The organism is Bacteroides xylanisolvens (genome assembly GCF_018289135.1).
Lineage (GTDB): Bacteria > Bacteroidota > Bacteroidia > Bacteroidales > Bacteroidaceae > Bacteroides > Bacteroides xylanisolvens.
This window is the reverse complement of sequence record NZ_CP072216.1, coordinates 4440701-4671386: the sequence shown is the minus strand read 5'-3', so window position 1 is coordinate 4671386 and position 230686 is coordinate 4440701. Positions and strand designations below refer to the sequence as shown.

Annotated in this window: 151 protein-coding genes and 1 pseudogene (2 of these 152 cut by a window edge); 56 read left to right on the top strand and 96 right to left on the bottom strand. The window is 44.1% G+C overall.

Annotated elements, in window-relative coordinates:
• The 3 genes in view from INE92_RS19460 to INE92_RS19450 are tightly spaced (at most 6 nt apart) and all read left to right on the top strand, a layout consistent with a single transcriptional unit that may run on beyond the window.
• On the top strand, positions 1 to 721 hold the 3' end of the coding sequence (locus INE92_RS19460) for a tyrosine-type recombinase/integrase (protein WP_158561365.1). It extends 863 nt beyond the left edge of the window; 721 of the gene's 1584 nt are visible here — the last part of the coding sequence; its start codon lies beyond the left edge, outside the window; it ends in the stop codon at positions 719 to 721.
• Complete coding sequence (locus INE92_RS19455; protein WP_117652438.1) at positions 718 to 1656, top strand: tyrosine-type recombinase/integrase; 939 nt, start codon at positions 718 to 720, stop codon at positions 1654 to 1656. The genes INE92_RS19460 and INE92_RS19455 overlap by 4 nt, the downstream gene beginning before the upstream one ends.
• Before the next feature lie 6 nt (positions 1657 to 1662).
• Positions 1663 to 2664: a tyrosine-type recombinase/integrase gene (locus INE92_RS19450; RefSeq protein ID WP_117652437.1), complete on the top strand. Its 1002-nt coding sequence runs from the start codon at positions 1663 to 1665 to the stop codon at positions 2662 to 2664.
• A 93-nt stretch (positions 2665 to 2757) separates the two neighbouring features.
• Here the strand turns inward: INE92_RS19450 and INE92_RS19445 are convergent, their stop codons facing one another.
• The 15 genes from INE92_RS19445 to INE92_RS19375 form a co-directional block, all read right to left on the bottom strand.
• Complete coding sequence (locus INE92_RS19445; RefSeq protein WP_130081730.1) at positions 2758 to 3330, bottom strand: conjugal transfer protein TraO; 573 nt, start codon at positions 3328 to 3330, stop codon at positions 2758 to 2760.
• Between the two features lie 2 nt (positions 3331 to 3332).
• A complete protein-coding gene (gene traN, locus INE92_RS19440; RefSeq protein WP_004291522.1) occupies positions 3333 to 4319 on the bottom strand; it encodes a conjugative transposon protein TraN in 987 nt (328 codons plus the stop codon).
• A 34-nt stretch (positions 4320 to 4353) separates the two neighbouring features.
• Complete coding sequence (traM, locus tag INE92_RS19435; RefSeq protein WP_004291521.1) at positions 4354 to 5706, bottom strand: conjugative transposon protein TraM; 1353 nt, start codon at positions 5704 to 5706, stop codon at positions 4354 to 4356.
• On the bottom strand, positions 5687 to 5974 hold the full coding sequence (locus INE92_RS19430) for a TraL conjugative transposon family protein (protein WP_018697145.1): 288 nt from the start codon (positions 5972 to 5974) through the stop codon (positions 5687 to 5689). Before INE92_RS19430 ends, traM begins: the two co-directional genes overlap by 20 nt.
• 27 nt (positions 5975 to 6001) lie before the next feature.
• Complete coding sequence (gene traK, locus INE92_RS19425) at positions 6002 to 6625, bottom strand: conjugative transposon protein TraK (protein ID WP_004291519.1); 624 nt, start codon at positions 6623 to 6625, stop codon at positions 6002 to 6004.
• Between the two features lie 31 nt (positions 6626 to 6656).
• On the bottom strand, positions 6657 to 7661 hold the full coding sequence (traJ, locus tag INE92_RS19420) for a conjugative transposon protein TraJ (RefSeq protein ID WP_004291518.1): 1005 nt from the start codon (positions 7659 to 7661) through the stop codon (positions 6657 to 6659).
• 3 nt (positions 7662 to 7664) lie between these two features.
• Positions 7665 to 8294, bottom strand: a complete 630-nt coding sequence (locus tag INE92_RS19415; RefSeq protein WP_004304283.1) for a DUF4141 domain-containing protein — start codon at positions 8292 to 8294, stop codon at positions 7665 to 7667.
• Between the two features lie 23 nt (positions 8295 to 8317).
• Positions 8318 to 8698, bottom strand: a complete 381-nt coding sequence (locus INE92_RS19410) for a DUF3876 domain-containing protein (RefSeq protein ID WP_004291516.1) — start codon at positions 8696 to 8698, stop codon at positions 8318 to 8320.
• A gap of 40 nt (positions 8699 to 8738) precedes the next feature.
• Complete coding sequence (locus INE92_RS19405; RefSeq protein WP_004291515.1) at positions 8739 to 11243, bottom strand: TraG family conjugative transposon ATPase; 2505 nt, start codon at positions 11241 to 11243, stop codon at positions 8739 to 8741.
• Positions 11240 to 11572: a DUF4133 domain-containing protein gene (locus INE92_RS19400; RefSeq protein WP_004291514.1), complete on the bottom strand. Its 333-nt coding sequence runs from the start codon at positions 11570 to 11572 to the stop codon at positions 11240 to 11242. The genes INE92_RS19405 and INE92_RS19400 overlap by 4 nt, the downstream gene beginning before the upstream one ends.
• Positions 11573 to 11582: 10 nt before the next feature.
• Complete coding sequence (locus tag INE92_RS19395; RefSeq protein WP_002560983.1) at positions 11583 to 11900, bottom strand: DUF4134 domain-containing protein; 318 nt, start codon at positions 11898 to 11900, stop codon at positions 11583 to 11585.
• Between the two features lie 201 nt (positions 11901 to 12101).
• Positions 12102 to 12830: a hypothetical protein gene (locus tag INE92_RS19390; protein ID WP_004304280.1), complete on the bottom strand. Its 729-nt coding sequence runs from the start codon at positions 12828 to 12830 to the stop codon at positions 12102 to 12104.
• Positions 12831 to 12846: 16 nt separating this feature from the next.
• The gene (locus tag INE92_RS19385) at positions 12847 to 13200 is read right to left on the bottom strand and encodes a DUF3408 domain-containing protein (RefSeq protein WP_004291505.1); all 354 of its coding nucleotides are present in this window, start codon (positions 13198 to 13200) and stop codon (positions 12847 to 12849) included.
• A 2-nt stretch (positions 13201 to 13202) separates the two neighbouring features.
• Complete coding sequence (locus INE92_RS19380; protein ID WP_004291503.1) at positions 13203 to 13643, bottom strand: DUF3408 domain-containing protein; 441 nt, start codon at positions 13641 to 13643, stop codon at positions 13203 to 13205.
• Between the two features lie 2 nt (positions 13644 to 13645).
• The gene (locus tag INE92_RS19375; protein ID WP_005783105.1) at positions 13646 to 14572 is read right to left on the bottom strand and encodes a ParA family protein; all 927 of its coding nucleotides are present in this window, start codon (positions 14570 to 14572) and stop codon (positions 13646 to 13648) included.
• Between INE92_RS19375 and INE92_RS26980 the strand changes: the two genes are divergently transcribed.
• From INE92_RS26980 to mobC, 4 genes are all read left to right on the top strand, one after another.
• A complete protein-coding gene (locus INE92_RS26980) occupies positions 14571 to 14735 on the top strand; it encodes a hypothetical protein (protein ID WP_196029218.1) in 165 nt (54 codons plus the stop codon). The two genes, INE92_RS19375 and INE92_RS26980, sit on opposite strands and share 2 nt — an antisense overlap.
• A 381-nt stretch (positions 14736 to 15116) precedes the next feature.
• Positions 15117 to 15545, top strand: coding sequence for a conjugal transfer protein MobA (gene mobA / locus INE92_RS19370; protein WP_004291488.1), 429 nt, complete (start codon positions 15117 to 15119; stop codon positions 15543 to 15545).
• The gene (gene mobB / locus INE92_RS19365; RefSeq protein WP_004291483.1) at positions 15524 to 16771 is read left to right on the top strand and encodes a conjugal transfer protein MobB; all 1248 of its coding nucleotides are present in this window, start codon (positions 15524 to 15526) and stop codon (positions 16769 to 16771) included. The genes mobA and mobB overlap by 22 nt, the downstream gene beginning before the upstream one ends.
• Positions 16772 to 16801: 30 nt before the next feature.
• Positions 16802 to 18820 (top strand): conjugal transfer protein MobC, encoded by a 2019-nt coding sequence (mobC, locus tag INE92_RS19360; protein WP_004291482.1) that lies wholly within the window; start codon positions 16802 to 16804, stop codon positions 18818 to 18820.
• A 131-nt stretch (positions 18821 to 18951) separates the two neighbouring features.
• Here mobC and INE92_RS19355 read toward each other — a convergent pair whose 3' ends face one another.
• The 13 genes from INE92_RS19355 to INE92_RS19295 form a co-directional block, all read right to left on the bottom strand.
• A complete protein-coding gene (locus tag INE92_RS19355) occupies positions 18952 to 22206 on the bottom strand; it encodes a P-loop NTPase fold protein (RefSeq protein ID WP_004291481.1) in 3255 nt (1084 codons plus the stop codon).
• A 16-nt stretch (positions 22207 to 22222) separates the two neighbouring features.
• On the bottom strand, positions 22223 to 23353 hold the full coding sequence (locus tag INE92_RS19350) for an ATP-binding protein (protein WP_004291480.1): 1131 nt from the start codon (positions 23351 to 23353) through the stop codon (positions 22223 to 22225).
• 301 nt (positions 23354 to 23654) lie between these two features.
• Entirely contained in the window at positions 23655 to 24260 is a 606-nt protein-coding gene (locus tag INE92_RS19345) for an RteC domain-containing protein (protein WP_004304269.1), read from the bottom strand.
• A 238-nt stretch (positions 24261 to 24498) separates the two neighbouring features.
• Entirely contained in the window at positions 24499 to 24921 is a 423-nt protein-coding gene (locus tag INE92_RS19340; RefSeq protein WP_004291474.1) for a dihydrofolate reductase family protein, read from the bottom strand.
• A gap of 279 nt (positions 24922 to 25200) precedes the next feature.
• Complete coding sequence (locus tag INE92_RS19335; protein WP_004291471.1) at positions 25201 to 26523, bottom strand: sigma-54-dependent transcriptional regulator; 1323 nt, start codon at positions 26521 to 26523, stop codon at positions 25201 to 25203.
• Positions 26516 to 28834, bottom strand: a complete 2319-nt coding sequence (locus tag INE92_RS19330) for a hybrid sensor histidine kinase/response regulator (protein ID WP_004291467.1) — start codon at positions 28832 to 28834, stop codon at positions 26516 to 26518. Before INE92_RS19330 ends, INE92_RS19335 begins: the two co-directional genes overlap by 8 nt.
• Positions 28834 to 30759: a tetracycline resistance ribosomal protection protein Tet(Q) gene (gene tet(Q), locus INE92_RS19325; RefSeq protein WP_004291466.1), complete on the bottom strand. Its 1926-nt coding sequence runs from the start codon at positions 30757 to 30759 to the stop codon at positions 28834 to 28836. The genes INE92_RS19330 and tet(Q) overlap by 1 nt, the downstream gene beginning before the upstream one ends.
• A gap of 657 nt (positions 30760 to 31416) precedes the next feature.
• Entirely contained in the window at positions 31417 to 37233 is a 5817-nt protein-coding gene (locus tag INE92_RS19320; protein WP_004291462.1) for an N-6 DNA methylase, read from the bottom strand.
• The gene (locus INE92_RS19315) at positions 37223 to 37675 is read right to left on the bottom strand and encodes a DUF1896 domain-containing protein (RefSeq protein WP_004304266.1); all 453 of its coding nucleotides are present in this window, start codon (positions 37673 to 37675) and stop codon (positions 37223 to 37225) included. The genes INE92_RS19320 and INE92_RS19315 overlap by 11 nt, the downstream gene beginning before the upstream one ends.
• Before the next feature lie 162 nt (positions 37676 to 37837).
• Positions 37838 to 39925: a type IA DNA topoisomerase gene (locus tag INE92_RS19310; RefSeq protein WP_004291456.1), complete on the bottom strand. Its 2088-nt coding sequence runs from the start codon at positions 39923 to 39925 to the stop codon at positions 37838 to 37840.
• Positions 39926 to 39985: 60 nt separating this feature from the next.
• Complete coding sequence (locus INE92_RS19305) at positions 39986 to 41557, bottom strand: DUF3945 domain-containing protein (protein ID WP_004291455.1); 1572 nt, start codon at positions 41555 to 41557, stop codon at positions 39986 to 39988.
• 20 nt (positions 41558 to 41577) lie between these two features.
• The gene (locus tag INE92_RS19300) at positions 41578 to 41928 is read right to left on the bottom strand and encodes a helix-turn-helix domain-containing protein (protein WP_004291454.1); all 351 of its coding nucleotides are present in this window, start codon (positions 41926 to 41928) and stop codon (positions 41578 to 41580) included.
• 3 nt (positions 41929 to 41931) lie between these two features.
• Positions 41932 to 42357, bottom strand: a complete 426-nt coding sequence (locus INE92_RS19295) for a helix-turn-helix domain-containing protein (protein ID WP_004291432.1) — start codon at positions 42355 to 42357, stop codon at positions 41932 to 41934.
• A gap of 138 nt (positions 42358 to 42495) precedes the next feature.
• Here INE92_RS19295 and INE92_RS19290 point away from each other — a divergent pair, with 138 nt between their 5' ends.
• Together INE92_RS19290 and INE92_RS19285 are read left to right on the top strand one after the other, a co-directional pair.
• Complete coding sequence (locus tag INE92_RS19290) at positions 42496 to 42795, top strand: helix-turn-helix domain-containing protein (protein ID WP_004291426.1); 300 nt, start codon at positions 42496 to 42498, stop codon at positions 42793 to 42795.
• Positions 42796 to 42826: 31 nt separating this feature from the next.
• Positions 42827 to 43132, top strand: coding sequence for a helix-turn-helix domain-containing protein (locus INE92_RS19285; protein WP_004291424.1), 306 nt, complete (start codon positions 42827 to 42829; stop codon positions 43130 to 43132).
• Between the two features lie 77 nt (positions 43133 to 43209).
• Here INE92_RS19285 and INE92_RS19280 read toward each other — a convergent pair whose 3' ends face one another.
• From INE92_RS19280 to INE92_RS19245, 8 genes are all read right to left on the bottom strand, one after another.
• Positions 43210 to 43572 (bottom strand): hypothetical protein, encoded by a 363-nt coding sequence (locus INE92_RS19280; protein WP_004291423.1) that lies wholly within the window; start codon positions 43570 to 43572, stop codon positions 43210 to 43212.
• Positions 43573 to 43583: 11 nt separating this feature from the next.
• Entirely contained in the window at positions 43584 to 44819 is a 1236-nt protein-coding gene (locus tag INE92_RS19275) for a site-specific integrase (protein ID WP_004291422.1), read from the bottom strand.
• Positions 44820 to 45385: 566 nt separating this feature from the next.
• Entirely contained in the window at positions 45386 to 45808 is a 423-nt protein-coding gene (locus INE92_RS19270) for a hypothetical protein (RefSeq protein WP_101571551.1), read from the bottom strand.
• A gap of 15 nt (positions 45809 to 45823) precedes the next feature.
• Positions 45824 to 46291: a hypothetical protein gene (locus INE92_RS19265; protein ID WP_101571553.1), complete on the bottom strand. Its 468-nt coding sequence runs from the start codon at positions 46289 to 46291 to the stop codon at positions 45824 to 45826.
• Positions 46292 to 46408: 117 nt separating this feature from the next.
• Positions 46409 to 46822 (bottom strand): hypothetical protein, encoded by a 414-nt coding sequence (locus INE92_RS19260; protein WP_145996513.1) that lies wholly within the window; start codon positions 46820 to 46822, stop codon positions 46409 to 46411.
• 448 nt (positions 46823 to 47270) lie between these two features.
• Positions 47271 to 48629, bottom strand: coding sequence for a MobV family relaxase (gene mobV / locus INE92_RS19255; protein ID WP_101571555.1), 1359 nt, complete (start codon positions 48627 to 48629; stop codon positions 47271 to 47273).
• A gap of 212 nt (positions 48630 to 48841) precedes the next feature.
• Positions 48842 to 49807: a toprim domain-containing protein gene (locus INE92_RS19250; protein ID WP_101571557.1), complete on the bottom strand. Its 966-nt coding sequence runs from the start codon at positions 49805 to 49807 to the stop codon at positions 48842 to 48844.
• Positions 49808 to 50057: 250 nt separating this feature from the next.
• Positions 50058 to 51263 (bottom strand): primase-helicase family protein, encoded by a 1206-nt coding sequence (locus INE92_RS19245; protein ID WP_101571559.1) that lies wholly within the window; start codon positions 51261 to 51263, stop codon positions 50058 to 50060.
• A gap of 107 nt (positions 51264 to 51370) precedes the next feature.
• On the opposite strand from INE92_RS19245, the gene INE92_RS19240 reads away from it, so the two are divergent.
• Positions 51371 to 51580: a hypothetical protein gene (locus INE92_RS19240; RefSeq protein WP_211421232.1), complete on the top strand. Its 210-nt coding sequence runs from the start codon at positions 51371 to 51373 to the stop codon at positions 51578 to 51580.
• Here INE92_RS19240 and INE92_RS19235 read toward each other — a convergent pair.
• From INE92_RS19235 to rbr, 6 genes are all read right to left on the bottom strand, one after another.
• Entirely contained in the window at positions 51571 to 51945 is a 375-nt protein-coding gene (locus INE92_RS19235; protein WP_101571561.1) for a hypothetical protein, read from the bottom strand. The two genes, INE92_RS19240 and INE92_RS19235, sit on opposite strands and share 10 nt — an antisense overlap.
• The gene (locus tag INE92_RS19230) at positions 51942 to 53171 is read right to left on the bottom strand and encodes a site-specific integrase (RefSeq protein ID WP_101571657.1); all 1230 of its coding nucleotides are present in this window, start codon (positions 53169 to 53171) and stop codon (positions 51942 to 51944) included. Before INE92_RS19230 ends, INE92_RS19235 begins: the two co-directional genes overlap by 4 nt.
• Positions 53172 to 53208: 37 nt before the next feature.
• The gene (locus INE92_RS19225) at positions 53209 to 53400 is read right to left on the bottom strand and encodes a hypothetical protein (protein ID WP_145996514.1); all 192 of its coding nucleotides are present in this window, start codon (positions 53398 to 53400) and stop codon (positions 53209 to 53211) included.
• Position 53401: 1 nt separating this feature from the next.
• A complete protein-coding gene (locus INE92_RS19220) occupies positions 53402 to 54391 on the bottom strand; it encodes a type II restriction enzyme (protein ID WP_233476893.1) in 990 nt (329 codons plus the stop codon).
• Positions 54384 to 55229: a DNA adenine methylase gene (locus tag INE92_RS19215; protein WP_008641510.1), complete on the bottom strand. Its 846-nt coding sequence runs from the start codon at positions 55227 to 55229 to the stop codon at positions 54384 to 54386. Before INE92_RS19215 ends, INE92_RS19220 begins: the two co-directional genes overlap by 8 nt.
• A 153-nt stretch (positions 55230 to 55382) precedes the next feature.
• A complete protein-coding gene (gene rbr, locus INE92_RS19210) occupies positions 55383 to 55961 on the bottom strand; it encodes a rubrerythrin (protein WP_004298806.1) in 579 nt (192 codons plus the stop codon).
• A gap of 249 nt (positions 55962 to 56210) precedes the next feature.
• Between rbr and INE92_RS19205 the strand changes: the two genes are divergently transcribed.
• Positions 56211 to 57890 (top strand): SulP family inorganic anion transporter, encoded by a 1680-nt coding sequence (locus tag INE92_RS19205; RefSeq protein WP_008641509.1) that lies wholly within the window; start codon positions 56211 to 56213, stop codon positions 57888 to 57890.
• A gap of 204 nt (positions 57891 to 58094) precedes the next feature.
• Here INE92_RS19205 and INE92_RS19200 read toward each other — a convergent pair whose 3' ends face one another.
• The 6 genes from INE92_RS19200 to INE92_RS26975 all read right to left on the bottom strand — a co-directional run bounded on the left by INE92_RS19200 (position 58095) and on the right by INE92_RS26975 (position 69896).
• Positions 58095 to 60419, bottom strand: a complete 2325-nt coding sequence (locus INE92_RS19200) for a glycoside hydrolase family 20 protein (RefSeq protein ID WP_008770496.1) — start codon at positions 60417 to 60419, stop codon at positions 58095 to 58097.
• A 98-nt stretch (positions 60420 to 60517) separates the two neighbouring features.
• On the bottom strand, positions 60518 to 62341 hold the full coding sequence (locus tag INE92_RS19195; RefSeq protein ID WP_008023682.1) for a DUF5006 domain-containing protein: 1824 nt from the start codon (positions 62339 to 62341) through the stop codon (positions 60518 to 60520).
• Positions 62342 to 62384: 43 nt separating this feature from the next.
• The gene (locus tag INE92_RS19190; RefSeq protein ID WP_008023680.1) at positions 62385 to 64199 is read right to left on the bottom strand and encodes a RagB/SusD family nutrient uptake outer membrane protein; all 1815 of its coding nucleotides are present in this window, start codon (positions 64197 to 64199) and stop codon (positions 62385 to 62387) included.
• A 13-nt stretch (positions 64200 to 64212) separates the two neighbouring features.
• Complete coding sequence (locus INE92_RS19185; RefSeq protein WP_004312870.1) at positions 64213 to 67569, bottom strand: SusC/RagA family TonB-linked outer membrane protein; 3357 nt, start codon at positions 67567 to 67569, stop codon at positions 64213 to 64215.
• Positions 67570 to 67598: 29 nt separating this feature from the next.
• Positions 67599 to 69251, bottom strand: a complete 1653-nt coding sequence (locus tag INE92_RS19180; protein ID WP_004312871.1) for a glycosyl hydrolase family 18 protein — start codon at positions 69249 to 69251, stop codon at positions 67599 to 67601.
• Positions 69252 to 69497: 246 nt separating this feature from the next.
• Entirely contained in the window at positions 69498 to 69896 is a 399-nt protein-coding gene (locus INE92_RS26975) for a hypothetical protein (RefSeq protein ID WP_141408668.1), read from the bottom strand.
• 163 nt (positions 69897 to 70059) lie between these two features.
• Here INE92_RS26975 and INE92_RS19170 point away from each other — a divergent pair, with 163 nt between their 5' ends.
• Positions 70060 to 70260, top strand: coding sequence for a hypothetical protein (locus tag INE92_RS19170; RefSeq protein WP_225450101.1), 201 nt, complete (start codon positions 70060 to 70062; stop codon positions 70258 to 70260).
• A 48-nt stretch (positions 70261 to 70308) separates the two neighbouring features.
• Here the strand turns inward: INE92_RS19170 and INE92_RS19165 are convergent, their stop codons facing one another.
• Together INE92_RS19165 and INE92_RS19160 are read right to left on the bottom strand one after the other, a co-directional pair.
• Positions 70309 to 72066: an AAA family ATPase gene (locus tag INE92_RS19165; protein ID WP_009040686.1), complete on the bottom strand. Its 1758-nt coding sequence runs from the start codon at positions 72064 to 72066 to the stop codon at positions 70309 to 70311.
• Between the two features lie 136 nt (positions 72067 to 72202).
• Positions 72203 to 72451, bottom strand: coding sequence for a hypothetical protein (locus INE92_RS19160; protein WP_225450099.1), 249 nt, complete (start codon positions 72449 to 72451; stop codon positions 72203 to 72205).
• A gap of 142 nt (positions 72452 to 72593) precedes the next feature.
• On the opposite strand from INE92_RS19160, the gene INE92_RS19155 reads away from it, so the two are divergent.
• Together INE92_RS19155 and INE92_RS19150 are read left to right on the top strand one after the other, a co-directional pair.
• The gene (locus INE92_RS19155; protein WP_004313779.1) at positions 72594 to 75041 is read left to right on the top strand and encodes a glycoside hydrolase family 95 protein; all 2448 of its coding nucleotides are present in this window, start codon (positions 72594 to 72596) and stop codon (positions 75039 to 75041) included.
• Between the two features lie 36 nt (positions 75042 to 75077).
• Positions 75078 to 79022, top strand: coding sequence for a hybrid sensor histidine kinase/response regulator transcription factor (locus INE92_RS19150; protein ID WP_004313777.1), 3945 nt, complete (start codon positions 75078 to 75080; stop codon positions 79020 to 79022).
• A 157-nt stretch (positions 79023 to 79179) separates the two neighbouring features.
• Here the strand turns inward: INE92_RS19150 and INE92_RS19145 are convergent, their stop codons facing one another.
• From INE92_RS19145 to INE92_RS19135, 3 genes are read right to left on the bottom strand one after another with little or no spacing between them, the layout of a single operon-like run.
• The gene (locus INE92_RS19145) at positions 79180 to 80544 is read right to left on the bottom strand and encodes an efflux transporter outer membrane subunit (protein ID WP_195436342.1); all 1365 of its coding nucleotides are present in this window, start codon (positions 80542 to 80544) and stop codon (positions 79180 to 79182) included.
• 12 nt (positions 80545 to 80556) lie between these two features.
• Positions 80557 to 83736 carry an efflux RND transporter permease subunit gene (locus INE92_RS19140; RefSeq protein ID WP_060451107.1) on the bottom strand — a complete coding sequence of 1060 codons (3180 nt, stop codon included), beginning with the start codon at positions 83734 to 83736 and terminating at the stop codon, positions 80557 to 80559.
• 14 nt (positions 83737 to 83750) lie between these two features.
• Entirely contained in the window at positions 83751 to 84857 is a 1107-nt protein-coding gene (locus INE92_RS19135) for an efflux RND transporter periplasmic adaptor subunit (protein WP_009040681.1), read from the bottom strand.
• Between the two features lie 223 nt (positions 84858 to 85080).
• Between INE92_RS19135 and INE92_RS19130 the strand changes: the two genes are divergently transcribed.
• Positions 85081 to 85992, top strand: coding sequence for a helix-turn-helix domain-containing protein (locus tag INE92_RS19130; protein ID WP_004313768.1), 912 nt, complete (start codon positions 85081 to 85083; stop codon positions 85990 to 85992).
• A gap of 87 nt (positions 85993 to 86079) precedes the next feature.
• On the opposite strand, the gene INE92_RS19125 is transcribed toward INE92_RS19130, so the two are convergent.
• From INE92_RS19125 to INE92_RS19080, 10 genes are all read right to left on the bottom strand, one after another.
• Entirely contained in the window at positions 86080 to 87090 is a 1011-nt protein-coding gene (locus INE92_RS19125) for a type II toxin-antitoxin system HipA family toxin (protein WP_015531930.1), read from the bottom strand.
• Positions 87091 to 87092: 2 nt separating this feature from the next.
• The gene (locus INE92_RS19120) at positions 87093 to 87416 is read right to left on the bottom strand and encodes a HipA N-terminal domain-containing protein (RefSeq protein WP_015531929.1); all 324 of its coding nucleotides are present in this window, start codon (positions 87414 to 87416) and stop codon (positions 87093 to 87095) included.
• An 11-nt stretch (positions 87417 to 87427) separates the two neighbouring features.
• Positions 87428 to 87622 carry a helix-turn-helix domain-containing protein gene (locus tag INE92_RS19115; RefSeq protein WP_004316118.1) on the bottom strand — a complete coding sequence of 65 codons (195 nt, stop codon included), beginning with the start codon at positions 87620 to 87622 and terminating at the stop codon, positions 87428 to 87430.
• A gap of 808 nt (positions 87623 to 88430) precedes the next feature.
• Positions 88431 to 90470: a fimbrillin family protein gene (locus INE92_RS19110; RefSeq protein ID WP_008641473.1), complete on the bottom strand. Its 2040-nt coding sequence runs from the start codon at positions 90468 to 90470 to the stop codon at positions 88431 to 88433.
• 30 nt (positions 90471 to 90500) lie between these two features.
• Complete coding sequence (locus INE92_RS19105; protein ID WP_008641472.1) at positions 90501 to 90974, bottom strand: hypothetical protein; 474 nt, start codon at positions 90972 to 90974, stop codon at positions 90501 to 90503.
• 15 nt (positions 90975 to 90989) lie between these two features.
• Positions 90990 to 92168 (bottom strand): glycoside hydrolase family 88 protein, encoded by a 1179-nt coding sequence (locus INE92_RS19100; RefSeq protein WP_004308465.1) that lies wholly within the window; start codon positions 92166 to 92168, stop codon positions 90990 to 90992.
• 15 nt (positions 92169 to 92183) lie between these two features.
• Entirely contained in the window at positions 92184 to 94115 is a 1932-nt protein-coding gene (locus INE92_RS19095; RefSeq protein ID WP_074707060.1) for a heparinase II/III domain-containing protein, read from the bottom strand.
• A gap of 24 nt (positions 94116 to 94139) precedes the next feature.
• Positions 94140 to 95954 carry a heparinase II/III domain-containing protein gene (locus tag INE92_RS19090; protein WP_004316113.1) on the bottom strand — a complete coding sequence of 605 codons (1815 nt, stop codon included), beginning with the start codon at positions 95952 to 95954 and terminating at the stop codon, positions 94140 to 94142.
• Between the two features lie 20 nt (positions 95955 to 95974).
• Positions 95975 to 97786, bottom strand: a complete 1812-nt coding sequence (locus INE92_RS19085; RefSeq protein WP_195436343.1) for a RagB/SusD family nutrient uptake outer membrane protein — start codon at positions 97784 to 97786, stop codon at positions 95975 to 95977.
• Between the two features lie 29 nt (positions 97787 to 97815).
• Positions 97816 to 101088 carry a SusC/RagA family TonB-linked outer membrane protein gene (locus tag INE92_RS19080; RefSeq protein ID WP_195436344.1) on the bottom strand — a complete coding sequence of 1091 codons (3273 nt, stop codon included), beginning with the start codon at positions 101086 to 101088 and terminating at the stop codon, positions 97816 to 97818.
• Between the two features lie 266 nt (positions 101089 to 101354).
• On the opposite strand from INE92_RS19080, the gene INE92_RS19075 reads away from it, so the two are divergent.
• Entirely contained in the window at positions 101355 to 102788 is a 1434-nt protein-coding gene (locus INE92_RS19075) for a sialate O-acetylesterase (RefSeq protein WP_195436345.1), read from the top strand.
• Between the two features lie 167 nt (positions 102789 to 102955).
• Positions 102956 to 106966 carry a hybrid sensor histidine kinase/response regulator transcription factor gene (locus INE92_RS19070; protein WP_195436346.1) on the top strand — a complete coding sequence of 1337 codons (4011 nt, stop codon included), beginning with the start codon at positions 102956 to 102958 and terminating at the stop codon, positions 106964 to 106966.
• Here the strand turns inward: INE92_RS19070 and INE92_RS19065 are convergent.
• Complete coding sequence (locus INE92_RS19065) at positions 106906 to 108183, bottom strand: ATP-binding protein (RefSeq protein ID WP_195436347.1); 1278 nt, start codon at positions 108181 to 108183, stop codon at positions 106906 to 106908. The genes INE92_RS19070 and INE92_RS19065 overlap by 61 nt on opposite strands.
• Before the next feature lie 176 nt (positions 108184 to 108359).
• Here INE92_RS19065 and INE92_RS27285 point away from each other — a divergent pair.
• Positions 108360 to 108539 (top strand): annotated as a pseudogene (locus tag INE92_RS27285) (helix-turn-helix domain-containing protein); the annotation flags it as partial.
• Between the two features lie 210 nt (positions 108540 to 108749).
• Here INE92_RS27285 and INE92_RS19055 read toward each other — a convergent pair.
• From INE92_RS19055 to INE92_RS19010, 10 genes are all read right to left on the bottom strand, one after another.
• Positions 108750 to 109523, bottom strand: coding sequence for a radical SAM protein (locus INE92_RS19055; RefSeq protein WP_004298756.1), 774 nt, complete (start codon positions 109521 to 109523; stop codon positions 108750 to 108752).
• A gap of 115 nt (positions 109524 to 109638) precedes the next feature.
• Positions 109639 to 111750, bottom strand: a complete 2112-nt coding sequence (locus tag INE92_RS19050; protein WP_195436348.1) for a DUF5117 and DUF5118 domain-containing protein — start codon at positions 111748 to 111750, stop codon at positions 109639 to 109641.
• Between the two features lie 25 nt (positions 111751 to 111775).
• Positions 111776 to 114124: a zinc-dependent metalloprotease gene (locus tag INE92_RS19045; protein ID WP_195436349.1), complete on the bottom strand. Its 2349-nt coding sequence runs from the start codon at positions 114122 to 114124 to the stop codon at positions 111776 to 111778.
• Between the two features lie 15 nt (positions 114125 to 114139).
• The gene (locus tag INE92_RS19040) at positions 114140 to 115813 is read right to left on the bottom strand and encodes a PKD-like family lipoprotein (RefSeq protein ID WP_004316105.1); all 1674 of its coding nucleotides are present in this window, start codon (positions 115811 to 115813) and stop codon (positions 114140 to 114142) included.
• Positions 115814 to 115830: 17 nt separating this feature from the next.
• The gene (locus tag INE92_RS19035) at positions 115831 to 116514 is read right to left on the bottom strand and encodes a DUF4843 domain-containing protein (RefSeq protein ID WP_004316104.1); all 684 of its coding nucleotides are present in this window, start codon (positions 116512 to 116514) and stop codon (positions 115831 to 115833) included.
• Between the two features lie 9 nt (positions 116515 to 116523).
• Positions 116524 to 118047 (bottom strand): RagB/SusD family nutrient uptake outer membrane protein, encoded by a 1524-nt coding sequence (locus INE92_RS19030; RefSeq protein WP_004316103.1) that lies wholly within the window; start codon positions 118045 to 118047, stop codon positions 116524 to 116526.
• Between the two features lie 16 nt (positions 118048 to 118063).
• Positions 118064 to 121417 (bottom strand): SusC/RagA family TonB-linked outer membrane protein, encoded by a 3354-nt coding sequence (locus INE92_RS19025; protein ID WP_211421231.1) that lies wholly within the window; start codon positions 121415 to 121417, stop codon positions 118064 to 118066.
• 133 nt (positions 121418 to 121550) lie between these two features.
• Positions 121551 to 122729, bottom strand: coding sequence for a FecR family protein (locus tag INE92_RS19020; RefSeq protein ID WP_004316101.1), 1179 nt, complete (start codon positions 122727 to 122729; stop codon positions 121551 to 121553).
• A 31-nt stretch (positions 122730 to 122760) separates the two neighbouring features.
• Entirely contained in the window at positions 122761 to 123270 is a 510-nt protein-coding gene (locus INE92_RS19015) for a sigma-70 family RNA polymerase sigma factor (RefSeq protein WP_004316100.1), read from the bottom strand.
• Positions 123271 to 123313: 43 nt separating this feature from the next.
• Positions 123314 to 125362, bottom strand: coding sequence for a helix-hairpin-helix domain-containing protein (locus tag INE92_RS19010; RefSeq protein ID WP_195436338.1), 2049 nt, complete (start codon positions 125360 to 125362; stop codon positions 123314 to 123316).
• A gap of 144 nt (positions 125363 to 125506) precedes the next feature.
• Between INE92_RS19010 and INE92_RS19005 the strand changes: the two genes are divergently transcribed.
• Positions 125507 to 126085 carry a DUF4294 domain-containing protein gene (locus INE92_RS19005; protein ID WP_004308443.1) on the top strand — a complete coding sequence of 193 codons (579 nt, stop codon included), beginning with the start codon at positions 125507 to 125509 and terminating at the stop codon, positions 126083 to 126085.
• Positions 126086 to 126445: 360 nt separating this feature from the next.
• Here INE92_RS19005 and INE92_RS19000 read toward each other — a convergent pair whose 3' ends face one another.
• Positions 126446 to 126973: an RNA methyltransferase gene (locus INE92_RS19000; RefSeq protein WP_004298728.1), complete on the bottom strand. Its 528-nt coding sequence runs from the start codon at positions 126971 to 126973 to the stop codon at positions 126446 to 126448.
• Positions 126974 to 127474: 501 nt separating this feature from the next.
• On the opposite strand from INE92_RS19000, the gene nadA reads away from it, so the two are divergent.
• On the top strand, positions 127475 to 128413 hold the full coding sequence (gene nadA / locus INE92_RS18995; RefSeq protein ID WP_195436337.1) for a quinolinate synthase NadA: 939 nt from the start codon (positions 127475 to 127477) through the stop codon (positions 128411 to 128413).
• Positions 128414 to 128557: 144 nt separating this feature from the next.
• Here nadA and INE92_RS18990 read toward each other — a convergent pair whose 3' ends face one another.
• The 4 genes from INE92_RS18990 to leuS form a co-directional block, all read right to left on the bottom strand.
• Positions 128558 to 129400: an OmpA/MotB family protein gene (locus INE92_RS18990; protein ID WP_195436336.1), complete on the bottom strand. Its 843-nt coding sequence runs from the start codon at positions 129398 to 129400 to the stop codon at positions 128558 to 128560.
• Positions 129401 to 129431: 31 nt separating this feature from the next.
• Complete coding sequence (locus INE92_RS18985) at positions 129432 to 130013, bottom strand: non-canonical purine NTP diphosphatase (protein ID WP_004314157.1); 582 nt, start codon at positions 130011 to 130013, stop codon at positions 129432 to 129434.
• Between the two features lie 50 nt (positions 130014 to 130063).
• Positions 130064 to 130981, bottom strand: a complete 918-nt coding sequence (locus INE92_RS18980) for a YitT family protein (RefSeq protein ID WP_004314158.1) — start codon at positions 130979 to 130981, stop codon at positions 130064 to 130066.
• 124 nt (positions 130982 to 131105) lie between these two features.
• Positions 131106 to 133940: a leucine--tRNA ligase gene (gene leuS / locus INE92_RS18975; RefSeq protein ID WP_074908727.1), complete on the bottom strand. Its 2835-nt coding sequence runs from the start codon at positions 133938 to 133940 to the stop codon at positions 131106 to 131108.
• A gap of 736 nt (positions 133941 to 134676) precedes the next feature.
• Here leuS and INE92_RS18970 point away from each other — a divergent pair.
• Positions 134677 to 137247 carry a family 78 glycoside hydrolase catalytic domain gene (locus tag INE92_RS18970; RefSeq protein WP_195436335.1) on the top strand — a complete coding sequence of 857 codons (2571 nt, stop codon included), beginning with the start codon at positions 134677 to 134679 and terminating at the stop codon, positions 137245 to 137247.
• A gap of 114 nt (positions 137248 to 137361) precedes the next feature.
• Here INE92_RS18970 and INE92_RS18965 read toward each other — a convergent pair whose 3' ends face one another.
• Together INE92_RS18965 and INE92_RS18960 are read right to left on the bottom strand one after the other, a co-directional pair.
• Positions 137362 to 138279, bottom strand: coding sequence for a HEPN domain-containing protein (locus INE92_RS18965; RefSeq protein WP_008775344.1), 918 nt, complete (start codon positions 138277 to 138279; stop codon positions 137362 to 137364).
• A 16-nt stretch (positions 138280 to 138295) separates the two neighbouring features.
• On the bottom strand, positions 138296 to 140047 hold the full coding sequence (locus tag INE92_RS18960; RefSeq protein ID WP_118219869.1) for an AAA family ATPase: 1752 nt from the start codon (positions 140045 to 140047) through the stop codon (positions 138296 to 138298).
• Between the two features lie 130 nt (positions 140048 to 140177).
• On the opposite strand from INE92_RS18960, the gene INE92_RS18955 reads away from it, so the two are divergent.
• Positions 140178 to 141053: a DMT family transporter gene (locus tag INE92_RS18955; protein ID WP_195436334.1), complete on the top strand. Its 876-nt coding sequence runs from the start codon at positions 140178 to 140180 to the stop codon at positions 141051 to 141053.
• Positions 141054 to 141089: 36 nt separating this feature from the next.
• Entirely contained in the window at positions 141090 to 141512 is a 423-nt protein-coding gene (locus INE92_RS18950; protein ID WP_195436333.1) for a hypothetical protein, read from the top strand.
• A gap of 186 nt (positions 141513 to 141698) precedes the next feature.
• Here INE92_RS18950 and INE92_RS18945 read toward each other — a convergent pair whose 3' ends face one another.
• From INE92_RS18945 to INE92_RS18935, 3 genes are read right to left on the bottom strand one after another with little or no spacing between them, the layout of a single operon-like run.
• Positions 141699 to 142835: an alkaline phosphatase gene (locus INE92_RS18945; protein WP_195436332.1), complete on the bottom strand. Its 1137-nt coding sequence runs from the start codon at positions 142833 to 142835 to the stop codon at positions 141699 to 141701.
• 13 nt (positions 142836 to 142848) lie between these two features.
• Positions 142849 to 143622, bottom strand: coding sequence for a metallophosphoesterase family protein (locus tag INE92_RS18940; RefSeq protein WP_004314167.1), 774 nt, complete (start codon positions 143620 to 143622; stop codon positions 142849 to 142851).
• A 6-nt stretch (positions 143623 to 143628) separates the two neighbouring features.
• Positions 143629 to 145887: a GH92 family glycosyl hydrolase gene (locus INE92_RS18935; protein ID WP_195436331.1), complete on the bottom strand. Its 2259-nt coding sequence runs from the start codon at positions 145885 to 145887 to the stop codon at positions 143629 to 143631.
• A gap of 231 nt (positions 145888 to 146118) precedes the next feature.
• Here INE92_RS18935 and INE92_RS18930 point away from each other — a divergent pair, with 231 nt between their 5' ends.
• The 7 genes from INE92_RS18930 to INE92_RS18900 all read left to right on the top strand — a co-directional run bounded on the left by INE92_RS18930 (position 146119) and on the right by INE92_RS18900 (position 162170).
• Entirely contained in the window at positions 146119 to 149310 is a 3192-nt protein-coding gene (locus tag INE92_RS18930) for a SusC/RagA family TonB-linked outer membrane protein (RefSeq protein ID WP_195436330.1), read from the top strand.
• Positions 149311 to 149322: 12 nt separating this feature from the next.
• Entirely contained in the window at positions 149323 to 151005 is a 1683-nt protein-coding gene (locus INE92_RS18925) for a SusD/RagB family nutrient-binding outer membrane lipoprotein (RefSeq protein ID WP_195436329.1), read from the top strand.
• 12 nt (positions 151006 to 151017) lie between these two features.
• Complete coding sequence (locus tag INE92_RS18920) at positions 151018 to 152112, top strand: glycoside hydrolase family 99-like domain-containing protein (RefSeq protein WP_195436328.1); 1095 nt, start codon at positions 151018 to 151020, stop codon at positions 152110 to 152112.
• Between the two features lie 68 nt (positions 152113 to 152180).
• The gene (locus INE92_RS18915) at positions 152181 to 154205 is read left to right on the top strand and encodes a metallophosphoesterase (protein WP_195436327.1); all 2025 of its coding nucleotides are present in this window, start codon (positions 152181 to 152183) and stop codon (positions 154203 to 154205) included.
• 120 nt (positions 154206 to 154325) lie between these two features.
• Entirely contained in the window at positions 154326 to 156950 is a 2625-nt protein-coding gene (locus INE92_RS18910) for a hypothetical protein (RefSeq protein WP_004307707.1), read from the top strand.
• A 133-nt stretch (positions 156951 to 157083) separates the two neighbouring features.
• Complete coding sequence (locus INE92_RS18905; RefSeq protein WP_032855752.1) at positions 157084 to 159675, top strand: zinc-dependent metalloprotease; 2592 nt, start codon at positions 157084 to 157086, stop codon at positions 159673 to 159675.
• A complete protein-coding gene (locus tag INE92_RS18900; protein ID WP_015531895.1) occupies positions 159672 to 162170 on the top strand; it encodes a zinc-dependent metalloprotease in 2499 nt (832 codons plus the stop codon). Before INE92_RS18905 ends, INE92_RS18900 begins: the two co-directional genes overlap by 4 nt.
• A 101-nt stretch (positions 162171 to 162271) precedes the next feature.
• Here the strand turns inward: INE92_RS18900 and INE92_RS18895 are convergent, their stop codons facing one another.
• Genes INE92_RS18895 through INE92_RS18880 form a run of 4 tightly spaced genes read right to left on the bottom strand, consistent with a single transcriptional unit; the run spans position 162272 to position 168520 of the window.
• Positions 162272 to 163558, bottom strand: coding sequence for a hypothetical protein (locus INE92_RS18895; protein WP_195436325.1), 1287 nt, complete (start codon positions 163556 to 163558; stop codon positions 162272 to 162274).
• 12 nt (positions 163559 to 163570) lie between these two features.
• Complete coding sequence (locus tag INE92_RS18890) at positions 163571 to 163777, bottom strand: hypothetical protein (RefSeq protein ID WP_004307714.1); 207 nt, start codon at positions 163775 to 163777, stop codon at positions 163571 to 163573.
• 26 nt (positions 163778 to 163803) lie between these two features.
• Positions 163804 to 165189, bottom strand: coding sequence for a RagB/SusD family nutrient uptake outer membrane protein (locus tag INE92_RS18885; RefSeq protein WP_004307716.1), 1386 nt, complete (start codon positions 165187 to 165189; stop codon positions 163804 to 163806).
• A 13-nt stretch (positions 165190 to 165202) separates the two neighbouring features.
• Positions 165203 to 168520, bottom strand: a complete 3318-nt coding sequence (locus tag INE92_RS18880; protein WP_004307718.1) for a SusC/RagA family TonB-linked outer membrane protein — start codon at positions 168518 to 168520, stop codon at positions 165203 to 165205.
• 98 nt (positions 168521 to 168618) lie between these two features.
• On the opposite strand from INE92_RS18880, the gene INE92_RS18875 reads away from it, so the two are divergent.
• Both INE92_RS18875 and mutS read left to right on the top strand, forming a co-directional pair.
• Positions 168619 to 169527 carry an IS1595-like element ISBbi1 family transposase gene (locus tag INE92_RS18875; RefSeq protein WP_005807145.1) on the top strand — a complete coding sequence of 303 codons (909 nt, stop codon included), beginning with the start codon at positions 168619 to 168621 and terminating at the stop codon, positions 169525 to 169527.
• A gap of 1176 nt (positions 169528 to 170703) precedes the next feature.
• The gene (gene mutS / locus INE92_RS18870; RefSeq protein ID WP_032846723.1) at positions 170704 to 173292 is read left to right on the top strand and encodes a DNA mismatch repair protein MutS; all 2589 of its coding nucleotides are present in this window, start codon (positions 170704 to 170706) and stop codon (positions 173290 to 173292) included.
• A gap of 129 nt (positions 173293 to 173421) precedes the next feature.
• Here the strand turns inward: mutS and lgt are convergent, their stop codons facing one another.
• The 5 genes from lgt to INE92_RS18845 all read right to left on the bottom strand — a co-directional run bounded on the left by lgt (position 173422) and on the right by INE92_RS18845 (position 179261).
• On the bottom strand, positions 173422 to 174258 hold the full coding sequence (gene lgt, locus INE92_RS18865; RefSeq protein ID WP_004298678.1) for a prolipoprotein diacylglyceryl transferase: 837 nt from the start codon (positions 174256 to 174258) through the stop codon (positions 173422 to 173424).
• Between the two features lie 17 nt (positions 174259 to 174275).
• Positions 174276 to 175193 carry a ketopantoate reductase family protein gene (locus tag INE92_RS18860; RefSeq protein ID WP_015531892.1) on the bottom strand — a complete coding sequence of 306 codons (918 nt, stop codon included), beginning with the start codon at positions 175191 to 175193 and terminating at the stop codon, positions 174276 to 174278.
• 47 nt (positions 175194 to 175240) lie between these two features.
• The gene (gene ychF, locus INE92_RS18855) at positions 175241 to 176344 is read right to left on the bottom strand and encodes a redox-regulated ATPase YchF (protein ID WP_004298673.1); all 1104 of its coding nucleotides are present in this window, start codon (positions 176342 to 176344) and stop codon (positions 175241 to 175243) included.
• A 66-nt stretch (positions 176345 to 176410) separates the two neighbouring features.
• The gene (gene araJ / locus INE92_RS18850) at positions 176411 to 177553 is read right to left on the bottom strand and encodes an MFS transporter AraJ (RefSeq protein ID WP_008646862.1); all 1143 of its coding nucleotides are present in this window, start codon (positions 177551 to 177553) and stop codon (positions 176411 to 176413) included.
• A 301-nt stretch (positions 177554 to 177854) separates the two neighbouring features.
• Positions 177855 to 179261: an alpha/beta hydrolase family protein gene (locus INE92_RS18845; RefSeq protein WP_134993162.1), complete on the bottom strand. Its 1407-nt coding sequence runs from the start codon at positions 179259 to 179261 to the stop codon at positions 177855 to 177857.
• 875 nt (positions 179262 to 180136) lie between these two features.
• Here INE92_RS18845 and INE92_RS18840 point away from each other — a divergent pair.
• From INE92_RS18840 to INE92_RS18795, 10 genes are all read left to right on the top strand, one after another.
• Positions 180137 to 181663, top strand: coding sequence for a sulfatase-like hydrolase/transferase (locus INE92_RS18840; protein WP_004317367.1), 1527 nt, complete (start codon positions 180137 to 180139; stop codon positions 181661 to 181663).
• A gap of 113 nt (positions 181664 to 181776) precedes the next feature.
• The gene (locus INE92_RS18835) at positions 181777 to 183435 is read left to right on the top strand and encodes a hypothetical protein (RefSeq protein ID WP_195436324.1); all 1659 of its coding nucleotides are present in this window, start codon (positions 181777 to 181779) and stop codon (positions 183433 to 183435) included.
• A 21-nt stretch (positions 183436 to 183456) separates the two neighbouring features.
• Positions 183457 to 183867, top strand: coding sequence for a hypothetical protein (locus tag INE92_RS18830; protein ID WP_074556622.1), 411 nt, complete (start codon positions 183457 to 183459; stop codon positions 183865 to 183867).
• 12 nt (positions 183868 to 183879) lie between these two features.
• Entirely contained in the window at positions 183880 to 185505 is a 1626-nt protein-coding gene (locus INE92_RS18825; RefSeq protein ID WP_195436323.1) for a DUF1735 domain-containing protein, read from the top strand.
• A 44-nt stretch (positions 185506 to 185549) separates the two neighbouring features.
• Positions 185550 to 186539 (top strand): glycoside hydrolase family 43 protein, encoded by a 990-nt coding sequence (locus INE92_RS18820; protein WP_195436322.1) that lies wholly within the window; start codon positions 185550 to 185552, stop codon positions 186537 to 186539.
• 140 nt (positions 186540 to 186679) lie between these two features.
• Positions 186680 to 189868: a SusC/RagA family TonB-linked outer membrane protein gene (locus tag INE92_RS18815; RefSeq protein WP_195436321.1), complete on the top strand. Its 3189-nt coding sequence runs from the start codon at positions 186680 to 186682 to the stop codon at positions 189866 to 189868.
• A gap of 20 nt (positions 189869 to 189888) precedes the next feature.
• Positions 189889 to 191775 carry a RagB/SusD family nutrient uptake outer membrane protein gene (locus INE92_RS18810; protein ID WP_032855758.1) on the top strand — a complete coding sequence of 629 codons (1887 nt, stop codon included), beginning with the start codon at positions 189889 to 189891 and terminating at the stop codon, positions 191773 to 191775.
• A 22-nt stretch (positions 191776 to 191797) separates the two neighbouring features.
• Positions 191798 to 194881 carry a SusC/RagA family TonB-linked outer membrane protein gene (locus tag INE92_RS18805; RefSeq protein WP_004307746.1) on the top strand — a complete coding sequence of 1028 codons (3084 nt, stop codon included), beginning with the start codon at positions 191798 to 191800 and terminating at the stop codon, positions 194879 to 194881.
• A gap of 25 nt (positions 194882 to 194906) precedes the next feature.
• Positions 194907 to 196703: a RagB/SusD family nutrient uptake outer membrane protein gene (locus tag INE92_RS18800; protein WP_004307747.1), complete on the top strand. Its 1797-nt coding sequence runs from the start codon at positions 194907 to 194909 to the stop codon at positions 196701 to 196703.
• Between the two features lie 29 nt (positions 196704 to 196732).
• Complete coding sequence (locus INE92_RS18795; RefSeq protein WP_004307748.1) at positions 196733 to 197635, top strand: BT_3987 domain-containing protein; 903 nt, start codon at positions 196733 to 196735, stop codon at positions 197633 to 197635.
• 440 nt (positions 197636 to 198075) lie between these two features.
• Here INE92_RS18795 and INE92_RS18790 read toward each other — a convergent pair whose 3' ends face one another.
• Positions 198076 to 202086: a hybrid sensor histidine kinase/response regulator transcription factor gene (locus tag INE92_RS18790; protein ID WP_211421230.1), complete on the bottom strand. Its 4011-nt coding sequence runs from the start codon at positions 202084 to 202086 to the stop codon at positions 198076 to 198078.
• Between the two features lie 208 nt (positions 202087 to 202294).
• Between INE92_RS18790 and INE92_RS18785 the strand changes: the two genes are divergently transcribed.
• The 5 genes from INE92_RS18785 (at position 202295) to INE92_RS18765 (ending at position 211213) form a co-directional block, all read left to right on the top strand.
• On the top strand, positions 202295 to 204349 hold the full coding sequence (locus INE92_RS18785) for an alpha-L-arabinofuranosidase C-terminal domain-containing protein (protein WP_195436318.1): 2055 nt from the start codon (positions 202295 to 202297) through the stop codon (positions 204347 to 204349).
• Positions 204350 to 204550: 201 nt separating this feature from the next.
• Positions 204551 to 206104 (top strand): sulfatase family protein, encoded by a 1554-nt coding sequence (locus INE92_RS18780; protein ID WP_004298626.1) that lies wholly within the window; start codon positions 204551 to 204553, stop codon positions 206102 to 206104.
• Between the two features lie 47 nt (positions 206105 to 206151).
• Positions 206152 to 207339 (top strand): family 43 glycosylhydrolase, encoded by a 1188-nt coding sequence (locus INE92_RS18775; protein WP_004298624.1) that lies wholly within the window; start codon positions 206152 to 206154, stop codon positions 207337 to 207339.
• On the top strand, positions 207336 to 209003 hold the full coding sequence (locus INE92_RS18770) for an arylsulfatase (RefSeq protein ID WP_004298622.1): 1668 nt from the start codon (positions 207336 to 207338) through the stop codon (positions 209001 to 209003). Before INE92_RS18775 ends, INE92_RS18770 begins: the two co-directional genes overlap by 4 nt.
• A gap of 5 nt (positions 209004 to 209008) precedes the next feature.
• On the top strand, positions 209009 to 211213 hold the full coding sequence (locus INE92_RS18765) for a glycoside hydrolase family 2 protein (protein ID WP_195436317.1): 2205 nt from the start codon (positions 209009 to 209011) through the stop codon (positions 211211 to 211213).
• Between the two features lie 169 nt (positions 211214 to 211382).
• On the opposite strand, the gene INE92_RS18760 is transcribed toward INE92_RS18765, so the two are convergent.
• Positions 211383 to 211826, bottom strand: a complete 444-nt coding sequence (locus INE92_RS18760) for a VOC family protein (RefSeq protein ID WP_008775310.1) — start codon at positions 211824 to 211826, stop codon at positions 211383 to 211385.
• Positions 211827 to 212217: 391 nt separating this feature from the next.
• On the opposite strand from INE92_RS18760, the gene INE92_RS18755 reads away from it, so the two are divergent.
• The 8 genes from INE92_RS18755 to INE92_RS18720 all read left to right on the top strand — a co-directional run bounded on the left by INE92_RS18755 (position 212218) and on the right by INE92_RS18720 (position 229261).
• The gene (locus tag INE92_RS18755) at positions 212218 to 213246 is read left to right on the top strand and encodes a Fic family protein (RefSeq protein ID WP_004317407.1); all 1029 of its coding nucleotides are present in this window, start codon (positions 212218 to 212220) and stop codon (positions 213244 to 213246) included.
• 186 nt (positions 213247 to 213432) lie between these two features.
• Positions 213433 to 215082, top strand: a complete 1650-nt coding sequence (locus tag INE92_RS18750) for a DUF6377 domain-containing protein (protein WP_004298604.1) — start codon at positions 213433 to 213435, stop codon at positions 215080 to 215082.
• Positions 215083 to 215294: 212 nt separating this feature from the next.
• The gene (locus INE92_RS18745) at positions 215295 to 218294 is read left to right on the top strand and encodes a SusC/RagA family TonB-linked outer membrane protein (protein ID WP_008770512.1); all 3000 of its coding nucleotides are present in this window, start codon (positions 215295 to 215297) and stop codon (positions 218292 to 218294) included.
• A gap of 42 nt (positions 218295 to 218336) precedes the next feature.
• Positions 218337 to 219800, top strand: coding sequence for a RagB/SusD family nutrient uptake outer membrane protein (locus tag INE92_RS18740; protein ID WP_008997587.1), 1464 nt, complete (start codon positions 218337 to 218339; stop codon positions 219798 to 219800).
• Positions 219801 to 219836: 36 nt separating this feature from the next.
• Positions 219837 to 221351 (top strand): SusF/SusE family outer membrane protein, encoded by a 1515-nt coding sequence (locus INE92_RS18735; protein ID WP_004317414.1) that lies wholly within the window; start codon positions 219837 to 219839, stop codon positions 221349 to 221351.
• Positions 221352 to 221365: 14 nt separating this feature from the next.
• Positions 221366 to 223144 carry an endo-dextranase gene (locus INE92_RS18730; RefSeq protein ID WP_004317415.1) on the top strand — a complete coding sequence of 593 codons (1779 nt, stop codon included), beginning with the start codon at positions 221366 to 221368 and terminating at the stop codon, positions 223142 to 223144.
• A gap of 36 nt (positions 223145 to 223180) precedes the next feature.
• Positions 223181 to 225685 (top strand): glycoside hydrolase family 31 protein, encoded by a 2505-nt coding sequence (locus INE92_RS18725; protein WP_008997588.1) that lies wholly within the window; start codon positions 223181 to 223183, stop codon positions 225683 to 225685.
• Between the two features lie 972 nt (positions 225686 to 226657).
• Positions 226658 to 229261: a beta-mannosidase gene (locus tag INE92_RS18720; RefSeq protein WP_008770514.1), complete on the top strand. Its 2604-nt coding sequence runs from the start codon at positions 226658 to 226660 to the stop codon at positions 229259 to 229261.
• Positions 229262 to 229271: 10 nt separating this feature from the next.
• On the opposite strand, the gene INE92_RS18715 is transcribed toward INE92_RS18720, so the two are convergent.
• Entirely contained in the window at positions 229272 to 230138 is an 867-nt protein-coding gene (locus INE92_RS18715) for an AraC family transcriptional regulator (RefSeq protein ID WP_004317421.1), read from the bottom strand.
• Between the two features lie 158 nt (positions 230139 to 230296).
• Between INE92_RS18715 and INE92_RS18710 the strand changes: the two genes are divergently transcribed.
• Positions 230297 to 230686, top strand: the 5' portion of a protein-coding gene (locus INE92_RS18710; protein ID WP_004317423.1) for a sodium:solute symporter. It continues 1188 nt past the right edge of the window; the window shows 390 of its 1578 coding nt (coding positions 1-390); the start codon lies at positions 230297 to 230299; its stop codon lies beyond the right edge, outside the window.

Here is a 230686-nt window from a genome sequence, read left to right as displayed (position 1 = left end):
GGAATGGTATATCAATCGTAGAACATTAGCCGAATACATCAGCCATCTGCGTTCGTTCCTTCGATATGCCGCTACTCAAAGCTGGTGTTCAGACAAGTTATCCTTGGCACTCAAAGCACCACGTTTGTACTCAGAGGACGGTCTTCCTTCCGCTCCAGAGAAAGAACATGTACTCGGAGCCGTTCAATTTTATTCAGACTTCAATAGTAAAACAAACATTCGGAACTATGCTATAATGATGCTTCTGTCCGTTTATGGAATCCGCACGCATGAACTGGTCAGTCTACAACTGAATGATATAGACTGGGACAAGGAGACAATCCTGTTCCGTCGCTCCAAAGGTGAACGGGCTCAAGTCTTTCCGCTTACCGTGAACGTCGGTAATGCCATCATACGTTATCTGACAGAAGTAAGAGTAAATGATTCTTCGCAAAAATCATTGTTCCAATGTATGGTACCACCATATAGAGGAGTTAGCCACAATGCAGTATATGCTATTGTGAGCAAGGCTCTAAGAAGTCAGGGGATGGAACTTAGACACTATGGTCCCCACGCACTGAGACATTGGACTGCCACACGGCTTGTCAACGAAGGATTCCCGTTATATAATGTCAGTCGACAACTCGGACATGAAAGCCCGGATTCCACAAGGATATATGCCAAAGTGAATCTGAAAACACTAAGTATGGTCGCAGAAATGAATTGGGAGGATTTGCTATGACTGTCAAAGAAGCTGTAATCAAATATATTGAGTACAGACACAGCCTTGGAGAAAAGTTCAAATCTGCCGGTATTCTTCTTGTGAGCTTTAGCAAGTTTATCGGTGATACGACCGATATTTCCTCAATCAATATGGAATCCGTGAACTCGTTCCTCTATAAGGGGAACAAGGTTACGGCTATGTGGTTTGCTCGTCACACGTCCCTGAAGGGATTCTTTCAATGGGCTTTTCAACGAAGCCTTATTGAAACAATTCCATTGACATTGGATATGCCGAAGAGACCTGCCGGACTTGTTCCCTATATCTATAGCCGGGATGAACTCAAGCGGTTGTTCAGTTCTGCTTTGAACTATACCAGGAGAACTCAGAATGTAATCATCCCTTTTGTATATCAGACAATGCTGATTACCATGTATACGATGGGACTTCGCACTTGTGAAGTCATAGCACTGAGGGTAGGCGATATAATTTGGGAAGAGTCTTACATCATTGTACGTACTACAAAATTTTACAAATCAAGGATTGTCCCATTCAACACTCAAGCAAAAAAAAGACTTTTGAGTTATTTTGACTGGCTCAAAGAGTCCGGTTTTTCGGTTGATAAGGACGCTCCCTTTTTTGTAACCAAGCAAGCTCAGGCTGTCAACCTCCATACTTTCCGGAACAGTTTTAAACTGATACGGAAAAAGGCAGGAATAATCCGCACGGACTCGGATAGATACCAGCCACGGATACATGACCTCCGGCACACGTTTGCAATCCATCGTTTGATTCAATGGTACAAGGAAGGAGTAGATGTACAGCAGATGTTACCTATCCTTTCCACCTATCTCGGACATACTTCTATCAAGTATACAAGTGTTTATCTAACGATGACTCCTGAATTACTGGAAACGGCATTGCAACTTTTTGAGAATTACAGACTATCAAAATAATAAAATATGAATACCCATAATGAATACATAAGCTATTGGCTACGCCGGTTCTTACTGGAATATGCCACAACTGTTCGCAATCTGTCAAAGAACACTTTGTTGAGTTATCGTGACACGTTCAAGCTGCTGCTGCCGTACTTGTCAAAAATGAACAAGATCGGGATAGAAAGACTTTCCGTGAACCTCCTTACAAAGGACAATGTGCAAGACTTCCTGAAAAATCTTGAAGCCTCGCGCCAAATATCCTCTGCAAGCAGGAACCAACGGCTTACCAGCATACTTGCATTTGCCAAATATCTCTCAACTTATAACCCGGAACATGCAGAACTTTATCGGGAACTTAGACTCATACCCATGAAAAAGCACCAGAAACCAATGATTGGTTATTTGGAGAGGGACGAGATGGAAGCATTGCTTGATGCCCCGGATAAAACTACACAATATGGTTATAGGGACTATGTCATTATCCTGTTCATGTATAATACGGGAGCCAGAGTGGATGAAGTTTCCAAACTGGTTGTTGCCGATTATGACTATACCACCTCTACTGTTATACTGCATGGAAAAGGCAATAAAACACGTAGGTGTCCTCTTTGGAAAAGTACCAACCGTGAAATACGGAAACTTGTCAAAAACTTGGCTCCTACACAAAGCATATTTATAAATCGCCATCACGCCCCACTTACCCGCTTTGGTATATATGGACTGATAACAAAATATGCCGCTGAAGCTGCTAAAAAATGCACCTCTCTTAGAAAAAAGAATGTAACGCCTCATGTGATAAGGCACACGACAGCTACACATCTTCTTCAAGCTGGAGTAGACATTAATACTATCCGAGCATGGCTTGGACATGTTTCTGTGGATACAACCAATGTCTATGCAGAAGTTAGCATGAAAGCCAAATCTGAAGCACTTGATTGTTGCGAAGTGATTAGTTCCACAAAACAAAAGTGCTGGAAAGATAATCCTGACATCATGGCTTTTCTCAATGGGTTATATAAATAAATATGTTGTCCCCAAAATACACAACTAACTGTTCACGAGTTAAATACAATTATTATACAACATAAATTGAAAACTAACATATGGCGTGAAATGTTATATATAACATTTCACGCCGACCCCGAACTGCGTGTGGAACTTCCGTGTGTCGCCACCCCAAAGGCAACGCTCCCGCAGGTTGGCAAGCAGGGCGATACGGTCTGCCACGTAACACTCCACATCGAGCGTCAGCGCACCGCCGTAGATGAAGGCGTCCCGGTCGTGCAGCGTGGAGCCGTCATGCAGCACCTTCTTCCCCCAATTTACCGCCTCATATCCGGCGAGAGCCGAAGCCCCGGCATAGACGAAAACAATCTTTCGGGCGTCCGACAGTATCTTGAAGTAATAGCCGCCCTCCGCCGTGAACTGCGCCACGGGTATCTTGGTGTCCTTGTAGGGATTGTTCTTCAACAGGTATTCGCCACCGAACACCCACTTGTTCCCCTTCTTCGTGTAGGTGGAGAGAGCCGCCCCGAAGCTGTACCCGCCGTCCTTGCCGCCGAGATTGAAGCCGTCCGCCATGTCCGCCCTCACCTCGATGCCCTGCATCTTCGGCAGACACCGCTGGGCGTGCGCCTGCCCTGTAAAAAGGGCAAGCGACGCGATGATTATTGCGATGTACTTTCTCATGGTCAGCGTACTTGAAGTTCGTTGATGGTACCCGCGCGTACCAAATCCTCGTTCTCAATCACGAAGGACTGGTGACGGCCGCCGTTCTTCTCGTTCAATTCCACCACGAGGCACTTGTCATCGGGGATGGTGAACTTCGCCATCGTGAAGACCGTGCGCTCGCTCTTTTTGCCCGGCACGAGGGTGGCGTAGTTCTGCGCGCGGAGCGGCAGAATAATCTGCTCCTGCACGGCAGTACGCTTCGCAACCTTCTTGTCCACGATTTTCCAAGTGATGTAGTCCACATCGAAAGGCACGTTGCTCTGGTTCTTTATCTCCGTGTGGAAATAAAGCAAGCCGTTGTGCGTGTAGATGCCTTTCAACAGGTATTGGATGCCGAAACGCTTGCAGCCGATATGCTTCACCTCGCGCTTGTTCTGTTTGTGGATGGACTTCATGATAAGGCGCACCAGCATCGGGCTTTCGCTGCCCAGCTCTTTCAGATAGATTTCCTGCGCGTTGTTCGGGCGGTTCACCGTGCTGCCGTCATGGATGAAGTCGCACATCTCCACGTTGAGCAACAGCGGTTCGGCGGCGTACTTCACGTTGAAGGTGTAGAAACTGCCGTCCTCCGTGATGACGGACATATTCGTTTCGTTGGGAAAATTCCTTACGGTAGCCTTCACACGGATGATGTTCTCCGCTCCGTCGGCTTTCCCGGCAATCAGGTCGGGCGAGCCTAAATCGACATAGCGCACCTCCGCCGGAAAAATGACGTGGACGGTCTTGTCGTAGGTCACTTCCAGACCGTGCGGCGGTATCATGCGGTCGAAGGTCAGCTTGCGTGACAGCCCGTGATATAGGTCGCCGTCCGCCTCCTTCTGCGGATAGACCTCCTTCGTCAAGGTCGGTTGTTCACTTCCGTTGGTCGTTTCAACGGTTACATTCTCCTGCGCGTTGGCAGTTATGATGCCCATAGCGAGGGCAAACATGATGATTACTTTTCTCATTACTTTTGGATTTTAGTGGTAATTTTTATTGTTTTCAATATTTTTCTTGGTAAAGCATGACCCTGTACCCGGCTTTCAGATGCACCTTGACGGTTCGCATCTTTTTGGCGATGTACTGGCTCGTGCCTTGTATCAGCCCCTTGCCCAAGTCGGAGGCGAGCTGCGCCCCGGCATTGGTGGAGATGTTGATGCTGCTTCCCAGCGAGCCGCCCATGTTGGCGGCGACCTCCCGGACGGCGTTCATCTCCATCGAGTTCGGGATGAAGATGCCGGGCTGTCCGTCCGTGTCATAGACCGCAAGCTCCACGGGGATAATCGTGCCGTCGTATTCCAGCGAGGTAATCTCGATGTCGAGCCGCTCACCCTGTATCTTGCCCGTGCCGACCACCACCGCACCCCGGGGTATTGTCCTGCCTGCCACCGCCATAGGCTCCAGCAGGCGCAGCCTTACCGTCTGCCCGTCCGTCACGCTCTGCGCCCCATGCACGCACGCCGGTATGGTGTTCCTGTCCAATACCTCCGCCGTGCCGACAGCCGTGTTGAAACCCCGGTTGCGTTCCTGCGATAAGGCGGCGACAAACTCCGCGTTACTCATAGGCTGTGAGAGTGAAGAAACTACTTGATGCTCCACCTGTCTGATAGGCATTGCCTTGTTCTTCTTCCCTTTCTGCACGGTAGTTGGCTCTGCCCTCTGTTCCGCCGATGGCTGTCCTCCGTTCTGACCGCCCATGTACTTTGCCGCCAGCTCGTAGGACTTCTCCATAAGAGCCACCTGCTCGTCCATAGAGGAAGCCTTGCCCCTCTCGCTTTCCAGTTCCGACTCCAGCGATGCGATGCGCTCCAACAATTCGTCCATCTCCGCATTGTCGTTTTTCGGCTGGTCGTAGAAGTTTCCGAGCGTGGCGTTCAGGTCACGGTAGGCGGCTGCGGAGGACTGGATGGTCTGCGGCGTGGCTGGCTTTGCCCTTTCTTCCTTGCCGCCCGGATTGGCGAGGTCGAAGTCCACTCCGTTCTCCGTTCCCGCTATCTCGCGGTCGAACATGTCGCCCAGCTGCCCGATGGCACGGTTGCGGCTCTCCTGACGCTCTTCCATCTCCCCATGCTCGTAGGCTTTCAGCTTGTCGCCGATAATCTGCCGGTTCGCCTTGTCAGCGTCGGGCATCTCGGTGTTGTATCCGTCCGTTCCCGGCGGTTGCTCCTTGCCGGAGGACGGGGCGAATATCAGCCACATCGCCCCGATGAACACCAACACCATAGCGGGCAGCACGATCATCTTCTGCCGTTTCAGCCGTTGCGCCTCTGTCAGCGGTTCGCGCTCCTTTTTCGGTTTCCCCGTTTCGGGAGCAGCTTTGTTCTCTTTCGTCGGTTCATTCTTTGTCTGTTCCATATAAATAAGGTGTTAAGTGATTGCCTGTTTCCGCCGGGGTCGGCAGTTCCACCCGTCCGGCGTGTCCCGTTTCCATATGTGAGCCGTCGTTCCTGCCGATGTCATAGACGGCTCTGCCGAAGGTGTAAAGGGCAAGCACCGCGAAGGCGGCGAACATCCCCAGCACGATGCGGCGGCGTGTTTCCGGCGGCAAGCCGTCCAGATACCCTTTGAGACTTGCCGCCAAGCGTTTCCGTTTGTCGTGGAGTTTCCAATACATGCCCCACATTGATTTTCTGATACTTTTCATGTCCTGTTACCGTTTGATAGTCTGTAAATCCTTGTTCTCAATGATGGTGAAACCCTCGATGGTAAAACCGTTCGGGTTGTCATCCGACCGCGATGCGTTCAGCAGGCGGCAGGTGGTCACGAGGCTGCGCTCGGTGACGTTGCTCTGCCGGATGATTTTCTGTGTGGCGTAGGTCACGGCACGGTAGGGATAGGCGTTGAAGTCGCACACCACGCTGTCCACCTTCAGCACTTGGTTGATGTTCCCGGCGATGATGCGGTTGTAGTACCCCTTCTCCGCGAAGTCCGAATAATAGTGGTACACGCTCTTGTCCGCCAGCAGCAAGGCACGTTTCACGTTGTGTTCAATCGCGCTTTTTTCAGGTGATAGCGTGAAGAACATCTCGTGGAAACGGCGCACATGTTCCCGTGCCTCCGCCGGGCGGTTCTGCGACAAATCCTGAGACAAGGCGAGCATCAGGCTCTTGCCGTTGTCCAGCACATAGATTTTCTCCCGTTGCTTCTCTGCGAAACGGTAGGAGTTCCACACGCTCCACACCGTCACCACGGCGCACAGCGAGAGGAAGACGATACCGAACAGGCGTATCTGCCTGAACGACGATTCGATGTTTCTAAGTGATTTGAATTCCATTTATATTTTCCAATTTATGATTGCACATTGATTATTTCAGCAATTTGCCGACACGTCCGACTGCGTTTCCTGCGGCTGCACCCGCCACGCTGCCCGCCATGCTTCCGGCTCGTCCCGCCATCTGGTTCACGTTGCGACCGTAACCGCCCATGCCTCCGGCTTGGATAATCCAGCCCGCAACGGTGGGAATGGTAAAGTAGCCGATGATGCCGATGCAGAGGAATACGATATACACCCCGTCGCTCGAATCCAGCGAGAAGTTCGGGTCTGCCTGCATCCGCTCGATGTCGTTTTGCAGCATCAGAACCTGTATCTTCGCCAGTATGGTGCTGAACATGTCCGATACCGGTAGCCACAGATAGACCTGTATATAGCGGCATATCCACTGCGTGAGCGTGTTTTGGAAACCGTCCCATACCGACAGGGCGAAGGCTATCGGACCGAGAATCGCCAGCACCACGAGAAAGAAGGTGCGGACGGTGTCTATCACGAGGGCGGCGGCTTGGAACAGCAGTTCGAGTATCTCGCGGAAGAAGTCGCGGATGCTCTTCTTCATGTTGTACATTCCCCGGTCGATATACATTCCCGCCATCGTCACCATGTCGGAGGGCGACCAGCCGAGTTCCTCCAGTTGCTTGTCAAATTCCTCGTTGGACACGAGGTAGGCGGTTTCGGGGTTGCGTACCATCGCCTCGTATTCCAGTTTGTCCTTCTGCTCCCGGTATCGGTTCATGTCCAGCGTTTCCGCCTCCAGCATCTTTGCCGTGCCCTGTACGACGGGTGAGAGGATGCTGTTTATCGTGCCCAGCACCACAGTCGGGAAGAACATGATGCACAGACCGATGGCAAAAGGACGGAGCATCGGGAATACGTCTATCGGTTCAGCTCTCGCCAGCGACTGCCATACCCGGTAGGCGACGTAGAACAGCGCACCCAGCCCGGCGATGCCTTTCGCCACACCAGCCATGTCCCCACACAGCGGCATCATCTGCTCATAAAGTGAACGTAAAATCTGATGAAGGTTGTCGAACTTCATAGGCTACCAGTATCTTTCGTTCATGTTCCCGTACAGCCCCATGATGCGGTCGAGGTCGTTCTTCTTTTTCGCACGCAGGTAACTCACGGAGATGTTCTTGTTCGTGTAGTAGCTCACGAGGTTGCGGTAACGCTTCATCTTCGAGTGGCAGCGTTCCACCACGTCCATGCGCTCCTTGTCGGTCATGGAGAGCGTGGTGATGTTCACCACGTTCCTGAGTTCCGTCAACACTTCGTTGCTTTCCTCCAGCAGTTTCGTGTAGCCGAAAGCGATTGCGGAAAGCTCTTCGGGTCTGAAATTCCCGTCACGGAGCATCCGTTGGAAACTGTTCACATAGATGTCTGTGATGTCGCCCACCATCAGGATGGTCTGCTGCACCTTGCGGGCGTCCTTGACCAGATTGTTCACCGATTTGAGGGCATCGTAATACTTCTTGCCCTGCTGATAGATTTTCACCGTCTCCTGAAAGTTGCTCACCATGTTCGTGGCGGTCTTGGAGGTATGGATGATGTTTTTGGAGGCATTGATGATGCCCTGCGCTAGATTGCCCGGATCGCTTACGACCCACTGTGCGCTTGCCCTGCCCGCGAAAAGCAGGCACAGGCAGATAATCATTGTTATTCTTGTTCTCATGTTACTTTGGATTTTAGTGGTTGTTATTCTTCGGTCGGATGTCCCGGCTGCGGCTTCACCCGCACATAGTCCCCGTTTGGCGAGAAAGTCAGCACATCCGTGGCCTCGTTGTAGGACACGTCGATGCGGAAGCCGGTGTTCATGAACAGGTTGCCGTTCTCCTCCTGCAAGAGATAGGTTTCCGGCTTGAGCTTGCGGCGCAAACCGCTACGACGGAACACCGTCACTTTGTAGGCTTCGCCCTCCTTGTAGATAAGCACGTCAGGTTTTCCCTCCACGCTCTCCCAGTTCCCGCACAGCATGTCGCGGCGGTTGTCGGCCACGTCGCAGGATTGCAGCATCATGACCGCCAATCCGATAAGGCACTTGCTGACTTGCAGCATTTTCACTTTTGGTAAATTCATACGCGTTTTTCTTTTTTGGTTGATACATTCTGTTTTTTAGTTATTCCTTGTTTCTCCGCCTTTCGGCAAGCTGCCGGATGGCGGCTTCGATGTCGTCGCCCAGCTTCTCCGCCAGACGGTAAACCTCCACTTTTTCCGTTTCCTCGGTGGTGTACGCCAGATACTCTTCCGCGCTGACCTCCGTGGCATAGACCGCCGACTGCGTGCCGCCCAAGCCTATCCACACCTCCTTGTAGAGCCGTGAAGGGTTGTTCGCCATGTTGATGGAGAGTATCTGCGACTTCTCCTTTTCCGTCAGTCCGAGCAACGCCTGTATCTGGTCGAACTTGTTCATATATTTCCTTTGGTCAAGCAGGATTTTACAATCCGAGTTGTTGATAATGCTCTCTTTGACCACCGGAGAACTGATAATGTCGTCCACCTCCTGCGTCACCACGATTGCCTCGCCGTAATATTTTCTGACCGTCTTATACATATAGCGCAGATATTCAGCCATGTTCGCCGATGAGAGGGCCTTCCAAGCCTCTTCCACGATAAGCTGTTTCCGCACGCCTTTCAGCCGCCGCATCTTGTTGATGAAGGCTTCCATGATGATGATGGTCACGACGGGGAACAGTTCGCGGTTTTCTTTAATCGAATCTATCTCGAAGACGATGAACCGCTTGCCGAGCAGGTCGATGTTCTCCGTGGAGTTGAGCAGGAAATCGTAACGCCCGCCCCGGTAATACTGCCGCATGGTGGTGAGCATGTTGTCGATGTTGAAGTCGGACTTCTCCACCTTGATGTCACGCTGTGCCAGTTCCTTGCGGTAGTCGTCACGCATATACTCGTAGAAGGTGTTGAACGACGGCACGATGCTACGGTCGGATTGGATGCGCTCAATATAGGCACTCACGGCACTGCCCAGCTCGCCGCTCTCCGTCTTTGTCACCTTGTCGTCCTCCGACTTCCAGAGCGTCAGCAACAGGGTCTTGATGCTGTCCTTCTTCTCCACGTCGAAGATGTAATCGTCGGTGTAGAACGGGTTGAAGCTGATGGGCTTATCTTCCGTGTAGGTGAAATACACACCGTCCGCTCCGCCTGTCTTGCGTCGGATCATGCCGCACAAGCCCTGATAGGAGTTTCCCGTGTCCACCAATACCACATGTGCGCCTTGCTCATAATATTGGCGCACGAGGTGGTTCATGAAGAAAGACTTGCCGCTGCCCGAAGGACCCAGCACGAACTTGTTGCGGTTGGTCGTGATACCTCGCTTCATGGGCAGGTCGGAGATGTCAAGGTGCAGCGGTTTTCCCGTGAGCCTGTCCACCATCTTGATGCCGAAGGGCGAGAGCGAGCTGCGGTAGTTGGTTTCCTCTGTGAACAGGCACACCGCCTGTTCGATGAAGGTGTGGAAACTCTCTTCCGCCGGGAAGTCCGCCGCATTGCCGGGTATCGCCGCCCAGTAGAGTGTCGGGCAGTCGATGGTGTTGTGGCGCGGCACGCATTCCATGCTTGCCAACTGGCTGCCCACGTCGTTCTTGATATGCTTCAGTTCCTCCGCATCGTCGCTCCACGCCATGACGTTGAAGTGTGCCCGTACCGAGGTCAGTCCGTAGGAATGGGCTTCGTTCAGGTATTGGTCTATCCACTCGCGGTTGATGCTGTTGCTCCTTGAATAGCGAGATAGCGACTGCATGTTACGGGCGGACTTCTCGAACTTCTGCAAGGTTTCCTCACTGTTGTCTATCAGCACATACTGGTTGTAGATATGGTTGCAGGAGAGCAGAAGCCCCACCGGGGAGGCGAATGACAGTCGGCAGTCACTCCGGTCGGTGGAGAGCTTCTCGTAACGGGTGTCGGTAGCCACCTTGCCCGGCAGGTCTTCCGCGTCGGAGAGGGTGTGCAGACACAGGCGGTTGTCGCCGATGCGCATCTCCCTTGCCGAAAGCTCGATGTCCTGCAAGGTGGTGTCACCTTCCGGCATGAGCGAGAAGTAGCGTTCAATAAGTCCCGTCTTTCCCTCAGTACCCACAATCTCATCGGTGGAGAGGCGGCGCAGCCTGACAAGCCCGCTGTCGTTCATGATGCGCTCGAACTGTTCGCAGGCTTCCAAGAACTTGGTCGTGGTTTCCCTGTCCAGCTCCTTCGGGATGATATGTCCCCGGCACAGCGTGCTGAAATTGCTCTGCATCCGGTTACGCTCCTTTGTTGTCTTGGTCAGGTAGAGGTAGCAGGTGTGTTTCAGGTACGGACGCTCGTTGAAGTGACGCTCGAAAGAGCGGCTTAAAAAGCTCATGTCGTCCTTCTGAAGCTCCGGTTTGTAGCGTTCCTTGATGAACCAGTCCTGTTTGTGGACGACGGAGTAGTCCGGCAGCACCTTGATAGCCTTGCACCAGCAACTGTGTATCGCCTCGTACTCCGCACCCGTCACGGTGTAAAGTTCCGGTAGTTCCACCTCGAAAGCCACCGTGATGTCGGCGTCCTTTGAGATGATGCAGCCATGCTCCACCGCTAAAAGTGGGAACCTGTTTTCCAGTGTTGTCATTTTCGATGTATTCCTCATTGTCTTTCTTCCTTTCGTTGTCGTTTGAACAGACGGGTTATCCGCCGCCGGTTGATAAGGTATCGGGGATGGCTCCGTGCCGCTCCTAATTTCATCAGCCCGTGTTCACCGTACCGGGCGTTCAGCGCGAAGGTCTGCCATACAAGGAGGGAGGACGATGCCGCGCCGAAGCCGATACATATCCACTGGTCGATACCGACCATGTAGAGGATGACGAACAGGACGAAGAGAGCCAGCAGACCTCCGCAGAAGATGAAGAGGTACTGTGCCTTCAAGCCCTTGAACTCTACCGGACGGCCGATACCCTTGTTGATTGGGTATTCAGCCATACATTATTTATTAAAGGAAGAATGAGCGCAGGATGGTGGCGGCAACAATCAGGAAGATGCACGCGCCGAACCACGAGGCGGCTGTCTTGCTGGTGTCGGGGTCGCCCGATGAAAACTTGCCGTACACTTTTACGCCCCCGATAAGCCCGACGACTGCACCGATGGCGTATATCAGTTTAGTTCCGGGGTCGAAATAAGAACTCACCATAGAGGTGGCTTCGTTGATGCCCGCGATGCCGTTTCCCTGCGCGAAAGCGGAGGCGGTTGCGGCGATGACAAGTGCCGCGGAGAGGATTGCTTTTCTGTTTTTCAAGATGTTCTTGTTCATAAACTGTTCTTGTTTTTTGCCGTCAAAAGGGTGGATGGTCCTTTGTCGGGCGGTTGATACTTTGTTTCTTTACTTTGGTTTTAGTGGATGCCCGTTTGTTTCCACGGACGTGGGCGTGTCCGTTGCGGATGGGGATGCGCCTTGCGTTTCCTCGCCGCGTGGGTTGATGTCATTCTTTCATGTTCATTTCTTTTATTGTTGTCATACATAGTTGCGAATGTCGAACTCCTCGATGTTGTCCGGCACGACGAACTCCTTTTCAGATTTCTTCAGCCGAATCTCGATAAGCCCCTTGATGCGGATGCCTATCTCCGAAGAGCCTTCCATCATTTTCTCGTACAACTCCGTGCCCTCCATGTCGGTGAACACCTTAGCCGCCTTTTCACGTTCCGCCTGTGTCGCGTCCGGGTTTTTGGCGGTCTTGCAGGCGTCGTCAATCTCGTCAAAGCTGCTGCCCGAAGCCCGTGGCGTGTCCGAGGCGTCCTCTTCCGGTTCGTCGTCCCCGTATCCCAGTTCCTCCGGCGGTATGCTCGTGAAGGTCTCATCGAGTTTTTCCTCCGGGACTTGTGCCGGGCGGGATGCGTTTCCCGTTTTTCCGTCGTCAAAAGTAGCCTCTTCCTCCGACAGCTCAATGCCTTTTTCAATAGTGGCGGCTTCTTGCGTCGGTATGGCAGCGGTTGTCCGGGTGGATGCCATCCTGAAACGGCTCTTGCCGATGATGTCCGCCTTTTCCGCAGGGACTTCCTCGTGTGCCGCTATGCGTTTAGCCTCATTCCCGTCCAGTGACCGCCATAATCCGACAATGCCCTTGAAGAAGCGGACAATCCGCGTGTCCATGATGCGCTCGTAAAGGAGCAGGAACAGGAACCAGAGGTTGCAGCCGACCGATACCGCCAGCAGAATGTCTGTCATGCTGATTGTGTAATTCATATCCTTCCGTTTTTGGTTAGAATACTGAATTGTAATTTCGGGCATAAAGGCTCTTTATCGCATCTTCGCACTGGTTGAAGTGGTGCGTCAGCACATGGTCGATGTAAGCGGACAGCGTAAGCCGGTCATGCCCGATTACACGGGTGATACGCATGATACGCTCGTGGTACTCCGGGCGCACATACGCCATCTTCCCCTCACGTGCCTTTACTTCCGGGTCGCGGATGAACAGGCGTTCATAGTCCTTCTCACTGCATTTGCCGCTTACCGGGACAGGCGACAGTATTTCCACACTCGCCTGCACTTGGGTAAACATACCTCCGCAGTCTTGCTGTGGTCTTTTTTCATTCGGTGTCATTTCTTTTTCCATTTTCAAATCAGATCTTCACGTTGTTTCTTGTACAGTTCGTTGATTCTCTCCTTGTGCTGTTCCAGATGCTGGCGCAGCACGGTATCCACATATCCGCCTACTGAGATTTCCCCTCCGGCGATGTCGTTCACGATTCTGAGGATCTTGCCGTGGACGTCACGGCTGATATAGACACATTGGCGGGTCTTTATCTCGTTGCGGCGCAGGAATAGCTCGTTGTAGTCCTCGTCCTGCCTTTTCCGGCGTCCACTTTCCCTCTGCGCTTTTTCCCGTGTTACGGGTTGCACAGGAGATGGTTCCGGTGCGGCGGTGTCCTCTTCGGTCGGTGCAGCTGCGGGTACTTCCTGTGCGGGGCGCAGTGTCCCGTCCTGTGTGCGCCGCCCGATGGAGGCTAACAGCAGTTCCTCGTCGATGCCTTCCGTGTTCACTTTCCTGCTGCCCATGCTCACTGCGGTCTGATGATGTCGCTTATCTCTTCGGAAAACTCCCGGATGCCACTCCCTTTCAGCAGTGCCGTGTCCATCGGGAAGATGGTGGAGCGGAAAACGCTCTTGCGCTCTTCCGAAAGGTCACGGCGGAACTTCTTGCTGTCGGGCAAGCGGGTGGAAAGTACCGGAAAGCCCATTTCGGCTATCACTTCCTCGTAGATGCCGTACAAGTCGTTCCTCTCCCTGCCGTCCACCATCGTCCAGAACAGATGCAGCCCCTTTGTTTTCGCCTGTCCGGTAGTCATCAGCCTGTCGCGGAACATCGTGACGAATTTCAGGGTACTCTCCACGACAAAGCGGTCGGCACTCAGCGGAGTGAAAATGTAGTCCATCTGCGAGAGCGTCTTTATCACGCCGTTGCTTCGGAGTGTGCCGGGCATGTCGAAGAACACCACGTCGGGTTTCACGTCCTCAGTGGCAATCATCCTCTCGGCATCGTCGAGGGCGTTCACCGCATTGCTTTTGACGATGGTGTAGGCGTTCTTTTTGATCCGGCGGAAATGGTCGCAAGCGAGAGCCTTGAAGTAGGTGCTGCTGTCGATAAGCCCCATTTCGTGTTCGCGCAGCCCGTGGATGCTGTGCTGCGGGTCGTCGCAGTCCACGACGGCGACATTGTAGCCTTTCACGTTGTGCAGGTAGCTGGCGGCAAGTGCCGTGACAGTGGATTTGCCGATGCCACCTTTCTGTGTTGCGAATGCAACGAAGATTTCCTTACTCATAGTTCCATTTATTTTAATTGTTGATGATTTGTTTTTCTGTTTCCATACGGATTTGGCTGTCGCACCATCCGCTTCCGTGACTACACACGCAGGCGGGTCGTCGCGTATCCGGTTCTGTGGTGAAGCGGTGCGTCGGACAAATGGTGATTGACGACATTGCGTCATGAAGTCATTGAATCCATACGTCACCGAATTGTCGGAGAACCGGGTTTCCGACGGTTCGGGTATCCGTTTCGGCAAGTATCCGAAGAAGCGGATTTCCGGGTATTTGAATGTTCCGTTTATCATATCTTCAAATCGTTCGTTTCTTGAATCATGCTGCAAATAAACAAGTATATTTTGGAACCTGTATCACTTCTCCGGCAAGTGGCGGCACGTTGCGCCGGTTGGCAGTCATTGACCGGGTCAAGCATCTGTCCGATACCGCTTTAAGGGCGTAACTTTGCACCCGGACAGCAGGGTTCGCCGATGACGCGCGGCCCGGAGTCCTGAAAGGTATTTTCCCAATCCGTCCCCTGACGGATTTTTATGTTCACCTGAACATAGCAAGATGTCTTTTCAGCCGCTCAAAATATTTTGAGCAGCCACGAAAAGCACTTGCCCTTGCAGGGGGCGGGCTTTCCCTCCGAAGTCGGGAAGCCTTTCAGAACTGCGGTGCTGTAATCCGAAGCGGCGGCTTATGCCGTCAATCCGCTAAATCCAAAGTAATATGAAAGAGAAAAGGAAAAGCAAATCAGGGAGAAATCCCAAACTTGATCCGGCGGTGTACCGGTACACCGTCCGTTTCAACGAGGAGGAACACAACCGTTTCCTCGCCATGTTCGGAAAATCGGGTGTCTATGCACGGTCTGTTTTCCTCAAAGCGCACTTCTTCGGGCAACCGTTCAAGGTGCTGAAGGTGGACAAGACGTTGGTGGACTATTACACCAAACTGTCGGATTTTCATGCACAATTCCGTGCCGTGGGTACGAATTACAACCAAGTCGTGAAGGAACTGAGGCTGCATTTTTCAGAGAAAAAGGCGATGGCGTTGCTCTACAAATTAGAGCAACACACCGTCGAACTCGTGAAACTGAGCCGCCGGATTGTGGAACTTTCAAGGGAAATGGAGGCAAAATGGTCGCAAAAATCAGTGTAGGAAGTTCGTTGTACGGCGCGATTGCCTACAACGGGGAGAAGATTAACGAGGCGCAGGGGCGGCTTCTCACCACCAACCGCATCTACAATGACGGTTCGGGAACGGTGGACATAGGCAAGGCGATGGAGGGTTTTCTCACCTTCCTGCCACCGCAGATGAAGATCGAGAAGCCGGTGGTGCATATCTCTCTCAACCCGCACCCGGAGGATGTGCTGACCGATATTGAGTTGCAGAATATCGCCCGCGAGTATCTGGAAAAACTCGGTTTCGGAAACCAGCCTTATCTTGTATTCAAGCACGAGGACATCGACCGCCACCACCTGCACATCGTGACGGTCAACGTGGACGAGAACGGGAAAAGGCTCAACCGGGATTTTCTCTACCGCCGCAGCGACCGTATCCGCAGGGAACTGGAACAGAAGTACGGATTGCATCCGGCAGAACGTAAAAATCAGAGATTGGATAATCCGTTGCGCAAGGTGGCCGCATCGGCAGGTGATGTGAAGAAGCAGGTAGGCAACACCGTGAAGGCTCTGAATGGGCAGTACCGTTTCCAGACGATGGGCGAATACCGTGCGCTCCTTTCCTTATATAATATGACGGTGGAGGAAGCGAGGGGCAACGTGCGCGGACGGGAGTATCACGGGCTGGTCTATTCCGTCACGGACGACAAGGGTAACAAGGTGGGCAACCCGTTCAAATCCTCGCTTTTCGGGAAGTCCGCAGGCTATGAAGCCGTACAGAAGAAGTTTGTCCGTTCCAAATCGGAAATCAAGGATAGGAAACTGGCAGACATGACGAAACGCACCGTCCTTTCCGTGCTGCAAGGCACTTATGACAAGGACAAATTTGTATCCCAACTCAAAGAGAAGGGCATCGACACCGTACTGCGCTACACAGAGGAAGGGCGCATCTATGGGGCTACCTTCATCGACCACCGCACGGGATGCGTGCTGAACGGTTCGCGCATGGGTAAGGAGCTTTCGGCGAATGCCTTGCAGGAACACTTCACCCTGCCATACGCCGGACAACCGCCGATACCGCTATCCATCCCTGTGGATGCTGCGGACAAGGCACACGGGCAGACCGCCTACGACAGTGAAGATATATCGGGCGGTATGGGCTTGCTCACTCCCGAAGGTCCGGCGGTAGATGCCGAGGAAGAGGCTTTCATCCGGGCGATGAAGCGCAAAAAGAAGAAAAAACGCAAGGGCTTGGGTATGTAATCAGAGTATCAACAATTAAAAAATCAATGTATGTCACAACAAGAAGACGATTTGAGGGCATTGGCGAAAATCATGGATTTTCTGCGTGCCGTGAGTATCATTTTAGTGGTCATGAACGTGTACTGGTTCTGCTACGAAGCCATCCGGCTGTGGGGCGTGAACATCGGCGTGGTGGACAAAATCCTTCTGAACTTCGACCGCACGGCGGGGCTGTTCCATTCCATTCTCTACACGAAGCTGTTTTCCGTCCTTTTGCTTGCCTTGTCCTGTCTGGGTACGAAGGGTGTCAAGGGTGAGAAAATCACTTGGGGGAGAATCTGGACAGCATTTGCCGTCGGGTTCGTGCTGTTTTTCCTGAACTGGTGGTTGCTGCCCCTGCCGCTGCCGCTTGAAGCGGTGACGGGACTGTATGTCCTTACCATTGGAACGGGCTATGTCTGCCTGTTGATGGGTGGTCTGTGGATGAGCCGCCTGTTGAAACACAATTTGATGGAGGATGTTTTCAACAACGAGAACGAGAGTTTCATGCAGGAAACGAGGCTTATCGAAAGCGAGTATTCGGTCAATCTGCCGACACGTTTCTATTACAGGAAACGCTGGAACAACGGTTGGATCAATGTAGTTAATCCCTTCCGTGCGTCCATCGTGTTGGGTACGCCGGGCAGCGGCAAGTCCTATGCCGTGGTAAACAATTTTATCAAGCAACAGATTGAAAAGGGCTTTAGTCAATACATCTACGATTTCAAGTATCCCGACCTATCTACTATTGCCTACAACCATTTGCTGAACCACCCGGACGGCTACAAGGTAAAGCCGAAGTTCTATGTGATCAACTTCGACGACCCGCGACGCTCTCATCGGTGCAATCCCATTCACCCGGATTTTATGGAAGATATTACGGATGCCTATGAGAGTGCCTACACAATAATGCTCAACCTCAATAAAACGTGGGTGCAAAAGCAGGGCGACTTCTTCGTGGAGTCACCTATCATTCTGTTTGCCAGTATTATCTGGTATCTCAAAATCTATCAGAACGGGAAGTTTTGCACGTTTCCCCATGCTATCGAGTTTCTGAACCGCCGTTACGAGGATATATTTCCGATACTGACCTCTTATCCGGAGCTGGAGAACTACCTTTCGCCGTTCATGGATGCGTGGCTTGGAGGGGCTGCGGAGCAGCTCATGGGTCAGATAGCGTCGGCAAAAATCCCGCTTTCGAGGATGATTTCACCGCAGCTCTACTGGGTGATGTCAGACAGCGAGTTTACGCTGGACATCAACAATCCCGAAGAGCCGAAAATCCTCTGCGTGGGTAACAATCCCGACCGTCAGAATATCTACGGTGCGGCACTCGGTCTGTATAATTCCCGTATCGTGAAGCTCATCAACAAGAAGGGGATGCTGAAGTCATCGGTCATCATCGACGAGTTGCCCACAATATACTTCAAAGGGTTGGACAATCTTATAGCTACCGCCCGAAGCAACAAGGTTGCCGTGTGTCTGGGCTTTCAGGATTTCAGCCAGTTAGTGCGTGACTACGGGGACAAAGAGGCGAAAGTGGTGATGAACACTGTCGGCAATATTTTCTCCGGTCAGGTGGTGGGGGAAACAGCCAAGACGCTCTCCGAGCGGTTCGGTAAGGTGTTGCAGAAACGGCAGTCCATCTCCATCAACCGGCAGGATGTTTCCACCTCCATCAACACGCAGATGGACGCGCTCATTCCACCGAGTAAGATTTCCGGGCTTACGCAGGGAATGTTTGTCGGTTCTGTATCCGACAACTTCAACGAGCGTATCGAGCAGAAGATTTTTCATTGCGAGATTGTGGTGGATGCCGAAAAGGTGAAACGGGAAGAAAGTGCCTACAAGAAAATTCCCGTCATTACAAACTTCACGGACGAGGACGGCAACGACCGCATGAAGGAAACGGTGCAGGCGAACTACCGGCGCATCAAGGAAGAGGTGAAGCAGATTGTGCAGGAGGAACTGGAGCGTATCAAAAACGATCCGGTGCTGTGTAAACTGCTACCAGATAATGAGACTGTCTAACAAGTCCCCAAAATTGAAAATTATCCCTATCGAAGTTTGAAGTGACCCCCAAAAGTTGGATACAATTTTTTTGGGGGGCACTTCAGTTCTGACGGGTAAAATCGTAAAATTCGGACTTGTTAGACAAATACTTACGCGGTTTCAACCTCAGGTACTGAATCTATCGAATTGACAAATTTAACCAATTGCGGATCTGAATCTTTTTGTATGAGGTTTCGGAGACTCTTTTTCAATTCATAAGCATCATCCCCTGCTGTATTTATTAAATCCATATAAAAATCTTTGTTTTGCAGAATCAATGAACGGCATGCCCCATCGGAAATTACAGGTTTCACTATTTTATCAATAACGTCTCCAGCTTGACTTTTCAAATTACCATGCGATCTAAGCCATGTTTCGAAAAATTGAAACTTTATTGCATTGATAGTCTTTTTACCGATGCAGAAATCATTTCTTATATCGGTAACTGTCGATTTAATTTTTCGTTTATCCAATCTTTCAACTATATTCTTGAAACAATTAGGGAAAGGATTCAAACTTTGAGTTCCAGAAGCAATATCCATCAGAATCTTTTTGCCAAATTCAGTCAAGTTATCTGGCAAGGATTTGATTTTAGCCAGTAAATGTTTTATTGCGACAAACCAATAATATGATGTATGTGCTGTTCTTTGGGCGTATAATGTATCAACACTTATTTCAGACAACGCTTCGAACGCTATTTTATTGATATGATCGGTCAGGACATTGCTTATTTTAGTGGTCAAATCGTAAAAAGATGCGTCAGGAATTACATCTTTAATATTGTTCTTAGTGATATACTTATCCAAATCGGTATTCCACTCTGCTAAATGCTCGATAAATACCTCATCCGTTACACCTATTCTGTTCTTAATATCTTCAAATTGGGGCAATATGTCTGAGAGCAATAATTTATAGCCAAGTTTATGATTTACCATGTATTGTAGTGTTTCATTTAATAGCGGTATATTCCATCCCACACTATTTACTAATAAGTCTCCATGATCCACATAATAGTCCATGAGTTCTGCAACATATTTTATATCTCCACCCTCTATTAAGGAAACGGAATGACCATGTGCCAATTGCATGGCGACTAAATCGTAATATCCAGACTCTTTAATGTTTCGGCCATCAGTTTCTAATTCAGAATGCAACTGATTTATGTAGGTTGAATCTAACGTTACAGGTAAAGGTCTTTCTTCGTCAGATGCCAATAAACGATAGGTTGTAAATATAGCCCCTATATTATCTTTATTTACATTCTGTTCATCAATGCAATTCGTGATCGCTTGCAAAAGCGTTGGAAACGTATAGGTAGAATTATCTTTTAACGTTTTTACAATATCTGCATGGTCGAAATTATCGGGTAGTAAGTTTGCCAAATAATTATCGAGCGCCTCCGAATTTGTTGCTACTTGATAATATTTATATGCTTTAGTTGTCGCGTTATCCCGATAGGCAGCATCTGTTGCATTTGCAGCTTGAATATAATCGATAAATGTATTTGGCTTGACTGTTTTTGCTTCAATCAATGACGTAAAATCGCACGCCAACTTATTTTGCGCAATAAACCTGTCTATTGCATCTAACGTTTTGAAATAGTCGCCGCCATTGAAGTCATTGAACCGAACTATCTTCTTATATAATTGAGCAATCACATGGTTTTGGCTTTCCGTGTCTAAATGCAACAGCAGTTCTTGGTATTCGACAGGGAACACCTGCTTCTCTATGGATTCTTTTAATTTCAATTGTGCTATTCTTTGCCATACACGCAGAATAACATCGCTCTTTCGAGTTAATTTATGCAAACAATGTATAATCTTATCGATAAGCGCATTGTCCATACATTGTATAACTTCTTCTAATACAGTGTCAAATTGTTTATTAGTCTCTGCATATTGATTTATGTCGTGGTCTTCTTCTCCGTTGATGCAGCCTTCAATATATTTTTTCAATGGAATTTGTCGAGCATCTTCAACATCGACACCATATACCAAAGCTGCAATTTCGCGTTGTGTTTGCAGATCATTGTTAATTATTGTTTGAATGCCATTCAGATAGTCGCCGGACAATATTTGTTCTACTGGATTTGCCAGAATATCCGTCTTCTTCAAACAGAACAATGCTATGTTTATCATCAAAATTTCGTTACACCACTCTTGTTTAAGAGCGACCATCTCATTGATATATGATATAATTTCCCTAACATTGGCATTAGGATTTACCAATCTGAATATCCGATTTATAGTTTCTTTCGCTTCATTTTCTGTTTCTCCAAATGCTTCAACAAACAGTTTGTTGAATATACTTCGATAGTCGGTAATAACAGGAGGAGCAACACGATAAACAATAGGGAAAGTTTTATTGATAAAATACTTGGTCAGTTGTTTCGTTTGTTCGTCGGTCTCATCTCCGAATGCACAAGCTAAATGTGTTTCATCGAAAGGAATAACAGCCCAAACATTTTCAAAACCGCTATCGGCGAAGAACGTATGGATAGAAGACCATAATTCTTTTACTTTTTCAGCGGGGAGACGATCCATGTTGTCAAAAACAAGGACTAATTTACGTTGTCCTTTTTCCTTGATAAAATCAGAAATGTCTTGCATCCATGTTTTGAACTCGTAAACCGTTGGTTCGTCTTCGCTCAAAGTCTCATAGCAAACGTCCTTTTCGACTTTATCTTGATAAATAGCTAACATATAACTCCATCCATATTTATGATCTTTGCTATATGCCCATTTCCAAACGCACAATGCAATAAGAACTGGCAGTGCAGCTATGATAATAGACAATAAAGAAAACCACCATGTTGTGGGTGTAGGTTTTACTGCATACGCAATAAATGTAAATATCGGAGTTAAAACTGCAACCAAAAATGCCGCAACCATACCATTACTGATAAGGGGATATTTTTCGGTTACGGTCTCCGTTTTACGGGCTAATAAATATTTCAGCTTTTCAGACCATGATACGGTTTTCGTACCTCCACCTTTGACTTTTATTGTTGCATTTCCAGATAGGATACCATCATCAATAAGTTTGCTTGTAAGCAATTCCAATATAGAGCGGCGTTGCAAGTCCTCTTGATGTCCCCATGCGTCATACTCAAAAAAGTAATAGTCGTCTGATAATTCACGTTCCAACATTTTAACCACGTTGGATTTTCCAGATCCCCAAATACCTTCGATGCCGATAATTCGAGGTAAAGTACATTCCTCATCCAATGAATCATTCTGACAAAAATGGCGAGCAATAGTTTTTGCCAACCTTTCTTGCGAACCTCCATCGAATTTGTCAATACCACACGGTTTATTTTGGATAAACCGCGGATATTGCTGTTTGGATTGTAGTTTTGTTTCCATATACGTAATTTATTGATTATACGAACTCCAAATAATTCTCCCGATTTACCACATGAAACTCGGCATAGGGATAGGCTTCTTGGAAGGCTTTCGGTGCGGCCGGCATTTTATTTCCCCACTTGAACTCCAAGGCGGTAAGACTGTCGGCACTCTCCTCAATCAGGTCGATTTCCTGTTTGTCGTAGGTGCGCCAGAAATAGAACTCCCTGTGCAGTCCCTCATTGAAGTTCGCTTTGCGCCGCTCTCCGATGATGTAGTTCTCCCACAGCGCACCGACATCCTGCCGAATGGCCAGCGGTGAGAAAGCCCCGATAATGGCATTGCGAATGCCGTTGTCGTAGAAGTACCACTTGCCAGCTTTTGTAACCTCCTTGCGTAGGTTACGCGAATAAGCCCCCAGACGATAGATAACGAAGACCTTTTCCAATAGGTCGAGGTATTTTTCAACGGTCGTCTTGCTCATGCCGAGTTGTTTACCTAACTCTTCGTAAGAAACTTCGCTGCCCAACTGAAAAGCTATCAATCGCAGTAGATCGCGCATCTTGCTCGAATTTTTTAAGCCGTCAATTGCTAAGATATCTTTAAGCAGGTATGCACCGACAATATCACGTAGGTAGTCTGTTTTACGTTCATAGTTCTCCATCATTACTACTTCGGGATAGGAACCGTAAATCAAGCGCGCTTCGAGGTTCTGGCGGGTTTCAAGTGCCGTTTCCGTCTGTGCGATTTCCCGTTGCGAGAATGGTGTAAGGAGAAATTGCGTACTGCGGCCGACCAACGGTTCACCAGTCTTATTCAGCAAATCGAATGACGAAGAACCACTTGCCAAGACACTTATTCCCGGTATTTCATCAACTATCAACTTCAGAATACTACCGATTTGTGGTATGTTCTGTGCCTCATCAATAGCCAGCAAATCAATACCATCCAATAAATGCCGATAATTGGCTATTGAGCGATTCTCCAATAGTGCTAATGTGTCGTAGTCTTCGCCGTTGAGCATCATCGTCCTACCTGAATAGTTGTCCACAATTTTACGCATCATTACCGTTTTACCAACACGGCGAGCACCAAAAATCAGTACTGCTTTATTGGGCGCGATTCGTGCTGTAATCTTCTCTTGAAGTATTCTATTTACTGTTTCCATACCTTATAAAATATAATGCAAAGATAATCATATTTTTTTAATTGGCGAATTTTACAAAAAAAACGGGCTATTAAATGGCGATTTTTACAACCACAATCTTATGGAAGTTGTTTCATTGTTTTTAGTAATGATATATGTTCATACTATGATGACTCAATAATTTACCAGACATACGTTTCTGAAATTTGTCCTTATAGGAATGAAAAACTCACATATATTGTGCTAATTAATATATAATTAAATGAAAATAAAAAGACAGGATACGAGTATTCCTGTCTTCTCATATGTAATGGATATTTTTTTATTTTCTCATCCGCTCCAACTCCTCATCACGCAACATTCTCTCGTTCAGTTTTTCCTGCATCCTGTCAATGAAATAGGTGCGGCTTTCGTTCTTCCGGCGTTTGATATCAGTGTAGAAGCGGTAGCAGTCTTTAGAATCAACCCCGAATATCTTATAGAGAAGTGGGGCGAGCTGTTTGAGCGGCATATTGCCGTTGTTGATGCAGCCCATCACGTCTATGCCGTAGATAAGTTCCACGAGGTCGATGGCATTGCCCGTCCATTGAAGAAGGCTGGCGGTGGTTTCTGTTGCGTTGTTGGCGGATATTAGTGGTGGCACTTGGGGCGTGGCAAGGAATTTCTGCATCTTTCTTACGAAAGACAGAGCCTTGCTGACGTAGGCGGCAATCTCTCTTTTTTCTTCTGACAGATTACGTACGGGATGGTGCTGCAACTCGATTTCGATGTAGGCAAGCGCGATGACGGTAAGGTTCATGTCCATGCCGCCGTTGCACAGTTCGATCACTTGGGTGGCGAAAGCCGTGTATGCCGTTTCCATATTGCAGTCGCCGGCTTCGTTTATCAGGCGGAAAAAGTCGGTTTCCGCCAGCAAGAAATAATTCATGGTTCTGTCAATTTTGAAAATTACACTTTGTTTTCTGCGTGCGCACATGAATATAATTGGCAAAAAACGCGGCAGAAAATAAAAAATCCAACACTCAATTTTACAAAGTGCTGGATTTCAGAGGTATAAAATTCAGTATTTTTTCACAAGGACAAATTATCTCCGACTTAAATTGTTTGTAATCGGAACATTTATTCTATTCCTGAAAATAGAAATGTATGCTTGCCGCACATTTTGGCTATCTTGCTTTTTTATCAAGGATATAGATAATGCGACATACACCGTTGGGATAGCTTTTCAAAGAGGAAAGCGTCCAGTGTTGCTCTGGCAGAGCCGACTTAAAAAAATGTCGTCCGCTTCCGGATATGAAAGGAACGGTGTATAGTATGATTTCATCCACAGCGTGCATCCGCAGCAGTCCGTTTATATAGTCTGCCGTGTCCGGTGTGGCTTCCGCGAGGTAACGGATGTTTGTGCAGTCTTTTCTCCATTCGTGCAGCATTGAAATGGAATAGTCCGGTGTCACACGGTAAAAGGCTTTCTTCCTGATTTCATCAAGACCGCAACGGTCAAGGCACAAATCCTGATGTGCTTTATCATATAACTCTGAAGAAAGACATCCGTCCATCGTCAGTACGGCGAGAATCTGAACTTTACCCATAATCGTTTCCTTTCGTTAGGCAAGGGTAAAAAAGTAGCGTGCAATTCACACTACCTTCAAGCGATGGCTCTGGTAAAGCCTTTACGGAGAGTACGTGAATGCACGCTATGCGTAAGCATAGCATAAGCATCACGCAATCGTCTCCGTAGTTCCAATTTACCAGATTTTCGCTTGAAACGCCTTGCGGTCTTATCCTATATGTTGGCGGCGAAAAGCTCCTGCCAATCGCCGTTTTTCTCAAATGTTATGCAAAGATAGCCAAATTCAGTGAATTACGGGCTATGATTGCTTGAATTTATATTTAAGTCCATACTCTTCAAGTTTGCTGTATAGTGTTGTCCTGCCTATGCCGAGCAGTTCTGCGGCGACACTCCGGTTGCCGTTTGCCTGTTTCAACGCACGCAATATCCGCTCCTTATCCTCCGCGTCATTGCGCAAGGCGAAGCTGACAGTAGAGGTCGGTTTCGTCACGGCAAGTTCCAGATGCTCTTTCATGACAACACCTTCCTGCGCCTGCAATACAGCACCCATAACTTTCTGCCGAAGTTCCCGCACGTTGCCCGGCCATGCGTGTGTCAGCAACGCTTTACGTGCTTCGGAACTGAACCCGCTCACGCTACACTCCAGCTCTCTGTTTGCCATATCACGGAAGAACTCTGCCAGCGGCATAATGTCTTCTTGACAGTCACGCAACGGAGGAACGGTTATCCCGAAGTCGTGCAGGCGGTACAGAAGATCCTGCCGAAAACGCTTTTCATTCACCGATACCTCCAAATCTTCATTGGTAGCAGCGATGATGCGGACATTGAAATTCCGGTCTGCCTTGTCTCCGACCGGGCGATACCGCCTCTCCTGTATGGCACGGAGCAACATCTGTTGGGTTTCCAACGCGAGGTTTCCTACCTCGTCCAGAAACAACGTGCCGCCTTCCGCCTCATGGAAATATCCTTTCTTGGCATTGTCCGCACCTGTAAATGCACCTTTGACGTGTCCGAAGAAAGCCGACGGTGCAAGCTCTTTGGAGAGTGAACCGCAGTCCACCGCCACAAATGGCTTGCCTGCACGTTTGCTCTTGTCATGCAACAGGTGGGCAATATGCTCCTTGCCCGTGCCGTTCTCACCAAATATCATCACGCTCATATCGGTGGCGGCTACCAGCCTTATGCGGTGCATGATTTTCTGAAAGGCGGAACCTTCACGGGCGAATATAGGCATACGGCGTTGTCCTGCCTGACGTTCTTTCAGTATGGAACGGATCAGGGGGACAAGTTTATCCTCCACAAGCTGTTTGGGAATATAGTCTATCGAGCCGAGTTTCATGCTTTCCACGGCGGTATTAACTTCGGCGTAGTCGGTCATAATGATGAAGGGCTGCATCTTTCCCTCCTTTCGCATCCAGCACAAAAGGTCTATGCCACTGCCGTCAGGCAGACGCAGGTCGGCAACCACGATATCATTATCTGTTGCCTGTTGCAGATGTTTCTTCGCGGTTGAGAGGTGGTAAGCCTTCATATTGCGGTAGCCCTCCCGTGACAGCATATTGCAGACATATTCGCAATACACGATGTTGTCTTCCACCACAATTATTTTTGTCTTATTCATCTTCGTATTTTCTCCTTTCCTCTTCTGCCAACCGTATTATTTCCACTCCCTTATCCAGCACGGCAGTCACGGCATGGCTTAACGCTTCACCATCCGGGAGAGCATCGCCACGAAGCAATCCGTAAAGTACATTCAGCGGTTGGTCGGCACGGAGCACCTCCCACGAACTGCGCAGGTGGTGGATCAGGGAATCCAGCTTTTGCAGGTCTTTTTCTTTTGCTGCATCCCGTACCGCCTGCATTTCCTTTTCTGTTTCAGTTATCAACTTTTCCAGCATGACGGCTTCATTGCCATAGGACAATAAGGCGGAAAAGTCCGGTTTCCCGTCCGGTGTCGCTTTTATGGCACACCTGTCGGAAACCTCCATCAGTTCCGATATGGAGAACGGTTTGAACAGGCATCCGGCAAAGCCTTTTGCCAATAGTTCCCCTTTGTTACAACTGCCCGAAGCGGTTGCCACAACCACCGGGATTGTTGGTGAATTGCCCACGTTGGACGAACGCAACAGTTCCAGCAATTCGAAACCGTTTATATCGGGCATATTCAAGTCTGTCAGCAACAGGCTGTATTCTTTCTGGCGTATCATTTCCATCAGTGCCGCAGCATCGGTGCAAGTGTCGCAGTGTATTCCTTCTTGGGAATACATCTCTTTCAGCATCAGAAGTAATACCTCATCATTGTCAATGGCGACAACATCATGGAATTTATTGTTATGATAAACAGGTGTATTGCTTGTATATCCAAGCTGTTCTTCAGCTTCCTGCATAGAAATTTCAACTGTGAAACGACTGCCTTTCCCTTTCTTGCTGTCTAAACGGATTGTTCCGCCAAGCATCGACACAATATTACGCATTATGGCAAGCCCAAGCCCGAAACCCTCCTTTGCGGCGGCATTTGATAGACGTTCAAACGCACCGAACGCTTGTTTCTGTTCCTCTTCTGTCATGCCTGTACCTGTATCTTCAACGACCAGTGTCAGAACTCCATTATCATATTCAGTAATCAAAGAAACACCGCCTTCTTCTGTGAACTTGACAGCGTTTGACAGCAGGTTATTCCCGATTTGTATTATTCGCTCTTTGTCGGTCAATACAATGGCATCGTGTCCAGTCTTCACGGACAAGGACAGCCCTTTGTTCACGGCAACAGGCATGAACTCCGTTTCAAGTGTGTGCGTGATTGCTGAAATCCGGCAGGGTGACAGACGGGGCTGTTCCTTGCCGTTGTCCAGGCGGAAGAAGTCAAGCAAAGTGTTAAGCATATCCCGCATACGGTCGGAGGATTGCAGTATGTTTTGGATATACTGCCCGGACTTATCCTCACACTGTTCTTTCCGTATCAGTCCGGCATAGCCTGTTATTGCTGTCAGCGGTGTGCGCAGTTCATGGGTGATAGTATGTACCGCCTTCTTCCTTGACGTTATCAGTGCCTCGTTCCGTTGTACGGATTGTTCCAGTTGCCTTATCAAATCAGTTGTCTTGTGCTTGTATTGTTTAATGCTTTTTGCATCACGATGTATGATGATGTAGGAAATTAACAACAATAGAAGAACGAATCCCATTAAACCGCCTACTTGCATAAATGACTTTTCACGCATGGCAACTATTTCGTTTTCCCGGCTTTGCAGTTCGGTTTGTACCTTTTCTTCTATTTGGCAAATCAATTCTTGCAGTTGTCTGTTAAGTTCTGCATTACGAGCTGCAAGGCTGTCGGCTTGTTCCGACAATTGGCGATCCTGCACTTTCTGTTCGCTGATTACGTTTCTATTGACCGAATGAAGGATAGTGGTTGATACTGCTGGAGTTACTTCCTTTTTTTTGCCGAATATGCCTAAGAAACCTTTTCGTTTTGGCTTTTTGGACTGTTCCTGCACACTTTTCTGTACAATAACCGGAATTTGATTGGCTATCTTCTTGTTAATAGATTGTTGTTCATCCATTAACCGGACTATCTGGAACATCTGTCGTTCCTTATCCTCTAAAAGACTGCGCACACTATCGATGCGCTCTGCTGGATAGGTGGCCTTGAAACGGCAGAGCATACTGTCCATTGCCATACGCCGTGCATGGTAATGCTCGATATCTTTATCGTTCCATTCCAGTATTGTTTCACCCAATAGAGAAAATTTTATCATTTGAATATTGATATTGTTTATTTCTTTTCGGAGCTCGTCTATTTTTTTATTGCCAAGTTCTAATGCTTCTATCTCCTGCCATTCATAGAGGCTATTATATGCCATACATCCGATAAGAATGGAGATAAGTATATATCCCAACCGTATTGCCTTATAGAAATTTCCTGACCGCTCCATTATTTTAATGACATTGATTTTTGGAACATGAATAAAAGTTTATCTTTTTCGTTCATGCGGATATTATCAGAATAACCGTCTTTTGTTATTTGATACCCACATGGCTTAACCATAAAAATGCCTAAGCCCTTAGTGTACGAACTTACTTCTGAGGCATAGTCTTTACTTGTATTTAATGGAACTTTCCCTTTAATATGACACCACTCATTATTACAACTGATGTCTTCAATCTCAGACATCAGTTTTTGCAAATCTGTAATAGCTTTGGAACTCGCTACTTGGGGTATCTGCAACTCAAAACAGAGCATCGGTTCGAGAATGTCCACACCTGACTGTTGCAAAGCCAGCCTGAAGACATAAGGGGTCAGCTGTCTGAAATCAGCAGGTGTACTTACCGGGCTATAATACTCGGCTTGAGTAAAAGTTACTTTCAGATCTGTCACTTCCCATCCATGTAAACCAGATTGGCAAGACATACGAATCCCTTCAAAAACGGCATTTTGAAAAGAATGGTTCAGATAACCATAGGAGATGTCACTTTCGATTTGCAACCCTGCCCCTAACGGTAAGGGTTCAAGAGTCAGCCCTATTGTGGCCCAGTAAGGGTTGGGTGGTACTTCGATCTGAATAATCTTATTGACCTTTTTTATAGGTCGTTCTTTGTAGATAGTCTTGATCTCATCAAAATGGACCTTTACGGAAAATCGTTCTTCCAGCAATGTCTGTATGATTTCCTTTTGGGTCAAACCATATAACGAGATTTCCAATTCATCACTATATGAGTTTATGGAAAAGGACAAAGACGGGTCTTCAATCCACAATGTATTCAGAGCGGATATCACCTTGCTTCTCTCTTCGGGCTTATTTGGCCGGACGGAGGATTTGAGAGCGGGATGCTGATGAGATAATCCTTGAATCAAACAAGGTTTAGCACCTAAATAATCTCCGATTCGAAAATCTTCTATATCTTCTACAATCGCGATATCATTGGCACCCACTTCATCAACATTTATCTCTCTGCCCTGATAAATAGTCTTTAGATTTTTAATCTTGATGAATTTTTCCGAATCGTTGATTCTTACAACGTCTCGAAGTCTCAGACTTCCGTCAATTATTTTAAGAAAACTTCTTTTATGCCCTTTGGGGTCATGCTCTATCTTATAGAGATAAGCTGAAAGTCTGTTTGAGACTGATGCCGGAGGAAGTATAAAAGAAGAAATGGCGTCCAACAACTCATTGATACCGATATTGAACATTGCTGATCCATGTAGCACCGGATAGACTTTGGCTTTTGCCACAAGAGCGATTATCGTATTCCAATAATCAGCCGGTGAAATTTCGCTATCCGCCAAATATCGTTCTAATATATCGTCGTCATGGTTGCATACAAATTCTTTGTATTCTTCCTTTATATATGTTTGGGAGCAAACCGGATAAACCGATCCATCGACAACAGTTTGCATAAACAGGACATCTTGCGACAGATTTGTTTTTATATCCATATACAAACGCTCCAAATTCACACCGGCACGGTCAATCTTATTGATAAATATAATTGTCGGGATTTGCAGCTTTTGTAAAGTACTGAACAGCAACTTTGTCTGCGCTTGTATGCCTTCCTTTGCGGATAAGATGAGGACTGCTCCATCAAGCATTTTGAATGTCCGCTCCACTTCCGCAATAAAATCCATGTGTCCCGGAGTGTCAATGATATTGCATTTCACTCCATTCCAGATAATAGATGTCGTAGAAGCCCGGACAGTAATTCCTCTACGTTTCTCTATATCCATAGAGTCCGTTATGGTGTCACCATTATCCACACGGCCGCACTTTTCCGTTGCTCCACTGGCAAACAGCAGATTCTCGGTTACGGAAGTTTTTCCTGCATCAATGTGAGCAAGAATTCCTAAATTTATAATATTCATTTGGATTAAGCAATAATATACTACAGTAGATGCATTGTCGAAACGCACCTTTTAATACCTCCTCGTAGCATATGAGAACTACAGGATTACTAACTCGTATTAATATGTATATTATTACTGCCGCATAACGATTACAAAATTACACAAAAAAATATATCTAACAAAAGTGGGAGGATTTTTTAACTTTTTACCATAGACATTTTATTAGGGAAGCGTAGGTTCAACTGGCAAGTACAAATAAGTAGAAATGTTTGAACAACACCGTTTTAGGAAGTTGAAAAATCAAGTTTCTCTCTCGGTATAGCGTTTATTTTGGCCAATATCTTCTTTAGTTTAGCATTTGTGTATTTCCCATTCGTGTTCTATTTAGCTCCTTATTATGAGTATGTAGCAAGTTACTTATCAAATTCAGCCTCTTTGAGGGTCAAATATGGTTTTGCAAATGGTGACTGACAAGACATAAACAAGGTCAGCAGGAATTTTTTACATAAATGGACATGAATGTATATAACCTAAAATAAGAATAAATTTTAATAAGGGCTGCCCAAAAAGAAAAAAATGCAGTTGCCATCCTATAGATACTTGCAGAAAGGATAAAATTTACTTTTAGACCTTTTGGGATAGCCCTTATTAATACTTCAGATAAAATTCCTTAGGTTATATTTTCAATCCTTTGGACCGGGTTTCCTCCTTGGCATACAGTCCCGGACGCCCGATTATGACATGGTTGGCAACGATACTATCCGCCGGACTGCGTATCTGCGGCGGTGCATTTTCGGGATATTGCGCCTGCCTGTTCCTCACATCTTCCGCTTCCGGCTTGAGCTGTTGCCCTTCATTCTCCTTTTCTGCGACTTCGGGCGTGGGTGGCGCAAGCTCCAGCTGAATTTTTCGGTCAAGGGCGGCAAGTTCGGACTTCAACTGCTTCAGCTCGTCCTCCTTCTTCCACACCTTACCCGCTATCTCCTGTAACTGCGGTATCTCCATCTCCAGCACCTCGTTCTTCGCCTTGTACTGGTCGATGATGGAGGGTATCCTCTCCATCGCGTTGAGGAAGTTGCGGGCGGCGGCCAACGGGTCAGCCATCGCCAGATGCCCGTTGTTGTAGGTGTACTTGTAGTTCCCCTCGACCACGAAGCGGTTGTCGGTGAACTCCAATCCCTCTTTGAGTATCCTTTCGCTCACCACCTTTATCGGAAAACCGTAAAGTTCACCGACCTGCGTGTACAACCCTCCGGTCGTGGCATTCTTGGCTATCTCCTGCAAACGCTTTCCGATGACCTTCTCATCGGCGGAATCCACTCCGTCCACCTTTATTATATTAAGGCGGTTGCCCTCCTTGTCGGTCTGCACCACCGACAGGAAGCGGTTCCAGTCCTCCGTCATGGCATCTATGAAAGCCGTGTTGTTGCGCAACTCGCCGGTCTTTGACTCCAGCTTGAACTCCGAATCACGCTTGCCCTTGTTGAACGACTTGCGTTCCCCTTCGAGCGATGCGATCCGCTTTTCCAGTTTCGCCTTGTCCAACAGGTCGGTATTGCCGGAGAGCAACGCCATGTATTCCGAGAAATTCATGCCCGATTTTTCGTCCATTGCCCCCTCGTCGATGGTACGCGCACCCATCGCACCGCTTTTGAGCTGGCTTATGAAAGTCTGCTTGCAGTGCAGGAGGTTGAACTTGTAGCTGTCCAGTGACTTCTCCACCGCGTAGATGATTACATCCACGTTGTTCCCGGCGAAATGTTTGGCAATCTCATTACCTGCCCTAACTCCGCGTCCGTCACGCTGTTGCAAGTCGGACGGTCGCCACGGCGTATCGAGATGATGGATAGCCACACACCGTTTCTGGGCGTTCACACCCGTTCCGAGCATAGAGGTAGAGCCGAACAGCACACGCACCGTCCCGGCGTTCATGGCGTCTATCACCGCCTTCCGCGCCTTGTCGGTCTTGCACTCCTGAATGAAGCGCACCTCGCTTGGCGGTATACCGTAGTCCTCCGTCAGTTTGCGCTTGATTTCCGAATAGACGTTCCACCCGTCGCCCGGCTGGTATGTCCCCAAATCAGAGAAAACGAACTGCGTGCCTTTCTGGGCGTCGTATTTTTGATAATACTCCGCGATCATCTTGGCACAGTGACTCGCTTTGTTGTCGGGATGATCTTCGTAATTCGGGTCTATCATGCGCATGTCGAGTGCCATTTTCCGGGCATAGTCCGTGGCGATGAGCATCTTCGCCTTTTCTTCCGTTTCCGAAAGCGGCAGCCTGCCCAACAAGGTGGCATCGCCCGTCTTGGCGAACTGCATCAGTTTCTGTATGAAGTCCTCCTGTTCCGGCGTGGGCGGTATATGGTGCAGTATCTCGTTCTTGGCAGGACGGTCAACGCCCACATCCTCCGCCGTGCGGTAGTCCGTGATTTCATTATAGAAGGCGGCAAGCTCCGGCACTTTGATGAAGTAGCGGAAACGCTCCTTCTGGACCACATTGTTCGTCACGTTAAATTCAAAATCCGTCGTCTTCTTGGCAAATATCGCCGCCCAAGCGTCGAAACACCTTATGTCCTGCCGTTCCAGCTCCTTCGGGCGCAGGTACTTGAACAGCAGGTACAATTCAGTCAGTGAGTTGCTGATAGTCGTGCCGGAGAGGAAGGTCGCACCCAAGTCTTTTCCTGTGCGCTCCTGTATGGTGCGTATGGCAAAGAGCATGTTAAGTGCCTTCTGGCTTCCCTCGCTGTTTCCCAATCCCGCCACACGGTCGTGGCGCGTGTTGAAAGTCAGATTCTTGAACTGGTGGCTCTCATCTATGAAGATGTGGTCGATGCCCATCTGCTTGAAATCCACCACGTCGTCCGTGCGTGACTTTATGGCGTGTTCCACCTTCTCCAGCTTCGCTTCAAGGTTGTGCTTGCGCTTCTCCAATCCTTTCAGCATCGCCCGCGACACGTTCTTTCCCTGCTGCCGTAGCACTTCGAGGTTTTCCTCCACCGTGTCAAGCTCTGCTTGCAGGATGCGCTGCTGCAATTCCGGCGACTGCGGTATCTTGCCGAACTGGTCGTGCGACATGATGACGCAATCGTAGTCGTTGTTCTTTATATTATTGAAGAAGCGCACACGGTTGGCGGTCGAAAAGTCCTTCTCCGAAGCGTACAGAATACGTGCGTTGGGATATGCCGCCTGATAGGTGGCTGCAATCTCCGCAACGTTGGCTTTCAGCCCGATAATCATCGGCTTGTGTGCCAAATTCAGACGCTTCATCTCATGCGCGGCGATGCACATTATCAGCGTCTTACCGGTTCCCACCTCGTGGTCGCAAATTCCGCCGCCGTTCTGTTTCAACATCCAGACGCAATCCATCTGTGAGGGATAGACGCTCTTGATACCCCGGCTTGCCAGCCCTTTCAGGTTGAGGTCGGGAAAGGTCTGATGGGAGCCGTCGTAGCGCGGGCGCACGAAACAGTTGAACTTGCGGTTATACATCGTCACAAGCCGCTCCTTGAACTGCGGCGACTGCTCTTCGAGCCATTCGGAGAAGCCGTTTCGTATCTCGTCAATCTTGGCGTTGGCGAGTTGTATTCCCTCGCTGTCGCGCATCTTGATGTCGTTGCCATGCTCGTCCTTGCCGATGGACTTCATCATGTCAGGGCAGGTGTTGTGCAGGGCGTGTTTTAGGAGGTGCATACCGTCATAGTTCCGGTAATACCCCTTCACCAGAAACTCGTCCGTGATTTTCATGGTGCGGTAGCCGCACACCACCGAAAACTCGTCCATGCTTGCGGAATAGGCGATTTTCACCTCCGTGTCGAACAGCCGGCTCATGTAGGCGGCATAGACACCCGTCGGAATCCAGCGTTCCCCGAAATTGAAGTCCAGATCCTCGAAGGCGATGCGCTGCGGCTCGGCATCTTTCAGAGCCTCCAACGCCTGCTTCACCTCCGGCATACGCTCATTTTCGGGATTGTCACCCATCCATGCCTCTATGCGTTCCGCTTTCTCTATGACATTTCCGGCGATGAAACGGTCTTTGATTTCGTAACCGGTCACGAGCGGATTGTAGTAGATGCGCCCTTGCAGGGCAGTGAGCAAATCCTCCGCCGTGCTGTCGGTTATCTCCCGCATATAGTCGAGATTGACCGTACCATATTTGTTGAGCGACGCAGACAGGGCTTCTTCGGGAGAGCCTACGTTGGCATGGCTCTCCACCGCGAAGGAAACAGGATGCTCGAAGATGTCCGCCTTGACGAACTTTCCGTTTTCCATCCGTTCCAGCGAAAGGATGTCGCGCCCGCCCGCATCCATCATCACTAACTTCACGTTCTGCTTGGCGTTGAGGTTGCCGTAGCGCATGACAAACTCATCGTAACAGGTATTCAGATGCTCTCGCCACGGAACATTTGCCTCGCGCCGGAGCGATTCATAACGGTACAGACGCTCGTAGGCGTCACGCAGCGACACATACAACAACGCCTTTTCCTTCTGGTATCCTTTCAGGTCGAGCGGCTGGAATGTCGCCCCGTATGGCGTGATGTCTTTCAGGTAGCCGATGTTATGACGCCCCCGGTCAGCCACCAGCGACCCTTCGCGCAGGTGCATCTCCGGCGTGCGGTGGTAGGCACGCGGAGAAAGGTCCACGACTTCCTCCTTCGGCTTTTCCGCTTCGATGTCGGGGAAAAGGAAAGTCCCCACCGCTTCCGATGGGGTATCTGTAACGGCAGGTGCGGCGACTGCCTCCGGCTGTGTTTCCTCCTGTCGTGGCTGCTCACGGGAAGTTTCCGGCACGGCTTTCACTTCCGTCTTTTCCGCCACTTGTTTCTCGTTATGCTGCCTTGCCAGTTCCCGAAGTTCTTTCCTACGCTCCGGCGTCAAACCCATCATCATTTCATAGAAACCGTTGATGGGAGGATTGGTATCCCAGTCCAGTGTGGCATAGATGTCGTCCGGGTCGGCAGGCTTGGCGGTGTTCTCCGCTTTCACCTCCTTATTCTCCATTGCGGGTTTTGCAGTTGGAGCTGTCGGTGTAACCGTGACTTTCGGTTTGGGCGGAGTGGACTTTGCCGTAACTGCCTTTTTCACCGTCTTTTTCTTTTTGGAGGTTTTCGGTTGGCTGACCTCTTCCGTCATCCCCCAGAGGTCAAGCAGGGTGAGCTGCACGCCTGCGGAATATTGCGGGCGCGGTTCTATCTCCGGCTTTTCATCTGCGGGTTGCGGCTTTTCTGTCGGAGTTTCCACCGTCTGCGCCGAGGATACTGTTTCCAATTTTATGGCAGGACGCTCTACTTTATTTTGAACGGCAACTTTTTCTTCCGTTCCTGCCTGCCGGATTGAACCCGAATACAAGCGCATGGCAAGCCTGTAATGGAAATCCTCGTCGAGCATACGGCGCAAATCCCCGGCGATGCCTGCTGCCTTGCCCTCGTGCAGATAAACCATAGCGGGCTTCCCGTAGGGGTCTGTGTCAAGTTTCGCCATCGTATGCACGATGCGTTCCGGGTGGTGGATGAAATAGGCGTTGTCGGTCAGGGCGGTTTTCGTGTCCGTCTGTATCACGGTCATCAGCCGCTCGTCCTGCGACATTTCCTTCTTGCTGAGGTTCTTTTGCAGGACAATCAGGTCACTGCCCACCTCCGTGCCCGCGTTGTCCGTGAACAGGTTGTTGGGCAGGCGTATCGCGGATACCAGATTGGCCTGACTGAACAGCTCGTTACGCACGGAGGTCTTGGTGCTATTCAATACCCCTTGCGAGGTGATGAACGCCACGATACCGCCGTCACGCACGGCATCCAGTCCTTTGAGAAAGAAATAGTTGTGGATGGTTTTCTGGGCGGAGCGTCTGCCGAAAGAGTCGCTCCGCTGAAACTCCGCGTCGAACACGGCAATGTCACCGAACGGAATGTTGGACACCGCCAAGTCGAAATAATTGTTGAACGGTCTTTCGATTTTCTCAAAACCGCAGGTGCGCATTTTCTGGTCGGGATAGAGATGCCTCAAGATTGTACCCGTGAGCAGATCCTTCTCGAAAGCCATCACATCCGCATTGGGGCTGTGCCGCAGCATGGAATCCACGAACACGCCGACACCTGCCGACGGTTCGAGCATACGGGCGGGGCGGACGCTGTAATCTGCCAGCACGTCCGCGATGGTGTCGGTTATCTCTTTGGGGGTGTAGAAAGCGGTCAGCACGGACGCTTTCAGCGAATCCACAAACCGCTTGTACTCTGTTTCGTCCTTGCTGTTCTCACGGATAAGCCTGTGCAGCTCCACCGTCGGGGCGAACAGTTCGAGGTCGGATTTCGCCCACCGGACGGCATCCGTCAGTTCCTTTGCAGGGTTGAGGATACATTTCAGACCGCCGAAACCGCAGTACCTTTGAAGTATGGCACGCTCTTCGGTTGTCGCTGTCCTATTTTCCCTGTCAAGGATGAATGCCGTCCGTATCGCCTCGATGTTGTCCCGCAGTTTCTGTTTGCGGTTAAACGCCATATTCGTCTAAGTAAAGGACGGTTGCTCCCGTCAGCTCCGTGTAGAGCAGGTCGTAATCGGAAGACAGGGCGAAATTGTCATCCGAGAGGTCATAGACGGAGAACACGTTGCCGACAAGCGGCAGCAGTTTCAGGACAAAGGCTTCACGCTTCTCTTCCGGCACTTCATCGGCAAACTCGTTTTCCACGACTTCGCGGAGGATGGCGTAACGGGAATAATGCAGCCCGCGCAGCAGCGTGTCCATCGCCAGTTCCTGCGCACCATCGGCGGGATAGCCTTCAAGCCGTGCCCTCTCATACGTTTCGGCGGCACGGTCGGCCCGTTCCCGTATGAAAGCGGTGTCGTCAGCCTGTTCAAACTTGTTCGTGCGGAGATAGTCCAGCAGGTACAGACCGTAATAGGAAAAGTCGGTCTGACCCTCGTTTTTCTTCTTGTTGTTCATTACTTTGGATTTAGCGGATTGATAATTAACGGGATAATCGGTTGGAAAAAGGAAGAAAAAGGCACTCGGTATCCCTCCGAGTGCCACCACTAAATCCAAAGTATGAGTGTAATCCGGTATCGAAGAACAATTCATTACTCTGAACAAGTGGCAAAGTTAATACTATTTCTTCCGTCCTGAAAATTTCTTGTCCTTTTTAGCCTCCGGGAACACAAAAGTCGTGTTATATTCCCCGTCAAAGGCGACAACAGCATCGAAACTCTTGCCCTGTTTGCTCTTGAACCCTTTGAGCAGCTTGGTATGCCCTTCGGTGAGCAGGTCTTTGATTTCATCGTCGGACAGGGTGCGTCCCGCTTTCAGCCGGAACACGGGCAGTCCGCACTCCGTGTTGTCGCAGCGTACCACCTTGCCGTAGAACCGCATCCTGCCCGTGCCACACTTGGGACACGCGCAGCCGGAGTCACGGCTGCCGAAGAGCTTGTCGCACGAGATCAGTTCGGAGGTTATCTCACGTGTGTACGCCTCTATCTCCTTGCGGAAGGTGTCGTCGGACAGTTCCCCGCGCTCGATACGCGCCAGCTCCTTTTCCCATTCGCCCGTCATGGCAACATCGGCGATGCGCATCGTCTTGACGACGGAATTGAGGGCAAGTCCTTTTTCGGTGGGAACAAGCGACTTCTTGCAGCGTTCCATGTAACCGCGCTTGAAAAGCGTTTCGATGATGGAGGCGCGTGTGGCGGGAGTACCGATGCCACAGTCCTTCATCGCCTGCCGCAGTGCGTCGTCCTCAATTTCCTTGCCCGCCGTTTCCATTGCCGAGAGCAGGGTGGCTTCGGTATGCAGCGGCTTGGGTTTGGTCTTTCCTTCGGTAATGGACGAGCCTTTCGGTGTCAGCGTGTCGCCTTCCTGCCAGCCGGGGATGGTAATTTCCTCTTTTTCCTCGCCATAGACGGCACGCCATCCGGTTTGCTTCACGACGCTGCCTTTTACGGTAAACTCCACTCCGGCACATTCCGCCGTGACAGTCGTCACATCCTTGACGCATTTCTCAGAGAATGCCTCGACCATGCGCCCGGCAATCATCTGATAGATGGTATTGTCCTCTTTGGAGAGGAAGAGCGGTTTCTCACCCGTGACGAGCAGGGCATGGTGGTCTGTCACCTTGCCGTCGTCCACGCTGCGGCGTGTCGGGGCGGCTTTTGCCCGCACCTTGTCTTTCCATTCGGGCTGTGTGCCGATGAAAGCGAGCAGTTTGGGAATTTCGGCAAACACGTCTTCGGGGATGTAGCGGCTTCCCGTTCTCGGATAGGTTATCAACTTCTTTTCGTAGAGTTTCTGCGCGATTTCAAGCGTCTGTTCCGCCGTGAAGCCGTGCTTGGCGTTGGCTTCTTTCTGGAGCGTGGTCAGGTCGTAGAGCAAGGGAGTTTCCTCCGTCTTCTCCTTGCGCTCGGCTTTCGTGACAGTGGCGCAACCTGCCGCCTTTACCTTATTATATAGTTCCATCGCCGGTTCTTTCTCTTTCCATTTCTCGGAGGATGAGAATTTCACGACTTCGCCGTCGCAACCGTCCGTTGCGATATGGAGCTGCCAGAATGCTTCGGACGTAAAGCGGCGGTTCTCCCAGTAGCGTTCACATACCATAGCCAACGTTGGTGTCTGCACCCGCCCCACGGAATACGTGCCGTGTCCGGCGGCGATGGATAACGCCTGTGTGCCGTTGATGCCCACGAGCCAGTCGGATTCGCTCCGCGCTTTGGCGGCGAGGTAGAGGTTGTCGTATTTGCTGCCGTCTTCGAGTTTCCGCAGTCCCTCGCGGATAGCTTTGTCGGTGAGAGAGCTGATCCACAGGCGCACGAAAGGAGTGGTGCAACCCGTATAGTGGTAGAGGTAGCGGAAGATAAGCTCTCCCTCGCGTCCGGCATCGGTCGCCACGATGATATGTTCGCTTGTGTCGAACAGTCTTTTGATGACTTTTATCTGCGACACCACGCCGCTGTCGGGCTTGTAACCTTTCTCCGTCCTGACCTGACGGGGGACGAGCGTGAATGTGTCGGGAATAATCGGGAGGTTGTCACGGACAAATCCGCGCACGCCGTAGCCGTCGGGCATGGCAAGCTGAACGAGGTGTCCGAATGCCCATGTCACGGCATAACCGCCTCCCTCGAAATATCCTTCCTCTCTCTTTGTCGCGCCCACGATGCGGGCGATTTCACGTGCCACGGAGGGCTTTTCTGCAATGATTGTCTTCATGTCTTCTTCTTTTTTGTTGATACTTTGGATTTTATTTTGGATTCAGTGGCGGACACGGGATTACATTTTCATGCCCTTGCCCGTTTTCTTCTGCGGCTTCTCCTGCTGCTGTTGCTGGCGGGCGTCCTTCGGGTTGGTCTGACCTTTCTGCAACGGCTCTCTCAGATTCTTTGTAGCCTCGTTGGTCTTGCCATCGTTGTTCACCGCCACCTGCGTGCGGCTCTCGTTGGACGGAGCAACCTGCTGTGCATTGTCAGGGTTCGTGTCGTAGCGGTACGGGCGTCCCTTCTCCGGGTTGAACTTGATATACATCGTGGCATGGAAGCCCTGCTTGTCGGTCACGTTCTCCAGCTTCACGGCTTTACCCGCCACATAGTCGGCTTTCTGCTGGTCGGTGAAGCTCACGCCGCTCCATTTGCTGATGGGGCGGATGCTGCCGTCCTCGTTCGTCCACGTGTTGCGGCGTTGCTCCTTCTTGGTCTGTGCGGCATTTTCCCCGCCCTGCGCCTGACTTTTCGATGTGTCGCCTTTGGTTTCCTGTGTCTGTGCGGTACGGGGCGACTTGCCGGTTCCCGGCACGAACTCCACGCCGCGCTGCTCCACGTTCACTTGCAGGGTGGTGACGAACTTTCTGCCGTCGTTGCGCTCGATGAGCTTGTCGCGTACGGGCAGTCCGGCGCGGAGCATGTCCCGCTCCTGCGTGGTGATTTCCGTCTTGCCGATGCGCTCCGGGATGCGCACCCTGCTTGCCGGAATGTCCGTGATTTCATTCGTCTTGCGGTCGATGCTGATGTAGGAGGGGATGATCTCGCCCGTTTCCCTGTCCACAATGTCCACGACCCTACCGAGATTGCCCGTTTCGCGGAGGTTCTTCCGGTCATTGTCGGAGAATTTGTGTTCCTTGTACTCATCCAGCTTCTGCTCCTTGCGGATGAAGTGCGGCACGAGGCTGATGTTTCCCTCACCGTCCTTCTTGAAGGAGAGGCGGGCGTCCAGCTCGAATGATTCGCCGCCGAAGGTCGGTTTGACCTTTACCAAGTCGGACTTGCCATAGTTGAGCATCTTCGTAAGGTCGCCGGACTTTTCAAGGTTGTCCCGCTTTACGCCCCATCTGTCCTCCAGCTCCTGCCAGTTGATTTTACTCTCGTCGATGGGCTGGTAGCCACGTTTGCCCTGCATCTGTTCGGATTTGTCCTGTTGCTGTTCTTTCCGTTGTTCCATGTTCTCCTGTTTTTGAGGTTCTTGTTTCTCTGTCTGTTGTGCTGCCATCTCTTCCTGCACCTTCTTCTCATAGTCGGAGGTGTCCACCTTGTGAGGGGCGAGCAGCTCCTTGTTCGCTTCGGGGTCTTTCAGCAGTTGCTTCATCACCTCTAAGAGATTTTCAGCTTGGTCTGCCGCAATGCGGTAGAAACCGAAGCGGCTGGGTTCCTTGCACTGCCGGAAGAAGTTCTTGAAGAAGTTGTCCAGCACGTCGCCATGTCGGTCGAATTGCAGGAAACTCTGCGCGTTCTCCGCTTTTGCGGGGGTGCGCTTGGGTGTGCCGTCCGCGTTCAGCCCGGCTACCACGCTGATCTCGCCTGTCTTCTCGTCACGGACTACCAGCACGTCCTTTTCGTCTTTTTTCTTTGCCATCTGAAAAATGTTTTAATGGGTTATTTATGAAAGAAATTATGGATACGAGCCTTGTAGAAGGCTATATCTTCCTTTTTGAAGTCCTTGATATGGTTGGAAAGGAATGTCAGCACGTCCTCCTCGCTGTAATAGGTCTTCTTGCCCAGCGTCTTGTAGGGCAATGCGCCTACGCTGCGGTAGCGTTGGAGGGTGCGTTTGCTTATCTGGAGCAACATGCACAAATCCTGATTGTCGAAAAGGCGGATGCTTTCCGTGATAGTGGGCTGTTTCCCCTCAGCCTTCATCGCCAGCAGCAGTTCGTCCTGACGGTCGAGCCGTTCCATCAGCTTCTGCATCCAGCCCTCGAAGTTGTTTCGTGTGAGCAGTTCCATGACCTATGTCCTCCTTCCTTTTGGTTTGCCGCCCGTGCGCAGCGTGTGGTTGTGGAACAGGGTGTCTATTGTCCCTTCCTCGTTCCTTACTGTGTTGTCCTCCAATAGCCGCAGTATCTCGGAAAGGCGGTAGCGGCAGCTTCCGCGTACCACCACATACTCGATACGGTGGTCGGTGCGCATACGCTGCATGGTGCGCTTGCTCACGTTGAGCATCTTCGCCGCCTGTGCCGTGTCAAGCAGCTTGTCTTCGGTTTCCCGCTTCCGTTTCTTCTCGTCCCTTGCCTCGCGGATGTACCCTGCGATGTTCGCAATCTGCGCCATCATCTCCTTGTAGGCGGAACTTTCCATTGTTATCACTTTCATGTTCAGTCCTTTCTTTTTGTTTCTGCGACAAAATTCGGCAATAAACAAAAGGGGCTTTAACAACTCACTACGTGACTCACGTAAGATTTTTGCGGAAGATGGCTCCGTAACCCGGTCAAACGGCGCAACAGGCAGCCTTTCAGCGGAAAACGATACGTCTTGTATGCCGTTTCGTTACCTTTGCGGCAAACTCTAAATGACATGAATATGGAAATAGTATCTATCGAGAAAAAGACTTTCGAGATGATGGTGGCGGCATTCGGCGCACTCTCGGAGAAGGTCGCCGCCCTGAGGCGCAAAAGCGACACGGGGCGCATGGAAAGATGGCTCACGGGCGAGGAGGTCTGCGGGCAGTTGAGAATAAGCCCGCGCACGTTGCAGACGCTGCGTGACAGGCGGCTTATCGGCTACTCGCAGATAAACCGCAGGTTCTATTACAAGCCAGAGGAGGTGAAGCGGCTGATACCGCTTGTCGGCACGCTCTATCCGCACGGCAGATGATTTGATTTATTCACCCACTGAATCCGAAGTTATGATGAACGAGAACAACGATGTTTTTACGATGGAAGACGAGCCGATAGCCTCTGTGGTGCAGGATATGCGCAAAGGCTCGAAATGGCTGTCCGCATTTCTGGAAAGCTACCGTCCTCCGCTGGACGGGGAACGTTACCTGACGGACGGCGAGGTGTCGGAACTGCTCCGTGTGAGCCGGCGCACCTTGCAGGAATACCGCAACAACCGCGTGTTGCCCTTCATACTTTTGGGAGGGAAGGTGCTTTACCCGGAAACGGGGCTGCGCGGGGTACTGGAAGCGAACTACCGCAAGCCGCTGGAGTGAGGCGGTTTCATGAAAAAGTAAACGGGTGACACCTTTTGTGGTGCTACCCGTTTACTTGTCTTATGGGGTATGTGCAATCAGCAATACCCGGCTTTTCCGTTCTGTATGAACATCACGTATGTCTGCCGTTTCTCTTGTGAGAGTGCCTTTCCCACCAGCCATGTGCGGAACAGGTGGGTGTTGTAGGTATTCACCCTGAAAGCGACCGGGATGATGATTTCAAGGGCGTACACGTCCGCGTGCAGCCCGTTTTCAAGCTGCATGTAGCGGCACACCTCGTAGTCGTTCAGCACGTCCGACTTGCGGACGGCTCTGATGGCGGCGTTCACTGCCGGGACGGTCGTATGGAACAATCCGGCTATTTCGGTGGCGGTCATCCACACGTCGTTACCGGTTACGCTGACTGCCTTGTCCTCGATGATGATTGTGTCACGTTTCATGGCTTTTCTTTTTAGATGGTGCAACCTGCAAATTCCTCGACGCCGTTCAATCTTGCGGCAAGGTTCTCCATGTCCTGATTGAGCTTCTCTTTGGTTATCTTTGCGTAAATCTGCGTCGTCTTTATGCTCTTGTGTCCGAGCATGGAGCTGACCGTTTCGATGGGAACACCGTTGGAGAGGAATATCGTCGTGGCTGCCGTGTGGCGGCTCTGATGCCACGTGATATGCTTGGTGATGCCGCAACGCTTGGCGACGGCACGGATACCGGCAAGGCACGTGTTATAATGCGGAACGGGAAATATCCTGCCGTCCCCGCACAGTCCCCGGTATTTGCCGATTATGCGGTTGGCGATGTCGAGCAGGCGGATGTTGGACACCACGCCCGTTTTCTGGCGGTTGATGTTTATCCACTCGTGTTCGTCGAAGTAGGTGCGGATATTCTCTTCCGTAAGGTTGCGCATATCCGCGAACGACAGCCCCGTGAAGGCGCAGAACAGGTAGAGGTCGCGGTACAATTCCTGTTTGGCGTTTTTCAGTTTCCCCTCCATCAGCAGGCGGATCTCATCTTTGGTCAGGAAACTGCGTGTTGTTTCCTCCTTCTTGATTTCATACTCGCGGAACGGGTCGCGCGTCAGCCACTCGTTGTTGATGGCGATGAATACCATCGTCCGTAACGGGCAGACGTACAGCCACACGGTATTGGTGCAGCAGTGCTTGTCCGTGCGCAGGAACATCTCGAAGTCGGAGATGAAAGCCGGGGTAAGCTCTTTTAGGGCGATGTCCTTCACATGGTAGCGGATGTCGAGGAACTCTTGCATGTGCTTGTAAACGGTGCGGTACTTCAGCAGCGTGCCTTTGGCTTTCATGCCTGCCTCCACCTGCTTCTCGTAGTCCTCGTTGTGCTGGCGGAACACCTGCATCAGCGTGTGGTAGCGGTGTTCCAGTCCGAGAAAGGCGTTCTTCACCTTCTCCGCCGTGACGAAGTTGTCACGCTCCATGATTTCCTGATAATGCCTGTTGATGCGTACCCGCATCTTGTCAAGCATACGGTTCGTTTCGAGTGCCGCCGTGCTTCTGCCCGTGACACGTCCACCTTTGGTGTCCCACAGTTTCGGATCGACAGTCAGTTTGCAGCTGAACTGTGTCTGGCTGCCGTCCACCGTGATGCGTCCCATGACGGGAACTGTCCCGTCCTTTTTCACTACCTGACGCTTGAGGTAGTAGATTACTGAAAATGTACTCTTCATTGTCCTTAATTTTTGGGTTTCAAAATTAGTTGGTGAAGAGTCCGGTGTTGGTACGCAAAACGGGGAGGAACGGCGCAATCTTTTTCCGTAACCTGATTTTTCGCATGAGTTATGGATAACTCACTATTCCTTAGAGCCTTGTTTCGCTATTCGTACCCGTTTGTCGCATTTTCGGGCATGGTTACGAACAAGTAACGTAGCGGCGTCAGGATTTGGCTTCGGCAGGGATTGTAATGGCTTCACGGATTATCGCCACTTCAACCAAAACCCTTGTAACTCAATTCTATCACTATATCTTTCCGCATTTCACTTTTTTTCCGTAATTTTGGAATATAACCCTTATCCCTTTATAATAAGGACTTTGGGTAGATTACCCGATTTTGAGGTAATGAGTTGCCAACCGTTCTTGTTGCTGTATTCTGCTTTGATATGCTTTCTTGGCAACTCGTATATGCCACAAAGGTAATACATTTCTTTCAAAGGCACATAAATCTTCGATATGATTTCTTCTCTCTCTGGCTATATTCAAAATCATGTATTATACACCATTTTTATTAAGTATCAGATTAACCTTGCGGAATAATTCGAAATATTACTCCATCATGCCGAATCAAATACATAACATTCCCAATATCACTTGTAATCAAAATGTCGTCAGATGATGGATACCAAATATACTCAAAACAGTTACAAAAGTCCGTATAGTTAAAAATATCAATCGCACTTTCATTGCTCCATATAACTATGATTTCATTAGGTGGTTGAGTATCTGCAAACAATCTAATCACATGAAAGTCTTCTGATGTGGCATCTATATCTTTGACTAATTCACTTGCTGTTTGAATCTTATTAAAATCTGAAACGTCCGAGTAACAATGTGATGAAAGTTCTCTCAATACGATGTTACTATCCTCCATTGTCAATGTCTTGTATGGGGGAAATTTCCGTTGTGTTTCTTTTTCAAATATGTCAATCTTGAAACTATCCATAAGTATTCTTTCTTCTCATTGTTTCGTTACTTTGCCTGAAATATCATTCTTAATCTCTTTGTTTTTACATAATAATCGCTTGGCAATATATGAAATGACACAAGAGAGCATCGGGGCAAATATTGTCCATAACAGCATTATGATTCCTACCAGTTCATTAGCGGTGATATAACACCCTTCGTCGGGAGGAATATTCGCAGGGCGTTCGCCATTGCCATTCCAATTCCATACAAAACTGAATAGCACAGTGACAAGAATCGCCGTTGTAATCAGAAATATATACACTGCCAATTTCCACCATTGATTGCCTTTATATAGTTTCCATGCCACAACTCCGCCAACAAGCATAAGGCAACAAAATCCCAAGGATGCTAAACCCAATAACTCCAACCAATGTTCCATCCACAATGTAAATATGCAGATGATTGTACATATCAGCACTATTGCTTCAAATTCCCAAAACCGTTTATTGGTCAGTTTCATTCTATAATATAGATTTCACTCGTTATTTGAATTAAATTTCCGGCTTGCCGGGTGGTTAATCTCCGTGCGGCGGTCGCCCATGTCGTAAATGGATGTCGTCATGTTGCCCTTGACATTTTACATTGTGCGAATATCATTATTAAGTTCTTTTCTCCATATTAGTGTACCAATAATCGGAAAGACAAAAGTGAACAATAAAGCAGCTTTGGCATAACCTACAGGTAAGTAATCTCCTTCAAAAAAAAGATAATCAGTTTTTGAAGAATAGTATAATTTAGGAAAATCCCCAGACTTTATCTTGTCTAAGACTCGATCTCCCGTATGTAATACATATTGTTTTGATTTGTAGGTTATAAGAATTATATTTGAACTCTTATAGTTACTTTTTTCCTCAAATCCATTATATGTGTAATCAGTGATAGGCGCCTGTGTTTCTTCTATATAGTTACCGTACAAATAGCATAGATACAAAACAAGAGATAAAACTAATCCTGCGCAAAAAATTGTCTTAAATAAAGTTTTAATCTTCATATTTTTATGATTTTTGAGAAGCTGTAAAAGATGTTAGGATATTTCTTGCCACTCTTTAACTCATGCGATAGTTTATAGAATTTCATTGCTTACCTCCTTTCCGCCAAAGACAAATAAAAAGGGATATTATCACAATACAATCAAGCAGTGAAAGAATATAATAACCCCCAAAATGGATATTGCTCATGTAGAGGCAATCGAAGAATGACTCTTGTGTGATTTCCGCACACCATACTCTAGCCTGTTCCGCTAAATGGCAATAATTCAATAGTACAATGATATGAGCCAATATCAATATAGCTATCGAAATTATACCCAATATTCTTTGCCACTTCTTCATATGATTTTTTGTATTACTCTAACGCCTACAAAATTACAGCATTTTCCGCAGAAAACCTTGTGCTGTCATATACAAAGTGCTTAACCTGAATGAAAAGAAGTCATGTGGCTACAATTTCATTCCCCTGTCTTTCCTTGGAGGCGATACAGGTCGGTGTATCCTTTGCTGCAATTTCTCAAACTGTTCCTTAAACCAATCCCCGATAGGTCGCAAGTTTATCGTAAGGACAAGCCTACCATTGTCAGAGAACACTTTGGCTTTGACATCATTTGCCATGAATTTCCGCTTATGTTCTTCCGAATACAGTTCACCGCTATACTCAACAGGTTTGCCTGTCAGCAATGTTGCAGTCTGCTCTTGGCTGAAACCTACGGCAAGGCATAACCTTTCGAGATTGAGCATACCCTTTATTTGCGGAAACCATTTCAATGTCTTGTTCAACAAGGCGGTAAGCCTTGATGCCTCTTTCTTATGTTCGGTATCTCTTACCTGCAACTCCTTGATATGCTTCTGTTGCATATCCAACAGTTGACGTCTGTGGCCTGCCTGCATGGTCTGTAGCTGGGTTTGCAGCGTTTCGATGGTTTCCTCGTGCATGGCTACTGTTTGATGCAATGATGAGTTTTCTCTTTCCAAAGCCTTGACCTTGTTACTTCCGAAAAGAGAACCGACACTTTCGGCTATGTTGGTGGCTGCGGTTGTGGCTGCCCCTTTCAGTTTCTCGGTCTGAATTTCTTTCTTGGCTCGCCTGAGTTCCTCCTGTACCGTTTCCTTACGGTCTTGGAGTTGTCCGATGTCTGTTCGTAACTGTTCCGTCTGCTGCATCAGGTCACGGTAATACTGCCGTGTGGTGATATGCTTCGCTTCCGAGCCGTCAATGCCACGCTGTAACCCATAACCGCTCATGGCTTGGGCATAGGTGTCCTGATAGGATTTGAGCTTGGCACGTGTCATAATCTCATCGGCACACAATCGGGCTGTATCGGTCGGTTTCTTGCGGTATCGCTTCTTAACCTGTTCCTCCTTCTTCTTGCGCTTGCGCTCTCCCTTGACTATCGGGACAAGGGTGGCGTGTATGTGTGGTGTCTGCTCGTCCATGTGCAGGACTGCCGACACGATATTCTCCCTGCCGAATGTGTCGGCAAGGTATTTCAGATTGTCATCGCACCACTCATCAAGTCTGCCCTCGTTGGTGATGCGTTCCATATCCTCGTGCGTCCCCGTGAGCAGGACACGGATTGCCCTCACTTGGTTGTTGCCGATTTTGCGTGTCAGTCCTGCGGTGTCCAACCGGTGCTGTATGGATTGTGTCCTGTTCTCCACTCCGTCAGGAAATGTTATCAGTTCCCGATTGAGGTGCGTCCTGCTCTCATCGGCATTCTTCGGTTTGATGGTGCGCTCTATGTGCGCTGACATAGCGGCATCCGTTCCGCTTGTCTTCTCCATGTGCAATACTGCATAGCCCATATATAATCCTTTCTTTTTAACTTGTGAAACAATGGTTGATGATTTACTTTTGCACGGCTTTTGCCGTTGGTTGGGAGTGTCCAGAGAGGTGCAACCTCTTTGGCTTATTGGGGGATTTTCAGCGTTGCTTGCAATGCGGCTCGGACAAATTCCCTAATAAGCTACGGTATTTTCCGTTGGCAAATATCCGTGTCGCTGCAAGCATCCTCTTCTTACATCTTCAGCCCCCGCTTTTTCGGTGGCTGCATCATCCGCCTTGCGGATTGGACTTGCCTCTCCTGTTTCATCGGCTCCGCCGATTGGGACAAGGGCTTACCGCACAGGTAGTCGTTCAGGTCTTTGTGCCCGTTGTAGTTTTGGGAAAAGTCCCTGATACGTCCGGCAAACTCTCCTGCCAGTTCCCAATACGCTTTCCGCCCTGCCTCGTCATTGTCAAGCAGACAGTGTACGCGCTCATACCCGTGCAGCACGTCTATGGCTTTGCATACATTGGAAACGGAATTGAGAATAACGTAATCCTGCCCGTCAAGGTTGGGCATGGTCGGGCAGTTCTTCATCCGCAAGGTGAGGAATGAAAGATAGTCCGTCATCCCCTCGAACACGAGACATTTCTCTCTCGGCTCTCCCGATTGTCGGATATGGCTGATGTCCTTCGGTGCGATGCAACCCTTAAAGAAACGGTTGCGTACCTCATAGCCTCCTGCCACATTCGGGAACCCGATGGCGAAATAGGGTTTGTCGTTATGGACGAAGTGCAGTTCCTTACATTCAGCCCGTGCCAATGCGGTGTTTATTCCACGCTCCTGCAAGTAACGGAGCAATGCAGGGTGAGTGAGTTCTCTCACCTCCAAATGTTGGAAACTCGGTTCGGATGCCTGCTGACGAAAAGAGAAAGACACGGGACGGACGTGCGGTGCTTGTTCCGCAATCTTGCCAAGCAGGTAAGGCACATAGTCCGAACCGTAAAGCTCCTGTGTCAAAGCGATGATGTTGCCGCCATTGCCTGTTCCGAAGTCGTACCATTGGTTGAGTTCGGTGTTTATCTTGAACGAGGCTTCCGTTTCCTCCCTGAACGGGGATTTGTACCAAAGGCTTTTGCCCTGCTGCTTGACGGGGCTGTAGCCCAAACTTTGCAGATAGTCTGCCAGCTTGATTGTTTTTGCTTCTTGGATGTTCATAATGTATATTTCTACGGATTTGATGATGGTTGATAAAGTGATGATTTGATGAATGAAATAATATTCTTATTGTATATCAATACAATAGCCTCTCATCATACTTTCATCAAAACATTTACCGAAAGAGAAAGGATATTGGTGGTTTCTTTCTCTTTTCATCAGCAAAATGTCTTTGATGAAAAGTTGATGAGAAAATAACATACTGTATTCCAATGATTTTATATACTTATTCATCATTTCATCGAAATAATCATAGTGTTTCTAAAAAAGCTCTTGTCACGGTGTAATATCTTCCTGTCCTGCGAAGTGGAGAGTAACGACATTTCCGATTATAGTCCACTTGGTAGGTGGTATATGTGAGGGTGTTGTGGGCAGGCGTGAGCTTCCAACACTCCTGCAACACTTTCCTCACTTGGTACATCTCCGCCTTGACATACGAGTTTGCCAACAACGTGAGCATGTCGTTGCAGCAAAAAGAGAAAGTGTCAATTCCCGTACTTGCCATGATGTCAAGTATAAGTTCGCACATTTCTATCTCCAATCTGTTGCGGTTGCTGCGGATAATCTTCCGCAAGGCTTCGGTATGCAGCAGTGACGGGGCAAACCACATACGGCTTTCTTTCTCGGTGGATAGTTGCCTGTGCTGTAAATGGTAGAGGAAAGCAGGTATCTCCGCTTTCAGCTTTTGCAGGAAGTCGGTATCATCGGACTGCAAGCGGTCTATCTTCCGCACCCAATAGCGAGTTTCCCCTGCGTCTATGATGACGGGCAGATACTCGTTGTTGGAACACAGCACGAACTTGGCAAAGAACGCTATCTCATCACGGTCTTTGCCTTTGGCTTCCACCTTATAGGACAACGTGGTACTGAGGTTCTTCAACCGTTCGCTGTCCTCCCTGCGGCTAAGTAATACTTCATCCACCACGATAAGCAGCTTGCCGGACCAATCGGAATTGAACTGGCTGCGGAAATCCTCGTTGGTATTGAATGTCACGTTGTTCTGAAACAGGGCTTTCAGAAAGTTCAGGAACGTGCTTTTGCCTGTGTTCCGTTCTTCCGATACCAATAGCAGGATTGGCAGTTTTTGAATAGGTTGCAGGTATAGCAGTTGCAGATAGTCCATCCCCAACTCGTATTGTTCCCCGAAGATGTGCTTCACCAACGAACGGATAGAGGGAAAATCACCCTCCATCGGCTTGTGATCTATCGGTTCATAGAGGTTCAGGAACTTGTCCACTATCGGACGGTAATTCACGTGGTCGGGAACCGTGCAGAAGCCGTCATACTTCGGCACGGTGGCGAGATAGTGCTTGCCATAGTCCTGCCGCAGGGTCTCATTGTTCCACACGATTCGTTTCTTCACGTAGCTACCGTTCAGTCGGGGCTGGTTCACTAACTTGTAGAGGGTCGTACCCACTCGGATAAACTCCTCCTTGCTGATGTCTGATTTACTCATTGTTCATACGCTTAAATGGTTGATAAATAATAGTATGCAAAATTAGAGAGGGTTGCTTGAAACCTTGATACGCAAATCACCGCAGAATGGCGCAAAAAACACACGGGATGAAAAACTTTCAGCCTGTTAGGGAGTATAACAACAAAAATTCCCGAAGAAACAACCGTTATAGAGGGGTACTTCTTCGGGATTGTCGCATTCGTATGAATGAATGGCAATGCGCCTATTCAAACACTCGTGTAAATGAATTGTCGGCAATGGGAATACGCATCGGTTTCATTACTTCATGTCGTCATATCAATATACTTTATGCTTGATATTTAGATATTTCCATTCTATTGCCCAGCGAAAAGAAGATGCTTGTTTTCTCTTTTCGCAAGTACAGCCTTTCAAGTATGGCATTGCGTACTCGTTTCGCTCCGTATGAACGGATGCGGAAAGCAAGGGCGACAACCATTTCAAGGCTGTAAACATCCATACTGATTTTGTCCGATAGGTGGATATACCGTTGCGCTTCATGCACTTTCAGTATTCCGCTTTTATAGACTGCTTTGATTGCTGCACGGACGGTTGGGGCAATAACCCCGAACAGGCAGACAAGTTCCGCTTCGCTCATCCATACCGTTTCACTCGGTATAGTTATCGTACCGTGTTCTGTGATTTTGATGATATTCCTTTTCATTGTCCTGCCATTGATATATTGTTAAACGATTGGTTCAGTCTGTTGCCGAGCATGGTAAGGTCGTTATCCAATTTCTGTGTTGTGATTTTGGCGTAGATTTGGGTCGTGACTATGTTCGTATGCCCCAAAACACGGCTCACGCTTTCAATCGGCATACCCATACTCAAAGCAAGGGTTGCGAACCCATGTCTTGAGCAATGGAACGAGATGTCTTTTGTTATCCCGCACTCTTTCATCACCTTTTTCAGCGGTTTGCAGATAGACCAGTAGTTGAGATTGGGGAACACGAGATTATCTACCTGCAAGGGGCGGTAACGCTCTATTATCTGCAAGGGTATATCCAGCAGTTTCACTTGGAACGGCACTTTCGTCTTGTGCCGTTTCGATAATATCCACTTCTCACCGTTCACTTCCACGATGTTGTCATTGGTCAGTTCCTTGATGTCCACGAAAGAGAGGGCGGTGAAGCTGGCGAAGACGAAAATATCACGGATATAGGACAGCTTTGCATCCCCGAACTCGTGCGTCATCAACGCTTTCAGCTCGTCTTCCGTCAGGTATTCACGTTCCTTCACATTCGGGCTGATATGGAACTGGGCAAACGGATTTCTCGGTATCAGTCCGTTGAAGTGCGCACGCATGACAACGCCTTTCAGCCACATGCACTTTTCCCATATCGTCCCATTGTGCAGTCCTGCTTCTGTTGAGAGGTAGGCTGCGAACTCCTTGATGAAGTCGGGCGTAATCTCCAGCATGGACATATCCGTCCGTCTGTAGAAAGACTTGATGAACGCTGCCACATGGTTTCTCGCCCTCACTCGTGAGTGGTAGGTTGCCATTACCCTGTCTTTGCCGACACGCTTCTTGAACATCTCGTTTTCACGGTCGAATGCTTTGAGTAGTGTCTCGTACTCGCTACCGATACCCTGATAGGCATTACGCACCATTTCTGCCGTAACGAACGCTTCACGGTCGGACAGGCGTTGGTAGTGCTTGATGATTTGCGCCTTGATGTTGTCCAAAGCGAGGTTGATGTCCCGTGCCTCCTTGCTCTTGCCTTTGGCTCGGTTGCCCTTGATGTCCCAAAGCGCTTTCGGGACACTCTGCTTGCAACTGAACTGCGCCACAGTCCCGTTGATTGTCACTCGTCCCATGATGGGGACAATGCCGTTTCTCTCCTTGCTGCCGTTCACGTAGAACAGCACTTTGAATGTACTTCTTGCCATACTCGTTTTTTTGTTTGCAAAGTTATTACTCAACGAGTTAGACCTTGATAAGCAAATCGGTGCAGAACGGCGCAATCATTGCAGGGAGCGTTAAAAATGCATCCCGTTTCGGGTAACGATTTGAAAACCGTTCTGCTTCATAGAACTGCTTTTCTTTGCGTTTCCCGTTTTTTGCGGTTGGCTTCATTTGGCACTGTAAACGCTTTAATGATAACCATTTCAGTGACATTTCAACCTCTTTCCTCGGTTATTCCAAAGATTTGTAGTAACTTTGCTATACCATATTTATTAAACGCTTTATTATCCGAATTCATAATTTCACAAAGGTTGATAATGCGTTCCAACGAATCTGCTTGTGGGAATTGAATTTGTGGTTCTTTGACAACTGGAATACGCTTTGGTATCTCAAGTATATCCTGTAAGGTTATCACATCGTTCTCAATACGATATTTTTTATATTGCACTCTCTTTAGGGAATTATAATTACCTATTTCTTCAAAAGCATATTCAAATAAATAATATGTACCATTACTATACAATAAAAATACAGGTCTGATAGGCTTAGTTATCTTATTAGTCCATAATCTAAAGGGATAGTAAAGTTGGCGTACCAAAAAATCTGTAGAAAGAGAACTTTTAGCTTCAATCAAACACAAAGAATTTGTTCCTTCATAACCTCCATCAATCTCTATCTGTGAGTTACTTACATCCACTAAAAGAGAAGTATCTTCACCTGACAAACAATTGACACTAAATGAGAAACTTCCAGCTCCCATTCGCCCATTTACCGTAGGCAACAAGGTCGGTTCATTCAAGAAATCCCTGAGAATATCCGAAACATATATGCTATTAATAGCCGTAGCCTCACTTGTGATATTATTAAAATCAATAGACTCAATAAATGCAGGTGAAGAAACAGGCATACTATCTGTACTATCAAAGACTTTCTCTCTATCAGATAATGCAAAATCATGATACAAGTCCATTGCACCAATAATATAGCTTCCTCGTGTAATTGGCAAAATAGACAAAGAATTATCTATAAATATCTGGGGTCTATTGACACTATGATCGTGTTTAGTCATCAAACGAGGCTCCCAAAATTCTTTAATTTGTTGTGCTGTTATAATATACTTTCCTTCATCTTTTATAGTTTGCAGAATAGGATATTTATTAAAAATTTTCGTCCAATTAGTGTCTATCTTACTTGCATTATTCATAATTTCTTATTAATACTTCAGAGACCTGTCCCCTCTTTTCAGCATCTGAATTGATGGATCGAATGGCCTTTATTTCAGTTATGTTATATTTCTTATATAAATCAAGAATCAAATCAGTACATGAGTTTGATAAGAGAAACTTTGCCTTCTTTGCATGCAGCCAATCACAAACATTTCTCAACCGTTCTTGTTCTGTACGATCAAATCCTCCCTGAGTATATCCCGTAAATGAAGAACTGTTTGATAACGGATCATAAGGAGGATCGAGATAAACGAAATCACCTTTAGAAACGTTATGTAAAGCCTCCTCGAAATCACCATTCATTATTAAGACATTGGAATTATTCAAATATAAGGAGACAGCTTTTATAGTTATCTCATTGACTATATTAGGATTCTTATATCTACCAAAAGGAGTATTAAATTCCCCAGAGCTATTCACTCGAAATAAACCATTATAACAAGTTTTATTTAGAAATATAATTCGCGAAGCTCTTTCTATGTTTGTTAATGCCGAAAATTTCTCTCTATCTCTATCCAGACTCCGAATCTCATAAAAATAGTCTGCTTCATTTTTATGTTTTTTCAAATCCGCTATCAGTTCTAATGGATTTTCTTTTATTACAGTATAAAGGTTTATTAATTCAGCATTAAAATCATTGATAATGGCATTTTTTGGCTGTATATGAAAAAGTAACGCTCCTCCACCAATAAAAGGCTCGTAGTAAGTTGCAAATTTTGAAGGCAAATACTTTTCAATTTCTGAAAGTATCTGCCTCTTTCCTCCAACCCACTTTACAAAGGGAACTACAAGTTTATTAGTTCTTCTTGATGACATACAACTGCAATTTGTAGCAAAGATAGATAATCCATTTGAAACTTGGAGAGTTTTAATCTTTTTATTTCTGAATCGTATAATATGATTTCCATAGTAACATATAAAGAGGATATACCTAATGGATATATCCCCTCTATCTAATTCATCCGTAGATTAATAGTTTTCCTTCTTCACCTCGAAATAAGCCTGTGGATGCAGACATGCCGGGCAAACTTCAGGAGCTTCCTTACCGATTTCAATGTAACCGCAGTTACGGCATTGCCATACCACTTCGCCTTCTTTAGCGAATACAGTCATATTTTCGATGTTATTTACGAAGGCAAGATATCTTTCTTCGTGACCTTTTTCTGCGATGGAGATATTGCGGTACATAGCAGCAATCATCGGGAAACCTTCCTGTTCTGCCACGTCGGCAAAGTGAGGATAATCCAGTGACCATTCTTCATGTTCACCCGCTGCGGCAGCGCGAAGATTTTCAAGTGTATTACCAATTACACCGGCCGGATAGCTGGCAGTGATTTCTACCATACCGCCTTCGAGGAACTTAAACATACGTTTTGCATGTTCTTTTTCCTGATCGGCAGTTTCAGTGAAAATAGCCGCAATTTGTTCGTAGCCTTCTTTTTTAGCTGCACTTGCGAAATAAGTGTAACGCATTCTAGCCTGTGATTCTCCTGCGAATGAAGTCAACAGATTTTTCTCTGTTTGAGTTCCTTTAATACTCTTAGCCATAATTCTATATATATTTTAAATTGGTTGATTACCAAACGTAACTTGTCGTACTATTTATAACGCAAATATAAACGATTTGTTCACAATAAACCACCTTTTCTTAATGAATAAAAACTATCACCTCATTGATGAAATCTATCAACAGACAAATAGTATGTTCAAAAACATACTTATTTCGATTATTTTATCTAATTTTGCAACCTCTACTTTGCAAAAAAGTACAGAGTACACGTATAATAACATCTAAAAATGAAGCTATTTGAATTTAAACCCAAACTGGTTTCTTGTCTAAAGAATTATTCGAAAGAAACGTTTATGGCGGACCTGATGGCCGGCATCATCGTAGGTATCGTAGCGCTTCCACTGGCTATCGCTTTCGGTATCGCTTCGGGAGTTTCGCCCGAAAAAGGTATTATCACCGCTATCATTGCGGGATTCATCATTTCCCTGTTGGGAGGCAGCAAAGTCCAGATCGGCGGTCCTACGGGAGCATTTATCGTCATTATCTATGGCATCATACAACAATACGGCGAGGCCGGACTGATTGTAGCCACGCTAATGGCGGGCGTACTCCTTGTATTATTAGGAGTGTTCAAGCTGGGAGCTGTCATCAAATTCATTCCTTATCCTATCATCGTCGGATTTACCAGCGGTATCGCCGTCACTATTTTCACGACCCAGATTGCCGATATTTTCGGTTTATCTTTCGGAGACGAGAAAGTGCCGGGAGACTTCGTCGGGAAGTGGCTGATTTATTTCCGACACTTCGACACGATCAACTGGTGGAATACCATCGTTAGTATTGTCAGCATTATTATTATCGCCATCACTCCGAAGTTCTCAAAGAAAATTCCCGGCTCGCTGATTGCCATCATCGTAGTCACGGTAGCCGTTTACCTGATGAAAACTTTCGGAGGGATCGACTGCATCCAGACAATCGGCGACCGCTTCACCATCAAATCGGAGTTGCCCGATGCCGTTGTGCCTGCGTTGGATTGGGAAGCTATCAGGGAACTGTTTCCGGTGGCTATCACCATTGCCGTATTGGGAGCTATCGAGTCGCTGCTGTCTGCCACGGTAGCCGACGGTGTGATAGGCGACCGCCACGATTCCAATACAGAACTGATTGCACAGGGAGCTGCCAATATCATAGCTCCTCTGTTCGGAGGTATTCCTGCCACCGGAGCCATCGCCCGTACCATGACGAATATCAACAACGGGGGTAAGACACCGATAGCCGGAATCATCCATGCAGTAGTATTGCTGTTGATTCTGCTCTTCCTGATGCCACTCGCACAATATATCCCGATGGCATGCCTTGCCGGAGTACTGGTCATCGTATCTTACAACATGAGCGGATGGCGTGTATTCAGAGCTTTACTGAAGAATCCGAAATCGGACGTTACCGTACTGCTTATCACGTTCTTCCTGACCGTTATCTTCGACCTGACCGTCGCTATCGAGGTAGGATTGGTGATTGCTTGCGTCCTCTTTATGAAACGTGTCATGGAGACTACCGAAATCTCGGTGATTACCGATGAGATTGACCCGAATAAAGAATCGGATATTACCGTACACGAAGAAAACCTGATGATTCCCAAAGGTATAGAGGTATACGAAATCAACGGCCCTTATTTCTTCGGCATCGCTACCAAGTTTGAAGAAACAATGACACAACTGGGAGACCGCCCAAAAGTACGTATCATCCGTATGCGCAAGGTTCCGTTCATCGACTCCACAGGTATTCATAACCTGACTGCTCTCTGCGAAATGTCGCAGAAGGAAAAGACTACCATTATTCTTTCGGGAGTCAACGATAACGTGCATAATGTACTGGAAAAAGCCGGATTCTACGAGTTGCTGGGAAAAGAGAATATCTGTCCGAATATCAACGTAGCATTGGAAAGAGCAAAAAGTCTGGTAGAATAACGCTAATTATCAACTACTTACAGGAGCTATATACCGTGCATGTTGGACATATAGATCCAATGTGTATGGCATATATGACCTGCGTGTTGGATCTATATGTCCAACACGCAAGCTATATATAGTCTATTTAATCAATCGCCACCTTACTAGACTTAAAAAATAATCCGCGCTTATGCGCCGCCCTCCACACCTGCCTGGCTTGTCTTACTCCAGCATCACTTCATCAAAAAAGATTCTCGATGTCTGTCCCGGTCTCACATGAGATGCAGGACAAACTCCCGGACCTTTGGCGGTCACACGTACATAACGGGCCTGTGTGCCTCCCAGTTTCAATGACAGGTTTTCTATAAAATTCCCTTCACGGAAAATCTCTTCAGACGTGAAGCTCTGCACAACGGCTTCGCGGAACTTGGAGTTATCATCCGAAACTTCCACCCTCACGGATGCCGGTTTATGGATAGCCATTCCATTGTTCGTGATGCATCCCAATGTCAACGTGTTCAGCATTTCCGGCTTCAGCAAGTCAATCGTAAAAGAGACAGAGTCATTGTCCGCCCATGAGCACCACTCGAAATCCGAATATTTCAGGCTTCCGCGTATTCCATTCGTCAGGAGCTTTTCAGTCGGATTGGTTCCCAGTACAGGTTTGGCGGTAGCCAGGTTCCATCGGACAGGAAGTATCAATGTCTTTCCCATCTGTCTGCCGTACGCAAAAGTTGCACCTTTTAGGGTAAGCGCCTCTTTTACAGGCACTATTTTTTCGTAGAGCGGTGAAGTTGCCGTAGGTTCGCTGCCGTCCGTCGTATAATGTATCTCCATATCAGGACGGATACATTCCAGTTTCACTTCAAGCATTCCATCGTTTGGAGTTACCGTATGCTGGATGTTGTACATTGAACGGGCGTAAACGATGCCTTTAGCTGTCAGATGCTCATTATAGGCATCCAGTCCTTTCAAAAACGCAGTCCAGTCCTTGTGTTCGGGCTGTGTCCATGCCACTTCCGCCAGGGCGGCAAGACGGGGGAACACTAAATAATCGACATCTTCCGGCTTATTGCAGAACTCCGTCCACATAGATGCCTGTACGCCCTTTAACAAAGAAGCATATTCCGGTTTCCAGTCCGCTTGCACAGGTTCGTAATCGTAGATGTCTTTCAGCGTGTTATTTCCGAAATAGGTCTGGGGTTCGAACCATTGCGGGCCTTGATAACGAATCAGATACAAGATGCGGGCAGGGGTCATAATGAACTGATGTCCTTTTTCCGCGGCTTTCAAAGCAGCCGTACCGAGTCCGCGCCAGCCTTGGATGATAACACCTTCCGGCAGGAAACTGCTATTTGTCAGTTCATCCCAACCTATCACTTCGCGTCCTTTGCTGCGTACATAGTCGCTCATCCGTTTCATAAAGTAACCTTGCAGGTCTTCTTCGTTGGCAAGGTGCTCTTTCTTTATCCGCTGCTGGCAAAGCGGGCATTTTTTCCAGTACCCTTTCTGCGCCTCATCTCCTCCCAGATGAATATATCGCGAAGGGAAGATTGCCATCACTTCATCTAAAACATCTTGCAAGAATGTAAAAGCACTATCGTTTCCGGCACAATAAATCACTCCTGAATTACTTCCGCCCAAACCTGGAATTACTCCGATGTAACTGTCTACTACGGGGCAGGCCAGTTGCGGATAGGCAGCCAGTGCAGCGTTGCTGTGAGCCGGCATATCTATTTCGGGGATAATTTCTATCTGGCGGTCGGCAGCATAGGAGACCATTTCTTTAATATCTTCCTGTGTATAAAATCCACCGATAGGAGTGGGTTCACCCGGTTCGGCGTTACGGCGGAAATAGAAGGGAACGTCCATGCGGTTCACTCTCCATGCTCCCACTTCCGTCAGGCGGGGATATTTCTTGATTTCCAATCGCCAGCCGTTATCGTCCGTGAGATGGAAATGAAGCGTATTAATTTTGAGCATGCCCATACAGTCGATGATACGCAACACGTTTTCCTTGGGGATGAAGAAACGGGCGGCATCCAGCATCAATGCCCGATAGCCGAAGCGTGGCTCATCCTGAATGGTTACTGCGGGGATACTCCATCGGATATTCTTAGCCTGTTGATTGCCTTCAACAGCCGACGGCAACAATAGGCGGATGGTCTGTAATGCATAGAAAAAGCCTTTTATATCCGATGCCTTTACCTGAATCTGTTCCGGAGTAACTGCCAACTGATAGGCTTCGCTTTTTAAAGAAGAGTCGGTTGTAAAGCAGACATGGCTCTTCTCACTGCCACCTATTGCCAACTGTGAGGTGATCCCCGAGCTTCTCTTCAATAAGTTTATAAAGTTGCGGACGATGACAGCCTGCTCATGGTTCTCTACCGAAAACAGCGTTTGAGAAGAGAAGGTAAAGTTGCCCTCTCCCGGCACGACCTGCGCCGGACGGGGAACTATTGAAATAGGGGGAGATGTCAAGTTGGCGGCATGCATACTAATCAAAGACGTCAATAGCACGAGAATAATTAAGATTTCTTTCTTCATGGTAATAAAACTTTTAAGAGTGAAAATGTCGAAAGAGATGCATAAACACCTGACTTCCGACATTTTATCAATTAATCTATTGAAAGCAGAACACTATATTAGTAGAATAATTGACCTGCATTTGCCCAGTATGTCACACCTTCGTCCGAATACGTGCTATTCGTATAAAAACGAATCCAATCAATTTCCATCATAGGTGTATTCGGATCGGTCTTAGGTTCGGAAATAGCCTTCAATACACTATCCCATCCGTCCGGACGATTGTCTGCCGGAGCAAAAAGGAAATCCAAAGCCAAGCCATCTGCAGGAGCAAAACCCCAAGAACTTGTCGAAGGGACATCTACATTCGTACTTCCATTGATTCCTACTTTTATTCCATCTGTAGTCAATTCTACCCAATAAATATTATAATCACCAATTTTGGGGAGTGGGCTTGTTTTAGTACCATCTTCCATTGTCGAGAAAACACCTTGTGTCACCAAGTTTCCTTTCGTATTTCTAAGAATATCGATTCTCTGTATTTGTTTATCAAATACGCCCCCAGGTGCATCTCTAAGCTCAATGACCGGAACAATACCCGTACGATCTCCCGTCACACGCACTCTCATTTCTATACGCATTCCCGGATTGATGTGTATAAAACGGGTAGAAGCACCTGAACCGCCTCTTCCAATATATACAGCAGCCGAACCGTAATCTCTACTCGCACCAAGTCCGTCTCCCGGTGTGGAACCAGCTTGTACCCACAATTGATAAGTACCGTCTTCTGTTACATTAGAACATTTATCGCGATTAGCAGCAAACACATCTTGTATTGATTTAGTTGGAATATAATTAAAAGACCAATGCCTATAGTTACCAAACGACGTATTCGGCTTCGTCGGCATACTCCACCCGAAAGAGCTTTGTATAAAATGGAACTCTACGCCACTCCAGAATTTCCATCCTTCCTCTGCTAATTTCTGGTTGGGATGCGAAGTTAACGAAGCATAATCAGTTCCAGGTTTAGCACCCGTTTTTCCGGTTATTTCTACAGACGAGCTTCTGTCACTCCCCCACCAAGCATCGAATTTGCTTTTATTGCCTTTAGATACAAATGGATATTCCGGATGTTCATACACCAAGGTCGGATCATACATATCCGGATTGGCAAGAGATTCGAGGTCAGTCATCATAATTACTAATTTATCAGACTTCATCGGATTAGCTTCAGAGTTTGAAGTGAAATTCAATGTCAACTCCTTGTCTCCTGTCTTCGCTCCATCCATAACTAAAGATATAGGGTCAGTTTTTGCGTTCAGCGCTCCTGCAGGAATAGTCAGTTCACTGGGCAAATTTTCAAAAGAGCTCTCATCCTCCGCTTTTGCGCTGATACTTACCACAATAGGTATTGCCCTCGGTTTATCCAGACTGGCTACCAACACAAATTTATCACCTTCCGTTACTATATTGTCCGCATTGCCTTGTATTGCCATATTTACCCGATAGTAATCGGACACTTTCATAGGAAAACTAGGGTTACCAATCTCGTATCCGCGGGAAAAAGCTACAAAATTAAAGTTTTTACTTCCTTCCAATCCAGTTTCTTTCAGAGGGAACTCAACACGAATACTCTTCTCACCTTTCGGAAAAGTAACGATGTTATGAAAATCTTTGAATACGCCGGACACATCCTCCGTACCAGTTTTAGCGGTAAAATAAATATCAAAATCTTCGTTAGCCAAAACCTCGCTTCCATCCTTATCCGGATTAATATCCAAATCGACAACTAACTTTTCGCCCATTACAAAAGTCGTATTATTGACAGTCATCGTAAAAGGAACAGCTTGTGGTAAAGGCAAATACTTAGTTTCATCTTCACATCCCATCAAGCATACACCCAATAGAGATATTGAAAATAGTTTGTAGAATATATTCTTCATGTTTTTTTCTTTATAATTATCAATGAACTTAAGTTGATGCTTCTCAATTTTTGCGCCACCCCGGATTCTGTGTCAGTTCTTTATTCAATGATATCTCGCTCGGTGGAATCGGAAGTAGATAATCACGTCCCGCATCAAACTGGAACCCACGTGGAAGAACATTTTTCAGTGGATCCAAGTAATCGTTATTGTCTACCAGAATTTGAGCCAATTCTTCATTCTTCGGATCAATTGATTTATATAAAACGCTGCCGGCTCCAAAGTAAGCGCCTCCGCCACGTTTCCCCTGGAATAACTTATGTGCTCTCCAACGCATCAAATCATCCAAACGCATTCCCTGCAATGGCAGTTCAGAGCGTCTTTCCCGACGGATTTCTTGCAGATTGGCAGAAATTGTATAACCAAAATCAGGGAAATTGGGATCAATAGCTGATGGAGCGAGATAAGTGACTCCGGCCCGTTCGCGTAATGGCTTTATAGTCTTCTCCAAAACAGCAGCGTCACATTTTCCCAATTCTTCCGCAGCTTCTGCATAAGCCAGCAAGGCTTCTGCATAACGAATCATTGGAGTGGCAGTTTCTCCCTGCCCACTTACGAATGTAGTATCAATTCCCATACGGATATGATAGCCGGTAGTATTACTCTGATTTCCGGTACTTACAATTTGAGGAGGATTGATTAAATCTTTATCTTCCTCTGAATAAGCCTTCACCAGCATTTTCTTAGCTCCTTTCACTGTCATCGATTTGTATTTACAGTCCGAATGCATTACAGTGGCCAGCAACCGACCATCCCTATCCTTAAAAGATTCATTGAAATCTTTAAATTTTGCGGCTGTGGGATCAATAAAGTTGCCATCCACACTTAAATAATTATCTACTAATGATTGAGAAAGTCCGGCTGGTCCTTCAGCATCACACATTCCACTGGATAAATTCGTATTTAAACTGTGAACCAAGTTGTCGGCAATTGAATATTTCTTCCAAAACAACACTTCCTGAGTAGCCGACAAATCTTTTGAATTGAACAGGTTTCCATACGCATCATCAATATTCTTCACTGATTTATCATTCTCTTTTGTGTTTAATGTAATACCCATTTGAAACAATTCATCCCCCAAAGTAAGTACTTGCTGCAAAAAATCATCTGATTTATACTCGGCAGCGGCAAAGTCAGTACCTTTATGATATTTCTCCCACGTACCTTCAAAGAGTGCCACTCTCATCGCCATAACCATAGCAGCTTCTTTACAAATACGCAATCCCTGATATTTGCTGCGGGAATATAGCAACTCTTTAGCTGCCTTCAAATCATCAAGAATGAATTGTGCCACTGCCGAACGATCACGTGCCGGAATCTGTAACCCGCCAACGGTAGCGTTTCCATCCCAAAACTTGTCCATCACAGGAATACTGCCGAATTTAGTCAACAAGTAATAGTGCCAATATGCACGAAAGAAATAGGCTTCTCCTTTCAGAGATAATACTTCCGCTGTTTCTTCAGCTGCCGGTACTTTATAATATTCTAAGAAGTAATTGACACTACGTAGATTCTGGTATCCTTTCTGCCATTCTGTTACGCCTCCGATAGATTCTTGCAACTCCCCGTTCATACGCCTGTCATACACCATGGCTACCATATTATCACTATTCTTTTCTTCTCCCATTATTCCCATGCCATAGGCACCTGCAGAAGGAAGAGCAATATACAAACCATTGACATAATTAGTCACGGCACTTTGATTCGTCAAGAATGTCTCGCTACTGGGCACCACCAAAGGCACTTTATCCAGAAAGTCAGAACAGGAAGTCAATAAAGTACCGGCTAAAGCTACTGCTAATAAATATATTTTTTTCATCATTATCCTCTATTTAAAAAGTAAAATCAAGTCCGAATACAAAATTCCGGTTTAGCGGATACACCATACCATTACCATTAGATACGACCGGTGAGGTTAGACCCGGAGCCTCTGTAGTAGTACCTCCAGCCATTCCGTTCACCTGATTAAGCGTTTCCGGATCAAACTGTTTTGGCAATTTTGTTACAGTAAACAGGTTATCGCATGCTACATACAATTTCAGTCGACTAATACCGATATGTTTTAGCAACTTCTTATCGAAATTATATGATACAGTCAGGTTCTTCATACGCATATAAGCTGCATTCAATAAATAGCGAGTTGAATTATACCCTGTATTTACATAAAAGTCCTGATTATTTTTCCAGCTAGTCAGACGAGGCAAAAAGCCATTCGGAGTCTCCGGGCTGAAATAATCCAGATGCTCCTTGAAGTTATAGCTACCTGCACTAAACATATAGCTACTTCCCGAAATCGGGAAATCCCTTTTTGCCACTCCTTGCAATAAAGTAGATACTTCAAAACCCTTATATCCCACATTCAAATTGATACCGAACGAATATTTGGGAGTTGTATTACCAATAATCTTCAAGTCACCATGATTGTATATCGTACCGTCACCACCATCTATTTTCCCATCATTATTGGAATCTATATATTTCAAATCTCCACGACGCCACATGTCATCCGGCTTGAGCGCACTCATATCCACCTTTCGCAAGTAATCATCAATCTCACGGTTTGTCATGAAAAGGTCGTCAGCCTGATACCCCCAAATCTCACCAAGATCCATCCCTTCATAATATCCTTTATTAGGACCATACCCGGTGTGATTATTGTAAATGGTTCCATCTGGATTATTATATTTGGTAACGACAGCCTTATAGCTAAACACATTGAATCCTACGCCATAACTAAATCCACATTTCAGCTGATCATGCCAGTTCACCGAAAGCTCCCATCCGCGGTTACGCAATGTAGCATTATTTATTTTAGAGCGGTTTTCGGAAGCTATACCACTAATATCGGGAATAGCTTCGGCCGGACCAATCATATCCCTTGTCATGCGCTGGTATATATTTGCTTCTAAAGAAAGCCGATTGTCGAACAGCATCAAATCAAGTCCCAAGTTTGCATTATCCACTTTTTCCCATGTAATAAACGGACTTACCATTTTAGGGGTCTTTGCTATCGTTCCCTTGATAGCACTGGCAGAAGAGGCAGTAGGCAATAACCAACCATTAGATCCCAAAGCATCCAATGACATAGTAGCCAGATAATCGTATAATCCGGCTCCATTCTGATTACCCAGACGACCATAAGACACACGGACTTTCAATTGAGACACCGGAAGTTTCAGCCTCTGGAAGTAATCTGTTCTGGCAATATCATAACCAGCAGAGAATGAAGGGAAAAATCCCCAACGGTTTCCTTTTGCAAAACGTGAAGAGCCATCATAACGCCCGCTGAACTCAAAGAAATATATATTGTCATAATTCCAGTTCAACTTAAGGTAAGCCCCCATTGTAGCCCAATGTGTACGATCTTCTCCGGCTATGACGTTCCCGCTGGCATTTGCAAAAGAAAAGATATCATTACTCATCATTCCATCTTTATACATATACTCATTGGAATCTTCTTTCATTTCCATTTGGAATCCCGCCATTGCCTTGAAAGAATGTTTTCCCCATTGCTGAATATACATACTGGACACATTAGGCGACAAATAATAATTGAACAGACTTCCACGGGCATAAGAACCGAACTTCATTAACTTCCAATCGATATTCGGATAAGAGAATCCTTGCCTGCGTCCAGTAGCATCACCCGGTTTTAGCGTCCCTAAAGGAGTTTCATATTGCGGATTCTCATATAGAATCATATTGTTATTTTCTACATCAAAACGTATCTTCATTTCAGCCGTAACATCCCATCCTTTCATTAGAGTAGCCGTAGCGGATACTGACAAGGCATCTGAAAGCCGATTATTTTCATAATTCGAATTTTGCATGAAAAGCGTTTCGTTCCAGCTGGGAATATTATATTTTGAATCAATCGGCAAATGTGTAACTTGTGACGGACGATGCGAACCTATCTTATTATAAATAATAGACTGGTTGGGCATCGGACGTTTTATCATTTGCAAAGTTATATTATTATTTAGGTTGAATCTCAACCAGTCAGTAGGCTTCGCCTGTAGCTTTGTATTCAGATTATACTTGCTCAAATCATCCTTAACATGATCCAGAAAGCCCTCCTGATAGACATATCCCATACCGATATAGTAGTTTATCTTCTGCGATCCACCCTGTACACTCAAATTATGTGAATGACGAATGGACTTATCCTTGTAATAGTATTTAAACCAATCCGTATTGCCATACTGGGCATAATATGCACTAGCCCAGTCTTCTCCGTTACTAGATACATCTATTCCCGGAAATTCCTCTGAATATGGATTCTGCATGAATCCCTTAATCTTTTCTATAACCGAGTCTGAGATTCTATTAATCCCCGAAGCAGATGCACCGGCATCATACAAAGCATTATTATAATAAGCAAACTCCAAAGAATTCATCATCTGTGGAGTACGGATAGGAGAACTAAAACCAACTGTTCCCGAATAACTTACTTTAGCTTTTTCCGAATTTCCACTTTTAGTTGTAACCAATACCACACCATAGGCGGCACGGGCACCATAAATCGCGGCTGCCGAGGCGTCTTTCAACACACTGATACTAGCAACATCGGCGGGATTCACATTCTGCATACTTTGTTCGATTCCGTCTACCAATACATACGGTTCGCCACCATTGATAGAGCCAACACCACGGATATTGAATTTTATATCCGTACCCAACTCACCTCCTTTAGCTCCTCCCATTGCATCCGATGCGAAATTTAATCCTGCTACATTACCTTGCAAAGCGCTGGTGAGGTCCGTTATGGGACGATTGACGATATCATCTCCTTTCACTACAGATACCGCCGCCGTAATTGTATTTCTCTTTTGCGTATCCATACCGACAACAACAACCTCGTCAAGCACTTCCGTGTTTTCCTTCAATACGAATCGATTGTTTTGTAATTTTGTAATTTTCACATCCAATGGAGTATAGCCAACATAACTTATAGAAAGCGTTTGCCCCGCTTTTCCCTGAACAGAAAAATTTCCGTCCAAATCCGTAATTGTTCCGGTTTTTGCACCTTTCACCATCACACTGGCGCCAATAACAGCTTCTCCCTGTTCGTCCACTACTTGCCCCGTAATCATCTTTTGTTGGGCAATGACCCCTATCGGCAATAAGAATAGGAAAATCAGAAGAAAAACAAGTCGTTCTTGTATCTTCATTAATTTTTCTTTTTTCATAATATTACATTTAATAATTAAGATTACATTTACTTGGGATTATTAATCTCATAAGCAACAAACTCCTCTTGTATCGCTTTCAACAATGATTTTTCATTATTTACCGACACATCGGACCCCCAACTCATTATTCCTCTATAGCCTTCCTCACAAGCATACTTCGCTTTTTTACGAATCGTATTCTGACCATTAAGAGTATACGTTTTGCCATTATACGTAAATTCATCCAAAGCAACATCCGAAAGTCCACCATTTATAAAATCAGAGTAAGAGACTTGTTCTCCATTTACACCGGTAGTCCCGATAAAAGGCACACCGAGAACCAGTTTATCTGCCGGAATCCCGTACTCAACAGCCATTTCTGCATCTTTTACAAATTGCTCGTAAGAATATCGCATCACTGCCGGTCCGTAGCATTGGTAAGACATAAAATCCAAAGCTTCAATCGCATTTTTCGAAATTTTATAAGCAACCGGATGAAGGGATACGGAGAAACATACGTCTTTGCCAAGTATCTGTCTGATTTTCACAATCGTCGCACTGTAGTTAGCATATTCTGTCTCCGTAGTAGGCCATTCAATATCAAGGTCTACTCCATCAAATTCATATTCCTTCAAAACACTCTTCAAATTATTAGCAAATGCGGTACGCGTATTATCAGCACTCATCATTTGCCTCCATTGCCCGCTGCCGAATCCTAATCGTAATTTTCGGCTGTCATTACCTACCTGAGCTGCCAAGGTTTCGCGTATTTTTTTCCAACGGTCCAACCAAGTGTGAGAGTCCTTCCCCGGATTGGTAGAATCATCATATTGCCAATAAGCCAACACTTTTGCTACCATATTCCAATTATCGAATTTTATACCATTCTTCCCACCAGTACCTGCTGCCATACTCCAAAAAGAAGTTTCATCCAAACGGCCTTTGAAGTTTTCACCTATATAAAAATCGGCACGGGCAGTAGGCAATACGATTTCTTTGTCAAGCGTAGAAGACCACGCATCTACAAAAATCCTGAATTGCTTTTTATTGCCATCATAATCTACCGCCAGATAATGCCAAGCTCCCGGAGCCAAACCCTTGGCATCCACATAGGTACCTGCTGTCACTGATGCATTTCCCAACGCCCAGCTCACAGTCTGCTCGTTAGCACCTAATTGTAAGGCAGCCAACACTTTATCTCCACTTGTTTTTTTAAAGATATATGCTCCGGGCACCCACTCATCTATAAATATATAGGTAGCAAAAGTGAAACTTTTATTAAATGTCTCTTCTGTAGAATGCAATAATCCATCTTTTCCATTCATTTTTCCGGTTCCGTCAAATTTTATCACACCGCTACGTCCCTCATAAGTAGCTTCATGCGAAACCCCGCCTGTAAAAGTTGCATCATTTATAGGCAAGTCAAAAGCTATATCTCCATTAGCATAAGGACGCGCAGCCAAATAAATAAGATCATTGCTGACAATCAGATTTTCTACCGGAATACGGTTTAATTCGAAAGGGTCACCACCAATGTATTGACAATTGATTAATGTTTTCTCAGCCGGATCATCCACTCCCGGCTGTCCGGTGATTGCTCCTTCAGGGGGCATTCCACCCGGAACTTCTACCCATTTAGTGTCTTTACAAGCTGTTAGCGATACTAACACGAAAAGACATAAAAAGAATTTGTTTCTCATAAATTTAAGTTATTAAGATTTTCTATTCGCTGACAATAAGAGTCTCCATTAATCAAACAATTGGTTTTTCTCCTAAAATCAACGTCACAAAAATAGGTACAACAACAAAAATCAATATTTAAAAAATAGCCATTAAATATTCACTTTTCACCAAATCAACCCGTTCCATCGGAGAAATGGTTCTTATCTCAAAAAGACAATGATTAAAACACCCAACTATCCGGTTCTGACCTTGCCAAAACCCTCTTATTGAATATTCATGTTATAATCCGGTTTCAGCCGTTTCAGTGTTGTCTGCAAACGCCTTGATAGGAGGAAATAGCGGCTGAAAGCGGAAAAAGACATCCCTCGCAGAAAGATACTGCAAACAAGGTAGAGTGCTTTCAGCGCATTCAGTTTTCTCAAATTAGCTGATGGATCTATATATTCAGCGTAGTAGGTATATATACTCACCACGCTGAATATATATGCCCAACAAGCGGGGTATATAGATTCATCACGTGGGCAAAAGTCGGTGGAATGTGGGCTTGGGTTCCTTTGAGTGGGGGATGGAGTACTACATACAATGAAATGATGTAAGAGACTTGAGCAAGTCAAGTACATGGCTCTGCTTACTTCAGTACTGGTTTGAACAAGTTCATCCACACATAGTTTTATTCCTTACCGCATCACCATCGAGCAAAATTAGTAAAGCTATTTCGTAATTAGTTTCAACCCTATTTGAAACTAAAAGTTTCACGCCGGGAAACAAAGTGTTTCACCGTATGAAACGAAGTGTTTCTCGGTGTGAAACGGATTGTTTCAAGCCTTGAAACAATTTTTGAAACTAATCGCCACAGGTGAAGAGATGGTGAAGTTATTGCACTTCACCCGCAAACTCCTTATTCATCGGAGAGACAGAGAAAAGGTGAAAGGGGAGATGGAAAGATGGAAAATAAATATCCAGTGGGGAAATTTATTCGATACTGTAATGATTCAGTACTATACCGAAATGAATATTACTTTATAAGCTCTCTACTTCTTTTCCTGATAATTAACAGCTATCGAATGCTGTATCTCAAGAATTTACCTCCTCGCAAACTCTCATTTCCATACCTTTATACACTACCACAATCTTGTGTAGTTGCGTAGTGCCAATAGCGTTCTTCACCCTGTCGGTGTCAGCATAGCGGTTGGTCTGGGCAATAGCTTCCGCCCGCAATTCCTCCACCCGGCTTTCGGGGTCTTTGTATCTGGCATACTTCAGCTCGATGATGTAGCTATGGCTCATGTCAGGGTAAATCTCCAGCATGGGAGACAGGAAAATGTCAACATATCCGGATTGCGTGTCTGCTTCGGAAATGGGACGGTAGAAACGGTTTTGCGCTGTCATGGCAAGCGTGAAGCCATGTACGAAGGACTCTCCTTTCTGCTTGTCGCGCTGAGAGGCGTAGCGTTTCAGGCAATCGGCGATGTAGTCGAAGTAAGATTGCCATGCGCCATCGTAAGCCAAAGCAGAGGATAACTCATCTTTTTCATGGTTGTTGAAACTGAGGTCGGCTTCATTGTATGTATTCAGCAGATAAGTATAGAGTTGTTCACGCACCACTTGGTTGGGAATGATAAGTTTAGTCTTACCTTTGTACGTTCCGCTCACGGTGAGCATGCCGAAGTAATAGAGCAGGCTCACGAAATTATCGGAATCTACAATGTTGGCAGCTGGGAAACCGTCTTTCAACTCGCCGGTGATGTATCCCTGGCTCACTAAAGTCTGGATAATGGAGGCATCGTGCGCAAACTCTTTATCCTTGCGGATAAGCATACGCAGTTTCTCGTAATCGATACGAATGTTACTTTCTATCATATTTCGCGGTGCCTTTCCGTTATTATCAATATAGTTCTTAACGAAATAGAGCACCATATTGGAGTTGTACAAGGTTGGCTGATCATAACACTCCTGCGCAAAGCAATAGTTGTCATACCACGGTTTCATAAGTTCTATCAACTCATCTACAGTGTGATGGAATGGAGCTTTAGTAGAATAATAAGTCAGCATTTCGCGGACTTCGTCCTCGGTGAAACCCATCATTGCGTTGAATTTCGGTGTGAGGGAATAGTTGGTGCCAATATTAAATCCACTGGTGAGGTCATCCATCGTGACGGGACTCACTCCGGTGATGAAGCAACGCTTGATGCTGGAATAGGTTCCGGCTTTCACCCTATTGAAGAAGGCGCGCAGGTAGCCTTCCTTGTGGGTCTCTTCCGTATATCGGTGAATGCTTTCGGCATCCGAGAGGATGGCATTGGTGAAGTGGTCATATTCGTCAATGAAAAGATATATTTGCTGCCCGGCAAGTTCACACTGATGATATAGATAATCCAACTGCTCAACAGCTCCTGCTTTTTCATTCAAGACTTCCTTAATGCCTTTCGGCAGGTATTCTGCATAAATATCACAGAAATAATCGAAGCTGGTATTGCAATGTGCATCCAACCCTTGACGGTAGTTGTGCAACTCTCCACTAATTCCTGAGAAATTGAGATACAGCACCAGATAACTGTTACGGTCTCGTGTGGGATGCTTTCCGATATAGAGGTCGCCAAACAGGGCATCGAACTTGTCACGTGTACGCACATCATAATAGTGTTGCAACATGTTCAGCGTAAGGCTCTTGCCGAACCGGCGCGGGCGGATGAAAAAGAAGAATCTGTCCGATTGTTCTATTACAGGGATGAACGAGGTTTTATCCACGTAATAATAATTATCAAGACGAATATCCGCAAAGTTCATCATGCCGTATGGCAGCAACTTTCTTTCTGATGATACATATTCCATAATCCGGTGTATTTATGAGTTCACTTTTTATCAGTGCAAACAAAGATACGCTCTTTCCGCTACTTTCACAAACAAATGATTTTAAAAATGTTCTCTGCCCTGATACTCTTCCATGAGTACTGCAAGAAACAATAGATCAAAATGGACTCATCATCGTTGCTTTCTTACACACCTTATCTATAAACATGTTCATTGGGGTCGATATTGCAATGAGGTCCTTATATGCTTCGGCATATAATTCTTCCCGGCTCATACCTGTCAGATACATACTTGTTTTTATATAGGAAACAAAGGTAGTATTTATCTCCAGACCGGACATCATCCGTCGGAGTGTTTTTCTTTGAAAATTGGATATACTGAATGTAAACCAGACCCGGTTCTTCATTAGAAACATCTTACCAAACCTACAAAGAAGCACTTTTAGCGATTTTTAAAAGCCTATTGGTAAAAATTGAAACCAACCCGCTAGACAGAATCTTAAAAAACAAGTACCTTTGTATCTCACATTCCTTTAAACAACACATATTATGAAAAAACTCTGCCCTCTTATTCTTTGCACACTTTTTTCTCTTTCCGCAGCGTCCATAGAGACGGTGGATTATACTCAAGGGCTTTCCGTATGGTTCGACACTCCCAACAATCTCGATGGACAAGCTATCTGGCTACGTGCCAACGGCACAGGGGCGAATCCGGACAAAGCATGGGAAAGCCGTTCGCTACCTATCGGGAATGGCAGCCTGGGAGCGAATATCATGGGCTCCATATCCGCAGAACGAATCACACTGAATGAAAAAACTCTCTGGAAAGGGGGGCCGAATACCGCCAAAGGCGCCGAGTATTATTGGAACGTAAACAAACAGTCGTCAGGTGTACTGAAAGAAATCCGGCAGGCTTTCCTGGACGGGGATTCTAAAAAGGCGGGGTATCTCACGCAGGAAAACTTCAACGGGCTGGGAGCTTATGAAGAAAAAGACGAGACTCCGTTCCGCTTCGGTGCTTTTACCACGATGGGAGAGCTTTATGTGGAAACCGGACTCAGCGAAATCAATATGAGCAATTACCGCCGCATCCTGTCGTTGGATTCGGCGATGGCTGTGGTGCAATTTTACAAAGACGGGATACGGTATCAACGTAAATACTTCATATCCTATCCAGACAGCGTTATGGTCATGAAGTTTACTGCCGACAAAGGCGGAAAACAGAATCTTGTACTTAGCTATTGTCCCAACAACGAAGCAAAAAGCCATCTGGAAGCAGATGGAAACGACGGATTAGTATATACCGGCGTTCTCAATAACAACGGAATGAAATTCGCTTTCCGAATCAAAGCTATCCACAAAGGGGGAACACTGAAAGCAGAAAACGACCGGATTATTGTGAAGGATGCTGACGAAGTGGTATTCCTGCTTACGGCAGATACCGATTATAAGATGAACTTTGCCCCAGACTTCAAAGACCCGAAAGCCTACGTCGGCAACGACCCGTCACAAACGACTCTGGCTATGATGGACAATGCCCTGAAAAAAGGTTATGACGAGCTTTATCGTAATCACGAAGCCGATTATACCGCGCTGTTCAATCGGGTACGTTTTGAAATCAATCCGGAAATCGGCACTCCCAACCTGCCGACCTACAAACGACTGGCTAGCTATAAGAAAGGCGTGCCGGACTATCAGCTCGAACAATTGTACTATCAGTTCGGACGCTATCTGCTCATAGCCAGTTCGCGCCCCGGCAACATGCCAGCCAACCTGCAAGGATTGTGGCACAACAATACCGACGGCCCGTGGCGGGTAGATTACCACAATAACATCAACATTCAAATGAATTACTGGCCTGCGTGCCCCACCAATCTCTCTGAATGTACATGGCCTTTGATTGACTTTATACGCAGCTTGGTAAAACCCGGCGAGAAGACAGCACAAGCCTATTTCAACGCCCGCGGATGGACAGCATCCATCTCTGCCAATATCTTCGGATTCACAGCTCCCTTATCCAGCAAATCTATGGCATGGAACCTGAATCCTACCGTCGGTCCGTGGCTGGCAACGCATATATGGGAGTATTATGATTATACCCGTGACACGAAATTCTTAAAGGAAATCGGCTACGACCTTATCAAAAGCAGCGCACAGTTTGCGGTAGACCACTTGTGGCACAAGCCCGACGGGACTTACACCGCCGCTCCTTCCACTTCTCCCGAACACGGCCCGGTGGACGAGGGAGTCACTTTCGCGCATGCCGTAGTACGTGAAATATTACTGGACGCCATCCAGGCAAGCAAGGTGCTCGGAACGGACGCCAAAGAACGCAAACAATGGGAAAACGTACTGACCAAACTGGTTCCGTACCGTATAGGACGCTACGGTCAGTTGTTGGAATGGTCTACCGACATAGACGACCCGAAAGATGAACACCGCCACGTCAACCACCTGTTCGGATTGCATCCGGGGCATACCATCTCTCCCGTGACTACCCCCGAACTTGCACAGGCAGCCAGAGTGGTACTGGAACATCGCGGAGACGGCGCTACCGGTTGGAGCATGGGTTGGAAGCTCAACCAATGGGCACGACTGCAAGACGGAAACCATGCGTATAAACTATACGGCAACTTATTGAAAAACGGTACACTGGACAACCTCTGGGATACCCATGCGCCTTTCCAGATAGACGGAAACTTCGGCGGTACGGCAGGAATAACCGAGATGTTATTGCAAAGCCACATGGGATTCATCCAACTTCTTCCCGCTTTGCCGGATGCATGGGCAAACGGCTCAATAAGCGGAATCTGCGCCAAAGGAAATTTTGAGGTTTCCATCTCCTGGAAAGAGGGACAACTGGAGAAAGCTATCATCCATTCCAAATCCGGAATCCCCTGTAACGTAAGATACGGAGACAAGACGCTCAAGTTCAAGACCGTAAAAGGGAAAAAATACGAAATCACCTTAAAAGGGGACAAGTTAGCCGTATTATAAAGAAGGCATCTGTCCTCATAAACAAACCTGCTTTACATGAAAACCAAATACGCTGTTCTGTCAAGCCTTTTCTTTATCATACAGTTAGTCGGTGTTCTCCCTCTCCGGGCAGAACACTATTACTTTAAACAAATCTCTCTGAAAGAAGGGCTGCCTTCCAACGTGCGCTGTATTCTCCGGGATGAGCAGGGTTTCGTATGGATAGGTACCAAATCGGGACTGGGAAAGTTCGACGGGCACGAACTGAAAAGATACAAACACCAGGCAAACGACCCGAACTCGCTTCTCCACAACCTGATTTATCAGATTGCCGAAGACAAGCAACACAACATCTGGGTACTGACTGAAAAAGGTATTGCCCGTTACCAACAGCAGAGCAACGACTTCACGTTCCCCACGGACGAGGACGGGAAGAATATCACCGCCTATTCCTTCTGCCTTGTCCCGGACGGAATCCTCTTTGGCGGCAAGGACAGGATTTACAAATATAGTTATAACGATTCTTCTCTCCGGCTTCTGCAATATTTCAACGCCAACTCTTTTAAAATCAACGCTCTCAGTATGTGGGATTCAAAGACGTTGCTTTGTTGCAGCCGTTGGACAGGCATATACCTCGTAGACCTGCATACCGGAGAGCACAGACGGCCCCCTTTCGACTGCGGGCCGGAAATTACCACCATGATGACCGACAGCCGGAAAAGAATATGGATTGCCCCTTACAGCGGCGGACTTCGTTGCTACTCATACGACGGCAAACTACTGGCTTCGTACTCCACCCGCAACTCCGCCCTTAGCAACGACATCGTCCTAAGCCTCGCCGAAAGGGAAGGGCAACTGTGGATAGGAACAGATGGCGGCGGAATCAATATCCTCACCTCCGAAACCGGGGAAATCTCCCAACTGGAATATATCCCGGGACGTGAAAACTACTCTCTCCCCGCCAACTCCATTCTCTGCCTGCACAACGACCACAATAACAATATATGGGCAGGAAGCACCTGCAACGGATTAATCAGCATCCGGGAAGTGTTCATGAAAACCTACACCGACGTAGTCCCCGGCAACGACCGCGGACTAAGCAACAGCACCGTGCGAAGCCTTTACCGCCAATCGACCGACAGTATCTGGATTGGTACGGACGGCGGCGGTATCAACCTCTTTAACCCGCGTACCGAGAAATTCACCCATTATCTTTCTACCTGGAACGATAAAATAGCGTTTATCAGCGGATTCACTCCCGGAAAACTACTGATTTCCCTTTTCTCCAAAGGAGTATTCATATTCAACCCCGCAACCGGGGAGAAACAGCCTTTTACCATTGTCGACAAAGAAACTACGACACAACTTTGCAACCGGGGAAAATCGGTCAACTTATATCAGAACACCCCCAACACCGTGTTATTACTGGGCGACCATGTCTACCAGTATCACCTGAAAGAAAAGAAATTCGACAAGGTCACCGGAGAAGAAGGGAAAAGTATTGTCGGCACGCTCGTCCCCTTCAAGCACGAGAACAACCGGACTTACATCAACGATTTCAAACATATCTACGAACTGCACGATGGGGATTCCTTGCTGCAAACAACCTTCGAATGTTATCAGGATACCGTAATCAGTTCGGCGTCACACGACGAGCACGGCGATTTCTGGATAGGAAGCAATTTCGGCCTTATCCACTACAACCCCGTTTCCCAAAAGCAGACGCACATCCTTACCAACCTGTTTACCGAAGTCAACATGGTGCAATGCGACCAGAGGGGCAAAGTATGGATAGGTGCGGATAATCTGCTTTTCGCCTGGCTTATACAGGAACAGAAGTTCGTTCTCTTCGGAGAGTCGAACGGAGCTATCCAAAACGAATATCTGCCCAACGCCCGGTTGGTAAACAATGAGGGGGATGTCTATATCGGCGGTGTAAAGGGTATGCTGCGCATTGACGGCCAGCTGCTGCTGAATACATCGGAAATGCCGGAACTGCAACTGTTGGATATTATCATCAATGGTGAGCCTGCACAGAACAAACTATATAGTCATCCGGCAGCAATCTCTGTCCCATGGGACAGCAATATCACTATCCGAATCATGTCGAAAGAAGAGGATATCTTCCGCAAGAAAGTCTACCGCTACCGGATAGAGGGGCTGAACGACCAGTATATCGAATCGTACCAGCCGGAATTGGTAATCCGGTCATTACCGCCGGGCAATTACAAAATTATGGCTTCATGCACAGCGAAAGACGGTAGCTGGATTCCCAACCAGAAAATACTGGAACTAACCGTACTCCCACCATGGTATCGCACGTGGTGGTTCATTCTCGGTTGTGCCATTCTCATTGCCACCATAATCATCGAAACTTTCCGCAGAACATTGAAACGTAATCAGGAAAAACTAAAATGGGCGATGAAAGAGCATGAGAAACAGATGTACGAGGAAAAGGTACGTTTTCTTATCAATATCAGCCACGAACTACGGACTCCGCTGACGCTTATTCATGCGCCACTCAATCAGATTTTGAAGTCGCTCTCTTCCGGAGACAGCCAATATCTGCCGTTAAAAGCCATCTACCGGCAGGCACAACGGATGAAGAACTTGATTAATATGGTGCTCGACGTGCGGAAAATGGAAGTAGGGGAGAGTAAACTGCAAATTCAGCCTCATCCGCTCAATCAATGGATTGAACACGTTTCGCAGGATTTTATCAGTGAGGGGGAAGCAAAGAATGTGCATATCCGCTATCAGCTCGACCCACGGATAGAGAAAGTTAGTTTCGATAAGGACAAATGCGAGATTATCCTAAGTAACCTGCTTATCAATGCTTTGAAACACAGTCCGCAGGACACGGAAATAACGATTGCTTCGGAACTGCTGCCCGAAGAAAACCGGGTGCGTATCTCCGTCATCGACCAGGGATGTGGACTAAAGCAAGTGGATACGCACAAGCTCTTTACCCGCTTCTACCAGGGAACGGGAGAACAGAGCGGAACAGGAATCGGCTTGTCTTACTCCAAGATTCTGGTGGAACTGCACGGCGGCTCTATCGGCGCACAGGATAATGAAGAAACCGGAGCCAGCTTTTTCTTTGAGTTGCCGTTGAGGCAGGAACCGGAAGAAATCATCTGCGAGCCAAAAGCTTATCTGAACGAGTTGATGATGGATGATAACAGCGGGCAGCCGTCCGCGAAAGAGGTATTCGACACCACTCCATACACTATTCTCGTAGTGGATGACAATCCGGATATGACAGACTTTCTGAAAAGAACGTTCGAAGGATACTTCAAACGGATAATTATCGCCGGAGACGGGGTGGAAGCCCTTCAACTGGTCAGAAGCCATGTCCCTGATATTATAGTCAGTGACGTGATGATGCCTCGGATGAACGGGTATAAACTTTGTAAAACGATTAAAGAGGATATCAATATCAGTCACATCCCAGTCATTCTGCTAACTGCCAGAGATGACAGGCAAAGCCAAATAAGCGGTTACAAGAATGGAGCGGACGGCTATTTAAGCAAACCTTTCGAAGTGGAAATGCTAATGGAACTTATCCGCAACCGGTTGAAAAACCGGGAATATACCAAGAAAAGGTATCTGAATGCAGGATTAATCCCCACACCGGAAGAAAGCACCATCAGCCTGACAGACGAAACATTCCTGATTAAACTGAATAGTATCATCCAGGAAAATATAGAAAATTCCAATCTGGGCATTCAGTTTATCTGCCAGGAAGTAGGATTGGGCCGTTCTTCGCTTTATAACAAACTGAAAGCACTTACAGGCATGGGAGCGAACGAGTATATCAGTAAGCTCCGTATAGAAAAAGCTATTACATTGATATCCGGCACGGATATGCCCTTCTCTGAAATTGCAGAGAAAACCGGGTTTACCACTCCGAGTTATTTCAGTACGGCTTTCAAGCAATATACCGGGGAAACACCCAGTCAATATAAAGAAAGAAAAAAGAAAGGTCTGGCTGGTAAATAATACCATCATTATTCTTTATGCTGGCTGAAGTTTCCGGCTGCAAGCCAATTCGCCGCATATTGACCGATATTGACCGATTAACAAACGGGCTGCCACAGAATCACTTCTCCGGCAGCCCTTCTTTCATTAAATTAGAAAACAGAGAGTATGATACAGTTTATTCCTGACCTCCTCCTAAAGCACGGTATAGGTTAATTAAACTTTGTATTTCAGTAAAATGATTGGCCGTCTGCGACAGTTGTGCACTAAGCAACGACTGCCGGGAGGTAAGCACTTCCAGATAGGTTGTATTACCATGCTCCATCAACAGAGTAGTGCTTCGCAGAGCCGTTTGCAGGGAAGTGATCTGTTTATCCAGCAAGATTCTTTTTCCCTGACTGGTTTGATAGGCAATCAACGCATCATTCACCTCACTACCGGCATTGAGCAACGTTTGCTGAAAACCAAGCGCCGCTTCTTCCTGTTGCGCACGGGCAATGCGGTATTGTGCCACCACCTGTCCTCTGTTAAAGAGCGGCTGCGTAAGCGAACCTACCGCCGACGCGAGAAACTTGCCCGGATTGATAATCATCGCCCCGGCGGAGTTTGTCCATCCGGCACTCCCGCTCAAAGTGATGGAAGGATAGAAAGCCGAACGTGCCGCATTGGTGCCATAGAACGCCGCTTCCAGCGTCCGCTCTGCCGAGCGGACATCCGGACGGGAAGAAAGCATCCGTACAGGAATCCCTATCGAGAAGTCGGCAGGAAACTGTTGCTTTGCCAATACACCACGCTCATAGTTGCGTGGCGTCTCCGCCAATAATAAGGCAAGACTGTTCTCCACCTGATTGATCTGCTGCTGCAAATCGAGAACCGAACCCTGCACCTGATAATAGGCCGCCTCCATCTGCGACACAGCGGATTCGTTCGCCAGTCCGGCATTCATCAGAGCGCGGGTGGAGGCCACGGTTTCTTTCCATGCCGTCTCCGTCTGACGGGAAAGGTCGAGTTGCTCATCCAGCATCAGCAGGGTATAGTAAGTATTGGCTATGCCTGTTATCAACTGGGTACGGACAGCCTGACGATAATCCTCGCTTTGAGCATAAAGTGCTTTCGCCTGTTTTTTGGCATTGCGCATACGACCGAATACGTCCAGCTCCCAACTGGCAGTAACGGGCAATGAATAAGCCTGCGTAGCCTTGTGTGTATCAAAACTGTTCACCGTTCCCTGCGGGGAAAGGGCAAAAGCAGGCAGAAAAGCAAGTTTGGCGGACATCAGTACGGCCTGTGCTTCTTCCACACTGAGCTGGGCAGACTGATAATCGGTATTGGTCTGCAATCCCACTTCAATGAGGGATTGCAAATAAGGGTCGGTGAAGAGTTCCCGCCAGTCCATATTACCCAGACCGGCAGTGTCTTCGGTCACCACTTCCCCGCCGTAAAGATCGTCGGGAACGACAGTGGCGGGTTCGTATTTGGTATAGATGCCACAACCGCTCAACGACAGACTGATAGCAACTAATGTGATGATATTCTTCTTCATTCTTTCTTTCATTTATTTACGTTCGCGTTCAACTTCACTCTTTTCTTTCTCTAAAAGCACCTGCACATCTGGTTCCTCTTCCATCGGTTTACGGATTTTCTCCTGCAAAAACTCAAAGATGATGTAGAAAACCGGAACGACAAAGAGCAATGCCAGTGTCCCGACAGCCATACCGCCCACAACACCCGTACCCAGCGAACTGTTGCCATTGGCACCTGCACCGGAGGAGAACATCAGCGGAAGCATACCGAAGATCATCGTCAACACCGTCATCAGGATAGGACGCAAGCGGACTTGTGCGGCAGAGTAGGCAGACTCCACGATACCCATTCCCTTGCGGCGACGTTCTATGGCGTACTCCGTAATCAGAATGGCTGTCTTAGCCAGCAAACCGATCAACATAATCACACCCGTCTGCAGATAGATATTATTCTCCAACCCGAGTATTTTGGCGAAAAGGAACGATCCCATCAGCCCGAACGGCACGGAGAAGATAACGGCAAACGGTATGAGGAAACTCTCATAAAGACAGGCCAGAATCAGATAGATAAGGAAGATACAGATGGCGTAAATGAAAACCGTCTGCGCACCACCGCTACTTGCTTCTTCGCGTGCCATACCACCATATTCATATCCGTAGCCGGCCGGCAAAGACTGTGCAGCCACTTCTTCAATCACTTTCTGCACCTCGCCGGAGGAGTAACCGTCGGCAGGATTCACATTGGCGGTGATGGTGCTGTAAAGATTGAAACGGTTAGCCGTTTCCGGTCCCAGCACTTGTTTCAGCGTCACGAACTGGCTCACCGGAGCCATCTGCGTACCATTGCGTACAAACATATTATTCAGTGCCTGCTCGTCGAGGCGGTATTCAGGCGAAGCCTGCATCATCACACGATAAACTTTACCATACTGGTTATAGTTGGAGATATACGCGCCACCGCAATAACTGCCCACTGCATCGAGCACTGCACTCGGCGAAATTCCTGCACGCTTACATTTGGCAGCGTCCACTTCCACCGATATCTGCGGGAAGTTGATAGCATACGATGTATAAGCCATCGCTACCTCCGGACGCTCGTTCAGAGCACCAAGGAACTGTATAGCCGCTTCATAGAACGTAGCCAATTCTCCACCCGTCATGTCCTGAAGGTTCAGTTCGAGGGAATTACCCATACCGTAACCCGGAATCATGGCAGGCTGGAAGCTGAATATCTGTGCTTCCTTTATAGACTGGAATTGTCCGTTGAGGCGGGACACCACAGCATCCGAGCTATGCTCCTTGCCCTTTCGCTCGCTCCAGTCTTTCAGGCGGATAATCATCGTACCGTACGAAGTTCCCTGACCGGATATCAGTCCATATCCTGCTACGCGGGCGTAGTGTTCTATTTCGGGCGTATCTTTCAGGATATTTTCCAGGCGGTCCATCACTTTCGTGGTTTCTTCGAGCGTGCTTCCCGGTGAAATGCTGACATTCACCATAATGACACCTTGGTCTTCCTGCGGCACAAGTCCTGTTTTAGTGGTACTCATCAGGTAAACCAGCAAGGCAACGGCAACAGCCAGTGAAGTCCACACCATCCAGCGATGGCGGATGAAAAACATCACACCTCTCTTATATTTACCCAATACGGCATTGAACGAAGCATTGTAAGCTGCACGTACCCGTCCATTGATGCTCTTGGCGCTCTTCGTTCCGTCCGACGGACGCATCATGATGGCGCACAAAGCGGGACAGAGCGTCAAAGCCGAAATCATCGAAATACCTACGGCAGTTGCCATCGTGATACCGAATTGTGTATAGAACACGCCCGAAGTACCTCCCATGAAGGTTACAGGAATAAACACAGCCATAAATACACAGGTACAGGAGACAATAGCCATCGTCACGTCGCCCATTGCATCTTTCGTGGCAAGATAAGGAGACTTGTATCCAGCATCAAACTTGGATTGTACCGCCTCTACCACCACAATGGCGTCGTCTACCACCGTACCGATAGCAAGTACCAAAGCAAACAATGTCAGGATGTTCAGACTGAAGCCCGCAGCCACCAGACAGGCAAACGTACCTACCAACGACACAATGATAGAGATGGAGGGGATCAGCGTACTCTTCAGATCCTGCAAGAAGAAATAGACCACGAGGATGACCAGAATGATGGCGATAATCAGCGTCTCCACCACGTTGTGTATGGAAGCGAAAAGGAAGTCATTGGAACTCATCATCGTGACGAACTCCGTTCCTGCCGGCAGATTCTTCTCCATCCGCTCTATCTGCGCAGTGATTTCTTTGTTGACAGCGGTAGCATTGGAACCGGCTGTCTGGAATATCATATAAAGAACGGCCGGCTGACTGTCCATTTCACTGCGGAAACTATACGTCATCGTACCCAACTCCACCTCTGCCACATCTTGCAGGCGAAGTATGGAACCGTCTTCCCGCGAACGGACAACCGTGTTCCGGAATTCTTCCACGCTTTTGAGACGTCCGCGATATTTCATTGTAAACTGGAAAACATTCTTCGAACTCTCGCCCAGTGAACCGGTGGGAGCTTCGATGTTCTGTTCACCCAATATGGCGGTAATGTCCGACGGAACCAGTCCGTATTGCGCCATCCGTTCCGGTTTCAGCCAGATACGCATACTGTACGTATCGCCCAGCTCCATCACGTCTCCCACTCCCTCGATACGTTTAATCTGGGGAATGACATTGATGTCCAGATAATTGGCGAGGAACGTCTGATCGTATCGACCGTCCGTGCAGACCAAAGCACCAATCTGCAAGAAGCTGGTCTGCCGCTTCATTGTGCTGACGCCGACTTTCGTTACTTCAGCCGGAAGCAATCCCTGCGCTTTAGCCACACGGTTTTGCACGTTGACTGCCGCCATATCGGGGTCTGTGCCCTGCTTGAAATAAACCTGTATAATAGCCAAACCTGCATTGGAAGCACTGGAACTGATATACATCATGTCTTCCACACCGTTGATACTCTCCTCCAGTGGCATGATGACACTGTTCATCACTGCCTCGGCATCGGCACCCGTATAACTGGCAGTTACATATACCGTTGGAGGCGCAATGTCAGGATATTGCTCCACCGGCAGCGTGAAGAGCGAAATAAGCCCTATGGCCAGAATCAGGACAGAGATGGAGATAGCCATCACCGGCCGTTTTATAAACACATTTCCTTTCATAATCAATCTCCTTCTTATTTAACTTGCGTGCCTTCGCGCACCAGTCCGGCGCCTTCCGATACGATTTCATCACCTGCTTTCAGTCCGTCCAGCACCACATATTCGCGTCCGTCATTGTTTTCGGCCACTGTTATCAGGGTAGAGACAGCCTTCCCGTCCACTACCTTATATACAATCGTCTTATCCTGCATCTTCACGGTGGCCGTCTGCGGGATGGCGATACAGTCTTTATAAATGCTCGGCACTACCACCGTGCCCGAGGCTCCGCTATGAAGCAACCGCGATTCGTTGGGAAACACCACGCGCGCCACCACAGTACCCGTTTGCCGGTCGATGACGCCGCTGATGGATTCGATGACACCTTTCTTATCATAAACCGAATTATCATTGAGGCGCAATTCCACTTCCGGCATGTTCTTCAAGGCTTCGTCCATGTCGCCATACTGGCGGGTGAGGGCAAGCAACTGATTCTCGGTCATGGAGAAATAGACATACATATCCGAGTTGTCGCTGACCGTAGTAAGCGGATAGGGCATATTGGCACTTACCAATGCGCCTGCACGATAAGGCAACGCACCTACGACTCCGTCACTGGGACTTTTCACCTCGGTATAAGAGAGATTGTTGCGGGCACTGATCTCTTGTGCTTCGGCCTGCGACAGTTGAGCTTTGGCGGTGAGATAAGAATTCTCGGCCGTTTTCAGGCTAAATTCCGAAACTACTTTCTGCGCATACAGTTCTTTGTTGCTCTTGTAGGTCAGTTCGGCAGTACCCAGTGCGGCACGTGTTGCTTCCACATTGGCAATGGCAGTTTTGAGTGCGGCCTTGTAAGGTACTTGGTCGATAATGAAAAGCGATTGCCCGCGGCGTACTTTTTGCCCTTCGGTCACACAGAGTTTCTCAATCGTTCCCGACACCTGCGGATAAATATCAATATCCTGCCGCCCACGTATGCTCGCCGAATAGGAAGAAGAAAATTCCTTATCCACCGCTTCTATCTGCATTACTGCATAAGAAGAAGATTTCACTCCCGCATCCGATGCTTGCTTGCAAGATGCCATCCACACTGTACAACCGACAATCCCTATCAGCCGTATCCATTTTTTGCTTACTGTAATCATACTTTCTCTTTTGGTCTTTTGTTAAATCCTGGACAAAAGTAGGAGAAAAGAACAAGGCAAGAGTGACCAATTTCCCTCCATAAATGTCCTATTTTCGCCATTTACGTTTATTATAGCTAACTATTTGGCAATAAACGACATATCAAACAAATCTGAAGAAGTATGGGACATTCTGTTTTCCCGATTATTCACCAACTTTGCAAAAAGTAAAAAAGGAAAGAACATGGAAAAAGAGAACATTATTACGGTGGATATAGAGGATTTTAAGGACAGTCAGCACGTCCTTGATTATATCGATGATGACTTTGCGATAGTCAACAGTCTGGAGGGGACTCCTTATAGTAATGATACAATCAAACTGAATTGTTTTCTCATCGCGGTTTGTATAGAAGGGTGCATCCAGTTAGACGTCAACTACCGGACCTATAAGTTGCAGGCGGGCGAGCTGCTGCTCGGTCTGCCCAACACGATTATCAGCCATACGATGCTTAGTCCTAAATATAAAGTCAGGCTTGCCGGATTCTCTACCCGTTTCCTGCAACGTATTATTAAAATGGAAAAGGAAACGTGGAATACTGCCATTCATATCCACAACAATCCGGTGAAGTCGGTTGACAACGGGGAGGATCAAACAGTCTTCGGATTCTACCGGGATTTAATTATAGCGAAAATAAACGATGAGCCTCATTGTTACCACAAAGAAGTGATACAACATCTCTTCTCCGCTATCTTTTGCGAAATGATGGGGCAGCTTCATAAGGAAATCGAAGCTTCCGGCAACATGGAAGGTTCGAAAGAAGGCATCAAACAGGTGAATTATATTTTGCGGAAGTTCATGGAACTGTTATCGAAGGACAAGGGTATGCACCGTTCGGTGAGTTATTTTGCCAACGAGCTTTGCTATACTCCGAAGCATTTCTCGAAAGTCATCAAACAGGCGTGTGGCAGAACTCCGTTGGATTTGATTAACGAAACTACCGTGGAGCATATCAAATACCGATTAAAACGTTCGGAAAAGTCTATCAAGGAAATTGCCGAAGAGTTCAACTTCCCCAATCAGTCCTTTTTCGGGAAATACGTAAAAGCGCATTTGGGAACATCACCGGCCAATTATCGGAACAGAAAAGAAGAATGACAAAAAGAACAGATTCTTATGTTAGACAAATCTTTTTGGGGATCTTGTTCATCTTAATATAAAAAAAGAGTAATAATGTGCACATTATTACTCAATAACACTAAGATAGCTCCCGACTCTTGACTTATACATAAGTCTATATTGCTTTTTCAATTCTTTAGAGAGAAAAGAATGTTCAATCAGTTGATCAGTCAATTCATATATCTTACTATATTTTTCGAGACAAGAGTTTACCAAACGCTCGGGTAGACCTATTTTTAAGCCAAAGTGATAAAAAGTCTTCCCAGTAACCGCCGATGCACCACCGAAATAATCCGGTTCAGGATTAACAAACAAACCTTTGCTCATGGCAAAGATACCATCGTTTATATGGAGATGAGTATTCAATAAATCGTAAGCAGGAGATAGGCGGAATCTTCCTTTCTTCTCTTCCAATAAAGAAAAGTTCTTTAAATGGGCATCGCCGTTAGAATAGACAAAGTTGAACAAGATAAGTTCAAAAAAACGCAATTTATCCACTTGGGGGACAGAGCTGTATTTATCTATAATTCTTGCAAACTCTTCATAGGCCAGATTGTCATATTTATAATCGGAACCTCCATTTTTCCTGGTAAGCCCGGCTAAAGAAGCAAAATCCTCCTTTTGTAACTTTCCTTTCTCCGACAAATCAAAACGTCGTACAAAATAAGCAGGGGTTCCGTCCTGAAAAAAGCATAATCCATTAGGAGCTGTCGGAATCCCATATACTTGCGCAGCTATCTGCATTGTCAAATGTTCGTTAGCAGGACAAAACTCCTTGTTACGGAGATTATTGGGAACAGGCTTTAATATGAATTCGCCCTGTTCTCCCTCTTTGGTCAATCGCAATATCCCGTCATCGGCAACTAAAGAATACTTAATCTGGACTCCTGAAACAGATATGCGTTTGCTATTGTTATTGAAGATATCAATACCGACATTATCGTCAAAATGCTTATAAGGTAATTCACAAGATATATTTTTCCCGTCAAAAAGCTGCTTCAAGGCTTTGGATGAATATCCGCTTTCTCCGCCAGTCTCCCGTAAAAGTGAGGGACAAATATGAATATCTGTTTCCATTATCACATTCTTTTAACTGTTATTGCTCCGATTGTATCTGTATGGGCAGTAGCCAGAAGAATACCAAAATCATCCTCTTCATCAATATGCAGGTTTCTAGCTTGAATAATCCGATTATCCCCTTCAGATGTCATATTAAAAAAGACAGGGAAAAGATAGGAAGAGGTATATTCCTGCTGTGTCTTGGGCATGGTCAGTGAGACAGCTGGGAGTTGTGGATTATTATAATAGTCCGTATCATAACAGAATGAATAGTGTTCACGATCTATTTCTGTTAACAGACCGGCATAAACACCTTTTATATAGACTTTGGCAGATCGACTCATATGTGTGTCTATTATTGAATATGAATACTAAGTCCTAAAGTTTTCAGGACATTAAAAAGAACATCGAAGCGGGGATTACCACTTCCACGTTCCAAGCGGACCAAAGCGTTAATCCCTATTCCTGCAAGAGTGGCCAACGTAGACTGATCCAACCCCAACTCCTTACGCCTTTCGCGAATATGTTTTCCTATCTCTATTAAATCCATAATTCACCATATATAGAAACTTTCTCACAAAGATAGAATCTTTTTAGTATAAAAACAAGTAAATTCACCATATACAGTGAATTTGCACATAAATAGCATAGTATTAAAGCATACTATCATGCTTTTCACCATATATGGTGATTTAAAAGAGATACATGCTTATAAAGGAAAGACATTGATTGCTGAAAGAAGTGCCAACATGAAGAATTGTATATTTTACCTATCCTGCTCTTTATATTTCGAGCCCTTCCTTGCACTTCATGAAAAACGCCCTCCATTTAGAGTTACAGATTTCGCAAATAACACAAAATAGGCATTATTAGCAAACAAGTTACAATAAAAGCAGTTAATCAAAAGCATAAATAGCTATCATATCACAAAGGATATATCAGATTGCTATTTATAAATAGGCAGTAGAAAAAGACAAACCAGCTCAATATATCCTCTTCAAAAACCAAGTTTAGCTTCCTTTAAAAGAAACCGATGGTTTGATTATAGCAAACGGACGGTTTGTTTAAACCAAACGGAGGGTTTGATTACGGCAAACGGATGGTTTAGTTACACCATATCGTGCATATTTCAAGGAAATAAATACAAGATAAAGAGAGATAATGCATATTCTTGCAATTGTTCATGCAGTTTATTTTCTGTTTGGCCCTTTTCTTTCTTTCCTTTTTTCGTGAATATCTTAAAAACAGAACAGATTCCCCGTTATATGAAAGTACCTTGTATCCGGAGACAGGCAGAAACTTTCATATAACGGGGAATTCTATTTCATATTCTCAATGAAGAGAATCCATGAAGAGAATCAACGATTCTCGGTATCTTTCATACAACGCACGGAGAATGCATGGGAACGACCGGAGGAATGTGTCCAGGTCTTATCGGAGACTTTATAATACAGAGAAGTAGCTCCCTGATCCTTGTCATTTCCATAACTGCTAGCCGATGAGTTAGACCAATAGCAAGCGGCACCCTTAGCGGTATCCAATCCTGTATTGTTGCCATTATTACCGCCGTTGGAACCCCACTTACAACCTGCCAACGGCCAATATGCGTAATTCGTACCGTCATAGCAATATTTAAATACCGCAGTTGCGCTCTGTTTCACAAATTCTCCTTTCTGCTCTATCTCATCCAATACTCGGGGAGACACAACCCGGTAACCTTTCGGACAAGGATCATAAATAGATTTATGACCGTCAGAAGGATTGAGATAAGTGCTCGATTCATTCGGGTTACCCCAGAAGTCATCTTTACGATCGGTACGTGCACCGGTCCATGCACCCAGATACCAGTCGGATTTTGTATTATCCACATTATTGGTATAAAGCAACGCACGGGGATTTTCTATAGAGAAGCGGACGTTGGTGGCTTCGGTAGGTATATTAGTACCCACGGTTCCCGACCAGCCGACCGGCGTAGGACGTCCCCATTGGAAGTAAACACCGTTTTGCTTCCAGTTGTCTCCTTCACACGTCATATAAGTACCCAGATTACGATCCAACACTACATATCCCGTATTACCATAAGGGTGTTCTGCCGGAGTAGGGGTCATCCAGATAATAAAACTCCAGATGACGGTAGTCTGATCCGCTCCATAGATAGCCACCTGGCCGCAACCGCCAGGTAGTCCGGCGTATGTTTGAATCCCTGTTACCGTAATCGTATAATCACCATTCACAGGAGTAATATCTGTAGCAGAGCCGTTTACCCGAACCATTTTATTCGCATTACCCAAATCGCAATTAAGTATAGTCTTGGCATACTTGGGTTCTTCCACTTCCATGAAATTACCACGGGCTTTCACATTTATCACATTATCCACACCTTCTGTTGAAATATTCGTCAACAGACAGTTGGACTCGCCATAAGCCCATCCTCCTGCCAATAAACGTGTCTCTACCGGCTCATACCATTCGCAGGAGTTATCCGAAAGTTTCAGGTTGTTGACAGCAATCGTATTGACAGCATTGGCTTTCAGTTGCTTTCCTTCTTTGAGAATAGGAATGGTAACAGTCTGCTGGTCATTTTCCAAAGTGATGACAATGTACACCTCTTTGCCGCTTAAATCGGCAGGATACGTAGTCAGGTATATATCCTGTGCGGAAGCGAGCAGTTCGGGAGTAGTCAGTGAAACAGTAGCATACGGTTTCACATCCGTACCGTAGGTCAGTTCGTCCGTATCCAAATCTGCTGTGAATACACCGGAAAGAGGAGTTTTTGTCTCCTTGTCATATAAAGAAACACTCTTTAGCTTGTACGTAGAAAGCTCCTGGGACGAGATGCTGAACTTCACATAAGCCATCGCATGGTTCAACGTAAATTTAGCAAGCATATCCGGACTGCTGACCGTAGCCTTGGCAAACGCAAAACCATACTTTCCAATATGATGGCTATCGCCGGGACGGCTTTGTTCCTGCTCAACAGACAGGGTAGAAGTAATCTTGTTGCCATTTTCGGCCAGTTCCGTACTTGCCCGGTAAGGATAGTAAATAAGAAGTTCCGTAGCTCCTTCTTCCGCCATCTTCACGTCGTCCGAAGTAAAGACGCCGGAGTTCTGCCCGATCGACTCATCACTCAATAAAGACTGCACATTATTGATGTCGGTCCCTGCCGTACGGGAGAAAACACCCAAGGCATCCCCTTCGCTCCAGAGCACCGGATAAACGTCACCTGTTTTGTCACCGATAGAAACACGTGTCTGCGGAGACGAGAGTCCAACCAACGTCAGACATGAACCTGCCGTTGCCGGTTCTTTGCCGTTATCGGACGAAATAAGTTCGTCCTGCGTGCAACTTGTCATCATGAGAATCATTGCACCTATTGCAAATAATCTATTTTTCATACCATTCATTCTTTTGAGTTACACCATTCTTTACCATTCATTCTCTTCCAGATCACCGGCAGAACCGCCGTCACTCCATGCTCCTTCCGTTCCTGAAGCTTTCCAGGTCTGGAAAGCGGAACACACGGCACGCCCTTCGGCATTATAGGCGATAATCGCACTGATGTAATTCACCCCCGGACGTAATCCTTCAGTGATTTTGCGCGTATAGGGCAGAGATACGGGTTCTCCGTTCTCTTCTACGAATTTCACCAGTTTCACTTCAATGTTATAATCAAAGCCAATGTCGGCCACCGGATAGAATTCAATGACTTTCGCACCGAACGTAGTACCTGTTTGCTGCTCGGAAGTAATCAGAGCCGTATTGTCCGCAATCTCCGAAACTATCAGGTTCATGGTGGGAATGACACGCGGAGCCGAATCATCCTTGTCCGAACAGGAGGCAGTTATCAGCAGTAGAACGAAGATAAATGCCATATTTATATGTAAGTTCTTCATAATCATATTGTATTAGTTTTATTATTGTAGATTCTTATACCGCAGCAATGCTTCTAAAAAGTAATAATCGGCATACGTCAGGGGGACATCCACTTCGCTTTTATCAGGAAGTGCACCCACGCTGTGCTTCAGGATGAAACATTCGTTCGTACCCGGTTCTGCCAGATACTCTTTCGAGGCAAGCGTACGGAGTTGCTTTTCTGCCATGGCAAGATAAGATTCCTTGGCGTCCGTGCCGGGGATATAACGGCTTAGTTCGATAAAGGCGGAGGCCATGATAGCCGCTGCGGAAGCATCCCGATAGGTCTGTTCTTCTACCGGAGCGTCGAAATCCCAGTAAGGAATACCGTCGGCAGGCAAACGGCGGAGCAGCATATCGGCGATATGCCCGGCTTGCAACAGATAATTCTGATACCCCGTCAAGCGGAACATCATCGTATAGCTATACAAGGCCCATGCTTGTCCGCGGCTCCAGGAGGAATCGTCCGAGAAGCCCTGCACCGTTTGCTTGCCGCGCACTGCACCTGTTTCAGGGTCATAATCCACCAGATGATACGTGGAATAATCATCCCGGAAGTGATGCTGGATAGTGGTATTGGCATGCGTACAGGCAATGTTCTGCAAAGAGTCGTCGGCATAGGCTTTCGACATGGACAACAGCAGTTCAAGATTCATCATATTGTCAATAATCACCGGGAACTTCCAGTCACAGCCTTTGCGCACAAAGTCCCAGCTACGAATCACACCGGCAGCAGGATTGAAGCGGGTTGACAAGGACTTGGCGCCCTGATAGAGCACTTGTTTATAAGCCTCATTACCTGTCAGCCGGAAAGCATTCCCGTAACTGCAATTCAACTGGAAACCGACATCATGATCCCTGGTCACGTATTGTATAGAGTCGAGTTTCAGCGTGTTCTTCTCGGCCAGTGTTTTCACTGCTTCATTGCCTGTATATTCGTAGATATACCAGAGGGAACCGGGATAGAAGCCGCTGCACCACCAATAGATATTTGAGGGAACAAACTCACCATCGGCAGAGAGCGTGCGGGGAAGTGTCTTTTCTGTCAAGCGGGTGTCCATAGTCGTGTATTGTTGCTCTGCAACGGTAAATACACGGTCAATCAATGCCTCCATCGGCTCCTGCTTCGTGCAGGAGGCCAACATCAAAAGTCCGAGTATAGATATTAATAGGATTCTCATACGTTCCATTCTTTTTTATTTAGGGGACAGGGTTGTGGTAAATGTGACGGTCTGATTGGCGGTGACCGTTGCTTCAAAGCCGACCATATAGGTGCCCGGATTAGCCTGGTCATAAAAGTTCTCACTGGTGGTACTCCATTGCTTGTAGGTAGGCTTCACGCTTCCGCTGGCTGTGAGATACATCACTTTGCTTCCGTTCGTTAGTACAATGCGGTTACTTTCCACCGTCGGAACGGCAGGCGTCACCATACACCAGCGCACTTTGGCGGATTTATCTGTTCTCGCCTTGATCTCATCCATAACCACTAAATCTTTATCGTTCACGATTTTCACGGTACGGGTAGCGGACGCCGCCTGATCGGACACTACTTCAGTCAGATCGAAAGTGGCTCCCAATTCCGTAGCGGTATTGATAGTAGTAGTCAGTGTAGCCACCCCATTTACCCGGTGACGGGCGTCGTTGATTGAAATCGTGCTATGATTCAAGTTATTCAGGCGGAATACATCCCAACGCATCGAGTTCTGTCCCATATCCCAAAGATTACCACCCAAAGCTGACAATTTCGACTCGAGCGTTGTATAACTTTGCAGACCGAAATCCATCGACCAGCGCACTCCATACGCGTCGTACACAAACGAACCAGCATCCATGTGTCCGTGGCTCGAACCTGCCTTTCCACCTTTGATTCCGAGGTATTTATCCGTATCGGTGTACGTCCAGTCGGTATGTACCATCACTACGGGCGTTTCCCCTTTTCCACTCCATAGTTTATTGGAAGGAGCGGAGATTGCGTCCAGATTCAGATTATTGGCAAACGCCATAATCATCGGCAACAGGCGGTTTTCGGCACAGGAAGCGTATTCGCCGTTCTTCAGCATTTTCAGCTCATTATATAATAAGGATGGATTACTGTATTTATCGGCAAACCACCACGAAGCCAATGCCGCAGTAGAAGAGGGAGCACAGTCGGAATAATTAAAGAACTTGCTGTTCAAGCCTGTCATATACAGCATATACTCTGCCGTTTTGGAGAATCCCGGTGTATCGGAAAGCCCGTTATCCGTGCCGAGCGTACTGTTGAGGGCGGCAAGCATCAATACCTGATAGAGCGTGCCGTAACACCAGTAACCGCTACCCTCCGGATAGTTGCCGTCTGGAGAATACATCACTTCCAATGCAGGTTTATTAGATTCTAATGCCTTTTCAATCATGTCCTTTGCTTCGGAAGGATTGTTTTCATAAGAAGCCAGTGCCGCACAGACCAGTCCGCCATTGCAGACCTGGTTCCAGTTGTTGGTGGCTTCGTAGAAGTTGAGGTTCCAGTTCTTGTTCTGCGCCTGTTGGAAGGCAAACTTCAACAGTGCGTTGGCCGCTTTTGTACGGGTGGCTGCACTTAGTTCGTTGTAGAGCCAGTCGTAGCCGAACGCAACAGCCGTAGCCATTTCGCCCACATCGAGAAAGTGACGTTTCGAGTTCCAGTCGGGAAAGTTGCAGACAGCGTTCATATCCGTTTCCGCTTTAGTCAGGTATTTGGTATCGCCGGTCATCCGGTAGGCATAAGCACAGGTGAAAATACGCAGTAACGCGTCGCGGGACACATCGAGGATACGTTTGTTGCTGGCATCCAATTTATAAGTCAGTGCCGTGGCGTTCATCCCTTTACTGTTGCATACACTCATAATGGTATTATGGAGCAAGGTCAGATTGGCACTCGAATTGGCATCCACTTTGGCTTTCAACGCAGTGAAGGCCTCGGCGTTCATCAACAGGCGGGGATGATTGTCCGCAGTCAGTTTGGAATAATCCAGTCCGCCCTCCGGCTCCGTGGGATTCGGTTTCTCATGGGTAGATCCCGGACGGAATCTGTTCTCATCTTCATCGGAACAACTAACGGCTGTTCCTACAAAGAAAGCTATGATGATTGTTTTAAAAAGAATCGTTTTCATGGTTCAATGAATTTATTTGTATTACTACTTCAAAGGAATAAGTCGTACTTTCAGTTGCGAGGCACGATTGGCAGGAATCACCGTCTCAAAACCCACGCGGATGGTTCCCGGATTGCGGAAATCATATTCATGCGGGGGCACGTTCGACCAGGTTTTCATTTCTACTTCCGTATCGGCATCTACCGTCAATAGCATCCGTTGTCCGTCTTTGGTTAATTCCATCCGGTTCTTGCCCGTTATTTTGGCTTCCGCCGGAGTGACCATGATCCAGGATACGGCAGCTTCCTTGTCCCCCGTCTCCAACCGGTCGGTTACTTCCAGATGGTCTTTCTGATCCAATATCACGGTGCGGACGACTTTCTTCACGCTGTTGGCAAACACACTCGACAGGTCTACTTCCGCCCCTTTCTGTTTCTTCGACTCGAAAGTACGGGTGATCGGAGCATTACTCTTTACCAAATGGCGTTCGCCGTTAATCGTCAGGGTGTTGTGAGCGATATTGCTTAGCCGGAATACTTCCCAGCGTTGTCCGTTCTGCGACATATTCCACAGGTCTACTCCCTTACTTTCGAGCGTGATGTAACTCTGCATACCCAAGTCCATCGCCCAACGCACCCCGTCTCTCTCGAAGATAAACGAACCGGCATCCATGTGCGCATGAGAGGTAGAAGGCGAACCGCCTTTCACTCCCAGATAGGTATCTTCCTTGCTGTCCCATCCGCCACGGTAGATAAACACAGGCGTATCTCCTCGACTGAACCAAAAGTTTCTCTTCGGCTTGCCGATATGCTTCAAATCGAGCTGCGAACAGAACACCAGCAGGCTGGGCAGTAAACGGTCTTCGGCAAACTGCATATCCGGCCGGTCGAGATACTGACGTTCGATCCACAACAGGGAAAGGTCTTTCGCTTTGCCTGCAAACCAAAACATCATCATGTTGCACTCCGCCTCTACCGGAGAGTCCGAGAAACAGAAACAATCTCCGCCCGGAGCCGTCATATACTGCATGAAACGGGCAGACTCCATGAAACCGGGGGCTTGGGAGAGCCCATTGTCTGTGCCGAAAGCACTTTCGAGCGCAGCAATGAGCATTACCTGAAAACTTGTCCCGTACCCCCAATATCCGAATCCTTCGGGATAACCTCCGTCGGGGCCATAACCTACCATCGCTTTCGGATTTGTCTCCATGCATTTCTCTATGATGCCTTTCGATACTTCCGGAATCTCTTCAAAAAGAGCCAGCGCGCCATACGCCAATCCACTATTACATACGGAATTCCAGTTGTTCTTAGCTGTATAGAACCAGGCATGACGGGTGTTCTTTGCCGCGTCGAAGCCTTTCGCGATGATTGCTTCGCGCACTACCCGGCGGGTGTCGGGCTGCAAAGAATCGTACAGCCAGTCATAACCGATAGCCAATGCCATTACCATCTCACCCACATCCAGGAAATGAGTGGGGTTCCAGTCGGTGAAACGACTGACGGCCAGCATCTCCTGTTCCGCACGGTGAGCATATTTCTTATCTCCCGTCATACGGTAAGCGTATGAGAGGTAATAGATACGCTTCAATGCGATGCGCGAAATCGCCAGCAGGCGTTTACCCTCTTTGATACGTTCCACAGGCTGTTCCGTAAGTGTCCGGTCGCAAAGTTCCATGATCCGCTGGTGAACAGTGGCCAACGGGGGATACTCCGCAATGGCTTTCCTGATGGCTTCTTCTCCTCCCGCCGGCAATAACAACCGGGGATGAGGCGCTATCTTGCCATAATCAAACTGTTGCGCAACTACACCCGTGTAACCGGATACAAAAATGAGTAATAGTAAAAGTATTTTCTTCATCCTTATTCAAATCTTTATGATTAATACGCCCAACCACTTCGTTTAGTCAGGTTCGGGTTCTTTTGCGTTTCAACAATAGGAGCAGTCCACGGCCACATGTAATCGGTGTAATACCAGTTATACTCTGCCAGTTCGCCCCACCAGGATTTGCCGCCATTGATGTCTTTCCCCTGGAATTTGGTTTCTTTGTAGGTTCCCCAACGTACTTCATCGAAGAAGTTGATTCCTTCCAGGCAGAATTCCACGCGACGTTCGTAACGTATCCTTTCGAGCATGTCTTCTTTTCCGTTCACTGCGCACGGACCGCTTCCACCCTCTGTCAGTGCAGGCATGTGGGCACGGGTACGTACTTTATTCACCAGGCGGATGGCTTCTCCCATCTGATCGGTCTGCGCCAATGCTTCGGCATACTGCAACAATACATCAGTATAGCGAATCAACGGCCAGTCGGTATGGCAACGGCTCCGGCTAATCAAACGGCCTTTCTCAAACTCATTGTACTTGCGATAGCAGTAGAAAGCAGAAGTACGTTTATCGAGCCAGAAGTCTCCACCATTCGTGCCCTGTTCCTTCAACGGCCAACGGAGTTGTTTACCGATCTGGTTGGCATCTCCTGCATAATTAGGCTTGTAGCAGTCTACCGGCACATAAGGAGTGACGACGGTCTGTTGCAGACGCGGGTCACGACTGTTATACGCCTTTTTGATGCGGGCTTCATTACCGCTGTTCAGGTAATATTTCTGATAGATATCTTCGCCTACCCGTTTGATAAGCGCATTCTTTTGTGAGGACATGGATTCCAGTCCGTCACGGCAGAAGAAGATTTCACGCTGTTTTGGAGTCAGCAAGTCCCAGTCTTGCAGGCCGTCTACTTCCGACCATTTGAAGTCCGATCCGTCGGCGTTCTTATAGTAGTCCACAAAGTCTGCGGAAGGTTTTATTTCCGTCCAGCCATCATACGTATCGCGAGCGCCAGTCATTTGCTGAATGTTATCACAATAACCGGTTTCTTCGCTGAACTGGAGCGAGAAGATCATTTCTTTGTCTTTCTCGTTTTCATATTTGAAGAAGTCGGCATATTCGCCTGTCCACAAGCCATAACCACACGTTTCCACTTCTTTGAAATCGTTGCCTGCTTCCTTGTATTGCTTCTTCCACATATATACCATACCACGCAGGGCATAAGCGGCACCTTTAGAAGGACGGCCGTAGTTTTCATTCAGCGTGTTATTGGGGAAATCGGGATTGTTGATGCAATACGTCAAATCATCCAGAATCACTTGCCATACCTCATCCACCGAAGATTGGCCACGGGTACAGTCTTCATTATTGATGGGTTCCAGATAAACGGGAACACCCTGATAAAGCATATTCAGACGATTGTACGCCCAGGCACGGAGGAAACGGGCTTCGCATTGGTAACGTGCCAGTTTATTAGCGCTCATATCTGCTTTATGCAGATTGGCAATCGCATCGTTACACGCATGGATGATGGTGTAACAGAACTTCCATTCATACCACACCTGAAAGTCATTGGCAGGCTTGGTAGCCAGCGAAAGCAGTTCCACCGGATAGTTGTTGGAATAATAATCGGTTGCAAAGCTCATGGCTTCGATTCCCTGACGGTTCAGTCCGTCGGCACGGCGAAGCTGGGTGGAGGAGAGTTGGGTGGCATAGAACGGGAAGTAGAGTCCTGCCATTCCCTTGTCGGCAAGCTCCTCCGTGGTCCACATGTTTTCACTTGCTATTTGGTCTTCCGGAGCCACATCGAGAATATCCATGCAGGAGGTAGCCGCCAGCGCCATCGTTAAAATCATTAATATCTTTTTCATATCAGATTCTGTTTTTTAGTTCTACATCATTAAAAGGTAATCTGTCCGCCAAAAGAGATCTGACGCATCAACGGATAACCGATAGCAGTTCCTATTTCCGGATCGAGTCCCGGATAACTGGTGATCGTCAGGATATTGTCCATCGACACGAAAGCACGGAGCTTATTAACAAAGAACTTGCTGGAAATCCGTTGCGGCAACGTATAGCCGATCTGGATATTCTTCAACTTGAAGTAGTCGCCCTTATATTCGTTCCAGTCGCTCTGGATTCTGTTATTATAGGTAGTACCGTATGTCAGGCGGGGATATTTGCCCCACTGGTTGGTACGCGGATCGTCCGGGTTGGAAGGATCGAAGAAGTAATGGTTATCGGCGATATGCTCGATAATGCCATATCCGTGGCTGACCAGTGTCGAGTTGTAGTAATCCGTATTCCAGTTGAGGTAATGCCCGAAAGCTCCCGACCATAACATGGAGAAATCAATGTTCTTGTAAGAGAAAGCACAGTTGAAACCCAGATTGAATTTCGGGACACTGGTGTGTCCGGAGAAATCCCGGTCGTTGGTATCGCCGTAGTTCATATCACCGTTGCTGTCGGCATAGAGTATGTCACCATACCAAAGCTGGTCTTTGGCAACCGTCTTCATTCCTCCGAACGAATAACCGGAGTCAATCATGGCCTGCACCCATACCATATCTCCTTTCGTACGTATCATTCCGTCCTTCGGTCCCGCATGGATATCCACCGCACCTCCGGTATAGCCTTCGCCGGAACCTCTGTACACCTTATACATATAGGTTTCTCCCAGTTGGCGGCCTTCGCAGATGTAGCCTCCGAAACCAGATTCAGACACATCACTGAAGTTGTTGACATAGCTCACTTTGTTTCCCTGTGCATCATACGTCCAGTATTTCTGGAGTTCGCCTTTGAACTTCATCACTTTGTTGGCGTTGAAAGAGAAGTTCATACCCACCCGGTATTCGAAATCTTTTCCGATACGGTCGTTCCAGTTGAGGGTAAATTCAACACCACGGTTGCGCACTTCACCCAAATTCTCGGGAGCAGAGCCTACAACACCCATCGAAAGATAGAGTTCGGGATGGTAGAGAATGTCCGAAGTATACTTATTATAATAGTCTATCTCACCCGTCAGGCGGTGGTTGAAGAAGCCGAAATCAAGTCCGATGTCGGTGGTGGCGGTACTTTCCCAATGCAGCTTGTCGTTGCTTAGTTTCTTGCGTACCAATCCTTTGGTTCCTTCACCGTCGATTACAACATTGCCTGTGGCGTAGTTTGCCTGCCAGTCGTAGTTGCCCGTTGAGTTGTTACCTGTCTTTCCCCAGGAAACACGGAGTTTCAGGTTAGAGAGATAGTCCGATGCTCCCTGCATGAACGATTCTTCCGAAATACGCCATCCACCGGAGAACGAGGGGAAATATCCCCAACGCTGGTTCACACCGAAACGGGAGGAGGCATCGGCACGAAGGTTGGCTTCGAAGAGATAACGCCCTTTATATCCGTAGTTGACACGGCCGAAATAAGAGAGCAATCCCCATTTGGCAGGTGCCGAGCTGGAAGAGCTGACGAGCGTCTCGTAAGTGCTTAGTTCGTTCAGCGTCCAGTCCGTAGCGCCTTTACGGGAAACGGCAAAGCTCTTGCTGTAATATTCCTGTGCAGAATATCCGAGCAGTGCGCCCAGATCGTGGTCTTTCTTGATGGTTGTATTGTAGCGTACCAGTATTTCGGCACTCTGACGCCAGGTGCGTGCGCTCGTATTGGTGATGGAAGCGTTCTCCAACGCGCTTTCGCTGACACGCTGGTCGGTGACGTAGTCCCAATAACCATTTTGGCGGCTATAAGAAGACTTGTCGGTGAATGTCGGCGAATAGTTGAAAGTACCTTCAATGTTGAGCCCTTTATAGGGAGTGATAATTCCGTAGACTGATGCGTTGAGACGCCATACGGTATTGAAACCGGTGGCTCCTGCCATCTGACCGAAGATATTATTGGCATTGGAAGATTCTTCGCTGGCTAGCGCGGCACGTCCCCAGTAGTTCGGTTCGCCGGGATATACACCCGGAGTGGTCTGATAGAGATACTTGAATCCGTTGCTGATATTAGCCATCCCGTAATCTTGCTTTTGTCCGTAGAGACGGGTGCCGACGGTCATCCATTTCACTATCTTGGCTTCCAGGTTGGTACGGAAATTGATTTTCTGCGTACTTGAGTCGAGGTTCCAGCGGTTCATGACTCCCTGATTGTCGAGATAGCCTAAGGAAAGCATGTATTTCACTTTCTCCGAACTGCCGGAGACAGACAGGTTGTGCTCTTGCGAATATCCGGTGTCGAATACTTCGTCGAACCAATCGGTGTTGGGATAAGCCACGTAATTGGGTACTCCGTACTCGTTCAACCCGTTCGGATCGGCAGAAGCAGCCCTCCAGCGGTCGATGCTTTCCTGCGAGAAGATGCCTTTGGTATTCACATTGTCGCAAGCCTCGTTCACCAGTCCCATATAACGGGCATAGTCGCTTACGAAAGAGAGGTTGTTGTAGGGCATCTGCACGACTCCCGAATAAGAATAGGAGATTTGCGGTTTACCTTTTCCGCTTTTGGTGGTGATGAGGATCACTCCGTTAGCGGCACGCGTACCGTAAATAGCTGTTGAGGCAGCGTCTTTCAGTACGGAGATACTTTCAATGTCGTTGGGGTTCACGTTGTCCATGCTCCATTCAATACCGTCTACCAGTACCAATGGGGAGTTGGTATTGAACGTACCGTTACCACGCACGCGGATGGTGGCACCGTCCGAGCCGGGTTGTCCCGAAGCTTGTGTGACGTTCATACCGGCGGCGAGTCCCGAAAGGGCGGAAGAAACACTCATGATGGGTCGTCCTTCCGTCTGGTCGGCAAAGTTGATGGAAGTCACGGAACCGGTCAGATTCACTTTCTTCTGTACACCGTAGCCCACTACCACTACTTCATCCAATACTTTCGTTTCCACTTTCATCTGTACATCGAGTTTCGTACGCCCGTTCAGGGGAAGCGTGGTGGTCTGATAACCAATGTAACTGAAAGAAACGGAAGGTTTGGCAGAAGTTGTTTTTAAGGTATAGTGTCCGTTCAGGTCTGTCAGGACACCGTTTGTTGTACCTACTTCGACGACGGAAACACCCGGAAGGGTTTCTCCATTCTCATCGATCACTACTCCACTTACCGTGGCAGATGTTTGTGCCCACACCACATCTGTCAGTAAAAAGAGCGAAGCCAATAAAAATAATAGATAATGCTTCTTTTTCATTTTATTAGATTTAATGAAACAATTAGGTTGTTAAATACTCACCCTGCAAAGAAATGGGATATTTAGCCAATCTAATAATACTGTTTAGGCGATTGATGCCACTAATTAAGAAAATTCAGCGGAGAATGAAAAGGAAAAACAAGCTTTTAAGATTTCGACCAGCTTTTATCAGAAAATGACTAGCTAGTTTTATTCCATATTTAAAAATAGGTTGTATTTTTGCCTGATACCTAATAATTATTCGTCGAATATCTAATAAAAACAGTATGAAAAAACATTTTCTACTTCTTATTTTATCACTTTTATTCCTGCCGATTGCACAAGGCAAAGTAAAACTCCCTGCAATGATGGGAGATCACATGGTACTTCAACAGAACAGCTCCGTTAAGTTATGGGGTTGGGCGGATGGCAAAAAAGTAACTGTCACCACTTCGTGGAACAACCGGACTTATCAGGCATCTACGGATAAAGACGGGGCCTGGCTGGTAAAAGTAGACACTCCCGAAGGAGGATATACTCCTTATTTTATTACGATCAGTGACGGCACTCCGGTCACTCTCTCGGATATACTGATAGGGGAGGTGTGGATCTGCTCCGGACAGTCGAACATGGAAATGCGTATGATGGGAAATGCAGCACAACCCATTGACCACTCACTTGAAACGCTGCTGAACTCGGGAAATTATCGCGACCGTATTCGTTTTATTACCGTACCGAGAACCAATGATACAGAACGCCGCACGGATTTCGAGAAAAGAAAATGGGAAGTATCGTCACCCGAAACGAGCATTGATTGCAGTGCCGCCGCCTATTTCTTTGCCCGCCAACTGACTGAAAGTCTCCATCTCCCGGTAGGACTGGTTATCAACAGTTGGGGAGGTTCGGCGATTGAAGCATGGATGGATGAACCGACATTGAAAACCGTGGAAGGTATGAACATTGAAGCTGCCAAAAATCCTAAAAGAGGGGTGCACCAGCGTTTGGAATGTCTGTACAACTCGATGTTATGGCCTGTTAAGAACTTCACGGCACGCGGTTTCCTTTGGTATCAGGGAGAATCGAATATATCCAACTATCAATTCTATGCTCCGATGATGACTGCTATGGTGCAGCTATGGAGAAATGTATGGGAGGCTCCCGATATGCCTTTCTATTATGTGCAGATTGCTCCTCATAAATATAAGGACAGCCGTGATACAGGGGCCGCTCTATTGCGGGAAGCACAGATGGAAGCACTGAAAACAATTCCTAATTCGGGCATGGTGCCTACTACGGATATTGGTGATGAATTCTGTATCCATCCGCCACAGAAGGATGTAGTAGGGCTTCGGTTGGCTACACTTGCATTGACTAAAACATACGGTATCCGCCGGTTACCATCCAACGGTCCGACGATGACCAAAGTGGACTATGCGGACAAAAAGGCCATAGTGACATTCGATAATGCACCTGCGGGGTTGTTCCCTACTTTCTCCGAACTGGAAGGATTTGAGATTGCGGGAGCGGACAAGAAGTTCTATCCGGCGAAAGCAAAGATTGTAGGACGTACCAACACAGTAGAAGTGTGGAGTGAAGAGGTAGCCCAACCGGTTGCCGTGCGCTATGCTTTCCGTAATTATGTGGGAAATATCACGCTGCGGAATACTTTCGGATTGAGTGCTTTCCCATTCCGCACAGATACGTGGGATGACGTGAAATAAAGGCTTCTACAAAGGGGGTAATTACCCTGTTTACAGGAGCTATAGATCCAATCTGTTGGGTATATATGCCCTGCGTGTTGGGTATATAGATCCAACGTATTGGACATATAGATCCAATACGCAGGATATATAGCTCCTGCAAACAGGGGATATAAAGAAAGGAAACTATGAAACGATCCATCTTATCCATATGTATATTGTTGGCATCGGTTTCTCTGGTCTTCGCCAATATCTACAAGAAATATGACGTTAGATCGGGGTTATCGGGCAACTGTGTCCGGAGCATCCTTCAGGATAGCATCGGATATATGTGGTTTGCAACGCAGGACGGGCTGAATCGTTTCAACGGCATCGAGTTCACCAACTACGGACATTCGTCAGAAAACGGCGGAAACAGCTATATGAATATAGTAACGATCTGCCGCCATCAGGATAACAATCAGATTTGGGTGGCCAGTACGGAGAAGCTGTATTTATTCGATTCGTGGGAAGAGAAGTTCTCCGTATTCGATAAACAGACGGAAGACGGGGCATCAGTCAACAGCGTCTTCGGAATGGCATACGACAATGACGGGCAGTTATGGATCGGAACAACCAACGGGCTGTTTGTCTACAACGAGAAAAAAGGTACGTTGAGGCAATATCTGCATTCTCTTTCCGATCCTCATTCACTGCCGGATAATCACATATGGGTGATTTATAACGACTCGTTCGGGACTATCTGGATAGGTACCCGGAATGGGCTGGCGAAATACAACCAACGCACGGACAACTTCACAGGGTATATATCCGAGGACACTTCTTTCGGACGTCCTGCCTGCAACGAGATTATCTCTTTGATGGAAAGTTCGCAGGGAGTATTATGGGCGGGTACATGGTACGGGGGACTGGCACGTTTCAATAAAGAGACAGGGCAATTCCGCTATTACTTCGGAGAAGGGGACACGCTTACCATTCCGCGCATCCGCACCTTGTTTCAACGAACAGCCAACTCTTTCTATCTCGGCTCCGACGACGGACTTTATACATTCAACACCACGACAGGAGAATGTCTGCCTACCGACGACGAACAAAATAAAGAAAGTATCTATGCCTGTTATCAGGATAGGGAAGGGGGAATCTGGATCGGGACTTATTTCAGTGGAGTGAGTTACCTGTCTCCCAAGCATAAGGATATCGAGTGGTATTATCCCAATGGTACGGAAAATTCTCTTTCGGGAAATGTAATCAGCCAATTCTGCGAAGATCCCGACGGTAACATCTGGATTGCTACCGAAGACGGGGGGCTGAATCTCTTTGATCCCCGCACGAAAAAGTTCAAAAACCATCTGTTGAGAAGCAGTAACCCTAACATCGGTTATCACAATATCCATGCACTACTATACAATGAAGGAAAATTGTGGATTGGCAGTTTCTCACGGGGATTATATATCCTGGATACTCAAACGGGAAAAATGAAAAACTATCGCCATAACCGCGCAAACCCACATTCAATTCCTAACGACCATATCTACTCCATCTATCAAACGAAGGATGGCAGCATTTATCTGGGAACGCTTTCCGGATTCTGCCGGTATGACCCGGAAAGTGACTCTTTCCGAACATTGGAACCTTTAAGCCATATCTTTATCTACGATATGGTTGAAGACCAACATGGGGACATGTGGCTGGCAAGCAAAAGGGACGGCATTTGGCGTTACAACCGCCAAACCGGTAAATTGCACAACTATCGCAACGACCCGGCAAATCCTGATTCTCCTTGCAGCAACTGGGTAATCCGTGTGTATATTGATCATAAACAGCATCTATGGTTCTGTACCGAAGGCGGTGGTATCTGCCGTTATCACTATCAGGAGGACCGTTTTGAAAACTTCTCTACCAAAGAGAATCTGCCAAACAATATCATCTATGGCATACTGGACGACCAATCGGGTAACTATTGGCTTTCTTCCAACAGGGGACTGATCCGGTATGAGCCGCAGAACAAACGGGCACAGCTCTATACCATCGAGGACGGATTACAAAGCAACCAGTTCAATTTCCGCTCTTCCCTGCAAGCCAGTGACGGGAAATTCTATTTCGGTGGAGTGAACGGGTTCAATAGTTTCTATCCGTTCAAATTATCGATTAATAAGGTAAGACCTACGGCGTCTATCTCGGCGGTATATATGCACAGCCCCGACGACAAAGTAAGCCTTAGCAAGCGTATACCTGCTCTTAGCGGACAAGTAACGATTCCTTATCAGGTGGTATCGTTCGACATCGCATTCGAAAGTCTTAGTTATGTGGCTCCCAGCAAGAATTTATATGCCTACAAACTGGACGGTATTCACAAAGAATGGATATATACGGATAAACATAACGTATCTTTTCTCAACCTGCCTCCGGGTGAATATACTTTCCGTGTGAAAGCCAGTAACAACGATGAATATTGGAGCAATGACGACTGTTGCCTGCATATTGAAATTCTTCCTCCACCCTGGAAGACCATTTATGCCAAGATTTTCTATTTACTAATAGCGTGTGGCCTCGCATATTTCCTGATACAGCTTTATTTGCGTAAACAGCAGGCTGTGAAAGCAAGAAAGATGAAAGAGATGGAACAAATCAAGAATCAGGAATTGTTCCAGTCGAAAATTACATTCTTCACCCAAGTGGCACATGAAATCAAGACTCCGGTTAGTCTTATCAAAGCTCCGCTGGAAGCGATTTTGGAAACACATGAATGGAACAGTGAAGTGGAAAGCAACCTGTCTGTGATACAAAAGAATACCAACCGGCTGATGGAGCTTATCAAACAATTGCTCGACTTCCGCAAAGTGGACAAGGAAGGTTATACGCTTTCATTCAATGAAGTGGATATCAACCGGATGATAGAGGACATCATCGACCGTTTCCGTGCCATCTCCCTGACCGGAATCTCTTTCAGTGTCTCCCTGCCGAAAGAACATCTGCAATATAATGTAGACCAGGAGGCGCTGACTAAAATTGTCAGCAACCTGCTGACGAATGCCATGAAATATGCCCGCACCCGCATTATGGTGATTTTGGACGAACATCTGTCTGCAGAAGGGCGTACGCTCTCCTTGTGTGTACGCGACGACGGTCCGGGTATTCCGCAAGAGGAATGCAGCAAGGTTTTCGAACCGTTTTATCAAGTGGGAAACACAGGAAACAACGGTTCGGGAGTAGGAATCGGATTGAGTCTCGTCAAATTGTTGGTGGAAAAGCATAAAGGAAAGGTTTATATCAATCCCGGCTATACGGAAGGATGCGAAGTATGTGTGGAAATTCCGTATTTGGAGAAAAGCATCTCTGTCAGCCCCTCCATTACTTCCATGCCCGACAAGGTTCCCGCTTTGGAGGAAGAAGGCGAACCCGCCGGTTACTCTCTTTTAGTAGTGGAAGACACAACGGATATGCTGGAGTTTCTGGCTAAGAATCTGGGAAATACCTACACCATCCATACAGCCGCCAATGGCAAGGAAGCCTTGGAATGTCTGGAGACAACGACAGTAGATCTTATTATCAGTGACATCGTCATGCCTCACATGGACGGATTCGAATTATTAAAGTCCATCCGTTCCGACAATATGCTTTGCCATATCCCGTTTATCCTGCTTTCGGCACTCGACAGCATCGATTCAAAAATTGCGGGTCTTGACTATGGCGCGGACGCTTATATAGAAAAGCCTTTCTCGCTAAGTCACATGAAAGCCACCATCAATAATCTGCTGGAAAACCGGCGCATGCTGTTCAACCACTTTACAACTGTTCCGAATATGTCATACGACCAGACATTAATGAACAAAACAGACGTGAAATGGCTGAACACGATCAATGAAATCATTACCCGCAATTTCACCAATGAAGAATTTACCATCGATAAGATGGCAGAGGAGATGGCTATCAGCCGTTCCAACTTACAGCGCAAATTGAAAGGGCTGACCGGAATGCCACCCAATGATTATATCCGGTTGATACGGCTCAAAACAGCCGGAGAACTGCTGCGTGAAGGAGAATACCGGATCAATGAGGTTTGTTTCATTGTAGGATTCAATAATCCTTCGTACTTTGCCCGTTGCTTTCAGAAGCAGTTCGGGATATTGCCGAAAGATTATGTGAAAGGTGGTGACATAACCCATTCCCAAAAGGGAACAACTTCAATATCCCCATAAGTTTCCTTCTGGTTGTAAGTAAGCAGGGTCTTCTTTTCGAGCATCACATTTTCCAGTTCGAATCCGTACAGTTCACGTTTCAGGTTCATGTCATTCAGTTCATAGCAAACCTGAAAGCCATAAGCTTTCCCGTTTTTATACGCCAAAAAATCACATTCCGTCTTACTATTGTCGAATGAAATATTCATATACCCTTTATTTCTCAGCTCATTATAAACAAGATTCTCCAAGGCACTACCACTTTGCGGAGAATAACGAAAGACATTGGCTGAAACCAAGCCATTGTCAATGAAATAACACTTATGCTGGGAACGGGAAGTCTCTTTCAAAGAATAAGAAAAGTTACGTACATCGACGCAAATATAACTGTCACACAAAAAGTTGAGATAGGACGCAACTGTATTTTCATTGCTTTTCAGTGCCTTACCCACAGCCGGTATAGAAAAACGACTCCCCATATTCTGCATCAAGTAACTGACCAGACGAAAGAACAAATGGGTGTCACGTATGCCACTATAAACGATGCAATCCTTCTGCACAATGGATTCGAAATAGCTTTTCAATAATTCCTGTTTGATGTCCTCATCAGCATCACCCAATACGATTTCAGGAAAACAACCTGTAGAAAGGACATTGTCCATGATACGCAGAACTTTCGGTGTTTGGGTATAACAATCAAGCAAAGTCGTTATTCCTTGCGAACAAAAAACTTCCCGAACAGAAAACGGACGCACTTCATTCTCGAAATAACGACCGGACAACAAGGCGGAAAAACGGTTCTGTAACAATTGCGAGTTAGACCCCGTAATATATATCTTTTCAAATATCTCAGTGTCATAAGCACTCTTTATGAATATCTCCCAATCACATAAATGTTGTACTTCATCCAAAAACAGGAATTTCACTTTCTCTCCCGTCAGACGTTCTGCATTTTCAATCACGCCGAATAATTTGGAGGAATCATCCCAAAATGGAATGAACTGCGGATCATCCAAATTAAGTACAAGAATCGACTTACCGCTCACTCCTGATTGCAACAGGTCATTAATTAATAGTTTGAAGACAGTAGATTTGCCACAACGACGTACACCGGTCAGTATCTGAACATGACGCATCGTTTTCTTTTTCAAAAGATTGTCCATGATGTCTCTCGGACACAAGTGATCAAACATTTTGCCATTCCATTGGGCATTCTGGCGTATCAGGGTCTTTTCCATACCAAAATCAGTTTTTTAATAACCTTCAATTCATGCAAATATAAGAACTTTATTTTGTTTACCTAATTATGTTTCCTGTAAATAATCATTTTACCGAAACATAGTTAGGTAAACAAGTCCTTTAATCTGAAAAGAGTGTTCTTTATAAAGAACGTTTTGCAGATAACACTTGGCGTAAATACCGGATCAATGAGGTTTGTTTCATTGTAGGATTCAATAATCCTTCGTACTTTGCCCGTTGCTTTCAGAAGCAGTTCGGGATATTGCCGAAAGATTATGTGAAGAAAGGAAACATTATCAGGGAAGTACACATTCTCAAGCATTCTCACTGCGATGAGAAAAAATACTCATTATAATGAGAAAAAACTCTCACTGCAATGAGAACTTTTTCTCATCGAAGTGAGAATATACCCTTGTCAGAATAGGCTGAAACAGCTCATGAAGCCAATAAAAGGGCGAGCAATAGAATAGGAAGTATAAAACTTCTGAATTCTATAGGTTCGCCCTCTTATATTAATTTTCTTACGTATTATCAAGAAGAAATATATCCCTGTTTAAATTATATTTTAATAAGAAGCTGTTGCCGGAATACCTTCCTTTTCCAATAAAGCCACAATACGGTCTAACTCTTCATGCGTAGCCTTTTGCAAATCGTGGTCGGGAGTCTCCCGGTCAATCGTATAAATCATCACTTGACGGGGAGCGATTTCTTTCACTGCTTCTATCCAGGGGAGCACATACTTGTCGGATGTATTATCCATGTCTTTTCCCTGATAACCTCCTTTCAGAAACATCGTCTGTACGATACAGTTTCCTTTGAACTCTTTCATTCTTTCGATGATCTTCTTAACAGAATATTTTCCGTTAGGACGATCCAACAGATGAATGTATTCTTCATCCACCGTATCCAGTTTCAGGATATTATTATCTATCTTGTTCAGTGCTTCGAATACGGCAGGACGGTCGATAAATGTAGAGTTACTCAATACGCTTACTTTTGCTTTTGGGAAATACTTGTCGCGAAGCGCAAGTGTATCTTCTATGATTTCCGGGAAATGGGGATGCGCAGTCGGTTCACCGTTTCCGGCAAATGTCAGTACATCGGGAGCAGGGCCGTTTGCCTGCATGTCTTTCAGTTTCTCTTCGAGAGCCGTGCGGACTTCTTCACGGGTAGGAAGAAGTTTCTTCGTACGATGTTCGGCATTGAAACCACACTCACAATAAATGCAGTCGAATGAACAAACCTTACCGTCGTCCGGCAATAAATTGATTCCCAATGAAACGCCCAAACGGCGGGAATGAATAGGGCCGAAGATGGGTGAAGGAAAAATAATAGTCATCTTATTCTAATTATTTATTCATAAATCATAGCAAAGATAACCCAAAACTTATAGGTTATTCTATCTGTACGACCATTTTTTCATCATCCCAAACAAATTATTACTCTAACGCCACTCAAGAAACCACACGGAAATATTGATCCATTCTTCTCAAAAGCAGAATATACATATCACGTACTTCCCTTTGGGAATGTGTCGTGCTAAGCTCCTCCAGTCTATCGTGCAGACTATGCAATTCGTTCGTTAAACGTTTCTTTATACTATTATGTTCAGTAGCTTCCTGCATAATATCCAGCCATGCTTCCAAACATATCAGCTGAATATCCATCTGTTCATAACTAACGGCTGACTGCGGATCAAAACCATTAAACAACCCCTTATAAAGATCCCGGAAAAAATCAATATCGTCATACCCCTTCCGGTCACTCTGCAACGCCTGCAATCGAAGAGCTGAAATTGTCTTTACACTCAACAATTGTTTGAACAACTTCGCCAGTTCCGGATACAGAAGATTGTTTCTTGTTTCCAACAAATTCTCTTTTACATAGGTACATTCCATCTTTTTAACAGAATGAAATAAATAGTTGTCCAAATCAAGCATTGCCTGACGCTGCGCATCTGCCGGTTGAGAACTACCCACCACCTTTGCCATTTCCATCAGATAACTCCCATACAGACGAATAGCTTTTCTGTATATATCAGTGAGCGAACTCCCTTTATCGTATTTCTTCCCCTTATACACAATCTTATCCAACCGACTCACTACAGTCTGTAAATCCGATATTTTGACCGCATAATCTTCTGGAAATGAAGAATTAGAATTCTCCTTCCCTGATGGTTGGAATAAACGAATGTGATCTGGTAAATTATGATCTATCCATTGGCGGAGCTTCTCCCGTTCATCATAACAATTTTGGTCTCCTTTGAAAGGATGATAGCCAAAATAAATAGTCCGGCAATCATCATCTCCAACTTTTAAAGTCTTTCCACACGAGCTTTTCGATAAACTTCTGCGCAAACCTAAAAGATATCCAATTTCTTCCGTTATTTCATTTTGCAACAATTCTTTTTCCACTTCTTTAGAATAACGGTCAGCCAGAATACGCGAATCCGAGGCACCGCAACTTAACAGATAGTCGTCTAATTTTCCTTTTAGGAATCCATGTCCGATATTCAGACGACATGAAAGTATTTCTCCGGTACGAGGATGACAGATAAAGTCACTTTTGATCCCCGGTATTCTTAAATCATAAGATATAAAAGCACGTTGTTCCGCCGGAATTATCTTTCGGTCTGCATACCTTACTTGTAAAGCATCATGAATACCTGCTTTATGGAAGGCGGTATTCCATGCTTCCACTCCTTCCTTTACTGCCTGGAAGTATTCCTTCGGAAAAAGAGTGTCTACATAGAAAGTAAGCGGTTGTGACATATCCCAACGAAGAATCAATGAATCTTCTACCATACAATAAGGATTTTGCGAGTAATCTTTGAAACTCAATGTCCGGTAAGGTATTCTGTAATCTGCCAAGCGGATCTGATCTTTTTTCAGAGGTAGCAAGCGTACTGCACAAGTGACTTCCAAAGGCATACTACCTTCAGGCAATATAATGGCAGAACTGGACAGCATATATCTTTCTGCTTCAACTCCATGATAGCGCCTGACCGTAAACGACACACCTTCCTTAAAAGGATGTATTTTCATTATTTCCGACAGTTCCGGAACCAAGGAACGAATAAAACTATCATTATAGCTGAACCAGTCATCGCCAGTCATCAGATACTCTGTTATCCGAATAATAGCTCCCTGCTCTTTTGAATAGGCCACCACTGGATAACTTTTACCGGCAGGTTGCATATTTGACAACGAGAAAGATTGCTGATATGTGCTTTTTTCATCTAAAATACGCTCTGTATAAAACGGTTTTTGAAAGCAAATTGTAGCTTTATCCGGAGATATAATACGCACTACTCCCAGTCCGTCAACCGGACGATTCAACAAATCAAACCCTCGGTCTATCTGTCCACTGACTTCAATTTCCCGCCCGATATATTTTTCGGGTATTTCCAAATAGATTTCTTTTTCCGCTACATACACAGGAAACACACCGTCGATCTTATCCATCCCGGCAACAAAAAACTCGTCAAATGACTTGACGGAATCCTGTGCCTGAAGCAAAACTGTGACACACAACAATATACCAATCACATATCTTCTTCTCTTCATGAATTTCTTTATTTACTTTTCATCATTAAAACAAAATACTATCTACAAGAAACATTGCCCGTTTTTTGGCAACCGGATCCGTAATCTTATGGCTATAATCAAGACTTTCCTCCTTTATTCTATTCAAAGCCTGCATAATGGAAACCAATAATCTCGACGAAGTTATCTTTTCTGATCTATCCAACAATTTAACAAGTTTACTCACATAAAGCAGCTGCACTTTATACTTGGCGTCACTTACAGGAATATTGTCAGCCCATTCGGCAAATAATTCTTTATGTATGCTTTCCAAAAACTCATCTACAGACAACATATCCTCACAAACATTCTCCGTTCTTTCCACTTCCCGGAGGGAACGAATCATTTCCGACATCAGCTCTTCATAAAAGCGATCGAACTCCCGACTACCGTTTATTTCTAATTTAGCGGTAAGTTTTTCATCAAACATCCACACAGGCGGTTGTAATATATAAGCCTGTATAAAGCTCATAACCTTCTTATTGTAATCGGCTTTTTCGGGTATGTAAATATTCTCATCATCCGGCTCAGCAAGACGCTTTCCACCCAAATGAGACAAAACGTGCTGTACCCACTGTTTATAATGCTCCAATACCGCTTCATAACGCCCCTGTAATACACGCAAAGACGTTTTATCCGTCACATTCCAGACATCCGGATGTTCACACAAATATTTCAAGTTCTCTATTCCCTGTGTATTAACCATAACATGGTCATTACCCAAATCTTCTGCCTGAGCCCTTACATCCATTCTGCCCGAAAAATGTAATGAGGGATCTTTCTGTTTTTCCTGATTCCAAAGGGTCCTGTTCTTTTCTCTTTCAGAAGCATCTTTACCCGGAAATATACGGTAGCCCCATTCAATAGCCCACTTATCATATTCGCCGACACGTACCCTCCTGTTTCTCAAATCAACTTTATCTTGAGGACGCAAAGCATAATTACACCGCACATAATCCATAATGGAACTACCAATACTATATTGACTTAAAAAGTCATTATCACGTAATTGATCGATGGAGTAATGAGAACTACCCAGAAAGTTATGTTCCAATCCTAATGTATGACCCACTTCATGTGTCAGCACTTGTTTTATCTGTTCGTATTGCAAAGAGTCCGGCAGCTCTATATTCCATGCCTGCGGATCATTCGCTCCACATTGAGCAAAATACCATTTCTGTTCCAAATTCAAGACACTGCAAAAAATACCGATGTGGCAAGCAATAATCTCACCGGACCGGGGTTCGCATGGAGTCGGTCCATAAGCGTTATTTTGTCCTGATATCTTCCATGAGATGAACGGATAAGTACTGTCATAAATACTAAAATCAGGATCTTCCTCAACGGTAGGAGCCAGCCGCGCATCAATGGCGTTCTTAAATCCAGCTTTCTCGAAAGCCGGACGCCAGTCACGCACCGCTTCAATGATACAGTCGATGTACTTTTCCGGTGTATTACGATCTATATAAAAAATAATAGGTTGTATGGGTTCTACCAGTTCCCCCCTCATGTATCTTTCTTCATCTTCCGCCCTTATTTCCAGCCGCCACCGTTTGACAACAGATTTCCGAATAGCAGGCTGATTCCCTTGAAAACACTCCTTGCTGATAGAAAAATAAGCTCCGGTATTTGCAGCAACTGCCTCCAACGGTCTTTTTGACAGTAATTTTATGCAGATACCTGTATCCCAGTCTCCAATATAAGAAGGTGCAACAGGCTTACCTGGTATTTTCATTGACGAACTTCGATAAACTCGTGATGCGTGTATCAACAAGCGGTTGTCATATCCTTTAATTTCCTTGATATAATCTTTCTCTCTTAAACGCGTACCTATCAATAAATCAAAAGATACAATATCAAGAGTAAACAAAGGAAAATCTTTTAATACTTCACCAATCTCTATCAAGCTGCTTCCCTGATTCCTAGCTTTAATCGGTAATATCTTATAAAGCCTTTCGTTCCCACGTTGGGCGGCGATTTTTGCATACGTTCCTTCAGGATTTTCTATCACCCTCTCATATTGTGGATCCATCATCCACAACTCGTCACCCTGTTTACGGAAACTGAAAAATACCGGACCTATCATGTCACCCGCATATCCGAATTTCTTTTCCATATCCCGGTCCGGACGGGCAGGAGCTGTCAGGATAGTTGTCGTTACGGCAAACTCACGTCCAATCAATGAATCCGGGATTTCCCAATAGATATGTTTATCACTTCGGTAGGTAGTAAACATACCGGGAATAACTTCCACTGGTGCTTCTTCTTTAATAAAAGTTGTAATACTTTGCTGTTGCCCGTACAGACAAGTACAGACAACAGCAAGAAATACTGCACCGATAATTCCTTTTAGCATAAAGACCGGTTTATACTATTCATAATTATAGCTAATATCAACAATCTTCCCAATAGGCTGATCGGGATCTTCGTAAACACAAATGCTGTTTTCTTCACGAGCTACATCGCCCGCCACTGTCAATTGCAATTCGACAACTACACCTTTGTCAGCAGTATTGATACCCAACCCGAGAGACATACCTAGTTTCTCCTTATATTCGCCTATTTCCTCATCGTCATCTTCCTCTCTCACACTTTCAGGGTCCTTAAATTTAAAACTAACTATCTGTGCTGACGGATCAGTTTCATAAGTATAAAGTTCAATTGCCCTTCCGCGACCAAGATCAATGCGATATAATTTATTACCCGATGTCATAAATATAAGGTTTGCCGTATACGCGTAAGAAGCTGCAAATTTTGCTGTTTCTACATTTACTTCGGACGGTAAAGCAATCGTATACCGGGCAGCACAAATCGGATCTTCATCTTGCGCACTGAATTTAAACACAGTCAGCTCTTTTCCGTTATGGGGAGCAGCAATTGCATAAGCAAAATTTCCCCCGTTTCCTCCCGTAACAATGTCATGCACTTCTAAAGACGGATCAATCTTATTTGGATCAAAGACATTTGATTCATCAGACGACATTAAATATGTCCTGACAGGTTTCTGATCAGTCCATTTAGTTCCATAATTACGTATATCTTGAGTAGCCGAATTCGGTACCATATAATCGCTAAAACCCAGAATAGAGGAAGCAAGAAAACGATGATTTTCAGAATCAAAAAACAAATAGCCTCCTCCATACGAACCATAAGCGGAAATGGCGGGAAACTCACTTTCCTTTTTTACTGAGAATGGTACACAAAATCCATCCATAGGAGCACAATATGCTTTTCCACTATTCACAAACAATTCACCATGAGTACTCATCTTATAGAGCTCGATATTCAACGGTTCCCCTTTTCCAGTCGGTTCAAAAAGTATTTTATTCGATGGATATCTCGTTATTAAAGTACTTGGAGTCAACAAGGCCAAGTCCCGATCGGTTACCACCATTAACGCCGGACTTACTTTAAAACCAAAAAAACCCAGCATACTACTTAAAAACGAATCCCCATAGTTTTTTCTTGCACTTACCGCCAAAGGTTTTCCTTCTAACGGAAATGACTGATTCAATTCTGATTTAAAAACATCCGGATAAACATAATATCCTTCCGGAGTACCCTCTATCGCTCCTAATACTCCCTTTCCTTCTTTTTCCTGCAATACAAACCAGCAAGGATTTAAAGGACGAATAATTGCAACTTCACCTATCTGATACCAGGTTGTTCCATTCTTTTTATCCGTAATGACCAACATCAAACCTATATTTTCGGATTCATAAGGCTCGACTGTTACTTTACATTCTTTGCCTACGGAATAATCTTTATAATCACTAAGTCTGTCCGACCCCGCTTTCTTTCCTTCGATTGTTTTCTTCCATTGAAATACAAGGTTTTTCTCATTTTGCTCCAAAGTCTGAGAAATCTCGGGTATAATTGAAACTTCGACTGCTTCCTCTTTAGGCATACGTACCTTCGTTTCAGGTATTACGATATCCATCGTATTTACATCATGATAATCGTAATCTCCCTTGTCATCGTAACAGCCTGTTTGCAATAAAGCCGCTCCGATAAAACTTACTATACAGATGATATATTTCCTCATAACGTTTCTTTTTAATCTTATTCATATTCTATTTCATCACCCTCTTCACCTAAAATCGGTGGATTTCCCTCCTCCTTATATTCTCTATAAGCTTGCTTGATTACATCAATATCTTCATCTTCCAAATCATCCCATACACGTTGACATACATCCATAATAAACATATATTTAGCATCGCTATAACTGCCAAATCCCACATAATCACTCCATTCGGTCGGTTTCAACTCCCATCTGACATTTAAAACGATTTGATTCTTTTCTACCAGACCTTTATCAAACTGATGAAGAGGGTTATTCAAATCAAACTCCAGATAACAACCATAAACATTTCTACCTGCCTCTACTTTCGGACGATTTATTTTATAATAGAATATCTGGCAAACTGTATCAAGGTCAGTATATGTATACTTGCTTTCCAATAATACATCCACTGAATTCTGATAATCATTATTCGGAGTTACTTTCACACAGAAATCACGATTCTCTTTCAAAAAATCTCCTTGTATTCTTACCTCGAAACTGTCTACAGCATAAGGTTCTTTCTTCACATAATCCGTATCAACCAAAGTACGGACATGCGTAGTGCTACCATAGAAATTGATACGAGGTGTCTGGTCATATAAGTCTATCTCGTTTTCACTGCATCCTACATAAATGCCGCAAACAAGAATAGCTAAAACAAAATATATAATACGTTTCATAATGCTTCATCATTTAGAGTTGTTTCCAAAAATATACTCGTCATCCGGCAACGTCATCTGATAATGGGCTTCAGTCATCGTTTCAATCCCACAACCATAATAAGTGCTATAATTATGCGCTTTCAAGAAATAGAAAAGTTGACCTTCCGCGAAATATTCTTTTCTATATTCTTTCATTATCTCATTAATACGTTTAGTCTGGTTTTTGTCTTCTTCCGAAGTATTATCAAGGTCATCATATCCGGTAGTCGGTATTTCATCACTATAAGAGATACCACGTGCAAAACGTACGGTATTTAACGCGTCAGCACTTTCCGATGCAGAAGGAACACATTCTGCTACAATATAATACATTTCGGGTAAGCGTATCAAAGGGATAGCGTCAGCACCGGAATAAGCATATCCGCCATTCAAAGGTTTCTGATTATATTTTCTACAAAAAACATCTGTCCGACTTGCCCCATTAATAACCTCAAACATTTCCGTATTTTTTCTCCAGTCAGTATTCCCTGCATCGGCAGTTTCATAGAAGAATTTAAATTTATCTCCATCCAGATAGAAATGTTGCTGAGTATTGGTATTCTCCATATCCATATAATTTCCAATAAGCAAATTGGAGAATTCATTGACTGTTATTCCAAAGATTTGCTCTGCGTAGCGTATGGAATTGTAATTGGAAGCAGTCTGCGATTTATACAATGTAAAATACTTAGAGGCAGCAATCACTTGTTTAGCGTACTCTGTGGCCAATCCTTTACTTTCCGCATCACCTTTGTAACAATATACACGAGCCAGCATAGCTTTAACCGCATATAGATTCATACGAAACTCACGATTGACAAGAAAATGATTTTTATCTATAAAATCTTCATCCGTCTGATCGGTAAAGAAATCAAGAGGATCACTCTCTTTCAGTAATTTTTCAGCGTCATTCAAATCTTTGAGAATAGCGTCAACCACTTCGCTGGCTGGTAAAACAGGAGTGGCATCCTTATCAAAAGCAATACGGTAGGGTATAGCTTTGGATGCAGGATGTTCTTTATAAACAGGACCGAACATACGCAACAAATCAAAGTGAAGAAAAGCGCGAAGCCCGAGTGCCTCTCCCTTCATAGTTTCATAATAGCGTTCGGTAACTAAAACATCTTTATTTTTGTCTACGTACTCCAAGAAGTTATTAATATTGGCTATGATGTTATACATCGTTGAGTAAATCCCATTCTTCTTACTCAAAAACATGTTCTCATAATCGAACACGATACTTTGGTCGAAAACAGCATTTGTATTATACCCCGGATAATCGGAATATAATCCTGCCAACTCATCCAAATAAGCATAAGTCAAGTCTCCGGCATATAATGTCGTGGTTCCCAACTTCAAATAAATACCTGTAAGCGCATCCTTAAATCCTGATTCCGACTCAAATTGCTTGTCGGTAGGAATAGAAGTCTTCGGAGATACATCCAACCAGTCGCTGCAAGACATAAGTCCCAGCATTGTTGTTGTTAATAGTATATATATTATCTGTTTCATACAAATAGGTTTTTAATTAGAAAGCAACATTCAGAGCAAATGTAAACTGACGGGAATACGGATAGTACAAACCTCTTTCGCGTTTCACTGTAGACCAATAGAAAAAGTCTTCCATATTAAACGTCACTTTAGCGGAACTCAATCCCCAATGACTAATAAATTTTGTATTAGTACGATCCATACGATAGTAAACAGACAACGAACTTCCCTGGAATATATTTTCATCCATTATAAACCGGGAAGTGGCTTTCGTTTCCAAACCGTTAGGATTAAGAATACGGAACTGTGCCTTATCACCCGGTTTCGCCCAACGTAGCTGAGTTACCCGTCGATCTACATTATATTTCAAATTAGCATTTTCCACCTTGTCAAGCAAGGTCTGATTATATACCTGACCGCCAAACTGATACCTGAAGCTGACATCTGCTCCCCAACCTCTGTATGTAAAGGAAGAATTAATATATCCTTGCCATTTAGGTTCTGTATTACCAATAGGTACTACATCATTCGCACTCCAGTTAACGGCACTCGTCATCTCCCCGTTACGTTTCAATAATATTTCATCTCCGGAAGCCGGATCAATACCTAATGAACGTACTACCCAGATACGGGAAAGAGATTCACCTTCTTCATAACGTGGCAACGGCGTATCTTTTAAATCTGATGCACTTTTATCATTTCTGTATTTCATCGCTTCCGATATTTTCAATAGTTTGTCAGTATTATGAGAACCGTTTACTGTAATTGTCCAATAAGCTTGTTTAGCAGTGTTTTTATAAGGAATAGCCGAGAGAGAAATTTCCCAACCCTTATTCTCTATCTTTCCCAGATTTTCCGGATAACTGCTGAAACCAAGAGAAGGAGCAAGACTTATATTGGCAACCATATTATCTGTTATTTTCCGATAATATTCCACACGTGCAGTAAAACGCTGATCGAAAAACCCGAGTTCCAAGGCAAGATTAGTACTTTTTGTAGTCTGCCATTTTAAACTTTCATTATGCATAGCCAAGATTTCCGAACCTGTTGCATCCGACGAGTAATAAGGAAGCAGTAAATTGGAATATGTATAATAACCATGTGCCTGATAAGGATCAAAACCTTGGGAACCGGTCGTACCGTATGTACCCCTCAAAATGAAATCGGAAATAAAAGATACATCTTTCAAAAAGTTCTCTTTTTTCAAATCCCAACGTAATCCGGTTGACCAGAAAGGAGCCCAACGGTTATTTTTTCCAAACTGTGATGAACCGTCCAAGCGTATATTAAAGTCGAACGAATACTTATATTTATAAGAATAGCCTCCAGCAGCTACCCAACCAATGGAGCGCGTTGTCCTCTCATCTCCTGTCACCTTCTCATTATATTTCTTACCAAACAACAAGTTATCCATATTATCATTCGGGAAACCAGTCACATAGTTTCCATAAGTCTCCGAATTATTCTCCAATACACTCATACGTGCATTAGCAGTCAGGTAGTGATCTTCCAGTTGCTTATTCCAGCTTCCTGTTAAATCTATGCCCCAATTGACAGCTTCACTCTGACTTCTGCGATAATCACCTCTTAAGGTAGGATCAGTCACATTATCAAAAAGCGTATGTTGTGCAGGACGAAAAATATCACGATGTCCTACGCTCTTGGACAGATTAAAAGCTCCTTCAAACCGTAATTCATTAGTAGGATTATATTCCACCTTGAAAAGTTCACGTACTGTAAAGTTTTTACTTTGGTCTTTACTGTTGAATGTTGTATTATACATCGGATTCAGGTAGCTCGACTCACCACCCACTCCTTCGAAATTATCAAGCCGTTTTTGTATTTCTCCGTTCTCTCCATACGGACGCAGATAAGGATTCAAGCGGGTATATTCACTAAAACTTCCCCACGGAGACTCATTAGCCACCGAATTATCCAACGTAATACTATTCTTTAACAACACCTTTTTCAGACGATACTGAAAATCAAGTGAACCGGTCAGTACATCACGTTTGCTGTCTTTCATCACACCCGGAGAACTATTATATCCGACATACATCCGATAGCGTAAGGCTTCATCACCACCTTCCAGCGTAACCGTATGTCGTTGTTGGAAAGCTGTTTGCAAAGGCTTGTCCAGCCAATAAGTATTTACTCCTGCCAGCACTTCACGCAATTTAGATTGATAGAGCTGCCATTTTTCAACTGTTTCGCCGCCGTATGTATAAAGTCCGCTTTGCAACTCTGCATCTATCTTCTCTCTTGCATTCATCAAGTTATACCCGGTCATATCCGGAGCTTCAATACGAAGTTCCCCACCATAAGTCACCCAAATCCGTCCCGGTTTGGGAGTCTTGCTTTCGATAACAATTACTCCATTTGCCGCACGCGAACCATAAATAGCCGTAGCTACCGCATCTTTCAACACAACGATGGAAGCAACACGGTCGGGATCCATATCAGCAAGTGTCTGTATACTGATTTCAAATCCGTCCATGATAAGCAGCGGTTGATTGGCATAGGTCTCATATTCGCCCTGAACTGCCAGCACATCATTACTGGCAGAATTTAAATCTACCGTAGCCTGTGCATTCAAATCCATATTTGCACCGCCACGCATACGCATATCAGGCAGATTATTCGGATTAGACCCCATATTGATATTATCCATGATACGAAGCCCGGGAGCGACAGCAGCTATCGCTTTAGCCACATTATTCGTACTATACTTTTTCAGTTCTTCACCCTTGATAGTAACAGCAGAACCAGTGAATCCCTCTTTCTTTCTATTAAACATACCTGTCACCACCACTTCATCGAGTGCTTTTGTATCAGACTTCATCACTACCGACATATAGGATGAAGGATTCAAGAACTGAGTCTCCAAACCTACATACGATATTCTAACCCGACTATCTTTCGAAACATTAGAAAGCTGAAAATTACCATTATTGTCCGTGATAGCCCTAATATTATTGGCATCTTCTACGATAATAGTGGCACCGATAACAGGAAGTCCGTCTTCCTCGGAAAAAACTTTTCCTTTTACTTGTGAAAAAAACTTTTTAGAATCCTCTTTTGTGATATTGATGAATTGTCCGTCAATGTGGTATTTCAACGGATTTTTCCCGATAATCACTTTCAATGCTTCATCGACTGTAGCTTTTTCTACTTTTCCGGTAGAAGTATAAGAACTGATTTCATCGTAGATAAAAAGAACTTTATATCCCGATACTTTTTCAAAACGTTTAAAAATAGAGGGTAATCCTTCATTTTTAAACTCCATTGTTATTTGCTTTTCCTTACCTGTTTGCGCTTCAACACGCCATGAATAGGCAAAAAGGAAAAACAAGAACAAGACAATGAACTTTTGTGCTTGATTCTTTTTCATAAGCCCGAATAGTTAAATAATATTTCATTCTTTTAATTATATACGAAGTTTAAAAAAGAATGGTTACCCTTAAAAGAATTTATTTTTCAGAAATATATATTTCTATTCAGATTTATGACTTTTTGCTCGTTTTTTATTCAATAATTAGTTTTCCTGTTTCAAAATGAGCATGTATCCTCTCCATTCGATTCAATAATTCAATCAAGTGAAAGATGTCTTGGTGACGATTTGCAAAGAAATGCATACGAAGATCCATAATTTTGCTATTGCGGAACTCAATATCTATATTATACCAACGCCCTATTTCTTTCATCATGTCAACCAGGGCAACATCGTCAAAATAGAAAAATCCTTCCTTCCAATATAAAAATGATTCAATGTCCACCTCGTTCACAGCAAACGTTCCGTCAGAAGAAAGCTGTGCACTTTGTCCCGGCATCATTTCAACACTATGAATTCCACAAGTATCGCTAACAGCCACTTTTCCTGTAATGAGCGTAACACGGACATCAATAGGAGAGTAGCTACGCACATTAAATTCCGTTCCTAATACGCGAACCTGTAGATTTCCACTTTTCACAATAAAAGGATGTTTTGCATCTTTAGTAACTTTAAAATAAGCTTCACCTTCCAAAGAGACGACTCTTTCTTTTCCTTTAAAAATCGTAGGGTAAGCTAATCGGCTGTCTGAATTCAAGAAGACTTCGGTTCCTTCGGATAAAACAACTTTGAATGTCTCTCCCCTGGGAATACTTAATCTATGTATCTGTACTTTCTGCTTTCCTACTTCCTTGGTTTCTGTCTGAAGAAGAGCACGACTATAATCTATTTCTTTAGAAGACAACTGTGCAGTAGAGGAAGACGAAAGAGATTCTACCACTTCTTTTAGTGGTTTTATTTCCTTCTCATCATTCACTTGTAAAGTGACTTCTTGGGCAACATGATTGGCTTGAAACACTTGAATGATTTCCGGTTGCGACGAAATCATCATTGCACGCAAAACTAAAATTATGACAACAGCTGCCGCTACACCTGTGATACTGGCCCACAACAGCATGCGTGTATTTTTTCTTCGATTGTTTTTAGAATGTTTATTATGAAAATCTGCCATTTCATTCCGGACATCAATTGCCAGCATATTTTGTTTTTTCTGCATCTCTATCACAATTTCTGCCAAATCAGAACATGCTTGCAAGCATTCCTCATCTTCTTTCAAATTATGTAATTGATCAGCAGTTATATGAGAACGATTCTCCATAATTTCCAGGAGTTCTTCTTCCGACTTGCTTATATTTATATTCTTTTCATCCATAAATAATGTATTCAATATATATATTTACGTTTTAAAGTCTATTCCGGTTACCCTCTTGACCCAATTCTTCGCGAAGAATACGCAAAGCCTTTACTATATTCTTATGAATAGCCGCAACACTTACATTCAATTCTTCGGCCACTTCTTTATATTTCTTATTATGAATATAGCATGCTTCCAATATATGATAATTATAAGGAGTCAACTTTTCCATAGCTTTACGAATACGCAAAACACGAGAATCAGAATGTTGCGAATCGCTTTCTATCATTTTATCAGTTAATTGCGAAGTAAACTCTACATATTCTTCATGGATATTTTGCTTGCGAAGATAGTCAATGCAACGTGTACGAATGATTGTATAAAGATAAGTTTTAGCCGTCGCCTCTTCTATCTTTTCATAATTACGCCACAAATACTCAAAAGCATCACTTACGATATCTCTGCATACCTCAGCGTCATTTATAAAATAATATGCAAAATATACAAACTGTGCATACCATTCATTAAACATTTTGTCAAAAGTAGCCCTGTCATCCATTTAATATCGTATTCTTCTATTATTTTTGGCAGACAAATATACATTAAAACTTAATACGCAGCTGCATTTGTACATCTCCTTTTTTATTTCCACAGATCAAATCATTGCCCGAACCGATCTCATTCCGATCTAAATAGACTGTTTCGCCAAACTTGGTTATGAACAACCAGTGCTTATTCAGTTCATATCTGAGACGGACGCTACAGCGAAATCCACGACCTTGGAAGGACGGTGTGTAGAACGTATAAAGCAATCCGCTTTCCGAAGCATATACGCGCGAATCATAATCCTCTGTAAAAAAGTAACTGCCCTGAACGTCAGCAAACAGCCTGGCCCAAGGCAGTTGGGAGGATATCATTTGTGTAACCTGATATCCTATATTAGCAGCTCTGTCCTGAGAATGAAAATGATTATAATCTAAAGTTGTACGACTGCTTAACACATCTCCTAAAGAATAGTTCAAACGATAACGAAGTTGATGGTGAAAAATAGGAAGTGTTAGTGATCCTTTACTACCTGTCCAATCCCGTTCTTTGCGTTTATAGCGGTACTTCAGATACATGGATAGATAGCTGCGTGGAGTGAAAGTGGCTTGAAGCAATCCGTCTGTTCCGCGAGAGGGTTTATTTACTCTGTATTTTTTCCACGGAAAAGAAAATAAATCGAATGAGGCGAAGAATTTCCAATAGGCAAAAGGAGAAGTCTCCATGCCGATATAATATCCCTGTTCATTTTGTGTCGTACTTCCTTCACCAAAAGAATGGGCAAACATGGCCCAATAGTTATAAGAATAAAACCGGTGTATCAACATGATTTGAGTGTTTTGAACCGGTGAATATTGCAAACGGTTCAAAGATGCCCAACCTTGTTTTCCTATGGCCGTCTCTCCTTGAAAAGAAAAACGATGCCAGCGATAAGCATAATCAATCCCCAGATTATAGAAGTTGTTTCCATGAAGATTGTATTTGGAATAGCCTGTTAATTCCGGTTCATAAGGTTGGTTGAAAAGGTAGTAAATACCGGTGATACCCAGTCGGATACGGTTGTGTTGATAACTCACGTTTCCACCTGTTAATTGCATGGTGAACAGGTTCTTTTTATCTGCTTCCTTTTGACTTCGATGTAGCCCGGTTTTATAGATAGAGGTGATTGCTCCATCAGTGATTACTCCATCTAATAAACGGTGTGAATAGAAACCGGAAAGATCCCAATCTTTAGATAAAGCAACAGTGGCAGCCACTCCCCGAAAATAATTGTATTCATCGCTGGAAGAGTGTTTCTTTATTCCGCCACTGCGATTGTTGAAGGAAGAGGCATAAATTGTTTTTCCCATCAGATAATCAGTGCTAATCACTAATCCTTGTCCGAAACTAAGCCGATAGTTACCAACAGCTAATGCTTTTAATCGTCCACAATCTTTTAATAACAGATAAAAGGAATAATAATCATAGCCGTAGCGATTGTGTAAAGCTCCAAAAGGTTCTCCAGCATCTTTTTCAGCAACGACTCCTGCATAGAGTCGGTCACTGTATCGGAAACTGTATTTCACAGAGTTATAAACAGAAGGTCCTAAATAGGTATGTTCATAACCTTTTCGCCTATAAAATGGTATATCAAAGCGAGTTAACAGCTCATTTTTTCCATATTTCGCTGCGCTTTTCAACAGACTTTTCCACCGAAAAGCAGGTTCATTGTTAATAGCTTTTATACAGACAAAAGGTAGTAAATACTGGATTGTTTGCCTATCCATCTCTTCTACCAGTTGAAGTTCATAGATGGTTTTCATCTGTCCGTGTATATAGATGTAGGCCAGCAAATGTTCAATCTGAATATCACTAAGGAAAGGAAACTGTTCGAGTTGTTCACGGGTAGCAACATTCAAATTAACTGGTTCCTGCATACGATTGGAAAGTTCTTCCAATTCATTTTCCCAATTAGGAGTATTAACAGAGTTATCAGTTCCGTTATTAACGGATAAATCTTCAAGAACATCTTCTAAAAGACTTTCAGAAAGGTTTTGAGCACTACAAGCAGGAATTATTAACAGGCTGTTTATAATACTTATCAACCGTAAAAGTTGAATAGTTTTCATCAATAAAATGGTTTATTCTTCCTGCTTTTTAACAGATAAGGCCGCAAAGATACTTTAAATAGGTTAACATCGAAGAGAAATGTCTGAATAATAAAATTTTAATTCTATTTTTGTATCGTGAAAAGAAGGCTTAACATAGTAGTAATGACGCTGTTTGCTATTGTTTGTTGTTCGTTGCGCCTGCAAGCTCAAGATAAACAAAGCATCAATGGATATTTGGTTCCGATGTGTATCTACAATGGAGATACCATTCCATGTGTCCAGTTAAGAACTGTGTATATTTTCCGTCCGTTGAAATTCAAAAATGAAAAGGAACGTCAGGAATATTACCGACTGATTCGCAATGTGAAAAAGGTATATCCTATCTCCAGAGAAATTAACCAGGCCATCATTGAAACTTACGAATATCTTCAGACTTTGCCCAATGAGAAAGCCCGCCAAAAACATATCAAACGGGTTGAAAAAGGATTGAAAGATCAATATACTCCCCGAATGAAAAAACTATCGTTTGCACAGGGGAAACTGTTGATTAAATTAATAGACCGCCAAAGCAATTCTACCAGTTATGAACTGGTGAAAGCATTTATGGGACCTTTCAAAGCGGGATTCTATCAGACTTTTGCTGCATTGTTCGGAGCCAGTTTAAAAAAAGAATATGATCCGCAAGGTGAGGACAAACTAACAGAACGTGTAGTGTTGATGGTGGAGAACGGACAAATCTAAAATCAATCGGCTTATAAGTTTATCAACCTCATAAACCAATTGATCACTACTCAACCATACTAGTTATCATTTCAAGAATTAACAAACTTCCTGTAAGGTATTAATTTCCGGTTTCTCAGAAGTTAATACTTGAGTTCCCAGCTATTAATATGTATCATATAGGCTGTTAATACCTGACAACTCAAGTATCAACAGCCTGAAAACGAACTATCAACAACTATAATAATAACTACCCAACACCCATAGAATCAACATGGCTCCATATAGTTATAAACAGAACATAGTTATTGATTATAAATGAATTAACTAAGCTATTAACTCGTTATAAACAACTTATTAACCAATCCTGTATTATGACTATTAGTGTAACTTTTTGAACAAATCCCAAATCACAATACCAGTAGTTACAGAAACATTCAACGAATGTTTTGTACCATATTGAGGAATCTCTATACAGCCATCCGAATGGTTAATAACCTCCTGCTGTACCCCTTTCACTTCGTTTCCCATAACGATAGCGTACTTCTTGGTTTTATCCAGCTGGAGTTCATCAAGCATGATGCTTCCTTCCGCCTGCTCTACAGAATAAACGATATACCCTTCATTTTTGAGGTTATCAACAGCATCAACAGCGTTATTAACATACTTCCAGTCGACAGTGAACTCTGCACCCAGCGCAGTCTTATGCATTTCAGGGTGCGGTGGGGTAGCTGTTATACCACACAGATAGATACATTCAATACGGAAAGCATCCGAAGTACGGAACACAGAACCTATATTATGCAAACTACGAATATCATCCAGCACTACCACCAGAGGCAGTTTTTCAACCTGTTTAAACTCTTCGGCACTGATACGGTTCAGCTCTGTTATTTTCAGTTTACGCATACGTCTTTTCTTTTATTATGTTCTTGTCCACAAAGGTAATTCTTTTCAGTTAACAAGGTGTTGATAACGGTTTAAAACCTGTCAAAACTATCGGCAAAGATTTTGAAAAATAATTCTTGCATTATTCAAAAGAAGATATAAGAGGCCTTCATTATGAACATTCCAAAAAACTAACCCAAAACTTTCTACACAGACATAAACATATTTTTCAGCACTTATCTGCCTGTTTATATCCATAAAGTTTTTAACTTTGCACTTTATCAACAGGGAGTTAATAGCAAACTTCCATTTGACGGCATTTAACGATGCTTTCATTGATAATGAAGCAAGTAGGATAGGATATCTTGCCCTTTATATCAGTTCATAACCGACTCATAAAGCAGAAGTATGGACTAATAACTTATCCGGCAAGAAAAATCGTATTTATTTGCTAACATTATTAACAGGCTATCATCACTAACAAAGGATTTTTTTTAAAAGGAAAGAAATAAGAATATTATTATGAATGAACTCATAAAGGCTATTAACGAGCTAAAGAAAGAAAAGAATGCAATCATTCTGGGCCACTACTACCAGAAGGGGGAAATACAAGACATCGCTGATTACGTTGGCGACAGTTTGGCATTGGCTCAATGGGCAGCCAAGACGGAAGCGGACATTATTGTGATGTGTGGCGTTCACTTTATGGGGGAAACGGCAAAAGTGCTTTGTCCGGACAAGAAAGTGTTGGTACCCGACATGGCGGCAGGTTGTTCGTTGGCGGACAGTTGTCCGGCAGATCAGTTTGCACAGTTTGTCGAAGAACACCCGGGATACACCGTTATTTCGTACGTCAACACAACAGCTACCGTGAAAGCAGTGACAGATGTGGTGGTGACTTCCACCAATGCGAAGCAGATCGTGGAAAGCTTCCCCAAAGATGAGAAAATAATCTTTGGTCCGGATAGGAATTTGGGTAATTATATCAACTCTGTTACGAACAGGAATATGCTTCTTTGGGACGGAGCTTGTCACGTGCACGAACAGTTCTCTGTTGAAAAGATTGTGGAATTGAAAGCGCAGCATCCCGAAGCATTGGTGTTGGCCCATCCCGAATGTAAGAGCACAGTTTTGAAACTGGCTGATGTGGTAGGATCTACAGCTGCTTTGTTGAAGTATGCCGTGAACCATCCGGAAAACACGTATATTGTGGCTACCGAATCGGGTATCTTGCATGAGATGCAGAAGAAGTGTCTGCAGACGACGTTTATTCCTGCTCCTCCGAACGATAGTACGTGTGGATGTAATGAGTGTAGCTTCATGCGGTTGAATACGTTAGAGAAGCTCTATGAGTGTCTGAAGAATGAAGCACCGGAAATTACGGTAGATCCGGAGGTGGCTAAGAAGGCAGTGAAGCCGATTCAACGAATGTTGGAGATTTCGGCTAAGTTGGGATTATAAAGAAATTTGGTTTTTATTATTGTTCTTGAATGAATAACAGTTAGAAACTGTCTTAAAATAATTCAATTCTTTAAAGATAAAAAAATCCTCCCAGTTTATTAACCGAGAGGATTTTTTATTGTTGATTATTGAATCAATTATTTTTTATTTGGATTCTTCCGAACTTTGAAGCATTTGGAACAACTTATCCAGTTTCGGAGCCATGATAATCTCCGTACGGCGATTCTTGCTTCTTCCTTCTATTGTTTCGTTATCATCAACAGGCATATATTCACCGCGGCCGCTAGGTTGAATCTGCAAAGGATTTACATTGTAATTCTTGATGAGGATACGAACTACGGAAGTGGCACGGATCACACTCAAATCCCAGTTATCCTTGAATTGTACAGTATTGATCGGTTTGTTGTCCGTATGTCCTTCGATAAATACGTCGATGTCCGTTTGTTTGTTCAGTACTTCGGCCAGTTTACCGAGAGCTTCCTCTCCACGTTTGTCCAGGCGGGCACTTCCTGACTGGAATAATAATTTGTCGGACATCGCTACATATACTTTTCCGTCTTTCTCGCGAACGGTCAGCTCGTCAGTACTAAAACCAAGTAATGCGTCTTTTACATTACTCAAGAGATTTTGTACCTTATCATTCTGCGCCTTAATCATGTCTTGCAATTCATTGATCGTGCGTTCTCTTTCGTTCAGCTCATTTTTCTTTTGGCTCAACAGCGCATTCAGTTTTTCCTGTTCAGTCATGTTGACATTCAACATACTCTGATACTGGCGGATACTGTTCCCCATCTTGGTCGTATCACGCAAGAGGTTTTTGACTTGTGTCGATAGCTGGTTACCAACTTCGCGGGAGTTATTCAACAACCCTTGCAGACTGTCTTTGCTTGCGGTGGCTGCCATCTCTGCAAGCATGAACTTCTTTTTTGTTACACACGAAGTACACAATAGGAGCGTAAGTAAAGTAAATAAAGTAATTTTCTTCATTGTGTTTTATATTTTAAGTGGGTATGTATAATCAGCTTTGCAGAAACTCACAAAGTTTCTGTACAGCCAGTGCACGATGGCTGATTTGGTTTTTTATATCATTTCCCAATTCGGCAAAAGTCCGGTCGTAACCTTCAGGCATGAATACAGGATCGTAGCCAAATCCGGAATCACCACGTTTTTCTTTGATTATTTCGCCTTTTATCACTCCTTCAAAGAGATACTCCTTTCCGTCCAGTATCAACGAAATAGCGGTACGGAATTGTGCTTTACGGTTTTCTTTTCCGTCCAGTTCGTGAAGAAGTTTGAGCATATTTGCCTGGGCGTCGTGTCCTTCACCTCCTGCATAGCGGGCGGAATAGACTCCGGGAGCTCCGTTCAAGGCTTCCACTTCCAATCCCGTATCATCGGCAAAACAATCCAGATGATAGTTTTTGTAGATATAGGAAGATTTTAATAACGCATTTCCTTCCAGTGTTTCAGCAGTTTCGGGAATATCCGTTTGGCAACCGATATCATTGAGACTTAATAATTCTACTTGATCTCCCAGGATAGCGGCTACTTCTTCTAGTTTATGAGCATTATTGGTAGCAAATACAAGTTTGCGTTTCATCATCTTATTTTTTGTTTTAACAGGGTTGTTCACTACTTATCAACCGGTTCTTATTTTACTTTCAGCTTATCGAATCCTTCGCCATACACACCGATAACGGAACTTTGAGAGATAAAAGCATTCGGATCAATGCGTTTTACCAAACGGAAAATTTCGAGTGACTGACGTTTCTTGGCAAGTACTACCAATACTTTCACATTGTTTTTACTGTACCATCCCGTACCGTCGAGTACCGTTACTCCCCGGTCGGCGTCTTTAATGATACGGTCGGCTATTTCATCATATTTCTTGGAGAAGATGAAGAATTGAACCGATTGACGAGCACTGTTGATAATCCAGTCGAGCACAACACCAATAATAAACAGGGTGACAAAACCGAAAATAACCCGGCGCCAATCATGAAATATAAAGTAACAGGAGCTGATAATGAATACATCACATATCATAATCATTCGTCCAAGTGATACATCTTTGTATTTATTGACGATGGCCGCGATAATATCTGTTCCGCCCGTACTTCCATTGTAGTTGAAAGTGATACCGAGGCCTACACCACACATGGCTGCACCGATAATACAAGCCATGAAGTCCTGTCCTGTACCAAGCAATAGCGGCTTGCCGTCCGGCGTCATATCCGGTGCTTCTACGTAATTGTTCACCACCAACTGGAATAACCAAAGCAGAAAAGTCAGCGTAAAAATAGCATAAGTGGTTTTTATACTAAATTTTGGACCTAATACCCGGATTGCGAAGGTCATCAGAACTGCATTAATGATGAAGTATGACCATTGGATTGGGAATCCTGTTGCATAATAGATAATAGCCCCGATACCGGTAGTTCCTCCGGTAGTTATCTGATAAGGTAACAGGAATGCAGCCCATCCCAAAGAATAGCTTATCAATCCGAGAGTGATGTAGATATAATCTTTCACTTCTCTCATTATTTCCGCTTTTGTCAGTTTATGCATGGATTTTAAGTTCAAGTATTAAGTAATAAGTATTAAGTATTAACCTGGCGGATATATTTGGAAAACGACTACGGATAATACTTAATACTTATTACTTAATACTTATTGTTTTATACTTAATACTTTAAATTACAATGTTTACAATCTTTTTCGGAACGACAATGATCTTTTTCGGAGTCTTGCCATCAATCCACTTTTGTGAACGTTCGTCGGCCAATACTGCGGCTTGGATAGTGTCCGAAGCTTCATCTGCTGCAAATTCCATATTGAAACGTGCCTTTCCGTTGAAAGAGATGGTATAGTTGATAGTATCTTCTTTCAGATATTCTTCGTTGTATGCAGGCCATTGGGCGTCGCATACGGAAGTTTCGTGTCCCAATACATCCCACAACTCTTCGCAGACATGTGGAGCGAAAGGAGCGAGAGTGATAACGAGCTGTTCCAGAATCTCTTTTTTGCTGCATTTCAGGTTGAAGAGTTCGTTTACGCAAATCATGAATGCGCTGATAGATGTATTGTAAGAGAACTGTTCAATATCACCAGTCACCTTCTTGATTAATTTATGAAGGCTCTTCAATTCTTCTTTTGTTGCAGGTTCGTCTGTCACCAGATATTCGTCCGTACGGCTGTAGAACAACGACCAGAATTTACGGATAAAACGGTGTACACCGTCGATTCCGTTTGTATCCCACGGTTTAGACTGTTCTACCGGGCCAAGGAACATTTCATACATACGAAGTGTATCCGCACCGTATTTCTCAACAATCATATCTGGATTGACTACATTGAACATAGATTTACTCATTTTTTCAACTGCCCATCCGCAAACATATTTTCCGTCTTCGAGGATAAATTCGGCTGTTTTATATTCAGGACGCCATGCTTTGAATGCTTCCAAATCCAAAATATCATTAGATACGATATTTACGTCTACATGGATAGGAGTAACTTCGTACTGATCTTTCAGGTTCAGTGAAACGAAAGTATTGGTGTCTTTGATACGATATACAAAGTTACTGCGACCTTGAATCATTCCTTGGTTTACTAACTTTTGGAATGGCTCTTCCATTACAGACACACCCATGTCATACAGGAATTTATTCCAAAAACGAGAATAAATCAAGTGGCCTGTTGCATGTTCGGTACCACCTACATATAGGTCTACATTTTTCCAGTACTGGTCAATTTTCGGATCAACTAATGCCTGATGATTATGCGGGTCCATGTAGCGGAGATAATAAGCCGAAGAACCGGCGAATCCCGGCATGGTGTTCAGTTCCAGTGGGAAGACGGTTACATGGTCGATCTTCTCATTTTCTACGACACATTTGTTTACTGTATCCCAAGCCCATTTAGTTGCGTGTCCCAATGGAGGCTCACCTGTTTCGGTAGGCAGGAATTTAGCGACTTCCGGAAGTTCCAGCGGCAGACTGGCTTCGTCAATCATATAGGGCATTCCGTCTTTGTAGTAAACAGGGAACGGCTCACCCCAGTAACGTTGGCGAGAGAAAATAGCGTCACGCAGACGGTAGTTCACTTTCACACGGCCCAGATTGTGCTCTTTTACATATTTCTTGGTTGTTTCTATCGCTTCTTTGATGGTCAGTCCGTTCAATGAAAGATCACAGTAAGGAGTGACATCAAGACGCGGAGAGTTGCAAACAATGCCTTCTTTTGCATCGAAACTTTCTTCGCTAACATCACAACCTTCTACCAACGGACGGATTTCCAATCCGAAATGTTTGGCAAATGCATAGTCGCGGCTATCATGAGCAGGTACAGCCATAATAGCTCCTGTTCCGTATCCGGCCAGTACGTAATCGCTGATCCATACAGGCACTGCTTCACCTGTGAACGGATTGATAGCATACGAACCACTGAACACACCGGTAACACTACGGTCGGCAATACGTTCGCGTTCCGTACGTTTTTTGGTACGATCGAGGTAGGCGTCTACTTCTGCTTTTTGTTCAGGAGTCGTTAACTGTGCCACCAATTCACTTTCCGGAGCCAATACCATAAAGGTAACACCGAACATGGTATCTGCACGAGTGGTGAAAATAGTGAATTCGAGGTCACTGTCTTTTACTTTGAATTGCACTTCAGCACCTTCCGAACGTCCGATCCAGTTTCTTTGGGTTTCTTTCAGAGAATCTGTCCATTCGATCGTGTCCAATCCATCAAGCAAGCGTTGTGCGTAAGCGGATACACGCAGACACCATTGGCGCATTTTCTTCTGGATAACAGGAAAACCGCCACGTTCGCTGACTCCGTCTACTACCTCGTCGTTAGCCAGTACAGTTCCTAATTCGGCACACCAGTTTACCATTGTTTCACCCAGATAAGCGATACGATAGTTCATCAAGATTTCCTGCTTTTCTTTTTCGCTTTTGGCGTTCCACTCTTCGGCAGTAAAGCTGATATCTTCGCTGCAAGCGGCATTGAGTCCTTCGTTTCCGTAGATGGCGAAGGCTTTTTCCAGTTCTTCGATAGGACGGGCTTCCTGTTCATCGTTACAATAATAGCTGTTGAACATTTTTTGGAAGGCCCATTGGGTCCAATGATAATATTCCGGGTCGCAAGTACGGATTTCACGGTTCCAGTCGAAAGAGAAACCTATTTTGTCCAACTGCTCGCGGTAGCGGTCGATATTGTTGACGGTAGTGATAGCAGGATGCTGTCCGGTCTGGATAGCATATTGTTCTGCCGGCAGACCGTAAGCGTCATATCCCATTGGGTTGAGTACATTGAAGCCCTGCAGTCGTTTGTAACGGGCGTAAATATCCGAAGCAATGTATCCCAGCGGATGACCTACGTGTAGACCAGCTCCTGATGGGTAAGGAAACATGTTTAGTACATAAAATTTTTGCTTCGAATCATCTTCCGTAACTTGGTAGGTTTTCTCTTCTACCCACCTTTTCTGCCACTTCTTTTCAATTTCTCTGAAATTGTACTCCATAGTGATAAAGTTTTTATTTATAGTGATTTATACTGTTATTTCTAATTCGAGGCACAAATTTACGTGTTTATTTTCAGATAACCACGCTTTCCCTATTGACTTTCTTCTTTTTATTTTGTATATTTGAGGTCAATAATGATAAAGAAATAACAATGAAATATATAAATTTTATTACATAAAGTTCAATAGGTTAATATGCGAATTGCATAACGAGGATAACGAATGGGCAAGAAACTGTGAAGGTTCTTGCCCATTTTTGTTGCAATAATTCTATTTTAGGTATTGAAAGTGTCAAAAAAGAGTTTATAATAAACTTGGATACCGTTTATAATAAACCTCTTTGTTATTTATTAAAAACTTGAATAGAGTTTATTCGATTTCGAGGCTTTCGTGTAAAGAAGAAAGAATGATTGCAATGAATAACCGGCATCTTCTTTTCTTCTTTAATAAATAATTTCTACAATATACTGAATGAGTGTATTGATTATATTATTTTACAATATGTCATTGTTTTGCCCGATAATCGATCATTCAACGTAAAAAGCTCCTGCTGTCTGTTCAATCAGTTCGGACTTATGAGTCAGTTCTCCGGATTGAATAGAAACCATCATTGAGTCAAAAAAAATGCAGAAATCGTCTGTCATATCATATAATTCTGTAATTTTGTTGTGCAAGCCCTGTAAAACTAAAACTGCATTTCCAAGTTAATCTTTTAATACTAAAAATACATATAAGTATGAAAATGAATCTTCATTGTTTTGCGAATCTTATCCCGATAATGATTCTCGCGCTTTTCTCGAATAGCGGACTGATAAACGCAACCGAAGTCGGAAAACGTACTGACGCATTGGAAGCATCAGCCTGGAACGAATCCAAATGGATTTCCGCAGTAGACGCTCCTGTAGTGAAAGGACATAATGACGGTCGCGCAGCCGATGGCGCGAGTTGGTTCGTGTCCACCGTGAAAAACGAACAGAAAATTGTCTCTGCCAAGTGGATGACCGCTGGACTGGGAGTTTATGAGTTGTATGTGAATGGGAAACCCGTAGGCGAGGAATTTCTGAAACCGGGCTTCACACACTATGCCAAGACCAAACGTTCTTTCACCTATGATATTACAGACATCATCCGTACCAAGCCAAACGCCGAGAATATGCTCTCCGTACAGGTGACGCCGGGATGGTGGGCTGACAAAATCATAACCCCTGGAGGATATGACGGCATGATAGGCAAGAAATGTGCCTTCCGTGGTGTACTGGAACTGACTTTTTCTGACGGAAGCAAAAAGCGTTACGGTACTGATCTTAAAAATTGGAAAGCCGGAATTGCCGGCCCAGTGAAACATGCTGGTATCTTTGACGGAGAAGAGTATGATGCACGCGAGTCGATGGGCTACGAATGCGTGGAGAAACTCTCCACGCCCGAAGAGAACACCGAATTCTCTGGCGATATCCTGCCTTCGGACGGAGCGGAAGTCTATCTGCGTACTGATCTCGCCCTCGCTCCTGTCAAAGCATACGTTTGGAAGAATGTAGAAGGAGCAAAGGAGAATGAGTTCGGTAAGGTAATTATTGCCCGTGAGTTCGCATCGGGTACGGAGATGACCGTAAGTCCGGGAGAGACGTTAGTGGTGGACTTCGGACAAAATTGTGCCGGCGTACCTTCTTTCGTATTCAAAGCTGCCGAGGGAACGGTGCTGACTTGCCTTCCTGCAGAGCTGCTCAATGACGGCAATGGTGCCAAGATTCGTGGGATGGACGGTCCGGAAGGAAGCTGCCATCGCGAAAACCTGCGCATCCCCCACACCGGTATCCGTCTGGATTACACCTTTGCTGGCGGAGATAACTATGTGGCCTATTATCCTCACTGCACCTTCTTTGGTTACCGCTACGTCTCCATAATTGCCACTGGGAATGTTGCCATCAAGTCGTTGAAGTCCATCCCCGTTACTTCCATCGCAAAGGAACTGGAGACCGGCACTATCACCACAGGCAACGACCTTGTGAACAAGCTCATCTCCAATACTTATTGGGGACAGCTATCCAACTACCTGTCCATACCCACCGACTGTCCGCAACGAGACGAGCGTCTGGGCTGGACAGCAGACACACAAGTGTTTGCAGAAACCGGTACGTTCTTTGCTAACACCATGAAGTTTTTCCATAAGTGGATGCGTGACATGCGCGACACCCAGAATAGTTTGGGCGGATTCCCCGGAGTGGCTCCCTTGGCACAATACGGTGATGAGAAAATGCGTTTGGGTTGGGCCGATGCCGGAATCATCGTGCCCTGGACGGTATGGAAGCAATTCGGTGACACGCAAATTATTGAGGAGAGCTGGAACGCCATGGACCTGTTTATGAACCACATCAACGACACCAAGTATAACCACGAGACTCTCTGCGGTGAGAACGGCAACTACCAATGGGCCGACTGGTTGAGCTACGAACCACTGGAAAGTTGTAGCGGACTGGCTTTCTCTCCCCAAGGTCCGCTTCCTGATGCCGTCAGCTATTGGAACTATTTGAGCGCTTCCTACTGGGTGATAGATGCTTTCATGATGCGGGATATGGCTGCCGCCACCGGTCGCGATGCCGCCAAGTACCAGCAAATGGCCGATTCGGCAAAGGCATACATCAAAGAGAACTTCCTCAACGAAGACGGCACCTTCAAAACCGCCATCCTCAACACCATGCAAACTCCTGCCTTGTTTGCCTTGAAGAACCAGCTTGTGGAAGGCGAAGCCAAAGCGAAGATGATAGACCGCCTGCGTGAAAACTTCGCACAGCACGATCTTTGCTTGCAGACCGGATTCTTGGGCACATCCATTCTCATGGCCACCCTCACGGAGAATGGCATGGAAGACATTGCCTATGAACTCCTCTTTCAACGTAAGAACCCAAGCTGGCTGTATTCTGTGGACAATGGAGCCACCACCATCTGGGAACGGTGGAACAGCTATATGATAGACAAAGGAATGGGACCGCGCGGCATGAACAGCTTCAATCATTATGCCTATGGATGCGTATGTGAATGGATTTGGGAAACCGTTGCCGGCATCGCAGCCGATCCTGCCACTCCCGGCTTTAAGCATATCATCATGAAGCCCATTCCAGACAAGCGGTTAGGACACGTGACTGCCGAATACCGTTCCGCCGCCGGACTCATCAAGAGTGCCTGGAAATACGAAGGAGATACCTGGATTTGGGAATTCACCATTCCTAAGGGTGTTACCGCTACCGTAACCCTTCCCGGAGAGATGAAGTCAAAGGAGTATGGAAGTGGAACTTACAAGGTGACCAAATAGTTCTTCATGTAAGAATTTGATAGTAAGGAGATGTATCGAAACTCTCTTTTAACGTGATTACCCTCATTACAGCTATTTGTGATGAGGGTAATTCTTCATTTTTACAATATATGGTTATATCTTGTCTTTCTCTTCTTTTTCTATCATCTCGTCGTAATATGTTATGCGTGCAGCACATTCTCGGATAGTCACTTCGCGCAGTACCTCTGTTCGTGCCAGCATATACTCGTATTCCTCTTTGTTGACGGTGAACAGCCGGTTGTATCGCGCTTCGATATATGCCCTGCATAATTTATCAAATGCTTTATTATCTTCGAAAGTATTGGTAGGAAACACATTAGCAAATCCTCGTGAACAGCTTCTGACCATCGCTCCCAGTACTTTTAATTCATGAGATTTAGGGCGAATTCCGTTATACACAAGCGTAAATGATTTGTAGAAGCGCTCGCAGGCTTGATGTAATAAGAAAGAACCTAATTTATAGTCTCCATCTTCATAGGCTAGTTCGCCATGTCTTAAGAATCCTTCTGCTAAAGGAAAACATTCTTCATATTCTTCCTCTGCATATTGCTTAATCTCCCGATACGGCAACTTTTCAGGTTTGCCAATATGAAACGTACCATTGTCATACAACAGAATTCCGTCTTTTATAATTTCATAAAAGAAATAATGCTTCCTTCTTATAGCTCTATTAATGGTCACTGGAGTTTCTACAATAATATTAGGCGGTGCCGGATGCCGCTTTCCTTCCATTCTTGTATCATATTTAGGAACGATCACCTCGCGCGCATGCCTCTCTGCTTTATTTGCGTCTCTCGTATCACATATCACCAGAATATCCAAATCACTTTGGTAGTAAGTAGTTACTCCACGTTCGTCGTATGTTTCATCCCAGATGACATATTTTCCCCGCGCATAACTTCCATACAAGATAATCATACGCACATTCGTAAGATTCGACAATATCAGCTCTTGCAACACCGCCAACTCTTCTTGCGTGCGTTTGGGCAAACGTTTTATTGATCTTTTCATATTGTTAGCCTATCTGTTAAACCTCTTCACATATCGGCATATCCATTCCTTTGTATACAACCACAATCTTATGAAGCTGTGTAGTGCCGACTGCTCTCTTTACCGTATCAGTGTCAGCATAGCGATTCGCTTGGGCAATAGCTTCCTGTCGCAGTTCTTCCACGCGGCTTTCGGGATCTTTATACTTGGCATACTTTAGTTCCACAATGTAGCTGTGCTTCATGTCTGAATAGATATCCAGTAGCGGACAGAGGAAAATGTCGACATAGCCTGCCTGTGTGTCCTGTTCGGAAATGGGACGGTAGAAACGGTTTTGTGCCGTCATGGCAAGCGTAAAGCCGTGGACAAAAAATTCACCTTTCTGCTTGTCACGCTGGGAGGTGTAGCGTTTCAGGCAGTCAGCAATATAACCGAAATAGGCTTTCCAGTCGCCATCGTAGGCAAGAGCGCTGGCAAGTTCGTTCTTTTCGTAACTACTGAAATTGAGTTCGGCTTCGTTATAGGTACTTAGCAGATAAGTGTAGATTTGTTCGCGGACTACCTGATTAGGAATGGTGAGTTTGGTCTTTCCTTTATACGTGCCACTAATGGTGAGCATACCGAAATAGTAGAGCAGGCTCACAAAGTTGTCGGGGTTGGTAATATTGACGGCAGGAAAACCTTTTTTCAGTTCTCCGGTGACGTAGCCTTCGCTCACCAATGTTTGTATGATGGAAGCATCATGGGCAAACTCTTTGTCCTTCCGGATGAGCATACGTAATTTTTCGTAATCGATACGGATATTGTCTTCTACCATATCCCGGGGGGCTTTGCCTCGTTGAATATAATTCTTGACGAAGTAGAGCACCATATTTGAGTTGTACATGGTGGTTTCGCCATAACATTCTTCCGCAAAGCAGTAGTTGTCATACCAGGGTTTCATTATTTCTATCAATTCGTCCACACTGTGGTTGAATGGACTGGTGGTAGAATAGTAAGTGAGCATTTGGCGCACTTCTTCTTCCGTGAAACCTATCATCTCGTTGAATTCCGGCGTGAGCGAGTAGTTGGTTCCGATGTTGAAACCGCTTGTGAGGTCGTCCATTGTCACGGGGCTTACACCGGTAATGAAACAACGCTCGATACTGGAATAAGTTCCAGCTTTAATTTTATTGAAGAAGGCGCGCAGATAACCTTCGCCATGTGTTTCGTCCGTATAGCGGTGCAGGCTTTCTATATCCGAGAGGATGGCATTGGTGAAATGGTCGTATTCGTCAATAAAAAGGTAAATACGTTGGTTGGTCTTATTACATTCTGTGAATAGGTATTCAAATTGTTCGACAGCTCCTTCTTTTTTGTCGAGTTCTTCCTTGATGCCTTTGGGGAGATAGTCGGCGTAAATATCACAGAAATAGTCGAACATTGTTTGGCAATGCGCATCCAGTCCTTTGCGATAGTTGTGTAGTTCGCCTACTATTCCGGAGAAGTTGAGGTATAGTACCAGATAGCTGTTCCGATCGCGCGTAGGGTGCTTTCCGATGTAAAGGTCGCCAAACAGGGCATCGAACTTATCCTTGGCAAGTATATCATAATAGTGCTGCAACATATTTACTGTGAGGCTTTTGCCGAAACGGCGCGGACGAATAAAGAAGAAAAACTTGTCCGCCTCTTCTATCATGGGTATAAACCGGGTTTTGTCTACATAATAACAGTCGTCGCGGCGGATTACTGCAAAGTTCATCATGCCGTATGGGATACGTTTCCTGTCCGGTGCTATATATTTTTCCATAACTTATACCTTATTTTAGGAACTTTCTTTGAACATAAACAAAGGTACGGGCTTTTTGTTACTTCTCCAAACAAACATTCCATAACTTCTCGCTATCTTTGCACTCTATTAAACAAACATCACCACCATTATGGAATTGAAGCATGGATATTACCATCTGATTGCGATACTTGTAGTTGCTATCTGGGGATTGACTTTCATATCAACCAAAGTATTGATTAATCACGGACTGACCCCACAGGAGATATTCTTCTATCGTTTTCTTATTGCCTATCTGGGCATTTGGGTGATTTCTCCCAAACGTCTGTTTACGAGTAATTGGAAAGACGAACTTTGGTTGATGGCAGGAGGTTTTTTCGGTGGTTCACTCTATTTCTTTACAGAGAATACAGCTTTGGGAATTACGCAAGCATCCAATGTCGCTTTCATCATTTGCACAGCTCCCTTGCTTACTACCATTCTTTCCCTTCTCTTTTATAAGAGTGAAAAAGCCACCAAAGGTTTGATTTATGGTTCCATATTAGCTTTAATCGGGGTGGGACTGGTGGTCTTTAACGGTAGTTTTGTACTCAAATTATCTCCGGTAGGGGATTTGCTCACTTTACTTGCCGCCCTGTCGTGGGCATTTTATAGTTTGGTGATAAAGAAAATGACAGGGCGTTACCCCACAGTATTTATCACCCGCAAAATATTCTTTTATGGAGTATTAACCATACTTCCCGCCTTTTTTCTTCATCCGTTACAACCTGATTTCGATGTACTTTTAAAACCGGTTGTATTATCTAATCTCTTATTTTTGGCCGTCCTGGCATCCTTGGTTTGTTATGTCCTCTGGAATGTGGTATTGAAACAGTTGGGAACCGTTAGAGCCTCCAATTATATCTATCTCAATCCGTTGGTAACTATGGTAGCTTCGGTTATCATTCTCCACGAAAAAATCACGTGGATTACATTATTGGGAGCAGGTTGCATTATTTTTGGAGTCTATCAGGCAGAAAAGAAATAAATAGGTAAAAACACACAAGAAATAACAAATACAAGAATGACAAAAAGAAAAAAGAAGCGCATCAGCGAAAAGATGCGGAGATACAATCTCAGCTTACAGCGTCCCCAAGAGGAATTCCGTCGGCGTGTGATAGAGTGGGAGAGAATGAGGAAAGAAAGGGAACCGGAAGAAAGGAGGAAAGAACGGCGGAGAAAATGGAAGAAATGGCTTGGATTAGCCGATTTTACTGAATATGACGGTCCGTTTCCCATTTTTATATGTGCAGTATTATTTTTAGTGATTTTTTTAAGTGGAATAAGTTTATGTGTTTTAGGATTGTTCAAGGATCCATATAAAATTCAAATAATGCCCATCTTGCAAGGTCTACTTTTAACCATTTGGGGTGCGAGGGCTTTGATCATCTTTTATCCTATTCTAAAAGTAGTCATAATCGCTTTATTTAAAGATAGAAAAAAGTAGGGGTATTCTCAAAATAAAGAAATACGGCAATTGCTTCATTGCGAATTATATGGATTACTTTGATGGGGCAGCTTGTATTATAATTGGGTGTTTATCTGGCAGAAAAGAAATAAGAAAGAATTTTTTCTATATGCAAATAAGAAATTCTTTCTTATTTCAGTTTGAATGACAGATCTGTTTTATATCTTATTTAGCGAGTAATTGGAGAATTTTATTACTAACATCGCTGTTTTCCTGAACACCGCCAAAAAGCTTGGATTGTGGACCGTATGCAAACAGTGGAACCATGATTGGTGTATGTCCTTTAGATACAAACATTGCTTTCATTTTGCCTTCTTTTATGTTTCCGTCACGTAAAGCTAATGCTCCGGTTTCATGATCAGCTGAAATAATCACTAATGTATTTCCATCTTTTTCTGCAAATCTGATAGCAGCTTCTACCGCCTTATCAAAGTCCAATACTTCACGGACAACTGCCGAATAATCATTGCTGTGCGCACTTTTATCTATTCGGGCACCTTCTACCATTAAGAAGAAACCGTTAGTACTCCTGCTCGAAAGATAGTCAATAGCCATTTGGGTGGTAGACGGAAGGAAATCTCCCCGGTTTTCGTTTACAGAAGCTGTTTTGCTTTTTGTGGGTAAGTATCCCAGTTTTTTAGATTTCTTGATGGCTTTGTCATTCGGTTCTTCTATGATGGTAAACTCTTTTTTGATTTCCTTTTGAACGTTTGGTGCTTGTTTTTCAAATAGTTCATAACTACCGGCAGAAAAGAATGTCAGCTTACTGTTAGGAAGATCTGCCCAAATTTCTTTAGACATTCCACGTTCCGGTTGGTGAGCAAAGAAAGCAGCAGGAGTAGCTCCGTCGAGATTGTCAGTGGTTACGATTCCTGAAATGTAGCCATAGCCGGATAACTTCTCCGGTAAGTTGGGAATAACTTGGTTATTTTCATCCATTCCGAGTGCTCCGTTTTTAGTTTTTTTTCCGGTTGAGTAAGCAGTTCCGGAAGCAGCTGAATCTGTTGTAAACTTGTTGGCGGATTGCGTTCTGACGAAACCGCATGTTTTTAAATTAGTGATAGTAAGCTGTCCTTGATTGGCATACATTCCTGAACAGATATGTGCCAGTCCCATGCCGTCTCCTATCATTAAGATGACATTCTTCACCGGTCTGTCGGTAGCATCCATTTCAAATGAAGGGACATACGAACTTTGTGGATTTTCGTTCTTAAAATCTCCTTTGACGATTTCTTGTGCTGATAGATTATAGCAAAAGAATAAGGAGAGAATAAATAAGTGAGTTTTAAATTTTACATTCATGGCTAATATGTTTTTAATTCGAAGTAAGTAATTCGGATATGTTGACTGTATCGTATGGCTTTTCTCCAAATGCGGCATAATATTCTAATTGCATCCTCTTGGCATTATCTTGTCGGAATACATGCCAGCATCTTTCGTTTACCGGAATCACAAGCTCGTGTAACATGACAAACTTGTAAGTTGCTTTCGAACCGGCTAGTGACTTTTCTAATTGTTGTAGCCCTTCCGGATTCCGATCCCATGGATCATAACACACAAATAATACATCATCAAGAGTAGTAGTGTAATTGGCTGATTGTAATGATGGATGTCCTGCCAACCTTGCCATATTGGGTAAGTATACTTTTTCAAAAGCTTCTTTAGCCCCTGGTCCTGTGATATCATGATTACCTTTAGTCATAATGAAAGGTACTTTCAGATTCATTTTGTTGACAGCCTTAAAGGCACTGTTAGCCATCTGTATTGCTTTTTGTGGAGAACCGGCCAATCCTTCTGACAAGTCCCCCATTTGCAGAACGGCTTTTATTGACGGCTGGTGTTTTTGAACTTGCCCGCTGATTATCCGGGAGAATTCCGGCCATGTATTTTTCGTGAATACTGAATATTCTTTGGTAACTTGGCGCAGATCATCCGGTTTGGTGGATAACCATTCCATATCGTGATCTTCCAATAAATCATAGTGTATATCTCCCAACAAGAGAAATGAAACTTCTTTTTCATTTTGCTCTTGGGAGTATGATTGCAGAGAAGTCAAAAGCGATAAAAGGACAAATAATATTTTATTCATATTCTGTTATTTATTCATTTCAAAAGAAGGGGGTACACTGTCTGCCGCCCAATTCTTATTGGGAGTGTTTCCCATTGTAAATTCCAGTTTGCCGCCATTCATCAGTTCTTTATGTTCGAACCAGGATTGGTTCCAATCTTTGCCATTTAATTTGGCTGATTGGATATATTTATTTGTCGGCGAATAGTTGTGCGCAATGACTTCGAATGATTTGCCGGCTCCTGTTTCAATAACTGCTCTTTCGAACATAGGAGTTCCGATGACATAAATAGGCAAACCAGGAGTAATAGGATAGAAACCTAGCATGGAGAAGACTACAAATGCTGACATTCCTCCGCCATCTTCATCGCCCGGGAGTCCCATCAGGTCATTTCTAAACCATTCATCGAGCAATGTCCTTACTCTTTTTTGAGTTCTCCAGGGCTCTCCTATATAGTTGTACAGATAAGGAATGTGCATACTGGGTTCATTAGCCATTGAAAATTGACCTACATTACCCGTATGATCCGGTAATTGTGCATAAAATACATATTTGGCTTCGCCCAATGGGGTGTTATACATCGTTTCAAGATTATTTCTGAATGCTTCTTTCCCTCCCATCAGTTCAATTAAATCAGCAATATTATGGGGAACATCCCATCGGTATATCCAACCGTTATTTTCGCCGTATGCTTCACGAGCACCTAATCCACCGGCAGTGGCATAATCAAAGGGTTCTATGAATTCGCCTTTTGCATTTTTGGGATGGAAGAATTTTGTTTCAGGATTGAAAATATTCCGATAGTTTTTACTCCCTTGTAGAAAGTAGTTATAGTCTTTCTCATACCCAAGTTGTTTGGCTATTTGTGCCAGACACCATTCATCGTAAGACGTACCTAGAGTGACGGCTACTGGTTGGCGTTTTTCAAATGGGTGTACTTCGTCAGCTGTTTCTTGTTCTCCCGGTGCCAATGCCGGTAAATATCCGTTTTCCCAATAGAATTTTGTGATTTCACCTCCCTTTATGCCTGACCACGGGGCTAACGTTTTTTCTGTAATACCAAGTTTGCAGGCTTCGTAAGCAGCTGATAAATCAAAGTTACGGATTCCTTTTATATATGAATCAATAACAGTGGCTACACCGTGATTGGAATTCATTCTACGGCTGTCTCCCGTAACTTCAGGAAATGTAGGCATCCAGTTATGTTCCATTTGCTGTGCCATTCTGATAAAAGACTGAATCATGTCAGCTTCCATTTGTGGTTCGATGATAACACGTAAGGGGTGGACTGCTCTATACGTGTCCCAAATCCAATCGTCAGTGTAAAATGGGACAGAATCTTTGTGGATACTATTGTCGAAAGCACTGTAATAGCGGTTGTCTTCCGAAAGGCAAATCATCCGTTCGTAAGTCCGGTAGAGGGAAGTATAGAATATTGCTTTTGCATTTTCGTCTATTCCTTCCACTTTGATTTTACTTAATGTTTGGTTCCAGATGTTTTTGGCAATGTTCATCTGGTTTTCTACATCATAATCTTTTATTTCCCGCTGTAGATTGGCTTTTGCTTGCTTTTCATCAATGAAGGAAATGCCGTAGCGAACTTTGATTGTTTTTATATCTGTTGAATATAAGAGAGCGATACCCACGTTCTTGCCTTTTATGGCAGTGTGGCTGTGATTTATTTCTTCTTTGCTGACAGTCATCGTTTTTTCCGGCAGTGCGGAAGTCTCCATATAAACATATACTTTGGTTTGATGATCTATGTTCTGATAACCGGAAATGGTATTCTCCGTAGTTTTAAGCTCACCATTGGTGGTACTAAGTATTAAATATGGAGCATCGTTTTTCCGGAAACTTAGTTCATAGATTCCTGCCTGGTGGGAAGGAGCGAATTTAGTGGAAACCTCTTCTTCTTCAAAATAGGAAGAATAGAAATAGGGTTTTATCACTTCATTATCATAACAATAGTAATATACCGGTTGTAATCCGCTCTCTGCTCCCTGATAGAAAGACAGGCTGAATGCAGACTTTCCCCGATGCGAGGTAACAATGACCGGTAAGCCTTTTATTTTATCAGAAGTGTAATCTGCTCTTTCCGGATAGATGCGGAGCATACTATTGGGAAGATGGACAGTTGGGTAAGTAGGAACTAACAAATGACTGATATTCCCCATATAAGGATTTACATAGTCAATCGGAGTTGACACTACCTCTTGCTTGTTGCTGCATCCATTGACGATTAAAATCATTAACAGTACTAACGGAATGAATTTTCTCTTGTACATAAACAGATTTTTTTATTTTTCGATGGTTTTAATTAGATTTGCTGTAAATATAGGATAGTTTGATTAATGAAAACTTAATGTAACCTTAAAATCTATCTTCTACAAATATTTTTTTTGTAAAGTCTCGCCATTAAGAGAATATTAATCTAATATTAATCACCATAAAATATCTTTGGTTCATCTTTAATGCATTAATCAATACTGTATTCTTTAATTTAATAATTAAGTATTATGAAAAACTACTTCCTATTCTTATTCTTTTTAGTAATAAGTGTATCGGGTTATGCGCAAGGAAAGCGTATAACGGGTAAAGTGACAGATGCTGCGGATGGAATGCCTATCATAGGAGCTACGGTGGTAGCTGTTGATCCGGATGGTAAGACGAACGCTAAATCGGTAGGTACAATTACTGATATAAATGGTACGTTTACACTTCATGTGCCTAATGGATGTCAAGAATTGAAATTTTCGTATGTCGGAATGGAGACGAAAACGGCTAAAATTACCGGTTTGACTCATATCAATGTATCTTTGGCCAGCACGGCGAAGGCTCTTGATGAAGTGGTTGTTACCGCTCTCGGAGTGACGCGTGAAGCTAAGAGTCTTAATTATTCACGGCAGAGTGTAAATGCGGAAGCCTTGGCAGAAAATAGTAGTGGCAATCTGATATCTTCTCTTTCCGGTAAGGTGGCGGGGGTTACCATTACTCCTCCGGGAACGAGCAATGGTAGTGCGCGTATTGTCATTCGCGGAACAAGCTCACTGACTGAAAACTCACAGCCCGTATTCGTGATTGATGGTATGATTATTGAAAACGAACCGGGTGATACAAGTGTGACCGTTGATGGTGGTACAGGTTCTACCGACCTTGGTAATCCGGTAGCGGATATCAATCCGGATGATATTGAAAGCATTGAAATCCTGAAAGGACCGAATGCAGCTGCACTTTATGGTTCGCGTGCAGCACAGGGAGTTGTATTGGTAACCACTAAACGTTCGAGCACATTCGAAAAAACAAAAGTATCTTATAGCGGAAATTTTCAATTTGAAAAAGTGAACCAGTTTTTAGATTATCAGAATGGTTGGGGAACGGGAGAGAACTCTTATTTGCTTGACCACAAACTGACGCTTCAACCTAATGGTAACAGATTACAAACAGATTTACCGAATTTCAGTGGTTATAATTCTTCTGCAGGTGCTAAATTGCGTAGCTGGGGAGCGCCTTTGTGGGATCAGGTTATCTATGGACATGACGGTGTACTTACTACTCATTCTTCACATCCGGACAATGTGAAGGATTTCTACGAAACCGCCCATCGGTACACACATACATTGGCTGTGGAAGGTGGTTCGAAAAAGAATAATTATCGCGTATCGTATACGAGAAGTAAGGGTAATAGTGTAGTACACGGTATCAATGAAAGCTTTAAAGATATATTCAATCTCCGGTTGATGAATACGATTACCAAATGGATGACTTTAGATTCTAAAATGACTTACTCACATGAAAAGGTAGACAATCGTCAATATATGAATGGTTCGGATAAGAATCCTATATATGCGTTTGTTACTCTTCCCCGTTCGCTTTCTATTGATGTATTGAAACATTATAAGGATGAAAATGGAAATGAAATGATTCCGATTGGTGAACGTGGTTATAATCCGTATTGGAATATTTATGAAAATACGAACTCTGACACGCGTGACAGAGTGAGCGGATCGATGAATCTGGAAGTAAAATTACTTCCGGGCTTGAAGGCGGTAGGTAAAGCCGGACTGGATGCTTATTGGTGGAAAGGAATGGAGTTCTTTAATCTGGGTGCACGTAGTGATGTGGACGGTGGTATGAAGAACTGGATCAATAACAGTACTTCTACTAACTTTGAAGCTTTATTGATGTATAATAAAACATTTCATAAAATATCAGTCAATGCCATTGCCGGTATTAGCCGATATGAACGCAACTCGGAGAAAAGAACGGAAAGCGTGAATAGCATATTGGTTCCTGATTTCAAGAATATTTCTAACTCGAATGAGTATCCTAGTGCCACTCAACTGCAATCTAAGAAGATAATCCGTTCTGCTTATGGCTCGGTGTCATTAGGTTACAATAGTTATGTTTATTTAGATGTAACGGCCCGCAATGACTGGTCGTCTACTTTACCACTGGATAATTGCTCTTATTTTTATCCTTCTTTTGGTGCTACGTTTATTTTTACCGATGCATTTAAGATCAAATCACCTATCTTGTCGTTCGGTAAGATTCGTGCTTCTTTTGCTTATGCCGGTTCTGACACAGATCCATATCGGATTAATCAGACCTATAAGTTGGGTAGCATTTATAATGGTTCACCTTTGCAAACCATTAGTACAACTTTAAATAATGATCAACTTTTGCCGGAACGTAACCGTTCTTTGGAACTTGGAGCTGATCTCCGCTTTTTCCATAATCGTTTGGGTGTAGATGTAACTTATTATCGTTCTGATGCCTATGACTTGATAACGAAAGTCGCTTTGCCGGTGCCTAGCGGTTATAGTTTTAAATTCTTGAATACAGGTCATGTACGTAATCAAGGATGGGAAGTTGTGTTGTCTGCTACTCCGGTCAAGACCAAATTGTTTGAATGGAATGCAAATATTAACTGGGCGCGTAATCGGTCGAAAGTAATTAAGGTAGTGGACGGAAATCCTAATGTGCAATTATTGAAATCAAGTAATGTCAGTATCATGTTGGAAGAAGGCATGCCTTATGGAGTCATTCGGGGACGTGCTTGGAAACGTGATGACCAGGGACGTAAATTAGTCGATTCTTCAGGTAAAATATTGGTAACGGATAATACGCAATATTTAGGCTGTGCCGAGCCGAAATGGACGGGAAGTTTTGGAAGCAATTTCAGAATCCAGAATTTTACAGTTAGTTTCCTGTTTGATGCACGTATTGGAGGAACTCTTTATTCGGGAACATGGAATAGAGCGACAACAGCCGGTGTGGTTGCCGAATCTGCCGAAGGACGTGAAGGCTATTATTTGAGTAATGTGATCTATGGTGAGAGTAGTGCGAAGGCAACTTCCGGTTATCAATATCCGGATGCTTATTTTGAAGATGGAACGCCTTGTCTCTTGTTTGTCAAACCTAATAACCGCTATGCTAGTTTTGATGAAAGATCTGTATTTGATGCTTCCTACATTAAATTCCGTGAACTTTCTGTTGCCTACAGTCTTCCGAAGTCTATCCTAAAGAAATTACCGATTAGTGGTCTACGACTGGCTGTGGTAGGACGTAATTTGGCTATTCTTCATCAAAACACTCCTAAAGGCATAGATCCGGAGGCTTCTTCTTCATCAGGAAATGCTCAAGGTATAGAATATGGAGGAATGCCGCCCGTATCTTCTGTCGGATTTGATATTAAACTAACCTTCTAAAGATAGAATATTATGAAACAGATTAAAATATTATTAGCCGGTTTTGCTGCAATGGCCATTTCTTTCGTTTCGTGTACGAATGACTTTGAATCTGCCAATGCCAATCCCAATGAACTGAATGAAATTAATCCTGAATATTTGTTCAATACGAGTTCTTATTATACACTGAATGCTTTTTGCGGAAGCATGAAAAAAGTGTTGTTGGCCAACTATAGCCATTATTATGGTGGAGCTACCGGTGGACAGGTACAAAGGTATGGAAATCAAGGTTCAACCAATGATTCATATTGGAAGAATGTATATAATTATGCTATTTTTCCTGTTCACTTTATACAAACGCAAATGGAAAATGACGAGCAATATCACAATCGTGTACTTATTGCTAAAATATGGGAAAACTATCTTTTCTCACAAGCAGTTTCTATTTGGGGAGGTATTCCTAAAAGTCAGGCATTTAATGCCGGCGAGAGAGTGCCTTACGATAAGGAATCGGATATTTATTATGCTATGCTGAATGATTTGAAAGCATGTGCCGACGGGTTGAAGATGGATGGAGATGTTTATAAAGCAGACCCTATTTTTCCTTCAGGACAGAAATCCAGCGACTTATTGAAATGGAAGAAGTTTGCCAATTCACTACGTTTGCGTTTGGCCGTTCGTATTTGTAATGCTGACCGTTCGAAAGCGACTGAAGTGATTGATGAACTTATGGAAAATGAACAGAACTTGATGACAAGTAATGAAGATAATTGTCTGTTGCAATGGGGGGATAACGCAGATACAAGAAATTATTTTTATGATTATCTGGTCATCAACCGTGAAAGTAATTTGGATAAGCTTCACTCTGCCGGCGAATCGATTCTGATGTATATGGCTCCCTATGCTGATCCGCGGTTGGAGAAATTTTTCACTCCTGCCAATGCTGCTTCTATGCCTGATAATTTCCATTGGGCACCTTATTGGGGACAACCGAAAGTTTCTAATTTGCCTTCGGGAGTCAGCTTGTCTCCCAACCCGCACAGTGGAAAGACGGCAGATGATTACTCTCAATTACAGGATAAATTCACGGAGCAGAGTTATGCAGAAGTAATTATGAATTATGCAGAAGTGTGCCTGTTGAAAAGTGAATTGGTTCATAAAGGTTTGGGAAGTGGTTCGCAAACAGCCGAGGCTTATTACAATGCGGGTGTGAACGCTTCGATGGCTCAATATGGCGTAGACGGTGGAAAAGTAAATAATTATCTTCAGACTCCGGGAATTAAATGGAATACATTGACAGATCTCACAGTCACAGAAGAAGGTGAAGATTATTATAAAGATTTTATCGGCATTGTATCTTCTGCTATTACATCTGATGAACCTGATCCTATTTATCGTCAGATTATCATGCAGCAATATATAGCTATGTTTTATCAATCGTTGGATGCGTGGACACTGATTCGCCGTAGCCAAGTATTGGAATTTCCGCCGCATTTCTCGCCGGAAACCGGATATGGCGCTGTGAATGCCGGCACCAAGGATAATCCTTATGCTTATATTCCACAGCGATTGGTATATCCCGATAGCGAGAAAACAAACAATGAATATGAATTGACGAAAGGTATTGCAAATCTCGATGGTGGACAAGATGCAATGTCGACTAAGTTATGGTTTGCATTGCCCACTAAGACTAACCCTTATTTGACGAATAATTAAAAAATGAAGGATATGAAAAAGATAACTATTATATTGCTCGGATTCATCGCTTTGTTAGCTGTATCTTGTGATAAAGACGATCATTTGGCTCCTGATAAGAGCAAATATGTGTATGATATACCACAGACGGATTTACCTGTGGATGCGATAGTCGGTGCTTATTATACCAATATAACTTCCTCTTCCAGCTGGTTAAAGTCCGGTAAGAAAATATATGCCGGTACTCCTTTGTTGGGTGAATATTTGTCTACAACCAGTGGCGTGTTACAGCAACAGCTTGCTTGGGCGGATGAGGCTGCCTTGGACTTTCTGATAGTTACTTGGGATGCTGCTTCAGCAGATAATACATTGATTACCAACTTTAAGTCTGTACGTACGGCAACCAATGCAAAAGTCCGCTTAGTGATCAATTATAACACCAAACATCTGAAAGTATCTAATGACAAACCGCTTCAAGAGGAAGAGAATTTGAATAAGATGATCAATGACTTTACGAATACTTTAGTGCCTTTATTTAATGATGAGGCCTATTATAAAATGAACGGAAGACCGGTTATTCTAATAACTCCGTCTAACCTTTCTTCTTCTGCATTGAAGAGTATTGATTATTCTTTGGTCATCCCGGCATTAAAGAAGGCTGTATCAGAATTGGGGTATGATCTTTATACGATTGGAGAATTTACTACCGGTTGGGTAGCTCCGGTGAATTATGAGGAACATCAGATTGCTTCTTTTGATGGAGTGACAGTGAACGACTGGTCAACGAATATGTATGACCGTTATTATGCCTTTTTCAGTTTTGTTGATTTGAATTGGGCCAATTGGAAGACTACAATATCCAAATGGAATACAGACTTTGTTCCTTGTATCTTTCCTTCTTATAATGACCGTATCAATTCAACTTCAAGTTATAAATATACTTTCGGGCAAGATGGAGAGACTACTGATTATATTAATTTCTGTAATGTAGCTAAACGGAATATCGGAAGTAAAAACATTGTGTTAGTCAATTCATGGAATAATTACCAGAAAGGAACGAATTTGGAACCGACAGAGGAAAACAAATCAGAATTTCTGAAGATAACCAGAAATCAATTTAAGAAGTAATAGTTATTAATAACGGGATACGATGTATCAGGCAGATCGTCGTATCTCGTGATAACAATAAATAATTTATGAGAAAGAAAATAATATCGGTCGTTTGTTTTCTCTTGGCTGTTTTTGTATCTCATGGGATAGCTGCGGATTCTGCTCCCTTTTTCTTTTTGCAATTAAGTGATCCCCAGTTTGGCTTCATGGATAATAATAAGAGTATTTCGGCAGAAACAGAGGCTATGAATAAGGCTGTGACAGCTATTAATCAGTTAAAACCTCCGTTTGTGGTGATAACCGGTGATTTTGTAAATAATTCGAAGAGTAAGGAACAGATTGCTGCTTATAAGTCGATGATTGCTCAAATAGACTCTTCAGTAAAGGTTTATATGATTCCGGGAAATCACGATATAGGTAAGGTCAGCCGGGCTTCTATAGATAATTATAAAAAGAACTACGGAGAAACTCATTTTTCATTCAGGTATGGTGATTGTGCATTTATAGGTATTGATTCAAATATAATAAAAGAAGAGGACAAGGAGAGGGAAGAAGTTCAATTTAAGTGGCTGGAACAGGAATTACAGAAAACGAAGGATGCCAGATTCAAGTTTGTTTTTACCCATTGCTCTGTTTTTCTAAAGCGGATGGATGAACCTGTGAATTATTCGAATTTCTCTTTGCCTATGCGAGAGAAATATGTGCGTTTGTTTCAGAAATATGGAGTAAACGCAATATTTGCAGGGCATTTACATAACAATGCTTATGGAAAGGTGGACGATATGGAAATGATAACGATAGGTCCGGTAGGAAAGGTGCTGGGGACAGGGTATCAAGGGATGAATCTTGTGAAAGTATATCCGGATCGGTTTATCAGTGAATTTATTGCCTTAAATCAATTTCCTAAAGAGGTGCTGATGTCTGATCCGGCGGCAAAAACAACGGAGTCGATGAGTCGTGTCCGTTTCAAATCAATAAAGAATTTAGTGATGGCAGGGTATCAGGGGTGGTTTAATACTCCTGAAGACGGTGCTGGTTTGGGTTGGAAACATTTTGAAAAAGAAAAAGAGTTCAAACTGGGCAAGTGTACCATTGATCTTTGGCCGGATGTTTCTGAATATGAGAAAACCTATGAAACGGCTTTTAAGTTACCTGATGAGACACCAGCAAAGGTTTTTAGTTCGTATGATGCTTCTACTACAGATCTGCATTTTAAATGGATGAAGCAATATGGAATTGACGGGGTATTTATGCAACGTTTTGTTGTTTCTATACGAAATCAGAAAGGGAAGGATAATTATAATAAGATACTGAATAATGCTGTTCTTTCGGCAGAAAAGTATGACCGGGCAATTTGCCTGATGTATGACCTTTCCGGTATGGAAGCCGGTGAAGAAGATATATTGATATGTGACTGGAAAGAGCTGTGTGAGAAGTATAAACTAGTTTCCCGGAACAACAATCATTATGTTTATCATCATGGTAAACCGTTAGTTGCTGTTTGGGGAATAGGGTTTAATGATCGCCGTAAATATGGATATGAGCAGGTAAAGAAAATCATTGATTTCCTGAAGAGTGAAGGTTGTTCCATATTGGTAGGTGTACCTACTCATTGGCGGACATTAACGATAGATGCTGTCTCTGATACGCGATTGCTCGAACTGGTAAAACAGGCGGATATTGTCCATCCATGGTTGGTGGGACGTTTTGATAATAATACGTATGAGCCATATCGTAAGTCGATAGAGGAAGATATAAAGTGGTGTAAAGCGAATGGTAAAGATTATATGCCGGTGTTGTTTCCGGGCTTTAGTTGGCATAACATGAAAAAGGATGCTCCACAAAACATGATTCCGAGATTGGGGGGACGTTTCTTCTGGCAACAGGTGAAAGGTGCTGTAGATGCAGGAGCAGAGAGCCTTTATTTGGCAATGTTTGATGAGATAGATGAGGGGACAGCTTTCTTTAAATGTACAAATACACCTCCGGTGGGTGAAAGTTCTTTTATAACTTATGAAGGAGAAGCACCCGATCATTATCTTTGGCTGGCAGGTGAAGCTGCTAAATATTTGAGAGGAGAACTGCGTTCATCCCGGATGCCGGTTCGATAAGGATGTGGAGTATAATAGCCGGATATATTTCGTTATTGGTGCAGAGTAACTATATTATTTTAATATCCTAAGATTGAAAAAACATATTTTTTATATCTTTGCTTCAAATAAGCTTTTGCTATGAAATATATCCGACTGTTATTCTATATTTTATTTATCTCGAAGACTATAGTCACTTGGGGTGGTGAAAATATCGGAGGTCTTTCTTTTCGTGCTTATGAATATTCAAAAGATGAACGTACTTCATTCATCATACCGTCCGGCAATCAGGGAGTGAGATTCAAAGATTATTTATCTGTTTCTTTTGATTTGAAGATTAGGGAAAAAGGCGAGCATTTTGGTTATGTATGTCGTATGATTGTTGACAATAGAAATAGCCTCAATCTGATATTGGTTAATCCTGTGAACGAAGAGCCTTATTTGTGTTTGATTAAAGACCAGCAATATTTAGGAAAGATACATTCTTCTGCGACTATCGATATTCATGAGTGGAATAGGATAAAGATAGAATTGGAGTATAAAAATGATACGTTATATGTCAGAAATAATGGTTCTCTTATTTCTAAAGAGAAAGTTACTGCCCCGGATAATCATTCTGTTAAAGTCTGCTTTGGTGCTAATAAATTAGCTTCTTACACAACTTCGGACGTGGCACCTATTATTTTGAAGGATGTACAGATCGGTCTGGAACCTGGGAGCATAAAATACGAATGGTCGTTGGAGCAAGCCGTATCTGACACTTTGCTTCAGGACAAGTTTCGGCAGATGACAGCTTTTATATCAAATCCGGAATGGATTATTAATAGTCATATATATTGGAAACATAGGAAAACGTTATCTTTTTCATCCAAGACTTTTCCTGTTCCGTGTGAAGAGCAGTCGGCATGTTATTTTATTGCAAAAGATCGTATTGTCAAATATGATTTAATACGGAGTACAACTAAAGAATATGTTTTCTCGCCGCTGATTGATGTAAATCGGATCACTAACCAGTTTCTTTTTGTTCCTTTGAAAGATAAAGGTAGCCAGTTGGTTTATTATGACTTTGAGAAGCCTGATGGGGAGAATTTGTCTTTTTTCAATTTTCAAACAAAAAGTTGGTCTACTCCTATCCAACGGAAAAGGCAGTCTTCTTATACACAACATAATCGGTTTTTCAATCCAAAAGATTCATCCATTGTACAAATTCTGGGATATGGATTTCATTTGTATACCCGTGAGTTGAATAGAATATCTCTGTGGGGTGAAGTGATAAAGGGAGAGTTGCCGGATGTGATTACTCCTCGCTATTTGAGTGCCATAGGCAAGACCGATTCGCTGGTTTATATTTATGGAGGATTGGGTAATGACTTGGGCAAACAGGAGTATGGGGTCGTTCATTATAAGGATTTGTATAAATTGAACTTGAATGATTATTCTTTGGAAAAAAAGTGGGCTATGCCGGAGAACCTTTGTGATGAGGTAGCTGCTTCTACGTTGATAGTTGATGAAGTAGAAAAAGGTGAACATGCAAAAGGATTGTTTTTTTCTTCAGGTCGTTTTCTATCTTCTCTGGTTTTGAAAGATTTAAATTTGGAGAATGGACAAGAAACTGTTTTAGGTGATACAATACCTTATACTTTCTTAGATGTTAATTCTCATGCAGATTTAATTTATCTTGCTTCAGAAAAATGTTATTACGCTGTAACAGTTCACCAAGTAGAGGGGAATAATTATGAAGCTAATATTTATTCTATTGCATCTCCAGTGTTGCCTATTCAAAATATGACAGTACAGGAAAGCAAGGGGACTTGGTGGAAATTACTGTTTATATGTATTTGTGTAGCAGGTTTAGGAGGAATTGGGTGGAGATTAAAGAATAGCAGAAAGCATGATAAGAAAGAAGCTATATCTATTCCGCAACAAGATATTTGTGAAAAAGAAGAAGGGGTTGTTTCAGATATAAATAGTGAAAAAGAAATTCAAGAAAATGACCACCTATATTCCTCGTTTGAAGTTCCTGTATTGAACACCACACCAGGAATTTATATGCTAAACGGATTTCAGGTTATTAATCGGGATTTAAAAGACATTACCGGAAAATTTACGCCTATTATGCGTCAATTATTATCTGTTATTATTCTTTATTCCAATCAGAATAATAAGGGGATTTCTAATATCAAGTTAAAAGAATTGTTGTGGTATGATAAGTCCGAGGAGAGTTTCTCTAATAACCGTAGTGTAAATATACGTAAGATACGTCTTTTGTTGGAAGAGGTAGGAGATACGGAGATATCATCAGCAAATGGTTATTGGTACTTTCTTAATAAGGGGCATGTATATAATGACTATACTATAGCAAATCAATTGATGCAAAAGATGGCGCCTTTAGATGTGGTCCATAAGGAAGATCTGGAAAAATTATTGAGTCTGGCTTCATTTGGTCAATTGCTTCCTAATATGCAATTTGATTGGGTAGATAGTTTTAAAGCAGATTATTCCGATTCAATGATTGATCTTCTGAGCCGGTTAAGAGATAGCAAGCAATTTGTAGGAAATGATAACTTGAGAATACAAATCTCAAATTGTATTCTGCGATTTGATTCGTTAGATGAAGAGTCTGTTCGCGTTAAGTGCCGTGCTTTAGTGGATTTGAAACGCATGGGAATGGCATATACTGCATTTGATCAATTCACCAAGGAGTATAAGCTAATATTGAATGAGGATTTTAAATATAGTTTTGAGCAGTTTATAAGTGAAGTGTAACTTATAGGTCGATGTATTACAAAAAATATTGTGTAGTTTTTCTGGAGGAAAAAGTCGATTTTATTGGAGTTAATTCTTTATAATTCTTAAATTTGTATCCTATTACAGAATATGAATTAACACTATTATCAAAATGAAAAGAATTTGGGTGGCTCTTTTGGTGTTTTCTATACTAGGAGGGAGTGTATCAGCAAATGCTATTTCTTTTAAACGCAAAAAGTCAAAAAAGAAGGAGTCTATTGAGAAAGAAAAAACTGCTTATGATAAACTGTTCTCATCTAATCATTCAAAAGCAGAAGGTTTTATCACTGTACATAAAGTAAAGGAGAAAGTTTATTTTGAACTTCCTTTATCAATGTTGCAGCGTGATATGTTACTAGGTTCTACAGTAACAGAAATTAGTGATAATAAGAATGCTATTATTGGTTCGAAACCTACCGAACCTCTTCATTTTCGTTTTGAGAAATTGAATAATAAAGTCTGCTTGTCGGCAGTGCAGACCAATAATGTGGGTGATGACAATGGTCACCGATTGAAGGCAGCTATTGAGATGAGTAATATGAATGCCATTCTGCAAGTATTTGATATTTCGGCTTATAATAACGACAGTACGGCAGTTGTTTTTGATGTTACCGATTTCTTTGTAAGTGACAATAAATTAATGTCCCCGTTCGATAAATACAGCGTGAATACATCAGGGGGACGTAAACGTTTGACCTCATTTCAAAGTAACAAATCATTTATTGATAGTTTTAAGGCTTTTGAAGATAACATATCAGTCCGTAGTTGCTTGAATTATACTTATTCGTTGACTGGGGGCAAAGGGAAAGACATAAAAGACGAGCCTTTGACCGCAAAGGTAACCCGTTCGATTATATTATTGGATACGATTCCTTATCGTCCCCGATTGATGGATAGCAGAATTGGCATTTTTCCTACAATGAAAAATGAATATTCAGCTGCTAAACAGACAACCCGTTCTATCTATTATGCCAATCGTTGGCGTTTGGAACCTTCAGATTTGAGAGGTTATATTGAAGGAAAGAAAGTGACTCCTATTAAACCGATTGTATTCTACGTAGACAGTTGTTTTCCTGAAAGTTGGAAAGCATCTATATTTGAAGCTGTCAATCAATGGAATGAGCCATTTGAAAAAATCGGTTTTACACAAGCTATCCAGGCTAAAGAATTTCCGAAAGACGATCCGGAATTTGATCCAGATAATTTGAAATATTCATGTATTCGTTATGCTCCGATAGGGATTGAGAATGCAATGGGACCATCGTGGGTTGACCCTCGTAGTGGGGAAATATTGAATGCTTCGGTATATCTGTACCATAATGTCATAAAATTGTTGAATAATTGGCTGTTTATTCAAACTGCTCAAGCCGATAAGCGTGTACGTCATAAAGTAATTCCGAGAGAGGTGATGGACGATGCTTTACGTTATGTCGTTTCTCACGAAGTGGGTCATTGTTTGGGATTTATGCATAATATGAGTGCTTCTTCCGTAATTCCCGTAGATTCGCTCCGTTCTCCTTCATTTACGCAGAAGCATGGTACTACCACTTCCATTATGGATTATGCGCGTTTTAATTATGTGGCACAACCTGGTGATATGGAACGGGGAGTACGTATGATGCCGCCATATTTTGGTTTGTATGACGATTATCTGATTCGCTGGAATTATACACCTGTGCCGGAAGCTAAAACTCCGGAAGAGGAATATGCCATCACTTCGAAATGGATTACGGATTTATCAGATAATCCTGTATATCGGTATGGCAAGCAGCAGTCGGATATACTCGACCCTCGTTCTCAAACGGAAGATTTGGGTGATGATGCTGTGAAAGCAACCCGATATGGAGTGAAAAATCTGAAATACATTCTGGCTAATCTGAATCAATGGCTAGGAGAAGAAGATGTGGATTATACACATCGGTCGGATATTTACGATGGTATAATCATGCAATATTTGACTTATATGTTGCATGTATATCATAATATAGGAGGAATCTATTTGCATGAAAAATTGGTTGGTGATAAGGTGGAAGCCTTGCAGGTTGAACCTAAAGAGAAGCAGAAAGAGGCGATGAATTACTTTTTGGAGCAATTGGCGACCTTGGATTGGCTGGATGATGAAAATGTCCTGAAGGTACTGCCTATGGTAGGGAAACCATCGGATGCTTTGCGGGATGTAATGATGAAATTATTGATGAAAGCTCCTGCCCGGGTAGAATTCTCGGCATTAAAAGCCGGTAAAGAAGAAGGATATGATGTTGATGAATGTATGAATGATATTTATACATATATATGGAATCCTACTATACAAGGACGTAAATTAAGTGCTACTCAAATGAAACTGCAGAATTTGTTTATCAAACACCTGGCTTCGACTGCCGGAATCCGATTGAGTAAAGATACTAAATCATTGAAAAGTGAAGAAGATGCATGGGGGCAGTTAGCTGCTTTTCATCATAAAACAGGTGTAGGGCATAAAGGATGTTGTTGTGCGTCCGATCTGGGGCGTATGTTTAATCCAGTGGCTGGATTTGACGAACCAATGGCAGAGTATTTTATTCCCAAAAACCAGGATAGTATGTGTTATGGTTATTTCCTGCGCATACGTAATTTATTAAACAGCCGGAAGCAACATGTTGATAAAGATACGCGGCTTCATTATCAGTTATTGCTTCATCAAATGAATAATGCATTAAACAGATGATTATGAAGAATAAATATATCTTTTTGCTCTTTTTATCAGTATTTGGTGTGTTTGTTTTTTCTCCTTTGGAGGCTGTTGCCAAAAAAAAGAAAAAAGGGAAAATAGAGCAGGTTAAACCCAAAAGCGCATACGAAAAACTGTTGAAGGATAAACCGAATAGCGTCGAAACTAAAGGACTGATGAATCTTTATTGGGTAGACGATAAAGTATATATGGAAATACCCAGAGATGTGTTGGGTAAACGTTTGCTGATGGGAGGTGTAGTCGATAAACTAAGTAACCCTCAGGAATCATCTGTTGGCTTTTGCCCTGTTGCACCTTTACAAGTGAAATTCTGCCGGTCCGATTCTTTGGTTAGGTTATATCAGGTAGCGGACCGTCCGGTGACAGAACAAGATTCCCGTATCGGAGATGCGCTGAAAAAAAGTTTCAGTGATGTCATTTTAAATCAGTTTTCTATAAAGGCTTATTCTCCGGACAGCGCTTTGGTGATTGACGTTACATCTTATGTTTTTCAGGATGATAAATACATGAATCCGATTGATCCGAAAGCATACAATACGATGGGGGGCTGGGTGAAGCGTAAAGCCTCTTTCAAACAGAAACAATCAATGATATCCGGAATAGCTTCTTATCCAGATAATGTATCTATTTCATGCTATATGAGCTATGAATTAGCGATGTCATTATTCGGTATTTTTCCGATAGCAGAAAATATTCCCTTCAGCGCAGTTGTGAAGCGTACTTTTATGTTATTACCGGAAGATGGGGATTATTGTCCTCGTTTGGCTGATCCTCGTATCGGAACTTTATGGAGCGGCAAGGTGAATTTTTCGGATAAGGAGCAAGGCAGCAACATACAGTATTGGGTGAATCGCTGGAACCTGGCTGTTGATAAACCTGTTGTTTTCTATGTGGATACGCTGTTGCCTGAAAAATGGCAGAAGTGTGTGTATCGTAGCGCTGAGATATGGAACAAAAGCTTTCAGAAAATAGGTTTTTCTAATGCGTTAGATGTGAAACCTTACCCTAAAGATATAGGATTTGATGCCAACAGTATTACTAAGTCTTGTATCCGGTATGTCGTTTCACCTTCCGGTCAGATTACGGATAATTATTGGAGTGATCCGTTGACAGGAGAAATAATAAGTGCCAATATTTATATCCCTCATAATTTAGCTTCGAAAATTCAGCTGAATTATTTCTTACAGACAGCTTCCTTTAACGAGAAAGCCCGCACGTTGATGCCGGATGAAGATTTGGTGGAAGAAGCATTGACTTCGTTATTGTTGAGGCATTGGGGGCATTGTCTGGGATTGACGGATAATATGGCAGGATCTATTGCTTATCCGGTAGATTCGCTTCAGTCGAAAGAGTTTGTAAAAAAACATGGGCTATCTGCGTCAGTCATGGATAAGTTGCCGATGAACTATTTACTTTCGGTTGATAATTATAGTGCTGATATACCTTTGACGCAACAAGTGCTGGGAGAATATGACCATTGGGCGATTCGTTATCTTTATCAGCCAATGAATAAGAAAACACCGCAAGAAGAATTATCGGATTTGCGGAAGCTGGTTTCTGAACGGAATCAGAACCCATTATTGCTTTTTAAACGTCCGCAGAGCAGGAAAGCTTATTATGATCCTCGCGGAATGGAGATGGATTTGGGAAATGATGCTATTCGTGCGGCAACCATTGCTTTTGAAAATTTGGGTAAAGTAGTGGCGAATGCAAACCAATGGTTAGACAAGGAAGATTTCAACTATGAAAAACGAGCCTCACTATATGGAGAAATTATCAATCAGGCGGATGAATATGTGAAGCATGTATTGCAGCAAGTTGGTGGAATCTATTTGAATGACAGTTATCAAGGGGATAGTTACCCTTCTTATCAACCGGTATCCAAAGAGGTGCAACGTCGTTCGTACCAGTGGATGATGGAAGCTATCAGTCAAATGAACTGGTTGGACAATCGGGAACTGTTGAATCATTGTGCGCTGACAGGTAGCGCTGCTGACTATTCACAGAAGTTTTTCGCCAATTTGCTATTAATACAGCTCAATAACCTTTGGCTTAGCGAAAGCAAATCGAGTGACCCTTATACGCAACAGCAGGCTGTTGAAGATTTGAAGAATCATCTTTTCAAGGAAACAAGGGCAGGAAAGGAGCCTGACGACTGGAAACGTTTCTTACAGGGACAATTGCTGAGTTTTGTCATTTCTTGGTCGAATGTAAATGTGCCGAAAGGGAAAGATGAGACAGCTAATGCTTCTTCTAAACTGACTATTCAGACTGTCTGTCCTTACCGGGGTATGACGGCTATTGAGAGCATTCCTTATTCTTCTGCTCCTGAACGGGCTCCATTCTGGTATGGCTGTCTGTTGGATTTGAAAAGTGAGTTTACGAGAGCGAAATCAGTAGCACCTAACCGGGAAATGCAAGAGGAGTATGATTACCGGTTGTTTACGATTGAGAAGGCACTGCGGAAATAGATATAATCTATAAAATGATTAGATATAAAAAAAGCCAATTAATTCGTGATAAGATGAATTAATTGGCTTATATTTTTAATGAAGTTTTTCTTCTGTTTTGTTTATTCTACTACCCTTATGAATGCGTAGGTTATACCAAAGAAACTCGCATCGAAATAATGACCGTACTCTTCAAACGTTGAGCTGAAGAAATCAGTTGGTATAAAATCGTGAAAGTAAATGATGATATTATTATCATCTATCTTATCCAATCCTATAAATGCATTTCCGAGCTCTGTTTTTCTCTTTGAGAAACAACGATTCACTTGAGAGGTGGTGAAATAAGGAGCGTCATATTCCTCATCAGCTATCCAGTTATAGATACCTTTCTCTATATGGTCGAAAACAACAGTGTGGCCTTGAGGGTTGCAAAAGAAGTCCTTTAAATCTCCCGTTAGATATGGGATTATTTTATCTGTGCCATCTTCTTGATGTACAAATTCCAGGTAGTCATTAGCTCCATTGTTTTCCGGCAGACTATTTATCCAGTCTTCGTCAGGCATGCCAACATATACATAGTTGTCTTTATCTTTAATCTCCACAGGTTTCCATTTGCCCAGCATGTCAGTAAACTTTAACTGATCCAGTTTTATATTATAGGATACAAATGAGCCCGGATAGTAGAGTTCGGAGTTGTCAACTGGTGTACCTAGTTTAAGGATAGCGTTTTTTCCTGTATAATCTTCTGCTCCTTCTTTTATTTTTATCTTAAAACGTGTGTAGTAAGATCCTTTTGGAATGGTGACAGAAGTTATTCCGTTTTCAAGTTCAAAATCTTCGTTCAATATGGCTGTACTGGACGGGTCTATTTCTATCGGCAACACGATGTCTGTTGTTGCCCTGAAACTGCTGCCGCTATTTTCTCCTTCCACTTCGATTCTAATGTCTATTTCACTTAACAGACGATAGATAACAGGCTTGAAAGTATACATAATGTGCTCTTTCACTTCAACGGGGATGATCGCTATTTTCTTGTCACCGAGCGTATATCCGGAAACCGGGTTGATGGAAAGGCGGATTTCACGGTTGGCAGTCAGGTTGTTTTTGGGAGTAATGGTTAAAGTGGCACTTGTTTCTCCGGCTTTTATCATGAACCCGTTAGCAGAAATTTCATAGTCTTCATCCAATATGGCAGTACCTTCAATGATGACAGGAATGCTTAAGTCTGTTTCAGGTGCTACAGAAGCTCTCAATTCCACTTCCAGGCTACCGTTAGAAGGTAATATGTATATGGAGCGACTAAAAGATAACTTTGCACCCGACGAGTCGTCATCGTTGCAAGCTGCCGACACTATGATTAGTATAATCATTAGAAGAAAGGAGCCTGTTATTCTGATTTTTGTTTTCATTTTAATCCCTTTTTATTGGTTAATGGCATTGTTGTATTCATCCCATAATGCTTGTACTTCTTCACGGTCTTGTGCATTCAGGATACTTCCGGTGGGAAGTAAATAATCTTCTGATGTATTATCTACTTTGGGTGTCAGTTCTTCCGGTTTATCACATGAGACCAAGAAAGCGGAAGAACCTGTGAGAATGAAACATAGGATATATAGTATCTTTTTCATAACTGTTTCTGTTTTTTATGGATAAATTATTCTATGTAGCCTGGATTTTGAATGAGCAAATCAGGAAATAATCTGATGTCTGCTTTGGGAATAGGAAAAGTATAAAGATACTTTTCTGTGATAAATTTCTTTCCTTTGGCAGCGACCCAAAATTCCGGACGTCCGTTGCGTTTTAATTCAAACCAGCGGTCGCCTTCAACAAACAATTCTTTACGGCGTTCACAGAGGATGGCTGACATCAATTTTGTCAAAGGGATCCCAGTGGCGTCGGTTTTTATATTTTGTTGGAAAACTTCTGGGAGATTGTCAATTGTGTAGGCTATATAATCCTGAGTGATTCGTTTGGAACGAAGCTGGTTAAGATAACCTAGTGCGTCTGTTTCCTGATTCAGATGTGCGTGGGCTTCGGCTATAATCAGGCAAAGTTCTTCACTACGAAACTTGGTGGTGATGATTTTATTGACAATCCGTTTGGAATCATAGTTGCATCTGCGACGTACGTCATTGTCGGTGGCTGCAAATAAATCAACCAAATTTCTGTCGACAGGTCTTGATTTTATATCGGCTTGTGCAGTTGCGTAACTCATGGTTCCTATATCATCATCCATGGTGAATGAACGGATAATGACATTGTGTGCTTTTGCTTGTTTCTGGTTAATGGCTTCTACATATTCGTCAGCTTCCAGCATCGGGTATTTTTCCAATACTTCTTTGGCATAGGTAATGGCATTACTCCAGTTCTGTGTCCAAAAGAAGAAACGTGCGAAGTAGGCTTTTGTTACGGATGAAGTAAAGATAAAGTCTTCATTAGACACATTATATGAGAGGGCTTTTTGGAATCCTTCTTCTATAAATTCAGCAGTTTCTTTCAGATTGGCGCGTGCAGGCTTTGCTTCCATATCAAAATCGTCGACAAGTGGAAGTCCGAGAGTCTCTTTTGCCGTCTCCGGCTGGTATGGCTCACAGTAGCGCTGCATAAGGTTATAATAGCAAATAGAACGAATGCTCCAGGCTGTTCCCAATAGGGTTCTAGCTAAATCGGATTCCGTATCATCCATGTTGCCGATAACCATATTACAGTCTTTGATAACAGAGTAGAGTGTTTTGTAAGTGGCCTGATTTTTGTTAATGGCACTTCCCACATAAATGCTCGTATAGCCGAAATTGCTGGCAAGCGTTGCATTCAAGTCATCGGCAAACATCTCTAAAGTTGTCATTACTTCTGGATTGGGAATGATAACGTCATCTCTTCCTTTTTCTATCTGATCCAGCCAATAATGGATAATGGTGGAAAAGTCTTCAGCTGTTTTAGGAATTATCTTTCCTTTGGGTTTTACGTCTAAGTAATTGTTGCAGGAAGCCAACAATATCATTAGACCACAATAGATAGATATGAATAGTTTATTTTTCATCGTTTATTGTTATTTAAAATCCAACATTTACGCTAAACATCACAGAACGGCTTATCGGATAAGTAGCACCGGGGGTTTCAGGATCCATGCCTGAATAGCTGGTGAATGTGAAGAAGTTGTTCAGTGACAGAGAGAAATCTACATTGGAGAGAGCGGAATTACTTATTAACTTCTTAGGTAGCGTATATCCTAAAATGATGCTCTTAATTCTGGCATAAGATAAGTTGGTAAGGAAAGCTCCATGCGTGATTTCTTTGTGCATAGGGTTATAATAGCCAAATCCGTAAACCTCACCGAACGGATTCCATACGCGCGGATAAGTGCCATTTGTATTATTGGGCGTCCAACGGTCGGCTGCTGCTTTCGGAACATTCAGATGGTGTGCGAACAAATCATTTTGGAAGACTTGTTCGCGTTCTGTGTAATTAAATACCCCATTACCGCTTACGGTGTTAGCTGAAGTTGGCGACTTGATGAATTCAAAATTTTTGGCTCCTGTGGCAAAAGTTCCGTTTACGCTAAGGCGAATACCTTTATATTCGGCGGTTACATTAAATCCTCCGGTTACGGGAGCTTCACTCGTGCCTAGATAATACCGGTAATTATCGGGCTTATTCAAGTCGGTAGCTGTGTGTATTTCAGCATCGGGACGCAGCTGGTATGTATATAATCCTGTTTCGGGGTCAATACCTGTGTATCTCCCACTATAGATGGCGTCTACAGGATAGCCCTCCCATAAGTTATTATATCCCATGCTGCTATAGGAAGCTTTATATTTGGTCACTTTATTCTTGTTGTAAGCTATGTTGGCAGAAAGAGACAGACTGAAATCTTTTGTTTTAACAGGAGTTCCATTCAGGGTAGCTTCGATACCTTTGTTGTCAATATTGGCAGTATTGTATTTCTGTTGGGTGAATCCTGTGCTGCTTAGTACTTGCACACCTGTTACAATATCTTTACTTTTCCGGTAGTATCCTTCCACTATACCTGTCAAGCGGTCGTTAAACATTCCGAAATCAAGAGCCACTTTCACGTCTTGCGTCTTTTCCCAACGTAGATTGGGATTCGGTGGACTAACTACTTTTCCTATATGATAAATATTGTTGGAAATATTCCGGTAGTCATCGTAGTAACTGATAATCATTTGTGGGCTGACACTACGGTTGATGTTACCAGTAAATCCGGTTGCTATACGGAGTGTTAATCTGTTCAGTACGGGTTTCAGCGAAGCCATGAAATCTTCTTCACTAACATTCCACGCTGCGCCGGCTGCCCAGTTAGGATTAAATTGTTTGTCACTACCAAAATTAGAACTACCGTCAGTACGGAAAGAGACATTCAGTACATATTTGTTTTTGTAGTAATAGTCAGCAGATGCATAGAAAGAGACAAAGCGTTGTTCGCTCCATGTTTCTCCGTTCGAGCCATCAATAGCAGCGAGATAGGCTTTCAGCTTCTCGTAGCCTACTCCTGTCGGGTCATCAGGAAGTGGGGTTATGGCATTTCCGGTGATTTCGTCGTAACCGTATCGTTTGCTGTACAAACCGTCTGATTTACTTCCGCGGAATTCGGCACCGGCTATAAGGGAGACAGAGTGGTCTCCAAAAAAATCATCATAAGCAAAATGCCCGCGGACCATATAGCTCTCATTATCTACATTGCGTTGCAAGATAGAAGCATATTCCTTATTAGTATTGTTATCGATAGAGAGACGGTTGTCTAAAGCTGCTTTTGTGTTTTTACCATATATTTCCTTTAGACGGTTGGTGGAATAAGTATATGAAGCCAGGCCCACAAAACGCAAATGGTTGATAATGCTGTAATCAATTCCTGCACGAACCATTGTTTTTATATTCTTAGTGCGTGAAGAAGTTTCGTCCATTTCGCGAAGTACATTAAATCCACAATCAGGTATAATCTTGGAACTAGTCTTTTTATTGTTATATTCTCCTAGTGCATAATATGTTTCATCTGCCCGGTAACTGCCGTCTTCGTTATACGGACTTTCGTATGGATTGGCAAAATAAGCATATTGGAAAGGATCGAGACTATTCAGTGCCGGGGACTTTGAATATTGATAAGACATGGATGCCCCAAAGTCAATCTTTACTTTCTGGCTGGGGTGCATTGATAGATTAGCTGTCAGGTTATAACGGTCGTAATCATTATTTTTCAATAAACCGGCGTTGCGGGTATATGCTAGTGAAGTATAATAGGTGTATTTGTCTCCACCACCATTAATGGACAAGTTGTGGGTGGTAGAAACACTGTTGCGAAACAGTTCATCGTACCAATCGGTATTCGTTTTACCTAATTCTTCGATATACGTATCTTGTTGTTCTTTGCTCCATCCGGCAAACTTTCCCCTACCAGCACGAATGATGCCTACTACTCCTACCACCGGATAGTCATTTGTCCCGGCTTCAAATCCCGGAGCAGAGAATTCATCCCATAATCCCTGTTCATAGGCAAGCTTCTCTTGTGAATTCATCAGAGAGTAGTTCCGTTGGGGTGGTAAAGTGACTGATACATTGCCTGAATAGTTTATTTGGGCTTTTCCTGATTTGCCTTTTTTGGTGGTGACAACAATTACCCCACCGGCTGCTCGCGAACCATAAATAGCAGCGGCTGAAGCATCTTTCAAAATAGTAATACTTTCTATGTCGCTGGGATTGATGCCAGCGACACCATTCATGAACAAGTCGTCAAATTGACCGGATTTTATTTCAGCACTGGTAGGCATATCGGTACTTCCACTTTGCATGGGAACTCCGTCGATAACCCATAGTGGTTCACCATCTCCGGTGATTGTATTGGTACCTCTGATTCGTATTTTTTGTGTACTACCAGGTTGTCCGGATATGGCTGATACGGCCACTCCTGCTATTTTACCTTGCATGAGGGCGTCTACCGTTGGTTGGGCTTGGTCTTTTAACTGGTCGGCCGAGATAATTCCGACAGAACCAGTCATTTTCTTAAAAGTAGTTTGGGTATAACCTGTAACGACAACTTGATCCAGTTCACTTGTTGCAGATTCCATTTTAATTTTGATAAAAGGTGTTGCTCCTTTCAATAAGTGCTCTACATTTTTCATGCCAATGTAAGAAAAAACAAGTGTCTTGCCTTCTTTCATCTCTTTGATGGAAAACTTACCATCAATATCTGTGGTAACACCGACTTGGGGGAGCTCCTTATAGCGGACGGATACGCCTACTAATGGTACCCCACTTTCGTCAGTTACAATACCTTTCACTGTTACCTGTGCATTTGCAAATAAAGGTAAAATTAGAGCGAAAAGTAATGTTAATGAAAAAATGGTAATTTTATTCATAATTGTATTATATTGGTTTGAATATATGCAAATGTATTCTGATTCTCCGCAAACACACCTAATATTTTTAGTATATTAGCGCTCAAAAAGCAGGGATTATGAACATATTCAGTTTTACGGCTCATTTCGGTTCGGAGGAAGATTGTCGTTTGCATTTCAAGGAGCAGCGTGATAAGGAAGGGGTTGTCTGCAAGCGATGCGGGGGCACTTCCCATTATTGGTTACAGGGTAAATGGAGTTATGAATGCAAAGGTTGCCGTTTCCGCACCTCGTTGCGCAGCGGTACGATCATGGAGAGCTCCAAGCTGCCGTTTCTGGTGTGGTACAAAACGATGTTCCTGATGAGTTGCACAAAAAAGGGATTCTCCACCAACGAACTCCAGAAGCAATTAGGATTGAAGCGTTACGAACCGGTATGGGCGATGGTACACAAACTCCGCAGGGCGATGGGCAACCGGGATGCAAGGTATACACTGGAAGGGATGATAGAACTGGATGAGGGTTACTTTTCGGTGGCCAGTAAGGAAATCGAGCGAGGCAAGGGTACACGTGGCCGGGGAGCCGAGGGAAAGCAGAACGTTGCGGTGATGGCCGAAAGCACCCCGTTGGAAGATATCGAAACGGGCAAAAAGGAGAAGCATGTGCGTTATTTCAAGGCCAGGGTACTGGATAGCCATCAAAGTGAAGGAATCAACGGCGTGGTCAGGGACTGCATGGAGGATGATGCCATCGTATTTTCGGACAAAAGCACTTCTTACGTTGACATCTCCGATCTGGTGGAATTGCACGTCACCGAGAAATCAGACGCCAAAACCACCAAGGAAACACTCAAATGGGTGCATATCGCAATCAGTAATGCAAAACGGACATTGCTGGGCAACTACCATAAAATCAAAAGGAAATACTTACAGTTGTATCTCAACGAGTTTATTTACAAATTAAACAGACGGTATTTTGGAGACAAACTCTTTGACAGACTAGTAATTGCGAATATAACAGGTGCATAAACGGATAATCAGAAAATGTATTATTATTAGCTGATATAAACAAGAAAAATGATAATATTTGTATTTAAAATGTGTGCTTTTGTTTGAGTGAATATCATTCGATGTTTATTATATTTTTATAAAAGTATAGAAAATTGGTTCATGGTATGTTACGACTGGCTTTTTGCATTATACTGCATATTGGGGAGTTTGATATGTTGTAGAAGGCAAAAAAGAAGTGGCTTAATTTGACAATTTTGGGGCATAATTGCTATACCCAAAACGGTTCGTTTCATGTATGGTTATAAATTTATTCCATATCATTATATTTTGGACATGATAAGATTATCATTGAAATATATTTCAACATATGCATTCCTACGATAGAAGTGTCAAAAATAAAAGAGACTAACAATTTCCTTAATTATAAGTTTAGGACTTTATCAGTTAATTCGTTTCTCGGTGAGAAACACTTCGTTTCTCGGTGTCGAACAGGTTGTTTCTCGGTGAGAAACGGGGCGTTGGTTTTAAAGGAAAACCCCGAATAGTAACCGACTGGATAACAGTGCTTTACAAAACAGTGTTATCTATCAGAAATACATAGGAGTTTTATTGACATTTTTTTGGTAACACCATTTGTTTCTATTGCATCTATTACTGTGATAATATTTACATTAAAACTAAAATATGGCATTTATAAAAGAATTTGTTTCATTCCTTTCTGAAACAGGAATGAATCTATTTTTAAAGGTGGGGCTGCTCTGAACCGAATCTCTAGGATTTCAGATTGCGCCAAAATAATCTGATGATTGAAAAGAGAGAGTTCTGCTGGTTTATATCAAATAGGGACGAAGCGTATAGGCATAAAAAAAGGAGCAACGCCTTGCTCCAACCTTTGTTAACCTTAAATCTAATACTATGAAAAACACATTGCAAAGATACGGACTCTTGGGAAATTAGCAAATTATCCAAGAAAAATAGCATGTTTTATAACACGTTTTAATAATTTTCTCCTACTTATTAAGAAATAAACTCTCCTTTTTTCAAGGTATGCAACATTTATTTTGAAAATTGAATCGGAGCATACCGTTGATTCTCTGCCGAAAAACCGTTATCTTTGCAAGGATAATTCATTATATACTCAACAAAAAAGAAAAGGAGACACCCGTGAACGAAGAAGAGATTGTCCTCACCCCGATGATGAAACAGTTTCTGGATTTGAAGGCAAAACATCCGGATGCAGTGATGCTGTTTCGTTGCGGTGACTTTTATGAAACATATTCTACGGATGCCATCGTCGCAGCCGAAATTTTAGGGATCACACTGACAAAACGTGCCAATGGGAAAGGAAAAACTATCGAGATGGCAGGTTTTCCTCATCATGCCCTTGATACCTACCTTCCGAAACTGGTTCGTGCTGGAAAACGTGTCGCTATCTGCGACCAGCTCGAAGACCCGAAAATGACGAAGAAGCTGGTGAAGCGTGGTATTACCGAATTGGTTACTCCCGGTGTTTCTATCAATGATAATGTTCTGAACTATAAAGAAAATAACTTCCTGGCTGCCGTTCATTTCGGAAAGGCTTCCTGTGGAGTTGCTTTTCTCGATATTTCTACCGGTGAATTCCTTACTGCAGAAGGACCTTTTGATTATATAGACAAGCTGTTGAATAACTTTGCCCCTAAGGAAATTCTTTTTGAACGTGGCAAACGCCTGATGTTTGAAGGTAATTTCGGTAACAAGTTCTTCACATTCGAGCTGGACGACTGGGTATTTACAGAAACGACTGCCCGTGAGAAACTGCTGAAACACTTTGAAACGAAGAATCTGAAAGGTTTCGGAGTAGAGCACTTGAAGAACGGTATCATTGCTTCCGGTGCTATCCTGCAGTATCTGACAATGACGCAGCATACGCAAATTGGTCACATCACTTCATTGGCGCGTATTGAAGAAGATAAATACGTCCGTCTGGATAAGTTCACGGTGCGTAGTCTTGAGCTGATTGGCAATATGAATGATGGCGGAAGTAGCCTGCTCAATGTGATTGACAGAACAATCAGCCCGATGGGAGCGCGTCTGTTGAAACGCTGGATGGTTTTTCCCTTAAAGGATGAGAAACCGATCAATGAACGCTTGAACGTAGTGGAATATTTCTTCCGCCAACCTGATTTTAAGGAACTGATTGAAGAACAGCTGCATTTGATAGGTGATCTGGAGCGTATTATTTCCAAAGTGGCTGTAGGACGTGTGTCGCCTCGTGAAGTCGTTCAGTTGAAAGTTGCCTTGCAAGCAATTGAGCCGATAAAACAGGCATGTATGGAAGCTGATAATGCGAGCTTGAATCGCATTGGCGAACAGTTGAATCTTTGTATTTCTATTCGTGACCGGATTGCCAAAGAGATTAAAAATGATCCTCCTTTACTGATAAATAAAGGTGGAGTGATTCAGGACGGTGTGAACGCAGACTTGGATGAATTGCGGCAAATCTCCTATTCAGGAAAAGATTATCTGCTAAAGATACAACAGCGGGAGAGCGAAGAGACGGGTATTCCGAGCTTGAAAGTGGCTTATAATAACGTATTCGGTTATTATATCGAAGTCCGTAATGTCCATAAAGATAAAGTTCCTAAAGAGTGGATTCGTAAACAAACGCTGGTTAATGCGGAACGTTATATTACGCAGGAACTAAAGGAATATGAAGAAAAGATTTTGGGAGCGGAAGATAAGATTCTGATTCTGGAAACGCAGCTATATACGGACTTAGTACAGGCATTGATGGAGTTTATTCCACAGATACAGATTAATGCGAATCAGATTGCACGTCTGGACTGTCTGTTGTCATTTGCCAATGTGGCCCGTGAGAATCGTTATATCCGTCCGATTATTGAGGATAATGACGTACTGGATATTCGTCAGGGACGTCACCCGGTAATAGAAAAACAACTTCCAATAGGCGAGAAGTATATTGCCAATGATGTAATGCTGGACAGCGATACACAGCAGATTATTATTATTACAGGTCCGAACATGGCCGGTAAGTCGGCACTCTTGCGCCAAACAGCATTGATTACGCTATTGGCTCAAATCGGCTCGTTTGTTCCTGCGGAAAGTGCGCATATCGGTTTAGTTGATAAGATATTTACCCGTGTAGGAGCGAGCGATAATATATCAGTCGGTGAATCTACATTTATGGTAGAGATGAATGAAGCGGCTGATATCCTGAATAATGTTTCTTCCCGGAGTCTGGTATTATTTGACGAATTGGGTCGTGGTACTTCTACTTATGATGGTATTTCCATTGCTTGGGCAATTGTAGAGTATATCCATGAACATCCGAAAGCAAAAGCACGTACATTATTTGCTACGCATTATCATGAATTGAATGAGATGGAGAAATCTTTCAAGCGCATCAAGAATTATAATGTATCGGTGAAAGAAGTTGATAATAAAGTAATCTTCCTTCGTAAACTGGAACGTGGCGGTAGTGAACACTCTTTCGGTATTCATGTGGCAAAGATGGCCGGTATGCCGAAAAGCATTGTGAAACGTGCAAATGAGATATTGAAACAGCTTGAATCTGATAATCGCCAACAGGGCATAGCAGGTAAACCGTTGGCAGAAGTGAGCGAGAATCGTGGAGGTATGCAGTTAAGCTTCTTCCAGTTGGACGATCCGATTCTCTGTCAGATTCGCGATGAGATATTGAATCTTGATGTGAATAATCTTACTCCTATTGAAGCGCTGAATAAACTGAATGATATTAAGAAGATAGTCAGGGGGAAATAAGCTGAAAATGTATATAATGTCTTAGGATATGTTTTCGATTATTGTCCTGACATTAGGGAAATGGCATTTGTTTTATTGATAAAAAAAAGGGATTAGCGATGTTTGAACCGCTAATCCCTCTTTTTTGATTTAGGCTATTTTCTTTTTCTTCTTGTCATAGAAGAACATGAAATAGACGCCTATTATGATAAACGGAACGCTTAACCATTGTCCCATATTGAACATCATGCTGTTTTCAAAATCTTCCTGATTTTCTTTTAGGAATTCGATGAAAAAGCGGAAGGTGAAGATATAAGTCAGACAAAGCCCGAAGAAGAAGCCACGGTGCAGTTTCTTGCTGTAATTCTTATACAGGTAAATCATGATGAAGAACAGGATAAGATAAGCGATGGCTTCGTAGAGCTGTCCCGGATGACGGGGTTGCATATCTACACGCTCGAAAACGAATGCCCAAGGTACATCAGACGGTTTGCCGATGATTTCGGAGTTCATCAGGTTGGCAAGGCGGATGAAGCAGGCGGTGATTGGAGTAGCTACGGCAATCATATCCAGCACGTCCATATAATGGAGTTTCGTCTTGCGGCAATACAGCCAAAGGGCGATTATCAGTCCTAATGTACCGCCGTGGCTGGCAAGTCCTTCATATCCGGTGAATTTCCAGTTTCCGTCCGGCATGAATTTGATAGGAAGAATCATTTCCCAGAAATGAGACAGGTAGTATCCCGGGTCATAGAATAGGCAGTGTCCCAGGCGGGCACCGATCAGAATACCAAAGAAACAGTAAAAGAAAAGCGGGTCAAACTTCTTTTCCTCTATCTTTTTATCCCGGTACTGGTAGTGAACAACCACATAAGCAAAGAATATTCCTACTGCCCACAGTAATCCGTAATAACGGATAGAAATGCCGAACAGGTTGAATAGTTCGGGATTCGGGTTCCAGTTGATGGATAATAGCATGGTATTCATTCTATATTGGATTAATGTTAATGATTAGATTTTTTGAATTTCTCCGCAACCATCCGGTAGGTCGGTATATCTATTCCCTGTTCTTCGGCTGCTGCAATCATGTCGAAGAGCAATCCTTGTATTTCCGAGTCGTGTCCGCGTGCCAGGTCTTTTTGCATAGAAGCGGTACTTTCGGGGTCGAGCTTGTCAATCACTTTCAGGTTGTAGCTGACTGGGTCTTCGGGAAATTCGACGCCTAGTTTCTTTCCTAAGGCAGCGCTTTCCGTAGAAAGTCCGATAAATGTATTCCGTATCTTTCCCGGTTTCTGTACTTCTCCCATCGGAACGTCGTAGTAAGCACCCGTTACGGCCATTGCAGAGATAAACGACCATTTGATAAACGTATCCCGGTTGATGTCTGGTGACAGGTCTACCTTTATGCCTGCTTCCTGCAAGTCTTGTTGGATGGCTTCCAGCAATCCGGGCTTCACAACCGTGCCGTGATGAGCACCATATACCAGACGGAATATTTTTCCCATTTGGGTGATTTCTCCGGTGCCGGATAAGAAGCCTACGATATAGATGCAGCCGTCGAGAACGGTAACTTCCGGAACTAGCTTCTGTATGCGCGGCCCTGTGCCATATACATTCAGAATAGGGATGACAACCGTGTCTTTGTGTGCTGCTCTTTTTATCAGTTCTACGATGGAATCGACCGAATAACCTTTCACGCATACAAATATCACATCTGCTTTCCCGCTAAATTCTTCAGCCGTAGTAACCGGGATTCGGAGCGTATGTTCACCCTTTAAATCCGACTTCAGTTTCAAACCGTTCGTTTGAATCGACTGCAAATGAGCTCCACGGGCAATACAAGTTACATCTTTGCCTGCCAGCGACAAGAATCCTGCGATACTGCCGCCTACACCTCCCGTTCCTGCAATGAGATATTTCATATTGTTAGCGAATTAGTAATTAATAAGTCGTCGGTAGTTACCGATAATCACACGTTGAAACGGAAATGCATGATGTCGCCATCCTGCACCACATATTCTTTTCCTTCCACACCCAGTTTTCCGGCTTCTTTCACAGCTGCTTCCGAGCCGTATTTGATATAATCATCGTATTTGATAACTTCGGCACGGATAAAGCCTTTTTCAAAATCGGTGTGGATCACTCCGGCACATTGAGGAGCTTTCCATCCTTTTTCGTATGTCCAGGCACGTACTTCTTGTACACCGGCAGTGAAATATGTTTCGAGATTCAGGAGTTTATAAGCAGATTTGATAAGACGTGCTACGCCCGATTCTTCCAAGCCTACTTCGGCAAGGAACATCTGACGGTCTTCATACGTTTCCAGTTCGGCGATGTCCGCTTCTGTTTTGGCTGCGACAATCAGGATTTGAGCATTCTCGTCTTTTACTGCTTCGCGTACCATATCTACGTATTTATTTCCGTTTACTGCGCTTGCTTCATCAACATTGCAGACATACATTACCGGCTTGCTGGTCAATAAGAACAGTTCGTGAGCAATCTTTTGTTCGTCTTTTGTTTCAAAAGTCACTGTACGTGCAGATTTTCCCTGTTCCAATGCGTCTTTATATTGAACGAGTACATCGTAAGCTAACTTTGCAGCTTTGTCTCCGCCCGTCTGTGCTTGTTTCTGTACTTTCTGGATACGGCTTTCGATGGTTTCCAGGTCTTTCAATTGAAGTTCGTAGTCAATGATTTCTTTGTCGCGGACGGGATTTACGCTTCCGTCTACGTGTGTCACATTGTCGTCATCGAAGCAACGGAGTACGTGGATAATTGCATCTGTCTCACGGATATTGGCAAGGAACTTGTTTCCCAGTCCTTCACCTTTGCTTGCGCCTTTCACCAGTCCGGCGATATCTACGATTTCTACAGTTGTAGGAACAATTCGTTGGGGGTGCACCAATTCAGCGAGTGCGTTCAGACGTTCGTCAGGAACAGTGATTACACCTACATTGGGTTCAATTGTACAGAAAGGGAAATTTGCCGCCTGTGCTTTCGCATTCGACAAACAGTTGAAAAGTGTCGACTTACCCACGTTCGGTAGTCCTACAATACCACATTGCAATGCCATTTATCTATTTCGTTTTTATTTAGTTATCGATAATCTGACTGCAAAGATAGGCATTTTGGCAGAGTTTTAATATTTTGCCTGATATTTCTTATAGAAAATCAGGAATAAAGTAAATCCAATTAGGGCGAATGGTACACCCGCCAGGGACGGATAACGGTATCCACCACTAACAGCCAGTCCGCCTGCATAAGCACCGATGGCATTTCCGAGATTGAATGCAACCTGCACGCAGGCTGCTCCCAGCATTTCTCCTCCTTTTGATACGCGGATAATTAATATCTGCTCCGGACTGGATACAGCGAACAGTCCTGCCGTACAAAGGCACATCAACAGGGCTGCTGCCCATTTATAGGGAGAAAGGAAGAAAATGAGCAATAACATAATACAGATAAGTGCTTGAGCGGCAGTCCCTATTTTTCCGGGGGTGTAGCGGTCGGAGAGACGTCCGCTAATCAGGTTTCCCACTACCATACCGAAGCCGGCAAGGATCATTAAAGGCGTAATGCTTTCTGCGGAGAAGCCGGACACATTGGTAAGCATCGGATTGATGTAGCTATACCAGCAGAATACACCGCCATTACCTAGTGCCGTAGCACCGAGAATCAGCCACGGAGCCGGAGTTCTAAGAAAGCGGAATTGTCCTTTAAAGCCGGTATCTTTTAAGCCTTCTACATGCGGAACCCATCGCCAGATGTAATATAGGATAACAATTCCCCAGATACCGACCAGCAGGAAAGTGGCACGCCAGGAAAGCATGGTACTTAGGGAAGTGCCCAAAGGTACACCAAACAGGTTGGCAATGGTCATTCCTGCAATCATGATGGAGACGGCTTCCGAACCTTTACCCTTGTCGGCTAGTTTCTCTGCAACAATAGAGCCTACTCCGAAGTATGCACCATGAGGCAAGCCGGAGATAAAACGGGCAGCGAGCAACACCCAGTAATTGGGAGCCATAGCCGCACAGATATTACCTATCATAATTAAGGTAACTAATACTAACAGAATATGTTTTAGCGGATATTTGCGAGCCAGTGTCAATACAGGTGCACCGACACAGACGCCTAATGCATAAGCAGAAATGAAATGCCCTGCGGTAGGAATACTAATACCTAAATCTTTTGCCACATCGGGCAAAATTCCCATCATTACAAATTCGGCAATACCTAATCCCAGTGTGCCGAACGCCAATGCAATAAGACTCTTCTTCATACAAAACTTTACCTTAATACCTGTTACCTTTTTACCTTACTATTATTTGCCGCTTATTTGTTTTGGCTGCAAAGGTAAAACAAAATCTTTCAGGGTGAGTTCGATGAGATGGATTTTGATTTAAATCAAATTAGACAATGTTGGTGTAAGCTGATGACGGGAGATTTATGTAGTATATGTAAATTGTAGCCATTTACTTTCTTTCCAATTCTTGCAAATATTTGAAGAATTTGCAAGAATTAGCAAGAAAAGAATGTGATATTGAGAAATGTGTACTTGCTAAGTAATATCATTAATAGACTTATTGTTTCCTTATCCATTCAATGATATCTTTCAAGACTTCCGGATTGATTGTTTCTTCCAACTGCCCGTATTCAGCCAATGTTCCTTTTTCGCAAGTCTGAAACAGATGATTTAAGTTCGGATAGGCTTTGACTGTTACATTTTTGTTTCCATTTCCGGTGATTCTTTCCTGAATGGCAGCAAGATTCATGGCGGCATCCACTTGAATATCCTTTTCTCCGTTCAGAGCCAGAACCGGACATTTTAGTTTCTTCAAATCCTGGCCTGGGTCATATCTCATAAAATGAAGATACCATGGAGAAGTCATCGAACTGATTTGTGCAGATATCTGCTGGATGGTATTTAGGTCTTTCAATTGTTCGGGAGACATTGTTTTTGTGACGTCTGCATACAGTTCTTTCTGCAACTCTTCGGGAGTTTTGTCTGTTTGTTGCAGTATGGCATATCTGTTCCGTATTGAAGGCTTCATCCCTTGCCAGACGGCATCCGGCATTCCCTGGGATTTAGAGATTAGCTCTACCTGCTTCAGCATCAGACTGTCGCCTCTTACACCGGCTCCTGCCAATGAAACGACAAATGCAATGGATAGGTCCTTTTTAGCAACGATGAATGCAATGATTCCTCCTGCGCTATGTCCGATAATTCCGATTTTCTTTGCATTTATTTCTTTTCTGCTGCGCAGATAATTCACCATTGCTTCCGTATCTGTGGCAAAATCCTCATTGGTAGCTGTTGCGTGAGTACCTTGTGAAGCGGCAGTACCCCTGTCATCACATCTAAGTACAGCAATTCCGTTTCGGGTCAGATAATCGGCGATGACAAAGAAAGGTTTGTGTCCCATGATTTCTTCATCCCGGTTCTGCGCACCGCTTCCCGTCACCATTACCACTGCCGGAAACTTAGTTCCTTTTTCGGGAAGAGTCAATGTTCCGGCAAGGTTAATTCCATCGCGTTCATTCCTCACGGTGACTTCTTCACTTCTGTAAGGGAAAGGCGGTTGAGGCTCCTGCGGACGCTTGGGACGGCTGGCTTCTCCCTTTACCAGATTCAACGGAAGGGGCATTCCTTGTGTAAATGTTCCGTTGATTGTGTTATCACTGTTCAGCTTTCCTTTGTACGAAGCATGAATCACAGGTATCTGGATAATTAAAGTAGAATCATTGAAAGAAGTGGTCTGTGTCTTGATACCGTTGGCTCCTTGGTCGGGACTGTCCAGTGTGGTCACATAAGCGCCTTGTTCCGTTTGACTGATGTGGAATACAATAGTCAATGAACCGGTGGGAAGGGAAAGTTTTCCGTGCCAGGTTCCCGAAATTTCTTGGGCGGAAACAGAGGATGAGAAGAACACTCCGGCTAATAGTCCGGTAATGAATATAACGATGTAGGTAGCCTTAACTATTTTCATAAGCGAAAAATTAGGTTTAATCTTAATTGTAAATATAAGATATATACAAAGGTAACAATTTTCATCATTATAAAAATAAGACATTACCTAATCTTGTCAGAATCCGGTAATATCTTATTGGGCTGTTCCTGTATACTATTACAGTTTTTATTGTTAAGCACAACCTCTATTCCAAACTATATAGCCTCCCTTAAAAAACGATGATTCTTAAAAAAGGAATATTTAATCATCGGAGAAGGACATAAATCGCAGTTTGGTAAAGAAAAGCCGGAAAATGCCATGCATTTGTAATTACATGATTCTCTATTTTCGCTGTTTTGAGAATATACTAATCGAATTGTGATAGATTCTTGATTCTTTTTGTTATTTGGAGAGTAGATACCTGAATAACCAATCATTTTATTATTTTCTCCTTTCCAATATATTATGATAAACTAAGGAGAAAATATTTCTTAATAGTCCATTTTTATCTTCTTTACCGGGGAACGATAGCTTCCTCGGTGAGGAACAAGTCGATGCACACCGAGGAACACTTCGTTGGTTTTAAGGCAATGAACGGTTCCCGAATAGAGAAAGATGTATATCTTGTTTGGCTTTATGCAATATTAGACTGTTTTTTGTATGCTCATGCGTTTATTTATACAGTTTATTTTCTAGTTTGCTACTTTCTAACTGGCTATTTTCCTGTAGAATATTAAAAGTAGAACATTGACAGGCCTATGCTATCATTTCGAGTTAATTCATCACACGCATTTTCATACCTTATTTCTCTGGAATAGTTGCAGGATGGACATTTCTCCCCATTATTAAACATTTGTTCTACATAAATAAATAAGTGGTGGCTAAATTTGCATCGTTATTAACTACATAATATTATGAAAAAGATAATCTATCTAGTTCCTACGTTGTCTTTAGTAGGTTGTACCTCACAGCACGTAGAAGAAAAGCCGAATGTGATTGTGATTCTTGCCGATGATCTGGGATTTGGTGATGTCAGCGCTTACGGCTCTACTACGATTCATACTCCGAATATCGACAGTCTGGCTCATGGCGGAGTTTGTTTCATGAACGGATATGCCACTTCGGCAACTTCCACTCCCAGCCGTTACGCTTTGATGACTGGAATGTATCCGTGGAAAAATAAAGATGCAAAAATCCTGCCGGGAGATGCTCCTCTTATCATTAATGAAAATCAGTTTACCTTGCCGAAGATGATGCAGCAATGCGGTTATGTGACCGGAGCTATCGGAAAGTGGCACTTGGGGATGGGAGAGGGCAATGTCAACTGGAACGAAACCGTCAAACCGGGTGCCAAAGAAATTGGTTTCGACTATTCTTGCCTGATTGCAGCAACCAACGACCGTGTCCCGACGGTTTACGTGGAAAACGGCGATGTAGTAGGACTCGATCCGGCCGATCCCATCGAAGTGAGTTACGAGCATAATTTTGAAGGCGAACCGACTGCCATTTCTCATCCGGAGATGTTGAAAATGCAGTGGGCACACGGACACAATAACTCTATAGTAAACGGAATTCCCCGTATCGGATATATGAAAGGCGGTCAGAAAGCCCGTTGGAAAGACGAGGATATGGCCGACTATTTTGTAGATAAGGTAAAGAACTTTGTGACTGAACACAAAAATACTCCTTTCTTCTTGTATTATGGCTTGCACGAACCTCACGTACCTCGTGCTCCCCACCAGCGCTTTGTGGGCAAAACAACGATGGGGCCTCGTGGCGATGCCATCGTTGAGGCAGACTGGTGTGTCGGCGAACTGCTTGCCCACTTGAAGAAAGAAGGATTGTTGGAAAAGACACTGATTATCTTCTCCAGTGATAACGGGCCGGTTCTGAATGACGGTTACAAAGACGGAGCTCCCGAATTGGCAGGCGATCACCTTCCTGCAGGAGGTCTGCGCGGAGGTAAATATAGTTTGTTCGACGGTGGTACGCATATTCCTTTGTTTGTTTATTGGAAAGGAAAGATTCAGCCGGTTGTGTCCGATGCACTGGTTTGCCAGGTAGATATTCTTGCTTCTCTGGGGTCGATGATACATGCCGATTTGCCGGAAGGTTTGGATAGTCGGAACTATCTGGATGCTTTCTTCGGAAAAGAGCAGACTGCCCGCAAGGATGTAGTGTTGGAAGCGCAGGGACGTATGGCTTATCGTTCAGGCGACTGGATTATGATGCCTCCTTATAAAGGTTCCGAACGAAACCTGACCGGAAATGAATTAGGCAACTTGGGTGAATACGGTTTATTCAATGTAAAAGCCGACCGAACTCAATACCAGAATATGGCGGCACAACAGCCCGAACTTCTGGACTCCCTGAAGCAGAATTTCTTTGCTGAAGTGGATGGTTATTATCGCAGCGAAGTAGAAGAAGAACCATTAAAATAAGGTCAAATGTTTATTCTGAACATAAATCCCGTTGATAAAACAATCGTTCTATTCTACCGGGATTTATTTCTCTACCTTTGTTCTGTTCGATGTCGGACAATTAACCTTGAAGTATGTATATGAAAATGAAAGCTTTTTTAATGTTTGTATTGCTGTTCTTATGTTCGATGGGAACAAAGGCGCAGGATTTGGGGGCGAACTATAATGAAAATATAGATTACCCGATTACGGAAATAGAGATGTTGAAACAGTCGAAAGTGAGTTGGGTGAGAGGATTTGTCAATATCCCCAATCTGTTTCTTCAGAATGAAAACGGGAAGATTGTTGGTGTGAAAGAAAATGCCATCAGGACACATATTCCTACATTGAAATTTATTCAGGCCAAGAAAGCCTTGGGCGACCGTGTGAAATTTATATTGAGCCTGAAAATACCTTTTGAATTATATACCGACACGGTTCCCAAAGTAGGAACTAAGGAGATGGAGTACATATTTCAGGCAACGGAAATATTACTGAAAACCTATGATATGGCGAAGAATATTGAAATACTTGTCATGGGTAACGAGCCGGAATGGGAGAATGCATTGGATACCGATCTCTGTCATGCGGATGGTGAAGATTATCGGGCATTTCTGAATGAGTTTGCCAATCGGCTGACTACTTGGAAACAGACTAATGGCTGGACATTTGATATTTATGCCGGAGCATTGAACCGTGTTTCCGAGTTGCCGAAGAGCGAAACGGTACCTGCAGTAGTCTCTGTGGTTAATAACAATCCTAATGTTGTAGGGCTCGACTTGCACGTTCACGCATTGAAAATCAACCAGGCGGAAGATGATTTCCGTATTATCCGCGATAAATATGGTGTAACAAAGAAACTGATTTGCACGGAATTCTCTATGGTGCGTGCTTTAAATCCTCATGTGGCGGATGCACTGGGAGAATGGGGAACCAAGCATGGTTATACGGCCGGGATGAAAATTTACGAATACCTTAATCTGATAGCCGAAAAAGCTAACGCCGGTACACCGGTGAGTGCAACCGAGTTCAAGAGCCTTTTTGAGAGTTATTCCTGGTATCCGAAGAATTGGTATAAGACTTTTTATGAAGTATTCAAGAAATATGATACGTATGCCATTACCGGACGTTTTAGTGTGGTTCCCGGTGGAGCGAGAGCTGTTTACGATGCGAAGACTGAAATGTGGGAACTTGGAGGAATTTATTTTTCCCGTTATTTAGGACTGGATGCAGACGGATTCTACAATCCCAATCCATTGCTGTATCCCGATTTCATCGCTGCCCGGGATGGATTGGCAGTTTCCAGCCTTGTCGGAGGGCAACGGGAATTGTTCATTCGTTGGGGGAATGGAGCCGATAAAACAGGTATATTGTCAGTAACAGATGAAAATGGAACAGAGGTAGTACGTCGGTCGCTTGATTCGGAGAATGACTATACATTGGTTGAAAATCTTGCTCCCGGAACGACTTATCATGTAGCATTGCTGAAATCGGATGATGCCGTGTTGTGGAAGGATGATGTTAAGACCAAGTCTGTAACAGGAAAGTTTCCTTTGTTGAAATATCAACAAGTGGATGGATATATGTTGGTACAACTATTAAATTTGCCGGATGATGTCTTATCTTATAAAGTAAAGCTGGATGGACAGGAAATCAATATAGTGAATAAGAACCTGAACGGACAAATACTTACCGCCGAAGTGACTTATAAGGATGGGTCAGTAGAAATATTGTCGACAACTGTTAGAAAGTAATTATCTTAAATTTATTCGCTTATGAAAGTAATATATGTAGTGTTGGTATGTTTGTTGGCTTTCACCTCTTGTGCGGAGACGGAATATGCCGAAAACGGGGTTGATAAGAAGAATATAACAGGATATACCGAAGTTGGGTTTTATAGTTTGGATGGAATTTGTACTTTTACAGAGCAGGAACAACTTCAGGCTGCAATTAATCCTAAACGGTTGACTTATCGCCTGCAAAATTCGGATCAAAGCAAATACATTCATGTGAAGTTTGACGGGAAGCCCACGGCTGTCGGTCAAAAGATAAAGACTGAATTCTCATTCCAAGGAGTTTCTTTTCTCAAAGAAGGGATGGAGATGGAAGTAGTTCGTATAGATGGAGATAAAGTTTGGTTGTCAGGAGATAACGTCGGTATAGTAATCCCTGTTTTTAATAATTAAAAGAAAGATATTATGAAAAGATACATTCCTATTGTAGCGTCATTAATGGTGTTTTCGTTGATATCATGTGATGAAGTCATGGATCTGACACAGCCGGAAAAGGCTGAAGTTACCTATTCCAATATTACCTTGTCGCTTTATCAGACAGGCAAATATGATTTATATCTGGATGAGCCGGAATACCAATATAACATTATGGTGGAGAAAAGCCATTGCGAAAAAGAAGCAAAGGCGGAATTGGCTGTTGTCGATGCCAAAGAGTTTGGTGAAGAATATCACCTCTTACCTGTGGAATATTATGATCTGGATGGAAGTAATTTTAATTTTAAGGGGGACGATGTCCTGCGTATGGTAAATTTGCGCTTCCATGATTTAGGTACGCTTGACGGATCAAAGAAATACGTTCTCGGTTTGAAACTGGTTTCCGACGATCTTGCAGTCAATCAAGAGAAAAGTACAATGACTTTCTTCCTGCAACAGAAACAGGGAGAAATCGACAACCCTTATACCGTGGCGACAACGAGCGACTTGATAACTCTCGGAGAGAAACTCAAAGATGGTAAGACGATCTATGCCAAGATAGAGAATGATATTGATTTGCAAGGTGTAGACTGGCAACCGATAGAGACTTCGGTTTCCAAACAACTTGTATTGGATGGAGGCGGACATACGATTCGTAATCTGAAAGTAAATACTTCCTCTTCTGTTAATCAGGGATTCTTTGGATTGTTGGTTGGTAAGTGTTCCAATATAAACTTTGAAAATGCGCAGATTACAGCCAATACAAAGATGGCAGGCATCCTTGCCGGACAGGTGGGAGCTGCTACTTCTCCGGGTATTGTGGAGAATGTTCGGGTATCCGGTACGATTTCTTTAACTTCGGGAACGGGAGCGACTGCCTGGGATAACGGTCAGGCTGGTGGTATCTGTGCAAGACTTCATGGTGCAGATAGTAAAATTCATCAGTGTACATCGGCAACGGATATTACTGCCGTATGGTGCGCCGGCGGTATTTGTGGGGAAACGAGAGGCGGAGCAACGATCTCTCAATGCTCTTCCACTGGGGATATTGTGACTGAATCATGTGTAGGAGGCATCGTTGGACGTATGTTATATTCTATCGTTACGCAGTGTTATTCTTCAGGTCTTGCACAAGCTTTCCCGATGAAAGTGGCGAATCCTGCGGGTGGTATTGCCGGATTTGTAGATCCTAGTCCGACAGCTGTGATCTCTTATTGTTATTCCGATTGCGAGATTTCCGCTCAAAATCAGGTAGGCGGTATTATGGGATTTGCTAACAAGGCGACAGGAATCACCGTAACACATTGTGTGGCTTGGAACCGGAAATTATTCTCTAACGGTGCACCTAAGTCGGGAAGAATTTGCGGACGCTTTAACAAAAATGAGGCTAATAATTGCTATGCGAATCCGAATATGGAATGTCGTTTTTCTGCCAATACGCCTGCTATCGTAGATGAACAAATACCCAACTACGCAGCACAAAACTTTGGTGCCGACCGTTACAATGGTCTTTCTACGATGAGCACCCCGATAGATGCTGCCAAGGCTCTTTCCTGGGATGAATCAATATGGAATCTCGCAGGGGAGAAACCCGGTTTGGTTTGGATGTTAGATTGAAATTTTGTAGATGAGATAAAGATCAGATATAGAATAAAATAGGTATGAAAAAACATAAAATGACAAAAAGACTTATTCTCGCATTAGGAATCATTGGTTTGTCTGTCACTGGGGTACGGGCTGATTCGGTTAATGAGAAGGAGATCACTTATGCCGATCCTACAATTTATGTGGAAAACGGAAAGTATTACCTCACCGGCACACGCAATCAGGAACCACAGGGCTTTGCTATCCTCGAATCGACCGATCTGGAGCATTGGACAGTGCCTGATGGCAGTTCCCTGCAACTGATTCTGCGGAAAGGAGATCGAACGTATGGTGAAAAAGGCTTCTGGGCACCTCAATACTTTAAGGATAAAAGAACTTATTATTTCACTTATACCGCTAATGAGCAAACAGTAATTGCTTCCTCAAAATCGGTATTCGGACCTTTCCGGCAGAAGGAAGTCAAGCCGATAGACGCTTCCGCTAAGAATATAGACTCTTTCCTATTTAAGGATGATGATGGGAAGTACTACCTATATCATGTCCGCTTTAATAAAGGTAATTACCTTTGGGTAGCCGAGTTTGACATAAAGAAAGGAAGTATCAAACCGGAAACATTGAAACAATGTATGGACTGTACGGAGCCTTGGGAAAAGACTCCGAACTATAAGTCTGCACCGGTGATGGAAGGACCGACTGTTATGAAGTGGGACGGGGTATATTACCTCTTCTATTCTGCCAATCATTTTATGAATATCGATTATTCGGTAGGTTATGCCACTGCTTCTTCCCCTTTCGGTCCGTGGAAGAAGCACCCGAACAGTCCGATCATTCATCGCAGCCTCGTAGGAGAAAACGGATCAGGGCATGGAGATGTGTTTAAAGGGTTGGATGGAAAATACTACTATGTCTATCACGTTCATCGTTCGGATTCCACCGTGTCCCCTCGTAAAACACGTATTGTTCCGCTCATCCTGAAGAAAGGAAACGATGGCATATACAACATCACCGTAGACAAAGAGCACGTCATAAAGCCAATGTGGAAATGATTTGTTCAGAAATGTAGTAGAGAAATCTATTTTGCACATTTGTACGGGTTTTGAGGATAATCTTCCTTTTCATTTGAAGATTTTCCCGCTTAATTTGTGTCTTGAGATAAAGAATTTGTTAACAGTTAAAAATAATGTTTATGAAAAGAGACAGACTTTATTTTTCTTTCTTATGTCTTTGTTGCTTTTTGTTTTGTGCGCTGGACGTGCAGGCACAACAAGATTATTGGAAGGGACAAGTGAAGGATGCAGTATCTGGTGAACCGATGATTGGTGTCAGTGTTCGCGTGAAAGGTACGGGAAGCGGTACGATTACTGATTTTGACGGTAATTTTACTGTGAAGGCATCGAAAGGAGACATACTTGTCATTTCTTATGTGGGTTATAAAACTCTGGAACTGGATTTAAAGAATAAAACGACTTTAGGCGTAATCTCTTTGGGAGAAGATACGGAGACACTGGAGGAAGTGGTAGTGGTTGGATACGGCGTACAGAAAAAGGTATCCAGTGTCGGTTCCATTGCCACGGCAAAAGGAGATGATTTATTAAAGATAGGTAGTGTGAACTCCGTTTCCGAAGCTTTGCAAGGGCAGATGCCGGGCGTGGTTGCCATCAATTCCACCTCAAAGCCGGGAGCTGATAAGGCTTCTTTATTGATTCGTGGTAAGTCTACCTGGGGAGAAGCGGATCCACTGGTATTGGTGGACGGTATCGAACGTGACTTCAACGATGTAGATGTGAATGAAATCGAATCTATTTCCGTACTGAAAGATGCTTCGGCAACTGCGGTTTACGGTGTGAAAGGTGCGAATGGGGTGATCCTGCTGACTACCAAACGCGGACTCGAACAGAAACCGGAAATATCATTCACAGCTAACTTTGGTTTTAAACAACCTTCTGCCGCTCCTGAATGGTCTGACTATGTGACCTCTATGAAACAGTATAACAGAGCACAGGCCAATGATGGTAATTGGGGAGCAATGGTTCCCGAATCTACCATTGCCGCATGGGAGAATGCGTATGCTACCGGAAATTACGGCCCGTATAATGATGTCTTTCCCGAAGTGGACTGGTGGAAAGAACTGGTAAAGAATGTAGGTTATGAACAGGCTTATAATCTTAATGTACGTGGTGGTACGAAGAAAATGAGTTATTTCGTATCTTTGGGTTATTTGCATGACGGAGATATTTTTAATACTACCAAACAAGAGGATTTCGATCCTTCCTTCTCTTACCGTCGTTATAACTGGCGTAGTAATTTCGACTTCAATATCACAAGTACTACTAAACTTTCGTTCAATGTGGCCGGTAAGATGGGTTATCAGAACCAACCGTCTTATTATGAGAATGTCGATTCTCCGGATGAACGTTTTTTTAAAACGTTCTTTACGGCTCCAAGTAATGAATTTCCGATTAAATATAGTAATGGAATATGGGGAGACGGGTTAAGTTCCGATCAAAATATAGCCTGTCTGATGAACGAAGGAGGTAGTCGTAATATTAAGCAACATCAAGGTTTCTACGATATAATCTTGAATCAGAAGCTGGACTTTATTACAAAGGGACTGTCATTGAAAGCATCATTGTCTTACACTACTTCTTCTTCATGGACTACCCAGATCATGCCGGGTAAGATTTTAGGTAAAGACGATTTGGTTGCCCAACGTACACATATTCGTATTAATCGTGTGTATGATTACGCCAATCCTATTTATAATGCTGACGGAACAATTACTTATAATTATACCGAGAAACGCTATCCGGATGAAAATGCTCCCGGAGATTTGCCTGTTGGTGGTGTTTATGACGGTTTCAAGGCTTACGGACGTAAACTTTATTACGAATTAGCATTGAATTATAGTCGCCAGTTTGGCGATCACGATGTAAGTGCCTTATTTGTATTTAACCGTAAGATGAACGAATCAACCAATACTGCTAATTCGGGTGTGATGAACTTCCCGGCTTACGAAGAAGACTGGGTAGGCCGTGTCACTTACAACTTCAAAGAGCGTTATCTTGCTGAATTTAACGGTGCCTACACTGGTTCGGAAAAATTTGCTCCGGGACGCCGTTTCGGATTCTTCCCCTCTGCCTCTATTGGTTGGCGTATCAGTGAAGAACCATGGGTAAAGAAATTGACCAAAGGTGTACTGACCAACCTGAAAGTGCGCTATTCGTATGGAGTAGTTGGTAATGATAAAGGTGCTACCCGTTTCAACTATATTCAGAAGTTTGAGCAACTATCTGCCAATGCGCAGTTTGGTAAATATCAGACCAGTAACTGGGGACCTTTATACAAAGAAGGAAAATTGGCCGACCCCGATGCTACCTGGGAAGAATCTATTAAGCAGAATATCGGTATCGAAATAGGTTTGTGGGGTAAACTAAACTTTACTGTGGACTTGTTCGATGAAAAGCGTAATAACATTTTGATGACACGTAATACGATTCCGTCATGGGCCGATAGTGGTATTGCTTTTCCGCAGGTGAATCTGGGTAAGACTAAAAATCACGGTCTTGAACTGGATATTGCTTGGAACGACCGTATTGGAAAGTTTAATTATTACGCGAAGTTTAATTTTGCAACCAGTGAGAACCGTGTTGTCTTTATTGATGACCCGAAGAATCAGAGCGAATATTTGAAAAAAGCCGGAAAGTCAATCGGATATGTGAATAAATACCTGGCAACAGGAAACTTCCAGTCATTGGATGATATTTATAACTCGGCGCAGTCCACTATTGCCAATGGTACACATAATACATTGATTCCGGGAGACTTGTATTACATCGATTATAATGGTGACGGCATGATTGATGCTAAGGATATGGTTCCGATGAAAAACCTGAACTATCCGACTACTACCCTCGGATTTACATTGGGAGGTTCTTACAAAGGAATCGGATTCAATATGTTGTGGTACAGTGCTATGGACGTTTATAAAGAAGCGATTCCTTCCTATTTATGGGATTTCCCGGAAGGTAATATCAAGGCTCAACCAAATACGTTGAATACATGGACAGCCGATGCTCCGATTCAAGGCGGTCCGATTCGCCCCAGTATTCATGTTCAGAGAAGTTATAATTCGGTGGCTAGTACATACACATATACCAACCATGCTTATCTTCGCTTGAAGAACCTGGAAGTGAATTATCAGATTCCGAAGCGTTGGTTGCAGCCTTTACGTCTGACAAAACTGCAAGTATATGTCAACGGTACCAATTTGTTGACGTTCTCGAAAGGTGATTCCCGCCGTGACCCCGAACATTCGGGACAGAATGTTTATCCGGTGGTGAGACGTTATAACATTGGTTTTAGATTAGGATTATGAGACACTTTAAATTTACTGATATGAGAAGACATAAGTTGAATTGGATATGGATCATTCTATTGGGGTTGTTTGTAGGAAGTTGTGAGGACTATCTGGACCGCTCTCCCGATGACGGACTTTCCGAAGATGATGTTTATAAAGATTATAGCAGTTTGTTAGGGTTCATGGACCGCATCTTTCAAAATGATGATATATTAATCTTTACACATGGTATCAACTCTTATTCGAATACATACGTAACGGTAGGTAATTTATCGGATGAATATGCATCCGTTCGCGATAATGATCCGTCGAAGTTTGTCAATGCAGGTAACTGGCTGGAGAATGCCGGTACACGTTTCGAAATAGGAAGTAAAAGTGATGGGAAGAATTTCAAAAGTGCTATTTCTCGTGCTTATACCGGACTTCGTATCGTGAACCGTGTAATTAGCGGAGTAGATCAAGTGAAATCCATCACAGACGACCAAAGGAGAAAACTGTTGGGACAGGCTCATTTTCTGCGTGCCTACTTCTATTTTGAGATTATCAAGCGATATGGCGGAATGCCCATCTTTGACCAGCTTTGGGGAGCATCGGACGACTTTGACTTTCCCCGTAAAACTTATCAGGAATCCAATGCTTGGATGCAGACAGACCTGGATAAAGCCATTGAATATTTACCTATAAGCTGGCCTGACGAGGAACATGGACGGCCTGACAGAGTAAGCGCCATGGCATTAAAAGCGATGACACAGCTTTATGCTGCCAGCCCTTTGATGCAGAACGACTTGAATTCTATTGAAAACAAAGGATATGGAAAAGAGATGGCTGCTGAAGCTGCCCGTAGTGCGCAAAAGGCGATCAATGCTATTGAAAGTCACGAATATTATCGCCTGATGAATCATGACGAATATCGTAGTATTCAGCTAATGCCTAATTCCAATCAATTCGCACAGCCGGAATATTTATGGTTCCTGCGTTGGCATCATGGCAACTGGTCTGCTTTCGTCAGAGCGCAATGGCTGACACAACCATACGATAATAAAACCGGTGCCGAAGGTACTCCTTATAATGCTCCGACACAAAATGCGGTAGATATGTACGAACGTAAGGGAGCCGACGGTAAATACTATCCGATTACTGATCCGCGTTCCGGTTATGATGCGGTAAAGACTACCAATCCTTATTCGGATAGAGACCCTCGCTTCACGAATAATATCCTCGTGCCCGGTGAGCAATGGGGGAAGAATTTACAGGGTGTTCCCTATTATCTGACTACTTATTCGGGTGGTTACTCCGAGAACTTCATTTCTACCAATCAGTTTACGAGAGGCTCTCAACAGACCGGATATATGTGCAAGAAGTTCATTTGGCCGGAAGCAAGTGTGCCTTTGTTTGGTGAAGCTGGTTTCCAATTATATCGTTTGGTGGCTGTGTACATTCGTGTTTCACAAGTTTATCTGGATATGGCAGAGGCTTCATACGAAGCGACAGGTGATCCGGATGCAGTCGTTACGGGTTGTACGATGTCGGCCCGTCAGGCTTTGAATAAAATCCGTGTAAGAGCCGGAATCGGCGAACTACCGGATGGAGTGGATTTTAGAGAAGCTTATCGTCGGGAACGTGGTGTGGAATTGATGTTCGAAGGACACCGCTGGTATGATATCCGCCGTTGGATGATTGCTGAAGACCTGTTTAAGGGTGAATATCCGATCATGGGTGTCAAAGCAACCCCGATCAATCATTCTTATACGGCCGACCAGTTGAAAGTGGAAAAAGCCTGCACTTATAAGTTGACCGACTTTACTTACGAGTATGTTCCGGTGAGGACAGCCGTGCGGACGTTTAACAAGCGTAATTATTGGTATCCGCTACCGATGGATGAAGTGGCGGCTTTGGATAATCTTCAACAGAACCCCGGATGGTGATACCTAAAATAAAGAAAAGTATATGAGAAACAAGATTAGATATATAAGACTGATAGGGCTCATATTTGTCCTTATCGTTGGCTCTAGCCTGACTTTCGCACAGAATAAATCAAAGAGAAAGTCGGCGAAGAAGCCTTTGGTGGAAGTAGTTTCTATTGTTACCGACGAGAAAGGTAGCCCGTTGAAGAATGTTTCTATCATTTGTGGAGAAGGCGCAGTCGTTCTATATACAGATGCAAAGGGACGTTTTCAGACGAAGGTCGAGAATGACGCAACCGTCATGGTGGAGGCTTTGGGATATGAAGATAAAGTGTATAAGCTGACAGGCAGCAATATCGTTCCTGAAAAGATTGTCCTGAAGAAAGAGCCTCTGTTCCTGACCGAAGAATCGTTGGTGAATAGAGCCGATGGTGGCAAGACGTATAAAGGGAATGAAGTAGGCGCAACGAGCGTACTGGAGAACGGACAGTTCGGAACGTTCCCTGATTTGACGCTGACTAATATGCTGCAAGGTAAAATGTTAGGTCTGCAAGTTCGCTCCACAGTCAGCGGATTGGGTAATAATACGCCTGATTTATTTATCCGTGGCCAGCATGGCATGTCGGAGAATACAGCTATTGTTATCATCGATGGTGTGGAACGTCCGGCAGCGGATTTGATTCCTGAAGAAATCGAACGTATCGAGTTGCTGAAAGATGCCACTGCCAAGATTCTTTATGGGGCGCGTGCTGCGAATGGCGTACTTTGGGTGACTACCCGCAGAGGAAAGGCCAACCGCCGCATTTATAACGCAACCGCCGAAGCAGGTGTGGTACAGATGACGCGTACTCCTGATTTTCTGAATTCTTATCAGTATGCTAATCTGTACAATGAAGCGCGTGCAAATGACGGATTGACTCCTTACTATAATCAGAAACAACTGGAAGGATATAAAAACTCCAAAGGAGCCAATGACCTATTGTATCCGAACGTCGATTTGTACGATCAGTTATTGAACAAAAATGCCAACTATCGGAAAGTATCGTTCGATATGACGGGAGGTACCGACAGAGTGCGTTATGCCCTGATTGCCGGATATGTAGGAGGTAGCGGATTTGAAGACGTTACCTATACTCCGCAACTGCACCGTCTGACTCTTCGCGGAAACCTCGACTTCAATGTAACGGATTTCCTGACTATATCCGCAGACGTTGCCGGACGTATGGAAATGCGTAAATGGGGGCAATTGGACTGTGGTCAGGTATTTACGGCCCTGTCTACGCATCGTCCGAATGAATACCCGCTGACTATGTCACCGGAAGAAACCGGACTAGCCAGCTCGGACGGAATTCCTTTGTTTGGCGCAAGTCTGCTGCGTCCGATGAATGCATACGCGGAAACAATGTACGGAGGATATACGGATGAGCGTTATACACGCAGCCAGACCAATATCGGTTTGAAATTCGATCTTGATATGCTGACAAAAGGGTTGAAAGCCGGTGCTTTCCTTTCTTTCGACAACTATGATTACCTGCAACTCTCTTTGAGCAAAGTCTATCCGACGTATGCCATCAAAACATATCGTAACTTTGCCGGTGAGGAACAGATCATGTACACCCAGATGAAGAAAACAGATGTAGCCACTTCACAGAGTCGGAAGTCGACTACCTTACAACAGACATTGGGTTGGAATGCCTTTGCTGCATACGAGAATACATTCAACCAAAAGCATGATGTATCGGCACGGCTGACTTACATGTACTCGAAAACAACGAATCAGGGAGTGACCCAGGACATCATCAATGCAAACTACGCATTGCGCTTAAACTATATGTATGACCGCCGTTATGCTGTGGAAGCCGACATGGCATTGATGGGAAGCAACCGTTTCAAATCGGGAAATAAATACTTCTTCTCGGCAGCGGGCGGCCTTGCCTGGATTCTAAGCAATGAAGATTTCCTGAAAGACAATGAATACGTGAACTTCCTGAAACTGAAAACCAGTGCTGGTATCTTGGGATATGACAGAAGCACCGAACATTTATTGTATGAACGTGCCTGGTCACAAGACGGCAGCTTCCGGTTCGGAACAACGAACAACGGTGCTACGGCTTACTATTCCACTTTTGTCCGTGCAGGCAATCCGAACCTGAAATGGGAAAAGGCAGCAGAATGGAACATCGGTGTGGAAGGCCTGTTCCTGAACAACCGCTTATATACCGAAATAAACTATTTCCGTGAGAAACATACGGACATCATCGGTTCTGTCGATGCCTCTTACGGGGATTATACAGGCAACTTTACCTACCAGGATAACATGGGCTCCGTCTTGAATCATGGTATAGAAGGAATGTTCACTTGGAGCGACCGTATCAACGACTGGTCTTATTCGGTAGGAGCTAATTTCGTATGGTCTAAGAATAAAGTATTGAAATGGAACCAGGTGAAACATGGTGAAGAATACCGTTATACAGTGGGGCGTTCTACCGATGCTATGATGGGACTGGTTGCCGAAGGATTATTTGGCAAAGATGTAGCCATCAACGGACATGCCCCCCAGACGTTTGCCGATTATCAGGAAGGCGACATCGCCTACAAAGACCTGAACGGCGATAAGATCATTGACGGTCGTGACGTAAAGGAACTCGGAAACTCATTCCCACGTACTACATTGGGCATCGATTTCAATGTAAGTTACAAAGGCTGGGGATTGTATCTTCAGGGATATTCCGAACTGGGCGTTCACACTTGGGCAACAAATGCTTATTATTGGAACAATGGAGAAGGTAAATACTCTAAACTGGCATTAGATCGTTATCATCCGGCAAACAATCCGACCGGAAGTTATCCGCGCCTGACAACCACTGCCGGTGAGAACAATTTCCGCAATTCTTCTTTCTGGTTGAAGAATACAAGCTTCTTCCGTATGAAGAATGTTGAATTGAGCTACACGTTCAATCAGTTCTCCCCAAGTTCGGTCGTGAAGAAGATGAAGGTTTTCGCTCGTGGTGCAAATTTGTTTGTGCTTTCTTCCGTGAAAGATTTGGATCCTGAATTGCTGAATGCCGGTGTGACAAACTACCCGGTGACGCGTACTTTTACAGGCGGAGTCTCTTTTGTATTTTAATTTTGAACAATTAATAGATGGCAATATGAAACATATATTAGGAAGTTGCGTTTTAGCAGGTCTGTTTCTCTTTTGTGCTTGTGACGACACATTGGATACAAAGGTGACATGGCAGATCGGAGACTCTGATACCTGGAGAGTGCCGGAACTTGCTCAAGGCGTACTATATAAAGCTTATAATGGCATAGCCAACCGTCCGGATTGTTTTGAAGATAACTTTCTGGATTGTGCTACCGATAATGCAGTGACTAATCTGCGCAGCTCTTCTGTCTATAAATTAAATATGGGTGGGATGACAGCGTTTAACAACCCAATCGGAAACTGGAGTAATGCGTACAACATGCTGAACTATGTAAACTCTTTCCTCGAAAACGGCTTAACCGACCAAGTGCAGTACAACCGCACCGACCCGGAAGTGGACAAGCAAATCAAGCTGCGTCTGGAAGGTGAATCGTATTTCCTGCGTGCATGGTGGCATTTTGAGCTATTGAAGATGTACGGCGGAAAGGCGAAGAATGGAAAAGCGTTGGGTATTCCGTTGGCAGATCATTTTATTTCGCAGGATGAGGCCGCGCAGAACGGTGAATTTCTTCGTCCTACTTATCAGGCAACAGTCGATTTTATCGTCAACGATTTGAATAATGCCATCGAGTTATTGCCGAACGTGTATCAGGGAGATGACTTGGAGTTCGGTAATACACAAATCGGTCGTGCCACGAAAGCGGCGGCAGCTGTTCTGAAAAGTCGTGCGCTTTTATATAGCGCAAGCCCTGCCATGCAGGATGATGACGTGACGAAGATCACCGGCATGGGACAATTCGAAATACTGAACCCTACGGTTTACCAAGCAAAATGGGAAGCGGTAGCCAAAGAGATCAATAAGATTCTGGGCATGGAAGGTTTCGGAACTTATGTTCCTGTTACGGCTTCCTCCATTGCCGATGTTCAGACGGAAAGTTCCGATTATGCTTTCCGCAGATATTTTAATAATAACCTGTTGGAAGGCCTTCATTTCCCGCCGTTCTACTACGGAAGTGCCCGTGCCACTCCTTCTCATAATCTGGTAAAGGCTTTTTATGCGAAGAATGGTTATCCGGCAACCGATGTTCGTTCCGGTGTCGATCTGTCTGATCCTGATTTCGATCTGACGCAGCTTTATGCCGTACTGGATAATCGCTTTGCGCTGAATGTCTACTATCATAGTGCTACATTTGGCGATTCCGGTCAGCCGTTGGATATGTCCGAGGGTGGAAAAGATTCTCCTTCGTTTAGTGAGAATGCTACACGTACGGGTTATTATCTGGCTAAATTCGTTTCCAAGAAATCGGCTATGCTGAATCCGATTCAGACGTTAAACTCGGTTCATTACAATCCTTTGTTACGGAAATCGGAAGTTCTTCTTAACTTTGCCGAAGCTGCCAATGAGGCTTGGGGCAACCCGACGGTGAAAGCCGAAGGATGCCTGTATTCTGCATACGAAATATTGAAAACAATCCGTTCGCAAGCCGGGGGTATCAATTTTGATCTTTATCTGGATGAAATGGCTCAAAGTAAGGACTCGTTCAGAAAGTTGATTCAGAACGAACGTCGCTTGGAATTTACTTTCGAGAATCATCGTTATTTTGATATGCGTCGTTGGGTATTACCGTTGAACGAAGAGGTGGAGGGTGTTGCCGTTACCCGCAATGAAGATGGCACATTCAGCTTCAAAGTACAGAAAGTGGAACAACGGAAATATGAAGTGAAAAACTATTTCATGCCATTACCGTATGCAGAGCTGGAAAAGAATAAGAATCTAATGAATAATCAGGGTTGGGAATAACGTGCTGTTGATATAAATACTTATTTACAATGAAAAGACTAAATATATTATGGATAGGGCTGATAAGCGTTCTGATGACTGCTTGTTATGACGATTATGAAAAGGACTACGATGAGAGTTCTGTGTACTTTGCTTCGCAAAAACCTTTGCGGACACTGGTAGCCGATACAGATATGTCGATAAAGGTAGGAGTGGCTATTGGCGGTAAAAGAGAGGTGCATACCGATGATTGGGCTACATTCGAGATCGATCCGTCTTTATTGGATGGTACGGGCTTGACACTAATGCCGGAAAACTATTATCAGTTGGCTAATCCGAACAAGATGACGATCAGCAACCCGAACCTGGCAATCGCAGATGTGAAAGTGACTTTCTCCGATGCTTTCTATGAAGACAATGCTGCTTTGAACAAGCACTATGCAATCCCTTTCCGGTTGGTCGATCATAATCAGGATGAAATTAGTACTGATGTGAATGGTAATTTGAAGGATTACAGTATTGTAGTTGTCAAATTTGTCAGCCAGTATCATGGTACCTACTTTGTGAAAGGAAAAGTTACCAATTTGTCTACCCAGCAGGTTACTGAATACAGTAACAAGGATTTGAGTCAGAATATGACCCGCGACTTTGTTTCGTTAGGTAGAAACAAAGTACGCAGACCGGGTTTCGGAAACACATTGGAAAACAATGAGTCGGTGAATCTGACAGTCAATCCGGATGGAAGCGTCAATATTGAAGCCGGAGGAAGCGTCGCTATCACAGATGCATCCGCCACATTAGATCCTGCAGCCGAATCATTGGAATTTGTAGGGAAACAGCCTAAGTTTACCCTTTCTTATAAGTACACGAAAGGTGGCGTCACTTATCAGGTTGACGAGGAACTGATTCGTCGTCAGAATCCGGAAGCTGATTTACGCTTCCAGGAATGGTAGAATAGGTATGAGTTGATTATAGATTTCTATTGCTCGCCGGTAATTAGCTACATCAGTGAATGTTGCAGATTAATTACCGGCGATATCTTTTTCTGTTGGGCGTAGTTGATTTACAATATATACCTACTTGCCCTGTTGGCTATTAATAGCTAACTTCCTTTTGATATAGACCAAACTTCTTTTTGCCGGTTGGATAACTTCCTTTTTCTTCATTCCAAACTATAATTGCAAGCTTTGTTTTTATAAATGCAAGTTCCGTTTATAAAAACAAAGCTTGCAATTATATAAACGGAACTTGCGTTTATAGTTTGAAATAGGGCAAAGACAACTTTACTATGAAGGGAAGAGATCTTTGCAAAGGGAGCAAAAGAACTTTTCTATTAATAGTTGACACGTTGTCTAAGGGTAGGTTGAATTTCTGAAGCAGTTACTTTTGCTTTCTATTTCAACTGTTTGAGAAACTCTGTCGGAGTGATATTAAATTCTTTCTTGAAACACTTTGTAAAGTAGTTCGGATCTGATATACCGACGGCAAATGATGCTTCGGAGACATTCATACCATTCAGTAAATGAGTTTTAGCCTCTTTCATTTTGATCGTCCGTATGAATTGAGTGATGGAGCATCCGGTGAGTGATTTCAGCTTCATGTGCAACAGGCTGCGGCTGATGCGGAGATGGGCTGTGATTTCCGTTACTCCGAAGTCTTCCTTGGTGAGGTTCGCCATAATCAGTTCCATCAGTTCTTTCATGAATATTTCATCCCGCGGGTTGTTGGTTATTTGCTTGATGTTCAGTTCTTCTGCCTGTTTGAAGTGTTCAATACTCTGTTTCCGGCTCTTTTGGATATTCTGTACCAGCAGTTCCAGATTCTTGGCGTTGAAAGGTTTGGTGATATATGCATCGGCTCCTCGCAGATAACCTTCCGTATGGTCGTTTTCATCAGTCTTTGCAGTCAGGAGGATAACGGGGATATGGCTGGTCGTTACGTCCTGTTTGACACGTTCCGTGAATTCCAGGCCGTCCATCACCGGCATCATTAAATCCGATATAATGAGGTTGGGCAGCTGTTTGGCTATCTTCTTGCAGGCTTCTGCACCATTATACGCTCGTATAATATCATATTTCTCGCTGAATATACTGGCGAGGTAATCATTCATTTCTTTGTTGTCCTCCACAATCATAATAGATTCCCGGGCAGGATCTTTTTCTTTGTTGGTCAGCTTTTCGGGAATGAGTTCGATGGTTTCCTTGATTCGCTGGTTATATTTCTGTATTTCTTCGGTCGTGATGTTCTCGGACGAGCGTTCATCGGGGTTGTAAGCATCCTCGGATACATTCAGGGTAACGATAAAATCCGAACCTTTGTTGATTTCGCTTTCTACCCGGATTTTCCCTTTGTGCATGTGTATGAGCGAACGCGTAAGCGATAATCCCAGTCCGAATCCCTCGCGATGGTCGCGCTTCTCAACTTGGTAGTAACTTTCAAATATTTGTTCTTGAGCTTCTTTAGGAATCCCCCTGCCATTGTCTTTGACGGAGATTTGCACAAATGTTCCTTTCTCTTCTTTTATTAGTTTGGCACTCAACTTGACGTATCCGCCGGGTTGGGTATATTTAAATGCGTTTGAGAGCAAGTTATAAAGAATCCGTTCCAGTTTGGAAGGCGAGAACCAGACTTCCTCTTCGGTGTCTTCCAGATTGACGATGAAGTCAATTTCCCGTTCCCCGGCTACAATGTCGAAGATGTGCGACAGTTCTTCCAGAAAGTGCATGATGTCTCCCTTCCGGACGCTGATACGCATCTGTTTCATCTCGATTTTACTGAACGTCAATAGTTCATTAATCAGATAATTCATCCGGTTGGCGTTTCGGTAGATGACTTCCAGTTTCTCTTTATCGTTGTTGCTGATTTGTGGCTGCTGGATCAATCGTTGCAGAGGCGATAGAATCAGGGTCAGCGGTGTTTTCAGGTCATGGGAGATGTAAGTGAAGAAATTGATCTTCTGTTGATTCATATTCTCTATGTTGACGCGTTGTTCATGCTCCGTTTTCAGTCGCATGAGCAGGATGATACGCGTTTTGGTATATCTGTATGCGGCGTAAATGATTAATAGGAAGAGTAGTGCATAAACTAAATATGCTCCCGGTGAGAGCCACCAAGGAGGAAGGACTCTGATGGCAAGGTCCTTTTGGCCCGTTTCGTCCCAGTGGATACCATCTTTGCTGGCTTTGATCTTTAAGATATATCTTCCTGAAGGCAGATTGGAGAAGCGTACCTGATGCTGGTTGCCTACAAACTGCCAGTCCTTGTCGATACCTTCCATTTTCATCGCATATTGAGTGTTGTCGGTATATTGATAATTCAGGCCGGAATATTCGAGACGCAGGGATTGGGCTTGTTCGTGCGTCAGGGTGATCTCTGTCAGTTCGGAGATAGAGGAAGGGATGAATGCTTTCTCATTGTTGGGCGACATATATTCGCTGTTGCTCCAAATGGCAGTCAGTGCAATGTTGAAACGGGGATTGACGGAGCGTACCTGTTCCGGGTAGAAAGAAATCATACCGTTGATAGTTCCGAAATACAATTCTCCGTCAGGCTTCTTGCAGGCGGAGGAGTAGTTGAACTGGTTGATGGGTAATCCGTCGGCCGTGGTATATCGGTCAATGCTTCCTGTTTGGGAATTGATACAACAAAGTCCGTTTCCGGTACCTACCCAAACATTACTCATCTCATCTTCAATGATACCTTTGATGGCGTTGGATCCCAACTGTTCTTTACTGTAAAAGGCGATAATGTTACCGTTGCGGTCTGATACATAAAGCCCGTTGTTGTCTGTACCTATCCATATCCGTTGATGTGAATCGGGGTAGATATAGGTGATGTAGAGATTGGTGTGCGGCAGGATAGGGAGCGAGGTTACTTTCAGTGTATGGGTATTGATCTGAAATATACTGCCTTTTCGGGTTCCTGCCCAAAGTATACTGTCATTAAACTGTACCAGGTTAAAGACACGGAGAGATGAAATTTTTTCCGGGCGGGAGTTTGCTTTCTTCCTGTTGATCAGGAATAAGCCGGAAGGGCCTCCGTACCAGATATGATCGTTCTTGTCTTCGATGATGCAGAAGCCGGAAGAAACCTCATCCGACAATAGATTATAGTCCACCGTGCGGTTTAGATGCGGTATATAGTGAAGAGCTCCTTTCAGGAACAGTCCGAGCCACAGGCTGTTATCTTTGTCAAGCCATAAAGAATGTATGTTCTTGGCGTAGATTTGCATTTGCTTGTGCAGCCGTTCGGCACGGGTGATTTCCTTCTTATTGTCCAGGTAGTTCAATCCGCCATCTTCGGTGGCGATGTACAGACCGTTGTCCGGAGCATTGATAATCTGGCGGACAGCCTTTCCGCTCAAATGATTGAAACTGGCTCCGTATGGATATATCTGGAACTGGTCGGAACCGAATATATAATAGTTGACTCCTCCGAAATAGGTTCCTACCCACATATTATGAGCCTTGTCCTGATAAAGGCTGTAAATGGGAGAATCGTTCAGCGCACTTAAATCCCGTTCCGATTGCTCGTAATGTGCAATCAGTTGATAGAGTTTGTTGAAGACAAAGATACCATACTCTGTGCCTACCCATATATTCCCCGTATGGTCGGTTGCCGCACAGCGGAAGTGTTTTACTTCCAGGTCTTTCGAGAGATTACACAGGGTATTGCTTTGTATATGATAGACGAAAAAATCGTTGTTAGTATTAAATAACAGCTGGTTGGACGAGATCAGGACGGCATTGTTGCATTGCAGTGTAAAAGGCTGGATGAGAGTCGGGAGGGAAACGAACTGTTTCTTGTCCAGACTGTATCGCATCAGCCCTTTGTTGGTGTCTATCCATAAGGTTTTGTCTCCGTCCTCCGCAAAGTATCTCACATGAGGTTTTTCTTTATCGAGAAGAAAAGGAACGAACAAGCTGTCTTGTTCATTGTAGCGATAAAGTCCGTTGCTACAAGCTGCCAGAAGCATACCATCGCTGGTATTCAGGAAACAAACATCATCCTTAGTGTTCCCTTTAATCTGGTAACGACTGAAATCTTCTGTCTCGTAGTTATAGCTGCAGATGCCCTGATCGGTAGAGATCCATAGAATGTTACGGAGCGAATCGTTATATAAGCGCGTGATGAAATTGTGGCGGAGTGAGGTGCTGTCGGCCTCATTATGTGCGAACAGGTTGATATTATAACCGTCATATCGGCACAATCCGTTGCGTGTACCAAACCAGATGAACCCGTGGTTGTCCTGGGTGATTGCATTGATCGTATTATGCGGGAGTCCTTCAGCTATACTTAGCTGTTTGAAGCGTATATTATTATATTGAATCTGTCCCGTCGACAAGCTTGTATTTAAGAGCACGAGACTAAATAAGAGCACGAATTTAAGTAAGGTGGTTCTCATGGCTTTTCTGATTGATTTTCACGACCTAAAGATACGTCTTTTTTTGTTTTGAACAGTCGTAGAATTGTTCAAACGGGCAGCACTCATGTTCAGTTTGCCGCTTCGCTACAGATTTTTATACATGATTGCAGGTATTAAGCATTATTTTTCTGTTTTTCTTGGATAGAAAAGACCACATTTGCAATGTGAAACTCTAAAAACAAATGCTATGAATCATTCGACATTCAAATCCTTTACGTTTGGTATCGGTCTGTTTTTCACATTACCTCTGGTATATGGGAATAGTTCCTCTCCGTCTTCTTCCGATGGAACGTTGTATATCAATAAATCGAAAACCCACAAAGTGGCTCCCGTAAAGTACGGTTTCCATTATGAAGAAATAGGAATGATGGGCGAGGGTGCCCTGCACGCCGAACTGATACGTAACCGTTCGTTTGAAGAAGCTACACCGCCTGCCGGATTATCTGTGAAGAACGGTCTTTATGAAAATGTTCCGGCTCCCCGCGTTAAAGAGAAAAAAGTGTTTCAGGCCGATCCGCTGATTGGATGGACGACTTATCCGTTATCATATACTCCTGTATTTATCAGTCGCACGGATGAAAATCCGATGAGCGGGGAAAATAAGTATTCGATGCTGGTTAATGTCACGGAAGATATTGCGAACCATCCGGATGCCCTGATTCTCAACCGTGGATATTATGGAATGAACTTGAAGACGGATACGTCTTACCGCCTTTCCTTGTTTCTGAAGAACAGAAATTATTCCGCTCCGTTACGTGTATTTCTAGTTGACGAATGGGGACAACGGGTGAGCAATGTGATCGAAGTGAATGTAGGGAATCGGGACTGGACAAAATATACCGGTGAACTGAAACCGGAAAAGAACGTCCGGCGTGGAATGTTTGCCATACAACCGATGTCGAAAGGACAATTTCAGATAGATGTCGTTTCCCTGTTCCCGTCCGATACCTGGAACGATGGAAAATCCGTATTCCGTAAAGACATTGTTCAGAACCTGAAAGAGTTTTCTCCCAGCTTTATCCGTTTTCCGGGCGGATGCATCGTGCACGGAGTCAATGAAGAAACGATGTATCACTGGAAAAAGACGCTCGGACCGATTGAAAATCGTCCGGGACAGTGGAGCAAATGGGCGCCTTATTACCGTACCGACGGAATCGGTTATCATGAGTTTTATGAATTGTGCGAATATGTGGGAGCCGATGCGATGTATGTGATGCCTACGGGTATGATTTGCAGCGGTTGGGTGAAGCAAAGTCCACAGTGGAATTTCAGACACATTGATGTCGATCTGGACGCTTATATCCAGGATGCGTTGGATGCCATCGAGTATGCCATTGGTGATACAACTACGAAATGGGGAGCTGAACGGGCAAAGAACGGTCATCCCGCTCCTTTCCCGCTAAAATATATCGAGATTGGAAATGAAGATTTCGGACCTGTGTATTGGGAGCGTTATGAGAAAATCTATCAGGCGTTGTCCGCCAAATATCCTGACTTGATTTATATAGCCAATAGTGTCATCCGTGTAGTCGGAAGAGAGAATGATGACAAACGGAAGGATATTCCCAATTTTGTCAACCCGAAGAATGTGAAAGTGTTCGACGAACATTATTATAACTCAATCGAATGGGCTTGCGAACAGCATTATCGTTTTGATAACTACAAACGGGGTGTTGCCGAGCTGTTTATCGGCGAATTGGGTATTAGCGGAAAATATCCTTATAACCTGCTGGCTACCGGAGCCATTCGTATGTCAATAGAACGCAACGGCGATTTGAATCCCTTGTTTGCTGAACGTCCGGTGATGAGGCATTGGGACTTTCTGGAACACCGTATCTTCCTGCCGATGTTGATTAATGGAGTAGACAGTAGCGTAAAGACTTCCTTCTTCTATCTGGCAAAGATGTTCAGGGATAACACGTTTGACGTGTGTCTGGATGCAGCGATCAAGGATATAGAAGGTTTGCAGAACATCTTTGTTACGATGGGATATGATACGGCCAGCAAACAATATATCCTGAAACTGATAAACCTGAAGGATAAAAAAGTCACTCTACAACCGGAAGTTTCCGGCTTCAAACGTCCCGTCAAGGCACATAAAACAAGCCTGGTACTGGTTCCGGGAAAAGAGAACACACCGTTTGCTCCGAATGAAGTCCAACCGGTAGAGACGGAAGTCGGGCTGGACCTGAATCAACCGTTCGAACTGGAGGCAGCTTCCATGGTTGTATATCGTTTTTAGTTCACCACAGAGGACACAGAGAGCACAGAGGACACAGCATTTTTTCTCTCTTTCTGCAAGGAACAGAGTGATAGATGCAGTTAGCTGTAAAAAAAGCGTGAGACTCTGTGTTACTCTGTAATGAATAAAATGATTAAGCCTCCGTGTCCTCTGTGTCCTCCGTGGTGAACTCTAAATTGTCAAATAGCAAATAAAAATAAAATGAAAACAATCTTTTGTATCACAGGACTTGCCATACAAGGTTTGGCTATGTCAGTTCAGGCGCAAACCGGCAAACCGAATATTGTGGTTATTATGACCGATCAGCAGCGTGCCGATTTGTGCGGCAGGGAAGGTTTTCCGCTGGAAGTGACTCCCTTTGTCGACCGTTTGGCGCAGGAGAATGTATGGTTCAATAAGGCATACACTGTGATGCCGGCCAGCTCTCCGGCACGTTGTTCCATGTTCACCGGGCGTTTTCCTTCCGCCACTCACGTACGCACGAATCACAATATCCCCGACATCTCCTATCAACAGGACTTAGTGGGCGTATTGAAAGAAAACGGATATAAAACAGCATTGGTTGGCAAGAATCACGCTTACCTGAAACCTGCCGACTTGGATTTCTGGTCTGAATACGGACACTGGGGAAAGCACAAAAAGACGACTCCCGCAGAGAAAGAGACTGCCCGTTTCCTGAATCAGCAAGCCAGGGGGCAATGGCTGGAGCCATCTCCCATCTCGCTGGAAGAACAGCATCCCACCAAAATCGTGAACGAAGCGCTGGCATGGATTAAACAGCAGAAAGAAAATCCTTTCTTCGTATGGGTCTCTTTTCCGGAACCTCACAACCCTTATCAGGTATGTGAACCCTATTACTCCATGTTCTCCCCCGATAAGCTCCCTGTCTTAAAGACCTCCCGCAAAGATTTGGCAAAGAAAGGAGAGAAATACCGTATTTTGGCGCAACTGGAAGACGCGTCCTGCCCGAACCTGGAACAAGACTTGCCTCGAATCCGTGCCAACTATATCGGAATGATCCGGTTGATAGACGATCAGATCAAGAGACTGATCGAATCATTGAAAGCCAGCGGACAATATGAAAACACCCTCTTTGTCGTACTTTCCGACCACGGTGACTACTGGGGGGAATACGGATTGATCCGTAAAGGAGCCGGACTTTCCGAAAGCCTCGCACGTATCCCGATGGTATGGGCAGGATATCACATTAAAAACCAGCCTGCCCCTATGGATAGCCACGTATCGATAGCCGACCTTTTCCCCACCTTCTGCTCTGCCATCGGTGCCGAAATACCGGCAGGAGTTCAGGGTCGTAGCTTGTGGCCGATGCTGACCGGAAAAGCTTACCCTAAAGAAGAATTCTCCAGCATGGTCGTACAACAAGGCTTCGGAGGAGCCGATGTCGGACTGGATGCCTCCCTGACTTTTGAACAGGAAGGAGCATTGACTCCCGGCAAAATAGCCCACTTCGACGAACTGAACACCTGGACGCAAAGCGGTACCTCACGCATGATAAGAAAGGATGACTGGAAACTGGTCATGAATCATTATGGCAACGGAGAACTCTATAATTTAAAGAAAGATCCTTCGGAAGTTCATAATCTGTTTGGCGAGAAGAAATACAGCGAAATTCAAACAGAACTTCTGACCCGTTTACTGGCATGGGAGTTGCGTTTGCAGGACCCGCTGCCTCTCCCGCAAAGACGTTACCATTTTAAACAGAATCCATTTAATTATCTCCATCCGGAATACTAAAAAATAAGAAGATTGTACATACCTACGGATATTAAAAACATGATTCCATGAAGTCTGCCCCGCAACGGCCTATTTTTGTATCCGTAAACATAAAACAGAAATATATGAAATTGATTTTGCGATTAGGATTGATCTTGTTTACAGGATTTATTTCCATCTCTACAGCATCAGCACAGTTATATGGAACGGCAGATACAAACGCTCCGGAACTACGTGTTCCGACATCTGTAAAGCCGGCATTTGATTATTGGATGAGGGACACTTGGGCTACACTGGGTCCCGACGGTTATTATTATATCACAGGAACCACCTCTACTCCCGATCGTTACTTTCCGGGACAGAGGCATTGCTGGGACTGGAACGACGGTTTGTACCTGTGGCGTTCCAAAGATATGAAGTCCTGGGAAGCCAGAGGACAAATATGGTCGATGGAAAAAGACGGAACCTGGCAAAAGAAACCGAAAGTATATAAAGCAGGAGAGAAATATCAGAAGAAATCCATCAACGGTGATCCGATGGACAACCGCTTTCATGCAGTGTGGGCTCCGGAAATGCATTATATCAAAAGCGCGAAGAACTGGTTTATCGTTGCCTGCATGAATGAGTCGGCAGGCGGGAGAGGTTCTTTTATTTTGCGGAGCAAGACCGGAAAACCGGAAGGTCCGTACGAGAATATCGAAGGTAATAAAGACAAAGCTATCTTCCCGAACATCGACGGAAGTTTGTTCGAAGATACGAACGGCACTGTCTACTTTGTCGGGCACAACCATTATATCGCCCGTATGAAACCGGATATGAGCGGATTTGCCGAGGAACTGAAAACATTGAAAGAGAAAAAATATAATCCGGAACCGTATATTGAAGGAGCGTTTATCTTCAAATATGATAACAAATATCACCTCGTACAGGCTATATGGTCGCACCGTACGTCGGAGGGAGATACCTATATCGAGAAAAAGGGAGTAACCTCGCCGAAGACACGTTATAGTTACGACTGCATCATCTCGACAGCCGATAATGTGTATGGTCCCTATAGCGAACGCTACAATGCCATCACGGGAGGAGGACACAACAATCTTTTCCAGGATAAGGATGGAAACTGGTGGGCTACCATGTTCTTCAATCCGCGTGGGGCACAGGCGGCAGAGTATAAAGTGACGTGCCGTCCCGGATTAATTCCGATGATCTATGAGAATGGTAAATTCAAACCCAACTTTAATTATAATACCAAATGAAAACTTCTTTATTGATAGCAGGCAGCCTGGCTCTGGTCCCGATGACGTATGCGCAGGACAAGCCGAATATTATTATCATACTGGCAGACGATTTGGGCTTCTCCGATCTCGGCTGTTTCGGTGGTGAGATTCATACACCGGTACTGGATAAACTGGCAAAGAATGGCGTCCGTATGACGCAGATGTACAACAGTGCCCGTAGTTGCCCGTCGCGTGCCAACCTGTTGACGGGACTTTATCCGCATCAGACGGGATTGGGACACATGGACGGCAGTCATCCTGCCTGGCCGAAAGGATATTCCGGTTTCCGTTCCAATTCGGATAACGTCACGATTGCGGAAGTCCTGAAAGATGCCGGATACTTTACGGCGATGTCGGGAAAGTGGCATCTAGGGAATAAGTCGAATCCCATTCTTCGTGGTTTCCAGGAGTATTACGGTTTGTTGGGCGGATTCAACTCTTTCTGGAATCCGGCGGTATATACCCGTTTGCCGAAAGACCGTACGCCCAGACACTATGAGGAAGGAACTTTCTACGCTACCAATGTGATAACGGATTATGCGATTGACTTTATCGACCAGGCACATCAGGAGAAGAAACCGTTGTTCCTGTATCTGGCTTATAACGCTCCCCATTTCCCTTTGCACGCACCGAAAGAAGTGACCGATAAATATATGTCTCTCTATATGCAGGGATGGGACAAGATTCGTGACGCCCGCTGGAAACGGATTGTGGACCTGAAACTCATGCAAGGCAAACCGGCACTTAGTCCACGTGGTGTAGTTCCCGAAAGTCTGTTTGAAGATGAAACGCATCCGCTACCTGCATGGGACTCATTGACGAAAGATCAGCAGACCGACCTCGCACGGCGTATGTCCATTTTTGCTGCTATGGTAGATGTGATGGACGCGAACATCGGCCGGGTAGTAGATGAATTGAAGAAGAACGGTGAGTTGGACAATACATTTATCATGTTTATGTCCGATAACGGAGCTTGTGCCGAATGGCACGAATTCGGTTTCGACAAACAGACCGGAGTCGAATACCATACCCATACCGGAGAAGAACTCGACCAAATGGGTTTGCCCGGAACCTATCATCATTACGGTACAGGCTGGGCAAATGTCTGCTGCACGCCGTTCACGCTGTATAAACATTATGCACACGAAGGAGGTATTTCTACTCCGTGTATCATTTCCTGGGGTAATCATGTGAAGAACAAAGGCGGACTGAATCATCAGCCTGCACAATTCTCCGATATCATGTCTACTTGTGTGGAACTGGCAGGAGCCACTTATCCGAAAGAATATCAGGGAAGAGCGATTCTGCCTACGGCAGGTCAGTCTATCCTTCCGATTGTGAAAGGAAAGAAGATGCCCGAAAGATACATCTATGCGGAACATGAAGGCAATCGCATGGTGCGTAAAGGTGACTGGAAGCTGGTTTCCGCCAACTTCAAGGGAGATGAATGGGAATTGTACAACATCAAGGAAGATCGTACTGAACAGCACAACCTGATCGGCAAATATCCTGAAATGGCAAAAGAATTGGAAACAGCCTATTTCGAATGGGCGGACAAGAGTGATGTACTGTATTTCCAGAAAATGTGGAATACCTACAATAAGAATCGACGGAAAGATTTTAAAGAATATAAAACCCGCTAATGCTTATGGATAAGAGAATCTTACTAACTCTGGCTTTAGGAGCCATGTCGCAGGTGTTTACCCATGCATGGGAGCCTAAAGGAGATAAAATTAAAACAGTATGGGCTGAACAGGTGACGCCGGAAAATGTGTGGCAAAGTTATCCCAGACCACAGTTGCAACGGGCAGAATGGATCAATCTGAACGGATTGTGGAAGTATGCCGTAACGGATCAGAACACGCCTCGGAAGAATGTTTCCTTTGAAGGGGAAATCCTGGTCCCGTTTGCGATTGAATCATCTCTGTCCGGAGTGCAGAAAACATTTCTTCCTACGGATAAACTATGGTATCAACGTGAGTTCTCCTTAGATCCTTCCTGGAAGAATAAATCTGCTATCCTGCATTTCGGAGCAGTGGATTATGAATGTCAAGTATGGGTGAATAACCGGTTGGTCGGTACGCATAAAGGAGGAAACAACCCGTTCTCGTTTGATATTACTAAATACCTGAAGAAGAGTGGTCCTCAAAGCATTGAAGTAGCCGTCACCGACCCGACGGACACGGAGTCTATCTCCCGAGGAAAACAGCAACTTAACCAGGAAGGTATCTGGTACACGCCTGTATCGGGCATTTGGCAAACTGTGTGGCTGGAAGCGGTGAATAAAACCTATATTCGTCAGGTACTTCCTTCCACTGATATTGAGAGAAAATCCGTGAAGCTGGCTTTCGATATAATCGGAGCCAAAGGCAATGAAGAAGTGAAAATAGAAGTGTTGGATGATGGCAAAGTAATCAAGACGGTGGAACAGAAGTTGAGTAATGCGATGGAGATAGACGTTCCGAACGCTGTCTTATGGTCTCCCGAATCTCCGAAACTGTATCATCTAAATATTGTCTTATCCAATGGAGGACGTGTTTTAGACCGGGTAAAGAGTTACTTTGCCTTGAGAAAAGTAGATGTCCGTAAAGATGAGTGCGGATATAACCGTATTTGCCTGAATAACCAACCCATCTTCCAATACGGTCCATTGGATCAAGGCTGGTGGCCCGACGGATTGTTGACTCCTCCTTCCGAGGAAGCGATGTTGTGGGACATGGTGCAATTGAAAAAGATGGGATTCAATATGATCCGTAAACATATCAAAGTAGAACCGGAGCAATATTATTATTACGCCGATTCTCTGGGATTGATGATGTGGCAAGACATGGTTTCCGGTTTTGCTACGTCAAGGAAGAAGGAGGAACACGTCAATCCGTTGGCTACTACTGATTGGAACGCTCCCGAAGAACACACCCGCCAATGGCAAAAAGAAATGTTCGAGATGATTGACCGTCTCCGTTTCTATCCCTGTATCACTACCTGGGTGGTTTTCAATGAAGGATGGGGACAGCATAACACGGTGGAAATCGTAAATAAAGTGATAAAATACGACGATACACGCCTGATAAACGGAGTGACCGGCTGGACGGACAGAGGCGTAGGCGATATGTACGACGTACATAATTATCCTGTCACTTCCATGATTCTGCCGGAGAACAACGGTAACCGCATTTCCGTACTGGGAGAATTCGGCGGCTATGGCTGGGCGATCAAGGAACATATCTGGAATCCGAATATGAGGAACTGGGGGTATAAGAATATAGACGGAGCAATGGCTCTGATTGATAGTTACGGCCGTCTGGTATATGATTTGGAAACGCTGATTGCCCAAGGGTTGAGTGCGGCTGTTTATACACAAACCACTGATGTGGAAGGAGAAGTGAACGGCCTGATTACTTACGACCGGAAAGTAACTAAAATACCGGAAGGCTTGTTACACCTGATGCACAACCGTTTGTATGAAATCACTCCCGTGAAAGCGGTTACTTTGATTGCAGACAGTCAGAACGGAAGCAAGAATACCCGCCTTGTCGGTATGAACGGTCAGGAGCTGAAAATGACTTCTTTGCCTTTCGACTGTCCCCCTCGTTCTACGGTAGTATCAGAAGCTACTTTTAAGGTGGATAAGGATTTCAATCATCTGTCTTTATGGCTGAATGTTGCCGGAGAAGCCAAAGTTTGGCTGAATGGTGTAGAAGTCTTTGCGCAGGAGGCAAAGCAGACCAGGCAATATAATCAATATAATATCAGCGATTACAGCCGTTACTTGCGGAAAGGAAGTAATCTGTTGAAAATCGAAGTGAAAGATAGCAAGAAGATGAGATTCGATTATGGGTTGAGGGCTTATTAATCAGATTCATATTCTACTTTGTGAGTTTCTTGCTATAAAGTTGAAAGGCAAGTGAATATCTGCAATATCAAGTTAATGTATGAGCCCCATAGCGATGTCACTATAGGGCTCATTAACTATCATTTTTCCGGCTCACTCGTATGGGCACATTTCTTTATAACAAACTTTCTTATTGAAATTTCTTATCTTCTTCGAGGAGCTCCTGGCTACATTGCTCCGGTGCTAGAGGGGTAAAGAGTTCTATCAAGTTTTCTTCGGGATCGCGCAGGTATAGGGTACGCATCCCCCAATCGGGCATATCCGTAGGTTCGGTGATAAACGTCACGCCTTTTGCTTTTAGATCGGCAAAAGTTTCGTCGAGGTTATCTACACTGAATGAAACCATTAATTTCTCACGCATCGCAACGGGCTGTTGCTTATCTGCATTGCCTACCGCAGGTGCCATCCAGTCGGATACAAAAAGGGTGAAGCCTTTTATCCCGTCAGCTACTTTAAAATTGGCATATCCGCTATTTTCATCTCCCCAGGATGGCTCTAATCCGAGTTGTTCGGTGTAGAACTTGAAGCATTTGGCGAAGTCTTTCACTAATAATCTTACGTTGCTGAATCTCATGGTTTACTGATTAATAGTTTGTAATTTGTTTCTTATATCAAAATGCAAATATAATCATTCTATTGGATAGTGTTTCAAAAAACTGTATTTACCTCATTAGAGTGCAGAAATGAACTATTTCACCACAGAGGACAGTCAGAAGATCCATACTGAACAGATGAGATTATCTGAAATCCAGAATAAAGAATTACAGGATAAAATTGCTGTGATAAATAAGAATTCTGAAGAATAGATCAAAGCAATGCAGAAACAATATGAGACTACTAACAGGTAGCTGAAGATTTTCATATCGGCTCAAAAGAGTCCTATACACTGTAATTATTGGCTCATTTTGAGCCGATATATTAATAATATTATGTATTTTTGAGCCGATATAATCAATTAAATAGCAATGGAAGAAGAAATTCAACAATATCTTCGTTTTCATCCTCTATCTTCTAGGTCAGAATTAATGGAGGGAGTGAATACTAAAGTAAGTGTCGCCACATTCAAGCGTTTATTAGCTGCCATGATTTCCGCTGGAAGTATTGAAGTCATAGGGCAAGGACCTGCCACATGTTATAAACTAACACCACAAACGTTTGTTACAAGTTATTTCGACTTAGAATCATACTTTCGGAAAGAAGTTGATGAGCGTGAAATTCAACAAGCTTTCAATTTCAGCCTTATTCCTGATATATTGCCTAATGTTGACCCTTTCACGATGGATGAACGGAAACATTTAACGGCTCTTCAAGAAACGTTTAGAAGAAATGTATTAGAAATGACAGACGGAGAGTACCGGAAAGAAATGGAAAGGTTAGGTGTGGATCTTAGTTGGAAGTCTTCTCAAATTGAAGGGAACACATATAATCTTCTTGAAACGGAAAGACTTTTGCTGGAAAAAGAAGAAGCAAAAGGTAAAACTAAAGAAGAAGCCATTATGCTACTAAATCACAAGGAAGCTCTTGATTTTATTTTAGATAATCCTGATTATCTTCAGTATTTATCAATAAGAAAGATTGAAGACATTCATAGTATCCTTATTAAAGAACTGGGAGTTGAGCGTCATATTCGTTCTCGGCGTGTTGGTATTACGGGTACGAATTATCGTCCACTTGATAATGAATATCAAATAAGAGAAGCTATGGAAGACACTTGTCAATTAATCAATAATAAGGAGAGTATCTTTGATAAAGCTTTCCTAGCTTTAGTTCTGTTATCTTACATTCAGCCATTTGCTGATGGTAATAAACGTACTGCCCGTATAACAAGTAATGCAATACTTATAGCCAACGGTTATTGTCCTTTATCATTTCGTTCAGTTGATTCTATCGACTATAAGAAAGCTATGTTAGTTTTCTATGAACAAAATAATATATATCCATTTAAGAAAATATTTATAGAACAGTTTGAATTTGCTGTGAATACATACTTTTGAATTTATCTGTATATTGATGGTTGTTCCAACGATGACATTATTATAAATATAATAATTATGTTCATAATAAATTTGTAATGCTTCCTGTTTTAATAAACATTGGTTTTCCGTCTGCAATAATTTTCTCCTGAAAGCCGGAAGTTTCTGAAAGACTTTTATCTTTGCAACTATAATACATACGGCACTATGAAAAAAGTGATTCTGATTTTTGTGACAATCGTCCTTTCCGGTCTGCTTTATGCAAAAGATAATAAGAGTACCGATGCGTTACTTCGTGAGATTGATGGTATCATTAAAAACCGTCAGACCTATGGAGCGGAAAAGGAGGCGCGTATCGCTGACCTGAAGAAATTGTTGGCGGAGGCTACTTCCGATGAACAACGATATGGTTTTTGCGGACGTCTTTTCGATGAATACCGGGCTTATAATCTGGATTCGTCTTTTGTCTATGCTCAACGGAAAGAGGAACTGGCGCATCGCATGGATAAACTGGATTATCTGGATGATGCTGCCATGAATATGGCGGAAGTGATGGGAACTACCGGAATGTATAAAGAAGCGTTGGAACTATTGGGGCAGATTGATAAGAAAACGTTGCCCGATTATCTCTATGGTTACTATTATCATCTGTATCGCACTATTTACGGATTGATGGGAGATTATGCCGTTACGGAGAAAGTCAAGAAAGAGTATTATCGAATGACGGATCTGTATCGTGACTCTCTGCTGCAGGTCAACGCTTCCGACTCTTTGGGGCACGTATTGGTGATGGCGGATAAGTGTATCGTACATGCTCAATACGATGAAGCCATCCGTATGCTGATGGAATATTACAACAAACCTTCTTTGGATGACCATTCAAAAGCAATGCTTACTTATACTCTCTCCGAAGGTTACCGGTTGAAAGGCGACAAACAAGGGCAAAAACATTACCTGGCCCTTTCGGCTATTGCCGACCTGAAATCGGCAGTAAAGGAATATGTATCTTTGCGCAAACTCGCTTCCCTTGTCTACGATGAAGGGGATATTGACCGTGCCTACAATTACCTGAAATGCTCCTTAGAGGATGCCACTCTTTGTAATGCCCGCCTTCGTACGTTAGAAATCTCGCAAGTCTTTCCTATCATTGACCAGGCTTACCAATTGAAAACCAAACGGCAGCAGCAGGAGATGAAAGTATCATTGATTTGTATCAGTTTGCTTTCCGTATTTTTGTTGGTTGCCATTTTCTTCGTTTACAAGCAGATGAAAAAGGTTGCTGCCGCACGTCGCGAAGTGGTCGATACCAATACGTTGTTGCAAGAACTGAACGAAGAACTTCACGACTCTAATTCGCAACTGAAAGAGATGAACCATACGCTTTCGGAAGCCAACTATATCAAGGAGGAATATATCGGCCGATATATGGACCAATGCTCCACTTATCTCGACAAGATGGATTTATACCGTCGTTCCCTGAATAAAATTGCCGCTGCCGGAAGAGTGGAAGAACTATATAAAGCCATTAAATCTTCTCAATTCCTTGACGAAGAACTGAAAGAGTTTTATGCAAACTTCGACATGACTTTCCTGCAACTCTTCCCCAATTTTGTGGAGGAATTTAATGCGCTGCTCACAGAACCCATGCAACCCAAACCGGGAGAACTGTTGAACACCGAACTCCGTATCTTTGCCCTTATCCGGCTGGGGATTACGGACAGTACCAAGATAGCGCAATTCCTCCGTTATTCCGTGACTACCATTTATAATTACCGGACCCGTGTCCGTAACAAAGCTTTGGGAGAAAGAGATGAATTTGAGACTAAAGTAATGCAAATAGGGAAGGTGGAAGAATAAGAAAACCACTACTTTTTTAGTCTGACTTCTATTTTATAACGTTCTTATATTTAGTGGTTTATGCTGTGAGACACTGTATAAATCACTATATTTTTGCTATCTGCTTTAAGAAGCAGTATGAAATGTGGATACTTTTGTTTCACGGTCATTTCAGCAATGACACAGAGAACGAAAACAAAAGTAACCCTAATATTAACTTTAAATTAATGTACATGAAACAGAGTATGAAGTCGAAAGGCTTTGAACGCCGCCTCTTATTAATAATGTGGGGCTTGTTCCTATCTCTTAGTGCATTCGCACAACAGATTTCAATAAAAGGACATGTAGTAGATGCCACGGGTGAACCGGTGATCGGTGCCAGTGTGGTGGAAGGACGTACAACGAATGGTACGATAACCGATGTAGACGGTAATTTCTCATTAAGCGTTCCGGCTAACAGCACGCTGACTATCTCTTTTGTCGGCTATAAAACGCAGACTGTTCCGGTGAACGGGAAAAACTCGTTGAAAGTAACCTTGCAGGAAGATACGGAAGTATTGGACGAAGTTGTTGTAGTAGGTTACGGAACGATGAAAAAGAGCGATTTGACTGGTGCCGTATCTTCTGTCGGAGTGAAGGACATCAAAGACTCTCCGGTAGCTAATATCGGTCAGGCAATGCAGGGAAAAGTATCCGGCGTGCAGATAATCGATGCCGGTAAGCCGGGTGATAATGTCACCATTAAAATCCGTGGTTTGGGTACGATCAATAACAGTAACCCGCTGATTGTCATTGACGGAATTCCTACCGACTTGGGATTGTCTTCCTTGAATATGGCTGATGTGGAACGGGTAGACGTATTGAAAGATGCTTCGGCAACAGCTATCTATGGTTCGCGTGGTGCCAACGGTGTGGTGATGATTACCAGCAAACGTGGTGCCGAAGGTGCCGGAAAAGTAACGGTAAACGCAAACTGGGCTATTCAGAACGCTACTAAAGTGCCCGATATGCTGAATGCTGCGCAATATGCCGCTTTGAGCAATGATATGCTGTCTAATAATGATGATAATACAAACCCTTATTGGGCAGACCCTTCTTTATTGGGAACAGGAACGAACTGGCTGGATGAGATGCTACGTACGGGAGTGAAACAAAGCTATTCGGTTAGCTATTCCGGTGGTACGGAAAAGGCACATTACTATGTATCCGGCGGTTTCCTCGACCAGTCCGGTATCGTGGAAAGCGTTAATTACCGTCGTTTCAACTTTCAGGCAAATAGTGATGCCCAGGTCAATAAATGGTTGAAGTTCACTACTAACCTGACATTCAGTACGGACGTGAAAGAAGGAGGAAGCTATAGCATCGGAGATGCGATGAAAGCACTTCCCATCCAGCCGGTGAAGAATGAAGACGGTAGCTGGAGCGGTCCCGGACAGGAAGCGCAATGGTATGGAAGTGTCCGCAATCCGATCGGTACGTTGTACATGATGACGAACGAGACGAAAGGATATAACTTTCTGGCAAATATCACCGGAGAGATTGCCTTTACCAAATGGTTGAAGTTGAAAAGCACCTTCGGTTATGACGCCAAATTCTGGTTTGTAGACAACTTTACTCCGGCTTACGACTGGAAACCGAATCCGGTAGAAGAATCTTCCCGCTATAAGAGTGACAACAAATCATTTACCTACCTGTGGGATAATTATTTTGTATTCGACCATACTTTCGCCCAAAAACATCGTGTAGGGGTGATGGCAGGTTCTTCCGCCCAGTGGAACAACTATGATTACCTGAATGCTCAAAAGAATATCTTCATGTTTGATAATATCCATGAGATGGACAACGGCGAGAAGATGTACAGCATCGGTGGCAGCCAGAGCGACTGGGCACTGCTCTCTCTGATGGCACGTCTCAACTATTCTTACGAAGATAAATACCTGCTTACAGCCACTGTGCGCCGTGACGGTTCCTCCCGCTTCGGTAAGAACAACCGTTGGGGAACATTCCCTTCCGTTTCTCTGGCATGGCGTATTTCGCAGGAAGAATGGTTCCCGAAAGACAACTCTCCGGTGAATGACCTCAAACTGCGTATCGGATACGGTGTGACCGGTAATCAGGAAATTGGTAACTACGGCTTTGTGGCTTCCTATAATACGGGAGTCTATCCTTTCGGCAACAACAACTCCACCGCTTTGGTATCTACCACCCTTTCCAATCCGAATATTCATTGGGAAGAGGTACGCCAAACCAACTTCGGTGTGGATATGAGCCTGTTCAATTCACGTGTCAACCTTTCGCTGGATGCCTACATCAAGAAGACGGCAGACATGTTGGTGAAAGCTTCCATCCCTATCACCTCCGGTTTTGAAGATACTACTGAAACCTTTACCAATGCCGGCAAGATGCGCAACAAAGGGGTGGAAATGACCCTGCGCACCATCAACCTGAAAGGTCTTTTCTCTTGGGAATCTGCTTTAACGGCTACCTATAACAAGAATGAAATTCTGGATCTGAACAGCGAAACTCCGATGTTTATCAATCAGATGGGTAACTCATACGTGACTATGCTTAGAGCCGGTTATCCGATCAATGTATTCTACGGATACGTGACCGACGGACTTTTCCAAAACTGGGAGGAAGTAAACCGCCACGCCACCCAACCGGGAGCAGCTCCGGGGGATATCCGTTTCCGGGATTTGAATAACGATGGAGTCATCAACGATGAAGACCGTACCGTTATCGGTAACCCGAATCCGAACTGGTTCTTCTCTTTAAGCAATAATTTCTCTTATAAGGGATGGGAACTCTCCGTTTTCCTGCAAGGCGTATCGGGAAACAAGATTTATAACGCCAACAATGTTGACAACGAAGGAATGGCAGCCGCTTACAACCAAACCACAGCCGTATTGAACCGCTGGACGGGTGAAGGTACCAGCAACTCTATGCCCCGCGCCATTTGGGGAGACCCGAACCAGAACTGCCGTGTATCCGACAGGTTTGTGGAAAACGGTTCCTATCTCCGTCTGAAGAACATCACGCTTTCGTATACACTGCCTAAAAAGTGGATGCAAAAGATTCAACTGGAAAATGCCCGCATCTCTTTCTCTTGCGAGAATGTGGCAACTATCACCGGATATTCCGGCTTCGACCCGGAAGTGGATATTAATGGCATCGACAGCAGCCGTTACCCGATTTCACGTACTTTCAGTATGGGCTTGAACTTTAACTTTTAAATCAGGAGAAAGAATATGAAAAAGATAATAACTTTGGTATTTATGTCTGCCGTGCTGGCATTGACATCGTGCAACGATTTCTTGGATAAATATCCCAAATATGGCGTCGATCCCGAATCGGAAGTGACGAATGAGATTGCTGTGGCACTGACTACTGCCTGCTACAAGACTCTTCAGTCATCTAATATGTATAACCAGCGTATTTGGAGCCTCGACATCATCGCAGGCAACAGTGAAGTAGGAGCCGGAGGAGGTACTGACGGTTTGGAGACTGTTCAGGCTTCCAATTTCATTGCCCAGAGCGATAACGGCTTTGCCTTGTATGTATGGCGTTCTCCGTGGGTTGGGATCGGACGTTGCAACATCGTGCTTTCCAATTTGCCTTCAGCATCTGTCTCCGATGAGATAAAGACCCGTTGCATGGGTGAGGCTTATTTCCTGCGTGCACATTATTATTATATTCTGGTTCGTTTGTACGGAGGGGTGCCTTTGCGCTTGGAGCCGTTTGAACCGGGAGAATCTGCGGATATTGCCCGTAATACGGTAGATGAGGTATATGCTCAAATTCTTTCCGACTGCAAAAATGCAGTGAATATGCTTCCTCCGAAAAGCAGTTATGGAGATGCTGACAGGGGACGTGCCTGCAAAGAGGCTGCAATGGCGATGCTGGCGGATATTTACCTGACACTGGCTCCCAACCATCGCGACTATTATAATGAAGTAGTGACCTTGTGCAATAACATTGCTGCAATGGGATATGATCTGACTCAATGCAATTATGCCGATAACTTTAATGCGACGATCAATAATGGTGCGGAATCTCTCTTCGAAGTGCAATACTCCGGTAGTACGGAATATGACTTTTGGGGCGGCGATAATCAAGCATCCTGGTTGTCTACTTTCATGGGACCACGTAATTCGGGTATGGTAGCCGGTGCTTATGGATGGAATCTGCCTACGGAAGAGTTTGTCAAGCAATACGAAGACGGTGATTTGCGGAAAGATATCACTGTGTTGTATCAGGGTTGTCCTGCTTTTGATGGTATGGAATACAAACGTTCCTGGTCCAATACGGGTTATAACGTACGTAAGTTCCTTGTGTCGAAAACCGTCTCTCCGGAGTATAATACCAACCCCAACAACTTTGTAGTATACCGTTATGCGGATGTCTTACTGAAGAAAGCGGAAGCTTTGAATGAGCAGGGACATCCGGATCAGGCTGCCGAACCATTGAATATCGTTCGTAAGCGTGCCGGACTGACAGAGCTGCCGACTACTCTGACGCAGACCGAAATGAGAGAAAAGATTATTCACGAACGTCGGATGGAACTTGCTTTTGAGGGACATCGCTGGTTCGATATGATCCGGGTTGATAATGGAAATTATGCATTGACATTCCTGAAATCTATCGGTAAGAATAATGTGACCAAAGAACGTCTCCTGTTGCCTATTCCGCAGACGGAGATGGACTCCAATCACCTGATGACTCAAAATCCCGGTTATTAATCCGTTTTATAATCATTCATTTAGACAAATAATATGATGAAGAAATATATATATCAGTTGTTATGCTCTCTTTTCATCGGTGGAACGATGGTTGCTTGTACCGAGGATTATATGGAGACAGATAAAGGACATGATACCCTCACCCTTTCGGTGAATCAGCAGGAGTTGGTGTTGAACGAAAAGAACCATAGTCAGGAGGCGCTGGCGCTTTCATGGACTACCGGAACGAATTATGGAAGCGGTAACCGTATCTCTTATACGCTGGAACTGGCGAAAGCCGGAACGGACTTTGCGAATCCTTATTCGGTAGATTTGGGTACGGGAACGTATCAATGGACTAAGAAAGTGGAAGAACTTAACCAATTTCTGCATACGCAGTTCGGTATCGGTTATGCCGTGAAAGCGGAGTTGGAAGCACGTATCACAGCGGTTGTTGCCGGAATGGAAGATCAGAAACAGATTGCGACGGCTGCCTTTACGGTGACTACTTACCAGCCGGTTACTACGACGCTTTACCTGATTGGTGATGCTACTCCGAACGGATGGAGCGCCGATAACGCAACGGCAATGGAACGTACGGATAACGGACAATTTACATGGACAGGAAAGCTGAATACCGGATCGTTTAAATTTATAACGACCTTAGGAGAATTCCTGCCGTCGTACAACCGTGATGCTACTGCCGAAGAAGGATTCAAACTGACCTACCGTACATCGGGTGACCAACCGGACGAACAGTTCACAATCAGTAAAGAAGCAACTTATATCGTAAAAGCAAACCTGCTCGACCTGACATTGACACTTACCGAAACGGAAGATATTGGCTGGAGATATGAGGAGTTTTTCATTGTCGGTTCGTTTACGGGTAACAATGGTTGGGGATTTGAAGCACTGTCTAAAGATGCTGTCCAAATGGATCTGTTCCATTATGGAGCCGTGATTCCCTGGAAGGCGGACGGAGAATTTAAATTCGCTTCTGTGACAGATTTCGGTCAGGCGGATGCTTTCTTCCATCCTACCATGGCTAATGCTCCGTACACTTCGACATCCGTAGTGCTTGGAGGTGACGATAATAAATGGCAGATGAAGGAAGCCGAATGTGGCAAGCCTTATAAAGTATGGTTCTATACAGGTAAAGGAAAAGAAAAGATGCTGATGCGTCCGTTCACTCCTTACGAAGGGCTGTATCTGGTGGGTGAGGCAACTCCGAACGGATGGGATTTAGGCAATGCTACTCCGATGACTAAGAGTGCCGACAGTCCTTATATCTTTACCTGGAGCGGCACGCTGAAGGCAGGTGAGATGAAGATATCCTGCGATAAGCAGTCAGACTGGAACGGGGATTGGTTTATGGCGGATAAGAGCAACAAGGCTCCGACGGGGGAAGTAGAGACGGCATTGTTCGTTGCTAAGTCGGATGCGGAGTTGAACAGTATGTATCCGGATACAGATTTGGGTAGTTTGGATTATAAATGGAATATTCAGGAAGCCGGTTCTTATCGGATTACGATTGACCAGTTGAAAGAGACGATTTCGATTGTGAAACAATAAAACAAGAATTCAAGATGAAGAAAATAATATATTTGGTGGCTGCTTTCCTGTGTATGGCTTGCAGTGACGATCATGGGTCGAACCAAGAGAATGGAGGAGCTTCGGGCAGTGTCACCGAAGTGACTCCGGTAACATCGGATTTAAGTGTGGACCTGTCTACGGATAAGGCTTTCTATAAACCGGGGGAGAAAGTGGTATTTACAGCAGAAGATGCGTTGCCTGCCGGAACTAAAGTTCGTTATCGTCTTTTAGGGGAGGTTGTCGGAGAAGAGTCGGTAAATGGTACCAGTTGGACATGGCAACCGCCTACTACTGATTTCAAAGGATATATGGCGGAACTGTACCGTCAGGAGAATGGTACAGATGTGATTCTCGGTACGATTGCGGTAGATGTATCCAGTGATCCGGCACGTTTTCCCCGTTATGGTTTTGTCGCTGATTTCAGTCGGGAGAAGACGGCTGAAAAGACGCAGGAAGAGATGGCGTATCTGAATCGTCATCACATCAATTGGGTACAGTTTCAGGACTGGCATAATAAACATCACTGGCCGTTGGGCGGTACACGTACGCAGTTGGACGAAGTATATATGGACATCGCTAACCGGGAGGTTTATACAAGTTCTGTGAAGAATTACATTGAAGCGCAGCATCGTTTCGGTATGAAGTCTATGTTTTACAATCTTTGTTTTGGGGCGTTGAAGGATGCCGCTGCGGACGGGGTGAAGGAGGAATGGTATTTGTTTAAGGATGCTTCTCACACTATTAAAGATAGTCATGATCTGCCGGGCGGATGGAAAAGTAATATTTATCTGGTAGATCCTTCTAATAAGGAATGGCAGAAATATTTGAACGAGAGGAATGATGATGTATATGCGAACTTTGCCTTCGACGGCTATCAGATAGACCAGTTGGGACGACGCAGCACGCTTTACAATTACAACGGTATTCCGGTCAATCTGCGTGAGGGATATGCTTCTTTTATTGAAGCGACGAAGCAGGCTCATCCGGACAAGAGTTTGGTGATGAATGCGGTCAGCCGTTACGGTGCCCGTCAGATAGGGGAGACAGGTAAAGTTGATTTCTTCTATAATGAGGTGTGGGCAGATGAGGCTGATTTTACCAATCTGAAAGCCATTCTTTATGAAAATGGAGTATATGGCAATTATCAGTTGAATACGGTTTTTGCAGCTTATATGAATTATAATAAAGCGGATAACCGGGGAGAATTTAATACGCCGGGTATCTTATTGACAGATGCTGTCATGTTTGCTTTGGGTGGTTCGCACCTTGAGTTGGGAGGCGATCACATGTTGTGCAAAGAGTACTTTCCGAATGAGAACCTGACAATGAGCGAAGAACTGAAAACAGCGATGGTTCGTTATTATGATTTCCTGACTTCTTATCAGAATCTGCTTCGTGACGGTGGTACGGAAAATAGTGTTTCCATGAATTGTACCAATGGCGAAATGAGATTGAATAGTTGGCCTCCTCAACAGGGATCGGTTACTACTTATGCCAAGCAGGTAGGTGGCAAGCAAGTGATACATCTTCTTAATTTCTCGCAAGCGAACAGTCTTAGTTGGAGAGATGTGGACGGTACGATGCCGGAACCGGCTTTGATTACAAAAGCGGCTTTGCAAATGAATCTGTCGGCAAAGGTGAATAAGCTGTGGGTAGCGTCGCCGGATGTACACGGAGGAGCTTTGCAGGAATTGGCCTTTACACAGGAGAACGGAGTTGTCTCTTTCACATTGCCTTCCCTGAAATATTGGACGATGATTGTGACTGAATAAAGCGGCTGCTACAGAATAACTAAAATGATAGGTATGATGATTAGATATAGATTATGGGTGTGGGTGTTGTGTCTGATGTTTCCAACATGGGTTTGGGCGGAAAATGAGATACGTACATGCACTTCTTTTACACAGCAGGGACGTCAGGTGACTTTTCACTTGGCGGACAGTGCCGCCTTGCAATTGCAACTTTGCAGCTCTTCCGTCGTGAAAATCTGGTTCTCACCCGATGGGCAATTGCAACGAAGAAATGCTTCGTTTGCAGTGATTAATGAAGAACTGGAAGAGGTAGGAACTATTCATGTGGATGAACAGGCGGCCTGTTACGAGATATTTACTCCGAAGTTGCGTATCCGGGTGAATAAATCTCCGATGAGTCTTCAGATATTCGATAAATATCAGAAACTTCTGTTTAGTGATTATGCCGATAAAGGCCATGTCAGTGAAGGAACGAAGAAGGTGGAATATAAAGTGCTTCGTCGTGACGAGCACTTCTTCGGACTTGGTGAGAAAGCGGGAAAGATGGATCGTCGTGGCGAGTCTTATAAGATGTGGAATAGTGACAAACCTTGTTATAGTGTGGTAGAAGATCCTCTTTACAAGAGTATTCCTTTCTTTATGAGCAATTATCGGTATGGTATTTTTCTTGATAACACCTATAAGACAGAATTCAAATTCGGAACGGAAAGCCGTGATTATTACAGTTTTGAAGCGCCGAACGGGGAAATGGTATATTACTTTATCTTCGGTAAAGACTATAAAGAAATCATCAGCCAATATGTCGGACTGACCGGAAAACCTATCATGCCGCCGAAATGGGCGTTGGGTTTTGCCCAATGCCGCGGTCTGTTGACAAGTGAAAAGTTAAGCCGTGAAATAGCCGAAGGCTACCGGAAACGGGGAATCCCTTGTGATATTATCTATCAGGATATCGGCTGGACAGAATACTTGCAGGATTTCGAATGGCGCAAAGGAAACTATGAAAACCCCAAAAAGATGCTTTCGGATTTGAAGGAGATGGGTTTTAAGGTAGTCGTATCTCAAGACCCGGTAATTGCACAAGCCAATAAAAAACAATGGGAAGAAGCTGACCGCTTAGGCTATTTTGTAAAGGACAATACGAACGGCAAAAGCTACGATATGCCCTGGCCGTGGGGTGGGAACTGCGGAGTGGTGGACTTCACCCTGCCTGCCGTAGCCGACTGGTGGGGGGCTTATCAGCAGAAACCTATTGATGATGGTATCTCCGGCTTCTGGACAGATATGGGCGAACCTGCCTGGAGTAACGAAGAGCAGACGGAACGCCTGGTGATGAAGCACCATTTGGGTATGCACGATGAAATCCATAACGTCTATGGCCTGACCTGGGACAAAGTGGTGAAGGAGCAATTTGAAAAGAGGAATCCGGACCGTCGTGTTTTTCAAATGACTCGTGCTGCTTATGCCGGATTGCAACGTTATACGTTCGGCTGGACGGGTGATAGCGGAAACGGAGACGACGTATTGCAAGGTTGGGGACAATTAGCCAATCAGATTCCTGTAATGCTTTCCGCAGGTTTGGGATTAATCCCATTTTCTTCCTGTGATATTACCGGTTACTGTGGGGATATTGAGGATTATCCGGCTATGGCGGAACTCTATACCCGTTGGATTCAATTCGGTGCATTCAATCCTTTGAGCCGTATTCATCATGAGGGAGATAATCCGGTGGAACCATGGCTTTTCGGACCGGAAGCGGAAAAGAACGCGAAAGCAGCTATCGAACTGAAATATCGTTTGTTACCGTATATCTACACTTACGCCCGCGAAGCGTATGATACAGGATTGCCTATCATGCGGCCTCTATTTCTGGAATATCCAATGGATATGGAAACTTTTTCTACGGATGCCCAATTCATGTTCGGCCGTGAATTACTGGTAGCCCCTGTGGTGAAGAAAGGTGCCCGCACAAAGAACGTGTATCTTCCCGAAGGTACATGGATAGACTACAACAACAAGCAGACAGTCTACACCGGAGAGCAATGGACTACCGTTGACGCTCCCTTGTCCTCTGTTCCTATATTTGTGAAGCAAGGTTCCATCATCCCCACCATGCCGGTGATGAACTACACCCATGAGAAACCGGTATATCCACTTACTTTTGAAATCTTCCCCGCACAGGAAGGTGCACAGGCTGCCTTTACTCTCTACGAAGATGAAGGAGAAGACTTAGGGTACCAGCGTGATGAATTTGTCAAAACACCGATTATTTGCAGCACTCTGGCAAATGGATATAAACTGACCGTCTCTGCCCGTGAAGGAAAAGGATACACTGTCCCCGGTCCGAGAAATCTGTTGTTCCGTATTTATTCTGCGAAAGCCCCGAAAGAGGTAACTGTCAAAGGAAAGAAGATAAAGAAAACTAAACCGGAACGTTTGGAAGAAAATCTGGAGAATGACACGGAATCTGTGGTGTGGAGTTGGGATAAAGAAACAGGTGTCTGTAGTGTGAGAATACCTGATAAAGGTGTTGATGAACAGTTGATGATTACTTTTAAATAAACAGGGAGCTGTTGGCAAGCTAATATTCAGAGTTTTTCTTTCGTTTTATATGGATAATGTGTAGATTCGCACGAAACTCATATCAGAAATGTGTAAGTTATCACATTTCTGATATCAAAAGTGTGATTCATTATGAGAAGCTTTTCCAACCCGCTTACCTGATTCGCTATTCAATGCTGAATTTGAAACAAGATGGTAATTTGATTAATATCCCCCTGTTTTTGGCGGATAAGACAAAAGAACTATTGAAGGATAAAAGTTGAAAGAGCCTTCTGAAGGAATCAATAACCTTCTTAAAAAAGGAATATTTAATCATTGGAAGAAGGACGTGAATTGCAGTTTGGTAAAGAAAAGCAGGAAAATGTCCTGCATTTGTAATTACACGATTCTCTATTTCTGCTGTTTCGAAAATATGCCAATCAAGCTGCGATAGATTTTTGATTATTTTTGTTATTTGGAGAACAGATGCCCGAATAACTAATCATTTTATTGTTTTTTCCTGTCCGATATATTATGGTAAACTAGAGAAAAAAATGTTTCTTAATAGTCCATTTTTATCTTCTTCACCGGGGAACGATAGCTTCCTCGGTGAGGAACAAGTCGATGCACACCGAGGAACACTTCGTTGGTTTTAAAGCAATGAGCGGTTTCTGAATAGAGAAAGATGCATATCCTGTTTGCTTTTATGCAATATTAGGCATCTTTTTGTATGCTCATGCATTTATTTATGCAGTTTATTTTCCGGTTCGTTATTTTCTAATTGGCCATTTCCTTGTATAATATTAAAAATAGAACATTGAAAGTATATATTATCAAGTCGATAAGCAGTTGTTTATTTAAATAAAATAAATTCCTATTACCCTTTTCAAGAAAGTATAATGATTAAGTAATATAGTATTAAAATATTGATTGACAATTGCCTATGTTTGCAACGTTATTTTAAATGGAAATCTAATACACAATAAAGTTGTTATGAGAAAATCAACAAGGATAATTTATTTAAAGATGGTTGCACTAGCTATGGTCACTACATTTTCCACTCTGAATGGTAACATATCTGCCAATACACTTCAGAAAGAACTCCATTCGGGATGGAGGTTTAAACAAGCTCGTCTTTCTAACTGGTATCCTGCTACAGTCCCGGGAGTAGTACACACTGACTTGATTGATAATAAAATCATTGAAGATCCTTTTTATCGCTTAAATGAAAGAGGTGTACAGTGGGTTGATAAGGAAGACTGGATTTATGAAACAACCTTCGATGTAGCACCCGAATTGATGGATAAAAACAATATACGGCTTTATTTTAAAGGGCTTGATACTTATGCGGATGTCTATTTGAATGGAGAAAAGATATTGGAGGCAGACAATATGTTTCGTGAATGGAAACTTCCCGTAAAAGATAAACTGAAAGCAAAGGATAATAAATTAAGGATATATTTCCATTCTCCTATTAAACGGGATATGCCTAAATGGGATGCGCTGCCTTTTCACTATGAGGCAATCAACGACCAGTCGGAGAATGGAGGAGTATTCAATAGAAAGGTTAGTGTTTTTGCCCGTAAGGCAGGCTATCATTATGGTTGGGACTGGGGACCTCGCCTGGTAACTTCTGGTATCTGGAGACCTGTTTTATTAGAAGCATGGGATGATTTGCGGATAGAAAATGTGTTTATCCGGCAAAAAGAGGTTTCTTATAAACATGCCGACATTAGTAATATTGTAGAAATACTAGCCGATAAAGATATTGAGAAGGCTGAAGTTACGGTCAGAGACAATAAGACTGGAAAGATTTATGGTGCTACTGCTACCTGCCTGACAAAAGGATTGAATAAGATTGCTGTAAACTTCTTTATAAAGAATCCTAATTTGTGGTGGAGCAATGGACTTGGAAAAGCCAATCTATATGAATTCCGGACCGAAGTAAAAACAAACGAGCAAAATAAGGACTGTCTTATAACTTCTACAGGAATACGTTCATTAAAAGTTATACGTAAGGAGGATAAAGAGGGAAGATCATTCTATTTTCAACTTAATGGAATACCTGTATTTTCCAAAGGGGCTAATTATATCCCTTGTGATAATTTTCTGCCTCGTGTGACGAAGGAACTGTATGAGAAAACGATCCTGGATGCTGTCAATGCTAATATGAATACTTTGCGTGTGTGGGGTGGAGGGACTTATGAAGATGATTATTTCTACGAATTATGCGATAAATATGGTATTCTTGTGTGGCAGGATTTTATGTTTGCCTGCAGCGTATATCCCTCCGAAGGTGAATTGCTGGAAAATATTCGTCAGGAAGCGATTGATAATGTTCGCCGTTTGCGCAATCACCCTTCTCTTGCTTTATGGTGTGGTAATAATGAATGCCTGGAAGCTTGGTTTGGTTGGAATTGGAAAGAAAACTATGCGAAGCAGAATCCGGAGTATGCCCGGATTATCTGGCAGCAGTATGAAGATCTGTTTCATAAAATGCTACCGGAAGTGGTGACAGAAAATAGCCCTGAAACATTTTATTGGCCTTCGTCGCCCTTCAGTCGTTATGACGGAGTTTCCGAGAATAATAAAGGGGATACGCATTATTGGGCTGTATGGCATGCAAAAAAGCCGATCTCCGAATATAATAAGGTGCGTAGTCGTTTCTTTAGTGAATATGGTTTTCAATCTTTTCCCGAATTTGAGTCGGTCAAAATGTATGCTCCGTACCCTGAAGACTGGGAAATAACTTCCGAGGTAATGATGTCTCATCAACGGGGAGGTGAGTTCGCGAACAAACTGATTGAAGACTATTTGCTGAACGAATATCGCAAACCTAAAGATTTCGAATCATTTCTGTATATGAACCTTGTACTGCAAGGGGATGCTATTAAGACGGCTATTGAAGCACATCGCAGGGATATGCCTTACTGTATGGGGACATTATTTTGGCAACATAATGATTGCTGGCCGGTTGCTTCGTGGTCGAGCCGTGATTACTACGGACGTTGGAAAGCGCAACATTATTTTGCCAAGGCAGCTTTTCGGGACGTGCTTGTATCTCCCATAGTTAATAATGACAGGCTTGATGTATATATTGTATCTGATAGATTAAGGAAAACGAGCGCTATACTGGAACTGGAAGTCTGTGACATGGAAGGAAAGCTTGTTAATTCAATCAGAAGATCGGTAACTATTCCTGCTAATGAAAGTAAAGTCGTTATGTCCCACAGATTGAATTCATTTATAAAATCACAACCGGAAAATCAGCTTGTTATCTCCGCAACCCTTACCGATCAACAAGGAACGATTTACACAAATAATTATTTCTTGACGAAGCAAAAGGAGATGTTATATCCGCAAGTGAATATATCATATCAATTAAAGTCACTGCCTGACGGATATGAATTGACTTTAAAAGCAGACCGTTTTGCAAGAGCTGTATACTTGTCTCTTGATGGAATTGATAATTTCTTTGAAGATAATTATTTCGATTTGATGCCGGGAAAAGATAAGATAGTGAAAGTTCGTACCGATATTTCATATACGGACTTTTCCCGACAGCTAAAAATCAAATCGTTGGTCGATGGATATTAAATAAATGCACTTAATATTTAATCAACATCTGTTGCAGGATTGTACGGTATTCGCTAGGTGTGTTTCCTTTCTTCTTTTTGAATATCCGAATAAAGTTCGATAGATTATTAAATCCGCACGAGTAGCAGATTTCTGCTACCGTGTGTGATGTTTCAGTCAGCATCTGGCAAGCACGGGCCACACGGAGGTTGTTGATATAGTCAATAAAGGTGCAATTTGTTTTCTTTCTGAAGAAATGGCTGAAAGCGGATTCTGACATATTTACCAGAGCTGCTACATCTCCCAGTTTGATAGGTTCTTCAAAATTCTTCTCTATATAGTCGCAGACTTTTGCAATGCGTCTACTTTTTGAGGTACGTATCGTGTCTTTTGTGTCATAGAGATTACTGACTAAAATATGTCTGTCGGCAGTGGAGAGATCATACAAGATAGAGAGAAACTCTAAAACGGTGTGGAAGCCTTGCATCCGGGTAAGCTGGAGAATTTTCTCTTTCATTGCCAGCATGGTGTTTTCAGAAAAGCTAATTCCTTTCTGTGAGTCGAGTAACAGTTGTTTAATCGGGCTGAATAGTCGTTTCTCCAATATTGGAAAATTGAGCAATTTGTCCGAGAACTGAATTGTCACCACATGATTGCCTTCTACAATCTCCCCTTTCCAGGCATGCGGAAGATTGGGGCCAGTCATTACCAAATCCAGATTGTCAAACTTTTCGACTGAATCGCCTACAATTCTTTCTCCATACGTATTCATCACAAGATTAATTTCATAGTCGGAGTGATAATGTACCGGATAATCAAATTTTGCATTGGGATGATTTAAAACGATGAATAAATCATCAGAAGAAATGGGAGTAATTTCCTTTTGAATGTCTTTCATAAGAACTGTATTTAACTTGATACAAATGTACGAATAATAATAATACAAAAACAGGCTATTCAAAAAAGTATAATTATTAAGCAATATAATATCAAAAAACTATCATTATATGCCTTACATTTGCAAAGTGAATCATACTTAATAACTAATTGAATGCTATGGAATCATTTTCTATCGGAACTATTGATATTATAATCGTAGTCGTATATTTGCTATTTATTATATGGTGGGGTGTAAAGAACGGAAAGAGTTCGGATGCTCAATCGTATTTTCTTGCCGGACGTTCCATGCCCTGGTGGGTTGTAGGGTTGTCTCTGTTTGCCGCCAGTATATCCAGTACTACGCTTATCGGGCAATCGGGTGATGCTTATGATACGGGGCTTGCCGTTTTCAATTATAACCTGACCGGTATTGTAGTTATGGTGTTTTTTGCTGTTTTCCTTCTACCTTTATATATAAGGTCGAAGGTTTTTACGATTCCGGAGTTTCTGGAGAAGAGATTTGATAAACGTTCCCGTTACTACTTTTCCGCTATTTGTATTATCGGA

What these genes read in the sequence shown, in the direction of transcription:
- INE92_RS19455 (WP_117652438.1), top strand. Translation starts at nt 718, where the DNA reads ATGACTGTCAAAGAAGCTGTAATCAAATATATTGAGTACAGACACAGC.
- INE92_RS19450 (WP_117652437.1), top strand. Translation starts at nt 1,663, where the DNA reads ATGAATACCCATAATGAATACATAAGCTATTGGCTACGCCGGTTCTTA.
- INE92_RS19445 (WP_130081730.1), bottom strand. Translation starts at nt 3,330, where the DNA reads ATGAGAAAGTACATCGCAATAATCATCGCGTCGCTTGCCCTTTTTACA.
- traN (WP_004291522.1), bottom strand. Translation starts at nt 4,319, where the DNA reads ATGAGAAAAGTAATCATCATGTTTGCCCTCGCTATGGGCATCATAACT.
- traM (WP_004291521.1), bottom strand. Translation starts at nt 5,706, where the DNA reads ATGGAACAGACAAAGAATGAACCGACGAAAGAGAACAAAGCTGCTCCC.
- INE92_RS19430 (WP_018697145.1), bottom strand. Translation starts at nt 5,974, where the DNA reads ATGTGGGGCATGTATTGGAAACTCCACGACAAACGGAAACGCTTGGCG.
- traK (WP_004291519.1), bottom strand. Translation starts at nt 6,625, where the DNA reads ATGGAATTCAAATCACTTAGAAACATCGAATCGTCGTTCAGGCAGATA.
- traJ (WP_004291518.1), bottom strand. Translation starts at nt 7,661, where the DNA reads ATGAAGTTCGACAACCTTCATCAGATTTTACGTTCACTTTATGAGCAG.
- INE92_RS19415 (WP_004304283.1), bottom strand. Translation starts at nt 8,294, where the DNA reads ATGAGAACAAGAATAACAATGATTATCTGCCTGTGCCTGCTTTTCGCG.
- INE92_RS19410 (WP_004291516.1), bottom strand. Translation starts at nt 8,698, where the DNA reads ATGAATTTACCAAAAGTGAAAATGCTGCAAGTCAGCAAGTGCCTTATC.
- INE92_RS19405 (WP_004291515.1), bottom strand. Translation starts at nt 11,243, where the DNA reads ATGAGGAATACATCGAAAATGACAACACTGGAAAACAGGTTCCCACTT.
- INE92_RS19400 (WP_004291514.1), bottom strand. Translation starts at nt 11,572, where the DNA reads ATGGCTGAATACCCAATCAACAAGGGTATCGGCCGTCCGGTAGAGTTC.
- INE92_RS19395 (WP_002560983.1), bottom strand. Translation starts at nt 11,900, where the DNA reads ATGAACAAGAACATCTTGAAAAACAGAAAAGCAATCCTCTCCGCGGCA.
- INE92_RS19390 (WP_004304280.1), bottom strand. Translation starts at nt 12,830, where the DNA reads ATGAATTACACAATCAGCATGACAGACATTCTGCTGGCGGTATCGGTC.
- INE92_RS19385 (WP_004291505.1), bottom strand. Translation starts at nt 13,200, where the DNA reads ATGGAAAAAGAAATGACACCGAATGAAAAAAGACCACAGCAAGACTGC.
- INE92_RS19380 (WP_004291503.1), bottom strand. Translation starts at nt 13,643, where the DNA reads ATGGGCAGCAGGAAAGTGAACACGGAAGGCATCGACGAGGAACTGCTG.
- INE92_RS26980 (WP_196029218.1), top strand. Translation starts at nt 14,571, where the DNA reads ATGAAGTCATTGAATCCATACGTCACCGAATTGTCGGAGAACCGGGTT.
- INE92_RS19375 (WP_005783105.1), bottom strand. Translation starts at nt 14,572, where the DNA reads ATGACGCAATGTCGTCAATCACCATTTGTCCGACGCACCGCTTCACCA.
- mobA (WP_004291488.1), top strand. Translation starts at nt 15,117, where the DNA reads ATGAAAGAGAAAAGGAAAAGCAAATCAGGGAGAAATCCCAAACTTGAT.
- mobB (WP_004291483.1), top strand. Translation starts at nt 15,524, where the DNA reads ATGGTCGCAAAAATCAGTGTAGGAAGTTCGTTGTACGGCGCGATTGCC.
- mobC (WP_004291482.1), top strand. Translation starts at nt 16,802, where the DNA reads ATGTCACAACAAGAAGACGATTTGAGGGCATTGGCGAAAATCATGGAT.
- INE92_RS19355 (WP_004291481.1), bottom strand. Translation starts at nt 22,206, where the DNA reads ATGGAAACAAAACTACAATCCAAACAGCAATATCCGCGGTTTATCCAA.
- INE92_RS19350 (WP_004291480.1), bottom strand. Translation starts at nt 23,353, where the DNA reads ATGGAAACAGTAAATAGAATACTTCAAGAGAAGATTACAGCACGAATC.
- INE92_RS19345 (WP_004304269.1), bottom strand. Translation starts at nt 24,260, where the DNA reads ATGAATTATTTCTTGCTGGCGGAAACCGACTTTTTCCGCCTGATAAAC.
- INE92_RS19340 (WP_004291474.1), bottom strand. Translation starts at nt 24,921, where the DNA reads ATGGGTAAAGTTCAGATTCTCGCCGTACTGACGATGGACGGATGTCTT.
- INE92_RS19335 (WP_004291471.1), bottom strand. Translation starts at nt 26,523, where the DNA reads ATGAATAAGACAAAAATAATTGTGGTGGAAGACAACATCGTGTATTGC.
- INE92_RS19330 (WP_004291467.1), bottom strand. Translation starts at nt 28,834, where the DNA reads ATGGAGCGGTCAGGAAATTTCTATAAGGCAATACGGTTGGGATATATA.
- INE92_RS19320 (WP_004291462.1), bottom strand. Translation starts at nt 37,233, where the DNA reads ATGGCGTTTAACCGCAAACAGAAACTGCGGGACAACATCGAGGCGATA.
- INE92_RS19315 (WP_004304266.1), bottom strand. Translation starts at nt 37,675, where the DNA reads ATGAACAACAAGAAGAAAAACGAGGGTCAGACCGACTTTTCCTATTAC.
- INE92_RS19310 (WP_004291456.1), bottom strand. Translation starts at nt 39,925, where the DNA reads ATGAAGACAATCATTGCAGAAAAGCCCTCCGTGGCACGTGAAATCGCC.
- INE92_RS19305 (WP_004291455.1), bottom strand. Translation starts at nt 41,557, where the DNA reads ATGGCAAAGAAAAAAGACGAAAAGGACGTGCTGGTAGTCCGTGACGAG.
- INE92_RS19300 (WP_004291454.1), bottom strand. Translation starts at nt 41,928, where the DNA reads ATGGAACTGCTCACACGAAACAACTTCGAGGGCTGGATGCAGAAGCTG.
- INE92_RS19290 (WP_004291426.1), top strand. Translation starts at nt 42,496, where the DNA reads ATGAATATGGAAATAGTATCTATCGAGAAAAAGACTTTCGAGATGATG.
- INE92_RS19285 (WP_004291424.1), top strand. Translation starts at nt 42,827, where the DNA reads ATGATGAACGAGAACAACGATGTTTTTACGATGGAAGACGAGCCGATA.
- INE92_RS19280 (WP_004291423.1), bottom strand. Translation starts at nt 43,572, where the DNA reads ATGAAACGTGACACAATCATCATCGAGGACAAGGCAGTCAGCGTAACC.
- INE92_RS19275 (WP_004291422.1), bottom strand. Translation starts at nt 44,819, where the DNA reads ATGAAGAGTACATTTTCAGTAATCTACTACCTCAAGCGTCAGGTAGTG.
- INE92_RS19270 (WP_101571551.1), bottom strand. Translation starts at nt 45,808, where the DNA reads ATGGATAGTTTCAAGATTGACATATTTGAAAAAGAAACACAACGGAAA.
- INE92_RS19265 (WP_101571553.1), bottom strand. Translation starts at nt 46,291, where the DNA reads ATGAAACTGACCAATAAACGGTTTTGGGAATTTGAAGCAATAGTGCTG.
- INE92_RS19260 (WP_145996513.1), bottom strand. Translation starts at nt 46,822, where the DNA reads ATGAAGATTAAAACTTTATTTAAGACAATTTTTTGCGCAGGATTAGTT.
- mobV (WP_101571555.1), bottom strand. Translation starts at nt 48,629, where the DNA reads ATGGGCTATGCAGTATTGCACATGGAGAAGACAAGCGGAACGGATGCC.
- INE92_RS19250 (WP_101571557.1), bottom strand. Translation starts at nt 49,807, where the DNA reads ATGAACATCCAAGAAGCAAAAACAATCAAGCTGGCAGACTATCTGCAA.
- INE92_RS19245 (WP_101571559.1), bottom strand. Translation starts at nt 51,263, where the DNA reads ATGAGTAAATCAGACATCAGCAAGGAGGAGTTTATCCGAGTGGGTACG.
- INE92_RS19240 (WP_211421232.1), top strand. Translation starts at nt 51,371, where the DNA reads ATGAAAAACTTTCAGCCTGTTAGGGAGTATAACAACAAAAATTCCCGA.
- INE92_RS19235 (WP_101571561.1), bottom strand. Translation starts at nt 51,945, where the DNA reads ATGAAAAGGAATATCATCAAAATCACAGAACACGGTACGATAACTATA.
- INE92_RS19230 (WP_101571657.1), bottom strand. Translation starts at nt 53,171, where the DNA reads ATGGCAAGAAGTACATTCAAAGTGCTGTTCTACGTGAACGGCAGCAAG.
- INE92_RS19225 (WP_145996514.1), bottom strand. Translation starts at nt 53,400, where the DNA reads ATGTCACTGAAATGGTTATCATTAAAGCGTTTACAGTGCCAAATGAAG.
- INE92_RS19220 (WP_233476893.1), bottom strand. Translation starts at nt 54,391, where the DNA reads ATGAATAATGCAAGTAAGATAGACACTAATTGGACGAAAATTTTTAAT.
- INE92_RS19215 (WP_008641510.1), bottom strand. Translation starts at nt 55,229, where the DNA reads ATGTCATCAAGAAGAACTAATAAACTTGTAGTTCCCTTTGTAAAGTGG.
- rbr (WP_004298806.1), bottom strand. Translation starts at nt 55,961, where the DNA reads ATGGCTAAGAGTATTAAAGGAACTCAAACAGAGAAAAATCTGTTGACT.
- INE92_RS19205 (WP_008641509.1), top strand. Translation starts at nt 56,211, where the DNA reads ATGAAGCTATTTGAATTTAAACCCAAACTGGTTTCTTGTCTAAAGAAT.
- INE92_RS19200 (WP_008770496.1), bottom strand. Translation starts at nt 60,419, where the DNA reads ATGAAGAAAGAAATCTTAATTATTCTCGTGCTATTGACGTCTTTGATT.
- INE92_RS19195 (WP_008023682.1), bottom strand. Translation starts at nt 62,341, where the DNA reads ATGAAGAATATATTCTACAAACTATTTTCAATATCTCTATTGGGTGTA.
- INE92_RS19190 (WP_008023680.1), bottom strand. Translation starts at nt 64,199, where the DNA reads ATGAAAAAAATATATTTATTAGCAGTAGCTTTAGCCGGTACTTTATTG.
- INE92_RS19185 (WP_004312870.1), bottom strand. Translation starts at nt 67,569, where the DNA reads ATGAAAAAAGAAAAATTAATGAAGATACAAGAACGACTTGTTTTTCTT.
- INE92_RS19180 (WP_004312871.1), bottom strand. Translation starts at nt 69,251, where the DNA reads ATGAGAAACAAATTCTTTTTATGTCTTTTCGTGTTAGTATCGCTAACA.
- INE92_RS19165 (WP_009040686.1), bottom strand. Translation starts at nt 72,066, where the DNA reads ATGGAATATGTATCATCAGAAAGAAAGTTGCTGCCATACGGCATGATG.
- INE92_RS19160 (WP_225450099.1), bottom strand. Translation starts at nt 72,451, where the DNA reads ATGAAGAACCGGGTCTGGTTTACATTCAGTATATCCAATTTTCAAAGA.
- INE92_RS19155 (WP_004313779.1), top strand. Translation starts at nt 72,594, where the DNA reads ATGAAAAAACTCTGCCCTCTTATTCTTTGCACACTTTTTTCTCTTTCC.
- INE92_RS19150 (WP_004313777.1), top strand. Translation starts at nt 75,078, where the DNA reads ATGAAAACCAAATACGCTGTTCTGTCAAGCCTTTTCTTTATCATACAG.
- INE92_RS19145 (WP_195436342.1), bottom strand. Translation starts at nt 80,544, where the DNA reads ATGAAGAAGAATATCATCACATTAGTTGCTATCAGTCTGTCGTTGAGC.
- INE92_RS19140 (WP_060451107.1), bottom strand. Translation starts at nt 83,736, where the DNA reads ATGAAAGGAAATGTGTTTATAAAACGGCCGGTGATGGCTATCTCCATC.
- INE92_RS19135 (WP_009040681.1), bottom strand. Translation starts at nt 84,857, where the DNA reads ATGATTACAGTAAGCAAAAAATGGATACGGCTGATAGGGATTGTCGGT.
- INE92_RS19130 (WP_004313768.1), top strand. Translation starts at nt 85,081, where the DNA reads ATGGAAAAAGAGAACATTATTACGGTGGATATAGAGGATTTTAAGGAC.
- INE92_RS19125 (WP_015531930.1), bottom strand. Translation starts at nt 87,090, where the DNA reads ATGGAAACAGATATTCATATTTGTCCCTCACTTTTACGGGAGACTGGC.
- INE92_RS19120 (WP_015531929.1), bottom strand. Translation starts at nt 87,416, where the DNA reads ATGAGTCGATCTGCCAAAGTCTATATAAAAGGTGTTTATGCCGGTCTG.
- INE92_RS19115 (WP_004316118.1), bottom strand. Translation starts at nt 87,622, where the DNA reads ATGGATTTAATAGAGATAGGAAAACATATTCGCGAAAGGCGTAAGGAG.
- INE92_RS19110 (WP_008641473.1), bottom strand. Translation starts at nt 90,470, where the DNA reads ATGAAAAATAGATTATTTGCAATAGGTGCAATGATTCTCATGATGACA.
- INE92_RS19105 (WP_008641472.1), bottom strand. Translation starts at nt 90,974, where the DNA reads ATGATTATGAAGAACTTACATATAAATATGGCATTTATCTTCGTTCTA.
- INE92_RS19100 (WP_004308465.1), bottom strand. Translation starts at nt 92,168, where the DNA reads ATGAGAATCCTATTAATATCTATACTCGGACTTTTGATGTTGGCCTCC.
- INE92_RS19095 (WP_074707060.1), bottom strand. Translation starts at nt 94,115, where the DNA reads ATGAAAACGATTCTTTTTAAAACAATCATCATAGCTTTCTTTGTAGGA.
- INE92_RS19090 (WP_004316113.1), bottom strand. Translation starts at nt 95,954, where the DNA reads ATGAAGAAAATACTTTTACTATTACTCATTTTTGTATCCGGTTACACG.
- INE92_RS19085 (WP_195436343.1), bottom strand. Translation starts at nt 97,786, where the DNA reads ATGAAAAAGATATTAATGATTTTAACGATGGCGCTGGCGGCTACCTCC.
- INE92_RS19080 (WP_195436344.1), bottom strand. Translation starts at nt 101,088, where the DNA reads ATGAAAAAGAAGCATTATCTATTATTTTTATTGGCTTCGCTCTTTTTA.
- INE92_RS19075 (WP_195436345.1), top strand. Translation starts at nt 101,355, where the DNA reads ATGAAAAAACATTTTCTACTTCTTATTTTATCACTTTTATTCCTGCCG.
- INE92_RS19070 (WP_195436346.1), top strand. Translation starts at nt 102,956, where the DNA reads ATGAAACGATCCATCTTATCCATATGTATATTGTTGGCATCGGTTTCT.
- INE92_RS19065 (WP_195436347.1), bottom strand. Translation starts at nt 108,183, where the DNA reads ATGGAAAAGACCCTGATACGCCAGAATGCCCAATGGAATGGCAAAATG.
- INE92_RS19055 (WP_004298756.1), bottom strand. Translation starts at nt 109,523, where the DNA reads ATGACTATTATTTTTCCTTCACCCATCTTCGGCCCTATTCATTCCCGC.
- INE92_RS19050 (WP_195436348.1), bottom strand. Translation starts at nt 111,750, where the DNA reads ATGAAGAGAAGAAGATATGTGATTGGTATATTGTTGTGTGTCACAGTT.
- INE92_RS19045 (WP_195436349.1), bottom strand. Translation starts at nt 114,124, where the DNA reads ATGCTAAAAGGAATTATCGGTGCAGTATTTCTTGCTGTTGTCTGTACT.
- INE92_RS19040 (WP_004316105.1), bottom strand. Translation starts at nt 115,813, where the DNA reads ATGAGGAAATATATCATCTGTATAGTAAGTTTTATCGGAGCGGCTTTA.
- INE92_RS19035 (WP_004316104.1), bottom strand. Translation starts at nt 116,514, where the DNA reads ATGAAACGTATTATATATTTTGTTTTAGCTATTCTTGTTTGCGGCATT.
- INE92_RS19030 (WP_004316103.1), bottom strand. Translation starts at nt 118,047, where the DNA reads ATGAAACAGATAATATATATACTATTAACAACAACAATGCTGGGACTT.
- INE92_RS19025 (WP_211421231.1), bottom strand. Translation starts at nt 121,417, where the DNA reads ATGAAAAAGAATCAAGCACAAAAGTTCATTGTCTTGTTCTTGTTTTTC.
- INE92_RS19020 (WP_004316101.1), bottom strand. Translation starts at nt 122,729, where the DNA reads ATGGATGAAAAGAATATAAATATAAGCAAGTCGGAAGAAGAACTCCTG.
- INE92_RS19015 (WP_004316100.1), bottom strand. Translation starts at nt 123,270, where the DNA reads ATGGATGACAGGGCTACTTTTGACAAAATGTTTAATGAATGGTATGCA.
- INE92_RS19010 (WP_195436338.1), bottom strand. Translation starts at nt 125,362, where the DNA reads ATGAAAACTATTCAACTTTTACGGTTGATAAGTATTATAAACAGCCTG.
- INE92_RS19005 (WP_004308443.1), top strand. Translation starts at nt 125,507, where the DNA reads ATGACGCTGTTTGCTATTGTTTGTTGTTCGTTGCGCCTGCAAGCTCAA.
- INE92_RS19000 (WP_004298728.1), bottom strand. Translation starts at nt 126,973, where the DNA reads ATGCGTAAACTGAAAATAACAGAGCTGAACCGTATCAGTGCCGAAGAG.
- nadA (WP_195436337.1), top strand. Translation starts at nt 127,475, where the DNA reads ATGAATGAACTCATAAAGGCTATTAACGAGCTAAAGAAAGAAAAGAAT.
- INE92_RS18990 (WP_195436336.1), bottom strand. Translation starts at nt 129,400, where the DNA reads ATGAAGAAAATTACTTTATTTACTTTACTTACGCTCCTATTGTGTACT.
- INE92_RS18985 (WP_004314157.1), bottom strand. Translation starts at nt 130,013, where the DNA reads ATGAAACGCAAACTTGTATTTGCTACCAATAATGCTCATAAACTAGAA.
- INE92_RS18980 (WP_004314158.1), bottom strand. Translation starts at nt 130,981, where the DNA reads ATGCATAAACTGACAAAAGCGGAAATAATGAGAGAAGTGAAAGATTAT.
- leuS (WP_074908727.1), bottom strand. Translation starts at nt 133,940, where the DNA reads ATGGAGTACAATTTCAGAGAAATTGAAAAGAAGTGGCAGAAAAGGTGG.
- INE92_RS18970 (WP_195436335.1), top strand. Translation starts at nt 134,677, where the DNA reads ATGAAAATGAATCTTCATTGTTTTGCGAATCTTATCCCGATAATGATT.
- INE92_RS18965 (WP_008775344.1), bottom strand. Translation starts at nt 138,279, where the DNA reads ATGAAAAGATCAATAAAACGTTTGCCCAAACGCACGCAAGAAGAGTTG.
- INE92_RS18960 (WP_118219869.1), bottom strand. Translation starts at nt 140,047, where the DNA reads ATGGAAAAATATATAGCACCGGACAGGAAACGTATCCCATACGGCATG.
- INE92_RS18955 (WP_195436334.1), top strand. Translation starts at nt 140,178, where the DNA reads ATGGAATTGAAGCATGGATATTACCATCTGATTGCGATACTTGTAGTT.
- INE92_RS18950 (WP_195436333.1), top strand. Translation starts at nt 141,090, where the DNA reads ATGACAAAAAGAAAAAAGAAGCGCATCAGCGAAAAGATGCGGAGATAC.
- INE92_RS18945 (WP_195436332.1), bottom strand. Translation starts at nt 142,835, where the DNA reads ATGAATGTAAAATTTAAAACTCACTTATTTATTCTCTCCTTATTCTTT.
- INE92_RS18940 (WP_004314167.1), bottom strand. Translation starts at nt 143,622, where the DNA reads ATGAATAAAATATTATTTGTCCTTTTATCGCTTTTGACTTCTCTGCAA.
- INE92_RS18935 (WP_195436331.1), bottom strand. Translation starts at nt 145,887, where the DNA reads ATGTACAAGAGAAAATTCATTCCGTTAGTACTGTTAATGATTTTAATC.
- INE92_RS18930 (WP_195436330.1), top strand. Translation starts at nt 146,119, where the DNA reads ATGAAAAACTACTTCCTATTCTTATTCTTTTTAGTAATAAGTGTATCG.
- INE92_RS18925 (WP_195436329.1), top strand. Translation starts at nt 149,323, where the DNA reads ATGAAACAGATTAAAATATTATTAGCCGGTTTTGCTGCAATGGCCATT.
- INE92_RS18920 (WP_195436328.1), top strand. Translation starts at nt 151,018, where the DNA reads ATGAAAAAGATAACTATTATATTGCTCGGATTCATCGCTTTGTTAGCT.
- INE92_RS18915 (WP_195436327.1), top strand. Translation starts at nt 152,181, where the DNA reads ATGAGAAAGAAAATAATATCGGTCGTTTGTTTTCTCTTGGCTGTTTTT.
- INE92_RS18910 (WP_004307707.1), top strand. Translation starts at nt 154,326, where the DNA reads ATGAAATATATCCGACTGTTATTCTATATTTTATTTATCTCGAAGACT.
- INE92_RS18905 (WP_032855752.1), top strand. Translation starts at nt 157,084, where the DNA reads ATGAAAAGAATTTGGGTGGCTCTTTTGGTGTTTTCTATACTAGGAGGG.
- INE92_RS18900 (WP_015531895.1), top strand. Translation starts at nt 159,672, where the DNA reads ATGATTATGAAGAATAAATATATCTTTTTGCTCTTTTTATCAGTATTT.
- INE92_RS18895 (WP_195436325.1), bottom strand. Translation starts at nt 163,558, where the DNA reads ATGAAAACAAAAATCAGAATAACAGGCTCCTTTCTTCTAATGATTATA.
- INE92_RS18890 (WP_004307714.1), bottom strand. Translation starts at nt 163,777, where the DNA reads ATGAAAAAGATACTATATATCCTATGTTTCATTCTCACAGGTTCTTCC.
- INE92_RS18885 (WP_004307716.1), bottom strand. Translation starts at nt 165,189, where the DNA reads ATGAAAAATAAACTATTCATATCTATCTATTGTGGTCTAATGATATTG.
- INE92_RS18880 (WP_004307718.1), bottom strand. Translation starts at nt 168,520, where the DNA reads ATGAATAAAATTACCATTTTTTCATTAACATTACTTTTCGCTCTAATT.
- INE92_RS18875 (WP_005807145.1), top strand. Translation starts at nt 168,619, where the DNA reads ATGAACATATTCAGTTTTACGGCTCATTTCGGTTCGGAGGAAGATTGT.
- mutS (WP_032846723.1), top strand. Translation starts at nt 170,704, where the DNA reads ATGATGAAACAGTTTCTGGATTTGAAGGCAAAACATCCGGATGCAGTG.
- lgt (WP_004298678.1), bottom strand. Translation starts at nt 174,258, where the DNA reads ATGAATACCATGCTATTATCCATCAACTGGAACCCGAATCCCGAACTA.
- INE92_RS18860 (WP_015531892.1), bottom strand. Translation starts at nt 175,193, where the DNA reads ATGAAATATCTCATTGCAGGAACGGGAGGTGTAGGCGGCAGTATCGCA.
- ychF (WP_004298673.1), bottom strand. Translation starts at nt 176,344, where the DNA reads ATGGCATTGCAATGTGGTATTGTAGGACTACCGAACGTGGGTAAGTCG.
- araJ (WP_008646862.1), bottom strand. Translation starts at nt 177,553, where the DNA reads ATGAAGAAGAGTCTTATTGCATTGGCGTTCGGCACACTGGGATTAGGT.
- INE92_RS18845 (WP_134993162.1), bottom strand. Translation starts at nt 179,261, where the DNA reads ATGAAAATAGTTAAGGCTACCTACATCGTTATATTCATTACCGGACTA.
- INE92_RS18840 (WP_004317367.1), top strand. Translation starts at nt 180,137, where the DNA reads ATGAAAAAGATAATCTATCTAGTTCCTACGTTGTCTTTAGTAGGTTGT.
- INE92_RS18835 (WP_195436324.1), top strand. Translation starts at nt 181,777, where the DNA reads ATGTATATGAAAATGAAAGCTTTTTTAATGTTTGTATTGCTGTTCTTA.
- INE92_RS18830 (WP_074556622.1), top strand. Translation starts at nt 183,457, where the DNA reads ATGAAAGTAATATATGTAGTGTTGGTATGTTTGTTGGCTTTCACCTCT.
- INE92_RS18825 (WP_195436323.1), top strand. Translation starts at nt 183,880, where the DNA reads ATGAAAAGATACATTCCTATTGTAGCGTCATTAATGGTGTTTTCGTTG.
- INE92_RS18820 (WP_195436322.1), top strand. Translation starts at nt 185,550, where the DNA reads ATGAAAAAACATAAAATGACAAAAAGACTTATTCTCGCATTAGGAATC.
- INE92_RS18815 (WP_195436321.1), top strand. Translation starts at nt 186,680, where the DNA reads ATGAAAAGAGACAGACTTTATTTTTCTTTCTTATGTCTTTGTTGCTTT.
- INE92_RS18810 (WP_032855758.1), top strand. Translation starts at nt 189,889, where the DNA reads ATGAGAAGACATAAGTTGAATTGGATATGGATCATTCTATTGGGGTTG.
- INE92_RS18805 (WP_004307746.1), top strand. Translation starts at nt 191,798, where the DNA reads ATGAGAAACAAGATTAGATATATAAGACTGATAGGGCTCATATTTGTC.
- INE92_RS18800 (WP_004307747.1), top strand. Translation starts at nt 194,907, where the DNA reads ATGAAACATATATTAGGAAGTTGCGTTTTAGCAGGTCTGTTTCTCTTT.
- INE92_RS18795 (WP_004307748.1), top strand. Translation starts at nt 196,733, where the DNA reads ATGAAAAGACTAAATATATTATGGATAGGGCTGATAAGCGTTCTGATG.
- INE92_RS18790 (WP_211421230.1), bottom strand. Translation starts at nt 202,086, where the DNA reads ATGAGAACCACCTTACTTAAATTCGTGCTCTTATTTAGTCTCGTGCTC.
- INE92_RS18785 (WP_195436318.1), top strand. Translation starts at nt 202,295, where the DNA reads ATGAATCATTCGACATTCAAATCCTTTACGTTTGGTATCGGTCTGTTT.
- INE92_RS18780 (WP_004298626.1), top strand. Translation starts at nt 204,551, where the DNA reads ATGAAAACAATCTTTTGTATCACAGGACTTGCCATACAAGGTTTGGCT.
- INE92_RS18775 (WP_004298624.1), top strand. Translation starts at nt 206,152, where the DNA reads ATGAAGTCTGCCCCGCAACGGCCTATTTTTGTATCCGTAAACATAAAA.
- INE92_RS18770 (WP_004298622.1), top strand. Translation starts at nt 207,336, where the DNA reads ATGAAAACTTCTTTATTGATAGCAGGCAGCCTGGCTCTGGTCCCGATG.
- INE92_RS18765 (WP_195436317.1), top strand. Translation starts at nt 209,009, where the DNA reads ATGGATAAGAGAATCTTACTAACTCTGGCTTTAGGAGCCATGTCGCAG.
- INE92_RS18760 (WP_008775310.1), bottom strand. Translation starts at nt 211,826, where the DNA reads ATGAGATTCAGCAACGTAAGATTATTAGTGAAAGACTTCGCCAAATGC.
- INE92_RS18755 (WP_004317407.1), top strand. Translation starts at nt 212,218, where the DNA reads ATGGAAGAAGAAATTCAACAATATCTTCGTTTTCATCCTCTATCTTCT.
- INE92_RS18750 (WP_004298604.1), top strand. Translation starts at nt 213,433, where the DNA reads ATGAAAAAAGTGATTCTGATTTTTGTGACAATCGTCCTTTCCGGTCTG.
- INE92_RS18745 (WP_008770512.1), top strand. Translation starts at nt 215,295, where the DNA reads ATGAAACAGAGTATGAAGTCGAAAGGCTTTGAACGCCGCCTCTTATTA.
- INE92_RS18740 (WP_008997587.1), top strand. Translation starts at nt 218,337, where the DNA reads ATGTCTGCCGTGCTGGCATTGACATCGTGCAACGATTTCTTGGATAAA.
- INE92_RS18735 (WP_004317414.1), top strand. Translation starts at nt 219,837, where the DNA reads ATGAAGAAATATATATATCAGTTGTTATGCTCTCTTTTCATCGGTGGA.
- INE92_RS18730 (WP_004317415.1), top strand. Translation starts at nt 221,366, where the DNA reads ATGAAGAAAATAATATATTTGGTGGCTGCTTTCCTGTGTATGGCTTGC.
- INE92_RS18725 (WP_008997588.1), top strand. Translation starts at nt 223,181, where the DNA reads ATGATTAGATATAGATTATGGGTGTGGGTGTTGTGTCTGATGTTTCCA.
- INE92_RS18720 (WP_008770514.1), top strand. Translation starts at nt 226,658, where the DNA reads ATGAGAAAATCAACAAGGATAATTTATTTAAAGATGGTTGCACTAGCT.
- INE92_RS18715 (WP_004317421.1), bottom strand. Translation starts at nt 230,138, where the DNA reads ATGAAAGACATTCAAAAGGAAATTACTCCCATTTCTTCTGATGATTTA.